191 protein-coding genes (1 of these 191 only partly in view) are annotated in these 230,686 nt (G+C 44.3%); 98 read left to right on the top strand and 93 right to left on the bottom strand.

Annotated elements, in window-relative coordinates:
• Nucleotides 1-560, bottom strand: partial view of a cytochrome c oxidase subunit II gene (gene coxB, locus ELZ11_RS07710; RefSeq protein ID WP_167494644.1) — the start only. Its footprint begins 604 nt before the window's first position; only the first 560 of its 1,164 coding nucleotides appear in the window; it begins with the start codon at nt 558-560; its stop codon lies off the left edge, out of view.
• A 359-nt stretch (nt 561-919) separates the two neighbouring features.
• On the opposite strand from coxB, the gene ELZ11_RS07705 reads away from it, so the two are divergent.
• Nucleotides 920-2,629 (top strand): phospho-sugar mutase, encoded by a 1,710-nt coding sequence (locus tag ELZ11_RS07705; RefSeq protein ID WP_208746697.1) that lies wholly within the window; start codon nt 920-922, stop codon nt 2,627-2,629.
• Nucleotides 2,630-2,701: 72 nt separating this feature from the next.
• On the opposite strand, the gene ELZ11_RS07700 is transcribed toward ELZ11_RS07705, so the two are convergent.
• Both ELZ11_RS07700 and ELZ11_RS07695 read right to left on the bottom strand, forming a co-directional pair.
• Entirely contained in the window at nt 2,702-3,118 is a 417-nt protein-coding gene (locus ELZ11_RS07700; RefSeq protein ID WP_137356796.1) for a GNAT family N-acetyltransferase, read from the bottom strand.
• Between the two features lie 100 nt (nt 3,119-3,218).
• Nucleotides 3,219-3,854 carry a LysE family translocator gene (locus ELZ11_RS07695; RefSeq protein WP_137356795.1) on the bottom strand — a complete coding sequence of 212 codons (636 nt, stop codon included), beginning with the start codon at nt 3,852-3,854 and terminating at the stop codon, nt 3,219-3,221.
• Between the two features lie 250 nt (nt 3,855-4,104).
• Here ELZ11_RS07695 and ELZ11_RS07690 point away from each other — a divergent pair, with 250 nt between their 5' ends.
• A complete protein-coding gene (locus ELZ11_RS07690) occupies nt 4,105-4,962 on the top strand; it encodes an AraC family transcriptional regulator (protein WP_137356794.1) in 858 nt (285 codons plus the stop codon).
• 76 nt (nt 4,963-5,038) lie between these two features.
• On the opposite strand, the gene ELZ11_RS07685 is transcribed toward ELZ11_RS07690, so the two are convergent.
• On the bottom strand, nt 5,039-6,529 hold the full coding sequence (locus ELZ11_RS07685) for a lytic polysaccharide monooxygenase (protein ID WP_137356793.1): 1,491 nt from the start codon (nt 6,527-6,529) through the stop codon (nt 5,039-5,041).
• A gap of 398 nt (nt 6,530-6,927) precedes the next feature.
• On the opposite strand from ELZ11_RS07685, the gene ELZ11_RS07680 reads away from it, so the two are divergent.
• The 6 genes from ELZ11_RS07680 (at nt 6,928) to ELZ11_RS07655 (ending at nt 12,514) form a co-directional block, all read left to right on the top strand.
• Entirely contained in the window at nt 6,928-7,812 is an 885-nt protein-coding gene (locus ELZ11_RS07680; protein ID WP_137356792.1) for a winged helix-turn-helix domain-containing protein, read from the top strand.
• Nucleotides 7,796-8,275 carry a hypothetical protein gene (locus ELZ11_RS07675; RefSeq protein ID WP_137356791.1) on the top strand — a complete coding sequence of 160 codons (480 nt, stop codon included), beginning with the start codon at nt 7,796-7,798 and terminating at the stop codon, nt 8,273-8,275. Before ELZ11_RS07680 ends, ELZ11_RS07675 begins: the two co-directional genes overlap by 17 nt.
• A 186-nt stretch (nt 8,276-8,461) precedes the next feature.
• Nucleotides 8,462-10,372, top strand: coding sequence for an arginine decarboxylase (speA, locus tag ELZ11_RS07670; RefSeq protein WP_137356790.1), 1,911 nt, complete (start codon nt 8,462-8,464; stop codon nt 10,370-10,372).
• Nucleotides 10,373-11,317, top strand: coding sequence for an agmatinase (speB, locus tag ELZ11_RS07665; protein WP_137356789.1), 945 nt, complete (start codon nt 10,373-10,375; stop codon nt 11,315-11,317). It abuts the gene before it with no gap.
• 166 nt (nt 11,318-11,483) lie between these two features.
• Nucleotides 11,484-12,200 (top strand): AzlC family ABC transporter permease, encoded by a 717-nt coding sequence (locus ELZ11_RS07660; protein WP_137356788.1) that lies wholly within the window; start codon nt 11,484-11,486, stop codon nt 12,198-12,200.
• Nucleotides 12,197-12,514 (top strand): AzlD domain-containing protein, encoded by a 318-nt coding sequence (locus ELZ11_RS07655; RefSeq protein ID WP_137356787.1) that lies wholly within the window; start codon nt 12,197-12,199, stop codon nt 12,512-12,514. Before ELZ11_RS07660 ends, ELZ11_RS07655 begins: the two co-directional genes overlap by 4 nt.
• Before the next feature lie 56 nt (nt 12,515-12,570).
• On the opposite strand, the gene ELZ11_RS07650 is transcribed toward ELZ11_RS07655, so the two are convergent.
• Nucleotides 12,571-13,185: a fumarylacetoacetate hydrolase family protein gene (locus ELZ11_RS07650; RefSeq protein WP_137356786.1), complete on the bottom strand. Its 615-nt coding sequence runs from the start codon at nt 13,183-13,185 to the stop codon at nt 12,571-12,573.
• A gap of 113 nt (nt 13,186-13,298) precedes the next feature.
• Nucleotides 13,299-13,769, bottom strand: a complete 471-nt coding sequence (gene ohrR / locus ELZ11_RS07645; protein WP_137356785.1) for a transcriptional regulator OhrR — start codon at nt 13,767-13,769, stop codon at nt 13,299-13,301.
• A 115-nt stretch (nt 13,770-13,884) separates the two neighbouring features.
• Here ohrR and ohr point away from each other — a divergent pair, with 115 nt between their 5' ends.
• On the top strand, nt 13,885-14,307 hold the full coding sequence (ohr, locus tag ELZ11_RS07640) for an organic hydroperoxide reductase Ohr (RefSeq protein ID WP_137356784.1): 423 nt from the start codon (nt 13,885-13,887) through the stop codon (nt 14,305-14,307).
• A 110-nt stretch (nt 14,308-14,417) separates the two neighbouring features.
• Here ohr and ELZ11_RS07635 read toward each other — a convergent pair whose 3' ends face one another.
• On the bottom strand, nt 14,418-15,476 hold the full coding sequence (locus tag ELZ11_RS07635) for a porin (RefSeq protein WP_137356783.1): 1,059 nt from the start codon (nt 15,474-15,476) through the stop codon (nt 14,418-14,420).
• 937 nt (nt 15,477-16,413) lie between these two features.
• Here ELZ11_RS07635 and ELZ11_RS07630 point away from each other — a divergent pair.
• From ELZ11_RS07630 to ELZ11_RS07605, 6 genes are all read left to right on the top strand, one after another.
• On the top strand, nt 16,414-16,842 hold the full coding sequence (locus ELZ11_RS07630; RefSeq protein ID WP_137356782.1) for a hypothetical protein: 429 nt from the start codon (nt 16,414-16,416) through the stop codon (nt 16,840-16,842).
• Between the two features lie 104 nt (nt 16,843-16,946).
• Complete coding sequence (locus ELZ11_RS07625) at nt 16,947-19,034, top strand: protein-disulfide reductase DsbD family protein (protein WP_244291632.1); 2,088 nt, start codon at nt 16,947-16,949, stop codon at nt 19,032-19,034.
• Nucleotides 19,027-19,569, top strand: a complete 543-nt coding sequence (locus ELZ11_RS07620) for a protein disulfide oxidoreductase (protein ID WP_244291623.1) — start codon at nt 19,027-19,029, stop codon at nt 19,567-19,569. Before ELZ11_RS07625 ends, ELZ11_RS07620 begins: the two co-directional genes overlap by 8 nt.
• 14 nt (nt 19,570-19,583) lie before the next feature.
• A complete protein-coding gene (locus ELZ11_RS07615; protein ID WP_137356781.1) occupies nt 19,584-20,321 on the top strand; it encodes a DsbA family protein in 738 nt (245 codons plus the stop codon).
• Between the two features lie 34 nt (nt 20,322-20,355).
• On the top strand, nt 20,356-21,084 hold the full coding sequence (locus tag ELZ11_RS07610) for a DsbA family protein (RefSeq protein ID WP_137356780.1): 729 nt from the start codon (nt 20,356-20,358) through the stop codon (nt 21,082-21,084).
• A 233-nt stretch (nt 21,085-21,317) separates the two neighbouring features.
• Nucleotides 21,318-22,244 (top strand): porin, encoded by a 927-nt coding sequence (locus ELZ11_RS07605; protein ID WP_137356779.1) that lies wholly within the window; start codon nt 21,318-21,320, stop codon nt 22,242-22,244.
• Nucleotides 22,245-22,323: 79 nt separating this feature from the next.
• Here ELZ11_RS07605 and ELZ11_RS07600 read toward each other — a convergent pair whose 3' ends face one another.
• Entirely contained in the window at nt 22,324-23,322 is a 999-nt protein-coding gene (locus ELZ11_RS07600; protein ID WP_137356778.1) for a succinylglutamate desuccinylase/aspartoacylase family protein, read from the bottom strand.
• A 203-nt stretch (nt 23,323-23,525) separates the two neighbouring features.
• On the opposite strand from ELZ11_RS07600, the gene ELZ11_RS07595 reads away from it, so the two are divergent.
• Both ELZ11_RS07595 and ELZ11_RS07590 read left to right on the top strand, forming a co-directional pair.
• Nucleotides 23,526-24,413 (top strand): DMT family transporter, encoded by an 888-nt coding sequence (locus ELZ11_RS07595; protein WP_137356777.1) that lies wholly within the window; start codon nt 23,526-23,528, stop codon nt 24,411-24,413.
• Nucleotides 24,414-24,468: 55 nt separating this feature from the next.
• Complete coding sequence (locus tag ELZ11_RS07590) at nt 24,469-25,086, top strand: glutaredoxin domain-containing protein (protein ID WP_137356776.1); 618 nt, start codon at nt 24,469-24,471, stop codon at nt 25,084-25,086.
• Nucleotides 25,087-25,181: 95 nt separating this feature from the next.
• Here ELZ11_RS07590 and ELZ11_RS24005 read toward each other — a convergent pair whose 3' ends face one another.
• The 3 genes from ELZ11_RS24005 to ELZ11_RS07580 all read right to left on the bottom strand — a co-directional run bounded on the left by ELZ11_RS24005 (nt 25,182) and on the right by ELZ11_RS07580 (nt 27,102).
• A complete protein-coding gene (locus ELZ11_RS24005; RefSeq protein ID WP_257619006.1) occupies nt 25,182-25,316 on the bottom strand; it encodes a hypothetical protein in 135 nt (44 codons plus the stop codon).
• Nucleotides 25,317-25,470: 154 nt separating this feature from the next.
• Nucleotides 25,471-25,821 (bottom strand): hypothetical protein, encoded by a 351-nt coding sequence (locus ELZ11_RS07585; RefSeq protein ID WP_137356775.1) that lies wholly within the window; start codon nt 25,819-25,821, stop codon nt 25,471-25,473.
• Nucleotides 25,822-25,872: 51 nt separating this feature from the next.
• Complete coding sequence (locus tag ELZ11_RS07580; protein ID WP_137356774.1) at nt 25,873-27,102, bottom strand: multidrug effflux MFS transporter; 1,230 nt, start codon at nt 27,100-27,102, stop codon at nt 25,873-25,875.
• Between the two features lie 78 nt (nt 27,103-27,180).
• Between ELZ11_RS07580 and ELZ11_RS07575 the strand changes: the two genes are divergently transcribed.
• Both ELZ11_RS07575 and ELZ11_RS07570 read left to right on the top strand, forming a co-directional pair.
• Nucleotides 27,181-28,077, top strand: coding sequence for a LysR family transcriptional regulator (locus ELZ11_RS07575; protein ID WP_137356773.1), 897 nt, complete (start codon nt 27,181-27,183; stop codon nt 28,075-28,077).
• A gap of 179 nt (nt 28,078-28,256) precedes the next feature.
• Nucleotides 28,257-30,092, top strand: a complete 1,836-nt coding sequence (locus tag ELZ11_RS07570; RefSeq protein ID WP_137356772.1) for a putative bifunctional diguanylate cyclase/phosphodiesterase — start codon at nt 28,257-28,259, stop codon at nt 30,090-30,092.
• Nucleotides 30,093-30,145: 53 nt separating this feature from the next.
• Here ELZ11_RS07570 and shyA read toward each other — a convergent pair whose 3' ends face one another.
• From shyA to ELZ11_RS07555, 3 genes are all read right to left on the bottom strand, one after another.
• A complete protein-coding gene (gene shyA, locus ELZ11_RS07565) occupies nt 30,146-31,426 on the bottom strand; it encodes a peptidoglycan DD-endopeptidase ShyA (RefSeq protein WP_137356771.1) in 1,281 nt (426 codons plus the stop codon).
• Nucleotides 31,427-31,621: 195 nt separating this feature from the next.
• Nucleotides 31,622-31,918: an isoamylase early set domain-containing protein gene (locus ELZ11_RS07560; RefSeq protein WP_137356770.1), complete on the bottom strand. Its 297-nt coding sequence runs from the start codon at nt 31,916-31,918 to the stop codon at nt 31,622-31,624.
• Nucleotides 31,919-32,048: 130 nt separating this feature from the next.
• Nucleotides 32,049-32,672 carry a hypothetical protein gene (locus ELZ11_RS07555; protein ID WP_137356769.1) on the bottom strand — a complete coding sequence of 208 codons (624 nt, stop codon included), beginning with the start codon at nt 32,670-32,672 and terminating at the stop codon, nt 32,049-32,051.
• Nucleotides 32,673-32,761: 89 nt separating this feature from the next.
• On the opposite strand from ELZ11_RS07555, the gene ELZ11_RS07550 reads away from it, so the two are divergent.
• The 5 genes from ELZ11_RS07550 to ELZ11_RS07530 all read left to right on the top strand — a co-directional run bounded on the left by ELZ11_RS07550 (nt 32,762) and on the right by ELZ11_RS07530 (nt 39,884).
• Nucleotides 32,762-33,169: a GFA family protein gene (locus ELZ11_RS07550; protein ID WP_137356768.1), complete on the top strand. Its 408-nt coding sequence runs from the start codon at nt 32,762-32,764 to the stop codon at nt 33,167-33,169.
• 104 nt (nt 33,170-33,273) lie between these two features.
• A complete protein-coding gene (locus tag ELZ11_RS07545; protein ID WP_137356767.1) occupies nt 33,274-33,951 on the top strand; it encodes a YoaK family protein in 678 nt (225 codons plus the stop codon).
• Between the two features lie 236 nt (nt 33,952-34,187).
• Complete coding sequence (locus tag ELZ11_RS07540) at nt 34,188-35,555, top strand: YjiH family protein (RefSeq protein ID WP_137356766.1); 1,368 nt, start codon at nt 34,188-34,190, stop codon at nt 35,553-35,555.
• Between the two features lie 420 nt (nt 35,556-35,975).
• Nucleotides 35,976-37,847: a methyl-accepting chemotaxis protein gene (locus tag ELZ11_RS07535; protein WP_137356765.1), complete on the top strand. Its 1,872-nt coding sequence runs from the start codon at nt 35,976-35,978 to the stop codon at nt 37,845-37,847.
• Between the two features lie 168 nt (nt 37,848-38,015).
• On the top strand, nt 38,016-39,884 hold the full coding sequence (locus ELZ11_RS07530) for a methyl-accepting chemotaxis protein (protein WP_137356764.1): 1,869 nt from the start codon (nt 38,016-38,018) through the stop codon (nt 39,882-39,884).
• Nucleotides 39,885-39,930: 46 nt separating this feature from the next.
• On the opposite strand, the gene ELZ11_RS07525 is transcribed toward ELZ11_RS07530, so the two are convergent.
• Both ELZ11_RS07525 and ppiC read right to left on the bottom strand, forming a co-directional pair.
• Nucleotides 39,931-41,292, bottom strand: a complete 1,362-nt coding sequence (locus ELZ11_RS07525; RefSeq protein ID WP_137356763.1) for an alpha-amylase family glycosyl hydrolase — start codon at nt 41,290-41,292, stop codon at nt 39,931-39,933.
• Between the two features lie 336 nt (nt 41,293-41,628).
• Nucleotides 41,629-41,907 (bottom strand): peptidylprolyl isomerase PpiC, encoded by a 279-nt coding sequence (gene ppiC, locus ELZ11_RS07520; protein WP_017057968.1) that lies wholly within the window; start codon nt 41,905-41,907, stop codon nt 41,629-41,631.
• A gap of 171 nt (nt 41,908-42,078) precedes the next feature.
• Here ppiC and ELZ11_RS07515 point away from each other — a divergent pair, with 171 nt between their 5' ends.
• Nucleotides 42,079-42,993: a chemotaxis protein gene (locus ELZ11_RS07515; protein WP_137356762.1), complete on the top strand. Its 915-nt coding sequence runs from the start codon at nt 42,079-42,081 to the stop codon at nt 42,991-42,993.
• On the opposite strand, the gene ELZ11_RS07510 is transcribed toward ELZ11_RS07515, so the two are convergent.
• From ELZ11_RS07510 to hutW, 4 genes are all read right to left on the bottom strand, one after another.
• Nucleotides 42,994-43,536, bottom strand: coding sequence for an ATP:cob(I)alamin adenosyltransferase (locus tag ELZ11_RS07510; protein ID WP_137356761.1), 543 nt, complete (start codon nt 43,534-43,536; stop codon nt 42,994-42,996).
• A 122-nt stretch (nt 43,537-43,658) separates the two neighbouring features.
• A complete protein-coding gene (gene hutZ, locus ELZ11_RS07505) occupies nt 43,659-44,189 on the bottom strand; it encodes a heme utilization protein HutZ (RefSeq protein WP_137356760.1) in 531 nt (176 codons plus the stop codon).
• Nucleotides 44,190-44,222: 33 nt separating this feature from the next.
• A complete protein-coding gene (gene hutX / locus ELZ11_RS07500; protein WP_137356759.1) occupies nt 44,223-44,750 on the bottom strand; it encodes a heme utilization cystosolic carrier protein HutX in 528 nt (175 codons plus the stop codon).
• Between the two features lie 3 nt (nt 44,751-44,753).
• Complete coding sequence (gene hutW, locus ELZ11_RS07495) at nt 44,754-46,154, bottom strand: heme anaerobic degradation radical SAM methyltransferase ChuW/HutW (RefSeq protein WP_137356758.1); 1,401 nt, start codon at nt 46,152-46,154, stop codon at nt 44,754-44,756.
• A 161-nt stretch (nt 46,155-46,315) separates the two neighbouring features.
• On the opposite strand from hutW, the gene ELZ11_RS07490 reads away from it, so the two are divergent.
• Genes ELZ11_RS07490 through ELZ11_RS07465 form a run of 6 tightly spaced genes read left to right on the top strand, consistent with a single transcriptional unit; the run spans nt 46,316 to nt 50,959 of the window.
• Nucleotides 46,316-47,110: an energy transducer TonB gene (locus ELZ11_RS07490; RefSeq protein WP_137356757.1), complete on the top strand. Its 795-nt coding sequence runs from the start codon at nt 46,316-46,318 to the stop codon at nt 47,108-47,110.
• 2 nt (nt 47,111-47,112) lie between these two features.
• Entirely contained in the window at nt 47,113-47,802 is a 690-nt protein-coding gene (locus ELZ11_RS07485) for a MotA/TolQ/ExbB proton channel family protein (protein ID WP_137356756.1), read from the top strand.
• Nucleotides 47,799-48,209, top strand: coding sequence for an ExbD/TolR family protein (locus ELZ11_RS07480; RefSeq protein ID WP_137356755.1), 411 nt, complete (start codon nt 47,799-47,801; stop codon nt 48,207-48,209). The genes ELZ11_RS07485 and ELZ11_RS07480 overlap by 4 nt, the downstream gene beginning before the upstream one ends.
• Before the next feature lie 32 nt (nt 48,210-48,241).
• Entirely contained in the window at nt 48,242-49,129 is an 888-nt protein-coding gene (locus tag ELZ11_RS07475) for a heme/hemin ABC transporter substrate-binding protein (RefSeq protein WP_137356754.1), read from the top strand.
• Nucleotides 49,130-49,139: 10 nt separating this feature from the next.
• Nucleotides 49,140-50,177: a FecCD family ABC transporter permease gene (locus ELZ11_RS07470; RefSeq protein WP_137356753.1), complete on the top strand. Its 1,038-nt coding sequence runs from the start codon at nt 49,140-49,142 to the stop codon at nt 50,175-50,177.
• Nucleotides 50,177-50,959 (top strand): heme ABC transporter ATP-binding protein, encoded by a 783-nt coding sequence (locus tag ELZ11_RS07465; protein ID WP_137356752.1) that lies wholly within the window; start codon nt 50,177-50,179, stop codon nt 50,957-50,959. Before ELZ11_RS07470 ends, ELZ11_RS07465 begins: the two co-directional genes overlap by 1 nt.
• A 110-nt stretch (nt 50,960-51,069) precedes the next feature.
• Here ELZ11_RS07465 and ELZ11_RS07460 read toward each other — a convergent pair whose 3' ends face one another.
• The gene (locus ELZ11_RS07460; protein WP_137356751.1) at nt 51,070-51,531 is read right to left on the bottom strand and encodes a TetR/AcrR family transcriptional regulator; all 462 of its coding nucleotides are present in this window, start codon (nt 51,529-51,531) and stop codon (nt 51,070-51,072) included.
• A 531-nt stretch (nt 51,532-52,062) separates the two neighbouring features.
• Between ELZ11_RS07460 and ELZ11_RS07455 the strand changes: the two genes are divergently transcribed.
• Nucleotides 52,063-52,362, top strand: a complete 300-nt coding sequence (locus tag ELZ11_RS07455) for a YfcZ/YiiS family protein (protein ID WP_137356750.1) — start codon at nt 52,063-52,065, stop codon at nt 52,360-52,362.
• Between the two features lie 30 nt (nt 52,363-52,392).
• Here ELZ11_RS07455 and ELZ11_RS07450 read toward each other — a convergent pair whose 3' ends face one another.
• The 3 genes from ELZ11_RS07450 to ELZ11_RS07440 all read right to left on the bottom strand — a co-directional run bounded on the left by ELZ11_RS07450 (nt 52,393) and on the right by ELZ11_RS07440 (nt 54,714).
• Nucleotides 52,393-52,698, bottom strand: coding sequence for a DUF1496 domain-containing protein (locus ELZ11_RS07450; protein WP_137357037.1), 306 nt, complete (start codon nt 52,696-52,698; stop codon nt 52,393-52,395).
• A 151-nt stretch (nt 52,699-52,849) separates the two neighbouring features.
• Nucleotides 52,850-53,497, bottom strand: coding sequence for a hypothetical protein (locus tag ELZ11_RS07445; protein WP_137356749.1), 648 nt, complete (start codon nt 53,495-53,497; stop codon nt 52,850-52,852).
• Between the two features lie 581 nt (nt 53,498-54,078).
• Nucleotides 54,079-54,714: a hypothetical protein gene (locus tag ELZ11_RS07440; protein WP_137356748.1), complete on the bottom strand. Its 636-nt coding sequence runs from the start codon at nt 54,712-54,714 to the stop codon at nt 54,079-54,081.
• 236 nt (nt 54,715-54,950) lie between these two features.
• On the opposite strand from ELZ11_RS07440, the gene ELZ11_RS07435 reads away from it, so the two are divergent.
• Nucleotides 54,951-55,553: a hypothetical protein gene (locus ELZ11_RS07435; RefSeq protein WP_137356747.1), complete on the top strand. Its 603-nt coding sequence runs from the start codon at nt 54,951-54,953 to the stop codon at nt 55,551-55,553.
• 96 nt (nt 55,554-55,649) lie between these two features.
• On the opposite strand, the gene ELZ11_RS07430 is transcribed toward ELZ11_RS07435, so the two are convergent.
• Nucleotides 55,650-56,756, bottom strand: coding sequence for a 1-acyl-sn-glycerol-3-phosphate acyltransferase (locus ELZ11_RS07430; protein WP_137356746.1), 1,107 nt, complete (start codon nt 56,754-56,756; stop codon nt 55,650-55,652).
• A 177-nt stretch (nt 56,757-56,933) separates the two neighbouring features.
• Here ELZ11_RS07430 and ELZ11_RS07425 point away from each other — a divergent pair, with 177 nt between their 5' ends.
• Nucleotides 56,934-57,539, top strand: a complete 606-nt coding sequence (locus ELZ11_RS07425) for an AraC family transcriptional regulator (protein WP_137356745.1) — start codon at nt 56,934-56,936, stop codon at nt 57,537-57,539.
• Between the two features lie 137 nt (nt 57,540-57,676).
• Here the strand turns inward: ELZ11_RS07425 and ELZ11_RS07420 are convergent, their stop codons facing one another.
• Both ELZ11_RS07420 and ELZ11_RS07415 read right to left on the bottom strand, forming a co-directional pair.
• On the bottom strand, nt 57,677-58,150 hold the full coding sequence (locus ELZ11_RS07420; RefSeq protein ID WP_137356744.1) for a hypothetical protein: 474 nt from the start codon (nt 58,148-58,150) through the stop codon (nt 57,677-57,679).
• Nucleotides 58,151-58,168: 18 nt separating this feature from the next.
• Nucleotides 58,169-58,699, bottom strand: a complete 531-nt coding sequence (locus tag ELZ11_RS07415; RefSeq protein ID WP_137356743.1) for a nicotinate-nicotinamide nucleotide adenylyltransferase — start codon at nt 58,697-58,699, stop codon at nt 58,169-58,171.
• 95 nt (nt 58,700-58,794) lie between these two features.
• Here ELZ11_RS07415 and nadE point away from each other — a divergent pair, with 95 nt between their 5' ends.
• Nucleotides 58,795-59,625 carry an ammonia-dependent NAD(+) synthetase gene (gene nadE, locus ELZ11_RS07410; protein ID WP_137356742.1) on the top strand — a complete coding sequence of 277 codons (831 nt, stop codon included), beginning with the start codon at nt 58,795-58,797 and terminating at the stop codon, nt 59,623-59,625.
• A gap of 118 nt (nt 59,626-59,743) precedes the next feature.
• On the opposite strand, the gene ELZ11_RS07405 is transcribed toward nadE, so the two are convergent.
• Complete coding sequence (locus ELZ11_RS07405) at nt 59,744-61,561, bottom strand: hybrid-cluster NAD(P)-dependent oxidoreductase (RefSeq protein WP_137356741.1); 1,818 nt, start codon at nt 61,559-61,561, stop codon at nt 59,744-59,746.
• Between the two features lie 215 nt (nt 61,562-61,776).
• Here ELZ11_RS07405 and ELZ11_RS07400 point away from each other — a divergent pair, with 215 nt between their 5' ends.
• The 4 genes from ELZ11_RS07400 to ELZ11_RS07385 all read left to right on the top strand — a co-directional run bounded on the left by ELZ11_RS07400 (nt 61,777) and on the right by ELZ11_RS07385 (nt 65,561).
• The gene (locus tag ELZ11_RS07400) at nt 61,777-61,935 is read left to right on the top strand and encodes a YqaE/Pmp3 family membrane protein (RefSeq protein WP_137356740.1); all 159 of its coding nucleotides are present in this window, start codon (nt 61,777-61,779) and stop codon (nt 61,933-61,935) included.
• Between the two features lie 185 nt (nt 61,936-62,120).
• The gene (gene pyrC, locus ELZ11_RS07395) at nt 62,121-63,149 is read left to right on the top strand and encodes a dihydroorotase (RefSeq protein ID WP_137356739.1); all 1,029 of its coding nucleotides are present in this window, start codon (nt 62,121-62,123) and stop codon (nt 63,147-63,149) included.
• A 180-nt stretch (nt 63,150-63,329) separates the two neighbouring features.
• A complete protein-coding gene (locus tag ELZ11_RS07390; protein ID WP_137356738.1) occupies nt 63,330-64,511 on the top strand; it encodes a GGDEF domain-containing protein in 1,182 nt (393 codons plus the stop codon).
• 120 nt (nt 64,512-64,631) lie between these two features.
• Nucleotides 64,632-65,561: a M14 family metallopeptidase gene (locus tag ELZ11_RS07385; RefSeq protein ID WP_137356737.1), complete on the top strand. Its 930-nt coding sequence runs from the start codon at nt 64,632-64,634 to the stop codon at nt 65,559-65,561.
• A 150-nt stretch (nt 65,562-65,711) separates the two neighbouring features.
• Here ELZ11_RS07385 and ELZ11_RS07380 read toward each other — a convergent pair whose 3' ends face one another.
• Complete coding sequence (locus ELZ11_RS07380) at nt 65,712-66,077, bottom strand: DUF6404 family protein (RefSeq protein WP_137356736.1); 366 nt, start codon at nt 66,075-66,077, stop codon at nt 65,712-65,714.
• Nucleotides 66,078-66,266: 189 nt separating this feature from the next.
• A complete protein-coding gene (locus ELZ11_RS07375) occupies nt 66,267-66,839 on the bottom strand; it encodes a sugar O-acetyltransferase (protein ID WP_137356735.1) in 573 nt (190 codons plus the stop codon).
• Between the two features lie 480 nt (nt 66,840-67,319).
• Here ELZ11_RS07375 and glgX (ELZ11_RS07370) point away from each other — a divergent pair, with 480 nt between their 5' ends.
• Nucleotides 67,320-69,365, top strand: coding sequence for a glycogen debranching protein GlgX (gene glgX / locus ELZ11_RS07370; protein WP_137356734.1), 2,046 nt, complete (start codon nt 67,320-67,322; stop codon nt 69,363-69,365).
• A gap of 47 nt (nt 69,366-69,412) precedes the next feature.
• On the opposite strand, the gene ELZ11_RS07365 is transcribed toward glgX (ELZ11_RS07370), so the two are convergent.
• The 10 genes from ELZ11_RS07365 to ELZ11_RS07320 all read right to left on the bottom strand — a co-directional run bounded on the left by ELZ11_RS07365 (nt 69,413) and on the right by ELZ11_RS07320 (nt 76,543).
• Entirely contained in the window at nt 69,413-69,862 is a 450-nt protein-coding gene (locus ELZ11_RS07365; RefSeq protein ID WP_137356733.1) for a GNAT family N-acetyltransferase, read from the bottom strand.
• Nucleotides 69,863-69,990: 128 nt separating this feature from the next.
• On the bottom strand, nt 69,991-70,521 hold the full coding sequence (locus ELZ11_RS07360) for a GNAT family N-acetyltransferase (RefSeq protein WP_137356732.1): 531 nt from the start codon (nt 70,519-70,521) through the stop codon (nt 69,991-69,993).
• 118 nt (nt 70,522-70,639) lie between these two features.
• Nucleotides 70,640-71,197 carry a GNAT family N-acetyltransferase gene (locus ELZ11_RS07355; protein WP_137356731.1) on the bottom strand — a complete coding sequence of 186 codons (558 nt, stop codon included), beginning with the start codon at nt 71,195-71,197 and terminating at the stop codon, nt 70,640-70,642.
• Between the two features lie 82 nt (nt 71,198-71,279).
• Entirely contained in the window at nt 71,280-71,519 is a 240-nt protein-coding gene (locus tag ELZ11_RS23905) for a hypothetical protein (protein ID WP_137357036.1), read from the bottom strand.
• Nucleotides 71,520-71,648: 129 nt separating this feature from the next.
• Nucleotides 71,649-72,065 (bottom strand): GNAT family N-acetyltransferase, encoded by a 417-nt coding sequence (locus ELZ11_RS07345; protein WP_137356730.1) that lies wholly within the window; start codon nt 72,063-72,065, stop codon nt 71,649-71,651.
• A 93-nt stretch (nt 72,066-72,158) separates the two neighbouring features.
• Nucleotides 72,159-73,043, bottom strand: coding sequence for an EamA family transporter (locus ELZ11_RS07340; RefSeq protein ID WP_137356729.1), 885 nt, complete (start codon nt 73,041-73,043; stop codon nt 72,159-72,161).
• Nucleotides 73,044-73,193: 150 nt separating this feature from the next.
• Nucleotides 73,194-73,973 carry a class I SAM-dependent methyltransferase gene (locus ELZ11_RS07335; RefSeq protein WP_137356728.1) on the bottom strand — a complete coding sequence of 260 codons (780 nt, stop codon included), beginning with the start codon at nt 73,971-73,973 and terminating at the stop codon, nt 73,194-73,196.
• 154 nt (nt 73,974-74,127) lie between these two features.
• A complete protein-coding gene (locus tag ELZ11_RS07330; protein ID WP_137356727.1) occupies nt 74,128-74,508 on the bottom strand; it encodes a DUF4087 domain-containing protein in 381 nt (126 codons plus the stop codon).
• A gap of 98 nt (nt 74,509-74,606) precedes the next feature.
• Entirely contained in the window at nt 74,607-74,963 is a 357-nt protein-coding gene (locus ELZ11_RS07325) for a hypothetical protein (RefSeq protein ID WP_137356726.1), read from the bottom strand.
• 359 nt (nt 74,964-75,322) lie between these two features.
• Nucleotides 75,323-76,543 (bottom strand): carbohydrate porin, encoded by a 1,221-nt coding sequence (locus ELZ11_RS07320; RefSeq protein ID WP_374939809.1) that lies wholly within the window; start codon nt 76,541-76,543, stop codon nt 75,323-75,325.
• A 472-nt stretch (nt 76,544-77,015) separates the two neighbouring features.
• On the opposite strand from ELZ11_RS07320, the gene ELZ11_RS07315 reads away from it, so the two are divergent.
• Entirely contained in the window at nt 77,016-78,002 is a 987-nt protein-coding gene (locus tag ELZ11_RS07315; protein WP_137356724.1) for a helix-turn-helix domain-containing protein, read from the top strand.
• Between the two features lie 182 nt (nt 78,003-78,184).
• Here the strand turns inward: ELZ11_RS07315 and ELZ11_RS07310 are convergent, their stop codons facing one another.
• Nucleotides 78,185-79,420 carry a membrane dipeptidase gene (locus tag ELZ11_RS07310; RefSeq protein ID WP_137356723.1) on the bottom strand — a complete coding sequence of 412 codons (1,236 nt, stop codon included), beginning with the start codon at nt 79,418-79,420 and terminating at the stop codon, nt 78,185-78,187.
• A gap of 531 nt (nt 79,421-79,951) precedes the next feature.
• Between ELZ11_RS07310 and ELZ11_RS07305 the strand changes: the two genes are divergently transcribed.
• Nucleotides 79,952-91,897, top strand: a complete 11,946-nt coding sequence (locus ELZ11_RS07305; protein WP_208746699.1) for a VCBS domain-containing protein — start codon at nt 79,952-79,954, stop codon at nt 91,895-91,897.
• Between the two features lie 114 nt (nt 91,898-92,011).
• Here ELZ11_RS07305 and ELZ11_RS07300 read toward each other — a convergent pair whose 3' ends face one another.
• From ELZ11_RS07300 to ELZ11_RS07285, 4 genes are all read right to left on the bottom strand, one after another.
• Nucleotides 92,012-93,325: an HlyD family type I secretion periplasmic adaptor subunit gene (locus tag ELZ11_RS07300; RefSeq protein ID WP_137356722.1), complete on the bottom strand. Its 1,314-nt coding sequence runs from the start codon at nt 93,323-93,325 to the stop codon at nt 92,012-92,014.
• The gene (locus ELZ11_RS07295) at nt 93,318-95,468 is read right to left on the bottom strand and encodes a peptidase domain-containing ABC transporter (protein ID WP_137356721.1); all 2,151 of its coding nucleotides are present in this window, start codon (nt 95,466-95,468) and stop codon (nt 93,318-93,320) included. Before ELZ11_RS07295 ends, ELZ11_RS07300 begins: the two co-directional genes overlap by 8 nt.
• Nucleotides 95,465-97,102 (bottom strand): ABC transporter transmembrane domain-containing protein, encoded by a 1,638-nt coding sequence (locus ELZ11_RS07290; RefSeq protein WP_137356720.1) that lies wholly within the window; start codon nt 97,100-97,102, stop codon nt 95,465-95,467. The genes ELZ11_RS07295 and ELZ11_RS07290 overlap by 4 nt, the downstream gene beginning before the upstream one ends.
• Nucleotides 97,103-97,515: 413 nt before the next feature.
• Nucleotides 97,516-98,304 carry an AraC family transcriptional regulator gene (locus ELZ11_RS07285; RefSeq protein ID WP_137356719.1) on the bottom strand — a complete coding sequence of 263 codons (789 nt, stop codon included), beginning with the start codon at nt 98,302-98,304 and terminating at the stop codon, nt 97,516-97,518.
• A 99-nt stretch (nt 98,305-98,403) separates the two neighbouring features.
• Here ELZ11_RS07285 and ELZ11_RS07280 point away from each other — a divergent pair, with 99 nt between their 5' ends.
• The 4 genes from ELZ11_RS07280 (at nt 98,404) to ELZ11_RS07265 (ending at nt 102,957) form a co-directional block, all read left to right on the top strand.
• Nucleotides 98,404-99,321 (top strand): DMT family transporter, encoded by a 918-nt coding sequence (locus ELZ11_RS07280; RefSeq protein ID WP_137356718.1) that lies wholly within the window; start codon nt 98,404-98,406, stop codon nt 99,319-99,321.
• Nucleotides 99,322-99,457: 136 nt separating this feature from the next.
• A complete protein-coding gene (locus ELZ11_RS07275; protein ID WP_137356717.1) occupies nt 99,458-101,080 on the top strand; it encodes a peptide ABC transporter substrate-binding protein in 1,623 nt (540 codons plus the stop codon).
• A 227-nt stretch (nt 101,081-101,307) separates the two neighbouring features.
• Complete coding sequence (locus ELZ11_RS07270; RefSeq protein WP_137356716.1) at nt 101,308-102,069, top strand: DeoR/GlpR family transcriptional regulator; 762 nt, start codon at nt 101,308-101,310, stop codon at nt 102,067-102,069.
• A gap of 165 nt (nt 102,070-102,234) precedes the next feature.
• Nucleotides 102,235-102,957 (top strand): LuxR family transcriptional regulator, encoded by a 723-nt coding sequence (locus ELZ11_RS07265; RefSeq protein ID WP_137356715.1) that lies wholly within the window; start codon nt 102,235-102,237, stop codon nt 102,955-102,957.
• Nucleotides 102,958-103,055: 98 nt separating this feature from the next.
• On the opposite strand, the gene ELZ11_RS07260 is transcribed toward ELZ11_RS07265, so the two are convergent.
• The 3 genes from ELZ11_RS07260 to sbcD all read right to left on the bottom strand — a co-directional run bounded on the left by ELZ11_RS07260 (nt 103,056) and on the right by sbcD (nt 108,787).
• Nucleotides 103,056-103,637, bottom strand: a complete 582-nt coding sequence (locus ELZ11_RS07260) for an acyl-homoserine-lactone synthase (RefSeq protein WP_137356714.1) — start codon at nt 103,635-103,637, stop codon at nt 103,056-103,058.
• 243 nt (nt 103,638-103,880) lie between these two features.
• The gene (locus ELZ11_RS07255; RefSeq protein ID WP_137356713.1) at nt 103,881-107,558 is read right to left on the bottom strand and encodes an AAA family ATPase; all 3,678 of its coding nucleotides are present in this window, start codon (nt 107,556-107,558) and stop codon (nt 103,881-103,883) included.
• On the bottom strand, nt 107,555-108,787 hold the full coding sequence (sbcD, locus tag ELZ11_RS07250; protein ID WP_137356712.1) for an exonuclease subunit SbcD: 1,233 nt from the start codon (nt 108,785-108,787) through the stop codon (nt 107,555-107,557). The genes ELZ11_RS07255 and sbcD overlap by 4 nt, the downstream gene beginning before the upstream one ends.
• A gap of 246 nt (nt 108,788-109,033) precedes the next feature.
• Here sbcD and ELZ11_RS07245 point away from each other — a divergent pair, with 246 nt between their 5' ends.
• Nucleotides 109,034-109,537, top strand: a complete 504-nt coding sequence (locus ELZ11_RS07245; protein ID WP_137356711.1) for an acyl-CoA thioesterase — start codon at nt 109,034-109,036, stop codon at nt 109,535-109,537.
• Nucleotides 109,538-109,720: 183 nt separating this feature from the next.
• The gene (locus ELZ11_RS07240; RefSeq protein WP_137356710.1) at nt 109,721-109,966 is read left to right on the top strand and encodes a hypothetical protein; all 246 of its coding nucleotides are present in this window, start codon (nt 109,721-109,723) and stop codon (nt 109,964-109,966) included.
• 342 nt (nt 109,967-110,308) lie between these two features.
• On the opposite strand, the gene malG is transcribed toward ELZ11_RS07240, so the two are convergent.
• The 3 genes from malG to malE form a co-directional block, all read right to left on the bottom strand.
• On the bottom strand, nt 110,309-111,199 hold the full coding sequence (gene malG, locus ELZ11_RS07235; RefSeq protein ID WP_137356709.1) for a maltose ABC transporter permease MalG: 891 nt from the start codon (nt 111,197-111,199) through the stop codon (nt 110,309-110,311).
• 12 nt (nt 111,200-111,211) lie between these two features.
• Complete coding sequence (gene malF / locus ELZ11_RS07230; protein ID WP_137356708.1) at nt 111,212-112,783, bottom strand: maltose ABC transporter permease MalF; 1,572 nt, start codon at nt 112,781-112,783, stop codon at nt 111,212-111,214.
• Nucleotides 112,784-112,861: 78 nt separating this feature from the next.
• On the bottom strand, nt 112,862-114,043 hold the full coding sequence (gene malE, locus ELZ11_RS07225) for a maltose/maltodextrin ABC transporter substrate-binding protein MalE (protein ID WP_137356707.1): 1,182 nt from the start codon (nt 114,041-114,043) through the stop codon (nt 112,862-112,864).
• 646 nt (nt 114,044-114,689) lie between these two features.
• On the opposite strand from malE, the gene malK reads away from it, so the two are divergent.
• On the top strand, nt 114,690-115,808 hold the full coding sequence (malK, locus tag ELZ11_RS07220) for a maltose/maltodextrin ABC transporter ATP-binding protein MalK (RefSeq protein WP_137356706.1): 1,119 nt from the start codon (nt 114,690-114,692) through the stop codon (nt 115,806-115,808).
• Nucleotides 115,809-115,856: 48 nt separating this feature from the next.
• Here malK and ELZ11_RS07215 read toward each other — a convergent pair whose 3' ends face one another.
• Genes ELZ11_RS07215 through ELZ11_RS07205 form a run of 3 tightly spaced genes read right to left on the bottom strand, consistent with a single transcriptional unit; the run spans nt 115,857 to nt 117,784 of the window.
• Complete coding sequence (locus ELZ11_RS07215; protein ID WP_137356705.1) at nt 115,857-116,210, bottom strand: hypothetical protein; 354 nt, start codon at nt 116,208-116,210, stop codon at nt 115,857-115,859.
• Nucleotides 116,211-116,215: 5 nt separating this feature from the next.
• On the bottom strand, nt 116,216-117,103 hold the full coding sequence (locus tag ELZ11_RS07210; RefSeq protein ID WP_137356704.1) for a hypothetical protein: 888 nt from the start codon (nt 117,101-117,103) through the stop codon (nt 116,216-116,218).
• A gap of 57 nt (nt 117,104-117,160) precedes the next feature.
• Entirely contained in the window at nt 117,161-117,784 is a 624-nt protein-coding gene (locus tag ELZ11_RS07205; RefSeq protein ID WP_137356703.1) for a curlin subunit CsgB, read from the bottom strand.
• A 236-nt stretch (nt 117,785-118,020) separates the two neighbouring features.
• Here ELZ11_RS07205 and ELZ11_RS07200 point away from each other — a divergent pair, with 236 nt between their 5' ends.
• From ELZ11_RS07200 to ELZ11_RS07190, 3 genes are read left to right on the top strand one after another with little or no spacing between them, the layout of a single operon-like run.
• Nucleotides 118,021-118,503: a curli production assembly/transport protein CsgE gene (locus ELZ11_RS07200; RefSeq protein ID WP_137356702.1), complete on the top strand. Its 483-nt coding sequence runs from the start codon at nt 118,021-118,023 to the stop codon at nt 118,501-118,503.
• Between the two features lie 23 nt (nt 118,504-118,526).
• Nucleotides 118,527-118,937, top strand: a complete 411-nt coding sequence (locus tag ELZ11_RS07195) for a curli assembly protein CsgF (protein WP_137356701.1) — start codon at nt 118,527-118,529, stop codon at nt 118,935-118,937.
• Nucleotides 118,938-118,948: 11 nt separating this feature from the next.
• On the top strand, nt 118,949-119,785 hold the full coding sequence (locus ELZ11_RS07190) for a CsgG/HfaB family protein (protein WP_137356700.1): 837 nt from the start codon (nt 118,949-118,951) through the stop codon (nt 119,783-119,785).
• Between the two features lie 167 nt (nt 119,786-119,952).
• Here ELZ11_RS07190 and ELZ11_RS07185 read toward each other — a convergent pair whose 3' ends face one another.
• The 3 genes from ELZ11_RS07185 to ELZ11_RS07175 form a co-directional block, all read right to left on the bottom strand.
• Complete coding sequence (locus ELZ11_RS07185) at nt 119,953-120,627, bottom strand: LuxR C-terminal-related transcriptional regulator (protein ID WP_137356699.1); 675 nt, start codon at nt 120,625-120,627, stop codon at nt 119,953-119,955.
• A 232-nt stretch (nt 120,628-120,859) separates the two neighbouring features.
• Nucleotides 120,860-121,060 carry a restriction endonuclease subunit S gene (locus ELZ11_RS07180; RefSeq protein WP_137356698.1) on the bottom strand — a complete coding sequence of 67 codons (201 nt, stop codon included), beginning with the start codon at nt 121,058-121,060 and terminating at the stop codon, nt 120,860-120,862.
• 56 nt (nt 121,061-121,116) lie between these two features.
• Nucleotides 121,117-123,033, bottom strand: a complete 1,917-nt coding sequence (locus ELZ11_RS07175; RefSeq protein ID WP_137356697.1) for a methyl-accepting chemotaxis protein — start codon at nt 123,031-123,033, stop codon at nt 121,117-121,119.
• Between the two features lie 335 nt (nt 123,034-123,368).
• On the opposite strand from ELZ11_RS07175, the gene ELZ11_RS07170 reads away from it, so the two are divergent.
• Genes ELZ11_RS07170 through ELZ11_RS07145 form a run of 6 tightly spaced genes read left to right on the top strand, consistent with a single transcriptional unit; the run spans nt 123,369 to nt 130,198 of the window.
• Nucleotides 123,369-124,325, top strand: a complete 957-nt coding sequence (locus ELZ11_RS07170; protein WP_137356696.1) for an AAA family ATPase — start codon at nt 123,369-123,371, stop codon at nt 124,323-124,325.
• A gap of 5 nt (nt 124,326-124,330) precedes the next feature.
• Nucleotides 124,331-125,260: a DUF58 domain-containing protein gene (locus ELZ11_RS07165; RefSeq protein ID WP_137356695.1), complete on the top strand. Its 930-nt coding sequence runs from the start codon at nt 124,331-124,333 to the stop codon at nt 125,258-125,260.
• Nucleotides 125,260-125,736, top strand: coding sequence for a DUF4381 domain-containing protein (locus tag ELZ11_RS07160; RefSeq protein WP_137356694.1), 477 nt, complete (start codon nt 125,260-125,262; stop codon nt 125,734-125,736). Before ELZ11_RS07165 ends, ELZ11_RS07160 begins: the two co-directional genes overlap by 1 nt.
• Before the next feature lie 31 nt (nt 125,737-125,767).
• Nucleotides 125,768-126,706, top strand: a complete 939-nt coding sequence (locus ELZ11_RS07155) for a vWA domain-containing protein (RefSeq protein ID WP_137357034.1) — start codon at nt 125,768-125,770, stop codon at nt 126,704-126,706.
• The gene (locus ELZ11_RS07150; protein ID WP_137356693.1) at nt 126,699-128,537 is read left to right on the top strand and encodes a vWA domain-containing protein; all 1,839 of its coding nucleotides are present in this window, start codon (nt 126,699-126,701) and stop codon (nt 128,535-128,537) included. Before ELZ11_RS07155 ends, ELZ11_RS07150 begins: the two co-directional genes overlap by 8 nt.
• A 2-nt stretch (nt 128,538-128,539) precedes the next feature.
• Nucleotides 128,540-130,198 carry a BatD family protein gene (locus ELZ11_RS07145; protein ID WP_244291622.1) on the top strand — a complete coding sequence of 553 codons (1,659 nt, stop codon included), beginning with the start codon at nt 128,540-128,542 and terminating at the stop codon, nt 130,196-130,198.
• 112 nt (nt 130,199-130,310) lie between these two features.
• Here the strand turns inward: ELZ11_RS07145 and ELZ11_RS07140 are convergent, their stop codons facing one another.
• The 5 genes from ELZ11_RS07140 to ELZ11_RS07120 form a co-directional block, all read right to left on the bottom strand.
• The gene (locus tag ELZ11_RS07140) at nt 130,311-132,449 is read right to left on the bottom strand and encodes a GGDEF domain-containing protein (RefSeq protein ID WP_137357033.1); all 2,139 of its coding nucleotides are present in this window, start codon (nt 132,447-132,449) and stop codon (nt 130,311-130,313) included.
• 268 nt (nt 132,450-132,717) lie between these two features.
• Nucleotides 132,718-133,467 (bottom strand): phosphate ABC transporter ATP-binding protein PstB, encoded by a 750-nt coding sequence (gene pstB / locus ELZ11_RS07135; RefSeq protein ID WP_137356691.1) that lies wholly within the window; start codon nt 133,465-133,467, stop codon nt 132,718-132,720.
• A gap of 85 nt (nt 133,468-133,552) precedes the next feature.
• Complete coding sequence (gene pstA / locus ELZ11_RS07130; protein WP_137357032.1) at nt 133,553-134,443, bottom strand: phosphate ABC transporter permease PstA; 891 nt, start codon at nt 134,441-134,443, stop codon at nt 133,553-133,555.
• A 5-nt stretch (nt 134,444-134,448) separates the two neighbouring features.
• Nucleotides 134,449-135,378 (bottom strand): phosphate ABC transporter permease subunit PstC, encoded by a 930-nt coding sequence (gene pstC / locus ELZ11_RS07125; RefSeq protein ID WP_137356690.1) that lies wholly within the window; start codon nt 135,376-135,378, stop codon nt 134,449-134,451.
• A gap of 120 nt (nt 135,379-135,498) precedes the next feature.
• Entirely contained in the window at nt 135,499-136,320 is an 822-nt protein-coding gene (locus ELZ11_RS07120; protein ID WP_137356689.1) for a phosphate ABC transporter substrate-binding protein, read from the bottom strand.
• Nucleotides 136,321-136,678: 358 nt separating this feature from the next.
• Between ELZ11_RS07120 and ELZ11_RS07115 the strand changes: the two genes are divergently transcribed.
• Nucleotides 136,679-138,322: a methyl-accepting chemotaxis protein gene (locus tag ELZ11_RS07115; RefSeq protein WP_137356688.1), complete on the top strand. Its 1,644-nt coding sequence runs from the start codon at nt 136,679-136,681 to the stop codon at nt 138,320-138,322.
• A gap of 91 nt (nt 138,323-138,413) precedes the next feature.
• Here the strand turns inward: ELZ11_RS07115 and ELZ11_RS07110 are convergent, their stop codons facing one another.
• The 9 genes from ELZ11_RS07110 to ELZ11_RS07070 all read right to left on the bottom strand — a co-directional run bounded on the left by ELZ11_RS07110 (nt 138,414) and on the right by ELZ11_RS07070 (nt 151,955).
• Nucleotides 138,414-138,986, bottom strand: coding sequence for an Lcl C-terminal domain-containing protein (locus ELZ11_RS07110; protein WP_137356687.1), 573 nt, complete (start codon nt 138,984-138,986; stop codon nt 138,414-138,416).
• Between the two features lie 2 nt (nt 138,987-138,988).
• Nucleotides 138,989-140,458 carry an Lcl C-terminal domain-containing protein gene (locus ELZ11_RS07105; protein ID WP_137356686.1) on the bottom strand — a complete coding sequence of 490 codons (1,470 nt, stop codon included), beginning with the start codon at nt 140,456-140,458 and terminating at the stop codon, nt 138,989-138,991.
• 5 nt (nt 140,459-140,463) lie between these two features.
• Complete coding sequence (locus ELZ11_RS07100; RefSeq protein ID WP_137356685.1) at nt 140,464-142,788, bottom strand: proprotein convertase P-domain-containing protein; 2,325 nt, start codon at nt 142,786-142,788, stop codon at nt 140,464-140,466.
• Between the two features lie 10 nt (nt 142,789-142,798).
• Nucleotides 142,799-144,931, bottom strand: coding sequence for a TonB-dependent hemoglobin/transferrin/lactoferrin family receptor (locus ELZ11_RS07095; RefSeq protein ID WP_137356684.1), 2,133 nt, complete (start codon nt 144,929-144,931; stop codon nt 142,799-142,801).
• Nucleotides 144,932-146,953, bottom strand: a complete 2,022-nt coding sequence (locus ELZ11_RS07090; protein ID WP_137356683.1) for a prolyl oligopeptidase family serine peptidase — start codon at nt 146,951-146,953, stop codon at nt 144,932-144,934.
• A 188-nt stretch (nt 146,954-147,141) separates the two neighbouring features.
• On the bottom strand, nt 147,142-148,011 hold the full coding sequence (locus ELZ11_RS07085; protein ID WP_137356682.1) for a lipase secretion chaperone: 870 nt from the start codon (nt 148,009-148,011) through the stop codon (nt 147,142-147,144).
• Nucleotides 148,012-148,029: 18 nt separating this feature from the next.
• On the bottom strand, nt 148,030-148,953 hold the full coding sequence (locus ELZ11_RS07080) for an esterase/lipase family protein (protein ID WP_374939808.1): 924 nt from the start codon (nt 148,951-148,953) through the stop codon (nt 148,030-148,032).
• A gap of 273 nt (nt 148,954-149,226) precedes the next feature.
• On the bottom strand, nt 149,227-149,571 hold the full coding sequence (locus ELZ11_RS07075) for a hypothetical protein (RefSeq protein ID WP_137356680.1): 345 nt from the start codon (nt 149,569-149,571) through the stop codon (nt 149,227-149,229).
• Between the two features lie 11 nt (nt 149,572-149,582).
• On the bottom strand, nt 149,583-151,955 hold the full coding sequence (locus ELZ11_RS07070) for a S8 family serine peptidase (RefSeq protein ID WP_137356679.1): 2,373 nt from the start codon (nt 151,953-151,955) through the stop codon (nt 149,583-149,585).
• A 455-nt stretch (nt 151,956-152,410) separates the two neighbouring features.
• Between ELZ11_RS07070 and ELZ11_RS07065 the strand changes: the two genes are divergently transcribed.
• Entirely contained in the window at nt 152,411-153,661 is a 1,251-nt protein-coding gene (locus ELZ11_RS07065; RefSeq protein WP_137356678.1) for an SGNH/GDSL hydrolase family protein, read from the top strand.
• Nucleotides 153,662-153,740: 79 nt separating this feature from the next.
• Here ELZ11_RS07065 and ELZ11_RS07060 read toward each other — a convergent pair whose 3' ends face one another.
• Complete coding sequence (locus ELZ11_RS07060; protein ID WP_137356677.1) at nt 153,741-155,072, bottom strand: DEAD/DEAH box helicase; 1,332 nt, start codon at nt 155,070-155,072, stop codon at nt 153,741-153,743.
• A 415-nt stretch (nt 155,073-155,487) separates the two neighbouring features.
• On the opposite strand from ELZ11_RS07060, the gene ELZ11_RS07055 reads away from it, so the two are divergent.
• Nucleotides 155,488-155,754 carry an Lpp/OprI family alanine-zipper lipoprotein gene (locus ELZ11_RS07055; protein WP_137356676.1) on the top strand — a complete coding sequence of 89 codons (267 nt, stop codon included), beginning with the start codon at nt 155,488-155,490 and terminating at the stop codon, nt 155,752-155,754.
• Nucleotides 155,755-155,784: 30 nt separating this feature from the next.
• On the opposite strand, the gene ELZ11_RS07050 is transcribed toward ELZ11_RS07055, so the two are convergent.
• Nucleotides 155,785-156,729 carry a L,D-transpeptidase family protein gene (locus ELZ11_RS07050; protein ID WP_137356675.1) on the bottom strand — a complete coding sequence of 315 codons (945 nt, stop codon included), beginning with the start codon at nt 156,727-156,729 and terminating at the stop codon, nt 155,785-155,787.
• Nucleotides 156,730-157,069: 340 nt separating this feature from the next.
• Between ELZ11_RS07050 and deoD the strand changes: the two genes are divergently transcribed.
• The 4 genes from deoD (at nt 157,070) to ELZ11_RS07030 (ending at nt 162,564) form a co-directional block, all read left to right on the top strand.
• Nucleotides 157,070-157,780: a purine-nucleoside phosphorylase gene (gene deoD, locus ELZ11_RS07045; protein WP_137356674.1), complete on the top strand. Its 711-nt coding sequence runs from the start codon at nt 157,070-157,072 to the stop codon at nt 157,778-157,780.
• A gap of 68 nt (nt 157,781-157,848) precedes the next feature.
• Nucleotides 157,849-159,318: an IS1 family transposase gene (locus ELZ11_RS07040; RefSeq protein WP_137356673.1), complete on the top strand. Its 1,470-nt coding sequence runs from the start codon at nt 157,849-157,851 to the stop codon at nt 159,316-159,318.
• 197 nt (nt 159,319-159,515) lie between these two features.
• Nucleotides 159,516-161,003 (top strand): tetratricopeptide repeat protein, encoded by a 1,488-nt coding sequence (locus ELZ11_RS07035; RefSeq protein ID WP_137356672.1) that lies wholly within the window; start codon nt 159,516-159,518, stop codon nt 161,001-161,003.
• Nucleotides 160,984-162,564 (top strand): GGDEF domain-containing protein, encoded by a 1,581-nt coding sequence (locus tag ELZ11_RS07030; RefSeq protein WP_137356671.1) that lies wholly within the window; start codon nt 160,984-160,986, stop codon nt 162,562-162,564. The genes ELZ11_RS07035 and ELZ11_RS07030 overlap by 20 nt, the downstream gene beginning before the upstream one ends.
• Nucleotides 162,565-162,595: 31 nt before the next feature.
• Here the strand turns inward: ELZ11_RS07030 and ELZ11_RS07025 are convergent, their stop codons facing one another.
• A complete protein-coding gene (locus ELZ11_RS07025; RefSeq protein WP_137356670.1) occupies nt 162,596-163,483 on the bottom strand; it encodes a DMT family transporter in 888 nt (295 codons plus the stop codon).
• Nucleotides 163,484-163,685: 202 nt separating this feature from the next.
• On the opposite strand from ELZ11_RS07025, the gene ELZ11_RS07020 reads away from it, so the two are divergent.
• The 8 genes from ELZ11_RS07020 (at nt 163,686) to ELZ11_RS06985 (ending at nt 171,783) form a co-directional block, all read left to right on the top strand.
• Nucleotides 163,686-164,057, top strand: a complete 372-nt coding sequence (locus ELZ11_RS07020) for a DUF3302 domain-containing protein (protein ID WP_137356669.1) — start codon at nt 163,686-163,688, stop codon at nt 164,055-164,057.
• Nucleotides 164,057-165,187, top strand: coding sequence for an HlyD family secretion protein (locus ELZ11_RS07015; RefSeq protein WP_137356668.1), 1,131 nt, complete (start codon nt 164,057-164,059; stop codon nt 165,185-165,187). Before ELZ11_RS07020 ends, ELZ11_RS07015 begins: the two co-directional genes overlap by 1 nt.
• A 304-nt stretch (nt 165,188-165,491) precedes the next feature.
• Nucleotides 165,492-166,040 (top strand): ECF-type riboflavin transporter substrate-binding protein, encoded by a 549-nt coding sequence (locus ELZ11_RS07010; protein WP_137356667.1) that lies wholly within the window; start codon nt 165,492-165,494, stop codon nt 166,038-166,040.
• 6 nt (nt 166,041-166,046) lie between these two features.
• Entirely contained in the window at nt 166,047-167,741 is a 1,695-nt protein-coding gene (locus ELZ11_RS07005; RefSeq protein WP_137356666.1) for an ABC transporter ATP-binding protein, read from the top strand.
• On the top strand, nt 167,738-168,577 hold the full coding sequence (locus ELZ11_RS07000; protein WP_137356665.1) for an energy-coupling factor transporter transmembrane component T family protein: 840 nt from the start codon (nt 167,738-167,740) through the stop codon (nt 168,575-168,577). Before ELZ11_RS07005 ends, ELZ11_RS07000 begins: the two co-directional genes overlap by 4 nt.
• A gap of 121 nt (nt 168,578-168,698) precedes the next feature.
• On the top strand, nt 168,699-170,447 hold the full coding sequence (locus tag ELZ11_RS06995; RefSeq protein ID WP_137356664.1) for an ABC transporter substrate-binding protein: 1,749 nt from the start codon (nt 168,699-168,701) through the stop codon (nt 170,445-170,447).
• Entirely contained in the window at nt 170,429-171,130 is a 702-nt protein-coding gene (locus tag ELZ11_RS06990) for a hypothetical protein (RefSeq protein WP_137356663.1), read from the top strand. The genes ELZ11_RS06995 and ELZ11_RS06990 overlap by 19 nt, the downstream gene beginning before the upstream one ends.
• A 191-nt stretch (nt 171,131-171,321) precedes the next feature.
• Nucleotides 171,322-171,783, top strand: coding sequence for a TetR/AcrR family transcriptional regulator (locus ELZ11_RS06985; RefSeq protein WP_137356662.1), 462 nt, complete (start codon nt 171,322-171,324; stop codon nt 171,781-171,783).
• A gap of 45 nt (nt 171,784-171,828) precedes the next feature.
• Here ELZ11_RS06985 and ELZ11_RS06980 read toward each other — a convergent pair whose 3' ends face one another.
• The 5 genes from ELZ11_RS06980 to ELZ11_RS06960 all read right to left on the bottom strand — a co-directional run bounded on the left by ELZ11_RS06980 (nt 171,829) and on the right by ELZ11_RS06960 (nt 183,396).
• Entirely contained in the window at nt 171,829-173,898 is a 2,070-nt protein-coding gene (locus ELZ11_RS06980; RefSeq protein ID WP_137356661.1) for an alpha-amylase, read from the bottom strand.
• Nucleotides 173,899-174,148: 250 nt separating this feature from the next.
• Nucleotides 174,149-176,098 (bottom strand): methyl-accepting chemotaxis protein, encoded by a 1,950-nt coding sequence (locus ELZ11_RS06975; protein WP_137356660.1) that lies wholly within the window; start codon nt 176,096-176,098, stop codon nt 174,149-174,151.
• A gap of 210 nt (nt 176,099-176,308) precedes the next feature.
• On the bottom strand, nt 176,309-178,489 hold the full coding sequence (glgB, locus tag ELZ11_RS06970; protein ID WP_137356659.1) for a 1,4-alpha-glucan branching protein GlgB: 2,181 nt from the start codon (nt 178,487-178,489) through the stop codon (nt 176,309-176,311).
• 174 nt (nt 178,490-178,663) lie between these two features.
• The gene (gene malQ / locus ELZ11_RS06965) at nt 178,664-180,841 is read right to left on the bottom strand and encodes a 4-alpha-glucanotransferase (RefSeq protein ID WP_137356658.1); all 2,178 of its coding nucleotides are present in this window, start codon (nt 180,839-180,841) and stop codon (nt 178,664-178,666) included.
• A 101-nt stretch (nt 180,842-180,942) separates the two neighbouring features.
• Nucleotides 180,943-183,396 carry a glycogen/starch/alpha-glucan phosphorylase gene (locus ELZ11_RS06960; RefSeq protein WP_137356657.1) on the bottom strand — a complete coding sequence of 818 codons (2,454 nt, stop codon included), beginning with the start codon at nt 183,394-183,396 and terminating at the stop codon, nt 180,943-180,945.
• A gap of 540 nt (nt 183,397-183,936) precedes the next feature.
• On the opposite strand from ELZ11_RS06960, the gene malT reads away from it, so the two are divergent.
• The 10 genes from malT (at nt 183,937) to sstT (ending at nt 195,997) form a co-directional block, all read left to right on the top strand.
• Nucleotides 183,937-186,645 carry an HTH-type transcriptional regulator MalT gene (gene malT, locus ELZ11_RS06955; RefSeq protein WP_137356656.1) on the top strand — a complete coding sequence of 903 codons (2,709 nt, stop codon included), beginning with the start codon at nt 183,937-183,939 and terminating at the stop codon, nt 186,643-186,645.
• Nucleotides 186,646-186,838: 193 nt separating this feature from the next.
• Nucleotides 186,839-187,264 (top strand): SRPBCC family protein, encoded by a 426-nt coding sequence (locus tag ELZ11_RS06950; RefSeq protein ID WP_137356655.1) that lies wholly within the window; start codon nt 186,839-186,841, stop codon nt 187,262-187,264.
• Nucleotides 187,265-187,719: 455 nt separating this feature from the next.
• A complete protein-coding gene (locus ELZ11_RS06945; RefSeq protein WP_137356654.1) occupies nt 187,720-188,646 on the top strand; it encodes a polyprenyl-phosphate transporter in 927 nt (308 codons plus the stop codon).
• A gap of 188 nt (nt 188,647-188,834) precedes the next feature.
• Nucleotides 188,835-189,284 carry a hypothetical protein gene (locus ELZ11_RS06940; RefSeq protein ID WP_137356653.1) on the top strand — a complete coding sequence of 150 codons (450 nt, stop codon included), beginning with the start codon at nt 188,835-188,837 and terminating at the stop codon, nt 189,282-189,284.
• Nucleotides 189,281-189,886, top strand: a complete 606-nt coding sequence (locus tag ELZ11_RS06935) for an SCO family protein (RefSeq protein WP_137356652.1) — start codon at nt 189,281-189,283, stop codon at nt 189,884-189,886. Before ELZ11_RS06940 ends, ELZ11_RS06935 begins: the two co-directional genes overlap by 4 nt.
• A gap of 52 nt (nt 189,887-189,938) precedes the next feature.
• Complete coding sequence (locus tag ELZ11_RS06930) at nt 189,939-190,397, top strand: copper chaperone PCu(A)C (RefSeq protein ID WP_137356651.1); 459 nt, start codon at nt 189,939-189,941, stop codon at nt 190,395-190,397.
• A gap of 374 nt (nt 190,398-190,771) precedes the next feature.
• Nucleotides 190,772-191,833, top strand: a complete 1,062-nt coding sequence (rsgA, locus tag ELZ11_RS06925) for a ribosome small subunit-dependent GTPase A (protein WP_137356650.1) — start codon at nt 190,772-190,774, stop codon at nt 191,831-191,833.
• 173 nt (nt 191,834-192,006) lie between these two features.
• Nucleotides 192,007-192,951 (top strand): LysR family transcriptional regulator, encoded by a 945-nt coding sequence (locus ELZ11_RS06920; protein WP_137356649.1) that lies wholly within the window; start codon nt 192,007-192,009, stop codon nt 192,949-192,951.
• 223 nt (nt 192,952-193,174) lie between these two features.
• Entirely contained in the window at nt 193,175-194,212 is a 1,038-nt protein-coding gene (locus ELZ11_RS06915; RefSeq protein ID WP_137356648.1) for a DUF1254 domain-containing protein, read from the top strand.
• A gap of 567 nt (nt 194,213-194,779) precedes the next feature.
• Nucleotides 194,780-195,997 (top strand): serine/threonine transporter SstT, encoded by a 1,218-nt coding sequence (gene sstT, locus ELZ11_RS06910; RefSeq protein WP_137356647.1) that lies wholly within the window; start codon nt 194,780-194,782, stop codon nt 195,995-195,997.
• A 140-nt stretch (nt 195,998-196,137) separates the two neighbouring features.
• Here sstT and ELZ11_RS06905 read toward each other — a convergent pair whose 3' ends face one another.
• Both ELZ11_RS06905 and ELZ11_RS06900 read right to left on the bottom strand, forming a co-directional pair.
• Nucleotides 196,138-197,283, bottom strand: a complete 1,146-nt coding sequence (locus ELZ11_RS06905) for a tetratricopeptide repeat protein (protein WP_137356646.1) — start codon at nt 197,281-197,283, stop codon at nt 196,138-196,140.
• Nucleotides 197,284-197,661: 378 nt separating this feature from the next.
• Entirely contained in the window at nt 197,662-198,006 is a 345-nt protein-coding gene (locus ELZ11_RS06900; protein ID WP_137356645.1) for a YajD family HNH nuclease, read from the bottom strand.
• A gap of 166 nt (nt 198,007-198,172) precedes the next feature.
• Here ELZ11_RS06900 and ELZ11_RS06895 point away from each other — a divergent pair, with 166 nt between their 5' ends.
• The 4 genes from ELZ11_RS06895 to ELZ11_RS06880 all read left to right on the top strand — a co-directional run bounded on the left by ELZ11_RS06895 (nt 198,173) and on the right by ELZ11_RS06880 (nt 203,586).
• Nucleotides 198,173-200,179, top strand: a complete 2,007-nt coding sequence (locus tag ELZ11_RS06895) for an HD domain-containing phosphohydrolase (RefSeq protein ID WP_137356644.1) — start codon at nt 198,173-198,175, stop codon at nt 200,177-200,179.
• Between the two features lie 7 nt (nt 200,180-200,186).
• The gene (locus ELZ11_RS06890; protein ID WP_137356643.1) at nt 200,187-202,070 is read left to right on the top strand and encodes an adenylate/guanylate cyclase domain-containing protein; all 1,884 of its coding nucleotides are present in this window, start codon (nt 200,187-200,189) and stop codon (nt 202,068-202,070) included.
• 131 nt (nt 202,071-202,201) lie between these two features.
• Nucleotides 202,202-202,669, top strand: a complete 468-nt coding sequence (locus ELZ11_RS06885; RefSeq protein WP_167494642.1) for an SH3 domain-containing protein — start codon at nt 202,202-202,204, stop codon at nt 202,667-202,669.
• A 26-nt stretch (nt 202,670-202,695) separates the two neighbouring features.
• A complete protein-coding gene (locus tag ELZ11_RS06880; protein ID WP_137356641.1) occupies nt 202,696-203,586 on the top strand; it encodes a M48 family metalloprotease in 891 nt (296 codons plus the stop codon).
• Between the two features lie 5 nt (nt 203,587-203,591).
• Here the strand turns inward: ELZ11_RS06880 and ELZ11_RS06875 are convergent, their stop codons facing one another.
• The gene (locus ELZ11_RS06875) at nt 203,592-204,194 is read right to left on the bottom strand and encodes a response regulator transcription factor (RefSeq protein WP_137356640.1); all 603 of its coding nucleotides are present in this window, start codon (nt 204,192-204,194) and stop codon (nt 203,592-203,594) included.
• Between the two features lie 80 nt (nt 204,195-204,274).
• Nucleotides 204,275-206,062, bottom strand: coding sequence for a sensor histidine kinase (locus ELZ11_RS06870; protein ID WP_137357031.1), 1,788 nt, complete (start codon nt 206,060-206,062; stop codon nt 204,275-204,277).
• A 226-nt stretch (nt 206,063-206,288) separates the two neighbouring features.
• On the opposite strand from ELZ11_RS06870, the gene dsrO reads away from it, so the two are divergent.
• From dsrO to ELZ11_RS06845, 5 genes are all read left to right on the top strand, one after another.
• Nucleotides 206,289-207,065: a sulfate reduction electron transfer complex DsrMKJOP subunit DsrO gene (dsrO, locus tag ELZ11_RS06865; RefSeq protein ID WP_137356639.1), complete on the top strand. Its 777-nt coding sequence runs from the start codon at nt 206,289-206,291 to the stop codon at nt 207,063-207,065.
• Nucleotides 207,062-208,162, top strand: a complete 1,101-nt coding sequence (nrfD, locus tag ELZ11_RS06860; RefSeq protein WP_137356638.1) for an NrfD/PsrC family molybdoenzyme membrane anchor subunit — start codon at nt 207,062-207,064, stop codon at nt 208,160-208,162. The genes dsrO and nrfD overlap by 4 nt, the downstream gene beginning before the upstream one ends.
• 14 nt (nt 208,163-208,176) lie before the next feature.
• Nucleotides 208,177-211,281: a tetrathionate reductase subunit A gene (locus ELZ11_RS06855; protein WP_137356637.1), complete on the top strand. Its 3,105-nt coding sequence runs from the start codon at nt 208,177-208,179 to the stop codon at nt 211,279-211,281.
• Nucleotides 211,282-211,441: 160 nt separating this feature from the next.
• Complete coding sequence (locus ELZ11_RS06850) at nt 211,442-212,053, top strand: c-type cytochrome (protein ID WP_137356636.1); 612 nt, start codon at nt 211,442-211,444, stop codon at nt 212,051-212,053.
• Between the two features lie 9 nt (nt 212,054-212,062).
• Complete coding sequence (locus tag ELZ11_RS06845) at nt 212,063-213,121, top strand: c-type cytochrome (protein ID WP_137356635.1); 1,059 nt, start codon at nt 212,063-212,065, stop codon at nt 213,119-213,121.
• 78 nt (nt 213,122-213,199) lie between these two features.
• On the opposite strand, the gene ELZ11_RS06840 is transcribed toward ELZ11_RS06845, so the two are convergent.
• A complete protein-coding gene (locus ELZ11_RS06840) occupies nt 213,200-213,526 on the bottom strand; it encodes a helix-turn-helix domain-containing protein (protein WP_137356634.1) in 327 nt (108 codons plus the stop codon).
• A 160-nt stretch (nt 213,527-213,686) separates the two neighbouring features.
• Here ELZ11_RS06840 and ELZ11_RS06835 point away from each other — a divergent pair, with 160 nt between their 5' ends.
• Complete coding sequence (locus ELZ11_RS06835) at nt 213,687-214,016, top strand: hypothetical protein (protein ID WP_137356633.1); 330 nt, start codon at nt 213,687-213,689, stop codon at nt 214,014-214,016.
• A 40-nt stretch (nt 214,017-214,056) separates the two neighbouring features.
• On the opposite strand, the gene ELZ11_RS06830 is transcribed toward ELZ11_RS06835, so the two are convergent.
• The 3 genes from ELZ11_RS06830 to lamB form a co-directional block, all read right to left on the bottom strand.
• Nucleotides 214,057-215,703, bottom strand: a complete 1,647-nt coding sequence (locus ELZ11_RS06830; RefSeq protein ID WP_137356632.1) for a methyl-accepting chemotaxis protein — start codon at nt 215,701-215,703, stop codon at nt 214,057-214,059.
• Between the two features lie 216 nt (nt 215,704-215,919).
• On the bottom strand, nt 215,920-216,765 hold the full coding sequence (locus tag ELZ11_RS06825; protein WP_137356631.1) for a MalM family protein: 846 nt from the start codon (nt 216,763-216,765) through the stop codon (nt 215,920-215,922).
• 120 nt (nt 216,766-216,885) lie between these two features.
• Entirely contained in the window at nt 216,886-218,163 is a 1,278-nt protein-coding gene (lamB, locus tag ELZ11_RS06820) for a maltoporin LamB (protein ID WP_167494641.1), read from the bottom strand.
• Between the two features lie 442 nt (nt 218,164-218,605).
• On the opposite strand from lamB, the gene glgX (ELZ11_RS06815) reads away from it, so the two are divergent.
• Both glgX (ELZ11_RS06815) and ELZ11_RS06810 read left to right on the top strand, forming a co-directional pair.
• The gene (gene glgX, locus ELZ11_RS06815) at nt 218,606-220,567 is read left to right on the top strand and encodes a glycogen debranching protein GlgX (RefSeq protein ID WP_137356629.1); all 1,962 of its coding nucleotides are present in this window, start codon (nt 218,606-218,608) and stop codon (nt 220,565-220,567) included.
• 237 nt (nt 220,568-220,804) lie between these two features.
• Entirely contained in the window at nt 220,805-222,547 is a 1,743-nt protein-coding gene (locus ELZ11_RS06810) for a sensor domain-containing diguanylate cyclase (RefSeq protein ID WP_137357030.1), read from the top strand.
• 204 nt (nt 222,548-222,751) lie between these two features.
• Here the strand turns inward: ELZ11_RS06810 and ELZ11_RS06805 are convergent, their stop codons facing one another.
• Together ELZ11_RS06805 and ELZ11_RS06800 are read right to left on the bottom strand one after the other, a co-directional pair.
• Complete coding sequence (locus tag ELZ11_RS06805; RefSeq protein ID WP_244291621.1) at nt 222,752-223,666, bottom strand: PhzF family phenazine biosynthesis protein; 915 nt, start codon at nt 223,664-223,666, stop codon at nt 222,752-222,754.
• Nucleotides 223,667-223,737: 71 nt separating this feature from the next.
• Nucleotides 223,738-224,205: an ASCH domain-containing protein gene (locus tag ELZ11_RS06800; protein WP_137356628.1), complete on the bottom strand. Its 468-nt coding sequence runs from the start codon at nt 224,203-224,205 to the stop codon at nt 223,738-223,740.
• Between the two features lie 217 nt (nt 224,206-224,422).
• Here ELZ11_RS06800 and ELZ11_RS06795 point away from each other — a divergent pair, with 217 nt between their 5' ends.
• Nucleotides 224,423-225,148 (top strand): tRNA (adenine(22)-N(1))-methyltransferase, encoded by a 726-nt coding sequence (locus ELZ11_RS06795; protein WP_137356627.1) that lies wholly within the window; start codon nt 224,423-224,425, stop codon nt 225,146-225,148.
• 59 nt (nt 225,149-225,207) lie between these two features.
• On the opposite strand, the gene ELZ11_RS06790 is transcribed toward ELZ11_RS06795, so the two are convergent.
• Nucleotides 225,208-225,522: a YciI family protein gene (locus tag ELZ11_RS06790; RefSeq protein ID WP_137356626.1), complete on the bottom strand. Its 315-nt coding sequence runs from the start codon at nt 225,520-225,522 to the stop codon at nt 225,208-225,210.
• Between the two features lie 291 nt (nt 225,523-225,813).
• Here ELZ11_RS06790 and gltS point away from each other — a divergent pair, with 291 nt between their 5' ends.
• The gene (gltS, locus tag ELZ11_RS06785; protein WP_137356625.1) at nt 225,814-227,040 is read left to right on the top strand and encodes a sodium/glutamate symporter; all 1,227 of its coding nucleotides are present in this window, start codon (nt 225,814-225,816) and stop codon (nt 227,038-227,040) included.
• 81 nt (nt 227,041-227,121) lie between these two features.
• Here the strand turns inward: gltS and ELZ11_RS06780 are convergent, their stop codons facing one another.
• The 3 genes from ELZ11_RS06780 to soxR form a co-directional block, all read right to left on the bottom strand.
• On the bottom strand, nt 227,122-228,012 hold the full coding sequence (locus ELZ11_RS06780) for an acyltransferase (protein WP_137356624.1): 891 nt from the start codon (nt 228,010-228,012) through the stop codon (nt 227,122-227,124).
• A gap of 116 nt (nt 228,013-228,128) precedes the next feature.
• Nucleotides 228,129-228,836: a type 1 glutamine amidotransferase gene (locus ELZ11_RS06775; protein WP_137356623.1), complete on the bottom strand. Its 708-nt coding sequence runs from the start codon at nt 228,834-228,836 to the stop codon at nt 228,129-228,131.
• A 101-nt stretch (nt 228,837-228,937) separates the two neighbouring features.
• On the bottom strand, nt 228,938-229,378 hold the full coding sequence (soxR, locus tag ELZ11_RS06770) for a redox-sensitive transcriptional activator SoxR (protein WP_137356622.1): 441 nt from the start codon (nt 229,376-229,378) through the stop codon (nt 228,938-228,940).
• Nucleotides 229,379-229,477: 99 nt separating this feature from the next.
• On the opposite strand from soxR, the gene ELZ11_RS06765 reads away from it, so the two are divergent.
• The gene (locus ELZ11_RS06765; RefSeq protein ID WP_137356621.1) at nt 229,478-230,677 is read left to right on the top strand and encodes an MFS transporter; all 1,200 of its coding nucleotides are present in this window, start codon (nt 229,478-229,480) and stop codon (nt 230,675-230,677) included.
• Nucleotides 230,678-230,686: the final 9 nt, after the last annotated feature.

Raw genomic sequence — 230,686 nt, 5'->3', positions numbered from 1 at the left:
GTCATTAAGAAACGGATTTTTCGGTTGATCGGCACAACCAGCGGGTTATCCACTTCTAGTAAGTAGTTAGCGCCCTTCACCTCGACACCTTCAATTTGCTTGTCTGTGGTCGCAAGCAAACTGAAGAACTCCACATCCTCCCCAAAATAGCTGTAATGCCATTTCCATTGGGAGCCAGTAATTTTTACTGTCAGATCAGATTGAGAGGTGTCTTCCATTGCGATAAGGGTTTTGGTTGCGGGGATTGCCATTGCGACAAGAATTAAAATAGGGATGATGGTCCAGAGGATTTCGATTTTGGTGCTTTCATGAAAATGGGCAGCGACCGCGCCCTTCGACTTTCGGTGATGAATGATGGAATAGAACATCACGCCGAACACCACCAACGCGATAGCGCAACAAATATAGAAAATCAGCATATGTAAGTCGTAAACTTGACCGCTAATTTCCGTCACGCCTTGTGTCATATTGTAATCAGATTCCGCTGATATAGCGGGAGCTGCAAAGCCCACCAACATTAAATCTGTAAACAACATTAGAGTGATCAGTAATCTCTTCAAAAGACATCTCCTCATCTCCAGTCAGACTGGACTCGCTCGACCTTAGTCACATCTCACCAATGGCTATTACGTCTGTTTCCCGAATGAAGTGACCTTGTTTGATCACTCGCTTTTGAGAAAAAGTTCGTAAAAAACAGCGAACTCGGCACTTTTTGTTATATTTATTTTAAAAGGCTAGTTAGAGAACTGAGATTGTTCAAGGTTGTTTCTACTCTCACTGGAAAAGGTATCAATACGCATCCCTTTACATATAGATTAGTCTAATTTTCTGAGAAACACAGTTTAACGATTGCCCTCTCGCAATTGATAATGAATATCATTTATAGTGTTTCCATCGAAACATAAGGGTTTAATTTATGATGCAGCAAGTAACAGATTGGCTAGCGAGAGATCCGGATCCACGCACTCGCGAAGAACTACAATTTCTAATCGATGAAAAAATGCTCGATGAGTTAAGTGATCGATTCGACCGTCGATTGGAGTTCGGGACTGCCGGGCTTCGAGGTAAAGTGGGCTGCGGACCAAACCGAATGAACCGACTAGTCATTCAAGAAACCGCGACGGGGCTTGGGCACTATCTGGTCGATAACGTAGCCAATGCATGTAGTCGCGGTGTTGTAGTAGGTTATGATGGCCGTACCGATTCGAAGCAATTTGCTCACGATACCGCTTCAGTGCTAACAGCACTAGGGATCAAGGTCTATCTAACTCATGATGTCGCCGCGACACCAATTGTCGCTTTTGGAATCAAAAAGTTTAATGCTGCGGCGGCTGTAGTGGTAACAGCAAGTCACAACCCACCTGAATACAACGGCTTTAAAGTATACTGGGAAAACGGGGCACAGATTATTCCTCCGCACGACTCTGGCATCGCAGCAGAAATTAATATCGCGGCAACCAAACCGATCCCATTAATGTGCCTAAGTGATGCTGAAAAGAAAGGCAACTTAGTTTGGCTGAAAAAAGATTATTACGAATCGTACCGTTCCGCGATCAATGAAAACCCGTTCATCAACCAACCCATTCAATACCACCCGATCACTATTGCTTACACTGCAATGCATGGTGTCGGGGCACAAATGGCAGAAGATCTTGTTCATGACAATGATTTCGGTAACTTCTTCAGTGTTGCAGAGCAAAAAGAACCAGATGGGACATTCCCAACCGTAAACTTCCCTAACCCTGAAGAAGACGGCGCCATGGATCTGGTTTTAAAACTGGCAGAAAGTGTTGAAGCCGACATTGCTTGTGCCAATGATCCAGATGCCGATCGGTTTGCCGCAGCAATCAGGCAGGCTGATGAAAGCTATAAAATGCTATCTGGCGATCAGGTCGGTGTACTGCTTGCTAATTACTTACTCTCACTACCTCATGAAAAGCAGCAACTAGTCGGCAATAGTATTGTGTCGTCAACTCTATTGGAAAAAGTGGCTAAATCTCATGGCGCTCAGTATTTCCAAACACTCACTGGCTTCAAATGGCTAGCGAATGTGGGAATGCAGTTAGAAGATGATGAACATGAATTCTTATTTGCCTATGAGGAAGCACTCGGTTACACGATAGGTACACAAGTTCGCGATAAAGACGGTTTGTCAGCACTGGTGGTGTTTGCTCAAATGGTTGCTCAATTAAAGCATCAAGGCAAAACAGTGTGGGATGAACTCGCGAAGATTTCATTCGAACATGGCGTCCACGTGAATGCTCAGCAAAGTATCGCGCTTAACCCTGAATCACCGCCGATTGGCAATAAGCTAAGAGCCAAGCCACCCAAAGCAATCGCTGGCATCGCAATAACGGCTATAGAGGATTTGCAGGCATCATTGCGCTTCAATGTGGGAGGCAGCACCGAAGCGATCAACCTTCCAGCCAGTGACGTGCTGATTTATCACCTTGAGAGCGGCTATCGCATTATTGTTAGGCCTTCTGGCACAGAGCCTAAACTCAAGGTTTACTACGAAGTCGTAACCGATTTCGAAGGTAGTGAAAAATACAGTGATACGCTTGTTAGAGCTGAAGGTTACATGGAAAAACTGATCGAAACTCACCAAGCTGAGTTAGCAAAGGTTTAATTTCATTCACCCTTACACCCAAAATGGACGAGTTAACTCGTCCATTTTTATGCTTTCACTCTACTGTTCAATCTACAAACACTTTTGCAATAAGTACTTGTTGATTCCTTTCGTCGGATAATTGGTGAATTCCCCAACTTGCGTGAAGCCTTGTTTTAAATAGAAGTCAAGCGCTTGAAAACTGTAAGTATCTAAACACATATCTTCAACGCCTCGAGCAAGAGCTTCCGATTCTATTCGTTTCATTAAACGACCACCCAAGTTGTCGCCTCTGTATTCTGGAGAGACCCATAGGTAGTTAATGAATAATGAAGTCGTGAAACACTCAGCGGTTAGGCCAGCAATAATATTCTTATTCTCATCACGAATAAAACAGCCTAACGGTACAATGTCGACATCCGGAAAGTGCGGGCGATTGAAATCCTTAATACCTTGATGAACAGCGCTAACATCCGATTCTGCAGGGTTAGCAATAACTTCTATTTCCATATTTCTACCTCACAAACGTGTTGAACTCCATGTTACTAATTGCCTACAAAAAAACCAGCCGAAGCTGGTCTTATAGTTACAAATTCACGCAATTTTTTCATTAATGAATCAATAGATTACTCAGCATCCATAAAGACAATGAGATAAAAACACAACCCATTACCTTGTGCTGATACATTCTGAAGTTATCACTCTCTAGCAAGCGCTTACCAACGCTACCCACTAAGCCAACCAATAAGAAGTTGAACGTTAAGCCCAACACATTCAGAAGTAAGCCTAGAAATAGCATCTGCTCACCAGAGCTAGCTGTGATGTTACTTGATACAAATTGAGGCAAAAACATGACAAAGAACACCAACGCTTTTGGATTCAAAAGGTTACTCACCAACGCTCGCTGGTAATAAGTCTTCGCAGCGGCTGAGTTCTCATCCAAGCTTGGCGCACTATCCGGCTGAACTCGTAAACAGTCTGTGCCCATTTTCAACAAGTACGCGCCACCTAATAGGTGAAGAGCTTGCAAAGCTAATGGGTTCATAGCGATCAAGGCTGAAACGCCCATAGCCGCTAGTACAGTTAAAATCACCCCAGATGTTGCATTCCCTAAACTCGCAAAAACACCTACTTTTCGCCCGAAACTGATGCTTGAACTCGCTATCAGAAGCATATCCGGTCCAGGTAACAACAGTAGAGCAATAACGGCAGTCAAATAGACTGGTAAAATGGCTAAATCGATCATGAAAATAGTAGTTTATAAAAACAAGGCGCGGATTTTAAACTAACACAAAACTCAAATCTAGAACTTTATACCACAACAAACAAGCACTGTACTTTTTACATCTATCGATTGCATACCGAGTTAGCACTAAGTACCAAGAAAGTTCTTAACAATAGAATATTCGAACTCGGCTTTCTCGGCTTACAACAGCAATTTTGTACAAAAGAAAATTGCCGTTGTACGTTACACTATGGTTGGTAAGGAGCGCATTATGACTAAAAAAAGCAAGGAAGAGGCGGTATTCAGCTTTGCTGAAGAGCTCGGCGGCATTGAAGTTTTAGAAGCAAAATACGAAAAGCAAAACTTCTCTCGTCATAGCCATGAGGGCTACACCATTGGAGTAATTGAAAAAGGTGCACAACGCTTTTTCCGAACTGGCGGTAATCATATCGCGCCTGAAGACAGCATTATTTTAGTGAACGCAGATGAAGTGCATAATGGTCATTCAGCTTCTGAAGGTGGTTGGGAATACAAAGCAATGTACCCTCTGCCAGAACAGTTTAGTCAACTTACCCAAGAATTGAATGGCAAGCTCTCTGGGGCACCGTATTTTCCACAACCCGTGGTGTATGACCCAGAATTAGCCAGTCAACTTAGGCTATTGTTCAGCACCTTAGCGACATCTTCTAATCGACTTCTGAGAGAAACGGTAATGTATGCGGCAATGGTTAAGCTCATTGCTCGTCATGGAAAATCGCGCTCAGAAGACGTCATGCCTAGTTCGACTCCTGGACTTGAAATAGTGAGGGAGTTTATTGACGACTTTCCACAAGCCGATGTTTCACTAGAAGAGCTCGCAAAACTCGCTGGGTTAAGCCCTTACCATATGGCGCGTTCATTTCAACAGCGCTTTGGTTTACCGCCACATGCGTATCAAGTTCAAGCTCGAATTCGACTCGCAAAACAAAAGCTAAAACTTGGGCACACCATTTCAGATACCGCTCAAGAGTGCGGGTTCCACGATCAAAGCCACCTTCATCGTCACTTTAAAAAAGCTTTAGGCGTTACTCCGGGGCAATATCTAGCCAGTATTCATCAAGGCACTCGGTCACCTATTGTCGGTTCGTAACATAAAGAAAAACCTCGGACAGAGCCGAGGTTTTCGCTATTTAATCACTAATCAGATTAAGCTTGTAAATGTGAGGTTAGTTTCTAGTCCATGCATCTTCCCATGCTTCACCTTCACCCGGTACGTAAGCTGGTGCGTCAATATTACACCACGCACCGTATGGGTATTCGCGACAAGCATAGGTATTGCCGTCAGATCCTAGAACAACCGTTTCACCCTCTACGTAACTGCCAATTCCGTCCGGGTAAACGTAGTCATATTCGGCTGAGCCTTCAGCTTTCACTTCAAACTGTTCAGAGAATACTACGTGGTGCTCTGGTTCTTGGTTGTAGCTCGCGGTTACTTCTAGCGTATGCATACCTTCAACATGTGCTTTCACTGGAAGCTCAACAGGTTTTCCATGAAGAATGGCGCTATTTAGCCAAGTTTGTGTTCCATCCGCTCTGATCACCTTAACGTTCACTAGTACATTGTGACCTTCAGTGGCTACGGTTGGCGTAATGGTTACTTCACCTTCTGATAGGTAATACGTGCTCTCAACACCAGAAACCTTCACCTCTGCTGGTGGTGGTACTTCAATATCTCGGATATCGAGTGAGTAGCTGTAATCTGGGTTCTTCGTGTAAACCTTGTTAAAGAACAGGTTCGAATCGTCATATTCCACTTCACCAGATGGCTGCTTAATGCCGACCATTGCGGTATGCGAGTAAGTTGTATTGATCTTATCCGCTAGCTCATACGTCCAAACACTTTGGTCTACATTACTAGTATCAATAGGGAAGCTTTCCGCAACGATTTCAGTACCTTGCTTATCAAAGATACGGAATAAAACCGCACGATCGACTTCCGCTTCAAAGCCCGGTTGAACGTACTGTGCAATTTCGCCCCACTCCGGTACTTCAGCTTCACCAACAAACTTCACGTCAGAACAGTTATAGAAGCCTTCCCCAGCCGGGTCGACACGTTGCCAACGGCTGAAAATAGTGACTTCTTCACCATCACGCCCTTCAGGGAGTTTGATTTCAAACTGGTAATGGTCTTCACCATTGATTTTCACTGGCGCTACATCTTCTTGCGTCGCGAACAACTCAACGTCATCCCAAGTTAGCCTTGAATTCGCTGCGTTGTAGCCCGGTTTGCTAATATATAGCTCCCAGTAAGAAGGGTTATGAACCGCTGTTGCACGATACTGGAAGTTAATCGTATCACCCGAGACTAACTCAGTACGCTGCCAGTTCTCAGACGCCACGCCCATTCCGCTGTAATTTGCAATTGAGGCATGACACAGTTCGCCATCTTTAATGACTGCTTTTACTGCGTCTGGATTAGTATGGTCGACAACTAATGCCGCATAACCATTTTTGTTGTTAAATGCACCTTCACCAGACTCTTGATATGCCGCTCGACAAGCTTGGTTTGGAATGGTGGAACCGTCCCCCCACAAACCGCCTTGTTCGTGACAGATCTGCTGTCTTGCTGCTGGGTACACTGCGTACCCATGTGAATGTGCAATACTTGGAATGATTGCCGAGAGTGCAAAGCCAACTGCCGTTATATTTTTTATCATGTCATTTCCTACCGAATTCGGTGAATAAGTAACTCAAATAAAGTATTTAAACGTTCGAATTCCATGCAGACCTTAAAGCATACAAATCAAATTATGATGAATAATTAACCTTCAACTATTACGTTTTATTCATCCTCATTTAAACACGTTCAATTCGAGCCTCTTATTAAGCTCGTCGAAGCGGATTTATGCATGATTTAAAAATTAAATTTATGGATAAAAATATAAAAAAAGCTAAACAGGCACTTCATATCACATGTAATACATAGAAATAACAACTAAACAGATGAGCACCAATAAATATTAAAAATGGATACTTGTTAACAATTCACAAAATAGACACCTATAATCTCAATAAATGAACGGCGGTCACAGATTGAGGCTAGATAGTCACGAATTTGGACTGCATAATTATCGAAATACTCATTGCTATTGAATCCCCCGCTTTAAAATTAATAGTTCAAACGAGTTATATAAAAACGATGACCACAAACACTGATCCCATAAACAACAATTGGCTTATTAATGGCCGCTATCTAATACCATCTTTACGTTCTGTGTCGGATGGAGAGCACACTTTCAAACTTGGCGCTGCTGATTACTGCATTCTAGAAATCTTGTTGAATAACCTTGATAAACCGGTCTCTCGAGAACAATTATTCGAAATCGCCTGGGAAGGTAAATTCGTCTCTGAAGCTCGCCTTACACAATCTATCTTTAGCATTAGACTAGCGCTTGGTGATGACGGTAAAGCTCAGAAAGTGCTAAAAACGATCGCCAAAAGCGGTTACATGATCTCGAGTGAACTTGTTCAATGCGATGATTCTCTACATGAGAGCGAAGGCGCCGCTTCAGAAAATAGCCAATCAATATATACCTTAATTACAAACCATAAATCACTCTACAAACACTTAGCACTAATCGTATTTCTCTTCGTTGCGGGGTACATATTAGGGGTATTGAGAAGTCCAGGAAGTGAATATTTGGGGAATATCAAGACGGCTAAATTTGTCACCTACGAAAACCCTTTCCCCAACAATCACAATATCGACATCCACCTTCAAGAAAATATTGAACCAATATCACTTAAAGGTGCTTTTGCGCCTAAAGTGCTATTGGATGATGACTGCCAAGTCGACATCTATATATTAGAAAATAATAGTAAATATACTTATGTGTTCTATTCAATAAAGAAACAAATGAGTATTAATTTTGAAGCCAACTATGGACTCATTGAAGGGCTGAATAATAGTTTATGGAAATTCCATGAAAGCACCATTTAAATACTGCCTCATCATTGGCCTAGGAACTGCATCGCTTTTTATCGGCTATCTTTTGGGCTTTCAGTCCGCTGATCAGAAGATATTGTTTCAGGCGAATGTTCAGGCGACCTACATTGCGAACTCTAACCTACATGAAAGCTATGAACGTAGCGGTGAAGTCATCTTCGGGAATCACTTTCTAGTAAGTAACGACATCGTCAAATCCGAACAAGGCTTGCTGGCTATGCAGTCTCTTTATGAGTGGAACGCATTCAATTCAAACCTCAAAAACAAAAAAATGACCCGGCAATATTCGGGAATGATTCACAACAGCTTGATTCTTGATCTTCCCGATGAAGTTCGCTTGAAAATGCACCCTATCGAGCTCCCAAGCCAAAGTGGGCGTAAGTTGTATTTATTCTATTTTAGAGACGTGGCGTTGCTGCTTATCGAAAAGAATAGAAATCATCACAACCTTGGTTAGCTTTGCGCGATCTCCCTTTAAAGGTCATCAAATATAGTTGTCTAGACGACAAATATTTATCATTAGACTCCACACCTATTTTATCCGTTAATGCGCCTGACTTTTGAGGCTGACCTAGCCCAAAGCAGGTGTGATTTCAGAACATTCTGAACTCAGATTTTTCTCTCTGTTCTTGCGAGATAAGCTGTGGAACAAGTATCCAAACTAGACCGCGTTCGCGCTGATTACAATGTTCAACACTGGAGCCAAGGCTTCTACGGTATTGATGACAACGGTGAAGTGTATATATCACCGACCAGCGACAAAACGCACCAAGTGCCTTTTAGCAACATCGTCAATCAACTGGAAGAACGTCAACTAAACCTACCAGTTCTGGTTCGCTTCCCGCAGATTCTGCACCAGCGAGTGCATAACGTTTGCCAAGCATTTAACCAAGCGATTGAAGAGTACCAGTACCAGAACAACTACTTGTTGGTTTACCCAATTAAAGTAAACCAGCAGAAAGAAGTCGTTGACGAGATTTTAGCTAGCCAAGCAAAGCTTGAAACCAAACAGCTTGGGCTAGAGGCCGGCAGCAAACCCGAACTACTCGCAGTACTAGCGTTAGCTCAGCAAGCCAGCTCCGTTATTGTATGTAACGGCTACAAAGACAGAGAGTACATTCGCCTAGCGCTAATCGGTGAAAAGCTAGGACACAAAGTATTCATCGTTTTAGAAAAGCTATCTGAGCTGGACTTAGTGCTAAAAGAAGCGAAAAACCTTGGTGTAAAACCACGCTTGGGTATTCGAATCCGACTTGCTTCTCAAGGCGCTGGTAAATGGCAAGCCAGTGGTGGCGAAAAATCGAAGTTCGGTTTATCGGCGTCTCAGGTTCTGACTGTCATTGAACGTTTAAAGCGTGAAGAACAATTGGATGCGATGCAATTGGTGCATTTCCACCTAGGTTCGCAAATGGCCAATATTCGCGATGTGCGCAATGGTGTGAATGAGTCAGCTCGCTTCTACTGTGAGCTGCGCGGTATGGGCGCCAATATTGATTTCTTCGACATTGGTGGCGGCTTGGCCGTCGATTACGACGGTACGCGCAGCCAGTCTTCGAACTCGATGAACTATGGGCTCGCCGAGTACGCTAGAAACATTGTTTCCACTGTGGGCGATGTGTGTCAGCAATATGAACAGCCAATGCCGGTCATCATCTCGGAATCGGGTCGCTCTATTACTGCTCATCATGCGGTGTTGATCACCAATGTGATTGGTAACGAAACGTACCATCCAGAAGAAATGATTGCTCCAGAGCAGGCTGCTCCTACGCTGTTGCAAAACATGTGGCGCAACTGGGAAAACTTACAAGACGGGACTGACGCTCGTGCATTGATTGAGATTTACAACGATACACAAAGCGACTTATCCGAAGTGCACTCGCAGTTTGCGATGGGGCTGCTAAACCTCCAGCAACGAGCGTGGGCAGAGCAATTGTCTCTGCGTATCTACTTCGAGCTCAGCCGCCAAATGAGCAACAAAAATCGTTTTCATCGACCGATTTTGGATGAGTTGAACGAGCGACTAGCCGATAAATTCTTTGTGAATTTTTCGCTATTCCAATCACTGCCAGATGCATGGGGTATCGATCAGGTATTCCCTGTATTGCCTCTATCCGGTTTGGAAAACGTAGAAGACCGACGCGCTATAATGCTCGACATTACGTGTGATTCAGATGGCGCGATTGAACAATACGTTGAAGGTCAAGGCATCGAAACCACATTGCCAGTACCCGCTTTTGATAAAAACAAACCGTATCTGATGGGCTTTTTCCTAGTGGGAGCATACCAAGAGATCTTGGGTGACATGCACAACCTATTTGGTGACACCCATAGCGCAGTAGTCAACGTCGATGAAAGCGGTAAAGCAGTGATCGAATCCATTAATGAAGGCGATTCAGTTGAAGATATGATGCGCTACGTTCACATTGACGTAGACAAAATTCGAACCAATTACCGTGAGCTCGTAAGCCAACGAGTTGCGATTGAAGAGCAACAAAACGTGCTCGATGAACTTGAGCAAGGCTTAAGTGGTTATACTTATTTAGAGGATTTCTAAATGAATGATTTGTTTAGCAAAACTGATTATTCACTGTACTCAAATGCAATGACATTTGTGCGCCGCCCTTACGTGAAAAACCCAGTAAGCGCCGACGCCGATGTAGTAGTGCTCGGTGTGCCGCTTGATATGGCGACATCGGGACGCCCTGGCGCTCGTATGGGGCCAGATGCGATTCGCCGAGCTTCGGTTAACCTCGCTTGGGAAAGCAAAAAATTCCCTTGGGACTTTAACGTATTCGAACGCGCGAACGTGATTGATGCGGGCGATTTGGTATTCGACTGTGGCGATGCAGAAGATTTTACTTATCGATTGGAAGCAGCAACGTCTGAAATTCTAAAGAGCGGTAAAACCATGTTGGCGCTAGGTGGTGATCACTTCATTACCCTGCCAATATTGCGCGCTTATGCTAAGCACCATGGCGAGATGGCATTGATTCACTTCGATGCCCATACCGACACCTATTCCAATGGCAGTGCGTATGACCATGGCACTATGTTCTATCATGCGCCAAACGAAGGGCTAATTTCAGCGAAGCACTCGGTTCAAATTGGTATTCGCACTGAGTACGAGCAAGAAGGCCATGGCTTTAATGTTATTAATTCAATGCAAGCCAATGACCTAAGCGCAGAAGAAATTGTCGCACAAATAAAAAACATCATTGGTGATAAACCAGTGTATGTAACGTTCGACATCGACTGTCTGGATCCAGCATTCGCACCCGGAACAGGAACACCGGTTTGCGGTGGGTTGAACTCCGACAAAGTGCTGAAAATCCTACGCGGTTTAGCCGGCGTTAATATTGTTGGTATGGATGTGGTTGAAGTCGCACCACCGTACGACCAAAGCGATGTTACCGCGTTAGCAGGGGCCACCATCGCGCTCGAATTATTGTACGCTTGGTCGGCACAAAAGTTTCAAACAACCGAAGATACACAACAATAATGTTTGGAAAGGCTGTTTTAATTGAACCTGTCTCAATACTCAAAAAGAGAGCCTCGGCTCTCTTTCTTTTTAAAAAATTATAATTACCATCAATAGCGCAAGTTTGTACAATCCGCCTAACTTCCTTTTCACTAGGCTGGAATCAAATACCTAACCAAATAATCGTATGGATACCGCTATTAGTTACTCAAAATCATCAAGCCGAACCAAACTGTTCATACAAGGAACAATGGCAATGCTACCGTTAAGTATCGCTGTTTTACCTTGGGGGCTGCTGGCTGGCTCTTTTGCTATGGATGTTGGACTGCACCCACTCGAAGGACAAGCGCTCTCAGCCATTTTGTTTGCAGGCGCCGCGCAGTTAGTGGCAATGGGTATGTTCAAAGCCGGAGCCGGGCTGACAACCATGCTAATCACGACGTTCTTTATTACTTCTCGTCACTTTCTTTACAGCATTTCAATGCGTGACAAGATCAGCCCTCTTCCTCTTAAATGGCGTCTTACTCTTGGTTTTTTGTTAACCGATGAACTCTTCGCAATTTGTGGCAATCAATCCAGTAAGCAGTTTCAACCTTGGTATGCATTAGGGGCAGGGCTGAGCTTTTATCTATTTTGGAACCTCGCGACCATAGTGGGAATTGTGGCAGGCAGTGTGATTCCTGGGCTCAATCTATGGGGTCTGGAATTTGCGATCGCTGCGACCTTCATTGCGATAGTGATACCAACCATTAAAAGCCTTCCGATTCTGTGCTCTGTTATCTCAGCTTTGGTGCTTTCCGTCTCACTCGCATATTTCAAAATTGAAGGGGCGCTGATTTTTGCCAGTATCGGAGCAATGGGAGTCGGTTATCTAGTAGAAACAATCAAAGGAAAAGCGCAATGATATTCAGTTATATTCTGGCGATGACAGCAGTCGTATTTTTGAGTCGCTATTTGTTCTTAGAACCCAAACTTCCAATCAAGCTCGGGGTTAGAACTCAAAGGTTACTCGCCTATTCAAGCCCAGCAGTACTAACCGCAATTTGGGGGCCAATCGTCTTTTTACCTGAGGGGGAATTGATGCTGTCCAGCGACAATGCGTATTTGTGGGCAGCACTGCTCGCCGCCGGACTAGCTTGGAAAACCAAAAATGTTTTGCTCACCACTGTAGTCAGCATGGGAGTCTTTCTATTTCTAAACTTATCTTGGTTCGCATAACCACTTAATCCATATGGCCATCATGATTCGTACCACATGGTAAATGGACTAACGAGTTACTGCGCTAACCATTCGATTTCGATCAAGGTTTTATCGCCACATTTAAGTCGCCCAAGGAAAACATCACCTCTGTGAACCTCTCCCACTCCTTGAGGAGTACCAGTCATTACGATATCGCCATCGAGAAGACTTGTGTATGACTTGAGCTCTTGGAGAATCACAGCTGGTGAGTAAATCATTTGCTCAACGTGACCTTTCTGAACTCGGACACAGTTAATAAACAATTCCAAATTTAGGTCTGCCAGGTTCACATCGTTAACTGGAACAAACTTACTAAAAACCGCTGACCCATCGAACGCTTTAGCACGCTCCCAAGGTAAGCCTTTCTGTTTTAAGTAAGATTGCATTGAGCGCTTAGTTAGGTCTAATCCTAAAGCAACACCTTGGAACTCACCGTCTTTGACTACGAAGCATATTTCCGCTTCATAATGCAATTGCTCCTGATGAAAGGCAGATAATATCGATGTGACAGAAGTGCTCGGTTTATTAAACACAACCATGTGTTCTGGAATGGCATTATTTAATTCTTGGATGTGATCCAAATAATTACGGCCAACGCACAATACTTTGCTTGGCACTATCTTTTGCTCATCCATATACACCGAGTTCATTGCCTTTCCTTGACTGATTTAAAGAGCACAGAGTTTAACCGATCAGAGAACTCCGATCTCTGAGATTATCGAGCGAGCTATCAAAAATCTGATCTTTCGCTCAAAGTGTCTACCTAAGCTAACGTTTTCATTACCTTTTCACACAAACGCTTTAACTCAAGTAATTCATCCAACTCCAAGTTAAATTTACAGCGCATCGCTTTTGGCACTTGTTTGGCTTTTTCTTTTAGTTCTAAGCCTTGCTCTGTTAGAAACAATTCACGTACTCGCTCATCATGTTCACCACGCTTTCGCAGCACAATACCTTTCGCTTCTAGCCGTTTAAGTAAAGGAGTAAGTGTTCCAGAATCTAAACTCAGTTTAGAACCTAACTCTTTTACATTAATGCCATTTTTATCCCACAGCACCATCATCACTAAATATTGAGAATAAGTTAGATCGAGTTCTTCGAGCAAAGGTCGATAAGAACGAATGACTGCATTCGCAGCGCTATAAAGTGGAAAACAGATTTGGTTTTCTAACTTAATTAACGCTTCGTCTTGTGAGTTTTGCTCAACATGTTTGTTCGAATGGCATGAAGTCATAGTCACACTCTGAAAATTAAATTGCGCACAATATACTTGCATTTCTCTTGGAGATCGAACTATCATTGCCAACAATTAAATTGCACACAATATAAATTAAAAGGTAGGAATGACTATGACAACACTATATACAACGAAAGCAACCGCTCTTGCTGGACGTAACGGCAACGTAAAAACAGAAGATGGCTTACTCAATGTTGATCTAAGCTACCCAAAAGAAATGGGAGGCAGTGGAACAGCGACTAACCCAGAACAATTGTTTGCAGCTGGCTACTCAGCTTGTTTTTCAAACGCTATTTTGCATGTAGCGAAAGAAATGAAGGTATCAATTAAAGAAGCTCCAGTCAGCGCAGAGATAGGTATCGGTCCAAATGAAACTGGCGGTTTTGCGCTAACAGCAAGCTTAGAGGTTTTTTTAGATTTAGAGCAAGCTCAAGCAATCGAATTGGTGAAAGTAGCCCACCAAGTTTGCCCATACTCGAATGCAGTGCGTGGCAATATTGACGTTGCGGTAAGCGTGAATGGCGTAGCGTTATGATCGCTTAGTTTGCCAAACCCAAAATACGAAAAAGCCACCCTAATAAGGGTGGCTTGATATTTGGCGTGTGATTATATCTGTCGATTACTTTCTTGTAATCAACTTACACATTAGAAGTAGTAACGTGCGCCAAGAGTCCACTTGTCGTCAGTTTCGTTACCATCTGCATCGTTAAGATCGAATTGGTAACCAGTGTAACCAACAAACTTAGCAGTGAAGTTGTATTCAGCTTGTAGAGCTAACTCTTCACGTGCTGTTGCTTTAGCATCACCCTTGTTTTCTTTACCTTCAACCATTTCGTAGTTCATGATTAGGTTTAAGCTGTTTGGAAGCGCGTAAGCAGCTAGTAGCTCGTAGTTTGTGCTTTCTTCCATACGGTTAGTACCAGCGATTGGATCAAGGAAGTTCATGTTTTCGTTCGAAGCATAAACACCCGCTAGGTATAAACCTTTACCGTAGTTACCGTATGCTGCAGATACAGTATGAGACTCAGCAGTTTGAGATTTAGAGCCAAAGTCTGTGAAATCACCAGTATTGAAAGCATAACCTAGCTTAACGCCCGCGATATCATAACCTAGTGTTGCTTGGATACGATCGCCGTACTTAGTGCCTGATGTAGTGTTACCAACAGTTACTTGCTGATCGTTGTCACCCTGCCAACCTAGACCAAAGCTGAAAGAACCTGACTCACCGAAATCGAATGCGTTACGGTAGCTAACCATTTTATCTGCACGACCAGTACCTAGAGCGCCGTGGTTGTCGTAGATGAAGTCATTCGCAAATGCGATTGGCATATCTGCAACGCCAGCAACATCGTAGTAAGGTGCCCACTGAGTACCAACTACTGCGCGACCTAACTCATCATGAGTAAGACCTACGTAACCTAAACGAGTAGTGAAAGTGTCATCACCACCATCAAGGTAGTTTAGAGCCCATTCACCTTTAGCATCAGCAGTGAAACCATTGCCTAGATCTTGAGTTGCATTGAAGTTGATACGTGGAGAGTTAGTTCCAACAGAAGCATCTTCAGAATCAGAACCGTTGATGTTCGCAGAAACGTGACCACCGATTTCGAAAGTAGAACCGTCTTGGTTGTAAAGTTCAAAAGCAACAGCTTGAGTACCAAATGCAGCAGCAGAGATTGCTAGCGCCAATAGTTTTTTATTCATTGTTTCGTCCATTGTCCATTAATGTAACTTTGTTGTTTTGCTAAGGCAGGTGTTTAAGCTGAACATAGGGAATGTTACCTGCACTTAACATGTGGAATGGACTTTAAGCGAGCCGACTCGCAAAAGTTGCATGAAAATATATAAAATAACAAAAACAGTTATCGAAAAAACATAAAAGCAAATAAAACAACAAGTTAAACAACCAAAGCTTACCTTTATTTAGTTCAAACCTTGTTACATTTGTAGAAAAACCCACCAAAAACGATAAAAACCAATCCATCAATAAGGTTCAACCTGCCAATAAAGTAAGTTTACAAATAGCATTAATGTTGCAAAAAACGTACAAACTCAATGCAGATAATCTGCCAATTTTTATTACGCATTACCCTCCTATAAGCAGGTAAAATCTCGCATTTCAACCCAAGAATCGCGACGGTATCACACCCAATATTTAACAATAATTGGCAGCTAGATAATTAAAGAGCAGGAAGACATATAGCAGGAGTCGAAGGCAAAAAATGAAGTCTGTCTTAAATTTGATACCGGTGAATTGAGCGAACTATAACGATTATTATAGTGATTACGCCGAAGCAAAAGGACACCTTATGACGCAGCTCTTCAGTAAGAAAGCTCCAAAGCCTATTATGCATCAACTCTTGTTTGAGCAACATGCCCCAAGCTCCTCTTTAAATTAACGCCTCGAAACACGCCCCCTAGCTCACTAGGCTCAGCAGCTAAATTAAGTGGCTGAGTAGGCAACTAGCCAGATGTTAATAACCCATAACTAGTCATCAAACATAGAGAAACCAACCACTGCCAACCTCTCATTTACAAATGAATCTACATAATTCCTGACAATTCACTGACATTTGATGACTTGTAGCATCCATGCAACTTCACTACCCTAGACCTCGTCTTGTATTTTGAATCTAAGAATTTGCATAACTCGAACTCTCAACAACGAAAGCACGCCTTTTGGTCAATTGTCCTTACTGGATTGGTTATTATTACCTGTCTAGCAAGTACTATTACTTCGAGTTCTACGATCGCATCCAGCGCGCCTTATTCTCCTACATTGACTGAATCTCAAATAAGCCAAGACACCCACATCCAAGTTCTTTATCAGCAGGTTTTCGATAGCGGTAGCATCGCTAAACCTCTACCATCTAAAGAAGCCTGCACCTTAAGCGAGCAACTTCTAACCTACGCGACTCCAAAACTAGATTGGCTTGCTGCCTATATCATTTTATCAATTCTGGTATATTGCTTAGCACCTTTGTCTATTGGTAATGCTAGGTTAGAGCGCCAGCATTTCGCTTTCCCTAAACAGCGCCTACACGTCACCTATTGTATATTCCGAGAGTAAATAAACGGGTTCTCACTACACCCTAACTATTTATTTTTGGAGAAATTTTTGTGTTAAAAACAATCTTTGCGCCTAGCTCTTTGCAATCTAGGCTAGTGATGCCTATACAGGCTGGCTTTAGTACACTTGTAAAACTCTTACTCGCATTCAGCTTGCTTGCATTCTCGGCTATATCCTTGGCTCAAAGTACAGGTTGGATTAGTGCACCAGAGCACCCACCCGTTAAATTGAGAATGATGTCTACGGGTGAACAGAACCCAGACAACAAAACCATTGAAGCGGTTCTAGACATAGAGCTAGATGGCGACTGGAAAACCTATTGGCGCAGCCCGGGTGAAGGTGGCGTTGCACCTGAATGGGATTGGTCTAAATCGAGTAATATTGAATCCGTGGAATGGCACTGGCCAATCCCTAGCTATTACGAGCAATTAGGGGTCATGACTTTAGGCTACAAGTCCAAAGTAAGCTTCCCAATCACCATCACGTTAGAAGACATTACCAAGCCTGCCGTTTTTGACGCTGCGCTTACGTTACCATCTTGCACTAATATCTGCGTGATTCACGACTACCACGTCAATTTACCGATTGACCCATCGAGTTTACAGCTAGATGAAGACGCCATGTTCGTCTTCAACCAAGGCATGAGCCGTACACCTATGGAATCTAAGCAAGTGTCTATCGAAGCGCTTTCTTGGAATGTCCAAAAACAACAACTCGTGGCTCAGTTCACTAACCAAAAGCCTTGGGAACAACCACAAATATTAATTGATGGCGAAGAAGTGATTGATGAGTTCTTTGGCCAACCGAAAACCTACATCGAAGGAGACACGTTAACTGCCGTTTTTGATGTTACTAACTGGCTAGGTGAAACCGACCTAACCGACCGTAATATTACAATAACGGTCTCGGATAACTCTTTCGCAACGGAATTAACCGGGCAAATCGGCTCTGAAGCGATAGCTTATCAATCGAACAACACTGGCTTTTTGGCCATGTTCGGATTTGCATTATTAGGCGGCTTAATTCTCAATATTATGCCATGCGTACTGCCAGTTTTAGGCATGAAACTCAACAGCATGGTAGCCAATCAAAATGCTTCAAAAAAACAAGTCCGCGGCTCTTTCATTGCTTCAGCTCTAGGGATCATCACCTCGTTTGCGATTCTTGCAGCAGGTATTTCCATTCTGAAAATGGGTGGCAACGCCATCGGCTGGGGTATTCAATTCCAAAACGCATGGTTCATCATCTTAATGGTGGTCGTAACCTTAGTGTTTGCAACCAACTTACTGGGATTATTCGAGTTTCGTTTACCTTCAGGTATGAATACTTGGATGGCAACGAAAGGAAATGACTCCCACTCTGGTCACTTTATCCAGGGTATGTTTGCTACTTTACTGGCAACACCTTGTAGCGCGCCTTTCTTAGGTACCGCTGTGGCGTATGCATTTGGTGCTAGCTACCAAGAGCTATGGGCGATCTTCATCGCGCTCGGTATAGGTATGAGTGCGCCATGGTTAATGTTTGCCATGTTCCCAAGACTGGTTCGTTTCTTACCTAAGCCAGGTAAATGGATGTTCAAAGTAAAACTTATCTTTGGATTGATGATGCTAGCCACCAGCTTATGGCTGAGCAGCTTACTCACGCCTTTCCTTGGCACGTTCGCCACGATTTTAGTGACCGCAGGGATCTTAATCGCGGTATTGATTTGGGTCGGTTTCAAGTTTGGTAAAAAAGTCCTTATCCCAGTGCTTGCAGTCTCGACGCTTGCATTCGGTGGTGGGCTTATTGCTGGCAGCCTAACGGCAGGTAATTGGGCCACTCCAATTGTTGATGACCTTAACTGGCAGCCATTAGAAGCAACTCAAATATCCGGCCTTGTAGAAGAAGGAAAAACGGTATTCGTCAACGTGACTGCCGATTGGTGTATTACTTGTAAAGCCAACAAAATCGGCGTGATACTTCAAGATCCTGTGTATAGCCGCTTGCAAGAAGAAGGCGTTGTCCTGATGGAAGGCGATTGGACCACTCCTAACTCCAAGGTAACCGAGTATCTACAAAGTAATGGTCGTTACGGCGTTCCATTTAACATTGTTTACGGCCCAGAATACCCACAAGGGATTCCTTTACCTGTCATTCTAGACAGCGAAACGGTCATGGAGGCGATGAGAATCGCCGGGGGTTCGAATGGATAAAGAGACTCAAGATATAGAACAATCAACAGCTAAGCAGCCTTCAAGGTTAAAAAGGTGGAGCAAGGAGCTTGCAGGCATGGTTCTGATAGTGGCTGTCGTGTCATACGCGATGGATTTCTACTACAGCTCAAGCATGCCAAGTGGAACCGCCCCACCAATCGCAGGGATGACCGTGCAAGGTGAGATGGTCGATGCAATTGAGATGAGCAAATCAGGTAAACCTGTGATTGTCTATTTTTGGGCAACTTGGTGTACTGCTTGTAAATTTGTGAGTCCGACAATTGATCGCTTTTCCAAGAATCACCAGGTAGTCAGTGTCGCGCTGTCATCAGGTAACGATGACCGCGTTAGGCGCTTTCTATCAGCAAAAGAATACGACTTTCCCGTATTAAATGACGTTACAGGCCGGATAAGCAGAGACTGGGAAATCAGTGTCACGCCGACCATTGTCATCATTAAAGACGGTGAAATTCAGCACATCTCGACAGGCGTCACGACTCCTTGGGGATTGTGGTTCAGAACTCTATTCGTTTAGTAGCAAGGCTAACTATGAATAAATTAATACTATGGGCTGCGATTAGCGCCGCTCTTTCATCGTCACTGGTTCACGCAACTGATCTCGATGCACAACAGAAGCAGAAAATTGAACAGGTTTCTAAACTACTGGAAGAAAACCCGGAAGTTATAGACCCACTCTATACAAGCTTAAGTAACTACATTACTAAGGCTGACGAGTTCGATAAAGCACAGAAACAAAGTCACGACTGGCTATACAACAATCCAGATTTACCGTTTATTGGTAACCCTAACGGGAAAACCGTGCTCCTGAATTTTACCGACTACGACTGCCCGTATTGTAAAAAGCTGGACCCTGTCTTGAGCAAACTCGTGAAAAACTACCCAGATCTAAAGATCGTATCTGTTCTCACTCCGTTGAAGCAGAAAGGTGATCTGCCAGACATAGAGACCAATGCTACATTATACGCACTGACGGTTTGGAAAGAAGCACCAGAACATTTCGAACAAGTAAACCAATACCTGTTCGCAAAAAACAGCGGCCATTCAAAGCAATCATTGAATGCTATTGCTAAAAAAACCGACACCGTTGCTCAGCTACACGCGAGCCAACAAGTTCGAACCGTTGTCGATAACAACTATATGGCATTCCATGAATTAGGACTAAGAGGCACGCCTGCCATGATGCTCGGCGATAAGATCATTCCAGGTTATTTACCTTATGATCGGCTAAAGAACATTCTTTCAAAAGAAATTGAAGCGGCGAGTTAGCCCAACGCTAATAACAACGAATTAAGGAATACACGTGAAAAAATTAATCATCAGTACCATGATCGCCGCGAGTTTTACCTCTGCATGGGTATCGGCAGCAAAGCTCACAGAATCACAAGAAAAGCAGCTCATTGAAATCAATGAGTTACTACGAAATAACCCGTCAGTCATTGGCAATTTGCACGACAGTCTTGAAAAGTATGTAGAAAGCCAGGCTCAATTCAAGGATGTTAAAGCTCAAAGCCATGACTGGCTTTATAACAACCCAGATCACTCTATTACAGGTAACCCTGACGGGAAGTCAGTCATCATTAACTTCACTGATTACAATTGCCCTTTCTGCAAAAAACTAGAGCCCGTGATGGCACAGTTAGCTGAAGAAAATAGTGACCTAAAGATCGTTAATATCTATGTTCCGCTGCAGCAACAGCAAGTGGCAGGTATCGATACTAACTCTGCACTGTACGCGCTGAATGTTTGGAAGCAAAAGCCAGAAGCGTTCACCGAAGTACATAACTTCTTGGTCGCTAAAAATGGAAAACACACCAAGCAATCATTGGAAGCAGTGGCAAAGAAAACAGGAACAGCGGAACTGCTGAACACCACTGACGAACAACAAATGATTGTCGCACGTAACTACCAAACCTTTACTGCACTAGGTTTAGGTGGAACGCCTGGCATGTTAATCGGCGAGCAAGTCATTCCAGGCTATGTGCCATATGAAAAACTCAATGAGATCATCAAAGCGGAGTTCTCCAAGTAGTCGGCAATTGCTTTAAATAGTGTCGCTCGTCGTTTACCAAAAGGCGAGAGCACGAAACGCACAACCTATAGGGGAGGCAATTACCTCCCTTTTTATTTATCCATAATAAAAATGAAATAAAAACAAAACCTAAGCGTAATCGATCAGAAATCAATCCTTCATTTATAAAGCCTATCTTACCTGCATCAAACATATCGAGCACGACGCTCATTGATTTCATATAGGGTAAGAAAATGAAAAAAGCAGCAATCGCAACTGCAATATTCTCGGCATTGGTATCAGGGTCTTCACTAGCAGCAACCGTTTACGATAGCGACGGTACAACATTGAAAGTTGGCGGTCGTGCGGAAGCTCGCTTCAATATTTCTGACAACAACGAAACCGACTCGACGAGCAGCTTTAAAGATAAATCTCGCGCTCGTGTAAACCTAAAAGGTAAAACTCAAGTCGCTGAGGGGCTGTACGGTTTTGGTAAATATGAAGCAGAATTTGATGATGCAAATGACATCACCAACCGTTACTTCTTTGCGGGTATCGGCACAGACATGGGCGAGTTTTCTTACGGTAAACAAGACTCTGCACAAGTGATGCTAACTGACATTACAGATACAATGGCAACGTTTGGTGCAGACGCTGCAGACATCGTGTCTGGTAACAAAGATAAGCGTGAAAACAACTTCCTATATTCAGGCGAATTCGATGCTCTAGCGGTAAAAGTAAACTACATCGCAGCTGATGAAGTCGATGCAAACAGCTTCGGCCTTTCGGCTCTGTACTCACTAGAGATGGGGTTAGATCTTGGTGCTGGTTATGTTTCGCAAGACAGTGGCAGCAATGATGATGACCAAATCAACTTAGTTGCTCAATACGCTAAAGATGCGTTCACATTTGGCGGCCTATACACAATGGCGACTGTCGCCGACGAAGACGTGACAGGTTATGAGCTTTCTGCAAAATTTAAAGCTAACAAGCAACTTACACTAGTCGGCGTTTATAACTTCCAAGAGAACGATGACACTAGCACTGAAATTGCGAACAATTTTGCTATTGAAGCGGTCTACAAGTTTAACGGCCACATCCGTACTTACGCTGGCTACAAATTTGAACAATTGGACAACAAAGACGACCAACTACAAGCTGGTATTCGTTACGACTTCTAATGTTCAAATAACATAAACTCCAAGGAAACACTCCTTTTTTGGCCGAGCTCACCTCGGCCTTTTTTATTTCTTTCTGCCCCTAGCTAATCAAGCGAGTTACTAAGGCGCCAGGTTCACGCAAAGCATCCACGTTGAAGCTCAAGACTCGCCCCGGCGATGGCGCGAAGTAACGCTTATTTTCATCTCCAAATGCATCATATTGGATGGCCAGTAACTCCCCTTCTTCAACAGCTTGAAGTAGCTCTACCTGAGGCAAAATAAACCCCCCAATATCAGCACGAACCGACACAACTTTATTGCCTTCAACCCAGTTAATTTCTGGTAATGTTTGCGTGCCTTCAAGCATGCCGTAATAGCGTAGAATTCTGAAAACGCCATCGACAGCACGTTGAATCATATCAATTTGGGTAAACTTCCCCATGCCTACTTCAACGGTAACGCTAGGAATGCCTGAGCGATTCCAAACAGTTTCGAGAATACCTGGGTCCCCCGGATCATTGAGCACACAGTCAGGTTCAAATAAGCGAGCTAACTCGATGCATTGCGGAATCCGAAAATCAGAAAACACGTAAAGAGGATATACCGCTCCACGAGTTTGAGTGTGTAAATCGACCGCAAACGTGGCATTGGGTTTAAGCAAGCGCTGCCATAAAGATGCAACAAAACGCTCGGCTGCAGTCCCTTGTGGATCACCTGGAAAAAAGCGATTTAAGTTGGCAGGACAAGAGCCAGGATCGGAAGAAACAAAATCTCGACTGTGATTCAACAACCCAGGTAAATTCACTGTTGGAACGATAGTCACAGTGCCATGTAGCTGCTCACCCACCAGGTCACGAACGATTTGCTGCGCCGCGAGAACACCATTGAGTTCATCACCATGAATACCTGCGGTAATCATTAACTTAGGCCCGCTTTCGCTGCCTTTAAATACCGTAACCGGCATATTTTTAGGTTGCCCTAGACCATCACTCGCGACTTGAAACCAGAATTGGTGTTCACCAATCGGTAAATCTTCTACATCTAATGATTGGATAACTTGACGACCTTGCAGCACGTCTTGTAAATATTCGGTCGCCATTCTACTTCTCCATCTGGTTATGTGGCTTTTGCATCATAGAGGATATTTACTTTCAGACAAGCGGTGACTGATTTATCAGCAATCAACCGCACAAATTAGCTTTGTTCTAAGGTTTTGAATAAGTTATACAAATAAAGTCGATTGGTTTCATAGGGAATTAAACGTATGATTTGGTCAATCACTTTTTATTGACTTTTTACTCTATGACTCAGCCTCACCACCCAGTTCAGGGCGCTAGCTGGATGCTTACCGCTGGGCTTGCATTCGCTATCGTAAACAGCCTCGCGCAAGTCGCCAGTATCAACTTTGGATTAGCTTCAACAACCGTCGCTCTAATTCAATATGCCATCGCGTTGGTCGTTATCCTGCCGTATTTAAGAACGTTAGGTATTCGACAATCTCTAAAAACCAATAATTTAAAACTGCATGTATTACGTGTTTTCCTGTCAGTAATAGGGATTCAATTGTGGTTATGGGCGTTGGCCTACCCTGTTCCAATTTGGCAAGGCATTGCTTTACTTATGACATCGCCTCTTTTCGCAACCATTGGCTCAGGGTTGTTCTTGAAAGAGAAAGTTGGCGCTGCTCGCTGGGGAGCAACATTAGCGGGTTTCATCGGTGCCATGATCATCTTAGAACCTTGGGCTGACGATTTCAGCTGGGCGACTTTATTGCCCGTAGGTGCAGCGTTCTTTTGGGCATGCTACTCCCTAATGGTAAAGCAGCTCTCTTCAAGCGATGGCCCATCAACTATGGTGGTATACCTATTACTTCTGATCACACCATTCAATATTCTGCTAGCCGCTCCCGATTGGCAGATACCGACTGGTTTGACTGTTTGGGCGGTGTTGATTGGCGCTGGCTGCATGACGGCGTTAGCTCAATGGGGAATCGTGAAAGCTTATGCGGTCGCAGACGCTTCTTTTGTACAGCCCTTCGATCACGCAAAATTGCCACTTAACGTATTAGCTGGCTGGGTCGTCTTTAGTTGGGTTCCGCCGGGTAGACTTTGGCTTGGTGCCGCGATCATTGTTGCCTCGGTCGCTTTTATTACTCAGTGGGAAACAAAAAAATCCGCTAAATTGAAATAAATTACGATGCTACCCGTTCTTTTAATTTAAGAGGACTGAATTGAGGCTAAAACGAATGACAAAACCAATCAAAATTACTTTATACCGTTGGGGCGGAAGCTGGGGACCATTTAAGGTAAACATTCCGTGTGGCGAATGTACGCTAACCAAAGATATTCTTCAGGACACGTTTGATAATGAATTGGCAGACGTATCGATTGAACTAGAAGTAAAAGATTGGCTATCTCATTGGTGGGAGCCGTTAAAAATGGGGGTGTGGCATGCGCCAATACTGGTTGTCGAAGGCAAAGTCGTAAGCCAAGGGGAAGCGCTAAACCGTGGTGTATTAATCCAATCTGTGATTAAAGAATGGACGAAACGCGACACATTAAAAGGCAATATTGTTTATGGTAAAGCCACCTGCCCATTTTGTGTGAAAGCGAAAAGTATGCTTGACGAGGCGGGAGTAAAATATCAGTACCACGATGTTGTCAAAGACAGCGCTGCACTTTATCGAATGATCCCAGAAGTTAAAGCCATCATCGGCGAAAAAACACCAGTGACCGTTCCTCAGATCTGGCTTGATGGTAAATACATCGGCGGCGCTGACAATTTAGCCGCTTGGATGAAAGAACACGGCTTAGATTCCATTCCAGATAATGTAGTCGATTTATCCAATCAGTCAGCCAGCTAACTACATTAAGCTTCATTTTTTGGTTCCATCCAAGAACAACAAAGCCCTTAAGAAACGCTCTTAAGGGCTTTGTTTTAAATCCATTTGTCTAACGGCTACTTTGCTATTTTCTTCATCATTCGCTTAACGAGTGACATCTTTTTTGGTTTTGGCTTGCCGTATAACGCTTCGTGCATCATGTTTTTTGCCACAATTTGACCAAGATATGCATTGCCTAATTCGTAACCCATGACTCTCTCCACAAAATGTAATTAAATTTCTATAGAGTCGAATTATACGCCTAACCGAATAACAAACAAGACCAGAGTCACACTTTTGTGTAATTAAATTACATATCGAGATAATAAAAAAGCCAGCGAATTTATCGCTAGCCTTTATAAGTCTTTAGCTACGCTTAGGTTGCTTATACGTTTTACCAGCCGTTTGATAAGTTTCTTTCTGCTTAACTTCAAACATAGATTCGAAGAACCAAGCCGCGAATTTAATCAGATCGTCACCTTCATTCATAACATGCTCAACGAACTCTTGCTCTTCACCTTGATCATTTTCTTGAAGCGTTACGTGATAAATACGACGCTCGCTTTCAACTTCAGCCAGCGCAAATTGACCGGTCAGCGACTCAGCTGCTTCAGATACTTCAGATACTTCATGTTTCTTCAATAGCTCTAGAGCTTGAGGAAGGTTTTCTTGTTCACAGATACTTTTTACTAGCGTTTCAAATTCACTATGCTGCATGATTTCTACCTATAAGATTGACCGCCGCATTGTAAGAAACCCTTACCGCAATTACAACGCCTGCGATGCAAGTGCCTGCTTATGCCTGCGATTCGAACTGACTAATACGGCCCCCATAATCGCCCCAGCCACAATATAGAAAATGCCTAAGCTCATTTGATCCGAAACCCAATATTCAACGAGATAACCACCGAGTAACCCTGCACCACACATTTGCACTGAGCCAGATAGCGCAGACACCGCGCCCGCTTGTTTCTTATGAGGTTCCAACAACATACTGATAGACAAAGGAAAAGACATACCCTGACCTATCGTTAGCCACGTAAATGCCCACACTAAGTTAAAAATACTTAACGGTGTAAACATCAACCACAATCCAGAAGCCAACATAATCGCAATTGCAATACTCATGATCTGTGGAGTCGAGAAACGTCGATTAATAATATTCAGCGTTACACTGCCGATCATAAGGCCTGCGGAAGGAATGATCATCAATGTGCCGTACTCCGCAGCGGTTAATCCTAACTGCTCTTGCATCAAAAACGGGAATACAGATAGTGACACCAAGGCCGCTAAATAGCTCACCCAGTTATAGCTCGCACTGCTGATCACTTGCTTATTAGTCAGTAAACTTCCGTAGTTTTTAATTACTGCACCGATTTGAAACTTGGACTTCCCGTATGGCAAAGTTTCGGGAAGGATAAAGTAGCCTAATGTAAATATTGCTAATAAATACGCTAGAACAAAGCCAAATACTGCCTGCCAACCAAGGTGGAAAGCGATCCACCCGCCGAACACCGGAGCGATAATAGGCATCACGGAAGCGGTAATCGATATATACGAAAGCGCTCGGGTCAAATGGAAACCATCGTAGCTGTCTCTTAATACACTACGGCCAAGTACTGACGCACTACCGGCACCTAAGCCTTGTAACAAGCGGCCGAGTTCAAGCGCAAAAGCGCTATCAGAGAATGCAATACACACAATCGTGCCGACCAAGTAAATACCTTGACCCAATATAAAGATTGGTCGCCGTCCAATGGCATCAGACATAGGTCCGTAGACGAGTTGAGAGACACCAAACCCTACCAAAAATAAAGTGACGAGTAGCTGAACATCCACTTGAGAAATACCAAGATCACCACTAATTAGCGGTAGTGATGGTAAGTAAATGCTTACACCGACCTGTCCCGTTGCAATGATCATCATTGCAAGAAGTAGTGGTGCTTTTTTAAACGCAGATGCTGATGTGTTAGTTTCTTTTGCTTGATTTTTATTCATGGATTTATCTTACATTCAAACCTAACACCTGATAATCATGTAAAATGGAATTTGATTAAGTCCTATCAGGAATCAATTATGGATTGGATACTCAACGTTAGAAGTTACGTTCGCGTAGTGGAAGAAGGCAGTTTTAACGGTGCAGCCCGAAAGCTCAATACAACCAGCTCAGCCATCAGCAAGCGAGTAAACTGGCTGGAAGAAAGGATTGGAACTCAGTTGCTCAAGCGCACCACGCGCTCAATAAGCCAAACTGAAGCGGGAGCTTTATTTTATGAACGCGCCAAAGATCAACTCGATAGTTGGCAATCGGTCATAGATGAAACTCGCTCAGTGAATCAAACTCCGGCAGGGTTATTAAAAATAGGCGCGACCATTGCCGTAGGCTCAAAGTTTTTAGTTCAGTATCTTGATGATTTCCTTGAACAATACCCTGATATTAAAGTTCAGCTGATCACTACAACGCCCGGGCAGTTACCAGCGCTTAGCTTAGATTTAGTACTTAGCCGAGAGCTTGAGCAACTGAATTCTCTTAGCTTCAAAAAGACACCTTTGTTTGAACATAAGGCCGGTTTCTACGCCTCTCCTAGCTATTTAGCAAAGCACCCTGCCCCAACTTGTGTGGAAGATCTAGAGTCTCACAACATGCTGATTTGGGGTGAAAGACACGTTCGTGAAGTTAGGCTTACCAATGGGAAAAAACTGACCCTTACCGGAAACTTCTCTACTACCAACCCAGAAGCCCTATTTCATGGCGCGAAACGCGGAATGGGCGTGCTACTTACCGTGCAAGCCATGATCAAAGATGAGCTGAAATTAGGGACATTGGTTCCATTACTGCCTGAAATTACCGCAGATGAAGCCATGGTATACGCGTATTACCCCAAATTGGACTATCAACACACTAGAACCAAATTATTTTTGGACTACCTAAAAAACCGATTAAAAGAAAGGGAGCAATTAGAAAGCTTATAGCCCAGAACACTCGTAAATACTTATGGAAGCTGTTGATAGTTTTTACTATTGAGAAAGATATTGTTAGCAACTTTTCTCATCAAATGGATTGAAAATCACTCCATCTTCGTCAATAGTAAATAACATGCATATAATAATTATTTAAGTGCATTATCTTGGCTTAAAATGGATAAAGCCCTATGGAAAAAAGTTCGGCTACTCACACTATAGATCTCAATACTATCGGTCGTATCATCAAGCTTGATGGACGTGATTTGCTTGAAGCTGCGGCTCTAACTTTACACCAAGCGCTCAATACTCGGTGCACAAGTATCGTAGAAAAGAAGCGCTTCCAGGAAACCATTACCCCAATCGCTCTAGCACACAGTGACAATATAGAAAAAGAGCTTTCCCTCAGTGCCAAAGAAGAGGTTTGCAATACTTCTAAAGGTGCTCAATGCCAATACTGTGCATATACGGACTCATTTTTTAGCGATATCCCAAAAGAGGCATTCACTCAAGAAATCGCTAACCCAAACTATGTTGCTATCCCTATCAAGTCTCAAAGTGGCGAAATTATGGGAGTGCTTTACTCTTCCTTTAAAATGAGTCAAACACCTGAACAGCTAAGCCGTGCGATCCATTACCACCAGCTGATCGCAGACCTCACTTTTCACGCGCTACGAGAACTATGGTTTAGTGAGCGATCAGACCAATTGCTAAACCAGCTTAGCTATGAAGTGTCTCACGACAGCCTGACAGGGTTACTCAATCGAAGCTGCTTATCAGACACATTAGAGTCGATCACTCAGCAGTCACCAAGGCCGTTTACGCTTGCTTTTCTCGACATCAACAACTTCAAAATGATCAACGATGTAAATGGTAACTACATTGGCGATCGCATTATCAAATTTACCGCAGAAAGCATTACTGCTTCGATCCCTGAACCCGAACTCGCATTCCGAGTGGCAGGCGATGAGTTTGCTTTCATCACTTACTCTGATGATCCAATCAAAGTGTGCCACCAGATCTTGGAGAAAATCGAATTCGGTTACAACGACTCAACCCGACAGATTCCGTTCTCTGTGAGTATAGGGATAGCGAGAGCACAGCAAAACGCCAAGGACATCGATAACTTACTGCTTAATACAAGCTTGGCCCTCAAAGACTGCAAACAAAACCCCGATATCCAAGTTCAGTGTTACGACACGCACTTAAGCGCTCAGTATTACCGCAAAACTCAGCTTGTCGAAGCGATAAGAATTGAACTCACCAGCCCTGTATCTGAAGACAATGAACTATTTGTAGTGGTACAGCCCATCGTTTCGCACAACGAGCCACATTGGGACTATTTTGAAGTGCTCACCCGCTGGAACTCCTCGGTTCACGGTTTCGTGTCGCCTGTTGAATTCATTCAAGCAGCAGAACAGTCTGGGCTGATCGTTGAATTAGGCGAACGCATCATTGAACTTGCCTGCCTAGCTAAGCGTCGCCTTGAAGATGGATTGGGTTACAAAGTGAAGTTAGGGCTGAATTGCTCGGCGCATGAGCTTCGCGACTCCCAGCGCTATCTCAACCATTTAACGAGTGTAGTGAAGCGACACGGATTTGAACCCAATGAGTTTGTTATTGAATTAACCGAAACAGTGCTACTGACCCAGGCCAATGAAGTGAAAGATGTGCTCCAATCACTACGTACAATGGGCTTCACTGTCGCTCTGGATGACTTTGGTACTGGATACTCGAGTTTAAATTACATTCATAGCTATCCGATTGATTGTATTAAGATTGATGCGACTTTCATTCGCAACTTATTGGATAACGAAACCTCAGAAAGCGTGGTGTGGCTGATCATAAAATTGGCTCAACAGCTCAAAGTGAAGTTGGTCGCGGAAGGAGTCGAACACAAAGAAGAGCGGGATAAGTTGCATGCGATGGGGTGTGCTCAAATCCAAGGCTATTTCTATTCGCGGCCAGAAAAGCCCGACATCATTATCGACAGCATTGCTCGAAATATCGAAGAGCGTCGCGCATAAAAAATCGCAGGTTAAAACCTGCGATTTTTTGTGTAGGCAAAGCCAGTTAGACGTTAACCTTGCTTCTCTTCCTGCGCTTTTAACAAGCTATCCGCTTCATCACGTAAAGCGATGAAAGCCGCTTTTTCTTTCTTCGGCACAGAGTTCGCCATTGGAATATTTGCTTTCATCGCATTCACCGGGCGGCCACGTTCAATCAATTCGTAGTGAAGGTGTGGGCCAGTAACACGGCCAGTGTTTCCAGATAAACCAATTTTCTGACCTCGCGTAACCTTTTGTCCTTTACGCACCAATATTTTGCTCAAGTGCAAATAGCGAGTCTTATAAGTACTGCCATGTTGAATCACCACGTAGTTACCCGCATATGGGTGCTTACGCGTCATGACAACTTGGCCATCACCAGTCGACATCACAGCAGTGCCAATTGGCGTCGCAAAGTCAGTACCATTATGTGGACTAACGCGGCCTGTTACTGGGTGCAAGCGTTTAGGGTTAAAGTTAGAACTCAAACGCCAATTGCGGCTCACAGGGTAACGCTGGAATGCACGTTGTAAGCTGTCACCATTCGCATCATAGTATTGACCATCGCTATGCAGGTAAGCGGTTAGCTCTCGACTACGGTTAAAAATCTTAATGGCTTCTATTTCGCGCTTTCCAGTCGCGACGCCATCAACAAATTGTTTCTTCTGCAAGACTTCAAACTTATCACCCGCACGTAAGTCACGGCTAAAGTTCAACTTGTCTTTAAGTAAAGAGACAACATGATCAATTTCGACACTGCTTAAACCCAGCTTATTCGCTGATGTGGAAAAGCTACCTTGAATATCCCCGACCAAAGCGAATTGTTGCCAATCACCCGGAATAGAAATGTCTTTATATTCGTAACTGCCGTCATCCAAACGCTTGTACACCACTTTATCGGCAGCGTTGAAAACAAGTTCCATTTTAATGAGGTCACCGCTGGCTTCATCACGCCAGAATCTCAGTTGGTTGCCAGGTTTGAGGGTATCCAAAGCAAGGTAGTTCAGATCCGTTTCCATCACATTCATCATGGAACGGTAAGAAAAGCCAAGTTGAGTGAAGATGCTGCTTAAGTTATCACCTGAACGAATTTCATATTCAAACGAAGGTGGGTTTACTGCAGGAATACTAGACGACAGAATGGAATCAATGACCGATGATTCCGGAAGATTAAGTTCTATCGTCTTTTTTAAACTTGAGTCAGAAGAGCTGATAGAAATACCGACGATAGCCACGAGCGGGAGACTAAAGGCCAGCACTTTTTTCAGTGGCGAAAGCTCAGCTATAGGAGAAGGTAGTAATTTAGAATACACAATAAACAGGTCTTTCTACGATAAAAGTTAGAGGATATGCTTTTCTTACGCATAAATCATCATCGTAATGTCATTATATGAGGCTTATCAGCCTCTAAAACCAATAATCAACTACTTACCAAAAAACAAAAAGCCAGAAGCATAAGGCTTCTGGCTGATAAAATTGTAATTTCATTCAGGGCGGTGATATGCCCGTTATTGTACTGTTGATACTAGGCAGTTATCTTCGCCAAATTCATTTGCAACATAGCTATCTGCATTCGCATCGTTTACCCATTGCTGATCATTCACTAAGTAGCGAAACTGGAATTGGCTATTTTTAGGTAAACGCGTTCTGAACTTGTACGTTTTACCTTTAGCGAGCTTTTTCATTGGGGTGGCTTTCCAGTCAAGAAAGTCAGCGACGATCGATACCGATTCCGCTTCTTGAGCTTCTAACTCAAAAGTTACTTCTACTTCATCTTTCGTTTTGAAAAAACGTTTGTTAATCATTTCGGCAAGCTCCATTTGTATAAATATTGCTGACACAAACTCATACTGTGTGTCTAAATTTCATTCATCTAACAAAGATGATATGTAATTTAGCTCACATAAACAACAAAACATTGCATCCCATAAAAACTTAACGTTCAACAATCAGTTGCGTATTGAATTCAAACTCTTTTGTAGTTTTTTGTGCTGGCGATTCCGCCATTGCCTGCCCTTCGGCATGCTGCAAAAAGCTCACCACACCCGTATTGTCACTTTCAAAGTTTAATCCTGTAATTTGTACTCGGTCACCTAAGAATAAGCTGTCTACTAAGATAACTCGGCTACGAGCAGCATCGAATTTAAACTGAGCAAGAAAATGAAAGACACCGGAGCCTTGGTTTGAGACCGTCATAGGTGCAAAAAAGAAGCGTTGTCCATCTAACTCTTGATTCATTAGAATTGCCGTATCCACGGTAACTACGCCGCGCTCGGCACCTGAGTCGTAGCGCCCTGATGCATTTTCTAACTGCGCATCATATTCATCAATAAACGCAAACGCATGAGTTTCTGGAACCTTTACCGTCCAAGGGTTAGTCGCCTTAACATTGAATACCGCTAATGCTACCGGATCAATTTGTTGTTGAGCGGACGGGAACTTCGCGAGGATCTCTTCATCCGTCAAGCTGAACCGATACACACCAGCAACAATGACAACAACTAACAGTACAATTGGGATCAATAAGATTAGAGGAATTGGCAAAATTCGTTTTTTCATAATAACTTACGTATGAGGTTCCTTGTCCATTTGTGCAGACCTTAAAGGGCTTTGATATAATAAGCAATAAGCACCCATAAAATTACGAGATGCGTATGGAAACCAAAACCCGAAGTTGTGATTGTCGATGTGGTGCCACTAGCCTTATCTGCAAAGGCGAACCACTAAGAACGGCCGTGTGTCATTGTTTCGAATGCCAGAAACGTACAGGTAGCGTATTCGGTGTTCAAGTTCGTTTTCTCGCAGAACAGGTTGACCTTATTGGCAATGTTACGGCCTTTACCCGCATTAGTGATTCCGGCAATGAGGTGTCTTACCAATTTTGTCCGAATTGCGGCACCACCATGTTGCTTCAAGTCTCCGCGGCACCCGAATGTTTGGTTGTCCCTCTAGGATTATTCAAAGAACGAGATTTCCCAACACCGAGCTTTTCGGTTTATGAAGAACGCAAACACGGTTGGGTCAAATTCGATTGCCAAATGGAACACTACGAATAACTGACTACTCTCTTGAGTAGGATCAAGTAAACCCTAACGATTGCCGTTCGGCCACACCTTAGCTAGCAGTATAATCACGCTCCTTTTCGTTTGGAGCGCATGCCATGATCTCAAGATTACCTCGTTGGGTAGAATACGGTGCCTTTCTGCTGACCGCATTAGCAGGCTCAGTCAATTCTATTGGCCTTATGAGCTTCCAACATCAAGCTATTTCTCACCTTTCTGGCACCATGACTTTGCTGGGCAGCGATCTACTCTCCCCCTCACCTTCAACCGTTCACTTAATCATGGTTGTATTGAGTTTTCTTCTCGGTTCAATGTTTAGTGGTTGGTTTATCGATAATCAAGCATTGAAGCTTGGACGATGCTACGGCGTTGCTTTATGTATAGAAGGAAGCTTACTTTTGCTGGCCTTACTAGCGCTAATGCACGACTTTGTATGGGGGCAGTATTTCGCTTCTGCTGCGTGTGGTCTTCAAAATGCGATGATCACAACCTTTAGTGGCGCAATCATTCGTACCACTCACATGACAGGCATCGTCACTGATCTCGGGATAATGCTAGGCGCATGTTTAAAAGGCGTGCCATTCGACCGACGCAAAGCCAAGTTGTTTTCTTTTATTATTGCTGGATTCATTCTAGGAGGTTATCTAGGTGCCAGCCTATATACACAGATCGGAATTCTGTCACTTCTATTCCCCGCTCTCTGCGCGTTCTTTATCGCTCTGAGCTACTGGCTATACTTACTATTCACGCAGTTTAGAATCGATCAAAAAGGTTAATTTACAAAATCATTAGCAACAAAATGTAAACAGGTGTAACATACACAAAACATTCATCTATAAATACCAACTTTTACAGAATGAATGTGATGAATACTTACCTCAATTTAATGAATAGTATTGCAATGCCTGATTATACTAGGTAATCTTGCGATCATTGAGTAAATACGGATGTTTAGTGAATAGATATGCCAAGGACAATGGCAACTTTTACTAGTAGTAATACGAGAATAATAATGCTTAACAATGCTAATGCTACAGAAGCGCCAAAGAAAGGTAGCTTCTGGATTTTCCTAATCCCATCACTTATCGGTTTATTCCTTTTCATGGCGCCAATCAGCTATGACGGTGATTTAACAATTCCAGTTGCGATTCTAGCTAAGTCAATCCAAGCTCTTTTTGGCGATCACTTAGTAGCAATTATTGCGACTATCATTGCGTTTATGTCTGTGGCTTCCCTTTTGTGCAAAGTTTTCAAGCCAGCATTCATTGAAGACAATGCTTTCCTACAAGGCTTATTTAACCCTTCTCCATTATGGCTAGCGGTTCGTCTTATCGGCGGCGCTGCGGTGATCATGACGACATTCCAAGTCGGCCCTGAAGCTATTTGGGAAGAAAACACTGGTGGCTTAGTATTAGAAGGCCTGTTACCAACGCTATTCTCAGTATTCATTTTTGCGGGTTTGCTACTGCCTCTACTATTAAACTTCGGTCTTTTAGAGCTATTTGGCACGCTACTTAGCAAAATCATGCGCCCTATCTTTAACTTACCAGGCCGTAGTGCAATCGACTGTATGGCTTCTTGGTTAGGCGATGGTAGTGTAGGTATCTTGCTAACGAGCAAGCAATACGAAAACAAGTTCTACACGCAGCGTGAAGCGGCAGTAGTAGGTACAACTTTCTCTGCGGTATCTATCACATTCAGCTTAGTTGTTATTGCTCAAGTTGAGCTTGAACACTTATTCCTACCTTTCTACGGTGCTATCTGTTTAGCGGGTATTGTGGCAGCTGTAGTTATTCCACGTTTACCGCCTCTAAGCATGAAGAAAGACACATTCATCGACGGTACAGCGCCAAAAGAAGACGCAGATGCGATTCCAGCTGGCTACACGACGTTCTCTTGGGGTCTTGAGCTAGCAGTAAATAAAGCTTCACAAGTAAAATCGGCAAAAGCGGTATTCGGTGAAGGTGTACGTAACGCGGTTGATATGGTGTTTGGCGTGCTTCCTGTTGTAATGGGACTTGGTACTGTCGCACTCGTTGTTGCTGAATACACGTCTGTATTCTCTGTTCTAGGTCAACCGTTCATTCCATTCCTAGAGTTACTAGGTGTGCCAGAAGCAGTAGCAGCATCAGAAACAATCGTAGTTGGTTTTGCTGACATGTTCATTCCAGCTATCCTAGCGGCTTCTATTGATAATGAAATGACACGCTTCGTAATTGCAGCAATGTCGGTTACACAGCTGATTTACATGTCTGAAGTAGGTGCTCTACTTCTAGGAAGTAAGATTCCAGTCAACATCGTAGAGCTGTTCATTATCTTCATTCTACGTACTTTGATCACTCTTCCAATTATTGCGGGTGTTGCCCACCTAATTTTCTAGAGTCTACACTGAACAAATATCAAACAAAGCCTCACTCTTGTGAGGCTTTTTTATTGTTAGAACAAAAACTTATTTTGCATTTTTGAAGAACTAAAAAGAAATGCATAAGATAAACATTAAAATTCACAATAAGAACCAATAAGCACACAGTATAATAGGCATCTAAATCAATACTATTTCACATTCCTTCTCAGATTAATCCATACAAACCACGATTTAACCTATATAAAACAAAGGTTAGACAATCGATATCACACTATAGGCAATAAATACTACTTAACTATTTAAAAGAAAGGTTAATGTGGGCATTGCGTGGAACGAGTTACAGAAATGTTATTAAGTTTACGCCATACTTACCGATACAAATCAAAACATAATAATAAATTAACTATTCGCTGTGCACGAGAAAGGGGTTCTTTCATGAAATTTAGTCATAAGGTAGTTGCAGCATCTTCCGCGCTGCTTCTGGTTACCATATCTTTGCTGTCTATTCAGCAGCTATACACTGTTAGAAATGCTGTTGAGAACCACGTCAGCGCAAGTTTAAAAGAAATGGTTGAAGGGGTTAAAAATACCGTGGTCGCTGAGATGTCGTCTAAAAAATCTCTTGCGCAATCCACCACAGAAGTCATAGAAATTGCTCCTAATGACAAAAACTATGTTAAGACCATACTAGAGAAACCTCATTTAAAAGGGAGCTTTCTTGCAGTTGGTTTCGGCTACGAAAGCAACGGTTTCGTTATTGAAAATGATGATGCGTGGGACGCAGGGCCAGATTACGATCCCCGCAAGCGCCCTTGGTACATTGATGCCAAATCTAAGAATTCACTTGTCGTAACTGCGCCATACGTAGACGCTTCAAGCAAAAACGTCATCATCTCTGTAGGTACTCCAGTAAAAGAGAACGGACGCTTTGTGGCGGGCATGTTCTACGACCTAGAGCTCACCAACCTAGCAGCCTTAGTAAACAAGGTGAATCTATTTGATGCAGGCTATCTATTCATCGTAACGGCGGACGGTACTACCATCGCTCACCCAGAAACGAAGAACAACGGCGAAAAGCTATCAAGCTATCTACCGCAAGTCGCAATTAATGAATCGATTCAAGAAATCGAAATGAATGGCACAACCTTCATGGTTCGATTTACTCACATCCCAAGCGAAGACTGGTATGTAGGTTCAATTATCAATGAAGATATCGCCTTTGCTGCAGTAAGTGACTTAAGAAATAGCTCAATCATTTACACCATCATCGCACTTATCTTAAGTGTTATTGCATTAACTATGCTGATCCGTTTCTTAATGCGCCCACTTGAAACATTGAACGACGCAATTAACGACGTGGCATCAGGTCAAGGTGATCTAACCAAGCGCCTAGACACGAATACTGACTACGAATTCTCTGAGCTGGCGAAAGGCTTCAACAAGTTTACGGAAACACTGCAAAACCAGATCACTCAATCAAAGGCGATTGGGAAAGAGATCATGCGTGGTACTGAGATGACGGCTGTCGGCGCACAAGAATCGGCAAATGCGATGAGCACCCAACTTCAAGAGTTAGAGCAACTTGCTACCGCTATGAATGAAATGGCGGTCACTGCGACTGAAGTGGCCAACAATGCGCAAGGCGCTGCTGCTGCTGCGAAAGACGCTGATGACGCAACCATGGACGGCACATCTGTTGTAAGTGACACCACACAAGCGATAGATAACTTGTCTGCTCGCATCGACCAAGCCGTTGAAGAAGTGAAGGTATTAGAATCGGCAACGGCTAACATTGAAACAATTCTAAAAGTAATCAATGATATTGCAGACCAAACTAACTTACTGGCATTAAACGCAGCAATCGAAGCAGCACGTGCAGGTGAGTCGGGTCGTGGCTTTGCCGTGGTGGCAGATGAAGTACGAACGTTGGCACAACGTACCCAACAATCGACCACTGAAATTCGTAGCATGATCGAACAGCTTCAAGCAGGCGCAAGCTCGGTATCAACTGCTATGAACCAAAGTAAAGATACTGCGACAGAAGCCGTAGATAGAGCGCAACAAGCCAATACGTCTCTTGAGCGTATTCGCAACTCTATCCAGCAGATTTCTGATATGAACATTCAGATTGCATCTGCAGCTGAAGAGCAAAGCCTAGTAGCAGAAGAGATCAACAACAACACTGTTAAGATCAAAGACCTGTCGACCCAGGTAGCGAACTCCGCAGAGCAAGCTAACTCAGCAATGCAAGTTCAAACAGACAATGTTCGTGAACAAGATTCGATTCTTAACAAGTTCATTGTGTAGAGCAAATATTACTCACTAAACATGAAAAGCGAGGGAAACCTCGCTTTTTTGTACCCCTAATTCTCTAAATTCACTTTTCACTCAGCAAAATTCAGCATTCAACTGGATGAACTTGATATTCCTAACTATAAATTTATAAATAATTGAAAATAAACGTTAGGGACGACCATGAAATTTAGTCACAAGATCGTTGCCGCTTCTTCGGCGCTTCTTCTCGTCACCGTATCAATGCTCACCGCTAAACAATACTTCACAATGCAAGATGAGCTCGAACAACAGGTCGAAGCCAGTGTTATTGAAATCGTTGACGGGGTTCGCAATACCGTTGCATCAGTGATCAATGGCAAAAAGGATGTAGCAGCGTATTCCACCAGCATGTTGGAGCTCGACTTGTCGCCCAACAAAATCAGGGATGTGATTACTCGCCCTGTCGTTAAAAACTCTTTTCTACTTGCGGGGATTGGCTTTGAGAGCGATGGTTCCAACATCAGTAATGATCCGAGCTGGGATCCCGGCCCGACATGGGATCCTCGTGTTCGCCCTTGGTACATCGATGCAAAGAACGCTAATAAGCTGATCATCACCGCCCCATACGCGGATTCTGCTACTAACGAAATATTAGTATCCATTGCTACCCCAGTAAAAGATCGAGGGCAGTTCATCGGTGCCATTTTCTATGACGTAAGCTTAGGAAGCCTAGCTGAATTGGTTAATCAGGTGAAACTGTTTAATGCTGGTTATGTATTCATGGTAGCAGGAGACGGCACAACGATTGCGCACCCAGACAAAGACAAAAACGGCAAACCAATGTCGGACTATATGCCGAACATCAATATCTTAGAACAGCCACAGCAAGTCGTCTTAGATAACACTGCTTACACTCTGAATTTTGCGGCGATTCCGGGTGAAGACTGGTATGTAGGCGTGGTACTTGATGAGGAAGTCGCTTACGCGTCTATTGCAGATTTACGTAACAGTTCAATTATCTACACCATTGCGTCCTTAGTGATCAGTATTGCCCTACTACTCGTTCTGATCCGAACATTGATGCGCCCTCTCGATGTGCTAAACCACGCTATTCAAGGCGTCGCGAGCGGCCATGGTGACCTAACTCAAAGGCTCGATACCAATACCGATAAAGAGTTCTCAGAACTCGCTGCGGGCTTTAATACCTTCACGGGTACGCTTCAGCAGCAAATCATCCAATCCAAAGCCATTGGTGCTGAGATACTCCGGGGTTCAGAATCAACCGCTGTTGGCCTTCAAGAGTCTTCTGAAGCGATGCGTGACCAACTTCATGAGCTAGAGCAACTCGCGACAGCCATGCACGAAATGGCGACCACTTCTTCAGATGTTGCAAACAATGCTCAAGGCGCGGCGTCTGCTGCTAAAGTGGCGGATGATGCGACACAAGAAGGCACATTGGTTGTTACCGATACCACTTCAGCCATTGATACGTTAGCAAGCCGAATCGATGAAGCAGTAGAAGAAGTCAAAGTATTAGAAAGCGCGACCAGCAACATTGAAACAATCTTGAAGGTTATCAATGACATTGCCGATCAAACCAACCTACTTGCGCTCAATGCAGCAATAGAAGCAGCGCGTGCGGGTGAATCTGGTCGAGGCTTTGCGGTGGTTGCCGATGAAGTAAGAACCTTGGCTCAACGAACTCAGGAATCAACAACTGAAATTCGCAATATGATTGAACAATTGCAGGCGGGTGCCAGCTCGGTATCTAACGCAATGAACCAAAGTAAAACCACGGCGACCGATGCAGTAGAGCGTGCTCAGCAGGCAAATGCAGCATTGGAGCGTATTCGAGAATCGATTCAAGAAATCTCGGATATGAATATTCAAATCGCCTCAGCGGCGGAAGAGCAAAGCTTGGTAGCAGAGGAAATCAACAACAACACAGTTAAAATTAAAGACCTTTCAGTACAAGTCTCAGACGCCGCCGACAACGCGAACTCTGCTATGCAGGTTCAAACCGACAACGTACGTGAGCAAGACGCAATTTTGAATAAATTTATCGTATAACTGGGGTTGCATCATCTAACTAAAAAGGGAGCCTACGCTCCCTTTTTCATACCAACATCATGCTCGATTTTGCCTTCACTTTAATCTCGACATTGCCTTCGGTTTTGTTAAAAAACTCACCGCTGAGCAGATCGGTCATTCCACCTTGCCAAGAAAAAGACACGGTATGCGCGCGCTTCGATTTATTTATCACCACAACGCCTTTGGCTCCGCGAGCGAAAACCAATAAATCATCATTCGCTTCCAACACTTTCATTCTTTCGCCATGCACATGGTTATGGAATGCAATCATGCTATGCATTTCTGAAGACTGCCACTGTTCGACCCAACGAGGCTCACCACTCTGATCCGTAATACCGCTGGTATTCAAATCACTGTAGATGAGCGGGACTCCACCATCGCGGCCCAAGATATAGCTATACGCCAAACGTTCACTGGTTTCTTCCATAACATGTTCCAGAAACACATCATTGTTAGGAATGTCGTGAGTGACGGTAAAGGTGATCGCCCTGCGATAAGACAATGCCTGACCAAAGCAATACGGGTTAATCAAAGAGGTGAAGCTGCCCTTGTCGGTAAATGCTTTAGAAATGGTGTTAAACAAAGGGAAGTCATACGCGCCCAAACGAGTGTGCTTCAAATAAGGTTCGAGGAACAACTCGTACTCGGCCTTAGTTGCGCCTCCGTCGGTTATGATTTCCCCAAAGATGTGCATGTCTTCAGTAATTTCATCAGTCCATACCTTCTTTAAATGTTCAATCGTCATGTGCTTTGCGGCATCAATCCTAAACCCTCTCACGCCTATTTTCTTTAGCGCAAGTAAGTAGGCTTGCTGCTGTGCGACGACATGTTCGTTATCGCGTAAGGTTGGCAAACCGGGATCTTGAGGCCCGCCGGTAATACGACCATTTTGAACTTGCCACTTGTCGCGCCAATTTTTAATGCCAAATGCTTCAACGAAGTCATCTTCATCAAAAAGGGGTTGGGACAAATCACCGAACAAACGCTGTTTCTCAAAATACTCAGCACGATCTCGATAGCTCTGTAAGTCTTGAGCATTCGGGTAAGCCAGATCATTACGGAAACCTGACTCGTTCGCCATATGATTGAATACCACGTCAACGTATGTTCTTAACCCATGTTCACGCAGCGCTTCCACCATACTGATAAAGTCTTGAGTATTACCAAGTTGGTTATCGATCACTCGATAGTCTTGAGGCTGATAACGCTGCCACCATTTGGTGCCTTGTGGGCTAATCAGTGATTTCATCGGTGGTGAAACTAATACAGATTTGTAACCAAGTTGGCTAATCTGTTTAGCTTGTTTCATCACGTCTTCATATCGCCAATCAAAAGCATGCAAAATAACATCACTTGCTGCTGCGCTGTATGCAACCGAGCGTTCCATTTGGGACTCCTAACAGGACAAACAACGTGCCTGTTTCCATTAAACTTAAGGATTGCAGCAATTATAGTGCGTACCTAACACACGCCCTCCCCCTTGCGAGGAATATTCTCGGTGGATCATTCAGGGCGTAGAAAGCTCATGATACCCGAATAAGGATGAAGCCGTATTAAAATGAAGTGATAACTTACTGATTACTAATCATAAAAACATCACCTGTATTTACGAGAAGTGCCTTCGCTTTCTATTCCCTTTCAAGAAAGCTCACCTCAATAAGTGAATTTCAGGCATTAAAAAAGGAGCGTCGATCGCTCCTTTTTATCAATATCGCTACTGACACTATGTGCGGTAAAGAACCTTTACTACGTGCCAGCCAAACTTGGTTTTCACTAAGTGAGGAACTAAGGTTTCCCCTGAAAAGCACACTTTGTCGAATTGAGGTACCATTTGGCCTTTCTTAAATTCGCCCAAATCACCACCTTTTTTGCCTGAAGGACACGTTGAGTGCTTTTTCGCTAAAGTTTGAAACTTAGCGCCTTTCTTAAGCTGCTTGATGATGTCTTCTGCTTGTTCTTTATGCTTCACCAAAATGTGAAGCGCTGCTGCGGTTCTTGCCATGATAAATCTCTGAATATTGCTCTAGGGCTGATTTTACCTCAAGATGACGCGTTCTTCACTTAAATCACGCATCATGAACTACTCTATTATGACAAGTCAGCAATACTTGCTTGCTGACTGTGGTTATTCCCTTTAAATTATTACTATTAGAATACTAAGTAGGAATACTCTATGGCTAGGACTAAGAGCAAAGCGAACCAGTCTCAGGGAATGCTGATGTTTAAGCTTTCCATCGCACAAAGTTTTGCAATTGGAACGCTAAAGGTACGTGAAATTGTGCCTTTTCAGAAAACTACGCAGATCCCCTACTCACATCACCATGTCATTGGTACCGTAACGATTCGCGACTTAACCGTTCCAGTGATCGATATGTCTGCTGCGGTTGGCTTTCGCCCTGTTTCACCAGAAGAATACGACAGCTGCACGCTGATCGTCACAGACTGCTTACGTACCGTCGTGGCATTTCTAGTGAGATCTATCGATAAGATCATCGAATGTGATTGGAAATCCATTGAGCCACCGCCAAATTCGGTCGGTTCCAACGTATTCGTAACAGGCATCACTCGCTATCAAGACCGTATCGTACAGATGCTCGACGTCGAGTTGCTACTGTCTAAAATCTATCCAGAGTACGAATCCGCGCACGTTCCTATGCTGACCGATATCGAACGAGAACAACTGAAAGCACTTAATATTCTGTTGGTCGACGATTCATCGATTGCTCGTAAGCAACTTTCAGACGCCCTAGACAGCATCAATATTCCATACAAAATCTGTAATAATGGGTTAGATGCAATTGAGTTAATGAGAAACGAAGCTGCCCACAATAACCCTATTGAGTTGCTGGTGAGTGATATCGAGATGCCGGGTTTGGATGGTTACGAGCTCGCATTTGAAGTTCAAAATGATCCTGCGCTTAATCAATCGTATCGTATCTTGCATACATCGTTATCAAGTGAAATTTGTGTAGACAGAGCTCACCAAGTTGGCGCTCATGAAGCACTAGAAAAGTTTAACGCTGGTGAATTGATTGAGGCGATGCTCCGAGGTGCAAAAAACCTCGAAGACAGCGCAGTGGTCAGCTAATCAGTCACTCTTTTTTGGCATTTTATAGCTCTTGCTAACAAACTCGACCTCATCCACTTGATGTAAGTGATTCGTGTATGAAGCAAGGGCATAAAATGTATTAGCCAATAAGTTCGCATACTTAAACAAGATTGGATCAGGGGTTTTCTTAGCTGAGTGTTCAATTTGAACCAGCGCACGCACCACTTTCTTAGCTTGGCAACGGCATAAGTGCAGCTGAGCAGAGATTTCATGCCCTCCAGGTAAAACGAACCCTTTAAAGCCGCCATCGAGTAATGAGCGAATTGCATGGTAGTCGGCTTTAAGGGTGTCCAAGTCGTCCTGCGCTATCGCAAGTTTTCCTCGTACCGAACCATTCAAATGATAAATAAAAGGCTGCAACCGAGTCAGAACATCCCGTGTTTTGTCATCAACATCCAAAGCCAGCACTAATCCCACTCGACAACACAACTCGTCAGACAATATTTCAAAATCACATATTGGGCTGTCTTCATAAATAAATGGGTAACAAAATTCATCCCAATCGCGGCTAACAGGTTTCACTCGTAATCCTAAGTTATTAATTTACCAAAGCATCAATATATCAGAGTTACAATTTGATGTGTCATACAAACAACAAAGCCCCCACAAGGTGGAGGCTTTCATTCGTTTCGTAAAGTACCGGATTATTCGTTCGACACTTTTTTATGGCCTTCTTGCAGGTGAACGAAATCAACCAGATCGTCACCAGACACCTGATACGCTTGGCCAAAACCTTTCACGAATAAGCCGTTTTCTGCTTTTAGATTGAATAAAACAAAATCTTGCAGCTGGCTCAGGCCATCAATGATCTCACCAAAACGCTCTTTCATTTGAGCAACGACTTGAAGCCAAAGTTCACTATCACGCTCAACCACACTTGCTACAGCATCAAACGTCAAACGCTTACGAGCAAATAGCTGCTTAGAGCTATCTTCATCTTCGATCATCATCAAAGACACTTGAGGGTTAGCTTCTAGGTTACGCGCGTGACGAGCAATTTGTGAAATCAGTACAAAGTAGCCTTCTTGATTTTGTACAAACGGCGCGTAACTAACGTTAGGGCGACCATCTTCATCGACTGTTGCAAGTTGAATAGTACGGCGCTCTTGACGAAATTCCTTGATTTCAGGACCTAAACGACCTTGAAGGCGTTCTTGCTTTACTTGTTGTTCCATTTTCATTCCTATAAGAATTTTTGTTATTTTGAATTAAGACTGGTATTGCGCTTGAAGCGCTTTAAAGCGCTCTACTTGTTCTGGGATTAGCTCGCGCTTTTCATTGCGACCTAAGTAAACCTTGAAGATGTTCGCGCCGCATTCACTAAAGAACCCAAAGTAGTGGCTTTCACGTCCCATAAACGGCTTACTGACCAACGCGATCGTTTTAATATTTTCTAGCTTTAGGTGACCATGTAGTTCACCTTCTTTGCCCATTAGGTTGTAGTAGCCACGAGCCAATTTACCTTTAGGGAAAGGGGCTTTCACTTCGAAAATTGAGCCAAATGAGTGAACGATAGTCGTTACTGGGCCCCAACCAACTAAGTTTTCTAGAATCGTTTGAGCATGGTCACCATCTAACACGGCAACCATCTCACTTGGGAAAGCGCAAACCACTTGCGCTTCTGTTACTTGCAACTGTTCTGCAATGGCCGCAGGAAGCAGTTTAGGGTCTTGTTCTAATACTTGAGCCACTTGCTCTTTTAAATTGTCATGGGTCACGATAGTTTCATTGCTCATGGATTAATGTCCGTTTACTTCATGTTTGTGTGTAGGGTGACTTGGCTTTGTTTGTTGACCGCCCGCAATATCCGAGTTCAAAACTTGAATGGCACCTTGAGCTAAACTCACTGCCCAAAAGCTGCCGGCAAGCGTCAACACCAAGTAATCTTCTGCTAGCTCGACCAAACCGTTGTCTTGCCACTTATTGAATAGTGGAGCTAGGTAATCAAATAAATCTGTCCCTTGATATAAAGGTAGACCGCTACGGCGAATTACACCGGAATCAAACCCCGCTTTTAGCGCTGAATAAATTGGCTCTAACGGGCTTTGTCGCGTCATCATTGCTACTGGAGAGTCACCAAGCTTGATGGCTTCCATGTAGGTTTCTAGCGAACGATGCTGCATTAAACCAATACCGCCAACATTGCCGCCAGCACCACAACCTACGGGCAAGACTTCGGCGTACGTTTTCGCTAAGCTGTTGTATAAGCTGCGCTCGCGGTTATCTCTAGCCCAGTGGTTCACGCTCAGCTGTTTAATGTGATGCTTACGCATGAACTGCACGCCAGCTTGATACATACTCGCTTTATCCGGGGTAGTCGCCGGTGGAGGAATTCGACCTTTCTCTACCAAGTTCAGCATAGGCGCATTTCCGCCAACAACGAGCTGATACAAATCGATACCATGGGCACCGGTATCTAAATAGTCCTGTAAATCTTGTTCAAAGATCTCTAGCGTTTGGTAAGGCAATCCATACAGTAGATCGAGCACTATCGGCGCTTGCTGGGTTTCGCTGAGCTGAGCCACACGCTCAAGTACAATTTCTCTGTCATCTAAACGCTTGGCACTGCGCCTTACCTGAGTATTAAAGCTTTGAATACCAAAAGAGAATCGGTTGAACCCTCCCTCTAATGCTTGGTCAAACATTTCATCGCTGAAACGGTTGATCCGCCCTTCCAGTGTAATTTCAGCGTCACTGGCCAACGGAAAAAGCGCCCGGATAGCTGTACCTAACTGACGAATTTGCAGGGCCGATAAGTCCGTTGGCGTCCCCCCTCCGATATATACCGCATGGAAGGTGCCAGACTGCGCCCAAGGAGTTTCCGCTTTCTGCTTCAACTCAATCATCAAAGCCGCAAAATAATCATCGACCAATTTTCGGCTAGCAGCGTTCTGGAAAAAATTACAGAACGTACAACGAACACGGCAGAAAGGGACGTGAATATATAAGCAACGCTTATCTTGCCTGTTGCCCTCAGAATTTAATGTGTTTTCTAAGATAGAACGCTGCAAATCTTTCTGAATTGGAACTGCCATCCCCCCAGCATGCGCTGACGTCTTTTTGGCAAAAGCAAACCGTAAAGGATCAGGGGTAAAAGCCCCCAAAATAGATTCATCAAATTTATAAATATTCAGAGACATATAAAACTCTCAAGGCTTACTCAGCAAAGACTGGAAGACTGTTCGCTAAAATTTAAACCGATCATAAATTCACGCTAATGATAATGCAATTGATAATTGATCTTATTTGCATTCTAAGCAATAATCTTGGCCTATCAGAAGGATATTTAGGAAGGAAATTCGTGAACGTACCAAGATATGTCATTGCTGGTGGCGCTTCTATTGCGCTTCATGCGGCACTGTTGTTTGTTGCTCAAGAAAGCAAAGTCTTTGCAATGCCTGCCGGTAGCCAATCGACCTCTGTCTCTATCAATTTTGTTTCAAGCGCCCCATCCACCATGGCGGCACCCGCTAGCGCGCAAGAAGTTACGCCTCCTGAACCTATTACCAAAGAAGCGCCTCCCGTTGAAACGCCGCAACCAGCAGAGCCACCTAAGCCTGCAAAAGTCGTAAAGTCAGCGCCAGTGGTGAAGAAAACTGAAGTCACTCCAAAACCTAAAAAACCTGAAGTGAAAAAAACGACGCCAAGAAAGCCGCAGCCCGTCGTAAAAAAAACGGTGCCGAAAAAAACACCACCAAAGGTTAAGCCACCAAAGCCGGTTGACCCTACCCCTGAGAAAATTACAGAGCAAAAAGCGCGAGACGCTCAAAAATCAGCACCGCCTGAAGTGGTTAACCAGGGCGCAAGCGATACGCCAGTATTAGTCAATAAACCAAGCTTCGCCGCTAAGCCCTCTCCCCCTCGTTACCCAAGAATGGCAAGAAAACGTGGAATTCAAGGCGTGGCCACGTATGAAATCTGGCTCGACGAAAATGGCAAGCAAACGAAACAAGCACTAGTAAGCTCATCTGGTGCGTTAATGCTGGATAAAGCCGCACTTGACGCTATCAAAAAATGGAAATTCTCCGCCCACACAGTGAACGGCAGAGCCATTGCACACCGAATTCAAATACCTGTTCGCTTTAAGTTGGATTAAACATGGAACACATCAATACCCTACAACAACAACTTGGCTTAATGACTTGGCCACTACTTATTTGCTCGGCACTCACAGCCATGATCATCGCAGAGCGTATCTTTCAAGTAATGCTTTGCCTGGGCGGAAGCCGTGGCGGCATTCGCCAGCAACTTGATTCGATTTCACCGAATAGAACTCAAGATATCGACGCCTTAGCACAAGAATTATCAAACAAGCGCCCTCTCATCTTTAAAGGTGTCGCTATGGTTTTGGCCCATCATTCTTTTAACAAAGATTTAAGAGAAGACGCTGCAAGTATTTGGCTACAAGAAAAACGGAACCAACTGCACGCTGGGTTAAAACTATTAGCTCTTATCGGAGTTATCAGCCCACTTATAGGCCTACTCGGTACGGTATTAGGTCTTATTGAAATGTTTAAAGGTGTTGCAGCGTCGACAGGTAACATCACCCCAAATGATTTAGCCGAAGGGTTAGGTTTAGCTATGAGAACGACGGCTGTCGGCCTGATGATCGCCTTACCTGCCATTGCAGGGTCTCAACTTCTAGGTTTGTGGGCAGATCGTTTGATTGCCAAACTAGAGCATGCATTGAACTTTTCTAATTTATGGTTAGAAGGCATGAAGATCTCACCTAACTCATCGAATAATGCTCAAGAATCTTCCTACTCATCACAAGAGCAAGCTGTATGATCAAGGTCTCTCAACAATCTCATTCAACTTCGTCAGTCGACCTAACCCCGTTGCTCGATATTATTTTTATTGTCATGGTGTTTTTGATGCTTACCGCATCCATCAGGCTCGAATCACTCGACGTCAATTTGCCAAGCGCCGATACCCCCACGGTGTCTGAAGTGGACAGCCAATCAATAACCGTGAATATCCTAGATCGCGAACCGTATTGGGCCATCGATAGTAAAGAATACATCGACTGGGAAAACTTCAAGATAGCGTTACTCGAAGAAGCAAAATCTGGGGATGAAAGACCGATCGTGATCGGCGCAGACAAGAAAGCCGACGTTCAGCATCTCGTTAAGCTTCTTTCATTTCTTCAAGACAACGCGATTCCAGCCACTCAACTTTTAACCCAAGAGCAGTGATCTGCTTTCGGAACAACGATAAGAACCATAATATGAAAACTTCAAACAAGCTCTTCAAACGCATTCAGCAGCATTGCTCCACTATCGTAGCTGCAGCGATTTTTACTACCACCAGTTCAGTGGCTATCGCTCAATCCGAAACATCACCACGAATCATCAGTGCTGGTGCAGCCGTGACGGAGCTCGTCTTCGCGTTAGGCGCAGAAAATCAACTTGTCGCAGTCGACGTTACCAGTCACATACCTGAAAGCTTAGGTTTGCCAAAAATTGGCTACCATAGAAGGCTTTCTGCTGAAGGTCTATTAGCGCTACAACCGACGACTTTGATCGGCTCTGATGAAATCGGTCCAGATACGACCATACAACAGCTTGAATCAACAGGTGTAGAAGTTGAAATCGTAAACACAGAATCAAACGTTGAAGGTTTGCTCAATCGCATCGATCAAATAGCCAAAATCACTCACACAGAAACTCAAGCTGTAGCTGTGAAAGCACAAGTACAGCAGCAAGTAAGCGCCCTAGAAAGCAATCAAGTTTCTGAAAATAGTGCTAAAAAAATGCTATTTCTTCTTATTCACGAAGGCCGTCCAGCTAATGTAGCAGGTCAAGATACCACACCAAATGCCATTATTGAGCTGGCTGGTGGCGTAAACCCTGCCGCTGAAAAGCTCACGTCATACAAGCCACTTTCTATGGAATCGCTTGTTGAGATGCAGCCAGACGTCATTTTAGTCAGTGGACGCAGTTACAAGAAACTGGGTGGCGCCGATGAAATTCTAGCAGCACTGCCGATGCTTGCGGCGACGCCAGCCGGTATCAATAAACAGATCATTACGCTTGATGGTAGCGCGTTAGTTGGTGGCTTAGGTTTAAATAGCCTTGCCGAAGCTAAGCGTTTGAATGCGATCGTTTACCCTTAGTGGAGGAATAATGTTTCTAAGAAACGTCTCACTGCGGGTAATGATGACAGTGTTTGGTGGGATCTTAGCCTTGATGGCGCTCTCATCGATCACTGTCGGACCTATGAATATTACATTAAGCGACAGTTTCACGAGTTTATTTAGCTCGAGTAATGACTTAGCTCCGCATATCAATTTAGTAATCCAAGAAATACGCTTACCAAGAACCATTCTTTGTATGTTAATTGGTGCCATTTTAGCTATATGCGGCACCGTGATGCAGGGATTATTCCGCAACCCTCTAGCAGAGCCTGGAATCATCGGGGTTTCAGCAGGCTCAGCCTTAGGCGCAGCACTCGCTATCGTATTATTTGCCGATCTTGCCGTTCAGTACCCTAACTTCATGAACTTCGCGGCTCTGCCTATTTTCGCCTTTATAGGTGGTGCACTCACTACATTACTTGTTTACCGCTTAGGCACGAATAAATTCGGCACATCCGTTACTATCATGTTACTCGCTGGCGTTGCTATAAGCGCGCTATCTGGCGCGGGGATCAGTTACCTAAGCTTTGCCGCTGATGATCAAATGCTTCGAGACCTTTCGTTATGGTCCATGGGGTCACTGGCAGGTGCTAACTGGGCCAGTATTGCACTTGCGGCAGTAACATTAGCTATCTTAGTTATTCTATTCAGCCGTAAAACGATGGCCCTCAACGCCCTATTGCTAGGGGAATCTGAAGCAAAACATCTTGGTATTCCAGTACAGAAATTAAAGAGGCAACTCATCTTACTCACAGCAGTAGGAGTCGGCGTCACCGTCAGCTTGTCAGGCACTATTGGTTTTATTGGATTGGTTGTTCCACATTTAGGGCGAATGTTAGCAGGGCCAGATCATAGAACTTTGCTGCCACTTTCGGCCGTACTAGGTGCTTTGCTGCTTACCGCTGCAGACATGTTTTCGCGAGTAGCGGTTGCACCCGCTGAATTGCCAATAGGTATCGTCACCGCAATTATTGGTGCGCCTTTCTTCCTTTACCTGTTGTTCCAACAAAAAGGCAGGATCATGTAATGAGTCACTTATCTCTTAAGGCCAAAAATTTATCGGTCAGCATTGGTTCTAAAACCATTATCAAAAATATCAATTTAGACATTCACGCAGGAGAAGTGACGACGCTCTTAGGGCCAAACGGGGCAGGTAAAAGTACTCTGCTCAAAGCGCTCTGCCAAGAATCTGAAAGCATTGGAGAAATCGAATATTTTGGTCACTCTATCGATAACTGGCCTGCTCAACGTTTAGCCAAGCACTTAGGTATGCTGCCACAACACAGTACGCTGACGTTTCCGTTTTTGGCTCATGAAGTCGTTGAGTTAGGCGGTATTCCCCTAGCAACCTCAAACAAGGAAATGAAAACGATCACAGAGCAATATATGGAGATGGCCGACGTTAGCCACCTTTCACGCCGACTATATCCCTCGCTTTCAGGCGGAGAAAAGCAGCGTGTACACTTATCCAGAGTACTCACTCAGCTTCACCAGTCTGGCGATCAATGCATACTGATGCTTGATGAACCAACCTCTGCACTAGACTTAGCTCATCAGCACAACACATTAAAGATTGCGAGAAAGCTGGCCGACGAGCGTAACGCTGCGGTAGTTGTAGTTCTGCACGATTTAAATCTAGCCGCGCAATATTCGGATAGGCTGATTGTATTGCAAAATGGTGAGATCGTATGCGATGGAAGCCCTTGGGAGGCCCTACAACCAACGATGATAGAAGAAGTGTATGGTTACCATAGCTTGGTAGAAAAACACCCTACAATGGATTTCCCGCTGGTACATCCCGCCCAATAAAACCTTTAAGGTAGCGGCGGGATAATGCTTACTTACTGGTTGCCGCTTTATCTAACCCCAAATACAAAAAAGCTCCGAATTCGGAGCTTTTTTCAATTTCGATAAGCTGACTATAGGCTCATACGAATCAGTGATTTACCAATCAACCACTCTAATTCTTTGCCACTCGTATCGCCAAATTGGCTTTCAGTCAACTTGTACAAACGGTCGATACCATTTGCTGCAAATTCGTGTGCGTTTTCCGCCGTAACAATGTGGTGGAATAGCAGGCGTAAGATCGCTAGGAATTCAGAATCTTCTAACGCTTTAACCCAACTCTCAGAAAACTCATTTAGGCCATTCTCGAAATCAAGGTGTTCCATAAACATCTTGAAGATTCGTCCATCTAAAGCCGCAGTAAAGTCGGTTTTCTTTGGAAAATGGTGGCTAATACCGGTACGAGAGACACCTGTTTGCTGACTTAATGTTGTATAAGACATCTTGTCGTAACCCAATCTTAGAAGTTGGTCTACAACGGCATCCATGATCTTCTGAATCGTGATTTCAGTATCTTCTTTACTACGCTTTGGCATATTTCAGGCTCTTCTCTTTGTAAATCCATCTAACTTTAAATGAAGTCAGAATGAAAATCGTTATCAGTATTATGTAAATAAGTCGCAACTTCGCAAGTATTCGGTGCTAAAACCCTAACGGCATTCTGTAATACCTTATTTACAGGTCAGTGTCTAATCGCACTTTACACACGAAATGAATACAAGATGCAATCCTACAACTCTAAGGCTATTAATGAAAATAACTACTTAGAATATGAAATACCGACCAACCATTCATTATGTAAATAACTATCAAGCGATAGATAGTCTTATAAAATCCTTTCTGACGCAACTAACTGAATGGCATTCTGACAAATATATGACACTAAATTTCAATAAAACAAGAGCCAGATCACACTTAAATTATCTTTATCTAATATTAATATTCACTTAGTTCCTTACCAAACAACATAGCATACCAGTCAATATCTGTTCAAAGACTTTTGATTTTTATGGATAGAGATCAAATTGCTAGTTAGAATAACCGTAGTTTTAGTAAGAGGATTAGTTATGAGTCAAGAAGTAGTAGATAACTCAGTGTGCGAAGCATGCGGTTGTGCCGGTGAGATCGGCTTTGTTATCAAAGAAGGCGACGACGTTGCTGAAGTAACGATCTTTGCTGAGTCGAAGGCACAGTTAGAAGCTGAATTTGACAAGTACTTAACATTAGCCAAACAAGTTTCGAAGAACGTTGAATACAATGTGACTGAATTAACTGAGGAATCTCGCGAGTTGAAAGCACTTCTAAAATTTGAAGTTAGTGCTGAAAAGCTGATCTTCGAGTTGAAGTCGCGTTCTCTGAATCGCTAATAGAATTTAGAAAACGCTAGCGAAGCGAACCTATTTCGGTTCGCTTTTTTGATCGAGTTGTTTCCACTTCAGTGAACCATTTAACTCAAAATCTTGTTCAGATATACACTCGATCAGCACACCCGAGATATTAAGTACCGCACCTAAGCTATAAGCTTTATCTTCGTAGTAGCACACTCTTGCCCTTGCGTTAACATCAGAAACCACCACAGCGCTTCTCGCAGGTGTACTGATGACTTTATTAGCTAACGTTGAAGGGACAAGCATCAAGGCACACACCGCACCCAATATCAGTGCCACGACTTTACGAGGTATGAGAAATATAGGCACGCGCATCATCATTCATCTCCACCGAAAAGGGTGATTCACCATAAGTTCACTAATTATAAATCAAATATGTCCATAATTATTCAACGGGAAGATGGAGTTCTTATGGCATCAACCCCTTTCTATGGTAAATAGTACAAACTTGATTACACTATTGAAGTCATCGGACAGAAATACAAGATACATATTGAGTCAATGACATCCCATAACCTTGACTATTATCAGTATTCATCAGCATGTCAACCTGAGCTTGCTCCCCCGGTTTTACTGGGTAACTTCTGGTAGCCGCTCCCGCATAGTCACTTCCTGCAGGCCAACCTAACTCACCATAGATATCAAAATTATTAGTACTGCGTAAAGTTACAAGCTGATCTTCGTTCGCTTCAACCCAATTGTTTCGCCCTCCGAAGGCTCGATTCGCTAAATAAGAACACCAATCATCCCTTTCAGTATTATTGAGCTTTGGAAACGTTCCACCGGCAGGCCCAGTGATGCCATTCTCAGTATGTATAAATGTTGAACTATAATAAGGATGCCAGTCATCTAATACTTGTTGGCTTGGGCTTGAAGTATATAAAACCCAGCCAGATGAAGAAGACGCAACTTTTATGCACCTGCCGCCGGCATTAGTTGGATCACTGTCATTGACCAAGTTACCGCATGCGTTTAGTTCACCTGGATAGAAAGGTAATTCTTTAGGCGGTTTTGGTGATACCGTCCCCCCTCCTTCTTCGCCACCTCCACAACCTTGCAATACAATTGCTGCAGTTATACCAATAAGAGAAAAGCTACTCCTATATATCTTCATGCCGTACTACCTCTTCTCCGCACAAATATTTATGCGTTTACAATACGACAAACTGTTAATGGTTTTCAAGATAAGGACTGATTATTATGTGACCGACATAACAAATTACAGAATGAAAGGCTGTAAACAGAGCTAACTTAATGTCGCTTAACAGGTTATAAAGAAACTTCTCGTGCAAATTAGAGTGCTGCATCCTTGCATATGGAAAAAGCAAACAAAATAAAGATTTTGGCTATGGCGTTGTATAGCTCACGTACCAATTGAGCTGCCAGAAGAACATGATACTGCTGTGACAAAAGCATCTAACTGTTAGTAGAAGGTACATACTGTGAAGAGTTATAGAGAACCTAAAGCATAGGATGCTTACTCACACTTTGGTTGGACAAACGGATCTCAATGATAAACTCATTTTCATGAGTCTTTACCGTTATCGAGGGAGACCTCACAAACAAAGACTGGCTTCCCCATATTAGTCAAAATAGTCATAAAAAAGCCATGAGCTATCAGGTTAATCAAATGTTTTCGTCCGAAAAACCTAACTTAGGATTTCAATACTAACGGGTAACTCAAGGCAATATAAACTAGTGAGACACACAAGAAACATAACCAATCCCGCTATTTACAACAGCAAATCCCCCAGAGCTTAAATCAACCATCACATGTTGTCCTGGACGCCCACTGACTGATCTGGGGCCGGAATAATAGACGCCACTAGGCCAACCTAATTGATTATAAATATTTGAGCCGAAAGCATCGCGAAGTTGAACAAGTTGTGACTCACCAGCCTGAACCCAATTACCTCTGCCAGCAAAGTTTTTATTTTGGAGGTGATCACACCATGAATTTCTTTCAGTATGATCAAACGTTGCAAATGTCCCTCCTGCTGGCCCCTTGGAGCTCTCTGTATATGTAGAGGTAGTATCATAATATAGTTGGTCGTTCAGCAAAGCGACGCTGGGGCTTGAGGTATAATAAACATTACCAGAAAGAGCAGCGACCTTTAGGCAAACACCTTTTGCGTTACTATTATCACTGTCATTTATTTGATTATTACAAACATTCAATACACCAGGAACCCCGGGTAAATACCCATCACTAGGTAAAGGCGAAGCGGTACCTCCGTCAGCGGAGCCTCCCCCTTCTTCACCACCGCAGCCTTGTAATGCAATCATTGCCGCAAACCCTATAATTGAAAGGCTAAACCCATTCATTTTCATGCTGTACTACTCCTAACGACGCATAAAATCCATTACATATACAGTACAGTACCCACTAAATAACTCCATAGTAGAATGTTAATATTTATGTGACATAAATAACAAACTTACAAAACGACGTACTGAAGAGAAAGTTTAAGGTATCTATCAGAATATTGACTAAATTATTTCGAGGGCGGGATTGTGATTGGATTACTGGTTATAGTGTAGAGATAGACAAGATATCGATTACCACCATGACCAAACTCACTGCATTTATCATCAGTTTATTAACCTTGAATATTCAGCTTAGTGCCAAGCCATTAGATGAATACAAGATTTTGAATCATCTCGATAACTACGGGAACCTTTACTTACGTAATAAACCTTATACTACGCTGCCAGATGATCTTATCGTTAAAGGCAATCTCAATATCGCTAAAACCTCGATAAAGAAACTTCCTAATGGTTTGGAAGTTCAAGGGAGTCTCGATGCCTCCAATAGCGAGCTCAGCCGGATTCCAAGAGGCACAAAGATCAAGGGGTACGCAAATTTGATCGGTAGCAAAATAGCCAGCTGGCCTTCAGGCGTCAAAGTCGGCGGGTTTATCAACCTAACCGATACCCCTTTGGCTAAGCTGCCTAATCGGCTCAGAGTGAGTGGTGACTTGAGCGTCATCCGCACTCCATTGACTGCTCTACCAAACGGTATTGTGGTTGAAGGAGATCTTTATTTAGGCGGGTCAGGAATTACCGAATTCCCTGATACCATGACAGTGAAAGGTAATATTTTTCTGGGTGGTAACGTGATCACCAAGTGGCCAACTAATTTAGATTTAGGCGGTGCCGTGGCCCGTTAATAAATCAAACAAGCAAACACTAAAAAGGAGCCCATAAGGCTCCTTTTTGCTAACAAGCATATTGATTCCTAGATACATAGTAATCAATGAATCACTCTAACCCACGTTCTTAACCGGGTTTGCGTAACTGTCGATCAAGTATTGGTGCGCACCTTCTGGTAGAGCAGACAGTTTCTCAGCTAAGGTTTCTTTTACCGTTGCTGTCACTTCTTCCGTGTCTCGTTCAGCGGCCAATAGGTTAATTGGGAACAGCTTATAGTTTTCGTGAATCTGACGGTCAATTTCAGTCGCTAGCTCTTCCGGTGTATCAATTTCTTGTTCAATTGGACTACCGAAACCGATATGAATGCGCCCTTTCTTACCAACAATGCCTTGAATGATGCTTTCGATATCCTCAAATTCACCTTTTTCGTAGCTACCATTGGTTGCTTTTTCATAAAGCTCTAACGCTTTAGCCGTATCACACGGGTCGTTCTCGTAAGAAATAGAAACTGGCACGATATTCAGTGATTTCGTGTACTCACCAAAAGCGATTTTCTGTTTGCGGCCTTCTACATGGAACATTTTTAGAATCGCTGGATCGGTAAAATCATTACCATCTTTAGCTCGGCCTTCTTTCTGTGCAATCCAAATCGAATTACCCGTATCCAAAGAGTGCTTAATGTAAGAAGACAGTTGACCTAGCGCTTTCATCATCTCGCGCGGCCCTTTCAAAGAGCGCTTAACGATAAAACTTTTGTTCAAACGCATCAGCTCGGTCGCGCACGGCTTCTTCAATAAGTTATCACCTATCGCAATACGCATGGTACGGTGGTTCTCTTGGTGCAAAGCGTAGTTCACCAAAGCAGGATCCATTGCAATATCACGATGATTAGAAACAAATAAGTAAGATTGGTTTTTATCTAATGCTTCTAACCCTGAATATGTCACACCATCAGTCGTGTTCTTTAAAGTGTCACACAGATACTTTTTCACCTCGACTTGGATCGCTTCTACACTTTGTAGTTTGCTCCACTTCATCTTAAGGTAAACACGCAAAAGCGGGCTCATTAGAGACTTGAACCAACCGGCATGATTTGAGAATCGATAATGCAAAATCGCATCGATAAACTCTTCATCGTTGATTAAGCGGTCAAGTGCCGCTGGAATTTCGTCATCGTTATAAGGACGAATATCGATATATGGATCGGTATTAGAAGTCATTTTTCACTACATTAAATAAAAAGCTGGCTCATTCTACGCATTGTTTAGCGTTATCGCAGCTACATAGCCCATAGTTTTTACAAGGTCAGACCAGAAACTTGTAAAAACCTTGGCTTATTGTTGGCATTTTTGATTAATAACGTTAACCTTAGCGCCCCAAAAACTAAGGTACTATTTATGAACTTCGCTATTGAGTATACATCTACTACTTTTTCGCACTTGGTGATCACACCTCGAAAAAAGGTACTCAAACATAGTCTCATTCAAGTATCTCAAGGGCTAGCGCTCGTTAAACTGGGCAAAAATGAATACGCTGTAGAAGCTGGCCAGTCAGTGTGGATCCCATTTGATTGCTTAGTTTCTATCACCTACTTCCCGAATACTTGTGTAGAAAAGGTCGACTTCTCGATTCGATTACTCGATAACTTCCCGAAACAAGCAGGTTACGTGCAACAAACAGCACTAACGGAAGCTCTATTAGCTAAACTGGCACAACGAACTTCAGACGCACAAGCAACTGCAGAACTTCTTGCCGTTTTAAAGCAGGAAGTACTTGAGTTCAATCCTACATTGCTTGAAACAAAAATGAGCCAACGCTTTAATCAGTGGACATTGGAAAGCTCGGTACTGACGCAAGAGCAAACTCTCGTCATGGTGATGCGAGAAGCGAAAAAGCGCCTGCAATCAGGGCAAAAGAAAGTAAAAGTCGTTGAAGACTTATTCGCAGGTAAAATCGAAGAATTTGAACAGCTGTGCTGGTTAGTCTTTGGTGAAGAACTGTAGCCCTTCAGAAATGATTGTTTAATCACCTTTGTTAGATAAGCTAGGTACAAACGAATAGTAAAAAGCCGCACAATTTAAATTGTGCGGCTTTTTTAGTTCTTTCGATATCTTAACTATTCTTTGCGGATTTTAACCGATTAGAATGGTAGCTCGATTTGCATCATCAAGTCGGGCTCTTGATTTTCATGCCAGCGATAATCAAAACGCATTCGCGGCTCACCGTTCTTTTTATCGCCAAAGCCAACACTCAATTGAAGGCCATGGTTCATTAGCCACTCTTCCGGTCTCATTTGGTTTTGGTCCTCTTCGAGGTCTTCTGGAAGCCACATACCGATACCAATATAGTTACTGGCAATGCTTTGAGTAATGATCGGGGCATCTTTGGTTTGCAGAGCCCACTCGCTCCAGTAATCTAGAGGTTCAGGTTCTTCATCAAGTAACCCACCAAAGGTAATGATCTCGCGTCCGAAAGATTCAAAGCTATCAGAGATCCCAATGCATTCATCTTTACTCAACATGATCGACTCTTCACTAAAAAGATCACAGCTAGCACTTGCAGGCATACTGAACACTGCAATTAATACCGACGCTGTAGTCACTCTTTTTAGCATAGTTGTCAGACCTCTAGGTTATGAACTAGGAATTATCGTATAGAGTTTCCTATCTTGCAAGATTTTAGTTACTGATGAAGTAGTTAATTGTTCAATTCCTTTTCCACTCGCTAAAGCGTTGCGAATATCAGTACTACGAACAGGTAATTTTTCAGGACAAGCCATTACCGACCATTTTTTGCAGATTTCATTTGATTTATAAAAAGATGAAAATTTAAAAAAGTTATCTGGGCCAATCACAAAAGTAATATCGGCATCTGGGTGAATTTCTTGAATCTTATTCAGTACGGCAAATGTCGTGACGCTTTCACCAGGTTGGTGCAGTTCTTCTTCAATTAAGGATATTTGCACATTAGACAACGCCAAATCATGAATAAATGCCTCCAATAGCTGACTTCGAACCTCAAAATCCAACATATCTTTGCCCCATGCATGGGCAATACTCGGCACCAATAGCACCAAATCAAAATGGCTGAGGGAATCAATCACGCTCTTGTGTCCCAAGCTTGGTGGGTTGAATGCGCTGCCAAATACCGCGATTTTTTTCATGTTCTGTTGATGCCTTTGCAAATAGGTTTTTTAATCCATTGATTTCGGTATGATACCACTAGAAATTAAATTTGCTTGCAGGAAAAGGATACACAATGGAACAACTGATTCGTGATGAAATGCGTGTGCTTCCATCAATCGACCCTCAATTTGAAATTGACCGCCGTGTGGAGTTCATTAAAACCAAGCTACAGCAATCAGGCTGTAAATCTTTGGTTCTTGGTATTAGCGGTGGTGTTGATTCAACAACTTGTGGTCGATTGGCTCAATTAGCCGTCGATAGCTTGAATGAATCGTCACCAAGCAAAGAATACCAATTCATTGCGGTACGTTTACCCTATGGTGAGCAAAAAGATGAAGATGAAGCACAAATGGCGCTTTCTTTCATTCAACCATCGCATTCAGTGTCAGTTAACATCAAAGCTGGTGTTGATGGCCTGCACGCAGCATCGCATATCGCGCTAGAAGGCACTAACTTACTTCCGGAACAATCTAGCAAGATTGATTTCGTAAAAGGTAATGTGAAAGCTCGTGCACGCATGGTCGCGCAGTACGAAATTGCTGGATACGTAGGTGGACTAGTAATTGGTACGGATCACTCAGCAGAAAACATCACTGGCTTTTATACCAAATTTGGTGACGGTGCTTGTGATTTAGCACCTCTATTTGGATTAAGCAAACGTCAAGTTCGTGAGCTAGCTAGTACGCTAGGCGCACCTGAAGTCTTAGTTAAGAAAGTACCTACTGCGGATCTTGAAGAGTTAGCTCCTCAAAAAGCAGACGAAGATGCGTTGAACCTGACTTACGATCAAATCGACGACTTCCTTGAAGGCAAAGAAGTGACACAAGAAGTTTCAGATCGTTTAGTGGGCATCTACAAAGCGACCCAACACAAGCGTCAACCCATCCCGACTATCTACGACTAATCAAACTATTTGGCTTTGAGCTACATCGCCATTTCAAGTAAGAGTATTGAGCATCTAGAAAGTAACAAAAAGGGCGAGTATCGAATTGATACTCGCCCTTTTTATGAAGACCGATTATTTAGTCAACGACTTCAATGTCTGTTTCTGGAATGCAGCAACATGCTAGGACTTGACCCATATTGCGCTCATCTTCCATCAAAGCAGGTACGTCTGGCTGATGAACCTTACCTGATTCAAGTGTCACTTTACATGCACCGCAAAAACCAGCACGGCAGCTATTAGCAATAGACAAACCTGCAGATTCCGCTTGCTCCAACAAAGTCGATTGGTTGTCGCCTTCGAACATATATCCATTTAGGCTCAATTGAAGCTTCTTCACTTCTTTAGCTTCCTGCTGACTCACGCCGAACGCCTCTTGATGATAATTCACAGGATCCAGTCCTAATTGAATCAACATAGATTTCGCATTTTTCATAAAGCCATCAGGCCCACACACAAATGCTTGGCGATGGTGTAAATCTTCAATTTGAGCCAAATGTGCCACACTTAGACGGCCAGATAAGCTATCCCACTCTTTCGACGGTTGGCTCAGTGACAGCAGCACCTTCAACGTTGGATTCTTCTGCTTAATTAGTTCAAGCTCTTGCTTATATGGGATGTCTTCTTCACTGCTGCACTGGTGGTAAAACACCACGTCGTTAAGCTGTCGGTTATCAGACAAGTAACGCAGCATCGACATCATAGGCGTCACACCACTACCTGCAGAAAGCAGTAGCAATGGTTTTTCAGGGTTATCTTCTAAATAGAACGCCCCTTCTGGATTTTGAGCTTTAAGGGTATCGCCTACCTGCATATGATCGAGCAGCCAATTTGATACACGGCCACCATCAACACGCTTCACTGAAATCGCTAAGCGGCCAGGCCTAGATGGGCTAGACGACAAAGTGTAGCGGCGCGCTATGTGTTCACCATCGACATGCATTTCAATCGGTAGATGTTGACCAGGTTGATAGCTCGGCGTATCCCCTTTGCTTGGTTCCAGCCAAAAAGTTGTAAAGTCACGAGCCACTTCTTCACGTTCTACGCAGGTGAGTAACAAAGATTCTTGCCACGTATCCGCGTAGACTTCTTTTTCTTTGCTTTCTAACACTTCAATAGTGTCACCGACTCGAATCAAGCCTTCATTCTTTGCCACCAAGTTCTGACCGAAGAACACACCGCCACGTTCATTGGCACGAAAGCTTGAAAAAGTACTAAGTGGCTCTTTGGTTGGTCTAAATTCGCCAGTCTCGACATCAACAGTCGTTAGAATGCATCGCTCACACGCTTTTACTGCTTCAAATTCTACTTCACCAATTCGAATACGCTTCCAACTATCTTCGATAAATGGTTCTGAGCCAGACACCACTAGATTTGTACGAAACTGATCCATTGAGTGTTGTTCAGGACTACGGCGGTTGAGTTCATCCAACGAGGCTTGGCTAATCACCAACAACGGATAACCATCCGCAAAGCTCACGTTATGTCCCAGTTTTTCTCGCACGCGGTTAGACTGCTCACCACTAAAAAGTAGCTCAACACGTTGGCCTAGTACTTCACTGAACCAATCATCCGCAGCGTCTGTTGTGGTGTATGCAGTGAAATTGTCTTTCCACACAGTGGCTGGTGTTTCCTGCATTTTGAATTGTGAGTAACGAATAATCAGAGGCTGGGCGCCTGGGAAAGTAAAGGCAATACCGTCTTGCATTAAGCTCGATTTCACTTTAACCATGATTGGATACTTACGAGCAGTGACCATGCTTCCATCTGCTAACGCCAACATAAACCGACGGTCAAAACTTAGGCCTTGTTTTTCAACCCAAGCAGTAGATAGAGAAATCCCGCCAATGGATTTCACAGGGTAGACATTCACTTGCAATAACGACGACTGAGACATAACTAATCCAATGTTTATTATTTGCTAGCATGCTAACAAAACCCCATTGAGAGTTAAACTCAGCACCTCGTTCCCTTACAAAGATTCTGACATGTAAAACTCACCATGACATTCACTTACAAAATGCTTTACATAGCGTAATTAGGTTGAGATGTTAGGAACTTCATTTTCATAAATGCAGAGAGCAATAAGCTCTCACGTAAAAAGGACTTATTATGAATCGACTTGTACTGATCATTCTGTGTGTTTTGTTGCCGCCTCTAGGCGTATTCTTTGCTCGTGGTGTGGGCAAAGATCTGCTCATTAATATCGTATTAACTATCATTTTCTGGGTACCTGGAATGATCCATGCCTTGTGGGTCGCTACCCGATAAATCTATTTTTCTATCGAGCTTGCTCCCCACTGTTCATATTCAATAACACCAAAATGGTAAAAATAGGATGAAATAGTAAGGCTTTTCCTCTATCATCCTGTCGCCTAAACGGAAGCGATTGCTTTCACAGATTTTGCTCAGTTTAGGCTCCAATCACAATACACTTCAATTGGTGGGAGCTCTCAATGACACAACTTACGATTACTCGTCCTGACGACTGGCATGTTCATCTTCGCGATGGCGATGTGCTAACAGATACTGTTCGCGATATCAGCCGTTACAATGGCCGAGCGTTAATCATGCCAAACACTATCCCACCGGTAACCGATACCGAAATGGCTATTGCCTACCGTGAACGCATCATGGCAGAAAAGCCAAGTGAGCAATTTGAGCCACTCATGGCGTTATACCTAACCGATAACACCACTCCAGATGAAATCCGCAAAGCGAAAGCTTCTGGCGCAGTCGTTGCAGCTAAGCTTTACCCAGCAGGTGCAACAACCAACTCTGACTCGGGCGTAACTTCTGCCAAAAATATCTACCACGTACTAGAAGCAATGCAAGAAGTGGGCATGCTATTACTGGTTCACGGCGAAGTAACGCATCACGAAGTTGATATCTTTGACCGCGAAAAAGAGTTCCTAGATACAGTACTTGCTCCTATCGTTAACGACTTCCCGAATCTGAAAATTGTGCTTGAGCACATTACAACCGCTGACGCAGCGACATTCGTGAAAAACGCTAACGAAAACGTGGCAGCAACCATCACAGCTCACCACTTACTGTTTAACCGTAACCACATGCTGGTTGGCGGCATTAAACCTCACTTCTACTGCCTACCAATTCTAAAGCGTGGTACCCACCAGCAAGCATTGATTGAAGCGGCAACAAGCGGTAGCAAAAAATTCTTCTTAGGAACAGATTCAGCGCCACACGCAAAAGGCATGAAAGAAGCGGCATGTGGTTGTGCGGGCTCTTACACGGCTCACGCTGCGTTAGAACTGTATGCAGAAGTGTTTGAACTTGAAGATAAACTAGAGAACCTAGAAGCATTCGCAAGCCACAATGGCCCAGACTTCTACGGCGTGCCTCGTAATGCAGACACAATTACGCTAGTGAAAGAAGAATGGAACGTAGCTGAAACAATGCCATTTGGTGGTGACATCGTCGTGCCAATTCGTGCGGGTGAAACCATTGGTTGGACAGTGAAATAGCCCTCGCTTTCCAGCTATAACATTCAAGCCTCAACGCTCTGTTGAGGCTTTTTTATACCCACCTCTTCCCTGCACAAATCCCTTTCAAAATACTCAATCTCGCCTCTTTGCGGCCAAACTAGTCTAGACTTTAAACCGTATCTCAACTTTTCTGCATTCATTATTAGCATAGGCCTGCCTATGGAATTTAATCTCGATATCAGAACGCTCTGTGTCATTACTGTCGTTCTATCTTGCACGTATTTTATCGGCCTAATCTTGATTCAAAGGATTCAAGAGTACATTCCTGGCCTATTCACCCTAGCGTTCGCTATTTTTATGTTTGCTTTAGGCTTTGGGTTATTAAGCTTTGGCAATGACGCACCACTCTGGGCATCAAAAATCCTCGCAAACAGCATCATTATGCTTGGCTTTGCACTGATCGTTCATAGCTTGTGTCAGTTTCGAGGTGCCTCCTTTATTTACTCGAAAGTGGCGTTTCTGTTTTTCCCTATCGCCTGCGTCATGCTGATTTACTACACCCAATTCTATGTCTCTACAGTTGCCAGAATCGTAGTCGTTAGCGTTTACGTCAGCTTATGTACCGGAATGAGTGCTGTGATCATGGTAATCGGTCAAGCCAATGACTTACGTTTAGCAACTCGCTTACTCGCGGGCGTTTTTGCCCTACAAAGTGCATTTATGTTGGTTCGCTGTGGTGTTTCTCTTACCGGGCAAGACATCAGCAACTTCCTTCATGCTGGAAACATCCACCAAGTGGCCTTTTTAACCATCATTGTTTTGATCATTATCCTCGGCTTTACTTTTACTTGGATGATCAATGCTCGACTGGTCGCCGCCATCTATAACACGTCAATGAAAGACACGCTTACTCAAATCTACAACCGAAGGGCGATGGAAGAAATTGTCCCAAGAGAGCTAGCCCGTTCACACCGTCACAATACGGAGCTATCGGTGATCATCGCCGATATCGATCACTTCAAAAACATTAATGACAACTTCGGTCACCATATGGGAGATAAGGTGCTCAAAGGAATGGGTTCTATTCTAAAACGTAAACTTCGCCGACAAGATCTCGCATTTCGTTACGGTGGAGAAGAATTCCTGATCCTGCTGCCTGATACCAATGTCGACAACGCGGTAAAAGCCGCAAACAAGCTCAGACAAACCATAGAGAGACAACGATTTACGAAAGGCAAGCAAGGCAAGTGGACTGCAAGCTTTGGGGTGTCGCAACTCAACAGCAATGAAGACTGGGATTCAGTGATCCAGCGTGCAGATGAAGCGCTTTACCAAGCCAAGCATAATGGTAGAAATACCGTGATTTGTTCACGTAAAGAACACGTTCCGAAAGCACATTGATTCATTAACGTACTTATCAACATCACCATGAAAAATAATGAAACCTAATATGAGTTGCCTATCTTGAAGCGGCTGATTATGCTCGTGGCTTAAATGACGTGATCTAATAAAGGCAAGGTAATGCAAAGTACTTACTCATACCCAATCGGTACTCCTGGACAAAAGTGGCAACAAGCAGAGCGTGACGCTTGGCGAGAGCAAATGACCATCAAACGCGAATATCAACAAGAAGTGGTTCCTAAAATCACAGCGTTGGCAGAACGTTTTGATATTGAGCAATATGGCGCGCTTAGCTACGAGCCGTCTCGCTACCCACTGTTCGCTATTAAAACGAAAAATTGGGATGCCGCTAAGCCTACGGTATTAGTCACTGGTGGCGTTCATGGTTACGAGACCAGCGGTGTTCACGGCGCACTTAAATTCGCCGAAACTCAAGCAGAGAAGTACTCGCTGCACTTCAACATTGTTGTTGCGCCTTGTGTTAGCCCTTGGGGTTACGAAGTCATCAACCGCTGGAATCCTAATGCAGTAGATCCAAACCGCTCATTTTATGACAACACGCCAGCTGAAGAATCAGCAAACTTACGAGCGCTAGTGGCTTCTTTGCCGCAAGAGGTGCTTGTTCATATCGACCTTCATGAAACCACCGATTCCGATGAAACCGAGTTCAGACCTGCTCTCGCTGCACGTGACGGCATCGAATACATTGAAGGCATGATCCCAGACGGTTTCTACACGGTCGGTGACACTGAGAATCCAGTTCCTGAATTCCAAGCGGCCGTTATTGAATCGGTTGAGAAAGTGACTCATATCGCGCCAGCAGACGACCAAGGTAAGATTATTGGCTCTGAGGTCACTCAACACGGTGTGATCAATTATCCGATGAAGAAACTCGGTCTATGCGGTGGCGTGACAAACTGTCAGTACGGAACAACGACAGAAGTCTATCCAGACAGTGAAAAAGTGACTGACGAAGAATGTAACGATGCTCAAGTAGCGGCTATCGTTGGTGGTTTAGACTACGTTCTACGTGTCGCTGAAAGCAAGTAACATTATTCAGCGTTGACTTCTATGAGCTGAAATTCACTATGTGTTTCAGCTCATTAATTCAGATAAGCCAGTTTTTAGGATTACTGTTAGTCATTAAGCCCTATCGCTGGCCCATGCCAGCCAAGCGGATAGCTAAGCACAGTCCAACCTTTAAGAATCTTGTTCGTAATTAGTTTTACACCATTTTTCCCAGCTCATATTCCCAATTTTTTTACGTGCCTTTACAATCCGAATCGCCACGAAACCTCCCATGAACATGCCGAAAACAAGAGAAGTACACAAATAGCGAAACCAGTGTTCAGGGATTGAATGCCAAAGTATGAGCCACATTAACGCGCCCCACACTAGTCCAAACAGCAAACCTTGTTTAATAAGTACAGTAAATGGCGATTGAAAAACAAGTGGCTTAGTCTCAGTACATAGTAGTCGTGACCAGAGATTATAATTGTCTCGAGTTAAATCCGCTGGGATACCTTTCTCAATTAAGTGCAATTGAATGAAATCCATTTTGTTCATAGTGACCTCCGTTAGAGCTATAATGCTTTAGCAAAGGTTCAAGTTGAGAACCGTTCATACAATCGTACGAGACACTTCACACCAAAAATGCCACAACTTAAGATTCATTATTGAATACAAAGCATAGCGCCTACTCATTCAATACACGCGCTGAGCGTAGAAGTGAGGTAACCAATTGACTAAGGTGCTTTATGGTTGGTCGGCCGCGTTTATATTATCTTTGACTACTTTGGCAGGATTTCCTACGACAACCGTATTGGCAGGGACATCTTTTGTCACAACGCTCCCCGCCCCGACAACAGCACCAAAACCGATATTCACACCGGGTAAAATAACCACATTGGCGCCAATCCATACTTTATCAGCGATGTGAATGGGCTTAGCAAATTCTTCATAAGTGTAGCGAGTAGCCGCGTCAAGTGGGTGGCCCGCAGTACAGATTGTCACATTCGGCCCTACCATAACGTAGTCACCTATGATGACTTTGCCACAATCAAGAATGACGCCATTGGTATTAATGTAAAAGTTTTTGCCCACCTCGATGTTATAACCGTAGTCACAAAAGAAATTTCCATTCAACTGAGTCGTTTCATCTGAGCGACCAAACAGGCTTTGTATAAGAGTGCTCTTTTCATCGGGTTCAAAGCTTGTACTGATCTGGTGACATAATTTAGCAGCCTTAATTCTGTCTTCAGGCAACCCTTCTGTATCTGGGTTATAAAGCATCCCACTGACATGGCTTTTTTCTCTGTTGCTTAACATACTTCTCTACCTAAATACTTTGGAATCATACTGTCTGAAACGATGTTCTTCGAATGAAGAAGAAACATTTTTCGTTCCCATTTCAACATTACTTTGACGATTATTGAACTCAGTTCCAAGTTCATTCTCATCCAATATGTTTGATAATTTAAGGCACCACAAAACATCACCAGCTTGAATGCTACTGGTGGAATTCGACCATTAAAGTGACACGTTATAAGTAAGGTTATCGGTCCCCCCACGCCTATAACATCAAAAGGTGAGCTTCATAACACCGTTTTCTGCTCATGCTTTGAATCGTAATTCCGCAGTAGCCAAAACTCAGCCTTTCTATGCTGAGCATACTGTTAGTTAAAAACGTGTTTTCTATTAGCAATGGCACAGATTTCACTTTTGACTTCGAAATCCCTCCAGCTGGTGTGGATCTCTTTCTCTAATCGATTCTATGTTTGTTCTATCGGGCAGAAAGCAGGACAAAAGATGAATACTCAGCAATGCGATATCTACACTTGGATAGGGACACCCTACCCACTGGGTGCTTCAATCAAAAATGATGGCACTAACTTCAGCGTGTATTCCAAATCCGCCAGCCGAGTCATTCTCAATTTATATGAATCTGAAGGCGATGAAACGCCAAGTCGTCAATTTGAGCTCGACACCACCATACACAAACAAGGGAACTACTGGTGTATTTGGGTTGCCAATATCGGTCATGGGCAGCTGTACAGTTTCGATGTTAAACATGGCGAATCGTCATCGCAGCACTTTTCTTCTCTACTCGACCCATATGCCCACGCGTTAGTAATTCCCCAAGAATACAATCGAAGCTCTCGTCACCAGAACACCAATCACGCTAAGTCCATCAAAAGCCAAGTCATTGACCATAGTTTGTTTGACTGGGGAGAAGATTCACCGCCGAAACACCCATTCAACAAAACGGTGGTTTATGAGCTCCACGTTGCGGGGTTTACTAAGCATGAAAACTCCGGAGTAAACGAGCCTCTGCGAGGTAGTTATCTCGGGCTGATTGAAAAAATTGATTACCTAAAAGCGCTCGGTATCACGGCGGTTGAACTGATGCCCATTCAGCAATTTGACGCGCTTGACGCCCCTCATGATAAAAAGAATTATTGGGGATACAGTCCGCTCAATTTTTTTGCAACCCATGCTCAATATGCTAGTGATGGAAAAGCATCCACGGCAGTTCAAGAGTTTAAGACTTTGGTGAAAGCGCTGCATGCAGCCGATATCGACGTTATCTTAGATGTGGTTTTTAATCATACTGCTGAAGGAGGAAAACAAGGCCCGACTTTAGGCATGAAAGGGTACCAAGCAGATGCTTACTACATGATAAACGGTTCGGATTATGCGAATTACAGTGGCTGCGGAAACACCATTAATGCTAACCATAGCGTAGCGCGTAGAATGATAATGGACGCGTTACACTACTGGGTAACAGAAATGAGAGTCGATGGCTTTCGTTTTGACCTAGCTTCTGTGCTATCGCGTGACAGCTTTGGTGTACCACTCATTGAACCACCATTACTGCTTTCTATCGATTCCGACCCTATCCTTTCTGGTACTAAAATCATCGCAGAAGCATGGGACGCAGGAGGTCTCTATCAAGTTGGCTCGTTCGTAGGGGACAGATGGGTCGAATGGAATGGCAAATTCAGGGACGACGTTCGAGCGTTTTGGCGAGGCGACCAAGGTGTTATCACGGCTTTTGCTCAACGTTTAATGGGGTCGCCCGATGTTTATTCACAATGTAACCATAGTGAACATAGATCGATTAACTTTGTCTGTGCTCACGATGGCTTCACCCTCAATGATCTTGTCAGTTACAGCACCAAACAAAACCACGAAAACGGCGAAAATAACCAAGACGGTGAACACCATAACCTTGCAGCGAATTATGGTGTAGAGGGGCCTACAGACGATACGAGTATTGAAGGTCTTCGAACTCGGCAATGCAAAAATATGCTAGTCACCATGTTCCTTTCTTTAGGTACCCCAATGCTCAATATGGGCGATGAAATCAGGCGTACACAAGGGGGAAACAATAACGCTTACTGCCAAGACAACGCGATAAGCTGGATGGATTGGGGCAAATTAGAAGAACACGCCGACCTACATCGATTCGTCACAGCTTTAATACATCTGCGTACCAATGAGCCGTCGATAGAGTGGAATACCCATATAACCCTCCAAGATACAATTCGAAATGCTGAACTAGAGTGGCATGGAATACGCCCTTTTCAACCAGACTGGGCAAACCATTCCCATTCACTTGCGGTTTCTTTGCTGCACCCGATTATAAAATTACGTATGTATATTGTATTTAACGCGTATTGGGAAGACTTAACCTTTTCAATCCCCCAGCCAAAACAAGGGGTTTGGCATCAAATCATCGATACCGGCGCTAGTGAACATAACGACATTGTAGATATTGAACAAGCAAAAGCATTCAACGGTAGGGAGAAAATCGTAACGGCCCGCAGTGTGTTTGTATTGTTTGAAAAATAACTCACTACCACAGGCGATTGAGCTTTCACAATCTGGGGGATTGCTTATTACGCTTCTAGCACTTTTGATAGACAGATTGACCGACTTACACCAACATATTTTCCATACGCACATGTTTCAGAGTACGAATGGCGCGCATAAAAGCCCATAGCTTTTGAGTTAACTCTACGTGTTGATAAGACAGCCTCTTGATAGCCTTTATTAACTGCGTAACATTCGAGTTGCGTTAATAAATAAGAGCCTGCACCAGACTTTTTTGAGTACATTCGTTTAAGTTCACAAATGCCCCGCACATGATGTCTAAACACTCCACATGCGACAGCGACATCATTCAGATATACTACGATACATCCATCTTTCAATGGATTAAAAGCTTCATACGCAAACGAACTTTCACCTGAATCACCAGTTATCTGATTAAGAGATGAGTTCAGCTCAGCGACCAGTAGGCGAAAGTCTGAGTTATTTGGCTCTACCTTTTTATGTTCGAAATTCATACCTATTCGTTAACACTCCTTCAAGCCAGCCTACAGGTCTACAACTAATCCAAAAAAAGAGCACCATAGTCATTAAATCAATTTAAACTAACAATGCTACACATTGACAGAAGCGGTGGCATTGTTAGCTATAAGGCCGTTTTTGCATAAACCGCGGTGCCACTCAATTCACCTGATGGTAGCCTTCGGTCGTTTCGGAGTATCCCTTCGAAAGTATATCCCCCACGCTCTGCTACAGAACGGCTTTTCAGATTATGCTCGGCAGCTTTGATTTCAAGTCGATTAGCGTGAAGTTCCTTAAATGCGTAAGTTTCTACTGCTTTAACAGCTTCGGATACAAAGCCATGCCCAACACTCGAACTACGCAACCAATAACCAATTTCAAAGTACGGTACTGCTTTATCCCGAATGATTAACCCTATCGCACCAAGAAAACGTCCCGTGTTTTTCTCAATAATTGAGTAGCGCAACTCACCTTCAAAGTTCTCAAAGTTGTTTATCGCTTGCTTGGTATTTTCGATAGATTCAGCTTCAGTTAGCGCACACTGAACCCAAGGAAGATAAACACCAAGCTCGTCTTGGCTTTCTTGTATCGCTTCTAGCATTAAAGGTTGATACTCCATTGAAGGAGGCAACAGCTTTAGCCTTTCAGTTTCCATCTATCTCTCTCATTAACAAATGAACGAATGAACGAATGAACGAACCACTATCTAACCGAGTCCATTATGCTAAAAGACTGGCTCAGACAGAAAGGTGCCAAGCCTTGAGAATCAATAACTAAATACTTTGTTCTGCGTGATTTTTCGTACTTAGCGTCATTGTGGTTTCTGACACCGCTGTCCCTTCTATGCGGTAGCAATCTGATTTTTCTCCGACTATTTCAAAACCACATTTCAAATACAGATTTTTCGCAGGAAAATTATCGGAAAGAACATTTAGATCTAACCAATCGATATGTGAGCTCTCATTACAAAATTGAGCGGCACACTCAATCAGTTTTACCCCTAAACCTTGTTTTCTTAAACTCGAATCAACTCCCATGCCCAGCAACGCACGGTGAAATTTATACTCTTCGTTGTAATGACGTAAATCGATATGTCCCACAACTCGTTGATGAGAATCTTTTATGACCCAGAGCTTTCTCCAACCATGTTGACCAATGCGGCACTCGAAACCATCTCTAAATTTAGCCTTAAGTTGCTCTGATACTAGACAGTTTTCTTTAGATATTGGCTGGAAAAGTGGAGAGTCATCATTCGCATTTTCAAGAAGGTGAGCCTCTAGATATTCAAAGAAAGGCTCTAGATCCGATTGCTTTGCTTCAACTATTCTCATGTAGTCTCCTTCATACCTTTCGCGTTCAGCTGGTTAATGTGTACATCATCCCGAACTGAGTCATTGTGCCGTAACGTAAACCTCAATCCAGATAATCTGGTGTATGTAAATTCGTTCCGCATACGCAGCACTGGTAATCACCTGTAGGCTCACCTTCCATTAAAGCGCTCGCTATTGCTCCGAATAAACCAGAAAAGAAACCTTTCATTTCTTTTACCGATGTTTCTTCTGATTTAGAAAAACTTTTATACTTATGAAGCGTCACCTTTTTACAATTGCAGCAAAACGCTTTGGTCTCTTCTGAACCGTAAGTTTGAACCAACTTGATTGCCTCCCAAAGTTCAATCACCTAATAATTAACGTATGAATAACACTGACACATAGCCAAAAACACTGCATAAGTACTTTGAACGAAGACCGCCAAACCTAACAAGGCTGCCTGAACTTCGTATTATGTGATAATTTCTCGGCCGCGTTCCAGTACCCAACAACGCTCATTTTTTGTGTAGCCAATTTGCCCATAATAGTCATTCGCTGCTGGGGCTGCGATTAAAAATAGTTTACAAGTTGGTTCGATTTGACCTTGCGTCTGAACCTGTAACTGCTTACCGATCCCCAATCTTTGATATTCTTCATCAACCGCTAAATCCGACAGATAGCAGCAATAGTGAAAATCTGTTACTGAGCGAGAAATGCCAACGAGCTTACTACCATCCCAAGCGGTTACTATTAAATTACTATTAGCTAACATACCTTTGATGCACTTAAGATTTTCTATCGGCCGACGTTCGCCCAGCGTTGAACGCTTAAGCAAATCAATAAACTCATCAGCCGAGATCTGCTGATTTATTTTGTATTCGATACTCACTGTAATCTCCTTATCACATGTAGCCGCATTAAGGTGTACCCAAATTAGCACACCACATCGTACGCGAAACGAAACGAGCTCACGACGTCATTATTAAACACTTTGTTGTTCGCAGCTTTCGGCTGTTGAAGTCGCCTTCGTCTGCTTTATGAACCCACGAATTGAATACAATACTATGAGTAAAATAGCACTAGTTATTAATACCATTTCAATAAGCGATGGCGATGAATAGAAAATGGATTCAAAAAAGTATGAGATTACTGGGATTATCGAAAGTAAGCTTATAGTTAATGCTGGCTTGGTTACTTCCATGCCTTTCTGCAGCAAGAAAAAAGGAGCAACAAAACCAAACAGTGACAGTAATACCACCTCAAAGTAGCTTACCGGAACCTGCATCCCTGAATCGAACATATAAAGAAAGCTGAAAGTAGCTAAAGCGGACAAGACAAACCTATATGCCAAAGCCTCATCAGTAGAAAGAACATTGCTATTTTCTCGATTAGACCTAACTGAAATTGTCGCCGCCCCAACACCAGCTAATGCAGCCAACAATATTCCCTGCATAAGATCCGTATTCAGTACATTCGCTGCAAAAACAAACCCTAGAGTGAAAGCTATTATTAGGATTGTCTGAAGGATTCTGTTCTGGCTTTCCTTTGTTAGTATGGCTACAACTAAGAGCGCTATTGACGTTTCAAACAACGCTGCACTTGATGCTGGTAAAAAAATCAACGCCAAGTGAAAAGCCCCAAACGCCAAAAGTGTGTGAACATTTAGAGTAGCAATACAACGTGCTTTTTCCTTCGTAATCTTCACTTTTCCTTTTAACTGCAGCTTTAACCCAAACAACAAAGAGCAAAGAAAAAACGAAAGTGCAGAAAAGGTCATAACCTCTGCACTTGAAAACTGATAACTGACCTTTGAAAGAACAAAAGCCTGAAGTGTCACCGAAGCAACAATGAAGGATATCCCTATCATTTAGAATCCCATATTTACTCGCGAACAAACCATAGTGGGGTGCAATGACCTGACCGTCTCAAGGCACTTCGCAACAATATTACTGCTAACAAAAATGCCACGCCTACTGAATCAAATCAAACCGTTTGTTATATGCACGTACCAACGTTATTAGGCTATCTTTTTGTAAGCGACTATATGAGAAAGAAAAAGCAATGAATGCCGATCGTTAACCCTTATTTTGTATTCATTTTCATCTTCCGATAGCTTTTCCCAGCCCTTTCCAAAATATTCGTTTATATCATCAACTGCTTCATTGGCTTCTTTTAAATGCTTTTTACTCCACTGGTATGTGCACGACAATACCAATACCCCATTCAAAGTGGTTGCATCCATTAGTGCTTCAACTAAGGTTTTAGGCGACTCACATTGGTCTAGCACATTTAGGCAAGTCACCAAGCCAAATTTTTTGGTGACCACACCATGCTCGAAAGGAGCCTCTATCAAGGTGAAATCTACATGAGCACATGCACTTGCTATTGATGAAGCATCAAAATCCAAGTAACCCTGCTCTTTCAAACTTTTAATATAAGGAAATTTACACTGAGTGCCATCTATTAGTATTTGCTTAAAGTTAGATAATAAGCGCTTCGATGGTTCAACTACTGTGACAGCGTTGATAGTAGAAATATTGGAAATCAACTCATAACAGTTTCTTCCCAAGGCTGGCCCCACCTCAACTACATTTTTAGGGTAGAGATTGCCAGTATCGAGAGCTTCAATGATAAACCGAGCTACATTTTTTGAGTGACTTGACGAAATAAAAGAATCGGGAACTCGCTTAGATTGACTCTCTAATTGTTCTGTCATCCCATTTAAGCGCAATTTGTCAAACCACTGCATCTCGTAGTATGCCGCCAGTCCTTTTTGATCAATGTAAAAGTCGTCCACTTTTATTCCTTTCCATGAAGTTTACTTGCCTGTCAGCATATCGCTTTGTAAAGGAAGCGGAAACGCAATACACAAACCAGCGTTGGACACCACACGAGGCACATCGTTAAAACCCGCATATTCAGAGTTCCTTTTGATTGCTTTGTTAGGCGCATTATTTAAAGGGTAAAGGAATGAATTTAGTGATGTATATATCCTCTAAACACTGTTTTAAGCCCAATTGCTTAGCTTTATGGATTGCTATGACCGAGTTCTTCTCTTTATCTACATCCACAGTTAAACACGCACAACTAAAGCCATAATTACGATTTGTTCTAACAAATTCTTTGTTATTTTCAATCGCTTGGTAAGCTAACTCTAGTGATTGGTCATCCAAACTAGAATCTCCCCTTTGAAATGAAATATCCCAAGTGCCATCACGATCAATCAACCACATATTTGCTGGAGAAGGATTATCCAACCAACCGCACCGAGTTTCTGAAGCTCTACCAACCAATGTAAAAAACACAAAAAATAAAGTAATCCAAATTCTCACTACCTACTCCATTTTCCTAACACTCAAATTAAACACCAAAATCACACAAACTAAACCGAGACGAAAACACCAAACAAGTAATCTAATTAGATGACTTGTTATATACGATGTTCCGAAATTAGCTTCCAATCGTCAGCACTCAACACGCCTTTAGGTAAGTAAATATTGCGTTTCTGCATAACGCCCACTGAATATGAAACCTTCAATATCGACCCAACTTCATAAGGAAGAAAGCTACGCCATAAAGTGATGTCACATCCATAGTTATTCAAAAAAACATGACTATTAGATATTTTTAATGACATACCTTTAAGCTTTATCCATAGCATTAAAACTTTCACAGCAGCTCCTGCACTAAACAGCACCACAAAAATCTGAAATTGTTGAACGTAGCCGCCAGATAATAAATATAATAAACCTAGCCAAGCCATGCTAAATACGAACTCAGTTAACATATACTTTCTAAAGTTCAACCTAATGTAAGTATCAATAATTCCCTCCTTGCGTTAACAATTTTCAGACAAAAAGCTTCTGTATTTAAACCTAGAACCTTTCTGTCCAGTATCTTTCTTAATTTATTCGAATCTCATTCTACCTTTTATAACAATCACTTACCTGTCAAATAGTGTGACCAACCGACAAAATACAGAATTTCCATATAGCATATGATACGCTAAGACATTGAAACTATTTGGATACGACAGTGAGCAAATAAAAGGATCACTGCCTTAGTTTTATTTACACCGCGCTAGTTAAACAGACCTAAGATCGTTAATTTGATAGTAAATAGTGGGCTTATTTATTTGCTTATAATTTAGATGACGATACGCGCTCGAATACCTGCGACCCATGTACTTTCTTCATTGGAAAAAGCAGGGTTATAAATATATTGAAGGTTCGGGGTAAGTTCTAAGAATTCACTAAAGGCCATTTTGTAATAAACCTCTGTCGTCAGTTGTGAGCGCTCCCTATCTGCTACTGCTTTAATGCTCTTCATTACATTAGAAAAGCTTTCATTTACTTCACTCCAATTGACGGCAAGCCCAAGATTATTTTTAGCGCCACTTAACCCGAAATAACCGACACCTGCAGTAATCGAGCGATCATACAAACCAACATCACCTTCCGATATTCCTCCTCTCAAAAATGGCATGACTTGTGGTGTCACCATAAAACTGGCTGAAAAGTTAACTCCCTGGCCACTTTCTCCATTCACAAGGCTATGCTGAGTTCCTTCATCTAAATGCCAAAAGGTGACATGCACATTATCGGTATAGATTTGCTCTTTCGACGCCGTCCAACCCAGTTCAAATGTTGAAAATAGCCTGTGATCATTAAATAAAGTGTTGACCCCATTGGAAGGTTTATCTGAGCGTCCTTTACCATCGGCAACCCCCGCGATTGTGTAAAGATTGTTTGTTAGCATATGTCCAACTGCCAACCCTAGAATGCCATCATCAGGTAACCCAATAGAACCGGCTCCAGTACTGAAAGCAAGGTTAGTAAAACCATTCCAAGGGCTCGCTAACGCGTATACATCTACATAATCCGTCGTATCTAAATAACCGACCATAAATGACGAGTTTCCATCATTAAACTTTTGTTTCCAATAGAGGTTGGTTAGGCGAGCACCTTGATCGCTGAATGCCGGGGCTATCATTCCTCCATATCCGATACTAGCTTCATCAGAACTCCCTTGAAATGCGAACTCTTTAGGAGTCAGATCATCATACGCATGACGGTGTTCGACTTTCCACACGATTCCTCCTTCATGGCTTGTATTTACCCCGATCAAATTCCAAGAGCCATAAAAACGCGCCACGCCTGATGAAGCTTCAACAGCCCCTCCAGAAGTAGAGTTAGACGCGTTAAGGCCAAGCGCTTGATAATCTGCGCCAAACGTTAGGTGATGATTTTTCTCTAAGCTTTTTCTCCAACTCATTTTCTCTCGATTATTTTCAGAAACCATATTGTCTACGGAGTCAGGGCTTCCAAAGTTTGCATAAGTTGTAGCCGACCAGCTTGCAAGTGCAATTGCGAGTATATTGAGCTTGATAGGTAAGAATGGTTTCGAGCGAAGACAGTTTGGTAAATCGGGTGTATTGCTGGCACTCATATAATACTCCTAAGATGGTTATTCTTAGGTGATTATTGCCAATTCACACCTTAGGAAATGGGCATTTTCCGCCAAGCCTAAAGTAGCGTTAGGTGCATTAAGAGTATATTGAAAACGACTAAAGCATAATATTGTTATCCGTATAACGATTGGCAATTTAAGCTTGATAGAAATATCCACCAATTTTAAAAGAATGTTCAGTTTTGCGTGTATCACTTAAGAACATGACAACTCACTCAAACGCTAATACAGTAATAAAACTCTTAACTGAACGGCCATGCTACCTGACCTAACGCCAGATCGGCTACCGCCCCGCTAAAGCATTGCAAAAGCCTTTAATTTTCTGGCTGGATTCGGTTTTAGCTAAATCGCCACTATCATCGAGGTACTTATGAGCAAGACAATCCCACTCATTCACAAATCAGCCGCGATAATACAAATTGACGTATTAAAACACTATGTGAAAAATGTTTGGCCGATTGTTAAAGATGCTCAGTTACCCGTGTATTTGGAGTCGACGCCAGCGCAGTTTATTCCCTTCTATTCGTTTTCACGCTTATTACAGGCAGCATTTGAACAACTACCCGCAGGAGACTTCATCGATTTTATTCAGCATGGGGGGAAACAATACTCACAACAGGTGGGTTTATTATCTTCATCAGAAAAACAGCGAACGCGGGTCGAGCTTCTAGGCGACTTTCTGCCAGTGCAAAGCTTGGCTCTTAAGCACTCAGCCAAAAGCACTGACGCACTAGACCTTTCGTTTGAACTCAACTTAGAAGAGCTCTCACCGTTTACTTTTGTTAGCGAGCTATACGCGATTGTTGTTGCGCACCACTACTTGACTCAAACGCATTCAGGAGTTGGAACCCCATTTAAGTACCACTTAGTGTCACAAGAAAAACTGGGGTTAGAGCAGTTAAAAATTTCGACGCAAACTCCACAATTCATGGGGCAAAAGAACACCACCCTTTTTTACCAGCCTACAGAGAAAGAAAGCCATAAGCTTGTTTGCGTGAGCTGGCAGAAACAACACCTCACGTTTACTGAACAAGTATCTCAAGCTCTCGAAGGATATATTGGCCGCCAAAATATAAGCTTAGATACCTTCAGCGAAATTATTGACATCCCACCACGTACAATACAGCGTTATTTGGGAAAAGATGGCTGTACGTATCGCAAAGTGAAAGAGTCATTAAATATGGCTTTCGCAAAACGGGTAATGATTGAAAGAAATGCGTCTATCGCTGATATCGCGGTGCATTTGGGCTATGCCGATACGTCACAATTTACGCGGGCCTTTAAAAAATCAGAGCAGATAACACCACTTCAATGGCGTAAGAAAACCAGTAAAGCGCTAGACAAGAAAGACGCTTAATATCTTAGAGCGAATCTGTGACACAGCTGAGAATCCAAAGTTTTTGCCCTATAATTCTCAACCAGTAACACTATTTGAGCCGTTCATATGAACGACTCAAACACACATGTCTCACGATTTTTAAGAACATAGGGGCAATAACAGAACCCTAAAAAATACCCACATTTCAGTGGGCAAATAAACTAGGCTTTTGGTGTCCAAGTCTGTTCGTAGACTCTCATCAAGTTGCCGCCAAATAATTTCGCAAGCTCTTCATTCGAGTATCCCATCTCCCACAAAGCATCGATAACTCCAGCAATATGCTTTGAAAGTTCAGCGCAGCCCGATGCTCCTTTATTAAATGCATCAACCATGTAACCGTTATCTGCGTATTTATCTGCATTCTCGATAGCAAAAGGGACCACCTTAGCCGTCGTCATCAAATCATCGGTAGCGATACCTACGTGGTCAACTCCTGCGACTTTAACCGCGCCATCGATCATCTCTGCAAACTGTTTAGGAGTTATGTCTTCAGGCCAGATGCCATCCATCATAAACTCGGTGGCCGTAACCGCGACTACTCCACCCATTTCCGCGACTGTCTTAGCTTGTTCATCAGAAATTAATCGATAACATGCTGATAGACGGTAATCTGGATGACCTTTTTGTAGTTTCTTCTCTGCCATACGTTGCTTCGTTTCCGATAACGTTTCATGCGGTTCACATCCATATGTGGAAGCAACGGGAGAGTGTGAATAAATGACAGGCACACCTTGGTGATGCTGCTGCATGTAATCCGTAATATCTTTAGTTGTGTAATGAGAGGTATGAGAAAGGTCCACAGTAATTCCATGTTTTACCATCTCATCGATGACTTCCTTACCAAACTCCGTTAATCCTGATTTATCACCATTAATCATGGAGATAACGCCAGAGCCCGTCAGTTCCGTTTCATTGTATGTCAGTTGCATGGTTTTAATGCCATACTCAGCCATCACCTCTACATTAGACGCATCTCCCTCTAAAGGCATGGTTGTCTGACTTGCCCACATCACCGCATATTCACCGTTGTCGTGAGCTAGCTGAAAATCTTCAACCGAATCAACATAGCGAATTGGTGTGTGAGCCGAAGATGACGCTTTATACCATTTAGCGTGTTCTGATTTAAATGCCAGCATGTTTGGAGTGTGAGGAGCGGCAATCGTCACCGATGCCCCCGTTACGCCTCGCTGATGTGCTAAGTCAATATATTGAGCCACTTCAGAATCTTGAGTAAACCCCACCGAGCTTGGAGATGCGTAAAAGTCTAAAACAATGCTTTCTTTAGCAAACTGCTGCGCTTCAGGGCTAGCAAATTCATGCCAGTCCTTTGTTTCGATTGATGCGTAAGAAGCTGAAGATAATGATGCGATGGTTGCAGCAAGAAGTAATTTTTTCATGACGTTATCTCTACATTATTGAGCGGTGAACTACGCTGTTGATGTAGAGATAATAAGTGATAGTGGAACCAGAAATATGCATATTACGCCACAAATAATCACTTTCTGATTTGGATAATTCATTCATGGCTTGGTGAAGTTGCCCCCACCTGAACGGCTCTAGTAAGAGCCATAGAACCAACCGCCACGAAGTGATAACCAACTCACCGTTCGCAGAACTAATCGACTCTTTACTCATTAGAGATAATGACTTCACACCTAATGTAGACGACCGTATCAGTTCTTAAATTTTTCTTTAGATATTATCAAATTAGCTAGCGAAATCGCATTCCGTGTATTTTACTTAAATCAAAATATTGATGATTCACGGATGAGAAGATGGCTAAAAACAACAACGTCAAAAAGAATAGCAAGAAGGCTTCGAAAAAAACGATAAAGACATTATCTATAGAGAGCACAAAATCAACGAATCAAAAGAAAACCAGACTACATTCAAAACTAAAAGTAAATGTGCCTATTTCGCAGTCCTTAATGCTAATTTTACCATCATTAGCTAAGCACGCAGCCGCCCATTCTGAAAGTTTAGATTTTGATTCCAATACAGCCTATCAAACACTTCTTGATAACTCAGTGAAACAAGGCTCACGACATTCAGATGCGGCTTTTGATGAACAACAACCGTCCATAACAAGAAATATTCACAGCTCAAGCACAACCCCTACTCATGAGTTTTCCCACCAAGGAAGTCAGGCCGCGCTAAGACCGTCTCATCACCTTTCTAGCTTGTCACACCCACAATTGCATTATATCCCAGCGACGTCATTACCAACGTTAGATACAGCTAGTAACACCGCTTCCAAGCAAGCACAGCCGACCCAGCCTAACGCTCCTGTCACGTTCATACCTGAAGTACTCAAAGGCACTTATGGCGAGCTGCACGTTGATGTAAACGGTAAATACACCTTTGTGCTCAACCCTCTTTCAACGCATTACATGTTGTTACACCAACATCAGGTAGGCACAGACAAGTTTCTACTTCACTTATCAAATGGCTCTAGTGTGGTTGTCCAAATTCCCGTCACGGGAAAACAAGATACACCTACGATTTCTGGAGATCTAAACGGAGTGGTCACCGAGGACAAAAATGTCGATAACCAAGGGCTACTAAACACTTCCGGGAAGATAGATGTTGTGGATCCAGATCATGACCAAAGCTCAGTGAGACCTGAAAGGATTACGGGAAAATATGGCACGCTAAGTATCGATTTTAATGGTGTATGGCACTACCAAGTTGATAATTCACTTTCAAACATTCAAGCCTTAACCTCAAACACCAGCCTTCATGAGTCATTCACGATACATACTAAAGATGGTACGCCACAATCAATAGACATGGAAATTGGTGGCATCGATGACAACGCTGTCGTAACTGGAGTAGATACGGGCATTCTAGTCGAGGACTTAACAACACGCGTCAATGGGCAATTGACAGTTTCAGATGCGGATCTAAACCAAAATCACTTTCAAACAGAACAACTTCAAGGCCAATGGGGAAGCCTATCCATTAAAACAGATGGCAGTTGGAGTTATCATTTAGATAACTCCAACCCAAAGATCCAAGCATTAGCCAGTGGTTCTACAATCACCGATACCATTACAATTCACTCTGCTGACGGTACCCCACATCAAATTACATTAACGATAAACGGCACCAACGATGCAGCCACAGTCAGCAGCGCAACGGTAGCCGTTGATGAAACGGACTCAACAATTACAACCTTTGGCACCCTAACCAGCACCGATATCGATAATCCGGATAACGCCTTTACGCCAGACTCAATCTCAGGTACGCACGGTGACCTAACCATAGACGCTAATGGTCACTGGGTATTCACTGCCAACAGTGCATTCAACCAACTCAACGTTGGCGACAAAGTTGAAGAGACATTTACGGTCACTTCAGTCGATGGCACTCAGTCCACTGTTAAAGTGACTATTAACGGTACCAATGACGCAGCTACGGTGAGCAGCGCAACTGTAGCTGTCGATGAAACGGATAAAGCAATCACAACTTCAGGTAATCTAACCAGCACCGATGTCGATAACCAAGATAACGCCTTTACTGCTTCAACTCAGCACGGCACACATGGCGACCTAACCATCGATGGCAATGGGCATTGGGTATTTACCGCCAACAGTGCGTTTAACCAACTTAATGTTGGCAACAAAGTTGAAGAGACATTTACGGTTGCGTCTGTCGATGGCACTCACTCAACGATTAAAGTGACTATTAACGGAACGAACGATGCGGCTACCGTCAGCAGTGCTACTGTGGTCGTCGATGAAACAGACTCAGCAATCACAACTTCAGGCACCCTAACCAGTACCGATGTCGATAATCCTAACAACGCGTTTACGCCAGATTCAATCGCAGGTAACCACGGTGACCTAACCATTAATGTCAATGGTCACTGGGTGTTCACAGCTAACAGTGCATTTAACCAACTCAATGTCGGCGATAAGGTTGAAGAGACGTTTACGGTAACGTCAGTCGATGGCACTCCATCCACGATCAAAGTGACCATCAATGGTACTAACGATGCAGCTACAGTGAGCAGCGCGACAGTGGCTGTCGATGAGACGGATAAAGCCGTCACGACCTTTGGTACCCTAACCAGCACCGATGTCGATAACCAAGATAACGCCTTTACTGCTTCAACTCAGCACGGCAGCAACGGGGATTTAACCATTGATGCTAATGGTCACTGGGTGTTCACCGCTAACAGTGCATTTAACCAACTTAATGTCGGCGATAAAGTTGAAGAGACGTTTACGGTAACATCTGTAGATGGCACGCCATCCACGATCAAAGTGACCATCAATGGCACTAACGATGCAGCTACAGTGGGCAGTGCAACTGTCGCCGTCGATGAAACAGATACGGCAATCACAACCTCTGGCATCCTAACCAGCACCGATGTCGATAATCCGGATAACACCTTTACACCAGATTCGATCATAGGTACACACGGCGATCTAACCATTGATGCCCATGGCCACTGGGTATTTACCGCCAACAGCGCGTTCAATCAACTGAATGCCGGTGACAAAGTTGAAGAGAGCTTTACCGTTACTTCTGTCGATGGAACTCAATCGACAATTAAAGTAACTATTAACGGCACCAATGACCGCCCTACCATCTCAGGCACCTCAAGTGGCGCAGTCATCGAACAGGGCTTAAACACTGCAGGAAAACCAGATGCGACAGGCTCTCTAACAGCAACCGATTCAGATAAGTCAGACACCATTACGTGGGCAATCAACCAACCCCAAGGCCAATGGGGATCGCTGTCGATTGATCAGAATGGTCATTGGCACTATCAGCTCGATAATGCACCCGGTGGTGCTGCAGATAAGCTAGCGAGTGGTGAGCATCAGTCTGAATCATTCTGGATCACCGCTACCGATTCAGCAGGAGCAACAGTCCCTCATAAAATTGTTATCGATGTGCAAGGTAGCAACGACAAACCAATTGTCAGTGCGTGGACTCAGCTCCCTGCGGGAAAAGAAGATCAACCTGTAACCATAAAAGCTTCTGATTTACTAACGCATGCAAGCGATGTGGATGGTAGCGATGTATTGCATGTGACAAATTTGCAAGCCACACACGGTAGCCTGACTGATAATAAAGATGGCACTTATACCTTCACGCCAGACAAAGATTTCAATGGTGAAATTCGACTGACCTATGATGTAGTTGATGGTCATGGTGGTAGCGTTAGTACTCAAGCTAAGTTTGACCTTACCGCAACTCCAGATAACGCGATTATTACCGACGCACAAACCAATGCAGACTTAAGGGGAGTAACTGAAGATCGTGGTTACATAGATACCCACTACCAATTGCATTACGACGGCAAACTAAACATCCAAGACCCTGATGCGGGAGAGGCTCAGTTTGACCCGAATATTGGCTCACAAACCTATCAAGGTATTGGCTACGACACCAAGCTCGGTGGGCACATACTGCTCATGCGCGACGGTCACTACACCTATACTCTCGACAACCGCAATATACAGAACTTAGCGCAAGGTGAAGTGAAACACGATTCAGCCGTTATACGCTCAGCAGATGGTACAACACATACGATAGAGCTCACGGTTCATGGTACCAACGACGCCCCTACCATCAATGCACAGTCACACTCTGTGACTGAAGGTGGAAGCGTTCTAAATGGACAAATGGTTGGCAAAGATATAGATACAGGTGCGACCTTAACTTACAGCGCACCGCAAATTGATGGTTTAGTGGTTAATCCGGACGGCAGTTATAGCTTCAATCCTGCTAACTCTAGCTATCAATCGTTAGCATCAGGAGTCACGAAAACGCTGACTGTTCCCGTAACCGTCACAGACGAACATAATGCGAGCAGCACTCAAAACCTCTCAATTACGATTACAGGGGTTAATAACTCTGCCGTTATTGGCGGTGTCGACACGGGTAACGTAACCGAAGGTAATGCTGGACAGGACATGTCCCCAGATTATGCCCAACCAGGCATGGCTCACTTGGTTCGAAGTACAATTGACGCCAGTGGCAAGCTTACTATTGCCGACACAGACACAGGTGAGGCGGAGTTTGATACACACGGACTTGGTTTTAATTACTCTGGCCAATATGGCGACCTACTTCTACGAAAAGACGGAACTTGGTTTTATCACGCTGATACGGGGCAAATTCGTAGCACTGGTGGTCTCATAAGCACCCGAGGAACAACCATCGACCAGCTTGGTGAAAATCAAACTCTAACTGACACCATCACCGTTTTTTCTAAAGATGGTACATCGCACGATATTGTCATTACGATTCACGGTAGCAACGACAGACCTTACTGCGCTTCCGAAGTACAGCTCAATTCAGGCAAGGAAGACCTAACTCAAACCATCACAGCAACCGAGTTATTGACAAATACCGTTGACGTAGACGCCAACGATACAGGCAAGCTCACTATCGCTAATTTGCATGCTGATCACGGTTCGATCCAAGATAATCACGATGGAACCTTCACCTTTACTCCGAGCCACAATTACAACGGCAGTGTCCACTTCACTTACGATGTGAAAGACGCGCATGGCGGTACCACCCACACTGGCGCGAATACTACTCTCGCAGCTACCCCAGACAAAGCCATTATCTCTGAAGTGACCACCGGAAGGGTTATTGAGGATGGACCACATGCAACGCACAACAACGGCACCACGACTGAATTAGCCAGCGGCCAACTTCAAGTCATCGACCCAGACAGCGGTGAAGATAAGTTCCAGTACAGCCAATTTGGTGAGACTCGCATTCACGATCCGTTTGGTGGCATGCTTCGAATTGATAGCGCGGGTAATTGGGGATATAGCGTTGATAACGCGGCACTTCAACATCTAGCGCAAGGGCAAATTGAAACGGTCACCTATCGAGTACACAGCTTCGATGGTACTGCCTACGACTTAAATATTAATGTCGTCGGAACCAACGACGCACCGACAGTTACCAAGGTAGTTCTAAGCAACGGCACGGAAGATATAAACTATCAAATGCAGGCGAGTCAGTTCGGTTTCACTGATGTCGACACTGGCGATACGCTGCACTCCATCGCGATCACAGATCTGCCACCAACGGCTCAAGGTAAGTTTGTACTCGATGGACACGATATCACGGCTGGTCAGAGTATTCCTGCTGCCGATATCGCTAAGCTTCAGTTTGTCCCAACGCCAAACTTTAACGGTGATGTTCAATTTAAGTTCACGGTTAATGATGGACATGTCGATTCACAAGAAGCAACCAACACTCTGCATATTAACGCGGTTAGCGATGCTGCACAGTTCACTGGCGGCGATACGGGAGATGTTCATGAAGGACATACCTATACAGCGCCAGACGGTTCTATGTCTGGCGGATACGTCGATGATCGTTCACCCGATCATATGCATGGAAACGTCGGTAAAATATGGAACGATGAAATACACACTGATGGTCACTTGAACATCGTTGATCCAGATTCTGGTGAAAGCCATGCTCAAACGGGCACTTACCAAGGTACACATGGGCATGTGATACTCCAGAGTAACGGAGATTGGAGCTACTACGCTTCCATAGGACAAGACGCGACGGGTAGAAAAATTGATCATCTGGGTCAAGGTGAATCGATAACCGATACTGTAACCGTCAAATCGGCTGATGGTACCACTCACGACATTCATATCACCATTCATGGCGACAATGACCGTCCGTACTGCTCTTCAGAAGTTCAGCTCAACAGCGGAAAAGAAGATCTCGCACAAACCATCACAACAACTGAGTTGCTTGCAAATACTGTTGATGTGGATACTAACGATGCCGGGCAACTCTCTATCGCGAATCTGCATGCGGATCACGGCACTCTCTTAGACAACAAAGATGGTACATTTACCTTCACTCCAGACCATAATTTCAACGGGAAAGTGCATTTCACTTATGACGTCAAAGATGCTCATGGTGGCGTTACTCATACTGGCGCGTCTACCACGCTGTTACCGAGAAATGATGCTGCCACACTGCAACCGACACTCGCCTCCAACTTTGTGACTGAAGATCATCTAAAATCGGGGACAAGCACCAATGAGTTATGGTCAGGTTGGAAAAACCTGGATATTCAGGATATTGACTCGCCATCAGAAGCGAAAGTTACTCAAATAGAGGTCAACGGCGTTAAGCATACGGTACCAGCAAACTTCGCGATGAATCTTGCAGGCGTCCACGGTACCTTCAACTTCACTCATTCAACCGATGGCCACGATAAATGGAGCTACAGTGCGGACAATAGTCACGCTGAAGTTCAATCACTGAGTCATGGCGATTCTCTGACTGATACGATCACTCTTATTACCGCAGATGGAACACGAATCCCGCTGACAGCCAAAATCTTAGGCACCGATGATCACGTGATTATTGATACGCCTGACGCATTAACGGCCGCATTAGGAACGGCCGTTGAAGACAAGGTTACCTCTATTTCAGGCACCCTACTCGCACACGATTCCGACAGTAAAGATTCAGTAACCTTTACTGCAGGTAACTCTGTTGGCTCTTACGGTACCCTTCATGTGGATAGCAATGGGCAATGGCATTATGACCTAGACCACTCAAAGGCCAATGCGCTACAACAAGGTGAGACCAAGGCAGAAGGTTTTGATATCACTGCAATATCTACTGATGGCTCAACCGCAACCAAACATATTGAAGTGCTAGTTCAAGGGAGTAATGACAAGGCAACGATATCCGTCATCTCAAATCCCGATGTGTATGAAGATCGCTCTTCAACGCCAGTCGAGATCATATCAGGTAAGCTGAGTGCCCTCGATCATGACCACGACCAATCAGCATTCTCAACGGATGTAGGCAAACGCCATGATCCATTTAACAGTGGCGTTCACGGTGGTCTTCATATTTCCAAAGATGGCTCTTGGACTTATACCGTTAACAACAGCCAAATTCAGCAATTAGCTGCTGGACAAGAGGAGCATGTCCAATACAACGTGCATACTGTTGGCGGTGATTATCATGTCATCGATATTAAGATCGTAGGAACCAACGATATACCAACCGTATCGGCAACCACTCTTGCCCATGGCACGGAAGATACACACTATCAAATGCAGGCCAGTCAGTTCGGTTTCACTGATGTCGACACTGGCGATACGCTGCACTCAATCGCGATCACTGATCTGCCGCCAGCGGCTCAAGGTAAGTTTGTACTCGATGGACACGATATCACTGCTGGTCAAAGTATCGCGACTGCCGATATCGCTAAACTTCAGTTTGTTCCAGCCACTGACATTAACGGTGATGTTCAGTTTAAATTTACCGTCAATGACGGACATGCTAACTCTGCAGAAGCAACTAACACATTACATATCGATGCGGTTGGAGACGCAGCAACAATCGCAGGTGTAGACACAGGAGATGTCACAGAAGACAGCTTCTATGGTATGCAGTGGCTGTTGACACAAGGCAAGCTCACCATCTCAGATCCTGACTCAGGCGAAGCGCAATTTGATCCGGTCATTCATGCCCACAACTATGCCGGTATTGGCTATGACACAAAACTAGGCGGTCACATATTGCTGTCTCGAGATGGCTCTTGGGACTATCAAATGGATAACTTCTCACCTGAAGTGCAAAAGCTCGCAGCAGGTGAAACAGCGGTCGATACTGTCACGGTACATAGTGTTGATGGCACATTGCATGATATTCAAATAACCATTCATGGTACAAACGATGCTCCCGTTTTATCGGTAACCCAAACAACTCCAACAACCGGCACGCTGACCGAAACTGATGTTGACGTGAAAGACACTCACACCTTCTCTGTCGTCAATTCAACAGGTCAATTCGGTTCGCTATCGGTTGACCCAGATTCGGGCGCGTATGTGTATACAGCCAACGGTTCGGTTGCTGGGATGAGTTACAACGCAACTACGCACACATATCACGGCGCCGATGTGTTTGAAGTAAAAGTGACTGACAATCACGGTGGTGAGTCGTCAAAGTTCATCACCTTTGATGCCAACGGTCACGTTTCAGTTGTACCAGGACAATCACCGACGATTGCAACCTCTGTGCCTTCCAATCCACTGGTAACGACAACGCAACCAAGTTTACCAGCAGGGACAAACACTCCGCCAAATAATGCAGTCACCGTCGACTTAGCGGCATCTAGCGATACTGGTACTTCCGATACCGATAACCTCACTAAAGATAGTACTCCAACAATCACCGGGCATACGGATATTCCTTATTCACAAGTCACCATCTATGATGGCTCCACATCTATTGGGCATGCGGTATCTGATGGCTCGGGGCAGTATAGTGTGGCGGTAAGCAGCTTATCGAATGGCGCTCATAATCTTTCTGCCAAAGCCTTAGCGCCTTCTTCAGTTTTACCAGCAACATCATCCATTCTTCCATTGCATGTTGATACTGTAGTCGCGCCGCTTCAAGTCTCGTTAACCCATGACACAGGAAGCGATTCGTCTGATTCAATTACTAACGATGGCTCGCTAACAATCACAGGACAAGAGGCTGGCGCAACTGTTGAATACTCGACCGACAAGGGACACACATGGACATCGAGTTTCACTCCTCAACAAGGCTCAAATACGGTTAGCGTGAGACAAACTGATATTGCCGGAAATGTATCCACTCCGATATCTCTAACGTTTACTTATGATGATCAAACCGCTGCACCTTCCATTGATTTGAAAGCGTCAACTGACTCGGGAGTTTCTACAACCGACGATCTTACGAACATTCATACCCCGATAATCACCGGTACGACTGAGGCAAACTCAGCAATTTCCATTACCGACGAAACAGGGAAAGTGATTGCTACTGGAACAGCTAATAGCAGTGGTGTTTATCAGCTGACCACATCGGATATTGCTGAGGGTAAACATACTTTAACAGTGTCTTCTACCGATGTAGCAGGTAATCAAAGTAGTGCGTCCCTACCCGTTGAAGTTGACTACACAGCGCCAACCATTTCAAACGTCAACTTAAAAACAGAAACTACCCACCAGCCGACATTTAGCGGTACTGTTTCTCTAGATACCACCAGCGTTGATATCGTCATCAAAAGCGGAAGCACCATTATTGAAACCTTACACGCGACGCTAGATGGAAAAGGTGGTTACTCGGTTGACGCAACTAATTTACCAGACCACAGTTACACGGCATATATTCAAGCAACTGACAAAGCTGGCAATAGCACCGCATCAGGTTACACAGGCACTTTTGATCGGTTCAGCGTTGATACTCATGCATCCGCGCCGACTATCAGCTTTGAAAGTACTGGCGCTGATAACCTTTATAACGCAGCCGAAGTCGCATCAGGAGCTGCGAGTACCATTACCAGTACTATTCACTTGCCTTCTGACGCACATCCAAAAGATACGCTGACGATTAACGGACAATCTCACCAAATCACCGACGCTGAATTTTTGGCTAAATCCGTCAACATAGAACTCGCACCCGGAGCATCAATTACAGCCAGTATTACCGATAAGAATGGCAATACATCAACTGTCACAAATGCTACAGCTCCGAGTGCCGATGTTACTGTCGCACCGCTCCAAGTATCATTAACTCACGATACAGGAAGCAACTCGTCTGATTTAATTACTAGCGATGGTTCATTGACTATCACTGGACAAGAAACAGGCGCAACCGTTGAATACTCGACCGACAACGGACACACATGGACATCAAGTTTCACTCCTCAACAAGGCTCAAATACGGTCAGCGTGAGACAAACTGATGCAGCAGGAAATGTATCCCCTGATACTTCGGTTACTTTCACACTCGATAATACGATTGCTGCACCAGCGGTCTCTTTGCGCAACGACACTGGGCGACACTCGGTTAACACCCCAGACTTAATCACTAAAGACTCTCAACTTACAATTCAAACGGAAGCAGGAGCAAAAGTAGAATACTCGAATGACGGCGGACACACTTGGACAGCTGTGTTCAATCCAGTTGAGGGGGTTAATGACCTACAAGTAAGACAGACTGATATCGCTGGCAACGTATCCCCAGTGACGCACTTTAGCTTCACCTTAGATACAACCCCAGGTACGGTAACAGTGAACCCGATATCACAGGACAACGCATTAAATGCTGCAGAGAACAACCAACCATTAGTGATCACCGGCACGACATCCAACATAGCACCAGGGGATGTCGTCTATGTCGTCATCGGCAATAAACACTTTTATGATGCAACGGTAAAACCAGATGGTACGTGGTCATTAACTCTAGGTACTTCTATACATCAAAACATAATGGCGACCGATCGCGATTACTCAATACAAGTTGGTACCGTTGATACGGCAGGTAATTCGACGCCTCGCATTTCGACCCACCTGCTAGTTGATACGCAGAGTCCGATTCCACATATTGCAGTTGACTCAGTGACACAAGATAACGTTCTGAATGCTTTTGAGTCTGGTCAAACTATCGCGATAACCGGCACAGTAACTGGTGATTACCAAACAGGTGATATTGTCAGCTTAAAGATAAACGGCGCAACCATTTCATCACTTACAGGCTCAGTTGATTCGAGTGGACATTTTTCTATTCCAGTGGCTGGTAATATATTGGAACATGCCAATATTCATACTAGCTATGCAAATGGTCAGTCTGGCTCGATACACTCCATAGAAGCCACCATAATAACCACCGATGCCGTAGGGAATGTGGGCAGTGCGACGACAGGTTCACAGGTATTCAGCGTTGATACTCATGTTAGCCTGCCGACAATTACCTTTGAAAACCCCGGACCCGATGGGCTTTACAGCAAAGCAGAAATAGCCCACAGGCACCCCAATACAGTTACTGCGACAATTACCCCACCGGGTGATGCTAAGGTTGGCGAACATCTGGTTGTTAATGGACAAGATCACGTACTAGATGCCCATACACTCCAGCATGGGTTACAAATTGAAGTAAACCCAGGCTCCCAAGTACAAGTCACCATGACAGACGAACACGGAAATACAGCGGGTAGCCAAGGTGTTGCCGCCAGTGCAATACCAGAGCCGATTGTTGTTAAACCGCCATCTGGAAGCCATCAAGTGTCCGGTACACTTGGTGTTCCGCCTCTTGTCCCATCTCAAACGCCTGTCCCATCGGCGCAAAACGGTTGGCGTATCCATCTACCTAATGGTCAGTATGTAACAAGCCATCATGGGCAATATGGAACGTTAACCATTGATCCTCAAACAGGTCATTTACATTACCAAGAGCAAGCTCAAGTCCATACTGGACCACATGGCAGTGCTTCAGGTATTGGTCAGCACGAAGATAAGTTCGAAATCGCGCTACAAGGGACAAATCAGGATGAGGTAGTTGCCCACGTGAACGTTCAAATACTCAGCCATGGACCAGGGCATAGTGGTAAACTTACGATTGGAACTGAGGTTGTTGATATGACGATCACACCTATTGTCCACGCATCTCACCCAGCTCCACCGCCTCCACCGCCTCCACCGCCTCCACCGCCAGTGCAACACGATGAGCCAGACTTCTCACGGTTAGATGGCGTACAAGACTTTACGGTCACTTCAGACGACTCGTTAAGTGCGGACGCACCTTTGGACAATCATGCTCATGTTAGTCATGAACACCCTGTTGGTGCAGCAGCTTATTTGGATGCCCTAGGTATTCAGCCGAATGCATCGCCTACCACAGGGCACGATCAGCCTGCTGACATGGACATCGTGCTTGCACAAGTAGACCAACAACATGCCGTAGATTACGATCAAGCGCAGTTAGATATGTCGGATGCACTTGAACACCATGATGCAGCCAATAACCACAACCAAGATGATGAGCACCATCATCACAACGACTTAGATGGACTAACAGACATAGATCCAAATAACTAATGGTGGGTGATTAATCATTAGTGAAGAAAACAAAAGGGAGCACGCTATGTGCTCCCTTTTTAATGGTTGTTTCTTGTATCGTTCTGAACAAAGAGACGGTTGTGACTCTTTAAGTTACCTTTCTCCGAATGCAACACTGATATTGGTATAGATTGGCTTCCAAAGGTATTGGAACACCGACTTCTCGCCCGTCGTGATATCTACCTCACCCGTCATTCCAGGAAGAATAGAAAAGCTTTCAGGGTTGTCACGGAAGTATGGCGTTTCAACAGACACCACAACCTCATAATAGATTTCACCTCGTTCACTTTGGCTTGTGGTCGGTGAAATACTCTCAACCTGCCCTTTTAAAGCACCAAAACGGCTGTAATCAAACGCGTCAATCTTGATTCGAGTTGGCTGACCTACGTTCACGAAACCAATATCCCTCGGTGATAAACGAGCTTTAAAATCTGCTTTACCGCCGACAGGAACGATCTCCACCACAGTCCCGCCCGGTTGAATAACGCCGCCGTTCTGTGTACTTGGCAGGCTTTGTACCAAGCCTTGTAGCGGTGACACTAACATGGTGTTCGTCAGTTTTGCTTGGCTTGAACGCACTCGTGCATTAAGAGCCGACAAATCTGATACCGCTTTGGATCGATCGTCACTTACTTTTGCTTTGGCTTCTGCAAGAAGTTGCTCGATTTTTTGCTCATTGCTGTCTGCCTGTTTAATCAGAACCGACTTCTTGCCGCGAGCTTCTTCAATTTTCTGCTCTATGCTGGCCAACTTCTGACGCATTTCAAGCACGCGTAAACGAGAGATGTTGCCGGCCTTATAACCTTTTTCTAAGATGTTCAGTTCTTGCTTAGTAGCACTTAGCTCTTTGTCGTAGCTAGGTAGAGACTTTTCTACGACGCGAAGCTGCTCTGCTATCTGCTCACTGTCCTTTTCCAAAACAATGCGTTTTTGATAGTAGAGCCCTTTTTGAGCATTTAACTGCGCCTTTTGTTGACTAACGATCTCCGGGAAATCAATTTCAAACTCCCCAAAATTCGGTTCACGATTGTCTAACAAAGCGTTCATACGCTCGATACTCGCAAGCAAGGTTACTTGTTGTGATTTCAACTCTTCGAGCGCTGTACGCTGGAAAGTAGCATCAAACTCAACAAGCGGCTGACCTTTCTCTACCAGTTGACCCTCTTTAACGAGAATTTGCTTTAACTTACCGCCAATGGCGCTTTGTAATACTTGCTTTTCCCCTTCAGGAATCACCGCACCCTTTGCTTTTGCGATTTCATCCACTTGGGTGACCACAGACCAAGTGACAAAAGCGATAACACACAAGGCAACGGACCATGTCGCCAATGCCAATGTTCGAGCTGTATTTTGTGATTCAACAAGCTCGCCGTAACGCTTGCCAGTCTCGATAGGTTTTTTAGCCATTAGCGACTCCTTGCTTTGACTCAACTTTTTGCTTTGGTAACTCTTGTGTGGCAGATAGATGCTGCTCTTGAGACTCTGATGGCTGCTCCAGAGGACCTGCATAAACCACAGCACCCTCGTCTAACACAACGACTTTATCAGCGAGCTTAATCAAATCTGGATCATGCGACGTATATATCACCGTTGCTTTTCCTTTCTTCATCGCCAAGAACTCACCGAATACACGTTTAGCATTGGGATGGCCATCAGGCACCGGGTTATCCATTAGGAACATCGGGTAGTCATACACCAAAGCTTTGGCGTCAATAAGGATCTGAGCGACAGTGCCTGACAACATGTCAAACAGGCTATCCGGCTGGATGCTGCTGATAGCGGTATCCAACCCATCTGGTAATGCGGAGAACCAGCGCTTGCCACCAACCATATCAATGGCTGAGATCATTTTCTGCTCCTCCACTTTATGTCCATCGCTCAACCACTCTCGAATACTCAAAGTGAGCAAGTCAGGGTAAGCAGCGCGAATGAAACACCAGTGTCGATAGAGCTGCGGATCGTACTGAGCAAGGTTTACCCCCTTAAGCTCAACCATACCGTTTTGAATAGGCTGTAAACCGGACAACACTTCAATTAATGTCGATTTGCCACTGCCTGAAGGGCCAGTAATCGCCACAATATCACCCGCTTCAACATCAAAACTTACGCCATTCAATGCAGGGCGACTCTGTTTAGGGTAACGGAGAGTCACTTGATCTAACTTCAAGTTCGGAGCGACCGATGGCAATGGATGATGCTGGTAACTGAATTCACGTTCAGACGGCTGAGACAGGATACGATTTACCTGCAGCTTAGATTGATTAAAGCTATTAAAACGCATCGCGCTGTTTGCTAGAACCTGCGCAGGCCCAGTTACTTTGGAAATCAACATCATTGATGCAATCAAACCACCGGGCGTCATCACTTGCTCGAAAATAAGTCCAATACCTAAGCCCATAACAGCCAGTGTTGAACCCACTCCAATAAAGTAATAAATCGAGGTGTATCGACTTTGCAACACCGATTGATTAAATGTCACCGTAGAGGCAAGCAGATTGGCCTTTTGGAAACGTTGAATCCAGTGTTCCGAAAACCCGGCACTACGAATAAAAGCAAGCTTGGACGACAACTCATTAGTCATATTTTGACGATTCGTGCCGGCTACCGTCGATTGCATTGAGCGCTTACTACTCGAACGTATCGAGCGCTTAGCTAACAGGTAATACAGAACCAAAGAGACGATTGGAACCAGTACCAGCCATCCACCTAGCACACCTATAGCAAGAACAAAAATGGCAATGAAAGGTAAATCAAACAACGCATTACCGAGTGGTCCTGATAACACACCTGAAATACGTTCAGATAACATCACTTGGTTTTGTTGACTAGACGAGGCAGTTTGCTGATTTTGCGCATAGCTATTTCTTAATAGTCGCTGCACAAGGGACTGAGATATTTCTCGGCTGACTCGGTTGGACACAGAAGCAAACACTCGACTGCGCAATGTTCTTAACCAACCCATCATCACAAACAACAAGGCTGCACCAATGGCAATTCCTTGCAGTTCGTGCCCAGCATCGCCACCGATTACATGGTCATAGATCGACATCGTGATGAATGGTACTGCGAGAGCAAATAGATTGGTGATAAAGCTAACCAAGAGCAATTTAGGAATGATAGGACGAAAAGCATGTAACCGTTCACCAACCCAATCCGGAGAAGCCTTCTCCAATGGCGCCCCTTCGATCACAATGCAAAATTGAGGAACCTCTGAAACGTCTTCATTGCCATCAACAGCCACAAACTGTTTTGACTCCAAGTGACCAGAAACCAATTCACTTTCACTAAGAACTAGGAGCACTAATTTGTGATCGCCCACCTCATCTAGGTTAGCAACCAAGCGATATGGCAATGCAAGCCTATCAAACAGGGCAAACATATCATCTATTGATTCAATGCCGTTCTCATCAACCCATTGGCGAGCGAACAGTTGGATATTCGCATTTACTTCCAACGCCTTGAGCACAGAAAGGCTTTCAGTTTCCAGTCGGTTCATCGGCTCATGTTGACCGTCTGTTTCGCGATGGCGATTAGCATCTAAACGATTCATGCAATGACCTCCTGCTGATTAGAACTGTCTTCGGCAATCGAACCGTTTGCTACTGTAATTGTTCGACTCGCTATTTCGCGAAGTTTTGCATGATAGCTCACCATTAATATGGTGCGCCCTGCCAATACTTCTTCTTCCAGCACCTTGACCAGATTACCGAGAGCATTGAGATCGAGCGATGAATCCGGTCTTTCTAGCATGATAACGGGCTTACCACTCGCTAATTGAGCCGCAATATTGAGCATTTTAATGTTGCCCATACTCAACAAAGAAGCACTTGTATGGCCGATTTGTGTTTCTAACCCATCAGGTAAACGCGTAATTTCTTTGGTTAATCCTAAGCGCACAGCGTAATCATTGGCGCTTTGTGTTCTCTCAGGGTCAAAGCCACACAAATTATCCAGAATCGTACCTGAGACTAACTGCCCTTTAACCCCGCAGTAAGCTGTAGCTTGAGCGACAGAAGCAATAGAAACGGCTTCGCCATTAATGAAGCACTCACCCGCGGTCAAATCATCAATCCCTGCTATCGAAGACAGTAAGTGACTATTGATGTGGCGATCTTCACTCTCTAACAACACCAGCTCACCTTTATTCAGCGTCACATCCGCACTGGCGAGTTCACCATACCTTTCAACGGTGGCTTGCTTGATTTCTAAAGTCTCAAAGTCAGAGAAATTAAGCTCAGAACCAGCGGACTCAGCCAGTGACAAGTCTCCTAACTTTTCAATTGCCTGATTGGCACTATGGATTGAATTAAGCTTGATTCGAACCCCAACCAGAGCACTCAGAGGCGCAACCGCTCTACCCGACAAGATGGAGCATGCTGCTAACCCACCCGTTGTTAATTGGCCATCCAATACCCACAAGCTCCCGATAATCACCAACAACACAGAAGTCGCGAGTGCGGCAAGCTGAATACACTCTTGAGCGAAGGCATTCTGCTCTTCTTCTTTGGCTTTGGATTGAGATCGGACATTATTGAGCGATTTAAACTGATTAAAAATTCGAGATTCAACAGCCTGACGTTTAATACCCTGAATGGTTTGGCTAAGAAGGATCAAGAAGGCTTTTCTCTCCTGTTCATCTTTAGAAGCTTCTTCACTTAAACTTTTCACGCGGATAGAAGACAGCCAAACAATACCAAGCGTAATGAGCCAAACTGCCAAAGGTATCGCCACTAGCTCACCGCCGATATAAGCCACCAGCCCAAGAAAGATCAATGCAAAAGGCAAGTCGATAAAGCCAGAGATTATTCCACCAGAATACCAATCCTTAACTTTGGATACCGATCCTAGTCCCTCTTCGACACCGCCCACACCGAGCTTACGAAGGTGGCCTGATGAAGCAGTCGTCACCCTTTCAACCAAAGTTTGGTAAGTGGCTTTTTCTGTATTGCTGGCCGCGGCAGACAAAAGCCAAGTGCGAACAAAACGTATGAGAGCTTCCATGGCTACGGCTAGTGTTGCCCCAGCTAAAAGCAGTGTGGCCGTACCATAGCTTTGATTGGGAAGAATGCGATCGTAGATCTGGAGAACCGTTAATGGAACGGCTAATGACAAGAGGTTAATAAGTAAAGAAGGCAGTAAGACTTTCCTTACTACCCCTTTGTTTTTTACTGACGTTACAGGCATACACAATCCTTATCCATGCTTATGAAATAAGATTGGTACACACCATTAGGTAATACAAGGTAACGAACTGATTTAATTTAACTTTAATACTGATATCTAGATCTCACAAACAATAATCGACTTGATTTCTGCACAGGTAGATTTTGTAAGGCCTTAAGGTTGATCTGGGAATTAACGCAAAACTTAAAGCTGTGCATTACGAATGTCACATCCTAAAACGCGGGACTGCCTTTGAAGACAATTGTGTCACACTACAGTTTTGTTAGAAGAGGGGTCTAAATATTACTATCGAAAGCCAGCTCGCACCTGAATATAAAGGAGGGTGTTTTTTGCACTCAAACAACTAGCCCTATTTCAACCAGTCATCGAATTGTATTCCAGCGAGCCAATACTTTGTAAAAAATAGCACCCACTCACAGCAATCGGTTTTTGTACTGCTCGGGGGTTTGGCCTGAGTATTTTTTAAACATGCTAATAAAAGGGCTAGCTTGGTTATAACCTAGCGTTAGCGCGACTTCTTTTACCGACTGTCCGTTCCTCAATAAATCCATAGAGTGCAAATACCGCACTCGTAACCGCCACTCAGTAAAGCTCATTCCAAGCTCACTTTGGCAATGGCGCGCCAAGGTTCGCTCTGTAGTATGCACACGTTCTGCCCACTGCTTTAACGAGACTTCTTCTGTTGGATTTTCTTCAATCGATGACAGAATTGGTGCTAAGTATTTGTTGTCACTCGATGGTAAGAAATGATGGGCGACTTCTCTGGTTGATAGCTGATCTAGCAAGACTTGAATTAAGCGCTTATCTTCGTCACTTTGGGCAACGTTGATTTCTCTTAAGCGAAAATCATCAATGATCGACGACACGATGGACGTCACCTTAATCAAACTGGTTTTTTCAGGCAGCGTTTGCGTCAACTCTGGCGCGATATTCAACGAGCAATAATCCAAAGGCTTTCGGTTATAACTGCAGTGCATAACCCCAGCAGGTACCCAAATAGCAAGATGTGGCGGAGCAAGAAAGCGCGTCCCTTCGGCTTCCATTTCCAAAATCCCACCGCTAATCAACTGAACTTGCCCCCAAGGGTGACTATGCACTCGCGTTTCAGTATTCGACAAAAATGCTTCGAAATTCATAAATACGTTGGATGGAGCCTTATCGATTGATAAAGATGGATGAAGGATTCGTTGCTGCTTTTTCAAACTTGTCTTCCTATCGCGCTCAATGTCTTTTTAAAGATACATATAACCATTGCGACCTGTCAAACTAGTTTCACTCCACCAAACTGCGACGGAATTCACATGATATACCTTCTACCTTTGTTCACTGTATTCATATGGGGTGCTAACTCTATCGTGAACAAATTAGCCGCTAGCGCCATTGAGCCAAGCGCGATGAGCTTTTATCGCTGGTTCGTCGCGATGCTGATCTTAACGCCTTTTTGCATCCGGTCTGTTCGAAAGCAGTGGCACATTATTAAGCCTAACCTCAGCAAACTTGCTCTCCTTGGTTTTTTGGGCATGGTGCTTAACCAGTCGCTCGGTTACTACGCAGGTTTAACAACTACCGCTTCTAATATGGCGTTAATTACCTCACTTGTGCCGTTGATCAGCGTATTTATTAGTGTGCCTTTGCTAGGTAAATCCATTTCAACGTTAAGTGTTGTCGGCGGTGTAATTTCATTGGCCGGATTAGCGCTAATGCTCGGTGAAGGCGACCCGCTTTTCTTCATTCACCAAGATATCACTCAAGGTGACGGCTTAATGATCATTGCAGCCTGCGTTTACGCCACATACTGCGTGCTGCTTAAACGTTGGAAAATGCCACTCACTAACTGGGTCGTAATTTATGTGCAGGGCGTTTTCGCAGTACTGATGTTGCTTCCGCTTTGGTTGAGCAGCGAGCAATTACAGCCAACGCAAGCATCATTACCTTTGATTGCATACGCAGCTATTGCGGGTTCTATCCTTGCTCCTTGGATGTGGGTGAAATCGATTGATGCCATCGGAGCAGAGTCCAGCGCAATGTTCATGAACTTACTGCCTGTGTTCGCGATCATTCTTGCTGCAAGCCTGCTGGGTGAACAGCTCTACTCTTTCCATATGATTGGTGGTGTAATGGTCATTTCAGGCGTCATCCTCTCTCAAATCAAAAAGCAAAAAGCGTTAGCACCCAATCTAGTCTCTAGCGCTACCGTTAAACCACAAAACACTCTATAACAAGCCCGCAAAGCCTTAACGATTCTCGATAAGGCTTTGCACTCAACTTTCGAAAATACGGGTAGTAAGTATTTGCTTTTTATAAGGGAGTTATATTTAATGCATGAAGTTCTGTTTATGTCGTAAAGGAATTACAATGACAAATAAACCGCTTCAACTTTTAATCCCCGCACTTCTCGTATCAGCCTCAGCTTCAACCTTCGCTGCCGATATTCCCACTAATATTTCCCTAGCCAAAGAGCAACATTTTGTTCGTGGTAATGGTGCAGAACCTAGCACGTTAGACCCTAGCTTCGTGAATTCAGGTATGCCTGGAGACATTATCGTCAATGATATGTTTGAAGGCTTGGTGATCGAAAACAGTCAAGGGCAAATTATTCCGGGGCAAGCTATCTCATGGACGATCAGCGAGAACGGAAAAACCATCACATTTACTCTACGAGATGGCATCAAGTGGTCTAATGGCGCCCCTGTTATCGCGTCTGATTTTATATTCAGTTGGCAACGAGCCGTTAGCCCGAATACAGGTAACAACACAGGTCACTACTTTGTCACTGCGAATATCTTGAACGCTGATGAGATTCTGCAAGGGACCAAGCCAGCGTCTGAATTAGGGATCAAAGCCTTAGATGACAAAACAGTCGAAATACAGCTTGAAAAGCCTACTCCCTACTTCTTGAGCTTAATGAGCATTAAAACCTTTTTCCCCCTTCCTCAAAGCCTTGTGACAGAGAAAGGTGACCAGTGGACACGAGCGGAAAACATCATTTCTAACGGAGCTTACACACTCAAAAAATGGGTGCCGAATGAATATGTTGAGGTCAGTAGGAATTCGCAATATTGGGACGATAGTAAAACCGTTATCAACAAAGTGACTTACCTTGGTTTGTCTTCACAAAATGCTGAGCTTGTTCGCTATCAGGCCGGCGAAATAGACATGACCAACCGAGTCCAGCTTGAATACTACAATAAGCTCAAGAGCGAAGATCCGCAGCAAATTAAAGCTCAGCCATTGTTAGGCTCTTACGTTTACGCATTCAATACCACCCAAGCACCGTTTGATAACCTAAAAGTTCGACAAGCACTAAGCATGGCTGTACATCGCGATATTCTTGTCGATAAAGTGACTGGCCAAGGAGAACCTGAGGCCTACAATGTCGTCCCTAGCACCATTCCTGATTACCAATCTCCAGCTTCTGAATTTGCTGCTCTTACCGCCACCCAAAGAGTTGAACAAGCAAAGCAATTACTCGCAGAAGCCGGATATAACCAAGACAACCCCTTACGTTTCACACTCACCTACAACACCAGTGAAAACCATAAGAAAATCGCGATTGCGATTGCTTCTATGTGGAAACCATTAGGCGTTCAAGTTGATCTACAAAACATGGAATGGAAAGCTTACGTCGCGGCAAAAAGCTCTGGTGATTATCAATTGGCGAGATCTTGGGCATTTGGTGATTACCCGGAACCGTCAGCGTTGCTCGAAGGCTTTACCTGCCAGCACAGCGCTAACGAAAGCGGCTACTGCAACCAAGAATTCGATAAGCTTCTCAAGCAAGCGAGCTTAGTGTCTGAGCAAAGTGAACGTTATCAGCTATACCAGCAAGCAGAAAGTTTACTCAACCAAGCATCGGCGGTCATCCCTCTTTATCATTACAATCATACGCGTTTAGTGCGAAGTAATTTGCACGGTTTCCCGGAAAACAACCCGAAAGGAAACATATACGCCAAAGATCTGTACTTCGTCGAACAATAGTTCACCGTCTTGTTCTATAAGGAACAACCTCAATGAAAGCACGTAAAACGAATGTGAATATGTGTTCGTAACGTTAATCAATCTAGGGAAAATCATTCGATTTTCCCTTTCGTTTAATTAAAATATGCCCTTAAACGCTCATTTTTTGCGTTACAGTCGCTCTGTTTATTTGAATTTGTCATCGGTACGCTTACACTGAACGCAGTAAACAAATTAAGGAATAGATTGTGAAAGCGGTAAAGCGTCATCAGGAAATTATTGAACTCGTCCAAACCCATGGCTTTGTCAGCACTGACGAATTAGTTGAGCGTTTTGACGTAAGCCCGCAAACCATTCGTCGTGACCTCAACGAACTCGCTGAACTCAATAAACTGCGCAGAAACCATGGTGGAGCCACTTTAGCTTCCAGTTCAGAGAACTCTTCCTATCAATCTCGCCAAGTTTCAGCACAAGATGAGAAAGAGAAAGTTGCATCAGCTTTGGTTCAGCACATTCCCAATGGCGCTACGTTATTCATTGATATCGGAACCACACCAGAAGCCATAGCACGTGCCTTACTTAAAGAGCATGAACAACTTAGAATCGTCACCAACAACATTAACGTCGCGACTATTCTAATGACTAAACCTGACTTCAAAGTCATTTTGGCAGGTGGAGAAGTGCGTAACGTTGATGGTGGTGTAACCGGTGAAGCCACGCTAGATTTCATTTCACAGTTCAGACTCGATTTCGGTATTCTAGGTATTAGTGGCATTGACCACGATGGCTCGCTGTTAGACTTCGATTACCATGAAGTTCGTGTAAAACGTGCGATTATCGAAAACAGTCGCTGCGTGTTCTTAGGTGTCGACCACAGTAAATTTGGTCGTAACGCCATGGTGAAGCTTGGCAGCATTTCAGATATCGACCGAATCTTCACCGATGTACCGCCACCTAAGGAAATTGCGGCGATAGCTCGCGAGAACGAAGTCATCATTGAAGTGGTATAAGCGGCTCAATCTTCGATGAAATAGCGCACGAAACGTGCGTTATTTCATCAAACAAATCATTTCTCATCACACATCCATTGCAATATGATGTTATTCACGTACTTTCACTGATAAACCTGACATAAGTATCATTAGTAAGACCGAGTTTAGTAGGTTCAAAATACGATGAAAGAGATCCTCAGACTAATCGAAGAAAATCGTGAAATAACGAGCCATGAGCAACTTGAGCAAACCTTGCTAAAGCTCACCAATATTATCGATCATGAATATTTTCTTTTTGGCCTTTCCTTGCAGCCGAAATTAGAAAATAGCGAAATCCTCATGACGGATAACTACCCCGCTTCATGGCGCGAACAGTACGATGAGTCTGGCTTCATGCACGTCGATCCTATCGTTGCCTACAGCATGCAAAACTTTTTGCCGATCAAGTGGGATGACGTAAGAGAACAAACCGGTCAGGGCGTCGAGATTTTTGAAGAAGCGCGTTGTAACGGCCTAAAAAAAGGCTTCAGTATTCCAGTCCATGGACTGAAAGGGGAGTTTGGTATGATTAGCTTTGCGACTTCAGACGCTAAGTCTTACGATCTAAACAACCCTAGTATTGAGATGTCTCAGCTTATTGTTCCTCTCATTGCATCCAACATCACCAATATTGCTAAAAACCACAAAGATGCAATCCCTACCGTGATTTTAACCGAAAGAGAGACTCACTGTTTAACATGGGCGGCTGAAGGTAAAAGTGCGTGGGAAATAGCCGCTATCTCAGGGTGCTCTGAACGAACGGTTAAGTTTCATATTTCGAATGCATGTAAAAAGCTTGGAGCAAACAACCGCTATCAAGCGATCACTAAGGCAATTTTAGGCGGCCATATTTACCCTGCCGTTTAAGGCTTCTATCTAACTCATTGATTGGTTAGCCCCCCTCCCAATAATATGCTCCAATGTCTGGAGCATATTCGTTAGAGAGTTAATGATACTGGCTCGACCTAGCCAAACACACTCACTCGATAGCTTTCATTCATCGGTATCTGCAACGCCACCGAGCGCGTTTCTCCTAACATATGCACCTTGCCATCTCCGATACGTTTGAACGGAATGTTCATACGATCAATGAGCTTCTCGACTGCTGCCGACGTGACTGTCACGTACGAATCAATGTCTCGCTCTTGGGCATGCTCATAAAGCGACTGAAACATTTTCAGTGTGACGTTACTAACGCCTCCTACACTTTTGGAATAGTCTTTATCAACTGCGAAGCGGCTCAGCTCGTAAATACGCTTTCCCGTTGGCGCAGGTTCGGTGCCAAGCAATTCAGGAAAGGTATCTTTGAGCATGTAAGCGGCAGTGGTCGGTAAAATTCTCCAACATCCAACTAAATGGCCATTACTTTCTTTTGCGTATAAATAATGGGCCATCTCGATATCATATTGGTCACTTTCCATTTGCTGGCTGGTTTTAAGATCCCAGCGTAAACGGGCACTGAACACTTTGTATCTAAGCCTTAACAGGTTGTGGTAATCAGAAGAAGGGATTTGGTTTAGGTCATGGGAATGTATTGAAATTGTCATGTTTTTGTCTCCTTGTATATGGAAACAAAAACCTAGTTGATTGAAGTATCAATTTAACCTGTCCGATCGGACAGTTACATCATGATATTGATTAATTTAAAATTAAGTCGTTGATCGAAGAATTGACAATCAGTTGGCAAAATAGAGTACCAAATTCAAAATAACGAGTACCGCCAAGGCTTAATCAAAAACACCTAGCAATTGCTAGGTGTTTTTTTGTTTGGGTTAAGCTAAATGTGCTCGCTAAGCGACACGATATTGCGGCTCAAGTACACTGACACCTAAGCCACTCTTTTTCGTCACTTTAAGCTGAACAGGAATCCGTTCCTTCATTGCTTCTATGTGGCTGATCACGCCAATCATTTTCCCTGACGCATTTAAGTTGTCTAACGCATCCAATGCTATATCAAGCGTTTCAGCATCAAGCGTACCGAATCCTTCATCTAAAAATAACGAATCGATGCTCGTCTTGTGGCTCACCAAATCCGAGAGCGCCAGTGCCAATGCTAAGCTCACCAAGAAGCTTTCACCACCCGATAAGGTCTTAGTGTCACGAACGGTATCACCCTGCCAGGTATCTAATACCGACAGCTCTAACCCCTCGCCGTCTTTACGTTTAAGAAGGTAACGCCCATGTAAACGTTCAAGTTGTTTATTCGCTAAATACACTAAATTGTCTAATGTGAGTCCTTGAGCAAACTTACGGAACTTGTCACCTTTTTGCGAGCCGATCAAAGAGTGCAAATATTGAATGTCATCGTATTCTTGACGATACGCCTCGATTTGATCGAATAACGATTGCTGGCCCTCTCGACGTTTAGTGTCGGATTCCAGCTCATTATGCAGTTCACCTGAACGTTTCACTGCGGCGTCTAGGCTTTGCTGCTGCGCTTCGATCTGTTCCGCCACCTGAACCGGTTCTGTTTGCTGCCAAGCTTCTGCATGTTCGGTTTGTTTCAGCTTAGTCATTTCGTCAACACACGCATTTAACAGCGCTAAGCTGCCTTCTAAGCGCTTGTTGAGCTCCTGCTGAAGGTGAACAAGTCGTACGCGTTCATCTTCAGCCAATAACGCGCTTAAAAACACCGACTCTTCTTCGAATGGACTACTCTCTAACGCTTCTCGCCAAAGGTTCCCTTTTGCTTCAAGGTCACTTTGCGCTGAAATGATACTTTCATTGAGCATCTTCAACTCTGCTTGTGAAGAGTGCAAAACGGCCTGTTGCTGTTGATGGCGTAGCCTTATTTGCTCAAGTTCATTTTCCACCGCTGCCACTTTAGCAATTTGTGTTTCTCGCTCTACTTGAACGATACGTTCACCAAATAAGGCCAACCTTTCGCCAGCCAATTTATCCAATGATTGAACAGTTTCAGCCAGCGTTTTATCTAGCTCCTGTTGCTGATGATTCAGTTCAGCAACTTGATCTTGGGTTGTCGCCAGTTCTTTTTGAAGCACCGCCAGTTGCTTCTGGTTTTCGCTTAATGCTTTGCTCGAACTTTGCCATTTTTTAGCATCCAATTTCTTGTGCTCAAACCAAACGTCTATCGCTTGTTCGGTGCTAAGCGAGAAGCCGCTCGATTCAATATCATTTCTTAACCCATTATCGAGTTCATCCAAAGATAAGCTCAACTCAGAAATCTGCTGTCGAGTGGCACTTTGTTCTTTCGCAAGAGATTCATTACGCTGCTGCTCTAAATTTAACTGCCCCTGAACCGACTGTTGGTGCAATTGCGCTTTCGACAGCTGCTCATTCGCTTGCTGAACAGCCTTTTCGGCCTCTGCAAGCTCAGCGATTTTTTTAGCTATGTCCTGTTTATTTTGCTCTAGCACCTGCATATGTATGGCAATCGTCTCTGGCTGAGCGATCAGTAACTCAGTACCAAGCTCACGATTAAGTTCCGCCCAGCTCACGGTTGTCGAACCGATCTGCCCTTCAAGCCATACGACTCGCTGCGTATACTCTGTTTGTTGGCGAACAAGGCCATCTAATTCCGCACGAATATCGCGCCCTTGCTGCTCTGTTTTTTCAAAGTCGAGCTGAGCTTGCTGCTTCTGTGCCACCAGTTCACCTTGACTGGCTAGCGACGAATCGGACACTTTCGGGTGATCAAATGAACCACACAGTGGACATTCAGAATTAGGCTCCAATTGAGCTCGATAATGAGCCAAATGTTCTTCTTGAGAAATCAAACGGTCCATCGACTGCAACAGCTGTTTTTGCGTTTGATAGTGGTTACGCAACTGCTCTCTTTGCTGTTCTAAGTCTTGATGTTTGTTTTGCGCTTGCTGTAGCCACTGCTGTTTCTGTTGTAACTCTTGGCTAAATTGCTCCCATTGAGATTGAACGCTCGTTAACGAGTGGCGCATAGAGAGTTTATTCATTAAGCGAGAATGTTCCGCTTCAAGTGACGTTTTATCCGTCTGCTCAACTAATGGGGTTAACACTGCTAGCGCCTGAATATGTCGCTGCTCACTTTCCGCGAGCGACTTCAACGCATGTTCGAGTTCGGCTTGGCACTTGTTCACCAGTAATGCTTGTTCTGTTACCGATTTGTCCGCTTTGATTTGAAACTCATTAAGCTGACGAAGGTTTTCAGTATCACGCAGCCACTGAGTATGTTGCGCTTTCCAGCCTTCCAACTGCACTTCTACGTTTTCATCGTGACAATGCTTTTCCAGATACTCTTCTAGAGCGGCGATGTCACGCTGAGATTGAAGCGCTTTCGACTCTAAAGAAGACAGCGCTGAACGCTGTGTTTCCAACGAACTACGCTGTTTAGCCTGTTGTTCAAATAAACCATCTTGTTGCTGTTTTACGGTAGATATTTGATTATCTAACGGAATGATTTTGTCATTAATCAGTGCCTCTTGCTGAGCTTGTTCTTGCTTCACGACCTCAACATTATTCTGTACTTTCGTCACATGCTGTTCAGATTCAGAAGCACTTTGCTGAGACTGTTCACATTGTGCTTGTTTAACGACGAGCTGCTCTGCTAAGCCTTTTAATCGCGTATCTACTTCTTGCCACAAAGAATAAGGTGCACGAAGCTTTTCTGCCGGTTCACTGTTAGCGAGTTTGGCTAACTCAGGGGCCGCTTGTTCGAGTTCAACTTTCACTTGTTGGTGCTGCTGCTGAGCTTTATCGTGCTCTTGCAGCTCTTTCTCTAGCTGATCCCACCAAGCTTTATGCTCGTTTAGTTGTGATAACTGAGCTTTGACTTGTTGTTGCTGGTGTTCTATCTGTTTCAGCTCTTCAGTTAGCTCTGCAATTTGCTCAGCGCTAAGAAGTTGAACACCTTGCGCCAGAGACTCTAATTGCAACAAGGTTTGCTTGGCGTGGCTGAAGTGCTGGTGAACACTTTCAGAAATCAGCCCATAGATTTCGGTTCCGGTAAGCTCTTCTAATAGCTCAGCCCTTTCGGCTTCTTTGGCGTTAAGAAACGCAGCAAACTGACCTTGAGAGAGCATCATCGACTTAGTGAAACGAGCGAAATCGAGCCCCGTTAATGACTCCACTAGCTCTGACTTCTTTTTGATTTGCGTAGCCAGTACTTTACCGCTTGCGACTTCAGCAAGCTCTACTTGCGCAGCCTGTAGGTTGCCATCGGCCTTGCCTCTTGAACGTCGCATACTCCAGAACGCGCGATATGCCTTACCTTTCACTTCGAATTCGACTTCCGAAAAACACTCCGCTGTTCCTCGTGTCATAATTTCATTGCTGCTCGTAGACAACTGCCCAAGCCTTGGCGTGCTGTGGTATAGCCCCAAACATATCGCATCAAGTAAGGTAGTTTTGCCGGCCCCCGTCGGGCCTGTGATGGCGAATAGCCCGTTATCTGCAAACGGCGATTGGCTGAAATCAACTTTCCATTCACCCTTCAATGAATTCAGGTTGCCAAAACGAAGCGTTAAAATTCTCATTCTGCTGGCTCCTGATGTTCAATGTCGGAAACAATTTGTTGGAAAGTTTGGGTAATACGAGAGCGCCTATTTTTTTCTTTTTCACCCTCAAACTCTTCAAGATCTAAACGCTTGCTGAACACGTCGAACGGCGTTAACTCAGCCAAAGTTTCATTACTGCTTTGTTTCAGCGAAGCGGCATAGCTTTCTCTTGAACGGCGTAGCTGTAACACTTCAATCGTCGTACCTTCGACCATTAACTGGATTCGATTTTGCAGATCAGATAAGAAATCTTGAACCTGAACTTCAATGGACACCCAAACACTTTGTTCGGCGTACTCTTGTGCCAGTTCTTTAATCTGAGTTTCTATTTCGCTCAAATCGCCTTTCAAACTATGCATAGCTTGAAAACGAGGCACAGATAAAGCGTCAAGTTGGCTGAGCTTGCCATCGGAAAACTCCACCAACATGACTTGCTTGTCTGACTTAAGTTCGTCAAAACTCAGAGGGATGGGTGAACCGCTGTATCGAATATGTTGTTGTTTCGCAACTATCTGAGGGCGGTGAATATGCCCTAACGCAATGTAATCAGCGGCAGGGAAACCTTTAGCATCAAAGCCATCCAGTGTTCCGATGTAAATGTCACGAACAGACTCAGTCGCTGTAACGCCAAGCGCAGTCAAATGCCCCGTCGCGATGATAGGAACGTTGAGGCTATTTTGTTCACGCATTTCTCGCGCTCGGTTATACAGTGCGTGATAGTGCTGCTCAATCGCTTTGCCAAGCGCTTGCTGCTTCTCAACACCCGACTCTCCCGCCTGGCTGCTCACCACATCACGAGCACGAACAAACGGCACAGCGCACAAGTAAGCGCCTATCCCTTGTTTGGTATGAAGCTCAATGATTTGTTCATCCAGATCATCAGAGGTATTAGCAATAACGTGCGTATTCAAACATGCCAGTAGCTGTTTAGATTCGTTCAACGTAGAAACCGAATCATGGTTTCCACCCAATACGACCAACTGGCAATTTTGTCGGTTTAGATCGACGACAAACTGGTTATACATTTCTCGCGCGTAGCTCGGCGGCGCACCGGTATCAAAGACATCGCCAGCGATGACCACAGCATCAATGTTTTGCTCATCGACCTGCTTTAACAGCCAGCAAAGAAAAGCTTGATGTTCATGTTTACGGCTTTTGGTGAAGAAATTCTGGCCTAGGTGCCAATCTGAAGTATGAAGAATACGCATGTCGGTTACTTATTATTAGAGTCGATCAATTGTGCCAACTAAATCTAGTGGATTAAAGGGAATCTCTACTTTAATTCTGTGTACTAAGACGCTATTGTTGCTAGTAAGTAATGTTTTTGTTACTAGAAGACTCAAATCGCCGCAACTCTATATAATTAGAAGTTATTCGCTGAATCGATTTCTGGTTATTGGTTTCGGTCAAAGGGTCTGTAGCCAAAGAATAATAAGTAGAAATTAGGAAGACGTATGAGCAGCAGTCAAGGTAGATCAAATGGACAACGTGAAATCACTTTACGCTTTTTAGCTGAGCCGGGCGACGTAAACTTTGGCGGTAAGGTACACGGTGGTGCCGCCATGAAATGGATTGATTTGGCAGCTTACGCTTGCTCTGCAGGCTGGAGTGGCAAATATTGTATAACGGCGTACGCCGGGGGCATTCGCTTTGTCGCGCCTATCCACGTAGGTAATCTCGTAGAAGTTCGTGCACGTGTTATTTACACGGGTTCATCATCTATGCATATTGGTATCGATGTACAAGCCAGCGATCCAAAAGAGCTAAACAACCGACTCACAACGCACTGTATCGTGATTATGGTTGCGGTTGATGAAAACGGTAACCCGACCAAAGTACCTGAATGGGTGCCAGAAACCCCTGAAGATATTGAAATGCGTGACTCAGCCATTCGTTTGATGAATATGCGTAAGCAAATCGGCGAGGAGATGGAAGCGCACGTAAAATACCTGAAATAACGTGTTCAAGCCAAATTAATACGAAGTATCCAAAACGAGCGAATAATCGCTCGTTTTTTGTATGAAAATCCCACCAATGATAGTCATTTTCAAATAACCGTTTGCCTGTCATCAATTCGTCATTTTGCTTTGGTCTAATCCTGATTCTTGGAATGTATGTCAATGAATCATCAGGAGCAATTTGTGAGTCTTGCCACGACTACTCTCAGCGAATCCACCTTGGTCAATCTAAAAGCCGTGGAGTATCAATGGGTACGAACACTGTATGTAGAAGGCTATAATAATGATGAGATCAATCATTACATTCAGGCCTGTTTCGGCGGTGATAGTACGTTTGCAGACCTATTTCGCAAAGTCGCTCTTGACCAAGAAAGCATCTACGTATTATTGCAATATCTAGGCTGCGCCCCCTCTAGCCGCGAATTCTGATTTTCTTTACCTCAAGTTTTTATGCAACAGAGATAGTGATTACATATTAATCATTGAAGTCTCACGCAGCCCAATCTAACTAACCTATCAATAGCGCGCGCTCAGAATATACTCGATTGCGATAATCAGAAGACATAAAAAAACCCAAGCCACATAAGTGCTCGGGTTTTGGTTACAACAACTATTAGCTTGCATGGGGTAAGGAACCCAGGCTAATAGCCAGCTATACGTAACGCTAGTGTCTGGGTTTTATTACTGATCGGCGGCCAAACCAAATGATGTAATAAAATGCCATTGTAGAGCGGCTTAACGCCGCTCTTATCTTTGTTATTCTGCTATACCTTATCCTTTCACACCACCAGCAGTCAAACCTCCGACTAACCAGCGCTGTGCCAATAAGAATACAATCGTAATCGGTAATGCTGAAAGAACAGCCGCTGCAGCAAAGTCACCCCATAGATAGTTCTGAGGGTATAAATACTGTTGCATACCTACAGCTAATGTATATGAGTTTACATCAGAAAGTAGTAATGATGCCACTGGAACTTCACCCACCACACCGATAAACGCCAGAATAAACACAACCGCAAGAATAGGCACAGACAACGGAAGCAGTACTAACCTGAAAGCTTGCCAAGGTGTCGCGCCATCAAGCGCTGCCGCTTCTTCTAATGAATTATCAATAGTTTCGAAGTAACCCTTGATCGTCCAAACATGCAGGGCAATACCACCTAGGTAAGAGAAAATCAGGCCGCCATGCGTGTTCAAACCTAAGAACGGAATATATTGACCCAGCTTATCAAACAAGGCGTAAATCGCGACCAATGCCAGTACCGCAGGGAACATTTGGAAAATCATCATGCCCTTTAGGATGGTTTCTTTGCCTTTAAAACGCATACGAGCGAACGCATAAGCAGACGTTGTTGACAGTGCCACAATTAAAATAGACGTAATGCCCGCGACTTTCACCGAGTTCCATAACCACGTCAGAACAGGGAACGGAGGCGGCGTTACACTTCCGTCGGCGTTTGTGACTGAAATCCCTAATGCTAGTTTCCAATGGTCAAGTGAAGGATTCTCAGGTATCAAACTACCTGTTGCGAAGTTACCTTCACGGAAAGAAATCGCAATAATCATTAGCAATGGGAAAATAATCATCGCTAAGAAGCACCACAACGCAATATGTGTTGCCCATACTCGGTATTTAAGGTTTTTACCTTGTACCATAGCCATAGTTGTTGCTCCTTAATCTTGAGACAGTTTAGTGAAACGAAGGTTGAGCAATGCAAGCGCACCAACCAATAGGAAGATAAGCGTTGCAATCGCACTTGCCAGGCCAAAGTCTTGACCGCCACTGCCTTCAAACGCGATACGGTAGGTGTAGCTCACCAGTAGGTCGGTGTAACCCGCAGGCTCAGAGGTACCAATCATGTTAGGACCACCTTGAGTCAACAACTGAATCATCACGAAGTTGTTAAAGTTAAACGCGAACGCAGCAATCAGCAGTGGTGTTAACGGCTTAATCATTAACGGGAAAGTGATGCGTCGGAAATTGTCGATAAAGTTCGAACCATCGATAGCAGACGCTTCATATAAATCTTCAGGAATCGCTTTTAATAGACCCATACATAGGATCATCATGTAAGGGAAACCTAACCAAGTGTTTACAATCAACACCATGGTTTTCGCTAGCAGTGGATCTGAGAACCAGTTAGGGCTAATGCCAAATAGGCTTTGCAGTACCACGTTGATCTCACCGAAGCTTTGGTTGAACAAACCTTTAAAAATCAAAATTGAGATGAAAGCTGGAACCGCGTAAGGAAGAATCAATAGCACTCGATAAATCGCACGTCCTTTCAGCTCTTCCCACTGCACCACGCTCGCCAATACCAAACCAATAACCAGAGTCAGCACAACGGTCACAACAGAGAACACCACCGTCCAAATGAAGATGCTGATGAAAGGTTCTTTGATGCCTTCGTCTTTCCACACTCGTTCAAAGTTGTGCGTGCCGATATCAACGATGAAACCCGGAGAGACGGTATTACCAATAAATTGGCCGTTGTCATCTACTGGTTGGTAGAAGCCCACTTCCATGTTTGGTTTTAGCGTTTCGTTAGTTTCGTTATTTACTAGAGTTTCGCCGTCTGCTTGCAGCGTATAAAGCGGTACAACTGCTGCAAATTTACGAAGCCCACTCATACGAATATCTTCACCACTTGGTAAGTGGAAATCGACACCGCTGATTTTGGTACGATTTTGAATGATCGTTTTGATTTTTTCTTTAGAACCTTCAACACTTTCGACAAGGCTAAGATCCATATCGTTGACGGCTAGATTGTCTAAAGAAAACGCGTCTGTCGCTAATAGTTGATCGCCTTTTTTAACCGCAATGCGGTGGCCATCGTCCGTTTTATACAAAGTGAATGGGTAGCTATCACCGCTTTGGTAAGTTCTGTCCATCAGTACCGATTGGGCTCTATCCAATGACAGTTGATTTTTCGCACTATAGTTGGTGAATGCTAACCCGACGGTGTATGCCAATGGGAAAAGAATGAATAGAATCATTCCGGCAATACCCGGGTAAATATAGCGGTGGGCGTAAGTTTTCTTACTGCCAAAAATATAAAGGGCCAGAGCGGTGAGAATCACAGTAAGCAACGCGAATGCGAGCTCACCACGAGAATACATAAGAATAGTTGCGTAGCCATTAACCAGACCTACCGAACCAAGTAATGCCCATTTAATGAACACACTTTTACTGGCGGGTAAGTTTGCTGGTGCTGAGATAGCATCTGTACCTTGAACTGACTGCATAGAGGAACCTGCTAGCGAGAGATATAAAATAGAAAAGTAAGGAGAGGTTGCCCTCTCCTTAAAAGTTGTTGAAGCGTATTACTTAGTCATTTGTTTTTCTGCGTCAGCCAATGCTGAATCAACAGTTTGACGACCATCTACAACATTAATGATGGCATTTTTAGCCGCGCCCCAGAACGCACCCATTTGTGGGATGTTCGGCATAATTTCGCCGTTCATCGCGTTATCCATTGTTGCTGCAATGCGCGTATCGCTATCTAGCTCACGTTGGAAAGAGTTAAGTGCAACCGCGCCTAGTGGCTTGTCGTTGTTCACTTTACGTAGACCGTCGTTAGTCAGTAGGTAGTTCTCAATGAACTCAACCGCTAGGTCTTTGTTTGGAGAAGCAGTGCTGATACCCGCCGTTAATACACCAACGAATGGCTTAGAAGATTGACCATTAAACTTAGGCAGGGTTGTTACGCCGTAGTTGATGCCTGATTTTTCGATGTTACCCCAAGCCCAAGGGCCGTTGATAGTCATCGCAGTGTTACCTTTGTTGAATTCAGACTCAGACACTGAGTAATCCATGTCTGCAGAGATAACGCCTTTATCTACTAGGCCTTTTACAAAGTTCATCGCGTCTTTAACGCCACCGTTTGCAATACCTGCATCTTTTACATCGTAGCCTTGAGATGTGTATTTGAACGCATAACCGCCATCAGCCGCCATTAATGGCCATGTGAAGTAAGGTTCTTTTAGGTTCCACATGATCGCTGATTTGCCATCTTTTTGAAGCTTCGCATTTAGCTCTTCAACTTCTTCCCAGCTTTTCGGTGGGTTTGGCACAAGATCTTTATTGTAGATTAGAGATAGAGACTCAACCGCTACTGGGTAGCCGATGTATTTACCCTCAAATTTCACTGCATCCCACGCAAAATCTACAATGCCATCTTTAATTTCTTTAGATGGTTTGATTTCAGCTAGAAGACCAGATTCAGCGTAGCCGCCAAAACGGTCATGTGCCCAGAACACGATATCAGGACCATCGCCCGTAGCAGCTGTTTGAGGGAACTTATCTTGAAGTGCGTCAGGGTGAGCAACTGTCACCTTTATACCTGTGTCTTCTTCGAATTGTTTACCAACTTCCGCTAGACCGTTGTAACCTTTGTCACCATTGATCCAAATCGTTAGTTGTCCTTCTTCGATAGCAGCATTCGCACCAAAAGAACCCAGTGCAACTAGAGTACCTAGTGCTACAGCGCTAAAAGCGTTTTTCATGTTCATATCCTTTTTATATTTATCGTGTAGGGCTTTATCTCTATGGATGAGCCATTTTCAACACTATAATCTGAGAAAACGCCCTCTAGCTCATCATCCTAGTTACTACGCCCCTGCTATTATGGCCTAAATTCGTGATCACCATCCGGTAGGGTTAGAGACTAAAATCACAAAATGGATAGTTAGCGTGATCATAATCACCATAAAGTGGCACTTTTCTTTGAACTAGATCGCTAATTGATCTGCTCCTCCTTTCTCCCCTCCTCCCCTTCTACTCCCCCTAACTATTTTGAAATTAGGAGGATGTCGTCACCCAACCAATCAAGGAAACTGTATCCATCCAAGAGTGGATGGTAAGAACCTTTAACTAGTAGTGGTTACGCTACTTTAGTTTTTTTCATTGCCCGTACTCGTCTACAGTCGCAAATGAACGCTAGTGAGGATTTTCACGGGGGAAGCTTTGTTTGTGCGGGGGAAATAGGCGAGCGCTTGGCTATGATGGATGAAGCTAATGTTCATTAGACTTAGCTTCATCCATATTTTCTTACCCTCTCAGAAACTTACCAATTCCTACTGTTACTGTTCACCCAATAATTCATATAATGATGAACAGTAAATAATAAAAATTTGATCGAGGACGAGCTAAATGGCGAGTGTCACGTTAAAGAATGTTTGTAAATCGTATGGCGATGTGAAAATTTCTAAGGATGTCAGCTTAGAGATTAACGAAGGTGAATTTGTTGTATTCGTTGGGCCATCAGGTTGTGGTAAATCGACTCTTTTACGTTGTATTGCAGGCTTAGAAGACATTACTTCTGGCGACCTATACATCGGTGACGAGCGCATGAACGATGTAGAGCCTTCGAAACGCGGTGTCGGCATGGTATTCCAATCTTACGCGCTGTACCCACACTTAAACCTTTACGACAACATGTCTTTCGGTCTAAAACTCGCGAAAGCCGACAAAGCAGAAATCGACAAACGTGTTGAGCAGGCAGCCGAGATCCTGCAATTGGGTCACTTACTAGAGCGCCAACCGAAAGCACTTTCTGGTGGCCAACGTCAACGTGTCGCTATTGGCCGTACTTTAGTTTCCCAGCCAAAAGTATTCCTACTTGATGAACCGCTATCGAACCTTGATGCGGCGCTGCGTGTACAAATGCGCTCTCAAATCACTAAGCTGCAACGCCAATTAGGTTGCACCATGATTTACGTTACCCACGACCAAGTAGAAGCGATGACCATGGCCGACAAAATCGTCGTACTTGATGGTGGTTACGTATCTCAAGTTGGTAAACCACTAGAGCTATACCATTACCCACAAAATCGCTTCGTTGCTGGCTTCATCGGCTCTCCTAAAATGAACTTTATGAGCGTCCACATTGAAGAAGTCGAATCAGATCGCGTAATGGTTCAACTCTCAAACGGCGTGACGTTCTGGATCCCAGTTGATGGTACGACAGTAAATAAAGGTGACCGTATGTCACTAGGCGTGCGTCCTGAACACTTACTTTCTGCAGAGCTTGGCGATGCGACTATCGAAGGCGAAGTCATGATCGTAGAGAAACTAGGTAACGAAACTCAGGTTTACCTAAACCTAGAAAGTGCCGATGCCGATGTGATTTACCGTCAACCAGATACGTTAGACGTTGAGCCAGGAGATAAGTGGTCTATCGGTATTCCTGCACACCGTTGTCACCTATTCCACAGCGATGGTCGCGCGTGTCGCCGTTTACATAAAGAGAACGGTGTTGAACGCGATTAAACTCGAAGTCGTTTTCGCTAACTGCCCTTTTTTCTAACAAAATCCCTCTTATTGCGATAAGGGGGATTTTTTACATTGGTCGTCTAGCTCAAACATTTCTATTTGATTTTCCATCGTTACCTCAACCATGACCGGAAATTGCGATTTTCCTAAGTAAGCAGTCGCAACACTTCCATTAGTGCTTCGATAACGCAATTGATTATCGTGAATGGTCGTCAGCAGAAATACTGAAGGCTCTACTCCGCGGAAGGACACTCGTACCTTGCTAGGCTTATCGTACATGCAGGTGATGGAGTACCGCGTGGAGTCATTGTTGTCACTGTCTTGCGCATGAGCCAATTCTCCTCCGTAGAAGACAAACAAAGCGGCAATCCATGCCGCTTTAATTAGCATACCTTTCATTCAGCCTAGTTTTGAACGATAGATACAGTGGTCAGGTTAGAGTTGCTCGCCATCACCATTGCGCTATCTTGACTGTTCTGCCACACATCCACCATCACACCCGTTGATGCTCCTGATACGTCGACACTCGCATAGGAATCGTTGCCTGTCTGAGCGATATCTACACCATTATCAATGCTCGCACCTGAAATAGACACTTCACTCACATTCAAGTCGCCAGACTGCATGATATCAACGCTATTTAAGTTGCTGCCGCCTTCAATAGACACCAACGCGTCATTGTTATCGCCAGATTGATCTGTGTATACGTCATTGCGATTACTAGCGGTGACCGTTACGGTTGCTTCATTATCCGCCCCTTCTGTCATCGTTTCTAAGTAATTACGATTTCCGTTGGTTACGGTTAATGTCACATCATTTCCATCCGCTTCACTACCTCTCACTTCAGAGAAAGTTCTGTTTCGGTTACCCGTTACATCCACGGCAACAGTATTACTATCGCCACGAACGATATCGATACTAGAGCGGTTTCGGTTACCCAATTGCGCTACCGTCGCTGTATTGAAATCAGCCACATTACGTACATCAATGGTCGCTCGGTTTCTGTCACCATCTTGGCTGATCGACAGTTCAGGTGAGCTCCAAGCGTCATTTGCATCAATTAGTGCATTGTTATTATTACCACTCTGATAGATATCAACTTTTTGATTATCGTAAGTGTCTTGCAAATTCACTTCCGCATAATTGCCAAATGCAGGATTTGCATGTGCCGTGTTTTGCTCAATCGTGACGACATCTTGGTTTGATGTACTTAAATCAACAACCGCTTCATTACCGGCATAAACGCCACCAGATACACAAAGCGCAATTAAAGATATTGAAAACTTGTTCATAATAGACGTCCTTTTTATTTAATTCCTACGTGTAAATTTTCTATTTCATTTAAGTAGTTAGTGCTGATTAATATACAAACCAATATTTTTCGCACCGACGATTAACACTGAGTCATTTCCATTTTGCGAAATTCCGTAATTAGAACCTCCCATGTCATACAAATAAGCTTGGTTATTATCTCCAGATTGATGGAGGCTTATTTCACTCGATTCTTGAAATAAAAGTTCAGACTGAGTTACTACCGCAACATTGTTGTGACCAACTTGCTCTAACCATGCTTGGTGGTTATCACCAAATTGATTCAACTCTGCGTAATTGTTAGTTCCAGTTTGAACGATTAAACCTATGTTTCCTGAACCATTCTGACGAATCAACGCATCACTATCATAAGAATCAGCTTGGGCAATTTTTGCTTTATTCCCCAAAGCGCCATTCTGATATTGGTTGATGCTAGCTCGACTGTATTCAGAAGAGTCCACAATTACCTCAGCGTAATTGCCCGACTGTAAAGTGCCATTGTGTTCCAGCTCATTGAATGCACTTAAGTCAGACATTCCATATCCAAAACCTCCCATTACTATTTCACTACCACTTCCGTTGTGCGGATTATTTTCAGATGCCATAACGGCAAATGAAAATATCAAAGGAAGAGATAACAACGTGCCTTTTATATTGACCATGTCACCTCCGTAAATTCGCTTATTCAATTTACTATTAAAAGGTAATCCCAATCTGTGGAAACAAATATAAACTTTGTATGGTTATATTCACCAAAAGAATAAAACGTTAGTAGCCATACAGATTCATATCTAATTTTTTAGTTAATAAGATTACGACGACAAATAAACTAAAGTTCATTTGTCGTTTATTCATTCAATATATTATTAAGTAAAGGGGATGAGTAAGAGCAACAAGTATGAAATCTAGAGAATGGAATACGCACTATCTATCATACGCCTTGTTTGCGGGCTTACTGCTCCCGCCGGGCAGCACTTTCGCCAGCAACGGGAGTGGCTCAGCCTCAATAGAGAATAATAAGAAACTAGAAACGGACTCGAATACCCAATCCCTTGATGAGATCAGCGGCGTTATTGTCAGCCAAACCATGACTCGAATTGGTGACGAGTTTTACTTCTTCTTTAGCCAACAACTCAATAGCCAGTACCCAGACTTAAAGGAAAACTTAACCATAAAAGAACGGCCTACCGCCATGTCCGGCAGTATTATCGGCGTCTATCACGCACAAAAAATCATCTATCGCACAGCACTATCTCCAGGAAGACGACAAACACAGGAAAGGGCTTCGCAAGCGGTTAAGGCTGTGAGTACTTATATCGTGCGTTGGCAAGCGGAGAAGCTATTTCAAGATACGTTTGATCTAGCACACGATGAAATATAGCCATAGGCTCATAGGGAAATGTTATGTCTTGTTTATTCAAAAAAATCACCGTCATATTAATGTGCTGTAGCCCATCATTGTTCGCTACCGAACTCACTTATACGCCAATCAACCCAAGCTTCGGTGGCAACCCACTCAATACCTCTCATTTGTTTGGTGTCGCCAATGCCATTAACGACTATAAGCCACCAGCAAGCGATGAGTTTCAATTTGAAGAAGAGTCAGCGTTAGACCGCCTCGCCTCCAGTTTAGAGTCTCGGCTAATCAGTCAGCTGCTTGCAGATGTGGGGAATGGTAATGCAGGGCAACTCGAAACCGATGACTTCTTTTTGAATATCGTCGATAACAATGGCGCGTTACTTGTGCAAATCGTCGATAAACAAACAGGAGAGTCCACTGAGATCCAAGTGTCTGGGCTCAATCCTGATTTATAGAGGCGCGAGTTATGAAAGTCATCACCACGATCTTTTCATTTATCTGGCTAACGGGTTGTGCTATGTCTCTAGATATCCCAACGACCTCCGAAGAGCCTAAATTAATGCAACGCGGTTCCACCTACGTGGATCTCATTTCATTGCCAGCGCCGAAGGGGAAGATCTTAGTCTCTGTCTACGATTTTAGAGATCAAACTGGTCAATACAAACCTCAGCCAAACAGTAATTTTTCCACCGCAGTACCACAAGGCGGCACCGCCTTACTCACCACGTCATTGCTTGAATCGAATTGGTTTCTCCCTTTAGAGCGAGAGGGGCTACAAAATCTGCTCACAGAACGAAAAATCATTCGTGCGGCACATAAAAAAGAGGGCAAAGTCGATAATCACGCAGCCAATCTATCGTCACTTAGTTCAGCCAATATCGTGATTGAAGGTGGGATCGTCGCTTATGATTCGAATATAAAAACTGGCGGCTTAGGCGCTAAGTATTTGGGGATTGGAGGTTCAGGGCAATATAGAACCGATCAAGTAACCATTAACCTCAGGGCTATCGATGTGAGAAGTGGTCAAGTACTACTAAGCATTACCACAAGCAAAACCATTTTCTCTCATGAGATGGGGCTGGGCGCGTTTCGCTTCATCGATTATAAAGAATTGTTAGAAGTCGAGATGGGTTACACCAATAATGAACCCGTGAACATTGCGGTGATGTCAGCGATTGATGCAGCAGTGATTCACCTGATAGTACGAGGGATCCGCAAAGGCTTATGGCACACCTCAGACCAAGATGCAGAAACAAACCCTATCATCCAAAAGTACCTCTTAGCGAAACGGAACATACTCTAACAACCTCATACTTTTCACCCACGAATACACCGATATCTTATCAAGGGAAAAGAGGGAAATTAGTGGCACACTCATACAAATAAATAAGCCAGAGCTAAGTTATCGCTGCTGGCTTATTTTTGAGTATCGAGTCATTGATACACCTGTATACTAATGATAGATGCGCACTACACAAACTCTTCGCTACCAATGTTCTCTTTCGCCCACAATAGTGCTTGAAGTCGATTCCTGACATTGATTTTCTTAAATACGTTGTGCAAGTGAGTTTTCACTGTATTCTCACTCACAAACAATTGGCTTGCGATCTGATTATTAGAGGCCCCTTCCCCTAATAGCTTAATGATTTGTTGTTCGCGTTTGGTCAATAACGAGAACTTCTCGCTACTACCAGAAGGCGTTCGATTGCGATAAAAACGTATGTACTCTTGGGCAAGCTGACGGCTAAACCAGATTTCTCCTTCCAATACCTGCTTCATCCCCTGCACCAGCATTTCCAATGAGTCATCGCTATAAAACACTCCCACCAAGTTCTTCCACTTTAAGAAACTGGCATAGTCGGAAGTGGGCGGGCAGTTAATTAAAACTTCATCCACATCCTGAAAATGCTGATCTCTAAGCAAAAAATACGTCGCGAAATCTTCCTCCTTCATATTGGCAAAATCGAGAACAATCAGCGCCGACATCGCTTCCCCTTCAAAGCGAAATTTATTGATAAGCTGCTGAAAAGTAAGCTGGCGAATAGACACACTTAAGTTCTTTTCTATCGATTCTTTAAGTAAGGTCGACTGGAGCGTATTTTGGGCGACGAACGTTATTGGAAATGTTTTATCATTATTATTCATACTGAAACCTCAGACTTGACGTTAACAGTAAACAATTTAGTCAATAAGTATGGACGGTCAATAGAGCTAAATCCCACTCTACAATGATTTATTGATAGTGATTATTATTAACCATTAATATCATTCACTTAGATACAGTCTCACAAGTAAGACTAACGACTGGTTTTATAAAATGAAATTTCAGGTACAAAAAAGGCGCTCTAGGCGCCTTTTGTCATCTTAATTCACTGCATTAGTGAATTGGAGTTTCACTCTTTTTATTGAACTGACCGAAGTGCTTTTCTAACACTTCTGGAGTGAGCTTACCTTCAGCTTCTAGCTTTTTCAGCTCAGCGACTACCGCTTTCTGTTCTTCAAGTGATGGGAACTTCACCTCTGGTTCGTCGCCCATATCTTGAGTCATTTGCTCAAGTTCTTTCTCAAAATCACTCATAACACTTACCTAAACATTAAAACTAGGTCGATTTTACCGCGTTCACTAATGGGAATCTATAGCTTGAACGTCCCAACCATATTATCCAAACGGTCAGACAAATCACGAAGCTCTTGGCTTGCTTCAGCCAATTGCTCAGCCGTGCCAGTCGTCACTTCATTAATCGAATTAATTTCTTCGATGTTTTGATTGATCGTATGCACTACAGTCGACTGTTCTTCCGTCGCTGTCGCCACTTGAGTGTTACGGTCGGTAATATCCAAAATTCGATCTGAAATACCACCCAACACTTCCACCGCTTCATCCGATGCGGAAACCCCTTCTAAGGTGATCGCCTTACCCGCATTCATTGCGGTTACTGCATCTTTAGCATCACTTTGGAGTTGGTTAATCATCTTCTGAATTTCTTCTGTAGAATCGGCTGTACGGCTCGCAAGGTTACGAACTTCATCTGCTACGACGGCAAAACCGCGCCCTTGCTCACCCGCTCGCGCCGCTTCAATTGCGGCATTCAAAGCAAGTAAGTTCGTCTGTTCAGAAATGTCACGTATCACGCCCAAAATAGAACCAATGTCTTGGGTAGTCGACGCCAGTTGCTCGACAACTTGGCCGGTATTCTCAATGTCTTGCGCTAAACGACTGATCGCGTCTTTCGCTTGATTCACTACCTTACGGCCAACATCAGTATTGTCCGAGGCATGCGTTGCGGTTTCCGCCGCAGTGGCTGCATTTGATGCAATCTCGCTGATGGTCATACCCATTTGGTTAATGGCTGCGACCACTTGAAGCGTTTGATCACGCTGCTCTTGGCTATTGTCGTGCGTAATGTGCGCTTTACTCGATACACTTTCCGCCGCCACTTGTAATGCTTGGCTCGTTGAAGAGACTTCTTTCATCGACTGGTGAATCTTCTCGATAAAGCCATTAAAACCGTTAGAGAGCTGAGCAATTTCATCACTCCCCTTCACTTCAATACGCTGAGAGAGATCACCGTCTCCTTGGCCTAAATCGCAGAAACGTTGAGAAATCAGTTTGATTGGTTTAGTAATGCTATTCGCTAACAATACGCCCATCGCAATAAAGAGCAGAGCAACCGCTAACGTAGTGAACAGCATTTTCTTAGCGGTAGCATCTAACTCTGCAAAAATTTCTCCCGTTGGCACCACACCAACCACAAACCAATCCATTGATGCTACATAAGTACTTGCGACAAAAACTTCTTCACCTTGGTACTGGGCTGTGATCAAGTTAAAACCTGATTTGTTAAGAAGCTGACTCGATTGTGCCCCGTAAAGCTGCGATAAAGTAGAATTGCTTTGATCTTTCTGACGATGGATTTGTACATCACCTTGACTATCGGTTAAGAAAACAAACCCAGTTTTTTCAATTTTGAAGCCATTCAGTAAACGAACCATGTCATCCATAGACTTAGACAGGCCAGACATAGTGCTACCAGACACTTGCTGGTAGTTAGCAAACATTTTCACTTCGCCTGTCGCTTCTTGGAACATGCTCACCATTGTCTGCTGCCCAGACTGGGTAAAACCAAAGAACCAGCCATCTTGCTGTTGGTTTAGCTCACGTAGAAATCCGTTTTGGTTCCAGTAATAAGCCGATTGGCGATTCGCAACGGATGCATCATTCAGGTTGTACTGGCTGCGCACATTGTTCAACTGCTTCACCAGCTTGGATTCAACACTTGGATCGCGGTCTGTGGTGGCCACGGCATCCATAATAAATTCGTTATTCGCGATCTGTTCTGCGGCCAATAATAGTTGTGTCACTTCACGATCAATTTCAGAATTGATCTGCTCCAACATCATTGGAAGTTCAATATCGATTAAACGATGACTCAGTACATCCCTTGCCTGACGCTGTGCCATCATTCCCACGATGACCGTCGATGCCAGCACTGCGAAGGTGATCCCAGCGACGACTTTTTGTTTGATACTCATAGAGTTTAGTTTGAACATCAGCATGCCCTTAAATTGGCCTAGAAATTTGTAACTTTCTGTTATCGGCATTTAGACACAAACCTTTAGTTTCCCTCTGATTTCTACCTAATGAGCAGGGTCAGAACAATTTGGTGCACTACCCGCTACATGAACAACTCTCTAATGTGATACGCCTTCCAGCTCCCGCAAGAGAGCCACGCTTGAGCTGTAATTAGAATTTTTTACTTGTTCAACTGTTTATAAGCGCTCACATTGTCCCCATAACACTGCTAGTTTCGTAAGTTTAAGAATTAAAAGGGAACTTTTTTCCACTTCCCTGACCAAAGTACAAAAAACTAAGAGAGCCATTAATCATGCAATCAGATGCTTTCAACTCATTACAGCAATACCTAGAATCTCAAATTATCGGACAAAAGGAGCTGGTTAAGCAGCTCATGATTGCCCTTCTCGCCGATGGACACATCTTAGTTGAAGGTCCACCTGGGCTCGCAAAAACCAGAGCCGTAAAGTCATTAGCCGACTGTATTGAAGGCGACTTTCACCGTATCCAATTTACTCCGGACCTATTGCCCGCAGACCTAACCGGTACAGATATCTTTCGCCCTGAAACGGGGGAATTTACCTTTCAGTCAGGTCCTATCTTCAACTCATTGATTCTGGCGGATGAGATCAACCGCGCGCCAGCTAAAGTGCAAGCTGCCATGCTTGAAGCTATGGCCGAAAAACAAGTAACGGCTGGACGCAGTACCTATCAACTTCCGGATTTGTTTTTGGTCATGGCGACTCAAAACCCAATCGAGCAAGAAGGGACCTATCCACTACCAGAAGCTCAGCTAGACCGTTTTCTTCTTCACTTAGAAGTGAACTACCCTGACATGGAAAGTGAGCTAGAAATCTTGAGGCTTAATCGCGGGGAAGCCCAAGGTCAATCAAGTGCTATCCCACAAACCTTAAGCCAGCAAGATGTATTCGAAGCGCGCAAACAAGCTCTGAACGTTCACATGGCCGACAGCATTGAGCAATACATAATTCGCCTAGTGATGGCGACCCGAGAGCCGAAAAAATACAGTGACCAATTAGATCAGTGGCTAGAAATGGGCGTGAGCCCTCGTGCAACCATAGCGCTGGATCGCTGCTCTCGCGCTCACGCATGGTTATCAGGCCGTGATTACGTCACTCCAGAAGACGTACAAACCATGGCCTTTCCTGTACTGCGTCACCGCTTATTACGTAGCTACCACGCTCAAGCAGAAGGAATCACACCAAACCAAGTGATTGCACATCTAATTTCTTTAGTCGGCAGCGCATAAGGCTTATGGAACAGGGATTACCCAATCACAGCAATGGTGTGTCTTTAAACTTAGATGAGTTGCTGCAATACAAATCTCAATCAATTCGCTGGATCCCACCAGCGAAAAGCTTGTGGTCGCAATTAAGTGGGCAGCACCAAAGCGCCAAAAAAGGCCGCGGTATGGATTTCTCTGAAGTCCGTCAGTATCAGGCAGGCGACGATATTCGAAGCATAGACTGGCGTGTTACCGCACGAACAGGGAAAGCACATACAAAGCTGTTTTCAGAAGAACGTGAACAGCCTGTCGTCTTGTACCTTGACCTAAGTAGCAGCATGATTTTTGGTTCCAAGTTAATGCTCAAGTCGGTGCAAATGGCACACTTTGCCAGCATTATTAGTTGGCTGACCACGGCGCAAAAAGATCGAATTGGCGCAATCATAGATACGGGCCAGAATCTATTTGAATTTAAGCCAAGTGCCACGACTCAATCACCTTTAAAGATTTTGCAAAAGGTCATAGAGCTCAATAACCAAGCCATCGCCCAGCAAACCTTAGAGAACTCACAAACCATCCCGTTCGCTCAAGGTTTACAAGCCCTTAATCGATTATGTCCAAAAGGCAGCGAAATCCATTTAATGAGTGATTTCGTTCGTTATGCCGAAAGTGATCGCTTGCTATTTAATCAAATTAGTAAGCACAACCGAGTTCGTATGATCCATTTTTATGATCCATTAGAACAAGGGCAAACCGACTTTAAAGGCAATCAACAAGTCACCGATGGGACACGCACGCAGTGGCTTAATTTCTCTTCTAAGAAAGAAAAGCAAAAGATCGCGCACGCCTTTTCAATCAAACAACAAGCACTGCAAGAATTGTGTGGTTCACTGGCCATCCCGTACCACTCCATCTCCTCTGCACGTCCTTTGCTAGAACAAATTACCGAGACAAAATAATGACCAACAATACTCAAACGCCTCCATTAGAACTCAGCCCAAGCATATTGCCTGCTGCGCCAAGTTGGTGGCCGCTGCAATGGGGATGGTGGAGCCTCGCAGCGGTAGCGATCGTCACGATCATCGCTATCTTATTCGTCATCAAGTATCGTAAAAAAAAGCTCGCTTCAAAAAAAGCCGCGTTAAAGCTATTCACGCTTGAAACGCAGCCATTAACGCCGTCTTCAGCACTCGAAGTACTTCGACAAGCGGCTCTCAGCTATTACCCAAGGGAAAGAGTGGCACAGCTAACGGGTGACGATTGGTATCAGTTTTTAGATTCGCAAGTCGCCCAGCCAATTTTCACGCACAACCAACAAACCTGGCAGCAAGCGCTATACAGTAACGAGAACCACGAGCAATCTTCTCAGCTTGTCAAAGATTGCGAACGTTGGATAGCTGAAGCGCTGCCTCCAAAACGAGGTGGTCGTGAGTAGCTTGTCTAACATAGAGTTCGTTTGGTGGGGGATGCTCATTTTGCTCCCGCTACCATTTGTCATCTACAAATTTGTTACGCCCGCAAAAACCGAGGCGGCATTAACCCTACCTTACTTGCCAGAAACATCCGACTCGAAAGGGCCAAAAACCAAGCTCCATAAAATAGTTGCGAGCCTAATTTGGATCTGTTTGGTCGTTGCCAGCGCAAGGCCAGTTTGGTTTGGCGAACCAGTTGAATTCCAACCTAAGCACCGAGATCTCATGTTGGTCGTCGACCTTTCTTACTCCATGAGTAAAGAAGACATGCAATACAATGGTGAATACATTGATCGCCTGACCTCGGTGAAAAGAGTATTGAGTGACTTCATTGAACGCCGAAAAGGTGACCGAGTGGGGCTAGTTCTATTTGCTGACCACGCCTATTTGCAAACACCTCTGACTCTCGATCGCACATCCGTTTCTCAGCAGCTCAATCAAACCGTACTGCGCTTAATTGGTACCAATACTGCCATTGGTGATGGGATTGGCCTAGCAACCAAAACCTTTGTCGATAGTGACGCACCACAGCGCATTATGGTGTTACTAAGTGACGGCAGTAACACAGCTGGCGTACTCGACCCAATCGAAGCAGCAGACATCGCTAAAAAATACAATGCCACAATTTATACCGTTGGCGTTGGGGCTGGAGAAATGATGGTTAAAGAGTTCTTCATGACCCGTAAAGTCAACACGGCAGAAGACCTTGATGAGAAAACACTAATGGAAATCGCGAAGCGTACTGGCGGGCAATATTTCAGAGCTCGTGATAGCAAAGAACTTGCTACCATCTATGACACCATTAACCAGCTAGAACCTGTGAGCAACACCATTAAAACATGGCGCCCTCAGCAAGAATGGTTCACGCTACCGCTTGCTATCGCATTGATGCTGTCATGCTTTTTAGTCGTACTTAGGAGGGAAAATGTCTAACTTTACTTTTCTCTATCCGATGTGGTTTTTCGCGTTACTGGTGCTACCTGCACTATGGCTGTTGTGTAAACAGCAAGGACAACGCCAAGTATTAATTGCCGAGCACATCGCTCAATTTATGGCGATTAATACCAGTAAACCTCAGCGTTACCTGCGCCCATTATTCGTGATTTGGTGGATTTTGGCTGTCATCGCTTTAGCTGGCCCTAGCTGGCAGCAAGCAGAGCGACCAAGTTTCGAAAATACCCAAGCTCGTGTATTGGTCATGGATATGTCGATGTCTATGTATGCGACCGACATAAAACCCAACCGTCTCACCCAAGCACGCTATAAAGCGCTCGATCTACTGCCTCACTGGAAAGAAGGTTTAACCGGATTGATTGCCTACGCGGGTGACGCTTACACCATTACTCCATTAACCTCTGATTGGAATACCATCGCCAGCCAAGTTCCAAACTTGTCGCCAGATATCATGCCATACCAGGGCGCCGATGCAGCTTCAGCCGTTAAGCAAGCGATTGATTTAATGGAAAAGTCGAGCTTATACCAAGGTGATATCGTTCTAATCAGTGACGATATTGATGATACCGAGCGCCAAGCCATCGAAGATCTAGTCCAAAGCTCTAAATGGCGTTTGTCGATTTTGGCAGTTGGCACGAAAGCAGGTGCACCGATTCGTCTGCAAGATGGTCAATTACTCAAAACGGATTCAGGAATCACAGTAGTAGCCAAAACCAACCTATCTAACATGCGGGCGCTGACACAAATGAGTGGCGGCCAATTCGCACCTTTCCAACACGATAACGCCGATATTGATCTTATTGCCAATCTCACATCACAAGGCGATTCAAAATCGGTTTCGAAGGCCCAAGGCCCTGAGCTCAATACCCGTGTCAATAACGGCTATTGGCTACTTCCACTGTTACTGCTGCCCGCATTAAGTCTCTTTAGAAAAGGCGTTATTTGGGTAGGTGTACTGGCGATATTGCCGTTAGGAATGACTAAACCAGCCCACGCAAGCCCTTGGTTAACCCAAGATCAACTGGGCTATCAAGCGTACCAAAATCAAGACTTCCAAAGTGCTACAGAACTGTTTGATTCAAAGCAATGGAAAGGTGTAGCGCAGTATCAAAATGGTGATTATGAAGGGGCGATAGAGTCACTGTCTGAATTCACCAATGAAGCCGCTCGCTACAACTTAGCTAATGCCTACGCTCAAAATGGCGACTTGGAAAAAGCGATTGATGAATATCAATCCATCTTATCCAACAACCCTGATCACGAGTTTGCAAAACGCAACCTAGAAATAGTGCAACAGCAACAGCAACAGCAACAGCAACAGCAACAGCAACAGCAGGGTGATTCACAATCGCAAGAACAACAAGAGTCAAGTGATTCACAGAACTCTCAGCAGGATGCATCCCAGCAAGAGCCTTCACAACAAGACTCCAATAAATCTGAGCAACAAAGTAGTTCGCAACCATCGTCACAAGATCAACAAAGCAACCAAGCAGATCGTAATGAAGAGTCGGCACAACAAGCGGATCAAAAAGAACAATCTCAAGCGAATCAATCTCAAAACGATGACGAAAGTGATGATAGGCCTCAAAATGACCAGCAAAGCGCCACTGAATCTGCTAAACAACAAAACAGCTCAGCGGAAAGCTCGTCGAATGAAGCAGCACAGCAATCAACTCAGCCTGTCGACCCTGATATGCGAAAGCTAGAACAAGTCGAAAGTGCGCGCGATCCTAGTCGCCTGCTAAGAGCTCAAATGATTTTACAAGCACAACAAAAAAGTGCACCAACCAATCAAGGTAAAAAGTGGTAACCATGAAAATATCTCACCGCCCATTTTTGACTGCCCTATTCGCCATTCTCATGAACTTGGCCTTTTTCAACTTGGCGCATGCCGCGACTGCTACCGCAAGTGTCAGTAAAAACCAAGTCACTAAAGATGAAGTATTTCAGCTAAGAGTCTCTATTGACGAGCGTGTCAATTCAGACGCCCTTGACCTTAGTGTGTTAGAAAAAGATTTCTACTTAGGTCGTCCCAACTTTGGAACATCCATGAACATCGTCAACGGAAATCGAAGTGTACGCAGCGAATGGACCATCTCTTTAGCCCCTCTCACTCTTGGCAATTTAACCATTCCAAGCTTTGATATTAAGGGAGCATCTACATCCCCAATTCGCATAAAGGTGTCCATGGACAAGTCCGCCCCTAAACAGAGCGATATGGCTGAATTTGAGCTGAACCTGGCTGGCGATGAGCTATATCCAAGTCAAAGTACTCAGTTGGATGTGAAACTCATCATCAAGGCCGATCCAAGGCGCCTACAAAACCCTAAAATCACACCTCCAAACGCCAATGGTTTGGAGATAACACCTATCGGAGATTCGCAACAATACCAAGGCATTCATCAAGGCATGGAAGTCACTATTGTTGAGCAGTCATTTCGAATTACCGCCACTGACTCAGGCCAATTTGAATTGAATGGTCCCAAATTAACGGGGGCCGTGATTTACGGTGATCGTATGTCGGGCACCACTAAGTTGATTCAGCTGGATACACAAGTAAAAACCTACAACATCAATGTGTTGCCCGTTCCTAGTTCCTATCAAGGGTCTTGGTTACCAACATCGAACTTCACGCTGATTCAAACTTGGACCGATAGCCAAGGTAACCGCCTACCAGAAAATCAACCTGTAGAACTTGATGTGGGTGACTCCGTGACACGCACCGTGACCATGCAAGCGGAAGGCTTAACCGAACAGCAGTTACCGAACTTATCCGTGAGCTATCCTAACTCTGTTCGTATCTACGAAGAAAAGCCTCAGTTCGGGAAAACGGACTCAGGCCAGCCAATCGTTGTGTTCAAACAAGTCATTATTCCTAAGCATAGCGGGGAAATCGTGTTACCAGCCATTGAGCAATCTTGGTGGAATACTCAAACTAAGTCCCAACAAACAAGTAAGCTTCCGGAGTTAACCGTACAAGCAAACGCGACCGAACAACCTGCTTCGCAAATTGTTCCCACCACTCCAACCCCATCAGTACAAACCGAAGTAGTGACTGTGAAAGATGCGGGTATGTGGCCGATTTGGACCGCTATTTTTGCCGCCCTTTGGGTGGTCACTTTGATCGCTGCTGCGTACTTTTGGAAAAAGTCGCGCACCGGAGTAGCTGAATTAAATACAAAGACCACAGCAGCACCGACCAGCTTGGAGCAGTCGTTACTCAATGCTATCGAGCAACAAGACGCGTTAAAAGTACAAAATGAGTTTGCCAAATGGACCGCACTTCACCCAAACCTAGACCCAACTTTAAAGGTGAAAGCGCTCAATGAGATAGCAGAGTTGCACCACAAACTGTACTCAGGTCAATCGCAACACGAAGCGCAACCTTGGCCAGCAGAGACTCTAAAATCGCTCATTACTAACACCAAAAAGTATACTCAAGAGCCACAAAGCCCACTGGCACCGCTTTAATCAACATAAAAATCAAAAGCCCAGTATTCATTAGCAATGAATACTGGGCTTTTTTAATTTCGGCTTGAAATATCTAGCTAAATCACCAACATACTTTAGGCTCTATAACACGTTAAGAAACGACGCTACTTGAATCTTCTACTAAATTAGAATCAGCCGCTGATACCGTTTGGTTCCTTCCCGAATCTTTAGCGCGATAAAGGGCCTGGTCGGCTACGTTATACAATCTCTCAAAATCCAAATCTCGATAGCGAGCTGTTAAGGTTGTATAACCTACCGATGCCGTTAGGTAAGAACCAGTGCTGGTATCACAATGCGGGATTTGCGCTTCTTCAATACATCGTCGAATACATTCCGCTCTTTCTTGAACTTGTTCGTTATCGGTATCGACCATCAGTAGTACAAACTCTTCGCCACCAATTCGGCAAAAAGTTTCGCCTTCGTTATAAGTATGGTGACTTAGTATCTTAGCTACCGTCTTGAGTGCCACATCACCTTCAGTATGGCCATACGCATTATTAAACAAACCAAAATGATCGAGGTCGACCAGAATCAAGCCAAACGTTGTGTCGCGCTCTTTGTTAGATTGACAGAGATCTTCCATCACTTGAGCCAGCATTCTTCGGTTGCCCAAGCGAGTTAGCGGATCCAGCTTAGAAATCAGGTCAAGTTGTTGATTAACTGCCTCCAGTTCTTGTGTCCGTTTGGTTACTTCCTGCTCCAAGGTTTCATTAAGCTTTTTTAACTGCTCCTGAGCTTGGGTTCTTTGCAACACTTCCGCCAAGCTAGAGGCAAAGATGCGGATCACTTCCCGAAGTTGAGAAGTTAAAGGGCTACGAGTTAATAAGTTATCAGCGGCGATAAACGCAATTGGCCCATCAGAGTTACTGGTCAGCATGGTCATTGCCGTCCAGCCAAAGCCGACAATATTAAAGTCATGATAGATCGGCACTGACTCTTCAAATGCCACTTGATTAGGGTTGGAACGAGCAGATGTGACGATAGAGCGATCGACGGTTTCTGAGCGGTAATAAGACTCGTCAACAATGTTTCCTTGAATATCCGTCCCCCACGTTCCCTGCATGTAGGTACAATTTTCATCGGTAAGAAATACCGCAAAGCGATCTATGCCTAAATGTTGAATGGCGAAGCTCACTGCCGATTTACAAACTTCACTAACGCTATCGCATCGAGATAGTTCGACCATACTGGAATGAAGCATTCTAATATTTTGTTCTTGACGTTTACGGATATAAATCTGAGAGAGTAACGAGCCAAATGACTCCAGCATCTGCCTTTGGTATGACGTGATCGGAAGACGATTAATATAATTATCCATCGCAATCCAACCGATAGGCTTGTCCCCTTCACGTAAAATAAGCATACCATTCCAGCCCTGCCCAACCACTTGCCCCGATGTGTATAACGGCGCTTTTTCTACAATCACTAAGTTACTCGACGGCTGAGATAAAGCTTCTATGTACTCTTCTTCCAATTGATGGAGATCGTACTGAGTATGGTGTTCACTCACCGTTTGGCCGTTTTCATCGGTACCGTAAGTACCGCTAAAGCAGCGTTTTTTCATATCCAATAACATGAAAACAGAACGATCAAAGCCAAGGCGATCGCGAACCGCTTCTACAGATGCTCTATATAAAGCATCGAGCGATTCTGGGTTCGACATTTCTAACGCTAGCTGGTGCACCAACTTCATGTTCTCGACGAACTGTTGTCTTTGCTTAATTTCGTCTAGATATTGCGCTTCTCGAGTATCACGATGTTTAATTTCGATAGCCGCATTTTTCTCCGCTCGGATGCACTGCCACCGGGCTGCCGCCAGTTGCATCACATCCAGTCCAGTTTCAAAAGCACGATTTACTTTTTCGGGATCACAACCTTGGATGATCAAATAAGTTCGGGAAGAAGGAGAGTTATCTAACATCATGATGCACGACTCTCCGCCTAACACGCCAGTGTGTTCCCACTGGCATGTATTGATCGCCATAGGGATCACGCCATCAGCAGTATCAAATTGAGAAGCCCAAGGCCAGAACGTCGCGGGGTATTGCTCCAAGGCAGTCAATGAACCATCGGAATAAAGGGGAGTTCGATTTAAGGAAGCAGCAGGATCAGAAAAGACGCCCACACCTTTTGGATTAAGCACTTTGCACAAGTAACTGAATATAAATTCAGACAGCAAACGGTGATCACGAGTTGCTGAAATTTGTTTGGTAAATGCTTTTACAGGCACGGCTTCCATCCAAGGGTTAGATTCATTGTTGCAAAAATACCCAAGCATGAATATGCAATCAATGTAGTGAAAAACCAGATGTTAAGCGAGTCGCATTTAGACTAATTGCTTTATCACAAGCTAGAGAAGGACGACAAAAATGGGATTTCTTTTCCAAATATTTTTGCAGCTTTGTCCTATTTAATATCGTAAAAAAGCCCCACATATAGTGGGGCAAACTTACCATCGCTTATAGTTATAGTGTTATCTGTTAATAATTATTCTGAACTTAGCCAAAGTCACCGTTTACATAACCTTTAGTACGGTCGTCTTTTGGCTCGCTAAAAATCACGCTTGTATCGTTATGCTCTACCAGCTCACCCATAAGGAAGAATGCAGTGCGATCTGAGATACGACGCGCTTGTTGCATGGAGTGAGTGACAATCACGATCGTGTAATCTTTCTTCAGCTCTTCCATCAATTCTTCAATTTTATGAGTCGCGATAGGGTCCAGTGCAGAAGTTGGCTCATCCATCAAAATTACATCTGGTTCCATTGCGATCGTACGTGCGATACACAAACGTTGCTGCTGACCGCCAGACAAACCAAACGCGTGTGATTTCAGACGATCTTTCACTTCATCCCATAACGCTGCACCGCGCAAAGAACGCTCAACCACTTCATCAATGTGCTTTTTATCTTTAATGCCCTGAGCACGTAAACCGTAAGCAACGTTCTCGTAAATACTCATTGGGAACGGGTTCGGCTTTTGGAAAACCATACCGACTTTAATACGCAGATCGGCTACATCGATATTGCCGTAAATGTCGTCACCATCCATTTCTAGAAGGCCAGTGATCTTCACACCTTCGATAAGATCGTTCATGCGGTTCAAACAACGCAGTAATGTCGATTTACCACAACCTGATGGCCCGATAAGAGCCGTCACTTGGCGCTCTGGAACCGGTAGGTTGATAGATTTAAGTGCTTGGTTTTCGCCGTAGAAAAGGTCTAAGTCTTTGATATTAAATTTGTTCATGTCTTTCATCTCTTAATTCGTCAATATTCGTTGTACTTTTTGCTGACATCAATAGCTGCTATAGCCAATAAATGTGAATGCAAAGCTAGTAAGTAGCAGTATTAAAGCGGCTTGCTATCAGCTTAGTGATAGTGTTGATAGCCAGTACAAGCACAATCAGTACTGTTGCTGTTCCGTAAGCTTGGTTCCACTCTTCAATTGTGAATAGCTCAGTTGTCAGCTTATATAAGTGAACCGTTAGCGTTCGACCAGAATCCATCAAAGAGTCTGGGATTCGCGCTACCATACCTGCTGTTAAGAAAACAGGTGCTGATTCACCGATTACACGACCAATACTTAGAATGACCGACGTTAAGATACCTGGCATTGCACTTGGTAGAATTAAGCGCCAGATAGTGTAAATTTTTGAAGCGCCAAGGCCGTACGAACCTTCACGGTAAGTTTGTGATACCGCCATCAACGCTTCTTCTGTTGTACGAATAATAACAGGCAGAATCAGGATACTCAGCGTTAGTGCACCCGATAAAATCGAGAAGCCTAAGCCTAAGATAGCCACGAAGAAAGTCATACCAAACAGACCAAAAATGATCGATGGAATACCTGCCAATGATTCAGTACAGAATCGAATGACTTTCACTAACTTACTGCCAACTTTGGCGTATTCAGTAAGATAAATCGCGGTCATGATCCCAAGCGGTGCGGCAACCGCTATCGATGCAATCACCATATAAACCGTTGAAACGATCATTGGGAAGATGCCGTGTTCATCACCGGTACGAGTGTAGTCATCGGTAATGAATTTCCAATCTACGTGCTGTAAGCCGTTAGAAAGGATGTACCACATAATCCAGAACAGAAAGCCAACCGTTAAGGCTGCTGCTGCCCAGATAAAAGCGCTTAAAATATTATCTTGTCTTTGACGCGCTTTCTTAAGTTTTACTGTATCAAGCTGAGTCGCTTTAGTGACATTAGACATAGTCATTACCTCGCCTTCTCACGGTTTAGGTATAGAAGGATTGCATTTAAAGACATGATGAAGACCAGCAGTACAACACCTGTCGCGTATAGTGCGTTTGCGTGAATGCCACTTGCGTAAGACATTTCAATCGCAATGTTTGCCGTTAGAGTACGAGCAGAATCTAAGATGCCTTCTGGCATCGCAGGCGCGTTACCCATCACCATGATGATCGCCATGGTTTCACCTAACGCTCGGCCGATACCTAGAATCACACCAGTCATGATTCCAGAACGAGCCGCAGGCACTAACAATTTGAAAATGGTAAAGATTTTTGATGCGCCCAACGCCAAAGAGCCTTCTTTGTACGTTCTTGGCACAGCACGAATCGAGGTTTCCGAAACAGTAATTACTGTCGGTAAGATCATCACACCCAGTACAATAATACCGGCTAGAATCGTGTTACCAGCAGGAACTTGGAACACGTTCTGAATCAATGGAACGATAATTACCAAACCAAAGAAGCCATAAACCACCGAAGGAATACCCGCCAGCAACTCAACAGCTGGACGAATAATATCGGCTAAACGCTTAGGCGCGATTTCCGCAATAAAGATTGCTGTAAGTACACCTACAGGTACACCTACAACCACTGCCCCTAGGGTTGAAACCACAGAAGCAACAATCATAGTTGCAACACCGTAAAGCGCAGGTGGTAACCAGTTTTGGCCAAGGACAATTCCTGAAACGCCAGCTTCTTGGAAGGCAGGAATACTTTCTTTAACAATGAAGTAAGCAATAACGGCTAACGAAACAATGCCAATTACAGCACTGGTTAAAAACAAGCCGTGAAAGATACGTTCTTTCCAGTCAACACGTTTCTTAGCACGTAGGCCGCGCTTAAGCGATGACGTGTTGCTATTAGTAAGCTTTTCACTATTCGTTGCGATGGTCATATTTTAAGTCTCAAATGTCGAGCTGCGAATACATCAAACTGAGTCACAACCGTTCAAAATGGGATAGAAAAGGCTCAGCCCCAAATGGTGGGCTGAGCAATATTTAGAAGTCTTTCTAGATTAGTTAACTGAGATGTAACCTTTTTTCTCAACAAGCTTTTGAGCTTCGTCAGTTAGCATCCAGTCTAGGAATTTTTGAGTCTCAGTAGATGGCTTGCCTTCTTTGTAAAGTACTAGGAAAGGACGAGCTACTTGGTATGAACCGTTCTTAACGTTGTCTACAGAAGCTGGAGTACCGTTGATGTCAAGCGCGCTTACAGAACCGTCAACTGTACCTAGAGAGATATAGCCGATTGCGTAAGGGTTTGAAGCAACCATAGTTTTTAGTGCACCGTTACCGTTAGCAACTTGAGCGCGCTGAGAGATTGCAGATACTTTCTTGCCAGAGATTTTCATTTTAAGTTTCATGATGTCTTCAAATGCACCACGAGTACCAGAAGCTGTATCACGTGTGATAGCTACGATTGGCTTGTCTGCACCGCCAACGTCTTTCCAGTTTGTTACTTCACCTTTATAGATAGCTGTTACTTGCTCAGCTGTAAGACCTTTTAGGCCGTTCTTAGGGTTTACTACGACAGCGATACCGTCACGAGCAACCACTTCTTCTACTAACGTTGACTCTTTCTCAGAATCTTTAAGGTTACGAGAAGACATACCTAAGTCAGCGCTTCCGTTCTTAGCAGCTTTAACACCTGCAGAAGAACCTGGGCCTTGAACTTCGATAAATACGTTCGAGTTTGTTTTCATGTATGTTTCAGAGAAAACTTCCATCAGTGGAGTTACGCTGCTAGAACCAACTGCTGAAATAGTTTCTTTAGCTGAAGCTGGAGTCACTGTTAGTGCACCTAATAGAGCGATTGCACCGATTACTGTCTTTTTCATCACAATTTCCTTAAGTGGCCTTATTGCCGTTGTGTTTCACTTGAACGGTGCCCACTTTAAAATCCGAATATGACAGTTGTGTTTCACTTAATTGAAGCCTATGTGACAGATAAACTTTACACCTTGCTACTGACCCAATTATCAGTGTTCATTGGGCTCCCACCTTATAAGTGATAACATCCTTGCAACTTTACAGAATAGTAAACGTTTACTTTCTAAGTTTTTCTAATTTTAACATTACAAAATGTAATGGCTTACTAATTGATTTATAGAATATTATCGATAGAATGATAAATTAAAAATTTACACAATAATAATAATCATTCTCATTTATCGACGTTACATAAGAGGGTTTCACATGCGCCAACTACTCAGTGGCTTGTCTATTAAAGTACAGATTCTAGTGCCTGTACTATTTTCCGTTATTCTCCTTGTCGGCGGTGTAACCGTTGGGGGAGAAAATTTAGAGCACGCGTTCGAAGAGGTGTCAGTCGCAACTGAAGACTTGATCCTCCATAAAGAAGAACTCAGTGAAATCGTAGATAACAGCTACGGTATGCGTATCAAAGCGATTTATAGCCTATTCAACCCAGACGATGTAAAAACTTTAGTGCAGACTCTGTCGCAAAAACAGACTGACAATATTCGATTGCTCAACTCGATCGATACGGTCCCTGGCATGCAAGACGAAGTTCAAGCAATGCGCAGAGCCATGAATCATTATGTGGATTTCTCACGTAACACCATGCTGCCTCTACTCAACATTAAACACCACGAGCAGTACCCTGCTCCTGATTTTGAATCCCAGTATCAAGCCGCTTCTGCCCAGTACCGCAATGCAGGTAATGAAATGGTAAAAGCCATCAACAACCTGTCGAAAGAGCTTAACCGCATCGCGATCGATAATGTTGAAGTCAACGGCCAGAAACACAGCTCGACACTGTCTTCAGCGACCATTGGTTTACTGATCGTTCTTTCTATTGCGCTACTGAGCAGCTGGTTGCTGGCTGGAGTGATCGTTAAACCGATTCGTAACTTACAGCAAACGATGCGTGAAGTTGCGAAAGGTAACCTGCTCGTTAAAGCGGATGAAGACGGTAAAAATGAAGTATCAGAGCTGGCTCAAGACATAAACAGCACAGTTTCCCAACTGCGTGAAACCGTAGAATCTTTAATGCGAATCAGTGTTGAAGTGGCATCTGCATCCACTGAGCTTGCAGCGGTCATGACTCAATCGAGCGTCAACTCAGATCAAGAGAAACAAGAAGTCGAGCAAGTGGCTTCGGCGGTGAACCAGCTAGAAAGTACCGCTACACACGTCAACGAGAATGCAGTGAGCGCAGATACCGCGTCTAAACAAGCCGATTCAATGACAGCTCGCAGCCTAGAGCTATTCACTCAAAGCAACCAAGCAAATGAAAAGATGGCGGTTCAACTGAGCGACGCTGCTCATGTGGTTGGCAATCTAAAACAGCAGTCTGAGAAGATTGGTAATGTCATCGAAGTGATTCAAAGCATTTCAGAGCAAACCAATCTTCTTGCTCTCAATGCCGCAATTGAAGCAGCACGTGCCGGTGAAAGCGGCCGAGGCTTCGCAGTCGTTGCCGATGAAGTTCGTATGCTAGCAGCACGCACTCAAGATTCGACCAAAGAAATTCAAGCGATCATCGAAGGCTTACAAACCCAGTCTGGTACGGCAAATGAAAGCATGAGCAATTCTTTAGAAATGCTGCACCAAAATCAGCAACTGGCTAACGAAGTGAACGAAGCACTGTCTGGCATTGCAAATTCAATGAACGATATGACAGAGATAAACACTCAAGTTGCATCCGCGGCGGAAGAACAAAGCCAAGTAACGTCAGACATTAATCGCAACATTACCAACATTTATGAATTAGTGAGCCAAAACGTTACCGGCATTACTCAAGCAGCCGCCGCTAGCCACGAGCTTTCGGACCTAGCGGAACGTCAAAAACAGCAGTTAAACTACTTTAAGGTTTAATGTGACGATCAGATTTGAGCTTTCAAATTAGTTCTGAAAACTAAAAGGCCGCGGAATATATCCGCGGCCTTTTTTATGCGAATTACCTTAGCTATGGTGTGGTATTCGGTTCAGCAACGAGCAGCACACTAAAATCATATTGTGCAGCGTTGTACTGATACACTTCAGCATTAATAGTGTCGAATACCATTACATTACTTCCATCACCTGCTGATGTGCTCGACCATAAGTAGGCCTTATAATCCCCTTGTTCAAAATTGAACGTATCACCGAATGCCTTCGAGCTCAGAGCGGGAGCGTAACAAGCAACTTCTTTTAGTGATGCTAGCTCTTTAATATTTGGCATTCTCCAACGCTCTACACCCGCAAACTGATGCAGTTCATGGTTACCATCAACATCATTAACAGAATCAATCATCGTCAAGGCACTTTGCCAAAAGTATCGGTCTGCTTCTCCAGTACATGTCTTCGAAGACGTATTCCATGTCTTACCGACCTGACAACGCATCCACGTTAGTCCCGTAAGCATATCGGTAACCGTTCCATTATCATGAGCGAAATAGCGAGTATTCGATGCCGTTTTAGAAATATCTACACTGCATTCTTGAGCGAAGACAGCAGTAGATAACAACGTAAGTAGAGTTGCTGATATTAGCTTTTTCATGATTATTGACCTTGTAGTGAAACTAAGCGAGCTGGGAACTGGTACGAATCGTCATAACTTGCGGCATCAACTGCATCCGTATAAATTTCAATATTGCCAATGGTGCCTCGGTTAGAGCCAAGCATACCTAGTTGGTTGTAGTACACCGCCCCTTCAGTTATGTAAGGAGAGTAATTATTGAAGTTAATGGCTTTGCTCCATACCGTTCCATACTCAGTGTATTCACTGCCGATCGTTTGATGAGGGAAGTACTTATGGCTAAGACCATAAACGACGCCACTCTCATGCTTCTCTGTTTCACCAAAATCAATAATATTGTAAAGCTCATGTAAGCTTGGTAAGCGCCAGTCTGACTTACCACATAAGTTCAATCCATTGATATGATTAATGTAATCCTGCGTTGAACACACTTCATCTCCGCTCGTTTTACACGTCGCCATATCCAAGTCTTTCGAAAACGGAGTGACTTCATTTGGGATTTCCAATGCTAAAATACGGTCTTTATGCTGGACGGAAGACTCATCATTTTTCTTCACTTCCCACATCAACCCGCTTCGTTGATCCAGTACGCATGACCAGTCCGCCGCTGAATCCTCTAGAGCGTTACCTGCATTATCAAGTTTTACGAACTTAAAACCTTTTCCAGTGTTCGCATCTACATCACTCTTATCAAAGCCATATTCAGCATCTTGGCCTGGGAAACTCGCGGGTGATTCAGCCACATCTTCACTGTCAGTCGCATCCGTGAAATAGAGTTGCACCCCTGTATCATTAAGAGCAGTTGCGGCTTTGGTTTTTTCCTCTACTTCTTCTAAGAAGGTATTAATTTCACTTTCCGTTAGCTGACCATTCGTAAAATCAGCACTACTTTCATCAAACGTCGCACTTACCTGAGCCAACATATAAGCTCGATTGGTAACATCGATCACCTTAATTGTAGACACCACATTTTGCTCTAAATCAGCCAACTCAGTCGCCTGAAGGTTATCTTGAATGTCGCCGCTAATCGTAATGTTTTTCGATTCTAATTGCGATTTCAGTTTGGTGTTCGCTTGAGCGATCGTTAGGCCATCCGCCATATAACCAGCAAGTAAAGAGCTCACCCCATTAATGTCATTTCCGCTCGTTTTCAAGATACCAGGCGCGGCAATGTAAACAGCTGAATTCTGTACACCGCTCATACTCTTCACTGAGACACCAGTGTCTACTTCAGCAAGGATCGGTAGGCTTAAAATACTCTTGTCGGTACTGGTTATCGAAAATTCGCCTTCAGAGTTGGCTTGAACATTGGGCTCATCCGCATCACACGAAAAGCTTTCATTCAAATCAACACAAACTCTGCTATCTAAGGCAACATTCTGAGCGACAACCTTGCCAGAAACGGTATAGGTAGGTGCTGATGTGTCGGAACTGTCCGAGCCACAGCCAGCAAGAGCCAAAGAAATGGCTAAAACGGTTAATTGTGGTTTCATAGTTATTATCTTCTTGGATGTTGTATTACAGGTTTACGAGTTAAAACACGCTGACGAATGGCCAGCAGGAATAGAATCAGTAGTGATGGGAGCGAGTTCGTCCCACCTGAGCTTTCGCTGGTTGACTGGTCTAAATTAGAAGTAGGCTCGGCAGCGGCATCGCCACATTCGTATTGCTCAATAGCGCCGACCGTCCATTGCTTAAGCAGCCCAGAATCTTCAGGAATATAATCCGCTATCTCTAGTCGCCATGTTCCCCAACCGGATTCACCTTTAAACACTTTCATTGCGTCATCATGCGCAACAGTAAAATAGCTATTAAATCCCGATTGCTTAGTAGACTCGTGGCTCAACAGTGTTGCTCTTGTTCCACGAGGGGAAGTCAGAATAACGGTCAAATCGGATAACTGAGGGTGTTCAATATCGAGAAGCACACCGAACTTGTCACCAACGACTAGAGAGCGATCAGCAACCGTAAAATTGAAGCTCTTTAGTCCAACAATGAGTTCATTCTGGTCAGTGGTTCTTGCATCTGGAAGGATGCTATTAACCTGTTTGGTCTCAGATTCAAATGTCGGGATCCCATAGACAATTCCGGTCGAATTGGCCCACTGCTGATATTGTAAAGATGGGTCAAATTGATAATCAGCATCGCTTTCTAACTCCAATGCTTGACCGCATATCTTCCCTTCTGGCAACTGAATCTCGACTTCCAATTGGTCGAACTTAGCGTTTGAAAATGGATACTGCTCTCCATCGACTGACAGATGGCCGTTCACCGATGCTTGACGCCCAGTCGGGTATAGGTTCACTGAGACAGCTTGCTCGGGATGAAGATACTTACTCTCTATTTCCAACGAAAACGGTTCTACCAACAATCCATGAAGCGAGAACTTCTCTCGTAAAATGTCGGCATACGCTCTATTGGGATACAGTTTCTCAGCGACAAACAACATATTCTGCGCAAGATCATGCATTTTTAGGCCACGACCTAACCCATACATTGATTCCAATACAATCGTATCGAATTCTTCAAACGCCGAGCCTTGGTAGCGGTTAACCCCTTCTTTTAAAGATTGGAACAAAGGTGTGGACCACAACTCATCGCCTAACTCACCCGCCACGCTTTCGTGGGCTCGATACTCAGATTGCTGGAGATAACGAGCTCTTTGGTTCCATAAACTGCGCGTTCCTTTTTTCGTGCCAAAATAGCCATCCCAGTTAAAGACGGTGTCTATTTCAAATTCCTGTCCCGTTGTTTTAGCGTCTAGATATTGGGTTCGATAGCTGTAAGTTCCTGCCCAATAATCACCTAGGCCTTCACCTATCGCTCCGGTATGGCCGTAAGCCCAATCTTTAACGATGTGGTAATGGATTCCATGGCCAAGTTCATGCAATACAACATCCGCATCCAGCGCATCTGGGGATCCTCCCCCTACACCGAACACCGCTAATTTGGGCCCCAGATAATACGAAGAGTTGTTTGCAGATAACCCGCGGCCATCAAAGTGAATAGGGCTATCAAAGAATGAAAAACCTAAATCTTTGATGTAGCGAACAGAGTGGTCGAGGTGCGTAAATGCCATTAACTGAGCAAAAGATGGATCTTGCCACTCCACCGATTTGATTTCTTCTAAGCTACTGAACGTGGTAACGCCTTCTGCAGGCAGAAAAGCACTACTATCGCGATTGGTGATTTCCCCTGTTTGCTCATCAAGCGAATAAAGTGCGATGGCATCCACCTGCGTCACATGCTCATTCGACAAATAGTAATTAGCACCGGATTTCAAAAGCTCGACAGGCTTTGTTATGTAACTCGGGGAGTTCGCATACTGAGACAGATCAGTCATTAATGATTCTGGTGCCGCCTCTCCATGCATGGTCCTTAAATCGGGGTTAAAAATGTTAACCTCTGCCGACACTAGTTCACCTGCCGATAAACTTGGAGGCAGTTCTCCTTCTAGCAAACGAGGGGCTTCAAGTTCAGATGCCACAGTGGCAACTCCATTTCTCAGCACGGTATCGACAAGGCTTTTGTAGACACGCGTGACAGAGCCATCTTGGCTCGTACTCACGACCATAGTGCGTTGAGGCATGTACTCACCGCCAACCAAGACATCAAAGCTATAGTGTGTACCTAGCTTAGACTCGGTTTGATAGCGAAAGCGGTAACTCCCTACTTCAGAGTACGCTTGATCTAAGTAAGACAAAGCTTCTTGCTGGTTGGTGACGGTGATGTTGGCTGATGGGTAGTCCCATTCTCCGGCCATACTTTGGCTAGAGAATGCAGCTCCAATACAAATCAGCGCGATATGTGAAGACAAATTCATAATCATCGCCCTAGAACTCATATTTAGCGTTAACAGTAAAGTAACGGCCAGGTTCGGTTGAATAGCCCTTAGCGTCGTCGCTGATGCCACCTACGTCTTGATAACGAATGTAGTTTTTGTCCAGTAAGTTCACTACGTTAGCGCTGATATCTAAGCCGCCATTAAACGCGTAGCTAATGCCTAGGTCTATGGTTGCCCAGCCGCTAGTTGTCGCACATTCAGTCGCCAAACCAATGTCAGTCGCACACTCTGGAACGCGATCCATCGCTTGCGCCCAATTCACCATTGAATAAGCAGAAAAGCTTTCATTGTCATATGTAAGTTCTACGTTGCCTTCCCATGGCGTTAGCGTTCTTACGTAATTCCCTTCCCCGTCTTTTCCATCAACGTAACCCGCTTTAGCGTTCAATCCCCAGTTTTGCGTAAGCTGGTGTGCAACCGACAACTCGATGCCATAGGTCTCGACTCCATTTATGTTTTGGTACTGCTTGAGGTACAGCCCTTGCGCATTCATCCCAACTTGTTTGATATCGATAAAGTTTTCAAACTTTTGGAAAAACACAGCGGTATAAAACTGAGTCGTGCCGTTATCAAACTTACTACCGAGCTCAATCGAATCACTGGTTTCCGCTTCGAGATCCATATTAGGAATAATCAGGAAAGGCGTAAGGGGAACAAAGTCATGATTGTTATAGCCATACGCTTTATCGTAGGCTGGCGCGCGGTAACCGTGGTTATACGAAACGTAGGTGTTAAGAGAGTCCGTCCAGTAATACGCTGCAGATAAGCTTGGAGACAGTTCGCTGCTGTTCATGTCTTTTACTTCGTATCCTTCAATCTCTTTATCTTGATCGGGCTGTAGACTGTGGATATCGAAACGTAGTGCACCAGAAAGTGTCCATTCTTGTAGCTCGATCATGTCACTGATATAACTGCCGAAGCTGTATTCGCGAGCAGGGGCAAAAGGTTTCTTATTTTCATCAACCACACCGTTCCAATCCATTGTCACGGTATTACTAGGGCGCTCATATCGGCTAGTCGTAGCACTGAAGCCATAAGCGAATTCATGACTTAGCCCAAACCAATTTGCACTTCCTAAAAAGTCGAAATCAGAGCCCATTAACTCGTCGTGAAAGTCTCGTTGTTCAATGGTACGACGAAGCCTTAATTGGTTATTTTCCTCACGCCACATTAATCGATTGGTATTCTCTAAGGTCTGTGTATCCCTCATGTATACCGTGGCATCGAGCTCATTAAACCAAGCACTGTCAGATTCATATTCCACTCCCAGGAGCACACCGAACTGCTCGGTTGTTTCATACTCATCAAAAGTGTCGATATTCCAAATACCATCCTTTTGAATCGAGGCCGAACCTTCTTCTCTGTCTTGTTCGTTCTTAAAGTAGTCCAACTTAGCTTTGAGCATTAAAGCGTCTGACCAATAATGATTGACGGTATAAGTGCCACTCATACCTTTCACTTCACGGATGTATAAATCTTGATCGAAGTTTCGGGTTTCTTCGCCAGTCCAGTAAGCGACATTAATCAAGCTCTCAGTATCGCCAGCGCGAAACGCAAGATTGCTTGCTCCTTTATATTTGTTACTGATCCCGGAATAAGTACCAGACACATCACTATAGAAATCTTTACCTTGTAAAAAGTCTTCTGGTCGCTTGGTCTCAATAATTACGACACCACCGATGGCTCCCGAGCCATGCAGCGACGAACTCGCTCCTTTAACGACCTCAATAGATTTAACGTTCGATAGATCAAAAGAGTTGCGGCCAACCTTATCGTTGATATCAGATGCACCGAAGCCATCAGAAGACTTCACGCCATCTTTTACGATTGCGATACGGTTGCCAGTCATGCCTCGAATCGTGATATTTTGCGGTCTACCTGCGCCTCCGGTAACACTGACTCCAGGCTCTCCTTTTAACGAATCGTAAAGCTCTGTTGCGCCCTTTTTCTCAAGCGTTTCTCCATCAATTACAGCGATTGAACCCGCGACTTCAGACAGTGGTTGCTCTATTTTATTGGCGGTAACGACCACCTCTTCAAACTGAGAAACCTCAGATTTTGCGTGCACAAAGTTGGCAGCAAGTACACTGAGTACTGCCGCTGAGATAGGTGAAAGCTTCATTTACTGCTCCGCTTTAAGCTCTTGCTGGATAAGTGATAAGAAAAAGGCGTATTCGAACGCTTGTTGAGACAAAGATTGCCTTCGGTCTGTTGAGTGACCTTGATTAAAGTTCGTCATCAGTAAATACGGACCATGACCAGTACTGACTGAACGTAATTTTTCGTAGAATTTCGCGCCTTCCCAGTAAGGAACTCGGCGATCGTTAAGCCCGACTTGAACTAGCACGGGAGGATAGGATTGGCTGGTGAGATTCAGGTACGGATCATACTTTTTCATGATCTCACGTTCTGCATGCTTATTTGGGTTGCCCCACTCACTATACTGCTGAGCCGTTAACGGTAAGTCGCTGTCAGACATGCTATTAACTACGTCGACAAATGGAACTTTAAGCACAGCGCCACTAAACGCCGTCGGCTTTTGGTTGAGCGCAGCCGCCACCAAAGTGCCACCCGCACTCGCGCCCATCGCAAAGATTGGTCGTTGCCCATGCTTAAACGTCTTCAGTATTTCGGCAGCTTTGATGAAATCCGATATGCCTTTTTGCTTATTCAGCCCTTTGCCCGCTTGATACCATCGTTCGCCTTCAAAACCGCCACCTCGTACATGAGCGATCGCATAGATCATTCCCTGGTCCAATAGACTCGTGATCTGAGGCATAAAGTAAGGCTTCATCGTCACGCCATACGCTCCATACCCATAAAGGAGCACAGGGCTAGTGCTGTTCAGTCGGTCTTTACGGTAAGCCAAGGTTACCGGCACCAATTGATCGCCACTACTCACCATAACTTGTTCTGTGTGATACAAGCTCGCCTGATAGTTCGGATATTGATCTTGAGAATACAGCGCTCGTGACAAAGACTTCGCATCAACCGCTTCCCACTTAGCAGGTTGCGTCATCGACATACTACGGATATGAAGCTTATTACTTTGGAAATCCCCTACAACACTTAGCCACGCCACTTGGCCAGATTCGGCCAATGCTATCGTGCGACGGCTTTGTCCTTGATTGTCAAAGAAATGAAGGTTTTGCAAAGCGCCATTTTGAGTGAGAACCACAGCCCCAGACTCAAACAAATAAAAGTTAGTGATACGCTCGTCGTTTTCAGCATTTAGCAATGGCAGCCATTCAGGCTTCTGAGCAACCAAATCTACGGCAACGCGATATAGGTTGAAGTTAGGATTCTGATGATTACTGTTAATGTAAAACGTTGAGCCTACTTTATCTAAATAGTATTCGACGCCTTGCTTCCTCTCAGAAACTGGCGCAGAAAGCTCACCTGATGCTAGGTTCAATAAACGCTGCTCACTGCTGCTATCACTGTTGGATTGCACAACTGCAAACTGTTTGTCGCTTGTTAGGTAGCTGGAAACCAACCACGCAGATTCGAGCTCCTGATAAAGCACTTTTTCCGCTTGCGTCGCTAACATTACTTGATGGACAGCAAACGGGCGAGACGTATCCGCTTCCTGTTTAACTAAGAATAGCGACTGTTCATCTTGAGACCACAAGATAGAGGGTTCAACGCGTTCCGCTATCGATTGAAGCTTGCCCGTTTTAAGATCAACGATGCTCACTTGATACTGCTCCGAACCCGTCAAGTCCTCAGCAATGGCTAACTGAGTTCGTGAGGCATTAAGCGCCCATGACCCAAGCTGATAATAATCAAACTGCGCAGCACGCTGTTCAATATTGAACAGCTCCAACTCATCGCCCCCGCCAATGTTACGTTGCAAGAGCGTACGCTCACCTTTGCGGGTTTGAATTGTGTATTCGTAGCCGCTAATTTCTCGCCAAGGCTTTTGCGATCGTAAAGGACGATTGCGCTGCCATTCTGCTAGCAACGAATCAATTTGAGGTTTAATTTTGGCTTGATATTGATGTGTAGATTGGTTTTGTTCTTTTAGGTAGTTCAGTACCTTAGGTTCAGAACGGCTGTCATCCCTAAGCCATGAGAGTTCATCTGCTGCATTCGCTCCAGAGATAAGCAAAGCAGACACAATTAACGCCTTAAACACTTTCATAAATACAACGAATCCACACTTCAATTTCATAAATCGAGCGTATATTGCACTCAAATGATAATGAGATCAATTATCATTTTCATATTTTAGTGATTTAAGTCGCGATCATTATTTTGCTTAATCAATATTTTACAGTGGAAAATATTACACAGCTGAACCTATTCGGTGGATTAACAGAACCTAGCCGATCATTGGCTAGCCCTGATTCGCTCTAGAGCTTGTACTCTTTTTTGTTGATTAGGTTCGAATGTTTCCGTTCTCAATTGAGCGATTAGATTTTGTTGCTCTGTCTCAGTCAAACTAGAGTCAGATAAAATTGCATTTTGCTCTTGGAAGTAGCCTTCAAGCGTAGAATTAAAATCATTTCTTTGTTGATCTAGAGCCTCTAATCGCTCTGCGCCTTCTTCACCAACCAGTTCGCTACGGCTTAGATATTTTCCCTGCTCATCTAAAGAGTCCGAGTTCGAAAGCTTAGTCAACAGTACTTGATTATGATAACTAGCCTGAACATATTCAGGCTGAGACGCTAACTCCGATTCTAATCGGCTCTGATACTCCTGATCATCTAAACCTTGCTGTTTTAGCATGAGTTTTTGTAGCGCTAAGTCTCGCATTCGATTTTCATGTTCAAACAATATTAGAATCTCTTCTTCTGTAAAAAACTCAGATTGAAGGTCTAAAATCGCTTGGTGCATAGCCTGTAAGGATTCAAGGCTAATTCCGCTAGTATTTTCATAATTATCAATATCTTGCAGAGCATACTTGTAAGACAAATATTTTTCGAAAAGCTGCTCATCAACGATAGAGACACCTCGCTCTTCATTGTAGTCTGCAACGTTTTTTTGAATCTCTTCAATGCTAAGTTCAACCGTTCCAGACACTAAATACGCCATTGTATCTTGCACCGAAGCGGTATCGAGCTCAGTGTCTTGCTGCGAAGCGGCTTTCACTGAAAGCTCTTGGTTTTGAGGCATTTCTTGTTGATCGGTGAAATAGTAAAAGACCGCACCAGCACTCACCGAGGCAATCATTAATGTAAATAGTGCGGTCTTTTTCATAGTCTCGTCCTTGTTTCCCTACAAGCCAGCTAGCTTTAAGCGATTCGCATGCTGACGGTAAAGTGTGACTGGATCAGTTTCAAATAGATGATGGATACCCAACAAGCCATTGATTTCATCCAAGTGGTTCATCTTGTAATCGTCACCAATCACTTTTCCTAGATGAGCGCTACAAACGCCAACTAAACCATCACTTGGACCTTCAAACGCCAAACCAAGAATAGTCATGGCACCATCGGTCGGATCAAGAAGGTTAGTAAAAGTGGAAGATCCAGTCCAAGAGTAGTAATACACTCCATTAGCCGCTTGCCATTCACCATCTCCACACTCCGATGTTGGGACACCTTCTGGGTAATATTGATTAAACGCCAATGAACCTTCAGTAGTAAGCGCATCCAACGATGCAAGTGCGTCTTGCTCCAAATCACTACCACCAGAAAGCAGATTGATCAATGTGGTTAGGCCGTCCGCTAATTTAACGGCGATCGCTTCGGTTAACGATCCCTCTTCAACATTGCCGCGAACTAAATCAGCAACTTTAGAGCCTTTGTGAACGCCACCGATGCTCGTCACTGAAGCGACAAGTTCAGGCCTTACTGAAGCGACGTATCGAGCTGTTGGGCCACCATGACTGTGTCCAACTAGATTGACTTTTTCTGCGCCAGTAGCGGCCAAAAGTGTTTCCACTTGCGCCAATAATTGCTCGCCGCGCAGTTCAGAACTGTTAGTCGCTGATACTTGCGCTACATACACGCTCGCGCCATCTTTGGTCAGCGTTTCAGGAACACCATAGAAGTAATCCATGCCTGCCAACGTATCAAAACCAAATAGGCCATGAACCAACACGATAGGATATTTTGTTTCTGTATAGCCACTTTGTTCTAGTGCTGATGCGCTTGTCCCCGCTATTGCACTTAAACTCGACATACATAATGCCGCCATAAGAAGTATCTTTTTCAACGTTCTTTTCCTTAAACAGATTAGACCTCGGATGAGATAAAACCCTAGAAGAAGAAATCGAAAAGGAAAAATGTATAGATCAGGATTCGTGATGATGATTTCATATTCAACAGAACTATTGAACGTAATTATTCTCAGAGGCTAATTTAGACTTAACTTATTAATTTTTATTGATATTTTAGCGTTTAAAACACGAGTGAGATTACAATTAAAAAAGCGCTTCAACGAATGAAGCGCTGTTTAGATAAAGAAATACTATTGAGTGTATGGTGAACGTTGTGGTTCTTCTTCAACATAATCGACAAAGGTTTGTTGCCCTAACTTTGCCATCGCATCTAAATCAGAAGCCACCAATACGACCCGTCGGCTTGGCATATGATCCACTATTTCGATCTTTTGCTCAGACAAATACCCTAAGACTTGTGGCTCATTACCTTTATGGTATTTCACATAATATCGGCCAGTGGCATTTTCCACCTCTTGGCTAAGCTCCCCGTCCAGAATGACTTTTTCTGAGCTCGCGTTGGTGTTGATCCCATAAATGGCGACCAAGGTTAGCCCAAACGCAACCAAAGACTTATACACTAATTTGAATTTCATACTGTTACTCTCTATTGAAAGTTCAAGCCCCAGCTAACTAACTTACCGGTATCCTGATTAGCGCTATCCACAACACTCAACACCCATTCACCTTGAGCTTCAAAGCCAGTGAAATCGACATTGTAAGAAGTATTCAAGTTAGCAGAAGAACCGCCAGTATTGTTATGAAGTACGGCTTCTCCACCCGTTGGCGATGTAACGGTTATCTTAAGATCGCCAATGTAAGTATGCTCAATATTCAAATCGATCGAGACTTGCCCAGCATCGCCAGTGCGTGAAACCGAGATAAGGCTTGTTGCACCTACCGTGGAGTTATCTGGGATCACAACGCTATCATTATTAACGTAGTTTGCTGGACCGCCCGTATTACCACCCGTTGAACTTCCGTCATGAGTCGCCACTAAGGTTGCACCTTCATACGCTGCGTAGCCATACACTAGTACTTGGTACTGACCGGATTGCGCGTTGTTGATCACGCATTCTTCACCATTACCACCAGCCCAAGAACGGCAATCGTAACTGCTTGTTGTTGGCTCACCATTCAATTTCACGTACATGTCCGCGTCACCTGTACCGCCAGACAGCTTAAATGTTGCTGTCGTCGCATCAGCTGGTACGTCAAACGTGTAAATAGTGCTTGAACGCAAGCTACCTGAAACAGGAGATTTATCCACGCCATTCACTAGTACTAAATCAGTGTTACCACCATCAGGGCCGTTACAACCTGCATCTAAGTACTCTTTTGCAGCGTTCGTGTTGATCAAACCATAACCTGTTCGGTCATCACGCCCAGCAACATCAATATCCGTTGCTGTCGCTTTCAAAGCAGAACGAACCTGAGCTGCACTACACTGTGGATGGTAGCTCCACACCAAAGCGGCTACGCCCGCCGCATGCGGTGTCGCCATTGATGTTCCATTGTAGTATTCGTAATCTTCGCCTGTAGTCGTTGAAACGGTTACAGGTTGACCTACAGCATTCGCAATTTCTAAGCCTAGCTCTCGATCAACAGTTACAGAAACCATTGAGTAGCGGTCGTTATCGTCCAATACGAATGGGTTTTGCAAGCCTGACAACGCTTCATTACTGTAAACAATCGCTGCTTTAGCACCCGCATCATAACAAGCTTTTACCGGATCTATTTCAGGTCGGTAACCTGTTCGTTGGTTTTCGATTCGCTCAGTCACACAGACTTTCTCGCTCATATCGCCACAGCTGTATGAGTTTGAGGAAATATCACAAGTCGCAATCTCGGCAGTAACGGACCCAGCGACAGGGCTCGATTGATAGCTGCCGCTTCCATCCAGTGTTTTACGGTTATGTGGCACAACACCGCGCTCAAAGTAGCTCACACCATTTAGGTTAATATCAGAAAGAACGCCCTCTCCGACAGTTACCGTTGAAAGCACCGCTACACCTGGCGCCGCCACTTCGACCTGATCGGTAGCTTGCGAAAATGCAGCATGATGATTTTGATTATCCGTTGCCGCAATCGACATCACTGAGTCGTAAGAAGCTGGATAGCTATGCGCCGTATTTCCTGAGTTACCCGCTGCGGCAATCAGTAATACACCATTGTCGTATTGCTCTTGCAGAGCATCTCTTTCTGTTCTGCTCGACTGGCTACCACCTAAGCTCATGTTAACGACATTTGCGCCATTTTGAGCACAGGTATCAATTGCTTTCACTAAGCTAGAAGAGTATCCCCAGCCAGATTCATTGAATACTTTGACAATGTGCAGGTTCACATTCTGATTTGCCATTACACCGACCACGCCTTCGCCATTCGCGACGGCTGCAATCGTACCCGCTACGTGTGTCCCGTGAGCATTGTTATTCCCAGGGTTACTCCACTGGCCCGTTCCGCTGTCATTGGTACCATCAACACGGTTACCACTTAGATCGTTATGCGTTAAGTCGTAACCTGAATCAATAATACAGACGGTTCGATTTCCGGTATTTTCATCGGTCAAGTTGGCCACATTAATAGCGCCTTGTCCCCACGGCGTAGTTTCACTTAACAAGAAACGCGGTGGATCCACTTCGATGTATTCAACATCAGAGTTTTGCTTCAGGCTCGCTAAGTCTTCCGATTCTAGTTCAACGCTGTAGATGGCTCCTGCGCCAAGCTTCTCGACATTCCCAGCATTCACTCGATCAAGTACTGACTCTTGTACCATCCTAGCGCCCCAAAATGGATTTAACCCCATTGTTGAAGGGACATTAGAGCCCGAATCTTTAAATTTCACCATGTATTTTACAGGCAAGCTGCTTTCATCCACTTGTAGTAATGGAGCAGCCTGGCCGCTTGTCGCCACTGACAATACAGATGCTAAAACACTAAGTTTCAGTAACTGTTTGTTTTTATTATTTGTATTTTTCATTTGCTCTTTTTCCTTGTAGGAGCGTTGTTTATTCACTACTGATAACTGATTAGTCATTTAGCCAATCGAGTTAACAGGAAACGAGCTATAGATCTTATGAATTTGATTATCAATTTTATAAAAAATAAAACTCAACCAATTGCACATCAAATCACAACTAAAACACCATTAGTTAACAACAAATAAACTTAAACTTTATCTTATAAAGCAATAGCTTATATTTATTTTATAAATTTAAAGTCATTTATTTTGAATAATTACTCTATTGCATATTTATGATAGAAATACCAATAAAGGTAAAAGTTTGATCTTTGTACCAGTTAAAGAACGATGTGAATTTAAATATATTGACAGCTCAGCATTGAAGGAGGATATAGGTCTGACCAGTGATTGATAAATCGCATCAATGACTGGTTGTTTGAATAGTCACTTACTCTAATTAATAAGAATATCCTATGAAAAAAACGACGTTACTTCTTGGCTTGATGATGCCATTTTTCGCGAGTGCAGCAGAAGATGTGCCTCTCACCCCTGAAGCCATTACTTCAGCCCAAGTGATGGCCACTCAAAACTCTGAAACCTATTCTTATGTCCGCTGCTGGTATAGAACTGACGCCAGCCATGATTCACCAGCCACAGATTGGGAGTGGGCAAGAAAGGACAACGGCGATTACTACACAGTAAATGGGTATTGGTGGTCTTCAGTCTCATTCAAGAACATGTTTTACAGCGACGCGCCACAAAGCGAAATCAAACAGCGATGTGAACAAACCCTAGATTTATCTCACGACACCGCTGACATCACTTATTTTGCTGCTGACAATCGATTTTCATACAACCATTCAATCTGGACAAACGACGTCCCACTTCAACCGAATGGCATCAATCGTATTGTCGCTTTTGGTGATAGCCTGTCAGACACTGGTAATCTATTTAACGGTTCGCAATGGATCTTTCCTAACCCGAACTCATGGTTTCTTGGGCACTTTTCTAACGGGTTAGTGTGGACTGAATATTTAGCGAACGCCAAAGATGTGCCTTTATATAACTGGGCAGTTGGCGGAGCAGCTGGCACAAATCAATATGTCGCGCTAACGGGTATTTATGATCAAGTAACGTCTTACTTGACCTACATGAAAATGGCGAAGAACTATCGTCCAGAAAATAGCTTGTTTACCTTAGAGTTCGGCTTGAACGATTTTATGAATTACAACCGTGAAGTATCAGACGTCAAAGCTGACTTCAGCAGCGCACTAATCCGACTCACTGATTCTGGCGCCGAAAACATCTTACTCTTCACCTTGCCAGACGCGACTAAAGCGCCACAGTTTAAATACTCAACAGATGAAGAAATCGTCAAGGTCCGTGCTAAAATCATGGAGTTTAATCAATACATTAAAGAGCAAGCGACCTACTATCAAAACAAAGGTAAAAACGTCATCTTATTTGATGCAAGTGCGCTTTTCGCGAGCATCACAGATTCACCTCAGCAGCATGGGTTTAGAAATGCGAGCGATGCATGTTTAAATATCCAACGCAGCTCTTCACTCGATTATTTGTATAGCCATAGTTTAACCAACGACTGTGCTTCCTATGGTTCAGACAGCTATGTGTTCTGGGGAGTCACCCACCCAACGACAGCCACACATAAGTACATCGCAGATAACATCTTGCAGAACTCGTTCTCTACATTTACGTTCCAGTAACGCAGACAGTTAGCGGTTCACCAAGCTTTAGGTACAAAAAAACCGCCAATATTGGCGGTTTTTTTCAATGCGGTGATCGTTACTCGTCATCCACTTTCGGTGCAACTTTCTTCTTAGGAACAAAGACGCTGTCACCCACAGCCACATTGTTGTGGAAGCTCTTATCACGTTTAACTGGTTTCTTCGGTGTTTTCTTCGCATGAGGCTTATTCGCCTTTTTAGCTGGACCACCTTTTTTGAACGCCGGTTTACGTGGCTTAATGCCTTTAAACTTACCTTTTAAACCTTCTAATACAGAAAAGTTAAGGTCTTGTTGTAAGTAAGTCTCTACACGCTTAAAGCTATCCCAATCTTTAGGGCCAACTAGTGAAATTGCATCACCTTTGTTACCCGCACGGCCAGTACGGCCTACACGGTGCACATACTCTTCAGTATGTTTTGGCATATCAAAATTGATTACATGACTTACGTTTGGAATATCGATACCACGTGACGCAACGTCCGTCGTCACTAGGATTTTATACACCGCACGCTCAAACTGGCTCATGATCGCATTACGCTGAGTTTGGTTTAAGTTACCACTTAACGCGACCGCTTTAAGCTTCTTCTCATTTAGCTTTTCAGTTAAACGATCGGTATCTGAACGGGTTGCCGTGAAGATCATTACCTGACGGTAATCTGCTTCTTCAATGATGCGATCTAAAATTGCTTCTTTATGATCTAAGTGATCACAAAGGTAGAATTTTTGCGTAATGTCTTTGTGCTCTTCATTCGATACACCAATAGAAATACGCTTAGGAGAATCTTGCATTTCAGCCGCGATATCGTTCACTTCTGCGTGATCTAAAGTTGCTGAGAACATCAAGGTTTGACGGCGACGATGTTTCGCTGCACCAGCGATACGACGAAGCTCTGGGGCAAAACCAAGATCAAGCATACGGTCAGCTTCATCTAAAATAAGCGTATCAACGCCATCAAGGAACAAAGAACGATGCTCTAAGTGATCCGCCAAACGGCCTGGTGTTGCAACGATAAAACGTGGGTACTTACGCAGCGCTTTTACTTGGTCGTTGAAGTTCTCACCACCAACAATCAGAGTAGCATCGTAAGATAAACCATTAAGCATGCCACGAAGTTCACCGTACACTTGCTTAGCAAGTTCACGTGTTGGCGCAAGAATCACACCGCGAGGGTCTTTTGCTGAAAAAGCTTTGGTTTTTAGAGCCTTGTGCAACATTGGCAGAACAAACGCTAAGGTTTTTCCTGAACCAGTTTTTGATGAAGCCAATAGATCCTTACCGGCAATGGCAACAGGAACGGCTTGCTGTTGGATCTTAGTCGCTTGTTTGAAATCGAAATGTTTCAAGTTCTTCAGTAAGCGATTATCTAGGCCTAAATCTTTAAAGTGCAAAAGGACTCTCCAGTCTTGTGATTCTATATCGAAAATTATTTAACACGATATGATAACGCGAAACGGGCGAGTATGGGTAGAGATCACATAAAATTAATGTGGTTGTGAAACAATTCACTGACAAGAGAGAACGCTAAACCGCGATAGAAATACGAAAACTGCCACGCAGTCTTGCAATCACAAGGCCTTTCGCACAAATACGATTGGAAGATTCGTAGATATTGCAGCACTTAACAAAAAGCCTCTCAAAAGTGAGACAATCTCCCAATGCCAATTTATTTGCGTCAAGTATTTGCTAAATATGTCGGGCGAAACTATGAGCATTAAATTTTAGTCGCTACAATCATAACTGACGCGACTATATGCTTAAAAATGTATAGCGCTTCTATTGATACTAAATAATCAAGGAGTTCTCATGAACAAAACGTTAATCGCAGCTGCTGCATCAGTATTCATTCTAGCGGGTTGTGCTTCGGGACCTGACGAAGCAACAATGGCAAAAGTGGATGACCTTAACAGCCAACTCGCTCAACTTAAGAGTGACGTAGCTGCGCTTAAGAGTGAACATGCGAATGCTGAAATGAAAGCGAAACAAGCTTCAGACGCAGCAATGGCAGCACAGGAAGAAGCAGCACGTGCGAACGAGCGTATCGATAATATTGCTCAGTCGTACACAAAATAATTAATCGATAATATTGACGTGTAGCGCCTACTATTCAGTAGGCGCTGCTATTTCTACCGGAATACCATTTTGAGCAAAGATAGCTGCTCTCGCTTTCGTGTCCGATAAATTAGCCTCCGCTAACCACCAGCTCAACTCCAACGGAACGTTCAACGATTTTTTCGAACCATCGCTACGAGTCAGCGGCTCATGCGCCTCTATAAACACACTTCTATCGGGCTCAAGTGCAATTTTAATTGGCTCATTGATGATTTTAACCTTTTCGCCTTTTGCCACTTTTTCGAACAACCATTCGATGTCTTTTGGTTCCATACGAATGCAGCCCGCACTGACACGTAAGCCAATCCCAAAATCCTTATTCGTGCCGTGGATCAGGTACTCCCCCGAGCCATACGCCAGCCTTAAGGCATATTCACCCAAAGGATTTTCAGGACCCGCTGGCACCACATCTGGAAGTTCTATGCCTTTTTCAAGATACTCTGCTCGAATAGAGCTTGGAGGCGTCCATGTCGGATTAGGACGCTTTTGACTTATCTTGGTTACCATTTCTGGAGTGTCGCGGCCAACTCGGCCAATACCAACGGGGAATACATGTACTTGATTGAGTTCCGGCTCAAAATAGTACAAACGCAGCTCGGCAAGGTTAATCACTATGCCTTCACGCGCAGTTTGGGGAAGAATGAATTGTGTAGGAATGCTGAGCACATAACCGTCGGCAGGAAGAAAAGGGTCCACACCTTTGTTCGCAGCCATCAACGATAAAAAACCCACATCATACTGCTTGGCTATCTGCGCTAGGGTTTCTCCTTTGCTCACTTCATGATGCTGAATTCGTCCGACTACTCGACTATCGTCTTCCGGCAAATTAAACGTTGCCGCGAATACTGAATGACAAAACACACCAGAGACTAACACCGCGGCTTTAAGCGAGGCTTGAATACGTACTGCGAGCGTTGTCTTACCAAGAAGTGACATAGGTTTCCTTATTGCGCTGTTTCAATAAGTTTAGGTTATCTCTGTTTATTGCCTTCAAGCAACCTTTTGTGTTCTCAAGGCTCTAGCAGGCTAAAGCACAATCCAAATCAGCATCTACTAAATGATGTCCAGCGACAGGAAAATCGATTGCTCAACAAATTTCAACAGAAATAGTTATCAATATAGACTAGTATCTAGATGTTGAGCCAAACTGTGACAAAGCTCTCAAGGAAGGGCTATTTATCTCGCTAATATTGCCTCAACAGAAACAAACAGATTCAACAGAATTGGTAATTTACCTCCTGTTCGGTAAATAACTCTAAAACTTTGGAGAAGTACAATGGCAACCCCTCACATTAATGCACAACCTGGTGATTTCGCAGAAACAGTTCTAATGCCAGGCGACCCGCTTCGTGCAAAATACATCGCAGAAACTTTTCTTGAAGATGTAAAGCAAGTTTGTGATGTTCGTAACATGTTCGGCTACACAGGTACTTACAAAGGCAAGAAGGTCTCTGTAATGGGCCACGGTATGGGTATCCCATCTGCATGTATCTATACTCACGAACTTATCGCTGAGTACGGTGTGAAGAACGTTATCCGTGTAGGTAGCTGTGGTGCTGTACGTGACGACGTAAAACTAATGGACGTTGTTATCGGTATGGGTGCTTCTACTGATTCTAAAGTGAACCGTATTCGTTTCAACGATCACGACTTCGCAGCTATTGCAGACTTCGGTCTTCTAGAAGAAGCAGTAAAACAAGCTCGTACTCAAGAAGTACCAGTGAAAGTAGGTAACGTATTCTCTGCAGACCTTTTCTACACGCCTGAAGCAGACATTTTCGAGAAAATGGAAAAGCTTGGCATTCTAGGTGTAGACATGGAAGCAGCTGGTATCTACGGCGTTGCTGCTGACTTAGACGCTAAAGCGCTAACTATTCTGACTGTTTCTGACCACATCATCCGTGGCGAAAAACTAAGTTCAGAAGAGCGTCAAAAGTCATTCAACGACATGATGAAAGTAGCGTTAGAAACCGCTATCAACATCTAATTGCGTTGAAGAAAAGCACTTCGCAGCCAAGTTCGCTTGGCTGCCCAAATAATCCCGAGGGGGCGATCGTGTCTAACGGCGAACTGCCAAAAGATGCAGAGGGTTTACAACTCAACTTTTGTAAAACATTGGCGTGTGACAACTTTGGATTGAGCGATGCAAAACGGTATGTTTTGCAACATGCGAACCCTAAACGTCCGGCGATGGTTTGTCGTGAATGTGGAGCTTTCCCCCCCTTACTTAACAATCGTGAAGTGTTGAACGAGTTACACCGTTTAAGGCAACTTCACAGTGACGGCCTGCCCGCTTGTCGAAATGACGAGTGTGACAACTTTGGCCTATCAGTTCACACCCATAAACACCTCTATCATGCCTTTGGTTTCAGTGGTGACCGCCAGCGCTATCGCTGCAAAAAATGCCAATCTACCTTCGTAGACAAATGGTCCGGTTCTAATAAAAAGCTTCAATTCCAAGAAAACCTCATGGGCCTATTGTTCATGGGCTATTCTGTACGTGAAATCTGCCGTAAGCTCGAAATTAACCCAAAAACCTTTTACGACCATGTCGATCACATTGCTAGCCGATGCCGACGCAAACTCGCAATGATCGATGCTCGCTGGGTCAATCACGCAGAGCACTACCAATTCGCGTCCCACTACCAACTATTGCAACCCAATAGCAATAATGGTGTGTTGTGGATTGCCACTGGTGAAGCGCATTCTGGCTACATTCTTTGCCAGCACGTGAACTATTCCGGCAATGAAGAGCCGCAAGGCCAGATTGACCATAACCCTTACGATGATGTGGCTCGTTTCGTTTCCCGTGAACACTCTGCTGAAGCCAATATCGACACGCCCGCTCCTTCTTCTAAATTGCGCGAGCGTATTGAGCAGCAATACCAAACCATTCTTGCGAGGGGTAACGTTGAAGACCCAATGGGGAACTTAACGTCATTTACTTATCCTTCGAAGGGTGCGCTTGTCCGCCCACCTTATACGTCTTACGCGCATTTTCTGCATGTTTTAGATATGTGTGAAGAAGGGAAACATGTCTCTATTTATATGCCTCAAGAGCCACTACTTAGGTCTGCGGCATTAAGTGTTTGCCTGCCTCGTATTCAAAGCCAAAATATTGACTTAATGTACGTAGAGGAAGATGAAGGCTGGAATGAAGAGTTGGATTTTGAAAAAGTCGACATCGTGCATATGAGTTGGTGGCGTGACCGTTGGGCGATCGCAAACCAAGGTTCAACTAAGAAAGGCATCTGTTACTTAGCAGGGCAAAAGCCTGCGCCAGAACAATGGTTTAACCAAGCTTCAATCAAACAAACCGAGTTCTATCAGCAGCGTTTCCAGTTGCTGTTCGACAGCTTTATCAATGAGCCTCGCCGTAAATTACGCCCTGGTGGCATCCTTCCTTTACTCGATATTTTCCGAGCTTGGCACAATCTATGCTACCAAGATAAGCAAGGGTTCACAGCGGCACAGCGTTTAGGTGTTACAGAAACACCATTAACGTTGAAACAACTGCTCTCTTAACACTTCGCCGTAGCTTGTGTATCAAGCGTGCACTAAGTGTTTTTGCAGTTCCAAAGCCATAATGTGAATTAGTACTATATAATTAACAAATAAATACGAGCTCTGATCGTTACTGTGATAATAAATAGTGCTTATCCTTGATCTCACACATATAATGATTGTGTTATCAATATGTTCGGTAATTATGGAAAGACGAATTGGACAAAAACCAGTACCTTCTTGAAACAGAATTGGAGCAATTAAAGGGTCGAGTCGACTCTGAGCCCCAACCCGTCTTTGAAACAGCTCAGCAATGCTTATTACGTGCTGAGCAAATTGTCTTTGAAGAAGGTGCCATTCAGGCCTTAATGTTAATGTCCCGCAGTTGCTGGGGACTAATGGACTACCGAAAGGGCCTCAAGTACATTAAAGAAGCCCACTCTCGACAAAGCCGCTTAGACACCGATAACTTTCTTCCTGAAATTCTTCACCTTCACGCCCTCCAATTTTGGGGCCAAGCCAAATACTACTCCGCTCAACAATTTTGGATTAACGCTCTAGAACAATCAGCTTTAGTCGACGAAGTAGAAATTCAAATCGAATGCTTAATTGGCTTAGGTAACATTTGGCGTATTACTCATGAGTACAAGCTCGCCTGTTCGACACACCAGTTGGCTGTAAAAGTCGCCAATAACACTCGAATTAACTGGCTCGAAGGTAAATCCAGAATCCTCCTCGCATGGGATTACTACTTACTTCAAAACTACGTTGAAATGCTGTCGGTACTAGATGGCGCAGAAGAAGCACTCAAAGGACACAGCGACAAAACGTGGGAGGCCGAAGTCTGGGATTTCCGTGGCCTTGCGTTACTCGGGCTAGAACGCTTAGATGACGCAGAGAAAGCAACCGAACGAGCCCACAGCCTAGCCGTTGAGCACGATTTGGTGTGGATGAAAGCTCACTCATTTATCAGCCGTGCTCGTCTCGAACTTCTTAGAAAGAATCCAAACGAAGCATCTGAGCTGTTGTTAATGGCCGAGCAATCCGCCACCACCTTTGATAACGGTGAATTACTTAGCCAAATTTGTTTCCAGCAATCATTAGTTGCTGAAGAAAACCAAGATTTTGAAGGTGCACTTACCGCATTCAAAAAATACCGCCAGTACTCCACGCAAATGCTACGTGAACAAACCACTCGTGTCGGGCTCGATAAAGCTCGCAGTTCCAAGCGACAATTAGAACAACGCGCAAGAAAGCTGATCAATCGGATCCGTGGTCAACATGAGTACGATCCTGAAAAACACTTTTCTCACGTGGTCTCAGAAACGTATTGGTGGGAGCAGTTGGTGCTTTATAAAACGGAGCTTAAACGTTCCAATCACTGCATCATCATGTTCCAACATGCAGACCCAAGTTACTTAGAAGTGTGTACTGAAATCGCCCATACACTTTGTAATCAAAACGATTTAATTTCGCGGTTGAGCTCTGAGCGTGTGGCTCTGATGCTGGCCGAAAAAGGCGATTCAGCTCAAGAGATCTTCGACACTCTTGAAACCATGTTAAAGATTTACCCATGGCGTCGACGCGGCCTAAAAGGTCAGAAGCCATCAATTTCGCTCAACGACATTTTAACTTTCCCATTTACGCTTGAGCAGTTGGAAGAAAATACAGAAAAGGTACAGCCAGATGGAAGCGCTGCTAAATAAAATTACTGATGCGGGTTTGGACCCTTCGTCGGTATCTGGCGAAGAGGCGATAATCTTTTGGAATCATATTCGCCAACACATTTCGACGACGCCAAAAGAGCGTGCCCATTGTTATATCATCAGTGCCGAGTATCGTGCTGAACTCAAGCAAAACCAAGTCAGCCTAGATGAGCTAAGACTCGCGTTAGATTTACTCACACTACCTGAAGACGTTGAAGATATTCTCACCGTTCGATGCAGCCTAAGTGAACGCTTAGTCGAAGTAGGCGACTATACCGCTGCGCTCAATGAATTCGTCACCTCATCAACTATCGCAGTAGAGCACGGCTACATAGATGAGTACGTATTGGCTGTACTTGGTATGGGCAATTTATGCGATGCATACGGTGACCACAATCGCGCGCTGCGTTACTACCAAAAAATCGACAGTATCGATCATGCTATTAGTAGCCGCTCATTACGCCTTAGATACAAACTGCATACTGCCGCTAGCCTGATCCACCTTAATCGTATCGCCGCTGCAGGCGATCTTCTTCGTGAGTGCGAAGAGCTAAGCATATTGGTCAGCGACAAGCTGCTAACCGCTCAGATTCTGCTGTACCAAGCGAAACTGCTACGTGCTCAAAAAGAGTATCACGAAGCATTGCTGTGCTTGGCCAAAGTGCAATATTCGGCCGGGAGCCTTCAAGCAAGTTGGCTCTCAACCATGATTCGACTGGAGCTTGCACATTGCTTGAATATTGTCGGTAAGCAGCAAATTGCGAGCATGATTTTATCCAGCACCCACAAACGCATTAAGCTTTACTCTTCTCCAGTATTAGCCAAGCGTTTTTATGACTCACTCAGTACAGTATGCACAGGCCAAGGTCGCTTCAAAGAGGCTCTTTCTTACGAGAAAAAAGGCTACCGCATTGAAACGGACTTAATGAAGCAGATCCCTATTAGTGAATTGGGTGCGAGCCAACTACGTCGATTATCTCGCTTTGAATTGCAGCTTAAATTAATCTTGTCCGAGCAAGAAAATAAAGAGCTGAAAGAAACCACGGAGCAACATAAAAATACTGTGGCTCAACTACAGCAGGATGTCTTTACCGACCCGCTGACTAGCCTACACAATCGCCGTTGGCTAGACGTGAAACTGAAAGATCTATTGCTTCATGAAACCCCATTTGCCTTAATGGTTGTCGATATAGACCACTTCAAGTCAATCAATGACGAACTCAGCCACCTTGTCGGTGATAAAGCTATTGTTAGCGTTTCTCATGAATTGGCTTCCTATTTTAAATTCCGTGGTGCGTCATGCGTCCGTTTTGGTGGGGAAGAATTCCTGGTGATTCTAGAAAATTCTGATTTACCAAAAGCTGAGCTACATGCTGAAAACTATCGTGAGCGTATTTTCCAATACGGCTGGCGAGAAATTTTAGGAGAACGCGGGTTAACGGTGAGCATAGGTATTACTCTCCACCGAGAAGGAGAGAATACTCAACGCACCTTCTATCGCGCCGACAAAGCACTCTACCGTGCTAAAGCAAACGGTCGTAACCAAGTCTGTACTGAATAAAAAAAGGCGAACATTTAGTTCGCCTTTTTCTTTATAGAAAGAACAAAGAAATCCCGCCTAAGGCCGCTAACGTGCCAATCAAACTCTGTTTCGACACCTTTTCCCCTTTCAATGCGTAGATCACTAAAATAAATACAGGGCTAGTCGCTATCAGCGTTTGCGCTATTGCAGGGTTGGCATTTTTTAACGCGACTTGTTGCAACCACAGCGCCAGAAAGGTTCCAACAAAGATAGCACTTAGCAGCCAACCTTTGTCTCGGGTTGTCATTATTTTCATGTGAGTTTTTATCGAAGAAAACGGCTTGTTTTCTATCCAAGGTATCAACGCAGCGACCGCTAACACACCGATACTCAATCGAATCAAGGCTCCAATTAAAGGCGGAATATCTCCAGCCACCAAAGCGTAATGTGAAATCACCACTCCAGATGCCTGACAAACGCTGGCGACTAATCCAAAACCTATCCCACTCCACGCTGTTTTTTCACCGCTATTTGACGGTTGGAATACCACAAAGGTCACGGCCAAAGTCGTGATAATCACCCCTAACCAACTTTGTACAGTAAGTGCTGCGCCTAAAAACATTAATGCGAGAACGCCAGATAACGGCGGAGCTAAGGACTCTAATAATAAGGTTTTGTTTGCACCGATTCGCTTGAGCGCAGCGAAGTAAGCGCTATCACCAATCGCAATCCCTATCACACCCGATATCGCTAATATCCAAAAATGATTCTGGCTTAGCGTAAAGTCAGGGGCAGGAAGCAAAGGCATCACCAACATCATCATCGCTGACGCGATCACACCTTTTACAATGTTAAGCTGAAGGGCAGAGAATCGGTGACCAAACTGACCGTAAATCCATGTGGCTAGCGCCCATACCATCGCAGCACCAATCGCTGCGAGTTCACCAATATATGCCATTCTTCATCCTTTGAAATTTAACAAACGCTCTATCGTAGATTTCGACTGAGCAAAAGTTCGCCACCTAAAATGACATTCGACCAATATCACACATAACTAAAAATAATTACGATTTTATCTGACCAAATTATTTTTATAACAAATACTTACATGATAGCGTAGTATATCAATAACCTTTCTCTAACATTAACAAGGAACTGTTATGTTTTTAGATTACTTTGCACTCGGACTGCTTGTCTTTGTCGCACTCGTCATTTTTTACGGCATCATCGTCATTCATGATATTCCTTACGAAATCGCCAAGGAACGCAACCACCCACATCAAGATGCAATACACGTGTCAGGCTGGGTTAGCCTATTCACACTGCATGCAATCTGGCCTTTTTTATGGATTTGGGCAACCTTATGGCGTGAAGACAGAGGTTGGGGCTTCGCCAAACTCGAAGAAGAACAACACGACATTCACCACCGAGTCGACAGACTTATCGATCAAGTAGAAACCTTGCAACGTGAAGTGGTTCGCTTAGAGCAAGCTAAAGCTGATACACCCGTAGCTGACACGGAGGTCAAATAATGGATTTACTGCTGATAATGACCTACGCGGCATTATGTATCACCATTTTTAAAGTCTTTAATATTCCACTGAACAAATGGTCTGTGCCAACTGCCGTTCTGGGTGGCGTAGTGCTTGTGGGAACCCTGATTCTACTGATGAACTACAACCACCCCTTTACACAAATTGGTAACCAAATTTACTCTACGACGCCTATCGTATCGGGTGTGAGAGGCCGAGTGGTTGAAGTCCCTGTCGAGCCAAATCAGCCTCTAGTTAAAGGCAATGTTCTGTTCAAGATCGATCCTATTCCTTTTGAAGCCGAAGTCTCGAAACTCAAAGCTAAAGTGAAAGAAGCAAGCCAGGGTGCTCTTGGACTAGAGTCAGATGTCAGCGAAGCAGAAGCGGCCAAAATCAAAGCGATTGCCGAGCGCGACAAGGCGAAGCGTGAATACGATCGTTACCAACGTGGTTTTGACAAAGGAGCGTTTACCGAGCAACAACTCGATACTCGCAGACAAGCCTATAAAGCCGCAGAAGCGGCGCTCAAAGTCACTGAAGCGAAACAGCAACAAGCACAAATCGCACTTAACTCTGAGATTGGCGGCGAAAATACCGCAGTTGCTGGGCTATTGGCGGATTTACGTAAAGCTGAGTTCAACCTAGAGCAAACCGTTGTTCGAGCACCTACCGATGGTTACGTGACTCAATTGGCACTGCGCCCTGGTGTGATGGCGGTGCCACTACCTTTAGCTCCTGTGATGACGTTTGTTCATACTGAAGACAAGTTGTATACCGCAGCATTTCGTCAAAACTCATTGCAGCGCTTACAGCCAGGCTTTGAAGCCGAATTCTTATTCCGAGCTTTACCAGGAAAAGTATTTAAAGGCGAAGTTGTGGAAGTGATACCAGCGATTGGTGAAAGCCAGTTCCAAGCTCGTGGTTCTTTACTAGGTACCGACGCACTACGCACTAATGGTCGAGTATTAGTGACGCTAAAGATCACTGACGACCTTTCTGACTATCATTTACCTCAAGGTACTGCCGTTGAAGTCGCAGTGTATTCAGACAGCTTCACTCATGTATCCATCATGCGTAAGGTGCTGATTCGAATGAAAAGTTGGCAAAACTACTTATACCTAGATCATTAATTAGGTCCCCTCTAAAAAGCCAGCCTACATAGGCTGGCTTTTTTGTACCCTGAACAACAGTGCACCTCTCAAGTAAGCACAAAAAACACCATTTAGTGTTTAAAGAAAAGTACAGTGTTTACTTTTAGACATCTAGACACATAACTTTCCATAATGAAGCTTTCTACTGTATAATTCGCGCCTTATTTTTCTTATTTGCCCAAAAAATACACTTTTTAATAATTTTACTTATAACGGCAAATAACTTGGTCTTTCAGACTTTTGTTCTTTAAAAGACGTTATCTTTCAGTACTTGAGGTTATCTATGAATCTTTCAGCCAAAACTGTCGTCGTTATTGCTATCGGCGCAGCCTTGTACGGCATTGGTGGTCTACCAATGTTTGGTGTTCCAGTGTTTGCTAACACCACATTAAAACCAGCAATGGCAGTGCTTGCACTATTCTCTGTGCTGTTTGGCCCTATTGTAGGTTTCTTAGTTGGCTTCATCGGACACTGGGTAACGGATTTGTTTGCAGGTTGGGGCGTTTGGCTCACTTGGGTTTTAGGTTCAGGTATCGTTGGTTTAGTGATGGGTCTATTCCCAATCATGACTAAGCGTCGCTTAGAAAAAGGCGAGCTACCCGCGAAAGATTTCATGCTATTTGTACTGCTAGCCTTAGCCGGTAACGTCATTGGCTACGGTTGTTCAGCATTCCTAGATACCATCCTTTATGCGGAACCTTTCACAAAAGTATTTACACAATTGTCGATCATCGCAGCGGGTAACACTGTACTTATCGCGATCGTTGGGTTGTTTATCCTAAAGTCTGTTGCAAAACGCAATAAGCAAAGCCGCAACCTAACTGAGGCATAAACATTAATGACCATTGAATTTTCGAACTTCTCTTTTAGATATGAGTCGCTGGATAAACCGACGCTAAAAAATATCGATCTAAGGATAGAGAAAGGAGAGAAAATCGTCATTATCGGCCCAAGTGGTAGTGGTAAATCGACCCTTGGACAATGCCTAAACGGATTAATCCCTCATGCCATCAAAGGGGAGAGATCCGGCACTCTACACATTAACGGACAAGACACCTCACAACTTGATATGCACGGTTACACTGAACAAGTGGGCACCGTGCTTCAAGACACCGACAGTCAGTTTGTTGGACTCAGCATTGGCGAGGACATCGCTTTTGCACTAGAAAACCAATTGATGTCGAACATCGATATGTACCCTCTCGTCAAGTCGACCGCGAAAATGGTCGACTTACAAGATATGCTCGAACGCTCTCCACACGACTTGTCTGGTGGTCAGAAGCAGCGAGTTTCATTGGCTGGTATCTTAGTCGATGATGTAGATATTCTGCTTTTCGATGAGCCTCTCGCAAGCTTAGATCCGAAAACAGGCAAAGCGACCATCGAGATCATCGACCAACTGCATCAAGAGACAGGCAAAACCATTGTTATCATTGAACATCGATTAGAAGATGTACTGCATCGCAATGTCGACCGAGTCATTTTGATGGAGCGTGGCGAAATTATCGCGGATACCACACCGAATGCTCTACTGGCTTCTAACCTCCTTGAAAAGCACGGCATTCGTGAACCTTTGTACTTATCAACGCTTAAAGCAGCGCAATCTCCGATAGAAGAAAGTGACCAATTGGCCAACTTTTCCGAGTTAAATTTCTCGAAGTATCAGACGAGTATCCAGTCTTGGTTCGATGCAAGGCCAACTCATACTCCAGAAAACTATTCTCAACCTTTATTGGATATTCAAGGGCTCACTTACTCCTATGACGGTGATAAAAACGCTTTAGAAGATGTAAGCTTTACCGTTAATAAAGGCGAGTTTGTTTCCATCTTAGGTAAGAACGGTTCAGGTAAATCGACAATCACTAAACTCGTGATGGGTGTTTTGGAGCAAGACCAAGGCAAGATCGCGCTTAACGGCACAGACCTTTCTACGCTCTCTATTTTTGAGCGTAGCCAGCAAGTTGGCGTGGTAATGCAAAACCCAAATCATATGATTTCGCATCACATGATTTTCGACGAAATCGCATTTGGGCTACGTAATCGCGGCTTAGATGAAGCCACCATCACTGAAAAAGTAGAGGCAATCCTAGCGCTTTGTGGTTTGAGTAAATTCCGTCATTGGCCAATTGAAGCTTTGAGCTATGGCCAAAAGAAACGTGTAACTATCGCTTCTATTTTAGTGCTTGAGCCACAACTACTTATTCTAGATGAGCCGACAGCAGGGCAAGATTACCGTAATTACACTTCAATGCTTGGCTTTATCCAAAAGCTGAATCGAGAACTGGGCATTACCGTGGTCATCATTTCACACGACATGCACTTGGTACTTGAGTACACCACTCGTTCGATAGTCATTGCGGATAGTAAGCTGATTGCGAACGCTCAGATGACCGAAGTATTCAGTCAGCCTCAACTTCTTGAGCGAGCGAACCTGTCTACCACCAGCATTCTTGAGTTAGCGAACAAAATGAATATCGAAGATGGCAACGCCTTCATGCAACACTTCATTGATTGTGAACGGAGCGTGGCATGAACACTTCAAAAGTAAAGTTTGGTATTAGCTATATCGATACTAAGTCACCGCTACACGCGTTAAATGGGATCACTAAATTTGCTCTATTTTTAGCGTGGGTAACCGTGGTGCTCACCACCTTCGATATTCGCCAGATCAGCGTACTTATCATTACCGGTTTATTTTTACTGAAACTAACCAAAGTCCCTTTTCGTACCTATAAACCTTTGCTCGTCGGAACGGCTAGCGTCTTGTTATTGAATGCGCTCTTTATGTTTTTACTTGCGCCAACCCAAGGCCAAGAACTGATAGGTAGCGAACACATTCTACTGACGCTTCCTGGCGACTACTCATTAAGCCAAGAGACATTATTCTACTTAGTAACGGTTACGCTAAAGTACTTCAGTATGTTTCCGATTGCTCTGGTTTTTGTATTTACCACGCATCCAACCGAGTTTTCAGCGAGCCTCAACCGTTTAGGCGTTCCATACAAAATAGCCTACGCTGTAAGCCTAACGCTTCGCTACCTACCGGAAGTGAAAAAAGACTTCGTCAACATCATGCACGCCCAACAAGCTCGTGGCGTTGAATTATCGAAGAAAGCTCCGCTTTTCAAACGCATCAAGAATGTCGCAAAAGTTCTTGGCCCATTGATTTTTTCGAGTTTAGACAGGGCGGACGAAATTTCAAATGCCATGACATTAAGAGGCTTTGGTCGCAATAAATCACGCACTTGGTATAGCCAGTCCCCATTAGCGCCAGCCGACTTCATAGTACTTGGTGCCATTGCAATAATTGTTGGTTTGGCGATAACCAAACGGGTCCTTGAAGAACAATTATTCTGGTATCCATTTTAAACTGGACCTTACAAATGCCGCTTTTATAGCGGCATTTTTTGATTTGACCTCCCCCTCACAGTCGATGAATTTGTACTAAACTTTTGCTTTAGGGACTAATTCTTTACCTATTGAGGCAAACATGAAGGAAGATAATAAAACCACTTCACTTTCCTCTTCGTATTTACCTCGCCAGTTGATGCGCCGTTCTAGCTTGCTGCTTCTCTCAAGTCTTTCTATTAGTGCTGTGCTTGCTGAGGATTCCATCGATTCATTTGTGCAAAATTTTTCTGGCTCTACGCTGACTGAAAGCGAGCGTAGTGTAGAACTGACATGGTTCCAGAAAGCCGCTCAGCCTTACAAAGGAACCAAAATTACCGTCATATCGGAAGACATCCCTACCCACAGATATGAAGCAACGCAGCTTGCAAAGTTATTTACGCAACTCACCGGAATTCACGTCATTCATGAAATAGCGGGTGAAGACGACCTCGTTAAACGACTGCAACTGCAAATGACAACTGGCGTGAACATCTACGATGGTTATGTGAATGATGCTGACTTTATTGGTACCCACATGCGTAGCCAAAAAGTCGTGCCCATTTCTCAATTTATTAGTTCAGAGTGGCAAAGCATCACTCTTCCAACTTTGGATATTGAAGACTTCATTGGTTTGGAATTTGTCAAAGATGAAAATGGCGTGGTCTATCAGCTCCCATCTCAGCAGTTCGCCAACCTATATTGGTATCGGCATGATTGGTTTAGCCGCCCCGATTTACAAAAGCAATTCCAAGCACGCTACGGCTACCCGCTCGCCGTCCCACAAAATTGGTCGGCCTATGAAGACATCGCCAAGTTCTTTACCGAAGACGTAAAGGAAATCGATGGGGAGCGCGTATGGGGGCATTTCGACTACGGAAAATATGAGCCATCGTTGGGTTGGAGAATCTCTGATTCATGGCTAAGCCTCGCTGGCGTTAGCGATATTGGCTTACCAAGCGGATCTCCGGTCGGAGATTGGGGTATTCGAGCAGAAGACTGCGTTCCCGTTGGTACCAGCGTATCACGAGGGGGAGCGCTCAATAGCCCAGCAGCAGTATACGCTTTAGAAAAGTATAAGTACTGGATCGAAGAGTACGCGCCGCCAGAGTCTAAATCTCTTACCTTTAGAACGGCTGCAGAGTGGTTGGCACAAGGTAAAGTGGCTCAGCAGATATTTTGGTATAGCGCCTTTGTACCCACTATGATCGACCCAACCTCTAAAGTAGTCAATGAAGACGGCCAACCTTTATGGCGCTTAGCTCCATCCCCTCGCGGACGCTACTGGCAACCAGGTATGAAGTCGGGCTATCAGGATGTGGGTTCGTGGACATTCTTAAAATCGACACCGAAGAAACAACGGGAAGCGGCTTGGCTCTACGCTCAATTTACCGTTTCAAAAACAGTCTCATTCGACAAATTACTCAACGGGTTTACCCCAATTCGCTACTCTGATATTCAGTCCAGCAACTTTAGCCGATTGGCTCCTCAGCTTGGTGGACTAGTCGAGTTTTACCAAAGTGATGCTAAACACTATTGGACTCCATCCGGTGTCAATATCCCTGATTACTCATCAATGGCTGCGATGTGGTGGCAACATATTGGTGAATACCTGTATTCCGATATCGATGCACAAACCACACTCAACAAACTCTCATTTAAATTTGATACTCACCTCCAGCAGCTCAGCTTGGATCAGAAATTGAATTGCCGCCCTCGGCTCACCGTGACCGAGCCACAAAATACCTGGCTCAACCGCCCCGGTTCACCATGGCCAGAAATCAAGAAACAACCGAAAGGCAAAACGCTTCCACTGTCTGAGGTATATGAAGTATGGAATTCAAAAAATTAGTTTGCTGGCTAAGCTTACTGGTTAGTTTTCAACTCTATGCTGGCGATATCCGCATCGTGACTTTTTACGCGCCACCATTAGTCAATAAGCAATCAAGCCCAGACCTTGGGACGACTTATCAGATCATTGTCGATGCCTTTAATCGGGCCAACTTAACCTACGGAATTGAATACAGTCCTGAAAGCCGTGCGCTTAAATCAGCGAAGTTAAAACGAAATGTCTGTACCTTCCCTGTCGCACGTTCGCAAATTCTGGAAGCCGACTTTATTTGGGTTGGGCCAATCGCGATTAGCCAGTACGCTCTGTATCACAACAAGACAGAGCCTTCACCGTTAATAACCATTGCCGATGCGATGCCTTACCAGATCGTTTCCTACGAAGGGTATCCGGTTGCACGTCAGCTTCAAGAGCAAGGCTTTAAGATTCTGTTGACAAAAGAATTGGACGAAGGTTTAAAAATGCTTCGCAGGAGCAGTGTCGATTACTGGCTGTCTGACACCCGAACCGCTGACTCTATCGCTGACACATTAAAAATACCAGTCACCAACCAGCCATTCGTATTTTTAACCGACATCAAATACCTTGCATGCAATAAAGAAATCGCGCCATTAATGGTCGCGCGATTACAGTCTGAAATCAGCGCCATGATCACCAGTGGTGAAGTCAGTATTTCATTTCGCTAGCTAGGTAAACCTCCAAACCATAAGCAGCATATCGGTTTATCAAACACCTGTATTTCACTGTTTGATCAACCAAAAGCCGACAGCCTTCCCTTTTTCTAGCCTTTTATCTCTACATCTAGTAACAAAAAACAAACACTAGACCAGCAATATGACATACCATATAATAGCGAACTAGTTCAGTGAGGTATTAAATGGCACGTATTACAAAAGAACAAAAATCTGCAAACCTTGAAGCTTATAATGCTGTAGTTTTAAAGATATTCTTAGAAGAAGGCTATAGAGTTATTACTTACGCACGTTTAGCAGAAGAGCTAGGCATCCGCCAATCGACACTACAGGGTTACTACCCGTCTTCAAGCGATTTTATCTTAGCGTTAAAGGGAAAATTGCTGCCAATCATGCTTAAACACTTATCGTTTGAAAGCAAAGATCGTTTTTTTGAGTCGTGGATGAACGGGCTACAAGTGACTCAGTTTAGAAATGTTATCGCGGTAGTTCTATCAACCGCCAATCTAGAAAACCCTTCTGAGTTCAATTACCAAGGCATCACTAGCCTAGACAACCTTCTGAAAGAACATTTCGGTCATGAACACCGCGATATTCTAGAATCTGTACTTGGACGTTCATTTCTATTTTTAAATCAATACAAGTAGCAGGCACCGCACCTGCTACTTATGGCTGACTAAAACCCCTTCGAACTAATTCCCAAAATAGCCGACAACGACCTTGTCGCCATCCAGTTGTCGTGAGAAGACATAACCATCGTTGTCAGCTAGCACTTGGTGAACACCCGCTCCAATCGCTGGGTGTCTTTGCCTAAACTGACCAAGTGTTTGCCAGTGCTCTAACAATTTTTTCTTTTCAAGCGAGAGATCCCAAATCATATCGGAGCGCGTTCCTTGATGGAAATCATCGGCGTAAGGCCCGATATTCCGCCCCACTTCATCTCCGTAATAGACTTGGATTGCTCCAGGGCTTAGGAATAAAGCGTTGGCCGCTTGCTTCTGCAATTGGTATGACTTAAAGCGGCTGAAAAATAATTCGGTGTCATGCGATGACATATAACTCACAGGGTTAAAGTCCTCAGATTCTTGAATAGACTCAGAGTAACTTTGGTAGGTATCTGCCATTTCGCTAAAGCATACCGCGCCTTTATCGAGTTTCTTTTGCATGTCGAAGTTGATTAACGCATCAAAGCCGTCATCGAAATATGGGCTTCGGTAAGCAGAATGCCCCCATACTTCTCCCATCATCCAAAATGGAGCGCCATCCTTACCGTTTTGTTCACGCCAAAGCTCTAAGCTTTCCGTCGCAGATTTTTTCAAACGTTGCCACACGTCCCCTTCAACGTGTTTAACGGTATCAACCCGAAACCCGTCGATACCGAAACGTTTGACCCAGTCCGATTGCCACTCCACCAAATAATCCGCGACGCTGTAGCCCTCTTTTGCGACAACTCGCGTGCCAGGGTTATCCAACAGCCATTGAGGTGGGACGACAGCTTGATTAGACTCAGTTTTAAAATCTGGCAAACCCGCTAGAGACATACTGATGTCGCTTGAACCAGGTGCATCGTAACCGGGTAGCCCTGTACGAACCCAATCGGATCCCCACCACTCACTCCAGTTATCGCTCTTATAATCAATATGTTGGTGGTAACTATGCCAATTTTGGCTTCCACTTAAGGGTGCCCAATCTGACCAACGATTAGGTAATTCCATGGTATTCGCCACAACATCAATGCCATCAAACTGAAGATCCGCTAACGTCGAATAACCCGAATGGTTAATCACGGCATCAAGCAGCACTTTAATACCGCGTTTATGCGCTTCAGCCACCAGCGTTTTTAAATCTTGCTCAGAACCAAAGTTTTCATCGATTTTGGTAAAGTCACGCGTCCAGTAACCGTGGTAGGCATAGAAAGGGAATGAACCACTGTCCCCTCCCCCGACAAACCCATGTACTTGTTCAACAATCGGGGACAACCAGATCGCATCCGTACCTAGGCTTTGAATGTAATCGAGTTTTTCAATGACGCCTTTAAGGTCACCGCCATGAAAAGTTCCTACTTCATCTTTACCATCAGGTTTGCGACCGTAACTAAAATCATTGCTAGGATCCGCATTCTTAAAGCGATCAACCATTACAAAATAGATATTGGCATTTCGATAATCGAAGGAAGTGGGTTGCATCACCTTTCCTTGTTCATTTACTTGTTCGAATGCGACCAGTCCACCACTCTCCTTGCTCGGTGTGATAGACACTTTGCCGCTTTCAACAGTAACCACCTTCCCAGAAAATACTTCTTTAAGTAAGGTGCCATCGCGGTACGTGTTACCCAAATTAATCTGTTTTTCTCCAGGTTCAAAAACCTGGCACTGTACGCTCGGCAACGGACGTTGAAATGCTTTTTTTGCTGTCTTCTTCTTTTCTCGTTTGAGCATCAAAGATTGCGATGACTCATCGTAATGAAAAGCGTAATCACCAGAAAAACGAATTTTCATATCCAATTCTGTGGGCTTTCCGCACGCCACTGCAATGGGTTTATTGAACTTGAGCGCACGAGAGTTACTTCCATTGCACGTCCCTTCAATACCTGTCACTTGAACGGTATAGCTATCTTTCACAAGTGGCAGTACTAACGGATTGTCACTGTTTAAAGGGAAGTCTCGGCTATTAGTAGTGGTCGAGATAGTGATGGTAGGTGACGCGAATACTGAAGAAGCAGATACTAATGCCAACCCATAAATCGTTGATTTTATTGTCATGTGCAACCCTGATGTCCAAATCGAATAATCCTTGCATTGATTCATCTTATGGGTGTTTTAGCTGCTAGACATCATTCTATGCTTCTCCGCCCTTATATTTGGCTGCCATCACACTTTGTTGGATGAGGAGTAGTTGAGGGGCGTAGAAAGCAAACAACCCCGTAAAAACGGGGCTGTTTGGCTGTAAAGCTTCAAGCTTGAGGGAGTAACACAACTGTATGAAGTTCGCTACTCATGCACTCAAGACTCACTAAGCAGTTTTAAAGCGTTTCATTTGCTGATCAAGATGTTGAGCAACCTTTGAAAGTTCATTGGCAGAAGCAGAAATAGTTTCAACCGATTCACGGTTAGAAGTACTAATGTTGTTCGTTTCTGTGATGTTATTACTGACGCCGTTGGTCACCATGCTTTGCTCTTCCACCGCTGCCGCGATTTGAATGTTAATACCGCTTAATTCATTGATAGACCCATTTACTGACTGCAAATTATTTGCGGCCGAGTTGGCTTGCACAGCCGCTCCAGATACCGTTTTATGGCTTTTAGAGATAGCATTCATTGCCGACTCAGCGCCGTTCTGTAATGAATGGATCAAAGACTCAATTTGCCCCGTCGCATCTTGCGTTCGCTGTGCCAAGGTTCTTACTTCATCAGCCACCACAGCAAAACCACGCCCTTGATCGCCTGCTCGTGCTGCTTCAATCGCGGCATTTAGCGCTAATAAGTTAGTTTGTTCCGCAACACCTTGAATCGTTTCTAAAATCGAACCGATGTTCATCGACTCTTGGTACAGCTCTTTAATCTGTACTGAGCTTGTTTCCATTTCATGCTCTGCAGAGCCAATCTGCGCCAGCATTTTCTCGACTTCACCTAACCCAAAACCAACACTTTTGGTCACTTCAGCGTTGAAGCTTGAAGCGTTAGTCGCATTGGTAGCAATCTCTCCAGTACTAGCCGACAACTGCAAAATAGAGGCAGAAATCTGCTCCATTTCTTGCTGAAGTGCAACCGACGAACTGTTAGTCGTGTTGGTAATAACAGAAAGCTCTTCTGACATTTCTCCGACTTTCTCACAAGAAGTGTTCACCTGCTGAACAATATCGCGTAGCGAGAGAATCGTCTCTTTCATATTCGCTAGTAGCAAGCCAATTTCATCTTTGCTCGTCACTTCTACCTCTATCGCTAAGTTACCTTGAGCAAGCTCCGTAGAAATTGCTCTTACTTTTTCGATGCCACGAGAAATAGAACGATTCACTACGAACGCGCAAAAACAGCCAATGGTAATCGCCAATATCGCTAAGATAGTGATAATTTGGATAGTGCGCTCTTTACTGGCTTGAAGTTCAGGAGTTAGAGTGTTTTGCTCGGAAACCGACGATAGCTTGAGCGCTTCAATCTCTTCAGATAGATGCGTACCGGATTCTGCTAGCGCAGCTCTGAGTTGATTTTCTTCTATGCGAAGCTTGATAACTTGTTCGAAGATCTCCGAATATTGCTGTCGTTGCTTGTTAAAATCATCAACAAGTTGAGCAGTTTCTTCACCATCGATGACTGATCTTAGCTTGTTCTCTAATTGAGGGAGCTCCGTTTCAAAGAAGGCGCGGGTTTTGGTAAATGGATTATCTCGCTCATTGTGCAAAAAGTTAGACACTGAAATCTTGGCGAACAAGAACTTTTCCAATAGCAGTGCAGAGTAATACTCCATCTCTGAATCTTTATTGTCGTGTGCATATTCAATAATGGCTTCTATATCATGCAGTGCTTGCTTCTCTATTTTGGCCATATCAACATAGGTCGCTTTATCTAAGAGCTTAATGTCCTTAATAAGCTGCTGAAGCTGAGTATTATATGCGTTGATTTCTGCTTTAACTTCTTCAAGCACGGCTGCTCTTTCAGGCGATTCAGTAATTGCGAGCGCCTCATCGACCAGTTTTATTGTCAGAGTGAAACGTTCATCGTAAGTGCTGAGAACCGAGTCATCATGAGATTCTAAGTAAGTTTTGGCACTGATTCGCGCTTTAAGAAAGTTCGCTTGAATACGACCAGCAACCGTTAATTCATTCGCTAACTCACCGAAATGTTTGAAGTTATCTGAAGCAGAAACCATTCCTTTGTAGCTGACGAAACCAGACACTGCGAAAAACAGCAAACAGATGCCAAAACCCAATCGAATTTTTAAACCAATTGATAAGTTACCCAACATATACCATCCCTGAATAAAATATAAAACGACGTACCGTTAATTATTAACGATACGTCATATTATTAACAATGCAAATGTTTCTTGTACTGCAGATAACAAAATGGGATATCGGTTTATGATTCTTGAAAGACTATTAACTTAACCATCAACAAAAGCTCCAAGACAAAAAAAGAGAGCACTCAGGCTCTCTTTATTTATTCTTAATCAAGATTAATTAAGCTTGTAAAATACCGTCGCCAGTGGCGGTAATTTCAACAATAGCGATTGCGGCAAGCCTTCACTTTCAACTGACTCTGTCTCAATGGAAGCTTCAACTGGGAAGTGGCTACCGTGATATTGCTCGTCATCAGTATTCAATAAAAGCTGATAAGTACCAGAATTTGGAACGCCAAGACGGAACGCCTCGTGCGGTACCGGAGTGAAGTTAGATACCACCAATATACGTTCACCGGACTCACTGATTCGTTCATGAGCGAGCACACTGGCTTCTGCTGAATCTTGCAATCTCCATTCGAACCCTTTCGGCTCGAAATCTAGATCGTGCATCGCTGCTTCATTACGGTACATTAAATTCAGATCTTTGGTTAGCTTTTGAACTCCTTGATGGCGTTCGTAATCAAGCAAGAACCATTGCAGTTGGTCATCGTGATTCCACTCTGCAGTTTGGCCAAACTCAGCGCCCATGAAGTTAAGCTTTTTACCCGGCTGTGCATACATGTACCCCATGTACGCACGTAGATTAGCGGTTTGCTGCCACTCATCACCCGGCATCTTGTTATGAATCGAACCTTTACCGTAAACCACTTCATCGTGTGAAAGCGAAAGCACGTAGTTTTCGCTGTGAGCATATACCAACGGGAAAGTGATCGTATCGTGATGATATTTACGATTAATCGGATCTTCCTGAATGTAAGAAAGGCTATCGTGCATCCACCCCATATTCCATTTGAAGCCAAACCCAAGGCCTCCCATGAATGTTGGTGCAGACACGCCAGGAAATGCTGTCGACTCTTCGGCAATAGTCATCGCATTCGGGAAGTGTTTGTACACTTCTTCGTTCATCCATTTCAAGGTCGCGATGGCATCGTAGTTTTCGTTGCCGCCATCCACATTAGGGATCCACTGATCGTGGCTGCGTGAGTAGTCCAGATACAGCATCGATGCTACGGCATCAACACGAATGCCATCAATATGGAATTGCTCAAACCAGTACAAAGCATTGGACACTAGGAAACGGCGTACATGCTCACGCCCTAAATCGTAAATGTAAGAATTCCAATCTTGATGCCAGCCGCGGCGAGGATCTGGGTCGTGGAACAATGGCGTACCATCGAAATTCGCTAGGCCATGATCATCTGACGGGAAGTGCGCAGGAACCCAGTCCAGCACTACGCCTAGACCGGCCTGGTGACATTGATCAACGAAATATTTGAAATCATCAGGGGAGCCAAAACGACTGGTCGGCGCGAACAAACCTACAGGTTGATACCCCCAAGAACCGTAAAAGGGGTGCTCAGATACCGGCATTAGCTCGACGTGTGTGTAACCCAAATCAGTAAGGTACGGGATCAACTCCGCCGCTAATTCACGGTAGTTTAGGAATTCACCTTCCGTGTTGCGCTTCCATGAGCCAGCATGCAATTCATAGAACGAAAGTGCTTCTTTACGCTTTTCCGTCACCGGACGGCTTTGCCATTTTTCGTCTTGCCATTCGTAACGCTTGTGATCGTACGTAACGGAAGAAAACGATGGATGTTGCTCTGAGTAGAAGCCCCAAGGATCCGCTTTATGAGGTAAGCCTTCCCCATTTGGCCCTTTGAGTTCAAATTTGTATTGAGCGCCTTCTTCTAGATTCGGAATAAATAATCCCCAAATCCCATAATCTAAGCGCTGCATTGGATGACGACGTCCATCCCAAGAGTTGAAGTTACCCACTAAGCTTGCAGCTGTCGCGTGCGGTGCATACACAAGGAAGCGAGTACCAGAAATCTGTTTTCCATCACGCTCTAACGTCACAAATTGTGCGCCCATGTGATGGTACATTTCTTTTGGAGTATGAAGCTCTTCGTAACCCGCGTATAAGCCATGGTACTGATACGGGTCATCGATTAATTGTTCAACTCCGGCCCAATCCACCGCAAGTTGATAATGAGTGAAACGTAAATCGCGTTCTTGTTTTAATATAAATCCGCTTTCGTTATCACGTTCCAGCTCGATACGAGGCTCGTTATCGATCACTAACTCAACTTTGTCTGCCCCTGGAATCCATACACGTAACGCCCCTTCTTTCGCAGGAATAAAAGGGCCAATAAATGAAAATGGGTCAGCAAACGAAGCCTGAGACAGTTGGGTATATATTTGTTTTTGCTTTGAAATCACACTTGTTTCCAAAACGATTCTCCCTAACCAAACATCCAAAAAAATACTATACAAAAATGCCCGCTATGCGCGGGCAATATAACGACGGTTCATTTTACCGGACTAAAGCTTGTGATTGAGTGACCAAGGTTGTAGTTTCTTATGCAACCGTAAGAAAGTGTGCATATATTTTGGCCTCTCGTACGTTTATTCACTCGCTTTAGCACGCACTTCTGTTAGACGTTGCGAAATGCGGTTAACACCATCGTGGCTGAATAATTCATCAAGATTCATTGATAACTTACGACGCCAGTTCGGATACTCATCGACTGTACCCGGAATGTTGACTGGTTTATCCATTTCTAACCAATCTTCTAACTGAACACTAAGTAAGGTTGAAGAACCAGCCGCTACGTGTAATTGCAGCGCTTCCGCTAAATACGAATCCATCGGAACTTGGCTTGCATCACGACCAACGCCTTCCGGTAAGAAACCATGCCATGCCACTGAATCTAAAATGCCTTGTTTGCACTCTAAGCGATCATCAAACAGCGTTTTCAGCTGCTCTGGGTCAGGATACAAACCAATCTCTTCACCCATCTTCAAGTCATCACAGTGCCAGAAGCCACGTAGCGTTGGCATATCGTGAGTACATAACGCAGACATAGACTGCCCCGCATAATGCTTAGGTGAAATAAAGCCACCATCTTCAGCCGTTTCAAAGAAGAACACTTTGTACGAGTGAACACCGGCATCCGCTAAAATCTCAACGATTTCATCAGGCACTGTACCTAAATCTTCACCAATCACGCTACATTGATGACGATGTGATTCTAAAGCCAAGATCGCTAACATATCTTGAACTGGGTAGTAGATGTATGCGCCTTGAGTGGCATCTTGTCCTTTAGGGATCAACCACAAACGGAGTAGACCCAGTACATGGTCAATGCGCAACGCGCCACAATGTTTCATATTCGCGCGTAACAGCTTAACAAACGCGTCGTAGCTTGTGGCTTGCAATACTTCCGGGTTTAATGGCGGAAGACCCCAGTTTTGCCCTAGAGGACCAAGGATATCTGGCGGAGCACCGATGCTCACATCCATCACTAGGTTACCTTCATCAGCCCACGTTTCGCTGCCAGAATCTGCCACACCTACTGCTAAGTCACGGTACAAACCAACTGACATGCCTTTCTCTTCTGCAAGAGCCTGCGCATCATTAATTTGGCAATCGGCAATCCATTGTAAGTACATGTAAAGTTGTACTTTACTTTGGTTATCTTTAATAAATTTCTGAGTCGCTTGGCTATCGAAGTTACGGTACTTTTCTGGGAATACCGGCCAACCCCATACGCTGCTGTCTTCACTATGAAGCTCTGTGTGTAATGCATCGAACGCCGCTTGGTGTACTAGCCCTTGACCGCCTTCTTCAACAAACGCTAAGAAAGCTTGTGCGCGATCGCTGTTCTTATCCAGGTGACGCTTTTTGAACTCGGTAAACAACAGCGGCAATACACTCATTTTGAGCTCAGCCACTTCGCTGTAGTTCACCCAGTGAGCATCGCGCGCTTTTTGTAATCGCTGTTGGAACTCTGCACTGCCAACGGTTTGTTGCGCTTCTGCACTGAGGGCGAATTCAGGTACTGAACTTACATCAATGTACAAAATATTTAGCCAGCGACGAGAAGACGGGCTGTATGGGCTCGCACCTTCTGGGTTCGCCGGGAACAATGAATGAATCGGGTTAAGACCAACAAAGTCGCCACCGCGAGAAGCGATATCAGCCACCAGCTGTTTCAAGTCACCAAAATCACCAATACCCCAGTTGTGCTGAGTTCGTAGGGTGTAAAGCTGGACACTCGGGCCCCACAGCTTGTTCCCTTCATTGATCGAATCTTGCTTAAAACACGCTTTCGGTGTTCTGATTAATGTCATCTCGTAAGGCGTTTTACGACGCTTACGGCTCACAACTAACTTGTGATAACCCCATGCCAAATCGTTTGGCAATGCAAACACTAAAGGGCCACCCTCTGCACGTTCATCTCGAACAACTTGCGACTGAAGATAGCCTTCAAGTACCTCTCCCTGCTCCGTTTCTAAGCGCCAGCTAAACTCACTTTCACGAGCACTTACACCTAGATTTAGCGCCACTTCAACGGGCTCATCATCACGTAAGACAAGAACTGGGTCTAATACATCTTTTTTGTGTTTCTTTTCTGCTGATTTCAGCAGCGTTTGGTCATTGGTGGTGTCATAGCCAAGTGAAGCCAACAAATGGGTAATTGTTTCGTCTGAAACCGTTGCTTCATCGCCCCATGCACTGACATAGCTATCGGCAATGTTCGCCATTTCTGCGACTTGTTTTAATACGCTTTGTTCTTTCATCGCTCTCTCCGAAGGTACTGCTTACACCTTCTAAATTTGTAGGGGTGTCAAATCTTAAAAGGAACCAAGGCAGTGAGCCTGCCTTGGTTTTAAATCTGCTATTAACGGCTAACCGCTTCTAGCTTCCAGATGTTATTTACGTAATCACGGATAGAACGGTCTGAGCTAAACTTACCGACTAACGCTGTGTTTAGAATCGCTTTCTTCGCCCAACCTGCTTGGTCACGGTATTGAGCGTCCATTGCTTCGTGTGCTTTCACATAAGAAGCAAAATCTGCCAAACATAGGTATGGGTCGCCGCCATCTAGCAAGCTATCAAATGTTGCACGTAGCTTGCCTGGTTCACCTGGAGTGAACTCATCAGTTAGAAGAAGATCCATGGATGACTTCAGTAGGTGATCGGCATTGTAGTAATCAAACGGGTTGTAACCTTGGGCACGTAGAGCTTCAACGCCATCCACTTCTAAGCCGAAGATGTAGATATTGTCATCGCCCACTTCTTCACGGATTTCAACGTTCGCGCCGTCCATCGTGCCAATCGTTAGTGCACCATTTAGTGCCATTTTCATGTTACCTGTACCCGAAGCTTCTTTACCTGCCGTCGAGATTTGCTCAGAAACATCCGCCGCTGGAATAATGATTTCAGCCATGCTTACACGGTAATCAGGAATGAAGACCACTTTCAGCTTGTTACCAATGCGCGGATCGTTATTCACTTTTTCTGCAATCTTGTTGATCGCGTAAATGATCTCTTTCGCTAGGTGGTAGCCCGGTGCTGCTTTCGCTGCAAAGAATACAACGCGAGGTGCCATATCAAACTCAGGGTCGTTCAATAAGCGGTGGTACAAAGATAGAATATGCAGCATGTTCAGGTGCTGACGCTTGTACTCGTGAAGACGTTTGATTTGCACATCAAAAATAGCGTTGGTATCTAGTTCAATACCCATGTTGTCCGAAACCCAATCCGCTAAACGCTGTTTGTTTTCTTTCTTCACAGCCATGAATTCTTTTTGGAATTTCGCATCGTCTGCGTATTTCGCAATCGCCGCTAGCTGATCAAGATCCGCTGGCCACTCACTGCCAATTTTCTCTGAAATTAGCGATGACAAACCAGGGTTACAGAACTTCAACCAACGACGTGGCGTAATACCGTTGGTTACGTTTTGCAGACGGTTCGGGTATAGCTCATTGAACTCAGGGAACAAATCGCGCTTAACCAATGCAGAGTGCAACGCCGCTACACCGTTTACCGCGTACGATCCAACCACACATAGGTTAGCCATGCGAACCATACGGTGGAAGCCTTCCTGGATGATAGACAGTTTTTGCTGCTTCGCGACATCACCAGGCCACTTCGCACGTACGTCTTGTAGGAACAAGTGGTTGATATGGTAAATAATTTCCATATGGCGAGGAAGTAGACGCTGGATAAGAGATTCACTCCACGTTTCTAGTGCTTCTGGCAGTAGTGTATGGTTTGTGTACGCAAACGTCTTAGAACTGATGGCCCATGCTTCATCCCAACCTAAGCCTTTTTCATCGATCAAGATGCGCATTAGTTCAGGAATAGCAATCGTAGGGTGCGTGTCGTTTAGCTGAACGGTTTCGTATTTAGGCAGTGCTGCAAGCGTGTGGCCTGCTGCTTCGTGGCGACGAAGAATATCGCGAATAGAAGCCGCACTGTGGAAGTACTGCTGCATCAAACGCAGTGTTTTACCTTTTTCGTGGTTATCGTTCGGGTACAGCACTTTAGTAATGTTGCCCGCATCGATAAGCGCGTGCTGCGCTTCGAAGTAGTCACCATTGTTGAAGCTTGCCAATGAGAAAGGTGCAATCGCCTGACATTCCCACAAACGTAGTGGGTAAACAGTGTCTGACTCGTAACCAACGATTGGAAGATCCCAAGGCATTGCTTTCACTTGCATGCCTGGAACCCAGCGGCGCTTCTCTTTACCGTTGTCTTGGTACACTTCAACATGACCGTAGAAGCCAATTTCTTGTGCCAATTCTGGGCGAGCGATTTCCCAAGGGTAACCTTCCACACCACGCCATGCATCCGGCGCTTCTTGTTGATGACCTTCGCTAAACGATTGTTTAAACAAACCGTATTCGTAGTGCAAGCCATAGCCAACAGTTGGGAATTCTTGCGCGGCTAGCGAGTCCATGAAACATGCTGCTAAACGGCCTAGACCACCGTTACCTAATGAAGGGTCACGCTCTTCTTCTAGTAGGTCTGTTAAATTTTGACCTAACTCTTCCATCGCATGAGTGATTTGCTCATATAAACCCATGCTAATTAAGTTATTACCCGTTAAACGGCCAATTAGAAACTCAAGAGACAAGTAGTTAACGCTTTTTGCGTTGGTGATTTTCTCGTCATTTTCTGTTGCAAGCATATCGAAAGTAGTTAGCTCTGCTAACGCGCGTCCCATTGCTAGGTACCATGCGCGGCTGTCCGCTGTTTCGATTGTGGTTGCATAGGTAGCAGATAAGTGCTTTTTAACGCTTTCTTGGAAAGAAACTTTGTCGAAAGTTTTTTGTTGAGTAGCTTTCATTTCAGAAATCTCACTTTTGTTTTAATTCATCTGTGACATATCGTGCATGGTCACCATTAACTAAACATCATCCTGCCCTTCCACCATATAAGGAGTAGAAGGCAGGGCGTAGGGGGCGTACTGGCAATCAGTTAGTGATCTGAATCTCATCATCGAACGGCGAATAAATGATTGAAGTGATTACGATCACATCACCCTCTTGCATAACCTAATCACAACTGATGAATTTTCTATTGACGTTCTCTTTACCAAATTCCGTTTCTGATATTTCGATCACGAAAAAAATTTCAATATTTCCTAAGTTTTCATCATTTCCTGTATGCAACAGTTAAATATCACGCTTATAAAACCCAACCTTTAGTGATAATGATCACAATAATAGGGCGTAGACAGCCCTAAATCGGCGCTAACGCAATATTTCGGAACTCGATCATGGTTTGTAGAGATTTGCTTCACGTAACATGCCCGTCAAATAAGAATAATGGCGCTGAAATAACACTTATCAGCTCTCTGTAGCCAAATATAAGGTTAATAATCGACATGTGGATTCCGTCAAAATTGACCCGCCCTGGCCGTTTGCACAACGCAATCGTTAGGCCAAGGGTATTAGACCTATTACAACAAGCTCCCTGCTATAAGTTGGTACTGTTCCGTTCTCCTGCTGGTTACGGTAAAACCACCATGGCGGCTCAATGGCTCGCCGACAAATCCAACGTAGGTTGGTACAGCGTCGATGACAGCGACAACGACACTTTTCGCTTTATCAACTATTTACTGCAGTCGCTCAACAAGGCGACTCAGAACGCTTGCCCTAACGCTCAAAAGCTTGCAGAAAAGCGACAGTTCTCGTCACTTCACTCACTTTTCAGCGAAGTTTTTGCCGAAATGTGTGAGTTTCACCAAGAATGCTATGTCGTGCTCGATGACTACCATGTGATCAACAATGATGACATTCACGAAGCGATGCGCTTCTTCCTCAAGCACATGCCAGACAACCTCACGTTGGTAGTGACTAGCCGTGCAACACCACCACTTGGCACCGCTAATTTACGTGTCCGAGATTTGATGATTGAGATCGGAAATGATCTGCTGGCTTTTGATACTGAAGAAACCACGCGCTTCTTTAACCAGCGTGTCGCAGATGGCATTGATGACGCGACTGCCGATAACCTTCGTACTTATGTTGAAGGTTGGCCATCGGCGCTACAGCTTATTGCCTTACAAGCCCAGCATCAAAAACGCACGTTAGCGCAGTCAGCGGAATCCGTTTCGCATTTTAACCACGCGCATTTGTGGGACTATTTGGTCGAGGAAGTCTTTGATTTATTAGATAAAGAGACACGTCACTTCCTGATGCAGTGCTCTGTACTTGATCATTTCAACGATGAATTGGTTTACGCCCTTACTCAGCGCGAAGATGCCCTTGGCATGATTGAGTCACTCAACCGCTATGGGTTGTTTATCTACCCATTGGAAGGTGAGCATAACTGGTATCGCTTCCATAACTTATTTGGCGAATTCCTTGCTCATGAAAGGCAAGCGCGTATCCCTCAGCAAGAACAAGATCTACATCGCTGCGCCGCGAAAGCATGGTTAAAACAAAACACGCCACACCAAGCCTTAGGGCACGCACAAAAAGCGTACGATGGTGAGTTGATCGCCCAAATCCTAGATGACTACGGCTGGAAGATGTTTAACCAAGGCGAACTGTCGTCACTGGAAATGGCAGTTAAGCAACTGACACGCGATCAGTTATACAGCAACCCAAAGCTTTCTATGTTGCGAGCATGGCTTGCGCAAAGTCAGCACCGCTACGATCAAGTTGGAACGCTACTGGCCGAAGCCGAAGCTGAATATAAAGAACGCGACATTACCATAGACACCCAACAGCAAGGCGAGTGCAATGCCCTGCGAGCTCAAGTGGCTATCAACCATAACAACCCAGAGCAAGCTCTCGAGTTCGCTGAGCTTGCTTTAAGCCAACTCAACACGAACATTTACCGTAGCCGTATAGTGGCAACATCTGTTGTCGGTGAAGTGAACCACGTAATGGGTAATCTTAGCCGTGCGCTACCTATGATGCAGCAAACGGAGAAGCTTGCTCGTCAGTACCAAGTTTACCACCAAGCGCTGTGGGCCATTTTGCAGCAGAGTGAGATTCTAATTGCACAAGGTTTTGTACAAGCCGCATTCGAACTGCAAGATTCAGCGTTTAAACTGATTGAAGATCATCAATTACAACACGTACCGCTGCATGAATTCCTTCTACGAGTCCGTGCGCAGATTTTCTGGTGTTGGAACCGATTAGACGAAGCTGAAGAGTGCTGCTACAAAGGGTTAGAGATCCTAGGGCATCACTCACCAAGTAAGCACCTGCATAGCTACTCAATGCTGGCTAGAATTGCGATTGGTCGCGGTGAATTAGACAAAGCATCGAAGTTCATCGAGCAAATCCAACATTTACTGCGCCAATCAACTTACCACGTAGATTGGACCGCCAACGCTTCGTTGTCTTTGCTGCTATTTTGGCAAGTAAAAGGCAATAAAGAAGCTATCCAAGATTGGCTAAAAGTCGCGGTTCGCCCAGAAAATGCCAGCAACCATTTCTGTCAACTGCAATGGCGTAACATTGTTCGTGCGCACATCAACTTAGGTCAGTTTGATGAAGCAATCACCGCTTTGAAGTTCCTGAAAGGCGAAGCCGAACAAGCCAATTTAGTCACCGATACGAATCGAAACCTCATCGTTGAATCCGTGCTTTGTGTACAACTTAAGGATGAAGACAAAGCGAAAACGTTGTTGAAAGAAGCGCTAAACATGACCAACCAAACCGGTATGGTCGGAAACTTCTTAGTTGATGGTGCAACGATTGGTCACTTGCTAGAAAAACTCAGCAACAAAACCGAGTTAGGGGATTTAGAACGCCATCGTGCCCAGCAAATCATGAAAGACATTTCGACCACTCAACGCAGCCGTTCTGTCCACTTTGATGAAGATTTTGTAGAGAAGTTAGTGAATCACCCGAACATTCCGGAATTAGTACGAACTAGCCCACTCACCCAACGAGAGTGGCAAGTGCTAGGTCTTATTTATTCAGGCTTCAGTAACGAACAAATCGCACAAGAGCTAGATGTGGCAGGGACGACAATTAAAACGCACATTCGAAACTTGTACCAAAAACTCAATATTGCCAATAGAAAAGAAGCGATTAGTACTGCAGAGAACTTATTGCAATTAATGGGCTACTAACCTTATTGCACTGTTCCTCTATAGGAAAGATTGTACGCCCTTGGTAATTAGGGATTCTCACCTACAATTATAGGGATTAAGCCAACCATAAGCTTTTTGAGTAAATGGTTGGCTTTATTTTTATATCACGTTGCCACGATTCAAGTTCAGCTTTTCTCACCTGATACGAGGCCACGTAACCAAGGAGAGGATCATGGGACACTGCTATAACACAAGCGTAATTAACGCTCCTGTCGACCAAGTTTGGGAAACCATTGCTAACTTTCACCAACTGCCATGGGCAGACCAAGTGGTCACCAAAGTCGAAACCGTTGGCAATGCTTCAGGCACTGAAGTGGGTGCCAAACGGATACTCAATGACTTATTTCACGAAACTTTGCTCAGCGTGGACACACACATTCACACCTTTACCTATCGAATTGACGACGGCCCCGGCCCAATCGCTAAAGATGCAGTGAGAAACTACATTGGTAAAGTCTCGCTATTTCCGATTACAGATAGCGGTCAAACTTTTATTGAATGGACTTCCACCTATGAATCAAGCTCTGAAGATGAAGTGGCTGAATTCTGCAACCCAATTTACATTGCACTAATTAACTCACTAAAGAGTAAGTTTTAGTTAGGTTCATAGGCTTGAGCAAGTAGATGTAGAGAGCTGTAATATCTCAGTAAAACTAGGCAGTTAGGATAAGAGTGGTTAGCCAAACGGTAAGATTCAGATAAAAAAATAGCCAATCGCAAAAAGGGCAATTGGCTTATATATAGTGTGAACAAAAATTTATTCACTAACAACGTCAGTTGGCTAGGTGACCCTCGGCTTAAGAAGGGTCAATGTTAATAATGCAGGTTGCGTGCCAACTTTAAAAAGGGTGTTTTTAAGCGCTATATCGCAAAAAACTACCATTTTTCACTCACAAATTGCAAAATGCAATTGCAGTTTGCAATTAAAATGCAATTAGCTATGCACTAAGTTGCTATTCACAAGTGATAAGTTTATCCCCCATTTTCATATTCATACTTTTTCGACAATAAAATTTGTATACTGCACCCAACCACTCTTAACCATATATTTCGATGAACTACTTAAGCACATTCTTTAAAGGTATGGCGATGGGAGCAGCCGATGTTGTTCCTGGCGTATCTGGCGGTACCATCGCTTTTATTACCGGTATTTATGACACACTGTTAGAAAGCATCAGACGCATCAACCCAAGCGTTTTGGGGCTGTGGAAACGTGAAGGCTTCAAGGCTGCGTTCGCTCATATCAACGGTTTGTTTCTGATTTCATTATTTGGTGGGGTGCTAACCAGTATCGCGACACTTGCCAAATTAATCTCTTGGTTGCTAGAAACTCATCCAGTGCCACTATGGTCATTCTTTTTCGGCCTGATCTTAGTGTCCGTTTTCCATATTCTTAAGCAAATTGAAAAGCGTGACCTTTCTCGGCTGGCGTTTTTGATTCTAGGAATTGCCTTCGCTTACAGCATTACCGTGATAAAACCTCTGCAAATGGAGCCAACTAGCCTCAACGTTTTACTGGCTGGTGCCATCGCCATTTGCGCGATGATCTTACCGGGTATCTCTGGCAGCTTTATTTTGTTGCTTATTGGCATGTACACCCCTGTTTTGGGCGCAGTGAAAGGCTTTGAAGTCGATATCTTAGCGCTGTTTTTAGCAGGCTGTGTGCTTGGCTTATTAAGCTTTTCTCACGTTCTATCTTGGCTTCTTAAGTCGTTCCGAGATTTTACTTTGGTATTTCTCACCGGCTTAATGATTGGTACTTTACCTAAAATCTGGCCGTGGAAAGAAACCATCAGCTGGCGCACAAACTCAAAAGGTGAGCAAGTCCCTCTGATTCAAGAAAACTTATCGCCATTTGACTTCGAGGCGGTCACGTCACAGCCTTCACAATTGCTGTTAGCGATTGTCATGATGTTTGTCGCGATTGCGTTAGTTTTAGGCCTAGAAAAGTTTGCTGAAAGCCAAAACAGCAAAGCCTAACGTAGCCTTTGAACCTTGAAAGCGGAGCCATGTGCTCCGCTTTTTTATATCTGCTTACAACTTAACTAGGCCTGCCGATATTCAATGGTGTTTACACCACAATCCGCACAAAAATCTCTTTTGATACAACCACGTATTGATCCTTGTGATAACATCGCCACTTTATAGAATTTCAACAAGATAATCCTATGCACCTTGCACTGAAAGTATCTGCAATTGGTCTCGCACTGGTTGCTGGTTTTTACGGTCCTCAAGTCGTGACCTCAGTTAAAGAATCAATGAGTCAGCACCAAATGTCTTCAGAGTCCATCAACTTAGATGATTACTGCATGCTGTCTTCTGCCGCCTGTGAGCAGAATTCTGTGAGAATCAGCCTTGACCGTGACGTGACTCAACCGTTAGTTCCTGCCAAAATTCGAGTTGAATGGCCTAACGCTAAGCAAGACTCACTTTCCCTCAACTTACAGGGGTTAGAAATGGAAATGGGTAGCGCCCGTTACCGATTAAATTCTGTTGGCAATGATGTATTCGAAGGTGAGATTATTCTGCCTGTTTGCACTTTAGATAAAATGACATGGGTTGGAGAACTGACTGATGGGCAAACCACAGTCAAACCCGCATTAAGGATGGCACGATGAGTAAAAATTGGTCACTAATATTAGTCGTCGCATTTGCGCTCGGCTTCGGCGTAAAAACCTACATAGACGAACAAGCGAAAACCACCGCTTCAATAGAACAAGAACAAAAAATGGCTGGCACCACGTTATTTGGTGAGAAGGGCAAAGCTGTACCTATTTTTGACCAAGACGATGAGCGTATACGCATCGTCTACTTTGGTTTCACACGCTGCCCTGATGTGTGCCCGACTTCCTTAGCGATGATGGCCGGAGCTTTAAATCAAATCAATGGCGCACAAAAAGCGCAACTAAGACCAATGTTTATTTCTTTGGATCCAGAGCGCGACGCGGCGAATGCTTCTTTTGAATACGCACAGTATTTTCACCCGATGATTGAAGGCCTCTCTGCACCGCTTGACGTCACCAAGCCATTGGCTCATCGCTACGGTGTCATTTTCCGTAAAACTGAATTAGAAGGCTCTGAACTTGAGTACACTTTAGATCACAGCTCTTACTTCTATTTCCTCAAACCTGATGGCACTTTAATTACTAAAGTGCCACATACGCTGACACCTGCACCTTTGGTTGAAGCGATAAAATCCGTTACTTCTGCCCAAGAATAACGCGATAAAACAACACCATTACACAATAATAAATAATTTTAAGGACAATAATATGAAGCTTAAAGCTCTCGCTCTAGCAGGCTTACTCCTTACTCCTTTGGCTTACGCAAAAAGTGACATCATGGCACACGACTTATACGCCCGTGCCATGCCGCCTTCTTCTGTAACCAGCGCGGTTTTCACTACACTGATGAACCATAGCGACAAAGATCGCACTCTGGTTTCAGCAACGACGCCAGCGGCAGGCAAAGTAGAGCTTCATGATGTGATCAAAGATGGCGACGTTATGAAAATGCGCCAAGTTCAAGAGATCAAGATCCCAGCAAACAGTAATGTTGTTCTTAAACCAGGCAGTCTGCATATCATGTTATTCAACTTAGATAAGCGTTTAGAAGAAGGCCAAAGCATTGACCTGACTCTTACCTATGCCAACGGCGAGACACAAACATTGCAAGCGCCAGTGAAAAAAGTAATGAGTGGTATGAAAAAAATGGATCACTCCCACCACTAAGCCCAGGCATTAAATTTTCTAAGCGGCGAATACTTCAACCACTCGCCGCTTTCTGTTAAGCTCAGCAAGAATCAAACATTAATGGAGGACACAAGATGATTGTAATGACGAACCTATACACGGCTGTAAAAGCAACGCGCGTATAAATCGGTAGGCTTAACCTAAACGAACCTTCTCCTACCTTACTAAGTATTTAACTGTATTAGTTTAATTACTTAGCAGCCCTGTGCTTTTACCCGGTGTATTCAATTACCGGGGTCTCAATCAATAGAATTCGACCCTAACTCAAACGTTAATTCGACGTCTCGAGCAATTTTTAGATCGCTAAAGCTTTTGATCTACACATTAGCTGACACGTCTAGGGTAAATGAACCATGAATTCAAATTCAGTATTTTCTCATCCAATGCCACTACAGCAACTTGGATGGCAACCTGTATTCCAACAACAGTTAACACTCGAAGATTACGATCAATCCATCGTAGCAAGAGTGATCGCGCACCACAGAAGCGGCTACCTGTTGGCAAGTGAACAAGGTGAAATCCAACTACCGATACATCATAGCCAACCTGCAATGACGGTTGGAGACTGGGTCATCCTTGATCAAGAACGTGCATTTGTTCGACTTCTGGAAAGGCATTCTTTATTTAGCCGTAAAGCTGCGGGCAGTAAAGTGGCAGAGCAATACATCTCTGCCAATATCGATACCGTTTTTATCGTCGTTTCACTTAACTACGATTTTAATTTAAGCCGTATCGAACGCTACCTTGCTTTGGCCAATGAAGCGCAAGTTGAACCTGTTATCGTTCTAACAAAGCAGGATCTTTGTGATGACACCGACGATAAGATCCAGCAAGTCCAACAACTTGATAGCATGCTCATGATCGAAGCAGTCAATGGCTTAGATTTGGAGTCCGTCAAAGTTCTTTCACCTTGGTGTAAGACAGGGAAAACCGTTGCACTTATGGGATCATCTGGCGTTGGTAAATCAACATTAGTTAACTCATTACTAGGCGAGCAAGAGCAAGCAACTGGTGGCATTCGTGAAGACGATAGTAAAGGGCGTCATACTACAACTTCACGCTCATTACATTTGCTAGAAAGCGGAGGTTTGTTGCTCGATACTCCAGGAATGCGTGAACTTCAATTGGCTGACTGCGCCAGCGGCGTAAGCGAAACTTTTGCCGATATTGAAGACCTAATTCTTGAATGTCGTTTCTCTGACTGCCAGCACCAAACTGAACCTGGCTGTAAAGTGTTAGCCGCCATAGAATCTGGCGATTTAAGTGAAAGGCGGTTCAAGAACTACCAAAAGCTGCTGCGAGAGCAAGCACGAAATGGAGCAACACTAGCGGAGCAGCGCTCACACTTTAAAAAGCTCTCCAAGATGTACCGCAACGTACAAACGGAAAGCCGTAATATTAAACAAGGCAGTTAGTCTCACACCGCCTTGCGATCAGCGCCTCTGATAGCTTAGTTATCAGGGGCGTTTTTACATCGAATAAATTCCAATAGCAAACTAGCTAAGCCACATACTCAGGCATAACTACAGGCAAATGATATGCTATGGTGTAATATGCCATAAGATAGTAAATGGAATGTAGACTTAGCATGAAAACCCTCGAACAAGAGCTATCTCGAATAGACCTCAACCTACTGGTGTCACTCAGCGTTCTCATCAAAGAGAAAAACGTATCGCGCGCAGCTGATAAGCTGTATTTGTCACAGCCAGCGATGAGCAGAATACTAGGGCGACTAAGGAACTTGTTCGACGATCCGCTTTTCTATCGTGAGTCCAACGGCTTACAACCTACCGCAAAAACACTGGAACTCGAAGCCAAGCTAGATACCATCTTGCTTTCCGTCGACAGCCTGATCAACAGCAGTAGCTTTAATCCCGAACTGTGCGAGAAAAACTTTCGATTATCGGTTCCACCTTTAATGAGCCAGCTACTGATGACGCCTTTAGCAAAAAGGGTTGGTGATTTAGCCCCCAATGCGACATTAGAAGAATACCCATCGTCTTTTGACCCTATTTTGTTGCTCAAAGAAGGGCAAGTCGACTTTTCTATTCATGTTGAAGACGCACCAGTAAGCGATGAATACCATTCCACAAAAATTGGTAGCACTTACCCTGTTATTTACGGCGCAGCCAACCATCCACTGCTGTCCAAACCGTCCATTACTTTAGATGATTGCCTTAAGTATCCCTTCGTTGATTTATCACTGGATATACGCTCAAACAATCACTACCTCAATCCCATCGATGTTGCGCTGGCTAAGCAAGGAAAAAGTCGAACTATCGCCCTTAAGTCAGGCCAATTATCGACATTAACTCAATCGATGGAAGGTACAGAACGTTTGATCATTGCTGGGCACGCTTTGGCTCATAGCGAAGTATTAGACTCTCGCTTTCAAGTCATCAAGCCCTTTGAAGAAGCGCCCTACGTGGTAGATATTTATCTCATCGAACACCGACGTACCCTATCGAGTCCTTCACACAGTTGGCTTAAATCTATGATTCTTGAGTCACTCAAAGGAAAGATCTCTGTTTAGAGTGAGTTAATAATCCATTACCAATCATCTTCGCCCGCGCTCTACTTCGTTGATTATTAAACGAATCCAACATAGAAATGCACTAGTGTAATATCAGTTATAGATATATATCATTTGATGTAATACCAGCCTGCCGATAGTCTGAAGTCAATCCAGAAATGAACGGTTCCTAGCAGCCTTTCATTATCAATTACTATTTAGACTGACTGATTAGGAGGTCACTATGAACTTAAAGAAATCTTTGATTGCTGGCGCTATTATCGCTTCTAGCCTTTCACTTACAGCTTGCGGTTCTTTCGATAATGATACGGCTGCACAGTCCTCACAGGCCGATGTTCTTAAAGTCACAGAGCAAAACTACGCATTTGCCGAAACGGCACGCAATTATCGAAATTGGGTAGCACTTGGTGCTAATGACCAGCTGACACATATGCGAGCACTGCCGCCTCGCGGAAAAGACGCACCTACCGTACAAATGAACGATGACACCCTTTATTCTGTAGCCGTTGTCGAAACCGTAGACGGGAAAGTAAATTTCGACATCCCGAAAGTAGACGTATACATGGCAGTGCAAGTCGTCTCCGAAGGTGGTCATGGGCAGCACTACGTGGTGGGTGAAGGTAGCTATGACCTCCCGGTAGAAACTCAATATGCCTTCTTAATCTATCGAACTGGCACCGAGAAAGGGCTAGACGCATCGCGTGCCGCGCAAGATCAGATTACAACCGACAACCTTAAATTTGGCACTTATCAGGTAAAAAGCTTCAACTATGACGAAGTAGAAACTTGGACTAAAGCACTGACCGCTGAAACACAAGGTGAGATCTTCAACTACACGTTCCCGCGAACTTCGCAACAAGTAACAGATAGACATCAATGGAACCTTGAAAACGCAAATGGTTGGGGTGGTTCATCACCAGAGGTCGACGTAGCTAACCTATACACAAATTCAGTAACGTTTAGCGGTTCAGAGTGCAACACGACAACGTTCGATGAGCCACAATCTAAGTATTTCACTTCTATCACGGCATATGACCAGTCACGCTACTTAATTGATGGGGCTAACCATGTTTCATCAAATAACTGGGAAGAAAACGCTAATGGTACGATCACAGTGTCTTTTAACTGTGGCGAGCAAGCGATTAATAACATCAACACCCAAGGCCAGGACTTCTCTTTCACTGTTCGTTACTACGGGGTAAGTCAAAAGGTGCTAGACGGCAAGGTGACGCCAGAAGCAACAGTTATCAACCACGGTTAACTTCGATTAAAGCCAAGTAAACACTAATGAAAAGGAAGGTGAGCCAATTGGTTCACCTTCTTTTCGTTTGAAGCACTTTGGCCAAACGTACATTTTGCAGCGCATCTACAAACGGAGGGGCATTATTTTATGTTTCTGTATCACGAAAATTCAACGAGTCTCATACCTCGCCTAGACGACCAGCAAGATAGCCTTATTCAGAGCCTCACGAGACAAATATGCAGCGTTTCATTTTCTCAGTGCTGAACGGCCAATGGAAAGCTCACCTAGTGGTATCCCCTTCACTAAATATTCACAAGATCATTAAATCATCCAATGTCAGATAGCGTCATTTTATGCAGTAAAAACCGAATTAATGACAGTTTGTTAACTTAACCACAAACACAAATTTAACATTTACCACCACAATCAACACACAGCGCAAACAATTAAACCAAAAATAAACTATTCCTAGACACAAAATATTATCAAGTTAATATAGCGGCCATTCGGCTAGTGAATGGTCGAAATGATCGTCTTTTTATAAAGTTCGACAAACTATAAAAACCAAACAATTGCAGGATCTTTATGCAAAATCACAATATCTTTGCCCGTTTTGCTCGCGGCAATCTAGTGCTCCAAATTCTTGCTGGTATCGTTGTGGGTGTTCTTTTGGCAACCATCTCACCAGAAACCGCAAAAGATGCAGGCATGCTAGGTAGTCTATTCGTAGGCGCTTTAAAAGCAGTAGCCCCAATTTTAGTATTCATTCTTGTTGCTGCTTCTATTGCAAACCAAAAGAAAAACCAACACACGCACATGCGTCCAATTATCGTTCTTTACCTAATTGGTACGTTCTCAGCAGCACTTACTGCAGTAGTGCTAAGCTTCATGTTCCCAACAACCCTAACACTGGTTGCTGGTGCAGAAGGCGCTAACCCTCCTCAAGGTATTGCAGAAGTACTGAATACACTACTATTCAAACTTGTAGACAACCCAGTAAACGCACTTGTTAATGCTAACTACATCGGCATTCTTGCGTGGGCTATTGGTCTTGGTATTGCACTTCACCATGCTTCAGCAACAACTAAAGCTGTATTCGAAGATCTAAGCCACGGCGTTTCTCAGATTGTACGCTTCATCATTCGCCTAGCACCTTTCGGTATTTTTGGCCTAGTAGCATCGACCTTCGCAACAACAGGTTTTGACGCACTAGCAAGCTACGGTCAACTACTAGCAGTACTGCTTAGCTCAATGCTAATCATCGCGTTAGTTATTAACCCGCTAATCGTATTTGTGAAGACGAAACAGAACCCATACCCGCTGGTACTTCAATGTATTCGTGAAAGTGGCGTAACGGCATTCTTCACTCGTTCAAGTGCTGCGAACATTCCAGTAAACATGGCATTGTGTGAGAAGCTTAAGCTAGACGAAGATACGTACTCAGTATCTATCCCGCTAGGCGCGACTATCAACATGGCTGGTGCAGCAATTACGATCACTGTACTGACTCTAGCTGCGGTACACACTATGGGTATTGAAATCGATATCATGACAGCTGTACTTCTAAGCCTTGTAGCAGCAGTATCGGCATGTGGCGCATCTGGTGTTGCAGGCGGTTCTCTACTGCTTATCCCTCTAGCATGTGGCCTGTTCGGTATTTCAAACGACGTGGCGATGCAGGTTGTAGCGGTTGGTTTCATCATTGGTGTTATCCAAGATTCAGCTGAAACAGCGCTAAACAGCTCAACTGACGTAGTATTTACTGCAGCAGTATGTAAATCAGAGCAGCAAAAACAACACTAAGAATTCTTGGCGCTTAACGCCGTGAGTTCCCCCTCAAGTTAAGTGCCGAGAAACAAAAAAGCCCACATCTGTGGGCTTTTTTATTGGCTAGCGTTTAAGGTTTCACGCGATGTTATCAGCTAACTAACTTTAAGCATCGGCTATTCTTTACGCATCGGCTCGATGGTCGACTGAGAAAAGTTGAAGTCAGTATTTATTCCCACCTTCTGCTCTTGCGGTTGTTCTTCAACCAGTTCCTCTTCATCAACTGTAATTAACTCTTCCGTCGGATCTTCCATCTTCTTAGGAACAGGAATATCACGTTTGTAGAGCTTGTTTAACGCCTTGATGATTGAGTGCTTAGCCACACTCTTATTCGCGAGTTTCTTCATAATAGGCTTAGCTAACGACTGCAAACCCACCACAGAATCCACACCAATATTCGAACCCACTTTGTCTCTTAACGGTTTTGCTTCTTCATAACCAAAATGCGCGGCTAAGAACAGCCAAATATAAGCGATAGAGTTACCATGCTCGCCGTACTCTGCCCACGCTTCACCGGCACGGAACATAGCTTCAGGGTTACTTTTCTCGGCGGCACACTCTAACCAATAACAACCTTTACTGTGGTTTTTAGGCACCCCGACACCGTTTATGTAGTTCAGGCCAAGCTTCACTTTTGCTTCAGCACAACCTTTGTCGGCGGCAAGCTTAAACCACTTAGTGGAACCTTCTGGTGACTTGTTATTATTGTTCTTAGACATACACCAGTCGCCCATGTAAATCATGGCTTCTGTGTTGCCAGACATCGCCGCTTCTTCTACTAAGCCATTTCCCTTAGGGATATTCTTCGTCGTACCACGCCCATGGATCAGCGCTTTACCCATTTCAAACTTAGCGTGTTGGTCCCCTTCCAAACCGGCGATTGCCATTTTCCAGAAGTTCGCTTGTTCTTTAAGGATTAAATCTTCTTTTTTACGCTGGCTTATCCGAACAATGCCATACATACCATTGATATTGTCGTCTTGCGCTGCTTTCTCATACCAGTAAAGCGCTTCTTTTAAATTGGTACGCTCGGCTTCTTTAGCAAGGAATAGAATTGTAGGAATATGCCCCGTTTCGGCCTTAAATAGTCGATCCTTCTTCTCTTGTTTTTTCGCTTTCTCGATGGCTTTACGATACGCAATTTCTCTGGCTCTGCGTTCTTGCTCGATTCTCTTCTTTCGCATCGACAGAGAAACAAGCCAAATAAACACTAGCACTAACGAAAGAGCAGTCGCGCCAATCGCGATTCCCATTGTACTCATATAAGTTCTTATAATTATTCAGCTGCCGCGCCACTCCAACCATGGAATACGCCATCAACCAAAGGTGATATATATATTAGCGGTCTCTTAGACGAAAACTTAAGAAACCCGCATTAAACCGAACCAGTATCTCAGGAATCGAAACAGATAAGAAGCCCACATGGTAGGGCTCGATATTTCGTCCTACGACGACTCAGCCTGTTTATTGGAAAGGTAGGCGCTCCGTTGCATGCTCTATTCACCTCTCAACTAAGAGTAGTACAGTCGAAGCAGGCAAGCGCCGAGCTAAAGCCCTTGTGGCAGAAGCTGCCACTAGATAAGCATCTAAGGGAGGCCAGTGCACTCCCTTGATCATCAAATTTAGCTGCTCGCTGGCGACTATTTTTTCATCATTGCTTTCAAATCTGCGAACGGGTTATGTGTCGCGGTTTGATGCTCATCTTGGCCGGCCTTAATTTCAGTGCCGTAGCGCTCATGATCGGTATATTTGGAATGCTCATGATCATGGCAGTACAAACATAATAGCTCCCAGTTGCTTCCATCTTCTGGGTTGTTGGTATGATCATGATCTTTATGGTGAACCGTTAATTCACGTAGGTTGGAATAGACAAATTCGCGAGCACAGTTACCACAAACCCAAGGGTATAGTTTCAGCGCTTTATCACGGTAGCCACTTTCTTTGCGTTTATAATTGGCACTCGAACCGTTGTAATCAGAAGACATCTCAATTCCTAATACTTAATTTAGATTTTCCAATTTTACCATTGTCACCGACTTGGCACATCAACCATTACCCAAAACCTGAAGCTCGTCCCTACGCAAAAAGTTCAATATCCCTCAACTCGTGAAGTAAAGCTGAACTATCCTATTAACGTGGGAAAGAGAAAGGATGATAAGCATAATGGACTTTGCCGCCACTCCATCATTGGTGATAGCACACGGCTCGGGGTTCGGCTCAACAGAACTACCCCAGCAACTCAGCCAACAACAGATTCAATGCGTTGAAATAGCGTGCCTCAACGAATTAGAGGCATCGAGCCCCGCGCTGCTTATCCTCGATCAACCACTCATTGAGCAACTGCCGAAAGAACAACTGGCTCAATACTTACAATCCCACCCAACTTTACTCTTAGCTGAGCAGCATTTAGATATTGAAGCCGATTTATATCTGCCGATTGGTTTTAGCCAGAGGGTAACAAAAAAGCACATTCACACCGCCCTCACTCAGTTCGTGCTCGCTAAGCAGCAGCTTGAGTTAACCCAACTGCTTAAGAACAAGTCCATTAATTTGCAGCGACTTGCAGACATTGGGATTGCCCTTTCTGCAGAAAAAAGTCTCGCGGCACTACTGACTCGAATCTTAGATGAAGGCAGAAAGCTAGCGGTGTGTGATGCCGCCTCACTGTTTCTACTCGACAGTGATAATAAAGGCAACGACTACTTGATATTAAAGCTCACTCAAAACGCATCGATTGATTTCCAGTTTGAAGAACGGCGCTTCCCATTGAACGACACCAGCATTTCAGGCTACGTTGCCAGCTACGGATTTGAACTCAATATCGAAGATGTTTATCAACTGGATGACGCGCCCTATAGCTTTAACCCTGTCTTTGACCACGCCACGGGGTATCGCTGCCAATCTTTATTAGCCTTGCCAATCAAAAATCACGATGGCGACATTATTGGTGTACTCCAGTTCATCAACCGCAAAAAAACCGCCGATACCGCTTTGCTCACACATAAGATTACTCGTGAAAATGTGATTCCATTTGATGACAACGTAAACCCTCTACTTCGTGCATTGGCGAGCCAATCGGCCATCGCCATAGAAAACCGTCGCTTAATCGAGAGCATTCGCCACTTATTTGAGGGGTTTGTGCAAGCCTCTGTTACCGCTATTGAACAACGAGATCCAACCACCAGCGGTCATTCATTTCGGGTCGCTGATTTATCAGTCGCACTCGCACAAGCGATCCCCGACTCCGGTTTAACTCAATATCAACATAAGCTGTTAAATAAAAAAGACTTACGCCAGCTTAAATACGCGGCGCTATTGCATGATTTTGGCAAAGTCGGTGTGCGAGAAGCGGTGTTAACCAAAGCGAAAAAGCTCACTACACATCAGCTTGATGTGATCAAATATCGAATCAGGCTTACGCAGCAAACTCTCATGAAAGAGCGAGCCGAAGCCGAACTGAAGCTTTTTCAGCAGCACCGTTGCCTAGATGCCGACGAACAACTTCATCGGCAGAAGGTGTTGCAGCAACAGATTGTTCAGCTAGAAGAGTTTTGGCAAGACATACTGCAAGCCAACGAGCCGAGCATTTTGCCTGAATCGGTCGAGCAAGGCTTACATCGTGTTCACCAATGCCAAGCCTACGACGAGAATGGCGCGTTATCGGCTCTTATCAGCACAGATGAACTCGCGGCACTTTCCATTCCCAAAGGCAGTTTAACCATAGAAGAGATGGACGAGATTCGCTCTCATGTCACGCACACTGAAAATTTCTTAAAGCAAATTCCATGGACAAATGAGCTCAAAGACGTACCTGACATTGCAGGCGCTCACCACGAGAAACGCGATGGTAGTGGCTACCCAAGAGGTTTACATCATGACCAAATCCCACTCGCCTCTCAAATCATGACTATCTGCGATATTTACGATGCTTTGACCGCATCTGATCGCCCATATAAGCAAGCTCTTCCGAATGAAGTAGCCTTTAAAATTCTCACCAACGAAGCGGAAAGTCAGCAACTTAACGTGGATCTAGTGCGCCTATTTATCGATGCAAAAGTGTATCTGGTGATTCAAGGCAAACACTACAATACGCCAAGTGACAAAACCTGCGGATTTCATCACCATGTGTGCGATTTTGATTTGCTAGACGACAGCTAGTTTCATCATGGAAAATCTGTCTCACCAAAACAAAATTCTTCGCTCCGCGTTTGCCAAGCATCGCCTATTGCTGGCTATGCTATTGCTGTTTAGCTTACTGCTGACCCTTAACTCTTGGCTCAAGCCGCTTGTCAGTTTTGACAACATTTGGCTCGACTTCGCTGTGAAAAAATGGAGTAAGCTATCTTATGGCGACCCAAATATTGTACTCATCGATATTGATGATCCTAGTCTCAAAGCAATGCAAAACAGCGTCGGACGTTGGCCATGGCCGCGCGCCGTTCATGCTGAACTGATCGATTACATCTCTCAGCAGAAACCTCAAGCGATTGTGTTTGATTTGCTCTTTTCAGAGCCTGATATCTACCAACCAGATTCGGACCTTTACCTTTCAGAAGTGATCGCTAGCCAAAGCAATATCTTTTTGCCCATCTTGCATTTTGAGTCACAGCAGAATCATTTATTTCCTAAACTCGCTGACTACCCAGCTTCGGTTGGGCTAACACCTCCTGATGACGTGAATCAAACCGAGGTTCGTGCCAATCTATTACTGCCAAGCGCCATCCACCCAGCCGCTTGGAAGCTCGGAACCATCAACTTCATCCCCGATCACGATGGGATAGGACGCCGCTACCATATTGAGCATAAGATTCAAGGTTGGACTATCGACACATTACCCACCAAAGTTGCGCGATATCTAGGGGCTCCGATTCCAAACCAAGATGAGTTACTCCTTGATTGGAAAAAGCCCGTCGCACAAGAATACAGTTCGCCTTATGCTCGCTTTTCTTATGCCAATGTCTACAAGGCAGTGAGTGAAGAACGTCCCTTTCACACCCCCAATTTATTTGAAAACAAGATCGTTCTAATAGGATCAACTGCAACCGGACTGCACGACCTCAAGCATACCCCTTTAAGTGCTTCTTACCCTGGGCTTTATATACTCGCTACTGCCATCGACAATTTGCTTCACCAAGAACAATTGGCAAAAGTGCCAACGGTGATCGAATGGCTCCTGAGTATTATTTTTCTATTCGCTATTACCATTAGCTTGTTGGTAGCCAAAAGGGTGATTCCAGCCACGCTAACCTGTGGCATTTTGGTTTTGGGCTGCTACGCCACCAGCTACCTACTCGCCTCTCAAAAATGGTTGTTGGTCGTTAACAGCTCGATTGCCCTGATACTGGTTTACTTCTTGAGTGTATTGGTCATTCAATTTCTACAACGACAGCGGGAATACGCTTATGCCATCGATATTTTTGGCCGATTCATGGATCGCAATGTTGTACGACAGTTAGTTGATTCAGGGCAAACCAAGCAAGCGTTACAGGCCAAAAACCGTAAAGTCACCGTGCTGTTTTCAGACATCCGCAACTTTACTACTTTGTCTGAACAGCACACTCCATTAGAGATCGTGCAATTGCTCGATGACTACTTTTCGATGCAAGTTAACGTCATATTCCAGCATAATGGTACCTTAGATAAATTTATTGGTGATGCCATCATGGCGTTTTGGGGGGCTCCTCTAGATAACGAACAACAAGAGAAGCAAGCCATACAAGCCGCGCTAGAGATGGTCGATAAGCTGGAACAATTTCGCATTCAGCAAAACCTCCCAGAATTTAACATCGGTATCGGTATTCATACTGGTGAAGTCGTGGTGGGCGCGATTGGCGGAGAGCAAAGGTACGACTACACAGTAATTGGGGATCCCGTTAATGTGGCGAGCCGTATAGAAGGAGTGACTAAGAACCGCTGTAATATTCTGGTTTCTAGCAGCACTCGTGATGCGTGTATCGATGATTTTGAGTTTGAAGAAATGGGTAGCCACTCACTTAAAGGCAGAGAAGAACCCGTAACCCTTTATATCCCTTCCAAAAAGAAAAACTAGCTAGAATTTCGATGTATTTTACCTCCCAAAAACCAGTGATACTTTAATCAATAAAGGCCCTATATTCACTTTGACAATGTTCACCCTGCTGCCTATACCTTAAAGGTCAAGGCCTAGCCATGGAGTCCCCCGTGAGACACTTAGCGATTTTGCTCACCTGCACATTGGTATTTATATCGTCCGTTTTTGCGCAACAAGCAACCACCGTTGATGATGTAAAACTCAAGCTCGCCCCATCGATTCAAAGTGAGAATATCGACTACTTAAAAGCGGACACCTCAGTCACGATCCTTAACCGCCAAGGTGGTTGGTACCAAGTTCAAACCCCCTATCAAATGCAAGGTTGGCTAAAAATGTTGTGGCTACGCTTTCCAGTCACAGGCGAAGAAAGCAGTGTGCTGTCAGTCTTCTCACAGGGCAGCAGTGGCGTGACCGTTGCCACCGGGATTAGAGGGCTATCTGAAGATGAATTAGCCACTGGCCATGGCGTTCCATTCGATATGTCGACACTCAAACACTACTCCGTCTCCCAAGACGAAGCTCTGGCATTTGCTCATGAAGGCCAGCTCCGAGTCCAAGACTTTCGCTATGTTGACTAACAGCTAACAAGGATTGGAGACTAAGAATGAATATCCGTCTTTCTTCCCGGCTTTCACTCATCCTCACACTGAGTTTGGGCTTATTGAGCTGCAAAACCACCGACCTAGAGATGCTGAATAATATCGATTTAGGTCAAGTGACGAATTCGCTGTCTAAGATCACCGACATCGGCGGGAAAAGTGCTTCAGAGGAATCAGAGTTTGGGTACGAAGTGGCTCAATTGCTCCTCACCAATAGCCGTGTTTTAGATAATGAAGAAGTACAACGCTACGTAAATCGCGTCGGGCAGTGGCTCGTACAAAACAGTGAACGTCCTGATTTAGAGTGGCATTTTGTGGTGTTAGATGACACCAGCTTTAACGCGTTCGCCGCGCCCGGCGGATATGTCTTTATCACTGGAGGGACGCTACTTAGATTAAGTAATGAGGCGGAGTTAGCGGGTGTATTGGCACATGAGATTGCGCATGTCCTAGAGCGCCACTATCTCGAAGCACTGCAAAAACAAACGTCATTAGACTTGGCCTCAGACATTGGCGTACTGGCATACCAGCTAAACAATAACCGTAAAGGTCGTGATTCCGATGGCACTCAAGATAACGTCGAAATGGCTGAAAAGCTGTCGGCAGGCGTTGACTCTTTATACGCCAATGGCTTGGCTCGTGGAGATGAAGAAGAAGCCGATCGAATGGCTGTCATTATTGCGGCTCGCGCGGGTTACGACCCTTATGCCTATATTTCTGTATTACAGAAAATTGCCAGCGAAAAACCAAGCTCCAATGCTTGGGCCACCTTCATGAAACGCCATCCTCCGGCTACTGACAGGTTGACCGAGTTAGAACCTGTAATGGATAGAGTATTCCCTTACGCGACTGGTTTCCAAACATTAGAAGATCGCTATCAAGATTCAATCCGTTAACTGCGCTAATTGATTTGCCCGTAAATGAAAGCCAATTCAGCGACCGTCTTAGCTGAAAACTTTTTCAATAAGCTGGCACGATGTACCTCTACTGTGCGCATTGCGATACACAATTCATCTGCGATTTTCTGGTTTCTCTTGCCGTCTATAATCAGCTTCAAGATGTCCTTTTCGCGTTTAGTTAACGATTGAAACGCCGCGAAATATTGCAGCTTTTTTACTTGCTCTCGCGATTCATCCAAACCTTTATCAATCGCTTGGGTTAATTCATCGCCTTTGACTGGTTTTTGAAAAAAGTTCACCGCTCCTGCTTGCAGTGCGTCCACCGCCATTGGTACATCACCATGACCCGTTAAATAGATCACTGACAAAGGGCTATGCTGCTCAAGTAAGTACTCATGTACCTGCTGTCCCCGCATTTGTGGCATCCTGCTATCTAAAATAACGCAGCCAGCTCCTCTAATGTCCGCCGAAGAAAGAAAACTGGGTCCATCACAAAATGCCGATACTTGATATTCATGTTCTTCCAACAGAAAGACTAAAGAGTCGCGCATCGACTCATCATCATCGACCACATAAACGGGCAGTGATTGGTGTGACATTTTCATTCCTCAGTTATTCACTCATTACAGGGAGTTACATCAATAAACTCTATTTTGATAAGCGGCAGCGTCGCTCAAACCACTATTCACGCTCTAGGTAAGATTAGGGTTGCCTTACAACCATTAGGCTGGAGTGAAGCTAACTCCAAGCTGCCGTTGTGCGCTTCAATAACATCTCGGCATATCGCTAAACCAAGCCCTAATCCGTCCACCTTTGTCGTAACAAACGCTTTTTCGACCGCTTCTGTTTCTTCAATAAGCCCGGTGCCATTATCGACAATAGATAAGGTCACATTGTCTTGATTAAATTGAATATGCACAAGGATTTGCGCGTGCCAATCAGCATCTACACCTGACTCTCGATAACTCACACATGCATCCGCAGCATTGTTAATAAGGTTCACCAACACTTGTTGGAAGCCAATAGGGTCAATCACTATCGGTACTTTGCCCCCATGCCACTTAGTTTTGAGTTCTATATTTTGTTTAGTTAATCGGAAGTCCAATAACTCAATCGTTTCGGTTAACAGCACTTGAAGGTCGGTACTGACTTTTTCGGCAGAGCGCTTTTTAATCATACTCCTCAGGCGCTGAATAATGGCGTCTGCACGATCCACTTGGCTGTGAATCTTCTCAAATACCGGCACGATGTCTTCAGCAGGCCGTTGTTTCGCCAAGCGTAATAGCCCGCCTTCACTGTAATTGCGAATAGCGGCTAATGGCTGATTGATTTCATGAGCCAAACTACTACCAAGCTCTCCAACGACGGCCACGCGCTGTGAATGCTCCAACTGCTCGTTTTTCTCTTTCAAACGGTTTTGCGTTTCCACTAACTGCTTTTTACTGCGGCTAAACTTATATTCCAGCCAAAAATGATACACATTGAGCGCAACCACCAAAATAAAGAATGCCCACGCCCACTGTTGATTGTGCTTCAACCAAATAATCGCGACTTTCCACCAAGGTTGCTGCAGCGGATGAATATCCAACTGTTGATACAGTTTATCAATCGCCAATAGGCTCACTGGAGATGTCCAGCCTGATGCGTTGGTTAGCAATGCCGCCGCGCTGTCACTTGGCATAGAGAACAGAGCTTGAGAAATTTGTTTGGCGAGTTCGCTTGATGCTCGCTCTGTTTTAGCAAATGACCAGTTGGGGTATAAAGGCGTTGAGACTGCACAGTGAAAGCCCTCAGGTGACATTTCATTAATCACGCGAAACTGTTCGGGGCTAAGCAAACCATCGCCAATCATACTTTCTAGCAAGCATACGGGTACGACTGCCGCTTCAACGTGCCCATCCCGTAATTGATACAGGTTGGCATCAATAGGAAAGCCTAAAAATTGAGTGTTCGCAAAGTATCGATTCGGGTTTAAGCCAGCTTTCACCACTTCATAACGTAGGGTTAAGTAACCACCAAAGGCGTTATCAGCGACCGCGGCGATAGGCTTACCCTGCAATTGTTCTAGTGCAATATAAGGAGACAAACGCCTAACCACCAGCGCAGAGCCGATACTGTTGGTTCGATCTACGGTTTGATTAGTGGTCATAGTGGCTAACCAAGACAATGAATATTGACGCCCCAGACGCACCGCTTGCCCAGGGTTGGTCACAATAAAATCCACCTGTTGCGCTTTTACTGCTTCAGCCATTTCGAGCAATGTGAAGGGTTTTAGTACAAATTGAGTATTGGGAATTTGAGCGCCGAGCCAATCCATCGTCGGTTGCCAACGCGTTTCTGCAGCAAGTCGGCCGCGAATGGCAAGCACACCAACCTCGACGACTTGTTCGTTCGTTTGCACCGCGCCCACCTCATGATGAGAAACCTCTAATTCAGTCGCGGCTTGAGAGCCTGTTAAGAAAAGGCCAGCCATCAGCCATAACGCTTTAATCAATCTATTGCCTCACCCTTTCTCGCGCTCATATTCAACTTATCTCTTGCGTAGATACAGCATAACAGCTCAATAGCGAAAACCACATTTGTTCTAGATCAAGTTAGATCTGAGTATGTGGAAATCCACAATACCGCCCAAACCGCAGATTTTTGACAATGTCGACAACGCAAGACTTCCTTAAAGATTCTTACCTAATAGGTACATTATGGATTCAACGAAACGACGTTTTCTCAATCGACTTGGAGCTGTCAGTGCCGGAGCGGCCTTGATCCCAGTAACAGGCATTCAAACCGCTACCGCGAGCACTATTATTCGTAACAACGACCAACCCGACCGCAAGGGCTCGATTGGTAAGCGTTATGCCATGGCAATCGATTTACGAAAATGTGTCGGCTGCCAAGCGTGTACTGTCGGCTGCTCTATCGAAAACCAAGCGCCTATTGGCCAGTTCCGTACCACCGTCAAGCAATATGAAGTCACTCTAGACGACGGCACTCAAGTTCAAAAAGACGTTCAAGCATTCATGCTGCCTAGGCTGTGTAACCACTGTGACGATGCGCCATGCATCAAGGTGTGCCCGGTTCAAGCGACTTTCCAACGCGAAGATGGCATTGTCATGGTCGATAACGAGCGCTGCGTCGCCTGTGCCTACTGCGTCCAAGCCTGCCCTTACGATGCTCGTTTCATTAATCATGACACTCTCACCGCAGACAAATGCACTTTCTGTGCACACCGATTAGAAGATGGGTTACTTCCCGCTTGTGTGGAAACGTGTGTCGGCGGCGCGCGAGTTATTGGTGATATCGAAGATCCAAACAGCGAGATAAACCAATTACTCAAAGCGAATCAACACGACATCAAAGTACTTAAGCCCGAGCAAAATACCAAACCACATGTGTTTTACATCGGCATGAACGACCGCTTTGTCAGTCAGGTCGATGCTCAACCTGCCATTTATGAACCACAAGGAGAGCACGCATGAACATCACTGAGATCTTAGTTCCCCCCCAAGAAATTGCTTGGCTCCCGTGGGCTGTTCAGTATTTCTTTTACATTGGTTCTTCTTACGCCGCAGCGATTCTTTTTGTGATCGCATTGCTCTTCAAGACTCACACTAGTCACCTATTTCGCAGTGCTTTGGTGCTGGTGATGGCGATTGGATCGATTGTCGGCGCATTAGCGCTAACGGGTGATCTTCACCAACCAGGGCGAGCGTGGCACTTTTACGCACACTTCACGCCTTGGTCTTGGATGTCTTTGGGATCATTATTCCTACCGATATTTTCTGCATTATGTGTGCTGACCGCGTGGTTATATCTGCGCAATGACATCGATAAATTGCAATCCAACCACAATCTGTTGCTAAGAAAGCTCGCTTTCTTGTCGCTAGGTAAATGGCAGATTTCTCCAAAACAGCTACTGGCTATCGCTAGCATCACGGCGCTATCAGGGCTCACTATCGCTTTGTATACGGGCGCTGAAATCGCAGTGCTCGCCAGTCGCCCATTATGGAATCAACCAGCCTCTCCATTGCTATGGTTCATCACTGCATTTACCGCAGCTATTGGGTTAACGTTATTAATGTGGTCGTTATTTCCAGCCAAACAAGAAAAGCTCACCGACTGCGATGCCAGAATCATCCAAAGCACCGCTAGCATGAGTGCCATTTTAGCCCTGATTCTTGTGCCCATTTGGGCGTCCAACAACACTAACTTTGTGCTGTTTCAAAATACCGATTGGGCAGTCAACCTTTCATCGATGACGCTGTCTTTGCTTGCTGTCACGCTACTCGCCACTCTAACGCCAAGGTTACTGAAGCTCCGTCGAAGTGCGCTGGTACTTGCACTTGCGTGTCTCACCGCAGCGTGGATGGTTCGCTGGATCACCATGATGGAAGTCCAGACCATTCCTCGCTTTGACGCAGGTGCATTTCCGTATCACCTACCTCTGGGCAGCACAGGCTTATTGGGCATTCTCGGTATGGTTGGCCTTTGGCTGGCAATGGCATTATTCGCATCAGAAGTCGTCTCGGCGAAACCTGCTAAAAATGACACTCCCCCACACACCAACCCACAATAATTAAGGACTGAAACATGGATAACAAACGTCGCCAATTTTTAAAATCAGGCCTTGCGGTAGGTGGTATCGGTGCTTTTGCTGCAGGCTATTCAACCACCGCTAAACACAGTGCCGATGGGCTTCTAAAAGGGACAGCAGGAAGCAAAACCAATCATATTCATCACGGTAACTCGCTAGAAACCGAGTATACGGTGGAGGAAAATGGGAAAATCGTCCCCAATCCAAACCAGCGTGTCGCCCCTTCCATGTGTTTTGGATGCTGGACACTATGTGGCTTACATGTACGTATTGATAATCGTAACGATGAGATTTTGCGTATTTCTGGTAATCCTTATCATCCGCTTTCCAACCATCAGCACATCCCATTTGAAACACCAGTCAAAAACGCCTATTTAGGTATGGCGGGGGAAGCAGGCCTCAATGGTCGTTCAACAGCGTGTGCCCGCGGCAACGGCATGATGGAAATTCGTAATAGCCCATACCGGATTACCCAACCGCTTAAACGAGTGGGCAAACGTGGAGAAGGGAAATGGCAACCGATCAGCTATGAACAGCTCATCAATGAAGTGGTCGAAGGGGGGGATTTATTTGGCGAAGGTCATGTGGAAGGGCTACGCGAAATACGTGACATTCACACGCCACTCGATCCTGAAAACCCTGAATATGGGCCAAAAGCTAACCAACTGCTCGTAACCAACGCTGGTAATGAAGGCCGTGACGACATTCTAAAACGATTCGCTTTCAACAGTTACGGTACTCGCAACTTCGGCCACCACGGCTCATATTGTGGCTACGCGTTCCGCGCGGGCTCTGGTGCATTGATGAACGACTTAAACAAGTTTGCTCACCTTAAACCCGATCTCGACCACGCTGAATATGTGTTGTTCATCGGTATGTCGCCGGCACAAGCTGGTAACCCATTCAAACGACAAGCTCGTCAGTTGGCCGATGCCAGAGCTAAAGGCACATTAAGCTACACCATAGTAACACCAAGCTTACCTGCAGGCGCTTCAAGCTTAGCGGCGGGAGATACCAATAACTGGCTACCAATCAAGCCGGGAACCGACTCCGCACTCGTGTTAGGTATGATCCAGTGGATCATCGACAACCAACGTTACAACCAGAACTTCCTCGCTCAGCCAAGCGCTAAAGCGATGGAAAAAGCAGGTACTGCACATTGGTGTAACGCCACTCACCTTGTCATCAGTGATGAACAGAATACGAGCAATGGCCGCATGCTTCGCGCTTCGGATATTGGTCTTCCCGTGTCTGGAAAAGTGACAGCACAAAGCAGCGCTGAACAAAATCCTTTTATCATCGTGAACCAAAAAACAGGCAAATTGAGCGCGCATACCCAAGCTGAGCCAGCGCAATTGTTTGTCGATCAAAAAGTGATGATTGCTGGTAAGCGAGTACGCGTTAAGTCTTCTCTACAGCGTTTAAAAGACGAAGCCTTCAAACACGATCTGGATTTTTATAGCGAACAATGCGACATCCCGAAAGCGCAAATCATTGAGTTAGCAAAGCGCTTTACGAGCTATGGCACCAAGGCCGTCGTAGATACTCACGGTGGCAACATGCACACTAATGGTTTCTACAACTCTTACACCATTCTCATGCTCAACGCCTTAATTGGTAACATCAACATGAAAGGCGGAGCGATGGCCAAAGCGGGGGGGTTCCCAACTTCGGCTGCCGGTCCGCGCTACGATTTCACCAAATTTAACGGCAAGACCAAACCAAAAGGCGTGTTCCTATCGCGCAGCAAATTCCCATACCACAAAACCAGCGAATACAAACGTAAAGTGGCAGCGGGAGAATCGCCTTACCCTTCACGTGCGCCTTGGTATCCGATCTCTGCTCCGCTGCTGACTGAACATTTGTCGGCTGCCATTGATGGTTACCCATACCGAGCAAAAGCGTGGATCAACCATATGGCGAATCCACTCTACGGCGTACCGGGGTTAGACAATTTACTGGGTGACAAGCTAAAAGATCCAAAACAGCTTGGCTTAATCGTTTCTGTCGATGCTTTTATTAACGAAACCACCGCTTTATCAGATTACCTAGTACCAGATACCGTCACTTACGAAAGCTGGGGAATGGCAGTGCCGTGGCATGGAGTACCAACCAAAGCGGTCACCGCGCGCTGGCCGATCGTGGAACCGAAAACCGCAAAAACTCAAGATGGCCGTTCAATCAACTTAGAGAACTTCTTCATCGATGTGGCAAAAGCAATGAAGCTCGGCGGCTTCGGCAATAACGCCATTCCAGATGCAAACGGCACTTGGCACGGCATTCATAGCGCAGAAGATTTTTACTTACGTTCGGCGGCGAATTTGGCCTTTGCGAAAGGAGGCGTACCTAACGTCGATGCAGAAGATATTACGTGGTCGGGCTTAGAAAGATTAATGCCACAAATGCAGGCAACTCTGACACCTGAAGAAATGCGTAAAGTCGCCTATATCTTCGCTCGTGGTGGGCGCTTCCAAGATGCGACTCAAGCCTACGACGAAGAAAAAATGAGAAACCGCTGGGCGAAACCACTATGTATTTGGAACGAAAAGCTCGGCACTTCTCGAAATACCATGACAGGAGAATTCTATACAGGTTGCCCGACTTGGCACCCTCAAAAACTGGCGGATGGAACCCCACTCGAACAGCAATTTCCAGTCAAGGAGTGGCCGTTTACTCTCACTAATTTTAAGTCGAACATTCACAGTGCTGTGTCCAATTTATCACCTAGGTTGGACTCCATTAAAGGAGTAAACCCGGTCTATTTACACTCGTCAGATGCCAATGCAGCTGGCATCAAAACCGGAGACTACTTTGTTATTGAAACCCCTAGCGCTTCAACTAAAGCATTGGCAATGGTAGTCGAAGGCATCAAGCCAGGCACGCTCGGTTTTGAGCACGGTTTTGGCCACAAAGAGTTAGGTGAACGAGCACATTGGATTGGCGACTTACAGCAACCTGTAAAAATGAAATCCAATGATGGGGTCAACCTCAATGACATTGGCTTGATTGACCCAACACGCCTTGGTCAAGGGGTCATGCTCGATTGGGTCGTCGGGGCTGCAGCTCGGCAAGCACTACCCGCAAAAATAAGAAAAGCATAATTAACGCTTTCAACTGTGTTCATATTGTAAACGAAACCTATTCCCCACACTTATGGTGGGGAATATCTCATCCTGCCAATTTATGTGGAAATCCACAATAGCCATCTTATTCACAATATTGACAATAGCCCCACCTTAAACCAATCCGTTATTGTTGAATATGTCCAAACATCGCTCCCTACTCTCTCTCACGATACTTGGGCTATTTAGCCCTATAAGCTATGCAGCCGTGCCGGATGCCGTGCAAACATGCAGCGGCTGCCACGGGGTTGATGGCAAAGGCCAAGCAAATATGGCCCCTATGCTTGCTGGCATGAATGCTGATTATCTCGAACAGCAACTGATTCTATTTTCAGATGGCACTCGCCAAAGCCCGCTAATGAAAGGCATGGCGGATAGCGTTTCTGATCCTGAGATTCGCCGTCAAGTTGCCGAATACTTCGCTGCCCTTCCTAGCTATCAATTTACAGATTTAGAACAACGCGGCGCTCAAGCTGACATAAACAACCCGTATCGAAAACTCGTGTTTCAAGGAGATTGGGACAGAAACATTCCAGCGTGTGCAACCTGCCATGGTCCAAGTGGCATGGGCATAGGAAAATTTCCTCGCATTGCTAGCCAGCACGCTGATTACATTCAACAACAGCTTAATGCATGGAAAAACGGTACTCGTGGCGGCGACCCATTAAACATGATGGGCAGCATCGCCAGCAAACTGACCGATGATGAAATTAAAAATCTATCTTACTACTTCGCGTCATTTCGTTACTAAGGAGCCACAATGAAATTACCTTCACTATTGCTGGCTGCAGCATTCGTCGTCACATCGGCTCACGCCAGAAATGAACTACCGGATAGGCAAACTGAGCTTCCAGCGGTTGCTAAAGAACACGACAATAAATACTTAGTCCCTCGCGAGTTAATCACAATTCCAGAAGGGGAGTTTGGCGATAAGGTTAAGCTCGGCTACTCATTGTTTGTCGACTCCCAACAAATGCGCGGCCAATACGTAGGAAACGAGCAGAACTGCGTGAACTGCCACATGGAAGCGGGCATGAAAGCCAACGCTGCTCCCTTGTGGGCGGCGTACATGTCTTACCCTGCTTATCGTAAAAAGAACGATAAAGTAAACAGCTACGCTGAGCGTATTCAAGGCTGCTTTACCTACTCAATGAATGGCCAGCCTCCCGCACAAAATTCACCAGAATTGGTCGCATTAAGTGCTTACGCGTATTGGCAAGCCATGGGGGGAATTTTAGATAAACATGACATGCAAGACGTCGCGATTCCTGAACCAACCGATAAGCAGCTCCAAGTTGGCGGTAAAACAGAAGCATTCCCACTCCCGCAAGAGCTCGCAGCTCTATACCCCGTAGAAACTCGCCATCAATTACCTGGCCGTGGCTACCCTAAGATTGACAAGCCTGAGCTGGAGCCTTCAATTTCTCGTGGTGAAACGGTTTACCAAACTAGCTGCGCAACATGTCACGGAAGCGATGGTTTAGGGATAAAAGGCGAAGATGGTCGTTCCTATTTCCCGCCACTCTGGGGGCCAAATTCTTATAACTGGGGCGCGGGCATGCACCGTATCAACACGGCCGCCTACTTCATTTACGAGAATATGCCTTTAGGAAAAAGTATTCAGTTGAGCGTTCAAGACGCCTGGGATGTAGCCGCATTTGTAAACAGCCATGAAAGACCACAAGATCCGCGCTTTAAGGGTGATTTAAAAGCCAATGCCGAGCGGTATCACAATCATCAAGGCTATTATGGGAAAACAGTAAATGGAAAAGTGATTGGAGACGCCGCATTTCCGACAGGTAACGAAGTCTTAAAATAGCTAACGCAAGTCTGTTAAACCAGTAGCCGATTGGTATGGTTACTGGTTTTTCAGTGAACCTGTCCGCAAACCTAGTCATCACTCCGACTGCTTATCTTTCTGAATCAGCAAGATCAATTTCACGAGCAATAGTCTTGCTTCATCGCTTAATAAGCGACTCGCCGCTGCCACATCTGCTGGAATCACTTTCGATACGTCCAAGGTATCTAGAGCGATATCTAAATCCGTCAAATTCAATGCCCGCATAATCGAACGATATTGAGATACCTTGATATCAGTTTCTCCCCGCTCTATGCGTTGGTAGGTTTTTAAACTCATTCCAGCGACTGAGGCCATCTTTTCCTGTGAAAATCCAGCCAGTTTTCGACGATTAATCAAAGCCATAACGATAGGTTCTTGTGACATAGATCTCTCCTTAAGGACAGGTATGACCTAAATACAGCAAGAAGTGGACCATGTTTACTAGCAACTATTTACATAAGAAACCGTAGATATAACATACCCGCCGGATAAAAATTGCTTTAGTTTTCAACTAGTTTCTAAAATCGAAAATAAGGGGCCAATTGTGCATTTTGCAAATTGCGAAAATGAGTCATTGAGTTCGGAAATTGAGAATAAATTTGAGATAGCTTACCCATGTATCGAACATATACTCACTTCAGAAAAAGCGCCTCTTGAAATTAGACTGATTCAAAATCGGCTGCTCACCTACAAAGAACTGCTACTGCATGAAAGCATTTTAGATAAAGGTGAGTTAAAAAAGGCCCATTCTGTCCTCAGGCAGCCAGAGAAAAAATTAGCGAAACAAGGTATTAAAGCACTCGCTCAGGCGATTTCTGAAATCGACGTGTTACTTGAGCATTACCAAGCAAAGTTACCTATCAAATCGTCTTGAGAACAAAAAAGAGCGCACAACGGCGCTCTTTTTTGTGCCACTAAAGCTTAAAGTTACTCACTAATTTATCCATTTGAATCGACAGCTTTTTCAAATGCGTACTGCTACTTGTTAAGCGATCCGCAACTTCGGCGGTTTCCACCGTTAGCTGGTTAATATCTTCAACGTTACGGTTCAATTCACTCACCACGCTCGATTGTTCCTCTGTTGCAGTCGCAACCTGAGTATTTTGATCGCTGATATGGTCGATGTGCAAAGTGATCTGCTCTAGCGATGTGTTGGCATTGTCGGCTTGCTCAACGACCAATAAGCTTTGTTCACGGCCTTGTGACATAGCGGATACTGCTCGACTCGATTCTTCTTGTAAGCGGTTGATCACCCCTTGGATTTCTTCGGTCGAGCCCGCTGAGCGACTCGCTAAATTACGCACTTCGTCGGCCACCACAGCAAAGCCTCTGCCCTGCTCACCGGCACGAGCGGCTTCTATAGCAGCGTTAAGTGCCAAAAGATTAGTTTGTTCCGATATGCTGCGAATCGTATCTAAGATCGAGCTAATATCGTCGACTTGGTGCGCCAATGTGCCGACAACGTCTGTCGCTTGGTCTAATTCTTGAGTTAGCCCAGAAATCTGTTCACGAGCACTATTTACCACCTGACCACCGCTTTCTGCTTGTTGTGTTGCCTGTTTCGCAACGTCGGCTGCTTGAGTCGCATTGCCTGCGATTTCTCCAATAGTTGCACCTAGCTGATGAATAGCGGTCGCCACTTGAACGGTTCGGTCACGCTGAGAAGTGCAATTATCTTGAGTTAACAATGCTTGCTCGGCGACTTGGTTAGCGGTAGAGGATAGTTCACGTGAGCTTGAGGCTACCTCTTTGATAGAGCCATGCACCTTATTAATGAACACATTAAAGCTATCGCCAATGGCGCTCAGTTCATCGTTACCAGCCAGCTCCAAACGTGTATCTAAGGCCATACTCGTTGCTGCATTTGCGATCGAAGTTTGCAAGTAAGAAACTCTGCGTTTCAAGCTCACAACAATCACCACAGACGTCACAAATGAAATCAGCAAGCTCAATCCAACGATTGCCATCATCATAGACTCACCGCTTTGGTAGCTTTGTTCACTCACAGCGTGCTTTTGTTTCGCTTGTTCAAGTAACGAATCTAAAATAGCGTTAGCCTGTTTACGCAATACCCCATAGGTTTTCGCGTAGTGATCACGATATATCTCACGTGCGGTATTCAAGTCCCCCGTTTCAAAGGCCACCAGCATTGGAGTGAGTTCATCTGCCACCATGGTCTCGAATTCAGCAAGCAGCTTTTCCACTTCCTTGCGTTGCTGAGGATTGGCCTGCGCTTCAACGGCATGGACAATCGCCTGACGCATTTCAGGAATGTCTTCTGTTCTGGTTTCTTTTACGCGAGTGAGTACCCCTTTCTTGTCTCTTAAAGAAGTTTCTTGCAATAACATCATGTCGATCCCAACTCGCATACGTGGAATACGAGACGCCACTTCCGCCATTGAGCGCATTGGAGCCGAAGAATTTAAATAGAGTTGTTTAGACTGGTGATGGATATTAGACATGCTGTTTATACTTGCGATTCCAACAATCAATAAGGCTAGGCAAGGTAATAACACAGCAAAAATCAGACGTGACTGTAGCGTAAACTTATTAGCAAACATGTACATTCATCCTTAAAAGTATCGTTACTATATTCAGTGTTAGGCCAAGAATAATAGCGATACTTATCAAGATATTAATGAACTCTTAATACTCTTTATGGTTTTTATGAACTAAATAGGGGAAGGATAATTAAAGGGAAAGTTACCTGATTAGGGTAATAATCAGCCTTACTTTAGCGTGGCTATCAGTAAGGCTGATGGACAGAAGTTTATTCGTTAATACTTTTCGACCGCATCAACGAATGCTTTTTGAGCACCTTCGATGTTAAGCGCTTTCGCTTCATCCAAAAGGCTTAGCGCTTTAGGGATGTCTTTTTCGGCGACGGCTTTATCTATTTCCGTCAGAAAATAAGCTTGAGTTTCAGGGCGTGCGGTTGTTGTCACTTTTGCCGCCATTTCTGGGCTATGTACACCCACATTTTCTGAAGAGGAGCTTGCTGAGTTAAACAAACTGAATCTCGGGCCAGACACCTCCAACTCAACCGAGCCCTGCAATGAGTGGGGAACCGGAATGTCCTTTATTTCTGGCATATAGTTACCTCTGCCTTCTGCATCTAAACGAGCAGGGTGAGCAACTTCCGTCACACCATCAAGCACTTCCTTTTTCGTATAAACAACCACATACACTTTGTCTTTTGATGTAGGTGGGTAGAAATCAACGTCCGCTACCAAACGGTTTCCTAAGTGAAGTTTTGGCTTGTAATACGAAAAGGATTCTTCACCGTAGGTCTCTAAAACCTTCCCAGACTCATCATAAATAGCGGCGTATGGAACAAAAACGGTATCTTTAATATCACTCGTGATTTTGAGTGACAGCTGCCCTCTATTTGCTGGGATAGAAAATACCGCTACTGGGCTATCAATAAAATCATTTCTTAGAATCTGTGTCGTGTCAGAAATCGAGACTTTAGAAGTACTAGGTAAGCCAGCTTCAATTACAGACAGTTCGTTAATATGTTCAGCAGGAGCCAAAGTTACGCTAGGCTGTTGCTCGATTATTTGAGCTGATTGGCAACCAGCCAAAGCAATACAACCACTTAGAAGTAAAGCACGAAAATACATAGTTCGTTCCCTTTTATTATTTTTTTAAAAACTCACGAGAGCGCTTAAAAAAATAGCCGACTTGCGCCGGCTATCGCAATTAGATTAAGACAAATAGGACAGTAATTTGTCTGATTCTAATTACCACCAAGCTTCAACTTGAACACCCATCACGTATTCAGTGTCTTCATTTGTACCGAATGCATCGTCATTTTCAGTATCAAGGATGTAAGAACCGTAAACGCGGATTTCAGGGCGAGCCCAGAAGCTATCACCCATAGCCCAGGCTTGTGCAACTGTGAATTTAGCATTACCGAAGTCTTCAACAGTAGATTCGTTGATTTTTTCACCTGCGTTATAGCCAGCTTCGAAGATAGTACGCATTGTATCGTTCCACTTGTACATAGGACGAGCCACTACAGAGTACTGATCAATATCCAGTTTGTTAGCGCCAATATCAGTACCTGCTAGGTACGCAACTTGGTGACCCATTTCCCAAGATTTACCAAGGTTCATTACACCCCAGTTAATCAAACGGTAGCCCGTCGCATCATTTTGATCGCCTGAACGGTCATAGTAAGAGCCTGCGCCCCAGAAGTTAGCCGCTTGAACACCGTAACCTGCGGTACCGTATTGCAGTACAGTTTGGTGGAAACCGTTGCTAGTACCTTGATGTAGAATACCTGTCGCTAGAACACCATCATCACCTTTAACAGTTTGATTATCACCAGCCATCGCGAAGTTATACGCTAATGCAACCTCAAGTGATGCATCTTTCCAAAGCCCGATATTAGCCAAGCGAACATCAGCAATATAGCCTGTTACTTCTTCAGATTTTTTACCAATTACTTCCCAAGTTGGAGTATCACCTGGGTTTGCACCAGGCTTCCAGCCGTATTCATCTTCATCAGAATTTTGAGAGCCATTGTCTTGAATCAAAGCGATAGAAAGCTTTTGATCACCGATAGATAGGTTTTCAATACCACCACCAGTACCAGAAGTATTTAGGAAATAGAAATCGGTAATATGGATATCTTTACGTTGGTAGTAAGTTTTACCAGCCCATAATGTTGCTTCTTTATCTGCTGCGATTACACCTTTTGCTTTCACTGCAAACTGAGCGACGTTGAAGTCAGCGTCTTCCCAACCATTCTTGCCATCTGCACCAGACGCAATCATTGATTCAATACGCCAAGTTTGCTCACCCGTTTTTAGTTCTTCAGAAAAGCCAAATTCAGAGTAGTTGTCATTCTCATTACCAAGACGACCAATACCATTCTTATTTACCGATATATCGCTTGAACCACTTCCACTGATGCCAGTACCAGCACGCATGTAGCCATTAAAATCGACAGCGAATGCAGATCCAGCAGCCAATGTAGTCGCCACTGCGGCAGCGATAATACTTACTTTTTTCATTCTTAACTCCATTAAGGACTATTTATTATTCTGTATCTTTCTTTGCTCACAATTTTGTAAAGGCAGTAAACAAGCATGTCGCTCTGAAAGAAGAAGTAAAACGGGTGCAACCCCTGATGTTTCAACTGTGGAAATATTAAGAAAGGATGACAAAGCTGACTTCCTCCACCTCGAATATATTTAGGGGGGATGAGAGAGGAGTAGAAAATAAACAGAATAGCGTTTAATTGAGACTGATCACCTAAATAGGGGGGAGTAGCTGATAGATAGATCGGGTTTATGACTGCAAAGTGTTATATAAGTCAAATTTTGACCATTCTTAACCATAAAAAAGTAATTTAATTACAGATAACTTTTATCTGACAAGGCGCTTGACCTTAAACTGACAAAGCTTTTTACTAATACTTCATTCGCGTTGTAAAAAAGAACAAGAAATTAATCAATGACTAAACCGCTTTCACGTCCTTATCCGTTAGGAGCCACACCCTGTAGTGCTGGCTGCAACTTCTCTATCTATGCGCCTGAATGTAAATCTATTTCACTCGCACTATTTAATGAGCAAGATGAATTTGAAACCTTTCGGCTCGAAGGGGAATACGCGGGAATCAAACACACTTTCTTACCCGGAATAAAAGCAGGTCAAAAATACGGATACATCGTAGAAATGGACGATGGCCCAATATTAATTTCCGACCCTTACGCGAAAGCCATTGATAAACCTCTGCACTACTCCACGCCTTATACCAATGAAAAAAGCTTTGCGATGGCAAAGTGTGTGGTAACAGAAGACGCATTCGATTGGCAAGGAGTGGAAGCACCTAACATCAGCCGTGAAGAAACCGTACTGTTCGAGACACACGTTAAAGGGATCTCACAGCTTCACCCCGAAATCGAGAAGCATATTCAAGGCCGTTACCTTGGACTCGCGAGCCCTGAAATGCTCGCTTTTTACAAACAGCAGAATATCAACTCATTGCAATTGTTGCCTGTTGCCGCGTGTATGCATGAGCCACATCTGCTTGATATGGACATGGTTAACTACTGGGGCTACAACCCCTATCTATTTATGGTACCCGACCCAAGATACGCTGAACACGATGCGGTTACCGAGCTAAAAACGACGATTCGAGAGCTTCACCGACATGGTATCGAAGTCATTTTAGATGTGGTGTACAACCATACCGCGGAAGGCGGAGAAGGTGGCCATGTATTTAACCTTAAAGCACTCGACCAACGTTTCTACATCAAGCACGGTTGCCATTTTGCCAACTTTACTGGCTGCGGAAATACCGTTGATCTCACTTACCAGCCCGCGCTCAATTTAGTCATGGATACTCTGCGTTACTGGGTAAGTGAATTCAAAGTCGATGGGTTCCGATTCGATCTCGCGGCGACACTAGGCCGTCAAGGTGACGACTACAATCCAGAAGCCGCGTTCTTTAAAGCCGTCGCGCAAGATCCAGTATTAAGAGAAACCAAACTTATTGCGGAGCCTTGGGACATTGGCCCTAATGGTTATCAAGTTGGTAACTTTCCACTGGGCTGGAATGAGTGTAATGATAAATTACGCGACATCACACGCAGCTTCTGGCGTGGCGATCATGGCTATTTAAAGGAATTCGCAACCCGCTTAATGGGTTCACGAGACATATACAGCGCTGCACATTGGCCGTATAAACTGACCGTTAACTACATCACTTATCATGATGGCTTCACGATGCAAGATCTGGTGTCTTACAAGCACAAACATAATGAAGAAAACGGTGAAAATAACCGCGATGGCCACGGTGACAACCGCTCAGACAATTACGGTGTTGAAGGCGAAACCGAAAACCTGTTGATCGTCGCGACGCGTGAAAAACAGAAGCGCAACTTTATGGCGAGCCTGTTATTTGCTTTTGGTATTCCGCATATTTTAACCGCGGATGTGTTGTCCCATAGCCAAAAAGGTAATAACAACGCCTATTGCCAAGACAGCGATACCAGCTGGCTAAATTGGGAAATGACCGAACGCAAAAAATACTTCAAAGAATGGCTGTCTGAAATGGTCGAAGCTCGTCAGACCTACATGGTGCCATTTATTCAAGCGTTCAGTGGCGAGCGCCGTAATTTGAACCGAATCCATTGGCGTCGTATCGACGGCACCTTGATGGAACATGATGATTGGAACCGCTTAAGTTCAGTAGCGCTTCACTTGGGTATTGACCAAGCTGGCTGTGAAATGCTGTATTTAATCAACCAAACCAATGCACCAGCGCGCTTCAAACTACCTAACGACCGCAAACAAAACTGGGTCACGATATGCGACACCAACTTACGTAATGTTAAGCCTGGTCATGCTGAAGGTGAGTTATTACTGTCTCCAACCTCGATGGCCATCTTACACTTCCAACCAGAAAGCTAACGCTTTGTTTACGCTTTAGTTATATAAAAGTCAGTCATTTTTATGACTGACTTTTTTGTTTAACAAATATCACAAATTACGATTATTTATATGGAATGATTTGCATTGATGTGCTTGTGAAAACTGTTTACTATTCACAAGCAATAAAACTATATAACAACGTCTTTGGATATCATGGCTTTACCTAAAACACTTGTACGGCTTTTGCGGCCATACTTAATCTTACTTACTGGCTCAATGATCTATTTAGCCATCGTTCAATTGGAAAATGTAGAAGGCGCGGCTTATCGCCAATCTCAATCAAACATAAGGACAGCAAACTCTCTCATACTCGCCAACATTCAAGCCACATTCGGCAAAATCTACTTACTTGAGAACGCTCTCAACCTCGCAGACCACTCACCATACGAATCTCAAAAATTCACCGAACTTAGCCACAAGATTCTCAAAAGAACCGCTAATTTCGCTGATGTCATCGTGTTCAACAAGGAAAGCAATCGCTATTCATCCACTAAAGGAGTTACGTTAGAGCCGGCTTACTCTAATGATACCCAGTGGCACCCTCTTGATTCTGTCGACCAAGGTTTTTACATTTCATCGGTCTATAAGAACCAAGATCAGCGTTGGGTCTTTGCGGTCAAACACAGCAACCCAAGCTTTAAACAAGAGATATGGATAGAATTCGATTTACTCCACACGACGCAAGGATTGCGAGATCTAAAAACCCTCGAAAAAGGCTATGTGTTTGTCGTTGATAGAAACACTGGCAAACTCGTTTTCCACCCGGATCCTAAGCGTATCGGCGATCACTCCATCAGCTACAATGCTGGTATCAGTGAGCTAGTTACCAGTGGCATCACTGTTGGCCAGTACGAATACTACTATCGCGATCACTTTAAAGTGTCGGTCTTCAATGCTGATAACACGCTCAACTGGGTATTCGTGTCAGGCACCGACCGGCAAGATATTTTATCTTCATCCTATCAATTTAGCTTAACGGCCGTCGTAATTGCGTCGCTATTTGTACTCACCGTTGTCATCAACTACTTGATCTACCAACTCAATACTTGCTTGGCAGACCTGAATCGAATCAAAGACCTCGCCAGCTTTAAGCACCAACTCAAATCCATTTTTGATAAGTTTATCTTTCATGAAGGTGTTCAATTTGTCTTGTTCGATGAAAGTACTCAGAGTTATTACACGCTCGATTATCATGGCAATAGAACGGTGGTGTTCGTTGATAACAAGCTCGCGAGTTCCTTTGCACCAAGCTCATTGAGCTATAAGAATGGACATTATGTTGACCCACTAGCAAAGCTTCTAAAGATCAGCGGGCGACATTACTGTATTCCCTTATTCGATCAAGACTCTCTAATCGCACTCATCTATGTCAAAGCAACCTTTCCCGCTTACAAGAGCATATTGCGCATGATTCGAGATTACACCGAAGTCGCACTGTCGAATTTACTTCTTCATCATCAGCTTGAAAATAAAGACGTAATGACTCAGTTAGATAATAAGTCGAGCCTGATGACGACTCTCGAAAGCAGCCAACAGCTAGACACCGCTTTTTTAGCGCTGATAGAGATCGACAACTTCGACTTCATTAACTCGAGCTTAGGAAGCCGGACTGGTGACCAAATGATTTTGAAAACCGCAGATTTCATTCGACAAGCTTTCCCAAAACCCTCTGGGCTTAGCTTAGCGAGAACAGGGGGAAAAGAATTTGGATTGCTGTTTAAAGCTAACGATATGGTGGATGCACAACAGCAGATCGAGCAGCTGAAAGCCTCACTCGCAAACTGTGTCATTGAGCATGCAGAAAAGCCCGTTATCGTGCAGTTTAGTGCGGGGGTTACCTCAGTCGTCACTTCACAGCTAAGAAGTGTCGAGCACGCTGAGTTCGCGCTGCGCCAAGCTCAGTTACTTGGAAAAAACCGAGTCGAGTGTTACGCCGATTCAATGAGAAACACGGCTTAGTTCTAGGCTGTGAACGAAGAACGGTTAGTAGAGAGCGTTTGTACAGAACGCATTATCACACTGATGTTATTAACTCGCGCTTTCAACCGCTTCTCTAGCCCATCGTTAACACTTCCCCTAATAAAAAGCTCCTGTTTATCATTCGATAATCAGGAACTTTTTCGGTTTCAGTACGCGCGATTTATGCCAGCTATGGAAGCAAATTTACAAGCCTGATATTTGGTATTGCATCGTACCGATTTGCTTAGCGTAGCCACCCACTTTGACTTTGGATATCTGGGAATCAGACACTTCAACCGACGCCGTCAACTTCGAGCTACAGCTCATCGCTCGGCCTTGTTCAAATATGTAATCCACACACTGAGTCTGCTCCAGTTGTACACCTTTCACATTCTTTTGAACTAAGTAGCAGGCTAACGCTCCGGTTGCACTGCCTGTTGCTGATTCTTCAGAGATCCCCACCGCCGGAGCAAAATTACGACAATTGGCTGTTAGCTCCTCTTGAGGACTTAGCTCAAATAGGTGTAATCCAACAATACGATGACGACGGCTAAATTCTGCTATTTTCGCATCGTTCGGCGTGATCCTATCCAGCATCCCAAATTGAACCGCGACAAGTAAATCCGCTAACCCCGTCGAAATCACCTCAATCGGCAGTTGGGTCGAGCTCAACACTTCAACATCAACGTCGAGCAGTTCAGCGATTTCTTGATATTCAAACTCGCCGAGCTTTTCAGGCAAGGTTTGCTCCATCACCACTAAGCCATCATCGCCCACGTTCACAGGCAACAAACCCGCTTTAGTGCGTTGCACGTACTGACCACTGGCGATGAGACCTTGTTGATGTAGCACTGAGAACGCCGCCAAGGTTGCATGACCACAAAAGTCGACTTCTTCAGTTGTGGTGTAGAAAGACACTTCAAAGTCAGCATTAGCATCGCTCGATACAAACGCCGTCTCAGAGTAACCCACCGCTTGAGCGATAGAGAGTTTCTGCTTGGGTGTTAAATCATCAGCATTGAGCACCACACCCGCCAAGTTGCCACCATTACCATTTTTGGTAAATGAGCTTACTTGGAAGACTTCCAACATCAATTCTTGTTCTTGCATCACACTCATCATGATTCCTTTCTAAATTATCCGAATTAAAGGCGCTCACCTTTTTTCTCAGTGTAACAACAACTTAATCATTACAAGGGATACACTTTTTCGAAGCGTTCTAATACTAATTCATCGGTTTCTGTAAAAACGGTGCCAATACTTTTGGCATACTTAGTAAAAAAGTTCACATGAGCCTGATGCCACCACTCATAACTGCCATCCCCCTCACCTTCGGATTCAGCAAACTCACGCGTCACTTGGTTAAAAGGACAAAGTGACACTTCGGTTAACTGCACGATACACACTGGTTGCTGTTGCCAATTAAGCACCACGGTTAATTGGCCAACTTGAGGTAATGGCTCTTGGTCGATGTCGTACGCTGATTTTAATGAGCAAGACGCCCGTTTTTTGCCGATATTAATCAGCCTTGCGCACTCGTTCGCGTTGTATTCATCTGCACAAAAGTATTCAGCAATGGCTTTAGGAGGGGATGTGCGTTTCTCTAGCGGCAAAGTATCAAGATACGCATCTAAAAATTGTTGTTGCTCAGGCGTCATAATTTTCCCTAACGATCAATTTATTCCGTTAATACCCATCGTATCACAGCATAAGGTTACCACTTACATCCCTTATCATTCATATAGATATGAACGCCTTGTCAGCTAAGAGTATCCCTAGAATAACCAGGCTGGATGACACATCGCGATCTTCATAAAAATACTTTAGAATGCGCACCTTTCTCAAAAAGCATTCATATAGCGCTAGGCAACCTTCATGAAACTGGGTAAACGACTTTCTCAAATTGAATCTATGGTGACATCCGAATACACGCATATTTGGGACTGTTGCTGTGACCACGGTTTTCTCGGTGCCAATCTACTTGCGGAAAACAAAGCGCCAACCATTCATTTTGTCGATATCGTACCTAGCTTAATGGCGTCACTCGAAACTAAGCTCAAACGCTACTTCCCCAATCAGCAATTCACTGACATGAATGCCGAAGAGGACGCGAAGTCCAAGTGGCAAATACACTGCATGAACGTTGCAGATTTACCGATCGCTCAACATTCTGGAAAACAACTGGTGATCATTGCGGGTGTTGGCGGGGATCTTACGATTCAATTAATCAGGGATATTCAACAAGCTAACCCGGAGTGTGAACTGGATTTTTTATTGTGTCCGGTACACCAGCAATACCTAGTCAGACAAGGGCTCCAGCAGCTTGATTTTCATTTGCAAACCGAATGTTTAGTCGAGGAAAACCGCCGTTACTACGAAGTCATTTTGGCATCGAATCCTGCTACGAGTACTGGTAACCATAAAGCCATCACAACGGTTGGCTGCCAAATTTGGAATGTGAACAGCGAGCAGGAACATGTTGTCGCTACACGATACTTAAAAAATACACTCGCGCATTATCAACGAATGCAACGCAGCAATGATGAGCAAGTAGAGGCGATATTGCGCGCCTATCAACAAGTCTCTATCGAAATGCGTTAGCTCCGCAGCTCCCTTTGGTACATTTGTCGCTGCGCTTTACCAAATCATCACCTTAGCAATTAATGCATCTTCACCAGTTGCGCGACATCCAAACTGCCACCCACGTTAAGAAACGGACACGCTTTGGCGATCTCTATCGCTTCTTCAATCGTATCGACTTCAAGCAAAGTGTAGCCAGACATCGCTGACATGCTGCCACGTGTCACTTTGCCATCCGGGTCGATTGAATGTGTATCTTTAAAAGGGTTAGCTGGGCTAGTAATAGAACCCGCGTATTTCGTCAACCAATGACGATAATCTTCCATGTGTTTTTTCCCCGCCTCGGGCGTACTCGGCGGCGTGCCGCCAATATAAGTGATGATGAACTGAGCCATGATGCCACTCCTCTATTGAACAATATTTATACAAAAATACTCTCAGGCTAGAGGCATGTCGACTTTTCACATCACGAATTGATATTGAAAAAGCCAACTTCAGCTCATCTCTGCGTTGCTATCATTCTGGCTGCCATCGAGACTCACGTCATTCACGTACCTTTCTCTACAACCAAAATGTTCATTGTCTGGTCACCTCTCAAATATTCAATAGCTTAGCGAGCAGGCCTTGATCTACAGTGACTCAGCGTAATACGGTACTGATTAATCAGTATTCAAATTGGAGCATATATGGATTACGTAGATGGCGTGCTGAGAATCGAGTCATTCTTAGCGGTTACACTCGGTATTATTGTTTTATTCTTAGGCCGACGATTAACCCAAGTCAGTTCATTTCTCAAAGAATTCAGTATTCCCGAGCCTGTTTCTGGCGGCATTTTAGTGTCTGTCCTCTTTGCCATCATTCACTATGTCACTCAGGTGAATGTTGAATTTGACCTCGCTACCCGCGACCTGCTGCTGGTTTACTTCTTTACCACGATTGGTATCAATGCCAGTTTGAAAGACTTACTCAAGGGCGGCAAGCCATTACTCATACTGCTAGCAATTACCATTAGCTACATGTTGGTTCAAAACCTCACGGGGATTGGCGTTGCTACCCTGCTCGACCAGCCTGCCGTAGTTGGTATGCTAAGTGGAAGCGTTTCACTTATCGGTGGGCACGGTACCGCTATTGCGTGGTCACCGAAAATAGCGGAAATGTTCGATTTGAATACCGCGATGGAAATCGGTATCGCCAGTGCAACCTTTGGTTTAATACTCGCAAGCTTAATGGGTGGCCCAATCGCAAAATACCTAATCAATAAGCACAACTTGACCCCAAGTAATGACCAAAAGATGGACGTAGGCAGCGCACAAGACGCTCCAGATCCTAAAATCACCGCTTATGATTTTCTTGATGCGATGCTCGCCATTCATGTCTGCATTATTATCGGTGCGGCGCTGAACGAAGTAGTCAGTGGGTTAGGACTAGAATTGCCGCTGTTCGTCACCTGTTTATTCGCGGGCATTTTGATTTCGAATCTTATTCCTGCGTCTTACCCTAGAATTACAGGCACTCGCTGGCCTTCAAGAAAGCCCGCGATCGCACTCATTGCAGACATGGCGCTTGGGGCATTTTTAGCGATGTCTCTAATGAGCATGCAGTTATGGGCATTAGTGGATTTGGCAGGGCCGATCTTTATGATTTTGGCCGCTCAGTTTATCGTTGCTATCACGGTGACGATTTTTGTTGTGTTCCCGCTGATGGGAAAAACCTACGATGCTGCGGTCGTCTGTTCTGGGTTTGGTGGCATTTCACTTGGCTCTACACCAACCGCCATGGCGAACATGTCTGCCGTGACTCAAAAATACGGCAACTCCCACCAAGCTTTTATCATCGTGCCTTTGGTGTGCGCGTTTTTTATTGATTTAGCTAACGCGCTTATCATTCCGTATTTTTTAAAAACTTTGGGTTAACCCTTCACCTAAGCGGTGGATAACCCAAACCATTTTTAATCACCCAAACGAAAAATGCTGACGGAGTCGTCAGCATTTTTTCTATTTCTTATATTGTTCGTACACGCCCTGCAAGTACCCATCTTTTTCTTTCCACTCGTTGTTTAACCAACTATGGAAACGACGTTTAAATGCCTTATCTTTGAAATAATCACCATTTACGTTCTCATCCATTGGGTGCACTTTAATCCGCACGACCACCGCGGTTAACTTGCCTTGCAACATATCGATAAAAGGTGATTCTTGATTTTCAGGGTAAGCTAGCGTCACATCCACGATACCATCTAAAATTGGCCCCATCGCCGACAAAGCAAAGGCTAAGCCGCCTGTTTTAGGCTTCAATAAGTGTTGGTAAGGTGTTTTTACCGTAACGAGCTTTTCTTGGCTGGCACGTGTTCCTTCCACAAAATTCACTAGCGTAGTCGGTGTTTTCTGAAACTTCTTACAAGACTTTTGAATGGCCTCGAAGTCATCGTTACGACGCTCTGGATGACGCAATAAAAACTCGCGAGAGTGACGCTTCATAAACGGCATATCCAGCCCCCAACATGCTAAACCAACAAAAGGGACATACAAAAGGTTGTGCTTGAGGAAAAACTTAGGCATCGGCATTTTGTTTTTCATTACCGACGACAATATAACAATGTCTGCCCAGCTAATGTGGTTCGACATCATTAAGTACCATTGCTTAGGCGACAAATCCTCACCGCCTTCAATCTGCCATGTGATCTTATTGTTAGCGTTGAGCATCCACAGGTTCATCGTGGCCCAAAGCCAAAACTGCTTATTAGCTAAGTGAGTACAAGCCGATTGCACGAAAGAGAAAGGAAGAATCAGTTTTACGAAAGCGAAAAGGCTGACAACAAGCGCTGTGAAAGCCGTATTGATTGTCACGAACAAGACGTTCAAAACAAGGCGAAGATTATCAAGCATAGGGTTAAGCGGTCTGAAAACGAAAAACGCAGTATACTCTTTAACGCGCGAATCACTAAAACTTATTCTTGTAATCAATTAAATAGCGATGCGATTCGCACAGTCGACGCCCAAGGTTACACCGAGTAAAAACGCTGAATCGCCTCAATCATGGTTTCGCGATCTGCTTGATATTGCTGAGCGTTGGCTTGGCATTCTGCAAGTATTTGTTCTTTATTATCAAAGTCCACAAATGGGCTCAGGTGAATAAAAAACTCAATACTAAATTCAGGATGGAACTGCATGGTGACATGCCCACTCGGGCTCGTGGTGAGTGCATAGTCACAATGCTCAGTTTGACCGATGGCAGAGAAGCCATTACCAAGAGATTGCACTTCCTCTTGATGAACAAATAACACAGTCAAGCTGGGCGGCGTTGCAAGCAAATTAGGGTTGCTCATGCATTGAAGTGTTCTTACGCCTGCGGCAAATCCAGATTCTCTCATCCCCACTTTTCCACCGAGCGCTTTATGTACCATTTGGTGACCAAAGCATATTCCCAGCAGTTGCTTGCCTAACTTGTCTAATGTCACCACCAAAGCTTCGAGCTGCGAGACCCACTCATCAGTGTCGTTCACGCTGTATTTGCTGCCACTTATCACCCACACATCCGCATCTAATTGTGAATTGCTAGGAAATTGCCCTTCATGGCATGCCCATACACCCTTTAGATCATATTGGTCACCAAACAAATCAGCCAAAGCGCTTTGGTAATACCCAAACGGCTCTATCGCTTCTGGGTAATGTTCATCACACAATAAAATGGCTACTCGTTTCTTGCCCATATTCGCTCCTTGAATAAGATAAATGCAGTGCAAATGGCTGTCAGTGAAACTGACATAACGCGACTGATATTGAGATAAGCCGATACGCTAGCACGACTTGTTTATTCAATCTCTGGCTCAACTAGCAAATTGCTCCCTTGATGTTCTGTGCCAATCACATCTTGTGGGTTACGCAGCGAGCACTTTTCTAAAGACAAACAACCACACCCAATACAGCCACCAAGATCGTTTTGCAGTGACTGCAAGCGGTGAATTTTCTCTTCCAGTAACTCATGCCAAGAAGTCGCCATGGCTTCCCACTGCTCTTTATTTGGTGCTTGGTGTTTTGGCAGCACTTCAAGTGCGTTAGCGATTTCTTCCAAGCTCAGGCCAACCTGTTGCGCTGCTTTAATCACCGCCACTCGGCGTAACACGCTGCGGTGATAACGGCGCTGGTTCCCTTGATTGCGCCAGCTGCTGATTAAACCTTTTTGCTCATAAAAGTGCAGTGCCGATACTTTTACACCCGATCGCTTAGCGACTTCTCCAACTCCAATATCCATATCCCACCTATTTAAATTAAAGCAAAAAACCGCTTTACCTCAAGTTTACTTGAGGTTTTAGAGTAACAGCCAACGACAAAGAAATCACGGAGATCACCAATGAAAAATAGAACCATGCCGTACTTAACCGGCCGCTTTTTTGATGGCATATCATCAGGCCTATTCATGATGGCACTGCCTTGGGTGATGCTCGCAACGCCAAACATGGGCACCTTTGTTGCGCTGGTTGCGTTAACCTGTACTGCTGTTTCTTTTCTGGCGACTCCATTTTTTTCTACTCTTATCGATCGCCATTCAAGAAAATCACTACTTGTCGTAATTCAAATGCTACAAGCCGCCACCGCTGGTGCTGTCTTCCTCGCTTATTGGTTTGGCATGGATTCTCATTGGTTGTTGGCAGCCGCGCAACTGGTGTTTTGGGTGTCAAGCAATCTTGCATGGTCCACTAATAATGCCTTTACTCAAGAAAACTACGACAAGCATGAGTACGCCAGTATTTCTGGCTATCAAGAAATCGTCATGCAAGGCACGACCTTAGGAGCAGGTGCGCTGGGTATCGTGTTATTGCAAACATGGGGAATGCTAGAGTTTGCTTTATTTGCAGCGTCGGCCTCTGCCATAGCGACCTTAAGTTACTTGATGACGCCTTATCGTCAACAAGTTCGAAACAACCAAAATACTCCGTTTATGGTTCAGCTAGCCGAGACAAGACACATCTTTGGGCAGGCTCCTCGTTTCTATGGTTTCTTACTGTTATCGAGCCTGTCTTACCCTATTCTCACTTTCTTAGGGAAATTGGTCCCGATTCGCTTTGCCGAGCAAGGGATCTCTGGTGACTGGTACGCAATGTATAATATTGCCTTTGGAGCTGGCTCACTGCTTACCGGCCTTTTTATCGCCAAGCTTCTCAGTAAAACCTCACACCTGCACACCATTCAGTACTCTATGTATGTTTTAGTCTTGATGTTGCTAGGCATGAGCTGGTCGCAGCAGCCAATTTATCTGATGGTGTTTACCGTTGGCTTCGGCTTCTTTAATGCCTTGAACCGAATTGCGAGAACCAATTGGATGCACCATACGATTCAGATGGCGCAACGTGGACGAGTCGATGGTGGAATAGCCATGTTTGCCACCATGGTGCAAAGCCTAAGCTATGTGATGATTGCGGCGCTTAGCCACTACCAGCTGACCTATTTAGGCTTCATCATTGCTGCAGCAGTGGTTGCAATCGCAAGCGTTGTCATGGGGTTACTGGCCAATAATCCATCTCAGCCACTCAATGAGGCAACCCAACCTTAACTGCACAAG

The organism is Vibrio profundi (assembly GCF_005281835.1).
GTDB lineage: Bacteria > Pseudomonadota > Gammaproteobacteria > Enterobacterales > Vibrionaceae > Vibrio > Vibrio profundi.
Note: the sequence above shows the minus strand (reverse complement) of the source record. Positions and strands in the feature narration are given on the sequence as shown.

Bases quoted from the DNA above. Each gene is read 5' to 3' on its own strand.
- ELZ11_RS06985 (WP_137356662.1), top strand. From the start codon at position 171,322: ATGGCACGTATTACAAAAGAACAAAAATCTGCAAACCTTGAAGCTTAT.
- ELZ11_RS07030 (WP_137356671.1), top strand. From the start codon at position 160,984: ATGGAAGCGCTGCTAAATAAAATTACTGATGCGGGTTTGGACCCTTCG.
- ELZ11_RS06830 (WP_137356632.1), bottom strand. From the start codon at position 215,703: ATGTTTGCTAATAAGTTTACGCTACAGTCACGTCTGATTTTTGCTGTG.
- ELZ11_RS07485 (WP_137356756.1), top strand. From the start codon at position 47,113: ATGGAACACATCAATACCCTACAACAACAACTTGGCTTAATGACTTGG.
- ELZ11_RS07305 (WP_208746699.1), top strand. From the start codon at position 79,952: ATGCTAATTTTACCATCATTAGCTAAGCACGCAGCCGCCCATTCTGAA.
- ELZ11_RS07690 (WP_137356794.1), top strand. From the start codon at position 4,105: ATGACTAAAAAAAGCAAGGAAGAGGCGGTATTCAGCTTTGCTGAAGAG.
- ohr (WP_137356784.1), top strand. From the start codon at position 13,885: ATGACAACACTATATACAACGAAAGCAACCGCTCTTGCTGGACGTAAC.
- ELZ11_RS07100 (WP_137356685.1), bottom strand. From the start codon at position 142,788: ATGAATTTGTCTTCACATATCGCGCTGATTTGTATTGGAGCTGCATTC.
- ELZ11_RS07095 (WP_137356684.1), bottom strand. From the start codon at position 144,931: ATGAAGCTTTCACCTATCTCAGCGGCAGTACTCAGTGTACTTGCTGCC.
- ELZ11_RS06810 (WP_137357030.1), top strand. From the start codon at position 220,805: ATGATCTATTTAGCCATCGTTCAATTGGAAAATGTAGAAGGCGCGGCT.
- nadE (WP_137356742.1), top strand. From the start codon at position 58,795: ATGGAACAACTGATTCGTGATGAAATGCGTGTGCTTCCATCAATCGAC.
- pstA (WP_137357032.1), bottom strand. From the start codon at position 134,443: ATGTCTAATGTCACTAAAGCGACTCAGCTTGATACAGTAAAACTTAAG.
- soxR (WP_137356622.1), bottom strand. From the start codon at position 229,378: ATGGATATTGGAGTTGGAGAAGTCGCTAAGCGATCGGGTGTAAAAGTA.
- ppiC (WP_017057968.1), bottom strand. From the start codon at position 41,907: ATGGCAAGAACCGCAGCAGCGCTTCACATTTTGGTGAAGCATAAAGAA.
- ELZ11_RS07530 (WP_137356764.1), top strand. From the start codon at position 38,016: ATGAAATTTAGTCACAAGATCGTTGCCGCTTCTTCGGCGCTTCTTCTC.
- ELZ11_RS06960 (WP_137356657.1), bottom strand. From the start codon at position 183,396: ATGAAAGCTACTCAACAAAAAACTTTCGACAAAGTTTCTTTCCAAGAA.
- ELZ11_RS06870 (WP_137357031.1), bottom strand. From the start codon at position 206,062: ATGGCTGGCCTTTTCTTAACAGGCTCTCAAGCCGCGACTGAATTAGAG.
- ELZ11_RS07055 (WP_137356676.1), top strand. From the start codon at position 155,488: ATGAACAAAACGTTAATCGCAGCTGCTGCATCAGTATTCATTCTAGCG.
- hutX (WP_137356759.1), bottom strand. From the start codon at position 44,750: ATGAGCAATGAAACTATCGTGACCCATGACAATTTAAAAGAGCAAGTG.
- hutW (WP_137356758.1), bottom strand. From the start codon at position 46,154: ATGTCTCTGAATATTTATAAATTTGATGAATCTATTTTGGGGGCTTTT.
- ELZ11_RS07605 (WP_137356779.1), top strand. From the start codon at position 21,318: ATGAAAAAAGCAGCAATCGCAACTGCAATATTCTCGGCATTGGTATCA.
- ELZ11_RS07015 (WP_137356668.1), top strand. From the start codon at position 164,057: ATGGATTTACTGCTGATAATGACCTACGCGGCATTATGTATCACCATT.
- ELZ11_RS06765 (WP_137356621.1), top strand. From the start codon at position 229,478: ATGAAAAATAGAACCATGCCGTACTTAACCGGCCGCTTTTTTGATGGC.
- ELZ11_RS07580 (WP_137356774.1), bottom strand. From the start codon at position 27,102: ATGAATAAAAATCAAGCAAAAGAAACTAACACATCAGCATCTGCGTTT.
- glgX (WP_137356629.1), top strand. From the start codon at position 218,606: ATGACTAAACCGCTTTCACGTCCTTATCCGTTAGGAGCCACACCCTGT.
- pyrC (WP_137356739.1), top strand. From the start codon at position 62,121: ATGACACAACTTACGATTACTCGTCCTGACGACTGGCATGTTCATCTT.
- ELZ11_RS06800 (WP_137356628.1), bottom strand. From the start codon at position 224,205: ATGACGCCTGAGCAACAACAATTTTTAGATGCGTATCTTGATACTTTG.
- ELZ11_RS06915 (WP_137356648.1), top strand. From the start codon at position 193,175: ATGAACTTAAAGAAATCTTTGATTGCTGGCGCTATTATCGCTTCTAGC.
- ELZ11_RS07425 (WP_137356745.1), top strand. From the start codon at position 56,934: ATGAACTTCGCTATTGAGTATACATCTACTACTTTTTCGCACTTGGTG.
- malE (WP_137356707.1), bottom strand. From the start codon at position 114,043: ATGAAAAACGCTTTTAGCGCTGTAGCACTAGGTACTCTAGTTGCACTG.
- ELZ11_RS07280 (WP_137356718.1), top strand. From the start codon at position 98,404: ATGATATACCTTCTACCTTTGTTCACTGTATTCATATGGGGTGCTAAC.
- ELZ11_RS06990 (WP_137356663.1), top strand. From the start codon at position 170,429: ATGGAATTCAAAAAATTAGTTTGCTGGCTAAGCTTACTGGTTAGTTTT.
- ELZ11_RS06855 (WP_137356637.1), top strand. From the start codon at position 208,177: ATGGATAACAAACGTCGCCAATTTTTAAAATCAGGCCTTGCGGTAGGT.
- ELZ11_RS07525 (WP_137356763.1), bottom strand. From the start codon at position 41,292: ATGGAACGCTCGGTTGCATACAGCGCAGCAGCAAGTGATGTTATTTTG.
- ELZ11_RS06980 (WP_137356661.1), bottom strand. From the start codon at position 173,898: ATGACAATAAAATCAACGATTTATGGGTTGGCATTAGTATCTGCTTCT.
- ELZ11_RS07105 (WP_137356686.1), bottom strand. From the start codon at position 140,458: ATGAAACCACAATTAACCGTTTTAGCCATTTCTTTGGCTCTTGCTGGC.
- malT (WP_137356656.1), top strand. From the start codon at position 183,937: ATGTGGATTCCGTCAAAATTGACCCGCCCTGGCCGTTTGCACAACGCA.
- ELZ11_RS07085 (WP_137356682.1), bottom strand. From the start codon at position 148,011: ATGAAAAAGACCGCACTATTTACATTAATGATTGCCTCGGTGAGTGCT.
- ELZ11_RS07570 (WP_137356772.1), top strand. From the start codon at position 28,257: ATGGAAAAAAGTTCGGCTACTCACACTATAGATCTCAATACTATCGGT.
- ELZ11_RS06790 (WP_137356626.1), bottom strand. From the start codon at position 225,522: ATGGCTCAGTTCATCATCACTTATATTGGCGGCACGCCGCCGAGTACG.
- ELZ11_RS07295 (WP_137356721.1), bottom strand. From the start codon at position 95,468: ATGAATCGTTTAGATGCTAATCGCCATCGCGAAACAGACGGTCAACAT.
- ELZ11_RS07145 (WP_244291622.1), top strand. From the start codon at position 128,540: ATGAAAATATCTCACCGCCCATTTTTGACTGCCCTATTCGCCATTCTC.
- malQ (WP_137356658.1), bottom strand. From the start codon at position 180,841: ATGAAAGAACAAAGCGTATTAAAACAAGTCGCAGAAATGGCGAACATT.
- ohrR (WP_137356785.1), bottom strand. From the start codon at position 13,769: ATGACTTCATGCCATTCGAACAAACATGTTGAGCAAAACTCACAAGAC.
- ELZ11_RS06880 (WP_137356641.1), top strand. From the start codon at position 202,696: ATGAATATCCGTCTTTCTTCCCGGCTTTCACTCATCCTCACACTGAGT.
- ELZ11_RS24005 (WP_257619006.1), bottom strand. From the start codon at position 25,316: ATGGGTTACGAATTAGGCAATGCATATCTTGGTCAAATTGTGGCAAAA.
- malG (WP_137356709.1), bottom strand. From the start codon at position 111,199: ATGGCTATGGTACAAGGTAAAAACCTTAAATACCGAGTATGGGCAACA.
- ELZ11_RS07475 (WP_137356754.1), top strand. From the start codon at position 48,242: ATGAAAACTTCAAACAAGCTCTTCAAACGCATTCAGCAGCATTGCTCC.
- ELZ11_RS07315 (WP_137356724.1), top strand. From the start codon at position 77,016: ATGAGCAAGACAATCCCACTCATTCACAAATCAGCCGCGATAATACAA.
- speB (WP_137356789.1), top strand. From the start codon at position 10,373: ATGAATGATTTGTTTAGCAAAACTGATTATTCACTGTACTCAAATGCA.
- ELZ11_RS07700 (WP_137356796.1), bottom strand. From the start codon at position 3,118: ATGGAAATAGAAGTTATTGCTAACCCTGCAGAATCGGATGTTAGCGCT.
- ELZ11_RS07160 (WP_137356694.1), top strand. From the start codon at position 125,260: ATGACCAACAATACTCAAACGCCTCCATTAGAACTCAGCCCAAGCATA.
- ELZ11_RS07600 (WP_137356778.1), bottom strand. From the start codon at position 23,322: ATGGCGACCGAATATTTACAAGACGTGCTGCAAGGTCGTCAAGTTATC.
- ELZ11_RS07390 (WP_137356738.1), top strand. From the start codon at position 63,330: ATGGAATTTAATCTCGATATCAGAACGCTCTGTGTCATTACTGTCGTT.
- ELZ11_RS07065 (WP_137356678.1), top strand. From the start codon at position 152,411: ATGAAAAAAACGACGTTACTTCTTGGCTTGATGATGCCATTTTTCGCG.
- ELZ11_RS07550 (WP_137356768.1), top strand. From the start codon at position 32,762: ATGCGTATGGAAACCAAAACCCGAAGTTGTGATTGTCGATGTGGTGCC.
- ELZ11_RS06950 (WP_137356655.1), top strand. From the start codon at position 186,839: ATGGGACACTGCTATAACACAAGCGTAATTAACGCTCCTGTCGACCAA.
- ELZ11_RS07400 (WP_137356740.1), top strand. From the start codon at position 61,777: ATGAATCGACTTGTACTGATCATTCTGTGTGTTTTGTTGCCGCCTCTA.
- ELZ11_RS07080 (WP_374939808.1), bottom strand. From the start codon at position 148,953: ATGGCGGCATTATGTATGTCGAGTTTAAGTGCAATAGCGGGGACAAGC.
- ELZ11_RS07210 (WP_137356704.1), bottom strand. From the start codon at position 117,103: ATGAACAAGTTTTCAATATCTTTAATTGCGCTTTGTGTATCTGGTGGC.
- ELZ11_RS07290 (WP_137356720.1), bottom strand. From the start codon at position 97,102: ATGCCTGTAACGTCAGTAAAAAACAAAGGGGTAGTAAGGAAAGTCTTA.
- ELZ11_RS06805 (WP_244291621.1), bottom strand. From the start codon at position 223,666: ATGAGTGTGATGCAAGAACAAGAATTGATGTTGGAAGTCTTCCAAGTA.
- ELZ11_RS06905 (WP_137356646.1), bottom strand. From the start codon at position 197,283: ATGAGTACAATGGGAATCGCGATTGGCGCGACTGCTCTTTCGTTAGTG.
- ELZ11_RS07005 (WP_137356666.1), top strand. From the start codon at position 166,047: ATGACCATTGAATTTTCGAACTTCTCTTTTAGATATGAGTCGCTGGAT.
- ELZ11_RS06795 (WP_137356627.1), top strand. From the start codon at position 224,423: ATGAAACTGGGTAAACGACTTTCTCAAATTGAATCTATGGTGACATCC.
- ELZ11_RS06890 (WP_137356643.1), top strand. From the start codon at position 200,187: ATGGAAAATCTGTCTCACCAAAACAAAATTCTTCGCTCCGCGTTTGCC.
- ELZ11_RS07355 (WP_137356731.1), bottom strand. From the start codon at position 71,197: ATGAGAATAGTTGAAGCAAAGCAATCGGATCTAGAGCCTTTCTTTGAA.
- nrfD (WP_137356638.1), top strand. From the start codon at position 207,062: ATGAACATCACTGAGATCTTAGTTCCCCCCCAAGAAATTGCTTGGCTC.
- ELZ11_RS07660 (WP_137356788.1), top strand. From the start codon at position 11,484: ATGGATACCGCTATTAGTTACTCAAAATCATCAAGCCGAACCAAACTG.
- dsrO (WP_137356639.1), top strand. From the start codon at position 206,289: ATGGATTCAACGAAACGACGTTTTCTCAATCGACTTGGAGCTGTCAGT.
- ELZ11_RS07385 (WP_137356737.1), top strand. From the start codon at position 64,632: ATGCAAAGTACTTACTCATACCCAATCGGTACTCCTGGACAAAAGTGG.
- ELZ11_RS07455 (WP_137356750.1), top strand. From the start codon at position 52,063: ATGAGTCAAGAAGTAGTAGATAACTCAGTGTGCGAAGCATGCGGTTGT.
- ELZ11_RS06850 (WP_137356636.1), top strand. From the start codon at position 211,442: ATGTCCAAACATCGCTCCCTACTCTCTCTCACGATACTTGGGCTATTT.
- ELZ11_RS07190 (WP_137356700.1), top strand. From the start codon at position 118,949: ATGAAAGTCATCACCACGATCTTTTCATTTATCTGGCTAACGGGTTGT.
- sbcD (WP_137356712.1), bottom strand. From the start codon at position 108,787: ATGCGTATTCTTCATACTTCAGATTGGCACCTAGGCCAGAATTTCTTC.
- ELZ11_RS07195 (WP_137356701.1), top strand. From the start codon at position 118,527: ATGTCTTGTTTATTCAAAAAAATCACCGTCATATTAATGTGCTGTAGC.
- ELZ11_RS07070 (WP_137356679.1), bottom strand. From the start codon at position 151,955: ATGAAAAATACAAATAATAAAAACAAACAGTTACTGAAACTTAGTGTT.
- ELZ11_RS07165 (WP_137356695.1), top strand. From the start codon at position 124,331: ATGGAACAGGGATTACCCAATCACAGCAATGGTGTGTCTTTAAACTTA.
- ELZ11_RS06940 (WP_137356653.1), top strand. From the start codon at position 188,835: ATGCACCTTGCACTGAAAGTATCTGCAATTGGTCTCGCACTGGTTGCT.
- ELZ11_RS07465 (WP_137356752.1), top strand. From the start codon at position 50,177: ATGAGTCACTTATCTCTTAAGGCCAAAAATTTATCGGTCAGCATTGGT.
- ELZ11_RS07470 (WP_137356753.1), top strand. From the start codon at position 49,140: ATGTTTCTAAGAAACGTCTCACTGCGGGTAATGATGACAGTGTTTGGT.
- ELZ11_RS07445 (WP_137356749.1), bottom strand. From the start codon at position 53,497: ATGAAGATATATAGGAGTAGCTTTTCTCTTATTGGTATAACTGCAGCA.
- ELZ11_RS07325 (WP_137356726.1), bottom strand. From the start codon at position 74,963: ATGTTAACTGAGTTCGTATTTAGCATGGCTTGGCTAGGTTTATTATAT.
- ELZ11_RS07150 (WP_137356693.1), top strand. From the start codon at position 126,699: ATGTCTAACTTTACTTTTCTCTATCCGATGTGGTTTTTCGCGTTACTG.
- ELZ11_RS06900 (WP_137356645.1), bottom strand. From the start codon at position 198,006: ATGTCTTCTGATTACAACGGTTCGAGTGCCAATTATAAACGCAAAGAA.
- ELZ11_RS07585 (WP_137356775.1), bottom strand. From the start codon at position 25,821: ATGCAGCATAGTGAATTTGAAACGCTAGTAAAAAGTATCTGTGAACAA.
- ELZ11_RS07430 (WP_137356746.1), bottom strand. From the start codon at position 56,756: ATGACTTCTAATACCGATCCATATATCGATATTCGTCCTTATAACGAT.
- pstC (WP_137356690.1), bottom strand. From the start codon at position 135,378: ATGACCATCGCAACGAATAGTGAAAAGCTTACTAATAGCAACACGTCA.
- ELZ11_RS06775 (WP_137356623.1), bottom strand. From the start codon at position 228,836: ATGGGCAAGAAACGAGTAGCCATTTTATTGTGTGATGAACATTACCCA.
- ELZ11_RS07460 (WP_137356751.1), bottom strand. From the start codon at position 51,531: ATGCCAAAGCGTAGTAAAGAAGATACTGAAATCACGATTCAGAAGATC.
- ELZ11_RS06780 (WP_137356624.1), bottom strand. From the start codon at position 228,012: ATGCTTGATAATCTTCGCCTTGTTTTGAACGTCTTGTTCGTGACAATC.
- ELZ11_RS06825 (WP_137356631.1), bottom strand. From the start codon at position 216,765: ATGTATTTTCGTGCTTTACTTCTAAGTGGTTGTATTGCTTTGGCTGGT.
- ELZ11_RS07115 (WP_137356688.1), top strand. From the start codon at position 136,679: ATGCGCCAACTACTCAGTGGCTTGTCTATTAAAGTACAGATTCTAGTG.
- ELZ11_RS07375 (WP_137356735.1), bottom strand. From the start codon at position 66,839: ATGTTAAGCAACAGAGAAAAAAGCCATGTCAGTGGGATGCTTTATAAC.
- hutZ (WP_137356760.1), bottom strand. From the start codon at position 44,189: ATGGAACAACAAGTAAAGCAAGAACGCCTTCAAGGTCGTTTAGGTCCT.
- ELZ11_RS07090 (WP_137356683.1), bottom strand. From the start codon at position 146,953: ATGAAAGTGTTTAAGGCGTTAATTGTGTCTGCTTTGCTTATCTCTGGA.
- ELZ11_RS07365 (WP_137356733.1), bottom strand. From the start codon at position 69,862: ATGAATTTCGAACATAAAAAGGTAGAGCCAAATAACTCAGACTTTCGC.
- sstT (WP_137356647.1), top strand. From the start codon at position 194,780: ATGCAAAATCACAATATCTTTGCCCGTTTTGCTCGCGGCAATCTAGTG.
- ELZ11_RS07215 (WP_137356705.1), bottom strand. From the start codon at position 116,210: ATGAAAGGTATGCTAATTAAAGCGGCATGGATTGCCGCTTTGTTTGTC.
- ELZ11_RS07205 (WP_137356703.1), bottom strand. From the start codon at position 117,784: ATGGTCAATATAAAAGGCACGTTGTTATCTCTTCCTTTGATATTTTCA.
- ELZ11_RS07575 (WP_137356773.1), top strand. From the start codon at position 27,181: ATGGATTGGATACTCAACGTTAGAAGTTACGTTCGCGTAGTGGAAGAA.
- ELZ11_RS07265 (WP_137356715.1), top strand. From the start codon at position 102,235: ATGAAAGAGATCCTCAGACTAATCGAAGAAAATCGTGAAATAACGAGC.
- ELZ11_RS07200 (WP_137356702.1), top strand. From the start codon at position 118,021: ATGAAATCTAGAGAATGGAATACGCACTATCTATCATACGCCTTGTTT.
- ELZ11_RS07245 (WP_137356711.1), top strand. From the start codon at position 109,034: ATGAGCAGCAGTCAAGGTAGATCAAATGGACAACGTGAAATCACTTTA.
- ELZ11_RS07170 (WP_137356696.1), top strand. From the start codon at position 123,369: ATGCAATCAGATGCTTTCAACTCATTACAGCAATACCTAGAATCTCAA.
- ELZ11_RS07515 (WP_137356762.1), top strand. From the start codon at position 42,079: ATGGCTAGGACTAAGAGCAAAGCGAACCAGTCTCAGGGAATGCTGATG.
- glgX (WP_137356734.1), top strand. From the start codon at position 67,320: ATGAATACTCAGCAATGCGATATCTACACTTGGATAGGGACACCCTAC.
- ELZ11_RS07480 (WP_137356755.1), top strand. From the start codon at position 47,799: ATGATCAAGGTCTCTCAACAATCTCATTCAACTTCGTCAGTCGACCTA.
- ELZ11_RS07050 (WP_137356675.1), bottom strand. From the start codon at position 156,729: ATGTCACTTCTTGGTAAGACAACGCTCGCAGTACGTATTCAAGCCTCG.
- ELZ11_RS06995 (WP_137356664.1), top strand. From the start codon at position 168,699: ATGAAGGAAGATAATAAAACCACTTCACTTTCCTCTTCGTATTTACCT.
- ELZ11_RS07560 (WP_137356770.1), bottom strand. From the start codon at position 31,918: ATGATTAACAAACGTTTTTTCAAAACGAAAGATGAAGTAGAAGTAACT.
- ELZ11_RS07380 (WP_137356736.1), bottom strand. From the start codon at position 66,077: ATGAACAAAATGGATTTCATTCAATTGCACTTAATTGAGAAAGGTATC.
- ELZ11_RS07555 (WP_137356769.1), bottom strand. From the start codon at position 32,672: ATGAAAAAACGAATTTTGCCAATTCCTCTAATCTTATTGATCCCAATT.
- ELZ11_RS07340 (WP_137356729.1), bottom strand. From the start codon at position 73,043: ATGATAGGGATATCCTTCATTGTTGCTTCGGTGACACTTCAGGCTTTT.
- gltS (WP_137356625.1), top strand. From the start codon at position 225,814: ATGGATTACGTAGATGGCGTGCTGAGAATCGAGTCATTCTTAGCGGTT.
- ELZ11_RS07120 (WP_137356689.1), bottom strand. From the start codon at position 136,320: ATGAAAAAGACAGTAATCGGTGCAATCGCTCTATTAGGTGCACTAACA.
- ELZ11_RS07300 (WP_137356722.1), bottom strand. From the start codon at position 93,325: ATGGCTAAAAAACCTATCGAGACTGGCAAGCGTTACGGCGAGCTTGTT.
- ELZ11_RS07595 (WP_137356777.1), top strand. From the start codon at position 23,526: ATGACTCAGCCTCACCACCCAGTTCAGGGCGCTAGCTGGATGCTTACC.
- ELZ11_RS07360 (WP_137356732.1), bottom strand. From the start codon at position 70,521: ATGGAAACTGAAAGGCTAAAGCTGTTGCCTCCTTCAATGGAGTATCAA.
- ELZ11_RS06920 (WP_137356649.1), top strand. From the start codon at position 192,007: ATGAAAACCCTCGAACAAGAGCTATCTCGAATAGACCTCAACCTACTG.
- ELZ11_RS07155 (WP_137357034.1), top strand. From the start codon at position 125,768: ATGCTCATTTTGCTCCCGCTACCATTTGTCATCTACAAATTTGTTACG.
- ELZ11_RS06975 (WP_137356660.1), bottom strand. From the start codon at position 176,098: ATGTTGGGTAACTTATCAATTGGTTTAAAAATTCGATTGGGTTTTGGC.
- ELZ11_RS07010 (WP_137356667.1), top strand. From the start codon at position 165,492: ATGAATCTTTCAGCCAAAACTGTCGTCGTTATTGCTATCGGCGCAGCC.
- ELZ11_RS07175 (WP_137356697.1), bottom strand. From the start codon at position 123,033: ATGTTCAAACTAAACTCTATGAGTATCAAACAAAAAGTCGTCGCTGGG.
- ELZ11_RS06845 (WP_137356635.1), top strand. From the start codon at position 212,063: ATGAAATTACCTTCACTATTGCTGGCTGCAGCATTCGTCGTCACATCG.
- ELZ11_RS07255 (WP_137356713.1), bottom strand. From the start codon at position 107,558: ATGAGAATTTTAACGCTTCGTTTTGGCAACCTGAATTCATTGAAGGGT.
- ELZ11_RS07185 (WP_137356699.1), bottom strand. From the start codon at position 120,627: ATGAATAATAATGATAAAACATTTCCAATAACGTTCGTCGCCCAAAAT.
- ELZ11_RS07310 (WP_137356723.1), bottom strand. From the start codon at position 79,420: ATGAAAAAATTACTTCTTGCTGCAACCATCGCATCATTATCTTCAGCT.
- ELZ11_RS06840 (WP_137356634.1), bottom strand. From the start codon at position 213,526: ATGTCACAAGAACCTATCGTTATGGCTTTGATTAATCGTCGAAAACTG.
- ELZ11_RS07695 (WP_137356795.1), bottom strand. From the start codon at position 3,854: ATGATCGATTTAGCCATTTTACCAGTCTATTTGACTGCCGTTATTGCT.
- ELZ11_RS07615 (WP_137356781.1), top strand. From the start codon at position 19,584: ATGAATAAATTAATACTATGGGCTGCGATTAGCGCCGCTCTTTCATCG.
- rsgA (WP_137356650.1), top strand. From the start codon at position 190,772: ATGAATTCAAATTCAGTATTTTCTCATCCAATGCCACTACAGCAACTT.
- ELZ11_RS07450 (WP_137357037.1), bottom strand. From the start codon at position 52,698: ATGCGCGTGCCTATATTTCTCATACCTCGTAAAGTCGTGGCACTGATA.
- ELZ11_RS07180 (WP_137356698.1), bottom strand. From the start codon at position 121,060: ATGAGTGATTTTGAGAAAGAACTTGAGCAAATGACTCAAGATATGGGC.
- lamB (WP_167494641.1), bottom strand. From the start codon at position 218,163: ATGAAAAAAGTAAGTATTATCGCTGCCGCAGTGGCGACTACATTGGCT.
- ELZ11_RS07110 (WP_137356687.1), bottom strand. From the start codon at position 138,986: ATGAAAAAGCTAATATCAGCAACTCTACTTACGTTGTTATCTACTGCT.
- ELZ11_RS07435 (WP_137356747.1), top strand. From the start codon at position 54,951: ATGACCAAACTCACTGCATTTATCATCAGTTTATTAACCTTGAATATT.
- ELZ11_RS06945 (WP_137356654.1), top strand. From the start codon at position 187,720: ATGAACTACTTAAGCACATTCTTTAAAGGTATGGCGATGGGAGCAGCC.
- ELZ11_RS06895 (WP_137356644.1), top strand. From the start codon at position 198,173: ATGATAAGCATAATGGACTTTGCCGCCACTCCATCATTGGTGATAGCA.
- ELZ11_RS07275 (WP_137356717.1), top strand. From the start codon at position 99,458: ATGACAAATAAACCGCTTCAACTTTTAATCCCCGCACTTCTCGTATCA.
- ELZ11_RS06935 (WP_137356652.1), top strand. From the start codon at position 189,281: ATGAGTAAAAATTGGTCACTAATATTAGTCGTCGCATTTGCGCTCGGC.
- ELZ11_RS07650 (WP_137356786.1), bottom strand. From the start codon at position 13,185: ATGAACTCGGTGTATATGGATGAGCAAAAGATAGTGCCAAGCAAAGTA.
- malK (WP_137356706.1), top strand. From the start codon at position 114,690: ATGGCGAGTGTCACGTTAAAGAATGTTTGTAAATCGTATGGCGATGTG.
- ELZ11_RS07675 (WP_137356791.1), top strand. From the start codon at position 7,796: ATGAAAGCACCATTTAAATACTGCCTCATCATTGGCCTAGGAACTGCA.
- ELZ11_RS07440 (WP_137356748.1), bottom strand. From the start codon at position 54,714: ATGAAAATGAATGGGTTTAGCCTTTCAATTATAGGGTTTGCGGCAATG.
- ELZ11_RS07635 (WP_137356783.1), bottom strand. From the start codon at position 15,476: ATGAATAAAAAACTATTGGCGCTAGCAATCTCTGCTGCTGCATTTGGT.
- ELZ11_RS07075 (WP_137356680.1), bottom strand. From the start codon at position 149,571: ATGAAATTCAAATTAGTGTATAAGTCTTTGGTTGCGTTTGGGCTAACC.
- ELZ11_RS07545 (WP_137356767.1), top strand. From the start codon at position 33,274: ATGATCTCAAGATTACCTCGTTGGGTAGAATACGGTGCCTTTCTGCTG.
- ELZ11_RS07020 (WP_137356669.1), top strand. From the start codon at position 163,686: ATGTTTTTAGATTACTTTGCACTCGGACTGCTTGTCTTTGTCGCACTC.
- ELZ11_RS07405 (WP_137356741.1), bottom strand. From the start codon at position 61,561: ATGTCTCAGTCGTCGTTATTGCAAGTGAATGTCTACCCTGTGAAATCC.
- ELZ11_RS07620 (WP_244291623.1), top strand. From the start codon at position 19,027: ATGGATAAAGAGACTCAAGATATAGAACAATCAACAGCTAAGCAGCCT.
- ELZ11_RS07540 (WP_137356766.1), top strand. From the start codon at position 34,188: ATGCTTAACAATGCTAATGCTACAGAAGCGCCAAAGAAAGGTAGCTTC.
- ELZ11_RS07655 (WP_137356787.1), top strand. From the start codon at position 12,197: ATGATATTCAGTTATATTCTGGCGATGACAGCAGTCGTATTTTTGAGT.
- ELZ11_RS07420 (WP_137356744.1), bottom strand. From the start codon at position 58,150: ATGCTAAAAAGAGTGACTACAGCGTCGGTATTAATTGCAGTGTTCAGT.
- pstB (WP_137356691.1), bottom strand. From the start codon at position 133,467: ATGAACAAATTTAATATCAAAGACTTAGACCTTTTCTACGGCGAAAAC.
- ELZ11_RS07260 (WP_137356714.1), bottom strand. From the start codon at position 103,637: ATGACAATTTCAATACATTCCCATGACCTAAACCAAATCCCTTCTTCT.
- ELZ11_RS06930 (WP_137356651.1), top strand. From the start codon at position 189,939: ATGAAGCTTAAAGCTCTCGCTCTAGCAGGCTTACTCCTTACTCCTTTG.
- ELZ11_RS07000 (WP_137356665.1), top strand. From the start codon at position 167,738: ATGAACACTTCAAAAGTAAAGTTTGGTATTAGCTATATCGATACTAAG.
- ELZ11_RS07415 (WP_137356743.1), bottom strand. From the start codon at position 58,699: ATGAAAAAAATCGCGGTATTTGGCAGCGCATTCAACCCACCAAGCTTG.
- ELZ11_RS07535 (WP_137356765.1), top strand. From the start codon at position 35,976: ATGAAATTTAGTCATAAGGTAGTTGCAGCATCTTCCGCGCTGCTTCTG.
- deoD (WP_137356674.1), top strand. From the start codon at position 157,070: ATGGCAACCCCTCACATTAATGCACAACCTGGTGATTTCGCAGAAACA.
- malF (WP_137356708.1), bottom strand. From the start codon at position 112,783: ATGCAGTCAGTTCAAGGTACAGATGCTATCTCAGCACCAGCAAACTTA.
- ELZ11_RS07685 (WP_137356793.1), bottom strand. From the start codon at position 6,529: ATGATAAAAAATATAACGGCAGTTGGCTTTGCACTCTCGGCAATCATT.
- ELZ11_RS07705 (WP_208746697.1), top strand. From the start codon at position 920: ATGCAGCAAGTAACAGATTGGCTAGCGAGAGATCCGGATCCACGCACT.
- ELZ11_RS07025 (WP_137356670.1), bottom strand. From the start codon at position 163,483: ATGGCATATATTGGTGAACTCGCAGCGATTGGTGCTGCGATGGTATGG.
- ELZ11_RS06875 (WP_137356640.1), bottom strand. From the start codon at position 204,194: ATGAAAATGTCACACCAATCACTGCCCGTTTATGTGGTCGATGATGAT.
- ELZ11_RS07590 (WP_137356776.1), top strand. From the start codon at position 24,469: ATGACAAAACCAATCAAAATTACTTTATACCGTTGGGGCGGAAGCTGG.